The organism is Phyllobacterium sp. SYP-B3895, assembly GCF_009647635.1.
In the GTDB taxonomy this organism is placed as follows: domain Bacteria; phylum Pseudomonadota; class Alphaproteobacteria; order Rhizobiales; family Rhizobiaceae; genus Phyllobacterium; species Phyllobacterium pellucidum.
In genome coordinates this window covers 568,822-796,323 of the sequence record NZ_WJIG01000002.1, presented here as the reverse complement: position 1 = coordinate 796,323, position 227,502 = coordinate 568,822, and the positions used below count along the sequence as shown (strand labels likewise).

Annotated in this window: 226 protein-coding genes, 3 tRNA genes and 3 pseudogenes (2 of these 232 cut by a window edge); 110 read left to right on the top strand and 122 right to left on the bottom strand. The window is 59.4% G+C overall.

The window, feature by feature from the left end:
- From GF108_RS10290 to GF108_RS10245, 10 genes are all read left to right on the top strand, one after another.
- Positions 1–974: the 3' portion of a glycoside hydrolase/phage tail family protein gene (locus GF108_RS10290; protein ID WP_246663903.1), read on the top strand. The gene continues 2,467 nt to the left of window position 1, outside the view; only the last 974 of its 3,441 coding nucleotides appear in the window; the start codon falls outside the window, past its left edge; its stop codon occupies positions 972–974.
- 25 nt (positions 975–999) lie between these two features.
- Positions 1,000–1,218, top strand: a complete 219-nt coding sequence (locus tag GF108_RS10285) for a hypothetical protein (protein WP_153667866.1) — start codon at positions 1,000–1,002, stop codon at positions 1,216–1,218.
- Between the two features lie 89 nt (positions 1,219–1,307).
- Positions 1,308–1,562, top strand: a complete 255-nt coding sequence (locus tag GF108_RS10280) for a hypothetical protein (protein ID WP_036813231.1) — start codon at positions 1,308–1,310, stop codon at positions 1,560–1,562.
- A 22-nt stretch (positions 1,563–1,584) separates the two neighbouring features.
- Entirely contained in the window at positions 1,585–2,256 is a 672-nt protein-coding gene (locus GF108_RS10275) for a response regulator transcription factor (protein ID WP_153667865.1), read from the top strand.
- 145 nt (positions 2,257–2,401) lie between these two features.
- Complete coding sequence (locus GF108_RS10270; protein WP_370462153.1) at positions 2,402–3,703, top strand: sensor histidine kinase; 1,302 nt, start codon at positions 2,402–2,404, stop codon at positions 3,701–3,703.
- A gap of 81 nt (positions 3,704–3,784) precedes the next feature.
- Positions 3,785–4,213 carry a hypothetical protein gene (locus GF108_RS10265; protein WP_153668250.1) on the top strand — a complete coding sequence of 143 codons (429 nt, stop codon included), beginning with the start codon at positions 3,785–3,787 and terminating at the stop codon, positions 4,211–4,213.
- A gap of 80 nt (positions 4,214–4,293) precedes the next feature.
- Entirely contained in the window at positions 4,294–5,475 is a 1,182-nt protein-coding gene (gene ccmI / locus GF108_RS10260) for a c-type cytochrome biogenesis protein CcmI (protein WP_172982611.1), read from the top strand.
- The gene (gene ccmE / locus GF108_RS10255; protein ID WP_027229939.1) at positions 5,475–5,921 is read left to right on the top strand and encodes a cytochrome c maturation protein CcmE; all 447 of its coding nucleotides are present in this window, start codon (positions 5,475–5,477) and stop codon (positions 5,919–5,921) included. The genes ccmI and ccmE overlap by 1 nt, the downstream gene beginning before the upstream one ends.
- A complete protein-coding gene (locus tag GF108_RS10250; protein ID WP_153667863.1) occupies positions 5,918–7,900 on the top strand; it encodes a heme lyase CcmF/NrfE family subunit in 1,983 nt (660 codons plus the stop codon). Before ccmE ends, GF108_RS10250 begins: the two co-directional genes overlap by 4 nt.
- Positions 7,897–8,370, top strand: coding sequence for a cytochrome c-type biogenesis protein (locus tag GF108_RS10245; protein ID WP_153667862.1), 474 nt, complete (start codon positions 7,897–7,899; stop codon positions 8,368–8,370). The genes GF108_RS10250 and GF108_RS10245 overlap by 4 nt, the downstream gene beginning before the upstream one ends.
- 6 nt (positions 8,371–8,376) lie before the next feature.
- Here GF108_RS10245 and GF108_RS10240 read toward each other — a convergent pair whose 3' ends face one another.
- Positions 8,377–9,267 carry an MBL fold metallo-hydrolase gene (locus GF108_RS10240; RefSeq protein ID WP_153667861.1) on the bottom strand — a complete coding sequence of 297 codons (891 nt, stop codon included), beginning with the start codon at positions 9,265–9,267 and terminating at the stop codon, positions 8,377–8,379.
- A 185-nt stretch (positions 9,268–9,452) separates the two neighbouring features.
- Between GF108_RS10240 and GF108_RS10235 the strand changes: the two genes are divergently transcribed.
- From GF108_RS10235 to GF108_RS10220, 4 genes are all read left to right on the top strand, one after another.
- Positions 9,453–10,988, top strand: a complete 1,536-nt coding sequence (locus tag GF108_RS10235) for a Do family serine endopeptidase (RefSeq protein ID WP_027229935.1) — start codon at positions 9,453–9,455, stop codon at positions 10,986–10,988.
- Positions 10,989–11,140: 152 nt separating this feature from the next.
- Positions 11,141–11,827, top strand: a complete 687-nt coding sequence (locus GF108_RS10230; RefSeq protein WP_027229934.1) for a response regulator transcription factor — start codon at positions 11,141–11,143, stop codon at positions 11,825–11,827.
- A complete protein-coding gene (locus GF108_RS10225) occupies positions 11,824–13,224 on the top strand; it encodes a HAMP domain-containing sensor histidine kinase (protein WP_091919242.1) in 1,401 nt (466 codons plus the stop codon). Before GF108_RS10230 ends, GF108_RS10225 begins: the two co-directional genes overlap by 4 nt.
- Complete coding sequence (locus tag GF108_RS10220) at positions 13,221–16,187, top strand: bifunctional [glutamine synthetase] adenylyltransferase/[glutamine synthetase]-adenylyl-L-tyrosine phosphorylase (RefSeq protein ID WP_153667860.1); 2,967 nt, start codon at positions 13,221–13,223, stop codon at positions 16,185–16,187. The genes GF108_RS10225 and GF108_RS10220 overlap by 4 nt, the downstream gene beginning before the upstream one ends.
- Here GF108_RS10220 and GF108_RS10215 read toward each other — a convergent pair whose 3' ends face one another.
- Entirely contained in the window at positions 16,188–18,509 is a 2,322-nt protein-coding gene (locus GF108_RS10215; protein WP_153667859.1) for a PAS domain-containing sensor histidine kinase, read from the bottom strand.
- Positions 18,510–18,727: 218 nt separating this feature from the next.
- On the bottom strand, positions 18,728–21,373 hold the full coding sequence (gene pepN / locus GF108_RS10210) for an aminopeptidase N (protein WP_153667858.1): 2,646 nt from the start codon (positions 21,371–21,373) through the stop codon (positions 18,728–18,730).
- A gap of 276 nt (positions 21,374–21,649) precedes the next feature.
- Between pepN and GF108_RS10205 the strand changes: the two genes are divergently transcribed.
- Positions 21,650–22,564 carry a DMT family transporter gene (locus GF108_RS10205; protein WP_153668249.1) on the top strand — a complete coding sequence of 305 codons (915 nt, stop codon included), beginning with the start codon at positions 21,650–21,652 and terminating at the stop codon, positions 22,562–22,564.
- Positions 22,565–22,569: 5 nt separating this feature from the next.
- On the opposite strand, the gene GF108_RS10200 is transcribed toward GF108_RS10205, so the two are convergent.
- The 3 genes from GF108_RS10200 to GF108_RS10190 all read right to left on the bottom strand — a co-directional run bounded on the left by GF108_RS10200 (position 22,570) and on the right by GF108_RS10190 (position 25,417).
- Positions 22,570–23,823: an MFS transporter gene (locus GF108_RS10200; protein ID WP_153667857.1), complete on the bottom strand. Its 1,254-nt coding sequence runs from the start codon at positions 23,821–23,823 to the stop codon at positions 22,570–22,572.
- 101 nt (positions 23,824–23,924) lie between these two features.
- The gene (locus GF108_RS10195) at positions 23,925–24,755 is read right to left on the bottom strand and encodes a uracil-DNA glycosylase family protein (protein ID WP_153667856.1); all 831 of its coding nucleotides are present in this window, start codon (positions 24,753–24,755) and stop codon (positions 23,925–23,927) included.
- 50 nt (positions 24,756–24,805) lie between these two features.
- Positions 24,806–25,417 carry a hypothetical protein gene (locus GF108_RS10190; protein ID WP_246663902.1) on the bottom strand — a complete coding sequence of 204 codons (612 nt, stop codon included), beginning with the start codon at positions 25,415–25,417 and terminating at the stop codon, positions 24,806–24,808.
- 275 nt (positions 25,418–25,692) lie between these two features.
- Between GF108_RS10190 and GF108_RS10185 the strand changes: the two genes are divergently transcribed.
- The gene (locus tag GF108_RS10185; RefSeq protein ID WP_153667855.1) at positions 25,693–27,360 is read left to right on the top strand and encodes an electron transfer flavoprotein-ubiquinone oxidoreductase; all 1,668 of its coding nucleotides are present in this window, start codon (positions 25,693–25,695) and stop codon (positions 27,358–27,360) included.
- A 3-nt stretch (positions 27,361–27,363) separates the two neighbouring features.
- Here the strand turns inward: GF108_RS10185 and GF108_RS10180 are convergent, their stop codons facing one another.
- A complete protein-coding gene (locus tag GF108_RS10180; protein ID WP_172982610.1) occupies positions 27,364–28,404 on the bottom strand; it encodes an endonuclease/exonuclease/phosphatase family protein in 1,041 nt (346 codons plus the stop codon).
- Positions 28,405–28,633: 229 nt separating this feature from the next.
- Between GF108_RS10180 and GF108_RS10175 the strand changes: the two genes are divergently transcribed.
- Positions 28,634–28,984, top strand: coding sequence for a VOC family protein (locus tag GF108_RS10175; protein WP_153667853.1), 351 nt, complete (start codon positions 28,634–28,636; stop codon positions 28,982–28,984).
- A 3-nt stretch (positions 28,985–28,987) separates the two neighbouring features.
- Here the strand turns inward: GF108_RS10175 and GF108_RS10170 are convergent, their stop codons facing one another.
- On the bottom strand, positions 28,988–29,434 hold the full coding sequence (locus GF108_RS10170) for a MarR family winged helix-turn-helix transcriptional regulator (protein WP_027229922.1): 447 nt from the start codon (positions 29,432–29,434) through the stop codon (positions 28,988–28,990).
- 88 nt (positions 29,435–29,522) lie between these two features.
- Here GF108_RS10170 and GF108_RS10165 point away from each other — a divergent pair.
- Positions 29,523–30,288 (top strand): annotated as a pseudogene (locus tag GF108_RS10165) (VOC family protein).
- An 18-nt stretch (positions 30,289–30,306) separates the two neighbouring features.
- Here GF108_RS10165 and GF108_RS10160 read toward each other — a convergent pair.
- Together GF108_RS10160 and GF108_RS10155 are read right to left on the bottom strand one after the other, a co-directional pair.
- Positions 30,307–31,815 carry an AMP nucleosidase gene (locus tag GF108_RS10160; protein ID WP_091919223.1) on the bottom strand — a complete coding sequence of 503 codons (1,509 nt, stop codon included), beginning with the start codon at positions 31,813–31,815 and terminating at the stop codon, positions 30,307–30,309.
- Between the two features lie 45 nt (positions 31,816–31,860).
- Entirely contained in the window at positions 31,861–32,025 is a 165-nt protein-coding gene (locus tag GF108_RS10155; RefSeq protein WP_153667852.1) for a hypothetical protein, read from the bottom strand.
- A gap of 180 nt (positions 32,026–32,205) precedes the next feature.
- On the opposite strand from GF108_RS10155, the gene GF108_RS10150 reads away from it, so the two are divergent.
- Positions 32,206–32,907, top strand: a complete 702-nt coding sequence (locus GF108_RS10150) for a glutathione S-transferase N-terminal domain-containing protein (RefSeq protein WP_153667851.1) — start codon at positions 32,206–32,208, stop codon at positions 32,905–32,907.
- Positions 32,908–32,941: 34 nt separating this feature from the next.
- Here GF108_RS10150 and chrA read toward each other — a convergent pair whose 3' ends face one another.
- The 3 genes from chrA to GF108_RS10135 form a co-directional block, all read right to left on the bottom strand.
- The gene (chrA, locus tag GF108_RS10145; protein WP_370462124.1) at positions 32,942–34,360 is read right to left on the bottom strand and encodes a chromate efflux transporter; all 1,419 of its coding nucleotides are present in this window, start codon (positions 34,358–34,360) and stop codon (positions 32,942–32,944) included.
- The gene (locus GF108_RS10140) at positions 34,353–35,171 is read right to left on the bottom strand and encodes a sulfurtransferase/chromate resistance protein (RefSeq protein WP_153667849.1); all 819 of its coding nucleotides are present in this window, start codon (positions 35,169–35,171) and stop codon (positions 34,353–34,355) included. Before GF108_RS10140 ends, chrA begins: the two co-directional genes overlap by 8 nt.
- 1,564 nt (positions 35,172–36,735) lie before the next feature.
- A complete protein-coding gene (locus GF108_RS10135; RefSeq protein ID WP_153667848.1) occupies positions 36,736–37,137 on the bottom strand; it encodes a GFA family protein in 402 nt (133 codons plus the stop codon).
- A 173-nt stretch (positions 37,138–37,310) separates the two neighbouring features.
- Here GF108_RS10135 and bla point away from each other — a divergent pair, with 173 nt between their 5' ends.
- Positions 37,311–38,201, top strand: coding sequence for a class A beta-lactamase (gene bla / locus GF108_RS10130; protein WP_246663900.1), 891 nt, complete (start codon positions 37,311–37,313; stop codon positions 38,199–38,201).
- Positions 38,202–39,270: 1,069 nt separating this feature from the next.
- Here bla and GF108_RS10125 read toward each other — a convergent pair.
- Positions 39,271–39,618, bottom strand: coding sequence for a DUF2147 domain-containing protein (locus GF108_RS10125; protein ID WP_153667847.1), 348 nt, complete (start codon positions 39,616–39,618; stop codon positions 39,271–39,273).
- Between the two features lie 450 nt (positions 39,619–40,068).
- Between GF108_RS10125 and GF108_RS10120 the strand changes: the two genes are divergently transcribed.
- Positions 40,069–40,335, top strand: a complete 267-nt coding sequence (locus GF108_RS10120) for a sel1 repeat family protein (RefSeq protein ID WP_153667846.1) — start codon at positions 40,069–40,071, stop codon at positions 40,333–40,335.
- A 170-nt stretch (positions 40,336–40,505) separates the two neighbouring features.
- Positions 40,506–40,712 (top strand): hypothetical protein, encoded by a 207-nt coding sequence (locus tag GF108_RS10115; protein WP_027229912.1) that lies wholly within the window; start codon positions 40,506–40,508, stop codon positions 40,710–40,712.
- 91 nt (positions 40,713–40,803) lie between these two features.
- Here the strand turns inward: GF108_RS10115 and GF108_RS10110 are convergent, their stop codons facing one another.
- The 5 genes from GF108_RS10110 to GF108_RS10090 all read right to left on the bottom strand — a co-directional run bounded on the left by GF108_RS10110 (position 40,804) and on the right by GF108_RS10090 (position 46,907).
- Positions 40,804–41,331, bottom strand: a complete 528-nt coding sequence (locus tag GF108_RS10110) for a Dps family protein (protein WP_153667845.1) — start codon at positions 41,329–41,331, stop codon at positions 40,804–40,806.
- 97 nt (positions 41,332–41,428) lie between these two features.
- Entirely contained in the window at positions 41,429–43,435 is a 2,007-nt protein-coding gene (locus GF108_RS10105; RefSeq protein WP_153668246.1) for an acetyl/propionyl/methylcrotonyl-CoA carboxylase subunit alpha, read from the bottom strand.
- A 22-nt stretch (positions 43,436–43,457) separates the two neighbouring features.
- Complete coding sequence (locus GF108_RS10100) at positions 43,458–45,065, bottom strand: carboxyl transferase domain-containing protein (RefSeq protein ID WP_153667844.1); 1,608 nt, start codon at positions 45,063–45,065, stop codon at positions 43,458–43,460.
- Positions 45,066–45,121: 56 nt separating this feature from the next.
- Positions 45,122–46,285 carry an isovaleryl-CoA dehydrogenase gene (locus GF108_RS10095; RefSeq protein ID WP_153667843.1) on the bottom strand — a complete coding sequence of 388 codons (1,164 nt, stop codon included), beginning with the start codon at positions 46,283–46,285 and terminating at the stop codon, positions 45,122–45,124.
- Positions 46,251–46,907 (bottom strand): TetR/AcrR family transcriptional regulator, encoded by a 657-nt coding sequence (locus tag GF108_RS10090; protein WP_153667842.1) that lies wholly within the window; start codon positions 46,905–46,907, stop codon positions 46,251–46,253. Before GF108_RS10090 ends, GF108_RS10095 begins: the two co-directional genes overlap by 35 nt.
- Positions 46,908–47,046: 139 nt before the next feature.
- Between GF108_RS10090 and GF108_RS10085 the strand changes: the two genes are divergently transcribed.
- Positions 47,047–47,553 carry a hypothetical protein gene (locus GF108_RS10085; protein WP_172982609.1) on the top strand — a complete coding sequence of 169 codons (507 nt, stop codon included), beginning with the start codon at positions 47,047–47,049 and terminating at the stop codon, positions 47,551–47,553.
- A gap of 317 nt (positions 47,554–47,870) precedes the next feature.
- On the opposite strand, the gene GF108_RS10080 is transcribed toward GF108_RS10085, so the two are convergent.
- The 3 genes from GF108_RS10080 to GF108_RS10070 are packed head-to-tail and all read right to left on the bottom strand — an operon-like array spanning position 47,871 to position 50,301.
- Positions 47,871–48,236 (bottom strand): DUF423 domain-containing protein, encoded by a 366-nt coding sequence (locus GF108_RS10080; protein WP_370462123.1) that lies wholly within the window; start codon positions 48,234–48,236, stop codon positions 47,871–47,873.
- Positions 48,237–48,262: 26 nt separating this feature from the next.
- Entirely contained in the window at positions 48,263–49,363 is a 1,101-nt protein-coding gene (locus tag GF108_RS10075; protein ID WP_153668244.1) for a pyridoxal phosphate-dependent aminotransferase, read from the bottom strand.
- A 50-nt stretch (positions 49,364–49,413) separates the two neighbouring features.
- The gene (locus tag GF108_RS10070; RefSeq protein WP_153667840.1) at positions 49,414–50,301 is read right to left on the bottom strand and encodes a sulfite oxidase heme-binding subunit YedZ; all 888 of its coding nucleotides are present in this window, start codon (positions 50,299–50,301) and stop codon (positions 49,414–49,416) included.
- Positions 50,302–50,428: 127 nt separating this feature from the next.
- Between GF108_RS10070 and GF108_RS10065 the strand changes: the two genes are divergently transcribed.
- The 3 genes from GF108_RS10065 (at position 50,429) to GF108_RS10055 (ending at position 53,440) form a co-directional block, all read left to right on the top strand.
- Positions 50,429–50,929: a DUF1236 domain-containing protein gene (locus GF108_RS10065; protein WP_153667839.1), complete on the top strand. Its 501-nt coding sequence runs from the start codon at positions 50,429–50,431 to the stop codon at positions 50,927–50,929.
- A 191-nt stretch (positions 50,930–51,120) separates the two neighbouring features.
- Positions 51,121–52,170 (top strand): aldo/keto reductase, encoded by a 1,050-nt coding sequence (locus GF108_RS10060; protein WP_153667838.1) that lies wholly within the window; start codon positions 51,121–51,123, stop codon positions 52,168–52,170.
- Positions 52,171–52,219: 49 nt separating this feature from the next.
- A complete protein-coding gene (locus GF108_RS10055; protein WP_153667837.1) occupies positions 52,220–53,440 on the top strand; it encodes an MFS transporter in 1,221 nt (406 codons plus the stop codon).
- Here the strand turns inward: GF108_RS10055 and GF108_RS10050 are convergent.
- On the bottom strand, positions 53,437–54,726 hold the full coding sequence (locus GF108_RS10050; RefSeq protein ID WP_153667836.1) for an Hsp70 family protein: 1,290 nt from the start codon (positions 54,724–54,726) through the stop codon (positions 53,437–53,439). The two genes, GF108_RS10055 and GF108_RS10050, sit on opposite strands and share 4 nt — an antisense overlap.
- Before the next feature lie 120 nt (positions 54,727–54,846).
- Positions 54,847–55,755 (bottom strand): LysR family transcriptional regulator, encoded by a 909-nt coding sequence (locus tag GF108_RS10045; RefSeq protein WP_153667835.1) that lies wholly within the window; start codon positions 55,753–55,755, stop codon positions 54,847–54,849.
- A gap of 99 nt (positions 55,756–55,854) precedes the next feature.
- Here GF108_RS10045 and GF108_RS10040 point away from each other — a divergent pair, with 99 nt between their 5' ends.
- On the top strand, positions 55,855–56,859 hold the full coding sequence (locus tag GF108_RS10040) for an aldo/keto reductase (RefSeq protein WP_153667834.1): 1,005 nt from the start codon (positions 55,855–55,857) through the stop codon (positions 56,857–56,859).
- A gap of 45 nt (positions 56,860–56,904) precedes the next feature.
- On the opposite strand, the gene GF108_RS10035 is transcribed toward GF108_RS10040, so the two are convergent.
- Complete coding sequence (locus GF108_RS10035) at positions 56,905–58,410, bottom strand: MFS transporter (protein ID WP_246663899.1); 1,506 nt, start codon at positions 58,408–58,410, stop codon at positions 56,905–56,907.
- Positions 58,411–58,529: 119 nt separating this feature from the next.
- Between GF108_RS10035 and GF108_RS10030 the strand changes: the two genes are divergently transcribed.
- Positions 58,530–59,426 carry a LysR family transcriptional regulator gene (locus tag GF108_RS10030; protein WP_153667833.1) on the top strand — a complete coding sequence of 299 codons (897 nt, stop codon included), beginning with the start codon at positions 58,530–58,532 and terminating at the stop codon, positions 59,424–59,426.
- A gap of 28 nt (positions 59,427–59,454) precedes the next feature.
- Here the strand turns inward: GF108_RS10030 and GF108_RS10025 are convergent, their stop codons facing one another.
- From GF108_RS10025 to GF108_RS10005, 6 genes are all read right to left on the bottom strand, one after another.
- Entirely contained in the window at positions 59,455–60,117 is a 663-nt protein-coding gene (locus tag GF108_RS10025) for a hypothetical protein (protein ID WP_091950223.1), read from the bottom strand.
- 36 nt (positions 60,118–60,153) lie between these two features.
- Positions 60,154–61,191: a phosphogluconate dehydrogenase (NAD(+)-dependent, decarboxylating) gene (gene gnd, locus GF108_RS10020; RefSeq protein ID WP_153667832.1), complete on the bottom strand. Its 1,038-nt coding sequence runs from the start codon at positions 61,189–61,191 to the stop codon at positions 60,154–60,156.
- 195 nt (positions 61,192–61,386) lie between these two features.
- Positions 61,387–61,641: a hypothetical protein gene (locus GF108_RS10015; protein WP_153667831.1), complete on the bottom strand. Its 255-nt coding sequence runs from the start codon at positions 61,639–61,641 to the stop codon at positions 61,387–61,389.
- A gap of 208 nt (positions 61,642–61,849) precedes the next feature.
- Positions 61,850–61,975: a hypothetical protein gene (locus GF108_RS22590; RefSeq protein WP_255453099.1), complete on the bottom strand. Its 126-nt coding sequence runs from the start codon at positions 61,973–61,975 to the stop codon at positions 61,850–61,852.
- A 232-nt stretch (positions 61,976–62,207) separates the two neighbouring features.
- The gene (locus tag GF108_RS10010) at positions 62,208–65,429 is read right to left on the bottom strand and encodes an efflux RND transporter permease subunit (RefSeq protein WP_153667830.1); all 3,222 of its coding nucleotides are present in this window, start codon (positions 65,427–65,429) and stop codon (positions 62,208–62,210) included.
- A gap of 30 nt (positions 65,430–65,459) precedes the next feature.
- A complete protein-coding gene (locus GF108_RS10005; RefSeq protein ID WP_153667829.1) occupies positions 65,460–66,677 on the bottom strand; it encodes an efflux RND transporter periplasmic adaptor subunit in 1,218 nt (405 codons plus the stop codon).
- 169 nt (positions 66,678–66,846) lie between these two features.
- On the opposite strand from GF108_RS10005, the gene GF108_RS10000 reads away from it, so the two are divergent.
- Positions 66,847–67,431, top strand: a complete 585-nt coding sequence (locus GF108_RS10000; protein ID WP_091919168.1) for a TetR/AcrR family transcriptional regulator — start codon at positions 66,847–66,849, stop codon at positions 67,429–67,431.
- 8 nt (positions 67,432–67,439) lie between these two features.
- Here the strand turns inward: GF108_RS10000 and GF108_RS09995 are convergent, their stop codons facing one another.
- From GF108_RS09995 to GF108_RS09980, 4 genes are read right to left on the bottom strand one after another with little or no spacing between them, the layout of a single operon-like run.
- Complete coding sequence (locus GF108_RS09995; protein WP_153667828.1) at positions 67,440–68,561, bottom strand: ABC transporter permease; 1,122 nt, start codon at positions 68,559–68,561, stop codon at positions 67,440–67,442.
- 7 nt (positions 68,562–68,568) lie between these two features.
- Positions 68,569–69,744 carry an ABC transporter permease gene (locus tag GF108_RS09990; RefSeq protein WP_153667827.1) on the bottom strand — a complete coding sequence of 392 codons (1,176 nt, stop codon included), beginning with the start codon at positions 69,742–69,744 and terminating at the stop codon, positions 68,569–68,571.
- Entirely contained in the window at positions 69,744–71,507 is a 1,764-nt protein-coding gene (locus GF108_RS09985; protein ID WP_153667826.1) for an ATP-binding cassette domain-containing protein, read from the bottom strand. The genes GF108_RS09990 and GF108_RS09985 overlap by 1 nt, the downstream gene beginning before the upstream one ends.
- The gene (locus tag GF108_RS09980; RefSeq protein WP_051614496.1) at positions 71,504–72,547 is read right to left on the bottom strand and encodes an efflux RND transporter periplasmic adaptor subunit; all 1,044 of its coding nucleotides are present in this window, start codon (positions 72,545–72,547) and stop codon (positions 71,504–71,506) included. The genes GF108_RS09985 and GF108_RS09980 overlap by 4 nt, the downstream gene beginning before the upstream one ends.
- Before the next feature lie 92 nt (positions 72,548–72,639).
- Here GF108_RS09980 and GF108_RS09975 point away from each other — a divergent pair, with 92 nt between their 5' ends.
- A complete protein-coding gene (locus tag GF108_RS09975; protein WP_153667825.1) occupies positions 72,640–73,323 on the top strand; it encodes a TetR/AcrR family transcriptional regulator in 684 nt (227 codons plus the stop codon).
- On the opposite strand, the gene GF108_RS09970 is transcribed toward GF108_RS09975, so the two are convergent.
- Complete coding sequence (locus tag GF108_RS09970) at positions 73,317–73,493, bottom strand: hypothetical protein (protein WP_153667824.1); 177 nt, start codon at positions 73,491–73,493, stop codon at positions 73,317–73,319. The two genes, GF108_RS09975 and GF108_RS09970, sit on opposite strands and share 7 nt — an antisense overlap.
- A 232-nt stretch (positions 73,494–73,725) precedes the next feature.
- Between GF108_RS09970 and GF108_RS09965 the strand changes: the two genes are divergently transcribed.
- Complete coding sequence (locus GF108_RS09965) at positions 73,726–74,061, top strand: hypothetical protein (RefSeq protein WP_139217607.1); 336 nt, start codon at positions 73,726–73,728, stop codon at positions 74,059–74,061.
- Positions 74,062–74,103: 42 nt separating this feature from the next.
- Here the strand turns inward: GF108_RS09965 and GF108_RS09960 are convergent, their stop codons facing one another.
- On the bottom strand, positions 74,104–74,478 hold the full coding sequence (locus GF108_RS09960; RefSeq protein ID WP_153667823.1) for a hypothetical protein: 375 nt from the start codon (positions 74,476–74,478) through the stop codon (positions 74,104–74,106).
- A gap of 58 nt (positions 74,479–74,536) precedes the next feature.
- Entirely contained in the window at positions 74,537–74,926 is a 390-nt protein-coding gene (locus GF108_RS09955) for a DUF930 domain-containing protein (protein WP_153667822.1), read from the bottom strand.
- A 300-nt stretch (positions 74,927–75,226) separates the two neighbouring features.
- Here GF108_RS09955 and GF108_RS09950 point away from each other — a divergent pair.
- Positions 75,227–75,317, top strand: a tRNA-Ser gene (locus GF108_RS09950).
- 1,757 nt (positions 75,318–77,074) lie between these two features.
- On the top strand, positions 77,075–78,610 hold the full coding sequence (locus tag GF108_RS09945; RefSeq protein ID WP_153667821.1) for a hypothetical protein: 1,536 nt from the start codon (positions 77,075–77,077) through the stop codon (positions 78,608–78,610).
- A 139-nt stretch (positions 78,611–78,749) separates the two neighbouring features.
- Here GF108_RS09945 and GF108_RS09940 read toward each other — a convergent pair whose 3' ends face one another.
- Together GF108_RS09940 and GF108_RS22585 are read right to left on the bottom strand one after the other, a co-directional pair.
- Positions 78,750–79,469 (bottom strand): bifunctional 2-polyprenyl-6-hydroxyphenol methylase/3-demethylubiquinol 3-O-methyltransferase UbiG, encoded by a 720-nt coding sequence (locus tag GF108_RS09940; RefSeq protein WP_153667820.1) that lies wholly within the window; start codon positions 79,467–79,469, stop codon positions 78,750–78,752.
- Between the two features lie 658 nt (positions 79,470–80,127).
- Complete coding sequence (locus tag GF108_RS22585; protein WP_255453098.1) at positions 80,128–80,250, bottom strand: hypothetical protein; 123 nt, start codon at positions 80,248–80,250, stop codon at positions 80,128–80,130.
- Positions 80,251–80,469: 219 nt separating this feature from the next.
- On the opposite strand from GF108_RS22585, the gene GF108_RS09935 reads away from it, so the two are divergent.
- A complete protein-coding gene (locus tag GF108_RS09935; RefSeq protein ID WP_153667819.1) occupies positions 80,470–81,648 on the top strand; it encodes a GAF domain-containing sensor histidine kinase in 1,179 nt (392 codons plus the stop codon).
- Between the two features lie 237 nt (positions 81,649–81,885).
- On the opposite strand, the gene GF108_RS09930 is transcribed toward GF108_RS09935, so the two are convergent.
- From GF108_RS09930 to GF108_RS09915, 4 genes and pseudogenes are all read right to left on the bottom strand, one after another.
- Positions 81,886–82,746 carry a tyrosine-type recombinase/integrase gene (locus tag GF108_RS09930; RefSeq protein WP_370462152.1) on the bottom strand — a complete coding sequence of 287 codons (861 nt, stop codon included), beginning with the start codon at positions 82,744–82,746 and terminating at the stop codon, positions 81,886–81,888.
- Between the two features lie 395 nt (positions 82,747–83,141).
- Positions 83,142–84,167 (bottom strand): annotated as a pseudogene (locus GF108_RS09925) (porin).
- 47 nt (positions 84,168–84,214) lie between these two features.
- Entirely contained in the window at positions 84,215–84,544 is a 330-nt protein-coding gene (locus GF108_RS09920; RefSeq protein ID WP_153667817.1) for a multidrug efflux SMR transporter, read from the bottom strand.
- A gap of 1 nt (position 84,545) precedes the next feature.
- Positions 84,546–84,956, bottom strand: a complete 411-nt coding sequence (locus GF108_RS09915; RefSeq protein WP_153667816.1) for a hypothetical protein — start codon at positions 84,954–84,956, stop codon at positions 84,546–84,548.
- Between GF108_RS09915 and GF108_RS09910 the strand changes: the two genes are divergently transcribed.
- The 3 genes from GF108_RS09910 (at position 84,949) to GF108_RS09900 (ending at position 87,648) form a co-directional block, all read left to right on the top strand.
- Positions 84,949–86,067 (top strand): porin, encoded by a 1,119-nt coding sequence (locus tag GF108_RS09910; RefSeq protein WP_153667815.1) that lies wholly within the window; start codon positions 84,949–84,951, stop codon positions 86,065–86,067. The two genes, GF108_RS09915 and GF108_RS09910, sit on opposite strands and share 8 nt — an antisense overlap.
- 147 nt (positions 86,068–86,214) lie before the next feature.
- On the top strand, positions 86,215–86,880 hold the full coding sequence (locus GF108_RS09905; RefSeq protein ID WP_153667814.1) for a BON domain-containing protein: 666 nt from the start codon (positions 86,215–86,217) through the stop codon (positions 86,878–86,880).
- Between the two features lie 120 nt (positions 86,881–87,000).
- Positions 87,001–87,648: a hypothetical protein gene (locus tag GF108_RS09900; protein ID WP_153667813.1), complete on the top strand. Its 648-nt coding sequence runs from the start codon at positions 87,001–87,003 to the stop codon at positions 87,646–87,648.
- 5 nt (positions 87,649–87,653) lie between these two features.
- Here the strand turns inward: GF108_RS09900 and GF108_RS09895 are convergent, their stop codons facing one another.
- Positions 87,654–88,559 carry an alpha/beta fold hydrolase gene (locus GF108_RS09895; RefSeq protein WP_370462122.1) on the bottom strand — a complete coding sequence of 302 codons (906 nt, stop codon included), beginning with the start codon at positions 88,557–88,559 and terminating at the stop codon, positions 87,654–87,656.
- On the bottom strand, positions 88,556–90,664 hold the full coding sequence (locus GF108_RS09890) for a lytic transglycosylase domain-containing protein (RefSeq protein ID WP_153667812.1): 2,109 nt from the start codon (positions 90,662–90,664) through the stop codon (positions 88,556–88,558). The genes GF108_RS09895 and GF108_RS09890 overlap by 4 nt, the downstream gene beginning before the upstream one ends.
- Before the next feature lie 279 nt (positions 90,665–90,943).
- On the opposite strand from GF108_RS09890, the gene dapA reads away from it, so the two are divergent.
- Together dapA and smpB are read left to right on the top strand one after the other, a co-directional pair.
- Positions 90,944–91,825 carry a 4-hydroxy-tetrahydrodipicolinate synthase gene (dapA, locus tag GF108_RS09885; protein ID WP_153667811.1) on the top strand — a complete coding sequence of 294 codons (882 nt, stop codon included), beginning with the start codon at positions 90,944–90,946 and terminating at the stop codon, positions 91,823–91,825.
- 31 nt (positions 91,826–91,856) lie between these two features.
- Positions 91,857–92,345 (top strand): SsrA-binding protein SmpB, encoded by a 489-nt coding sequence (gene smpB / locus GF108_RS09880; RefSeq protein WP_027229872.1) that lies wholly within the window; start codon positions 91,857–91,859, stop codon positions 92,343–92,345.
- A 121-nt stretch (positions 92,346–92,466) separates the two neighbouring features.
- Here the strand turns inward: smpB and GF108_RS09875 are convergent, their stop codons facing one another.
- Positions 92,467–93,672, bottom strand: a complete 1,206-nt coding sequence (locus GF108_RS09875) for a multidrug effflux MFS transporter (RefSeq protein WP_153668241.1) — start codon at positions 93,670–93,672, stop codon at positions 92,467–92,469.
- 146 nt (positions 93,673–93,818) lie between these two features.
- Complete coding sequence (gene grxD, locus GF108_RS09870) at positions 93,819–94,151, bottom strand: Grx4 family monothiol glutaredoxin (protein ID WP_027229870.1); 333 nt, start codon at positions 94,149–94,151, stop codon at positions 93,819–93,821.
- A gap of 218 nt (positions 94,152–94,369) precedes the next feature.
- Here grxD and GF108_RS09865 point away from each other — a divergent pair, with 218 nt between their 5' ends.
- Positions 94,370–95,080 (top strand): phosphodiester glycosidase family protein, encoded by a 711-nt coding sequence (locus GF108_RS09865; protein WP_246663898.1) that lies wholly within the window; start codon positions 94,370–94,372, stop codon positions 95,078–95,080.
- On the opposite strand, the gene GF108_RS09860 is transcribed toward GF108_RS09865, so the two are convergent.
- A complete protein-coding gene (locus GF108_RS09860; RefSeq protein ID WP_027229868.1) occupies positions 95,077–95,310 on the bottom strand; it encodes a BolA/IbaG family iron-sulfur metabolism protein in 234 nt (77 codons plus the stop codon). The two genes, GF108_RS09865 and GF108_RS09860, sit on opposite strands and share 4 nt — an antisense overlap.
- Positions 95,311–95,322: 12 nt before the next feature.
- Positions 95,323–97,554, bottom strand: a complete 2,232-nt coding sequence (purL, locus tag GF108_RS09855; protein WP_153668239.1) for a phosphoribosylformylglycinamidine synthase subunit PurL — start codon at positions 97,552–97,554, stop codon at positions 95,323–95,325.
- 183 nt (positions 97,555–97,737) lie between these two features.
- Here purL and GF108_RS09850 point away from each other — a divergent pair, with 183 nt between their 5' ends.
- Both GF108_RS09850 and GF108_RS09845 read left to right on the top strand, forming a co-directional pair.
- Positions 97,738–98,505, top strand: a complete 768-nt coding sequence (locus GF108_RS09850) for an SDR family NAD(P)-dependent oxidoreductase (protein ID WP_153667810.1) — start codon at positions 97,738–97,740, stop codon at positions 98,503–98,505.
- A gap of 57 nt (positions 98,506–98,562) precedes the next feature.
- Positions 98,563–98,889: a DUF1330 domain-containing protein gene (locus GF108_RS09845; RefSeq protein ID WP_027229865.1), complete on the top strand. Its 327-nt coding sequence runs from the start codon at positions 98,563–98,565 to the stop codon at positions 98,887–98,889.
- Between the two features lie 12 nt (positions 98,890–98,901).
- Here GF108_RS09845 and GF108_RS09840 read toward each other — a convergent pair whose 3' ends face one another.
- Together GF108_RS09840 and GF108_RS09835 are read right to left on the bottom strand one after the other, a co-directional pair.
- Positions 98,902–99,567, bottom strand: a complete 666-nt coding sequence (locus tag GF108_RS09840; protein WP_370462151.1) for a uracil-DNA glycosylase — start codon at positions 99,565–99,567, stop codon at positions 98,902–98,904.
- Positions 99,567–100,139 (bottom strand): NYN domain-containing protein, encoded by a 573-nt coding sequence (locus GF108_RS09835; protein WP_027229863.1) that lies wholly within the window; start codon positions 100,137–100,139, stop codon positions 99,567–99,569. Before GF108_RS09835 ends, GF108_RS09840 begins: the two co-directional genes overlap by 1 nt.
- 299 nt (positions 100,140–100,438) lie before the next feature.
- Here GF108_RS09835 and rpoZ point away from each other — a divergent pair, with 299 nt between their 5' ends.
- The 13 genes from rpoZ to GF108_RS09770 all read left to right on the top strand — a co-directional run bounded on the left by rpoZ (position 100,439) and on the right by GF108_RS09770 (position 111,098).
- On the top strand, positions 100,439–100,843 hold the full coding sequence (gene rpoZ / locus GF108_RS09830) for a DNA-directed RNA polymerase subunit omega (protein WP_027229862.1): 405 nt from the start codon (positions 100,439–100,441) through the stop codon (positions 100,841–100,843).
- A 157-nt stretch (positions 100,844–101,000) separates the two neighbouring features.
- On the top strand, positions 101,001–103,217 hold the full coding sequence (locus tag GF108_RS09825; RefSeq protein WP_091948855.1) for a bifunctional (p)ppGpp synthetase/guanosine-3',5'-bis(diphosphate) 3'-pyrophosphohydrolase: 2,217 nt from the start codon (positions 101,001–101,003) through the stop codon (positions 103,215–103,217).
- Positions 103,218–103,238: 21 nt separating this feature from the next.
- Entirely contained in the window at positions 103,239–103,817 is a 579-nt protein-coding gene (gene pyrE, locus GF108_RS09820; RefSeq protein WP_153667808.1) for an orotate phosphoribosyltransferase, read from the top strand.
- Positions 103,818–103,888: 71 nt separating this feature from the next.
- Complete coding sequence (locus GF108_RS09815; RefSeq protein WP_027229859.1) at positions 103,889–104,452, top strand: DUF2062 domain-containing protein; 564 nt, start codon at positions 103,889–103,891, stop codon at positions 104,450–104,452.
- Complete coding sequence (acpS, locus tag GF108_RS09810) at positions 104,449–104,853, top strand: holo-ACP synthase (protein WP_091948858.1); 405 nt, start codon at positions 104,449–104,451, stop codon at positions 104,851–104,853. The genes GF108_RS09815 and acpS overlap by 4 nt, the downstream gene beginning before the upstream one ends.
- 87 nt (positions 104,854–104,940) lie before the next feature.
- Entirely contained in the window at positions 104,941–105,714 is a 774-nt protein-coding gene (gene lepB, locus GF108_RS09805) for a signal peptidase I (protein WP_027229857.1), read from the top strand.
- Positions 105,715–105,721: 7 nt separating this feature from the next.
- On the top strand, positions 105,722–106,435 hold the full coding sequence (gene rnc / locus GF108_RS09800; protein ID WP_027229856.1) for a ribonuclease III: 714 nt from the start codon (positions 105,722–105,724) through the stop codon (positions 106,433–106,435).
- The gene (era, locus tag GF108_RS09795; protein WP_153667807.1) at positions 106,432–107,352 is read left to right on the top strand and encodes a GTPase Era; all 921 of its coding nucleotides are present in this window, start codon (positions 106,432–106,434) and stop codon (positions 107,350–107,352) included. The genes rnc and era overlap by 4 nt, the downstream gene beginning before the upstream one ends.
- 18 nt (positions 107,353–107,370) lie before the next feature.
- Positions 107,371–108,147, top strand: a complete 777-nt coding sequence (gene recO, locus GF108_RS09790; protein ID WP_153667806.1) for a DNA repair protein RecO — start codon at positions 107,371–107,373, stop codon at positions 108,145–108,147.
- On the top strand, positions 108,144–108,662 hold the full coding sequence (locus GF108_RS09785) for a PaaI family thioesterase (RefSeq protein ID WP_153667805.1): 519 nt from the start codon (positions 108,144–108,146) through the stop codon (positions 108,660–108,662). Before recO ends, GF108_RS09785 begins: the two co-directional genes overlap by 4 nt.
- Positions 108,663–108,896: 234 nt before the next feature.
- The gene (locus GF108_RS09780) at positions 108,897–110,300 is read left to right on the top strand and encodes a PTS galactitol transporter subunit IIC (RefSeq protein ID WP_153667804.1); all 1,404 of its coding nucleotides are present in this window, start codon (positions 108,897–108,899) and stop codon (positions 110,298–110,300) included.
- 18 nt (positions 110,301–110,318) lie between these two features.
- The gene (locus GF108_RS09775; protein WP_153667803.1) at positions 110,319–110,780 is read left to right on the top strand and encodes a PTS sugar transporter subunit IIA; all 462 of its coding nucleotides are present in this window, start codon (positions 110,319–110,321) and stop codon (positions 110,778–110,780) included.
- 30 nt (positions 110,781–110,810) lie between these two features.
- Positions 110,811–111,098, top strand: coding sequence for a PTS sugar transporter subunit IIB (locus GF108_RS09770; protein ID WP_027229850.1), 288 nt, complete (start codon positions 110,811–110,813; stop codon positions 111,096–111,098).
- Positions 111,099–111,147: 49 nt separating this feature from the next.
- Here GF108_RS09770 and GF108_RS09765 read toward each other — a convergent pair whose 3' ends face one another.
- Positions 111,148–112,386, bottom strand: coding sequence for an MFS transporter (locus tag GF108_RS09765; protein WP_153667802.1), 1,239 nt, complete (start codon positions 112,384–112,386; stop codon positions 111,148–111,150).
- A gap of 142 nt (positions 112,387–112,528) precedes the next feature.
- On the opposite strand from GF108_RS09765, the gene GF108_RS09760 reads away from it, so the two are divergent.
- The 6 genes from GF108_RS09760 to panB all read left to right on the top strand — a co-directional run bounded on the left by GF108_RS09760 (position 112,529) and on the right by panB (position 118,109).
- Positions 112,529–112,741, top strand: a complete 213-nt coding sequence (locus GF108_RS09760; protein WP_153667801.1) for a hypothetical protein — start codon at positions 112,529–112,531, stop codon at positions 112,739–112,741.
- A 161-nt stretch (positions 112,742–112,902) separates the two neighbouring features.
- Positions 112,903–113,976, top strand: a complete 1,074-nt coding sequence (nadA, locus tag GF108_RS09755; RefSeq protein WP_172982607.1) for a quinolinate synthase NadA — start codon at positions 112,903–112,905, stop codon at positions 113,974–113,976.
- A gap of 15 nt (positions 113,977–113,991) precedes the next feature.
- Positions 113,992–115,551 carry an L-aspartate oxidase gene (locus GF108_RS09750; protein WP_153667799.1) on the top strand — a complete coding sequence of 520 codons (1,560 nt, stop codon included), beginning with the start codon at positions 113,992–113,994 and terminating at the stop codon, positions 115,549–115,551.
- Positions 115,551–116,429: a carboxylating nicotinate-nucleotide diphosphorylase gene (nadC, locus tag GF108_RS09745; RefSeq protein WP_172982606.1), complete on the top strand. Its 879-nt coding sequence runs from the start codon at positions 115,551–115,553 to the stop codon at positions 116,427–116,429. Before GF108_RS09750 ends, nadC begins: the two co-directional genes overlap by 1 nt.
- Entirely contained in the window at positions 116,426–117,271 is an 846-nt protein-coding gene (gene panC / locus GF108_RS09740; RefSeq protein WP_153667798.1) for a pantoate--beta-alanine ligase, read from the top strand. The genes nadC and panC overlap by 4 nt, the downstream gene beginning before the upstream one ends.
- 22 nt (positions 117,272–117,293) lie before the next feature.
- Positions 117,294–118,109: a 3-methyl-2-oxobutanoate hydroxymethyltransferase gene (gene panB, locus GF108_RS09735; protein ID WP_153667797.1), complete on the top strand. Its 816-nt coding sequence runs from the start codon at positions 117,294–117,296 to the stop codon at positions 118,107–118,109.
- Here the strand turns inward: panB and GF108_RS09730 are convergent, their stop codons facing one another.
- The 7 genes from GF108_RS09730 to GF108_RS09700 are packed head-to-tail and all read right to left on the bottom strand — an operon-like array spanning position 118,110 to position 122,262.
- On the bottom strand, positions 118,110–118,412 hold the full coding sequence (locus GF108_RS09730; RefSeq protein WP_027229840.1) for a HigA family addiction module antitoxin: 303 nt from the start codon (positions 118,410–118,412) through the stop codon (positions 118,110–118,112). It lies immediately after the preceding gene.
- Positions 118,413–118,420: 8 nt separating this feature from the next.
- Positions 118,421–118,699 carry a type II toxin-antitoxin system RelE/ParE family toxin gene (locus tag GF108_RS09725; protein ID WP_153667796.1) on the bottom strand — a complete coding sequence of 93 codons (279 nt, stop codon included), beginning with the start codon at positions 118,697–118,699 and terminating at the stop codon, positions 118,421–118,423.
- 60 nt (positions 118,700–118,759) lie between these two features.
- The gene (locus GF108_RS09720) at positions 118,760–119,272 is read right to left on the bottom strand and encodes a cupin domain-containing protein (protein WP_153667795.1); all 513 of its coding nucleotides are present in this window, start codon (positions 119,270–119,272) and stop codon (positions 118,760–118,762) included.
- A 10-nt stretch (positions 119,273–119,282) separates the two neighbouring features.
- Positions 119,283–120,242, bottom strand: coding sequence for an NAD regulator (locus GF108_RS09715; RefSeq protein WP_153667794.1), 960 nt, complete (start codon positions 120,240–120,242; stop codon positions 119,283–119,285).
- Complete coding sequence (locus GF108_RS09710) at positions 120,239–120,760, bottom strand: tyrosine phosphatase family protein (RefSeq protein WP_153667793.1); 522 nt, start codon at positions 120,758–120,760, stop codon at positions 120,239–120,241. Before GF108_RS09710 ends, GF108_RS09715 begins: the two co-directional genes overlap by 4 nt.
- Positions 120,761–120,764: 4 nt before the next feature.
- The gene (locus GF108_RS09705; RefSeq protein ID WP_246663897.1) at positions 120,765–121,397 is read right to left on the bottom strand and encodes a YfbR-like 5'-deoxynucleotidase; all 633 of its coding nucleotides are present in this window, start codon (positions 121,395–121,397) and stop codon (positions 120,765–120,767) included.
- 13 nt (positions 121,398–121,410) lie between these two features.
- Positions 121,411–122,262: a folate-binding protein YgfZ gene (locus GF108_RS09700; RefSeq protein ID WP_153667792.1), complete on the bottom strand. Its 852-nt coding sequence runs from the start codon at positions 122,260–122,262 to the stop codon at positions 121,411–121,413.
- Positions 122,263–122,338: 76 nt separating this feature from the next.
- Here GF108_RS09700 and GF108_RS09695 point away from each other — a divergent pair, with 76 nt between their 5' ends.
- Positions 122,339–123,670: a dihydroorotase gene (locus GF108_RS09695; RefSeq protein WP_153667791.1), complete on the top strand. Its 1,332-nt coding sequence runs from the start codon at positions 122,339–122,341 to the stop codon at positions 123,668–123,670.
- A 240-nt stretch (positions 123,671–123,910) separates the two neighbouring features.
- Here GF108_RS09695 and GF108_RS09690 read toward each other — a convergent pair whose 3' ends face one another.
- Together GF108_RS09690 and GF108_RS09685 are read right to left on the bottom strand one after the other, a co-directional pair.
- Entirely contained in the window at positions 123,911–124,804 is an 894-nt protein-coding gene (locus tag GF108_RS09690) for a sigma-70 family RNA polymerase sigma factor (RefSeq protein WP_370462121.1), read from the bottom strand.
- Positions 124,788–125,246, bottom strand: coding sequence for a carboxymuconolactone decarboxylase family protein (locus GF108_RS09685; RefSeq protein WP_153667789.1), 459 nt, complete (start codon positions 125,244–125,246; stop codon positions 124,788–124,790). The genes GF108_RS09690 and GF108_RS09685 overlap by 17 nt, the downstream gene beginning before the upstream one ends.
- A 575-nt stretch (positions 125,247–125,821) precedes the next feature.
- On the opposite strand from GF108_RS09685, the gene GF108_RS09680 reads away from it, so the two are divergent.
- A complete protein-coding gene (locus GF108_RS09680) occupies positions 125,822–126,004 on the top strand; it encodes a hypothetical protein (protein WP_153667788.1) in 183 nt (60 codons plus the stop codon).
- A 225-nt stretch (positions 126,005–126,229) separates the two neighbouring features.
- On the opposite strand, the gene GF108_RS09675 is transcribed toward GF108_RS09680, so the two are convergent.
- The 5 genes from GF108_RS09675 to GF108_RS09655 form a co-directional block, all read right to left on the bottom strand.
- A complete protein-coding gene (locus GF108_RS09675) occupies positions 126,230–127,300 on the bottom strand; it encodes a D-alanine--D-alanine ligase family protein (RefSeq protein ID WP_153667787.1) in 1,071 nt (356 codons plus the stop codon).
- 59 nt (positions 127,301–127,359) lie between these two features.
- The gene (locus GF108_RS09670; RefSeq protein WP_153667786.1) at positions 127,360–128,154 is read right to left on the bottom strand and encodes a hypothetical protein; all 795 of its coding nucleotides are present in this window, start codon (positions 128,152–128,154) and stop codon (positions 127,360–127,362) included.
- 17 nt (positions 128,155–128,171) lie between these two features.
- Positions 128,172–128,429: a hypothetical protein gene (locus tag GF108_RS09665; protein WP_027229828.1), complete on the bottom strand. Its 258-nt coding sequence runs from the start codon at positions 128,427–128,429 to the stop codon at positions 128,172–128,174.
- Between the two features lie 102 nt (positions 128,430–128,531).
- Positions 128,532–128,885 carry a TIGR02301 family protein gene (locus GF108_RS09660; RefSeq protein ID WP_027229827.1) on the bottom strand — a complete coding sequence of 118 codons (354 nt, stop codon included), beginning with the start codon at positions 128,883–128,885 and terminating at the stop codon, positions 128,532–128,534.
- A 95-nt stretch (positions 128,886–128,980) separates the two neighbouring features.
- The gene (locus GF108_RS09655; RefSeq protein WP_153667784.1) at positions 128,981–129,412 is read right to left on the bottom strand and encodes an NUDIX hydrolase; all 432 of its coding nucleotides are present in this window, start codon (positions 129,410–129,412) and stop codon (positions 128,981–128,983) included.
- 97 nt (positions 129,413–129,509) lie between these two features.
- Between GF108_RS09655 and GF108_RS09650 the strand changes: the two genes are divergently transcribed.
- Positions 129,510–130,277 (top strand): SOS response-associated peptidase, encoded by a 768-nt coding sequence (locus tag GF108_RS09650; RefSeq protein WP_153667783.1) that lies wholly within the window; start codon positions 129,510–129,512, stop codon positions 130,275–130,277.
- A 32-nt stretch (positions 130,278–130,309) separates the two neighbouring features.
- Positions 130,310–130,924, top strand: coding sequence for a LysE/ArgO family amino acid transporter (locus GF108_RS09645; protein WP_153667782.1), 615 nt, complete (start codon positions 130,310–130,312; stop codon positions 130,922–130,924).
- Here the strand turns inward: GF108_RS09645 and GF108_RS09640 are convergent.
- Positions 130,901–131,068, bottom strand: coding sequence for a hypothetical protein (locus GF108_RS09640; protein WP_153667781.1), 168 nt, complete (start codon positions 131,066–131,068; stop codon positions 130,901–130,903). The genes GF108_RS09645 and GF108_RS09640 overlap by 24 nt on opposite strands.
- Before the next feature lie 370 nt (positions 131,069–131,438).
- Here GF108_RS09640 and cysS point away from each other — a divergent pair, with 370 nt between their 5' ends.
- From cysS to rarD, 5 genes are all read left to right on the top strand, one after another.
- Positions 131,439–132,887: a cysteine--tRNA ligase gene (gene cysS, locus GF108_RS09635; protein WP_153667780.1), complete on the top strand. Its 1,449-nt coding sequence runs from the start codon at positions 131,439–131,441 to the stop codon at positions 132,885–132,887.
- A 292-nt stretch (positions 132,888–133,179) separates the two neighbouring features.
- Positions 133,180–133,563 carry an endonuclease domain-containing protein gene (locus GF108_RS09630; RefSeq protein WP_153667779.1) on the top strand — a complete coding sequence of 128 codons (384 nt, stop codon included), beginning with the start codon at positions 133,180–133,182 and terminating at the stop codon, positions 133,561–133,563.
- Positions 133,553–134,056 carry a GFA family protein gene (locus GF108_RS09625; protein ID WP_153667778.1) on the top strand — a complete coding sequence of 168 codons (504 nt, stop codon included), beginning with the start codon at positions 133,553–133,555 and terminating at the stop codon, positions 134,054–134,056. The genes GF108_RS09630 and GF108_RS09625 overlap by 11 nt, the downstream gene beginning before the upstream one ends.
- A complete protein-coding gene (cimA, locus tag GF108_RS09620; RefSeq protein ID WP_370462120.1) occupies positions 134,053–135,666 on the top strand; it encodes a citramalate synthase in 1,614 nt (537 codons plus the stop codon). Before GF108_RS09625 ends, cimA begins: the two co-directional genes overlap by 4 nt.
- A 116-nt stretch (positions 135,667–135,782) precedes the next feature.
- Positions 135,783–136,739, top strand: a complete 957-nt coding sequence (gene rarD, locus GF108_RS09615) for an EamA family transporter RarD (protein ID WP_370462119.1) — start codon at positions 135,783–135,785, stop codon at positions 136,737–136,739.
- Here rarD and GF108_RS09610 read toward each other — a convergent pair.
- Together GF108_RS09610 and GF108_RS09605 are read right to left on the bottom strand one after the other, a co-directional pair.
- On the bottom strand, positions 136,736–137,737 hold the full coding sequence (locus GF108_RS09610; protein WP_153667776.1) for a CorA family divalent cation transporter: 1,002 nt from the start codon (positions 137,735–137,737) through the stop codon (positions 136,736–136,738). The two genes, rarD and GF108_RS09610, sit on opposite strands and share 4 nt — an antisense overlap.
- A gap of 21 nt (positions 137,738–137,758) precedes the next feature.
- Entirely contained in the window at positions 137,759–138,364 is a 606-nt protein-coding gene (locus GF108_RS09605; protein WP_153667775.1) for a TIGR00730 family Rossman fold protein, read from the bottom strand.
- A gap of 177 nt (positions 138,365–138,541) precedes the next feature.
- On the opposite strand from GF108_RS09605, the gene GF108_RS09600 reads away from it, so the two are divergent.
- From GF108_RS09600 to pssA, 5 genes are all read left to right on the top strand, one after another.
- On the top strand, positions 138,542–139,795 hold the full coding sequence (locus GF108_RS09600; protein WP_153667774.1) for a LysM peptidoglycan-binding domain-containing protein: 1,254 nt from the start codon (positions 138,542–138,544) through the stop codon (positions 139,793–139,795).
- Positions 139,796–139,887: 92 nt separating this feature from the next.
- Positions 139,888–140,256, top strand: a complete 369-nt coding sequence (locus GF108_RS09595) for a helix-turn-helix transcriptional regulator (RefSeq protein WP_153667773.1) — start codon at positions 139,888–139,890, stop codon at positions 140,254–140,256.
- Positions 140,257–140,258: 2 nt separating this feature from the next.
- Positions 140,259–142,139, top strand: a complete 1,881-nt coding sequence (locus GF108_RS09590) for an ABC transporter ATP-binding protein/permease (RefSeq protein ID WP_370462118.1) — start codon at positions 140,259–140,261, stop codon at positions 142,137–142,139.
- Between the two features lie 93 nt (positions 142,140–142,232).
- Positions 142,233–142,964: a phosphatidylserine decarboxylase gene (locus tag GF108_RS09585; RefSeq protein WP_370462150.1), complete on the top strand. Its 732-nt coding sequence runs from the start codon at positions 142,233–142,235 to the stop codon at positions 142,962–142,964.
- Between the two features lie 9 nt (positions 142,965–142,973).
- Positions 142,974–143,822: a CDP-diacylglycerol--serine O-phosphatidyltransferase gene (gene pssA, locus GF108_RS09580; RefSeq protein WP_153667771.1), complete on the top strand. Its 849-nt coding sequence runs from the start codon at positions 142,974–142,976 to the stop codon at positions 143,820–143,822.
- 585 nt (positions 143,823–144,407) lie between these two features.
- Here pssA and GF108_RS09575 read toward each other — a convergent pair.
- The 12 genes from GF108_RS09575 to GF108_RS09520 form a co-directional block, all read right to left on the bottom strand.
- Positions 144,408–145,160, bottom strand: coding sequence for an SDR family NAD(P)-dependent oxidoreductase (locus GF108_RS09575; RefSeq protein WP_153667770.1), 753 nt, complete (start codon positions 145,158–145,160; stop codon positions 144,408–144,410).
- A gap of 12 nt (positions 145,161–145,172) precedes the next feature.
- The gene (gene purF, locus GF108_RS09570) at positions 145,173–146,666 is read right to left on the bottom strand and encodes an amidophosphoribosyltransferase (protein ID WP_172982605.1); all 1,494 of its coding nucleotides are present in this window, start codon (positions 146,664–146,666) and stop codon (positions 145,173–145,175) included.
- Positions 146,667–146,804: 138 nt separating this feature from the next.
- The gene (locus tag GF108_RS09565; protein WP_027229810.1) at positions 146,805–147,404 is read right to left on the bottom strand and encodes a CvpA family protein; all 600 of its coding nucleotides are present in this window, start codon (positions 147,402–147,404) and stop codon (positions 146,805–146,807) included.
- A gap of 41 nt (positions 147,405–147,445) precedes the next feature.
- Positions 147,446–148,846, bottom strand: coding sequence for a DNA repair protein RadA (gene radA / locus GF108_RS09560; protein ID WP_153667769.1), 1,401 nt, complete (start codon positions 148,844–148,846; stop codon positions 147,446–147,448).
- On the bottom strand, positions 148,846–150,012 hold the full coding sequence (gene alr / locus GF108_RS09555; RefSeq protein WP_153667768.1) for an alanine racemase: 1,167 nt from the start codon (positions 150,010–150,012) through the stop codon (positions 148,846–148,848). Before alr ends, radA begins: the two co-directional genes overlap by 1 nt.
- 4 nt (positions 150,013–150,016) lie before the next feature.
- Complete coding sequence (locus GF108_RS09550) at positions 150,017–151,510, bottom strand: replicative DNA helicase (RefSeq protein ID WP_027229807.1); 1,494 nt, start codon at positions 151,508–151,510, stop codon at positions 150,017–150,019.
- A gap of 368 nt (positions 151,511–151,878) precedes the next feature.
- Positions 151,879–153,159: a cyclopropane-fatty-acyl-phospholipid synthase family protein gene (locus GF108_RS09545; RefSeq protein ID WP_153667767.1), complete on the bottom strand. Its 1,281-nt coding sequence runs from the start codon at positions 153,157–153,159 to the stop codon at positions 151,879–151,881.
- A 367-nt stretch (positions 153,160–153,526) separates the two neighbouring features.
- A complete protein-coding gene (rplI, locus tag GF108_RS09540) occupies positions 153,527–154,096 on the bottom strand; it encodes a 50S ribosomal protein L9 (RefSeq protein ID WP_091919068.1) in 570 nt (189 codons plus the stop codon).
- A 19-nt stretch (positions 154,097–154,115) separates the two neighbouring features.
- Positions 154,116–155,084 carry a DUF2232 domain-containing protein gene (locus tag GF108_RS09535; protein ID WP_153667766.1) on the bottom strand — a complete coding sequence of 323 codons (969 nt, stop codon included), beginning with the start codon at positions 155,082–155,084 and terminating at the stop codon, positions 154,116–154,118.
- A 139-nt stretch (positions 155,085–155,223) separates the two neighbouring features.
- Entirely contained in the window at positions 155,224–155,472 is a 249-nt protein-coding gene (gene rpsR, locus GF108_RS09530; RefSeq protein WP_027229803.1) for a 30S ribosomal protein S18, read from the bottom strand.
- A complete protein-coding gene (rpsF, locus tag GF108_RS09525; protein WP_027229802.1) occupies positions 155,472–155,900 on the bottom strand; it encodes a 30S ribosomal protein S6 in 429 nt (142 codons plus the stop codon). The genes rpsR and rpsF overlap by 1 nt, the downstream gene beginning before the upstream one ends.
- Positions 155,901–156,173: 273 nt before the next feature.
- Entirely contained in the window at positions 156,174–156,395 is a 222-nt protein-coding gene (locus tag GF108_RS09520) for a type II toxin-antitoxin system HicB family antitoxin (protein WP_153667765.1), read from the bottom strand.
- Positions 156,396–156,592: 197 nt separating this feature from the next.
- Here GF108_RS09520 and fabD point away from each other — a divergent pair, with 197 nt between their 5' ends.
- The 7 genes from fabD (at position 156,593) to gmk (ending at position 163,026) form a co-directional block, all read left to right on the top strand.
- Positions 156,593–157,537: an ACP S-malonyltransferase gene (fabD, locus tag GF108_RS09515; RefSeq protein ID WP_153667764.1), complete on the top strand. Its 945-nt coding sequence runs from the start codon at positions 156,593–156,595 to the stop codon at positions 157,535–157,537.
- 17 nt (positions 157,538–157,554) lie between these two features.
- Entirely contained in the window at positions 157,555–158,292 is a 738-nt protein-coding gene (fabG, locus tag GF108_RS09510; RefSeq protein ID WP_153667763.1) for a 3-oxoacyl-[acyl-carrier-protein] reductase, read from the top strand.
- Between the two features lie 258 nt (positions 158,293–158,550).
- Positions 158,551–158,787, top strand: coding sequence for an acyl carrier protein (locus GF108_RS09505; RefSeq protein ID WP_008128530.1), 237 nt, complete (start codon positions 158,551–158,553; stop codon positions 158,785–158,787).
- Positions 158,788–158,897: 110 nt separating this feature from the next.
- Positions 158,898–160,160: a beta-ketoacyl-ACP synthase II gene (gene fabF, locus GF108_RS09500; RefSeq protein WP_027229799.1), complete on the top strand. Its 1,263-nt coding sequence runs from the start codon at positions 158,898–158,900 to the stop codon at positions 160,158–160,160.
- A 91-nt stretch (positions 160,161–160,251) separates the two neighbouring features.
- Positions 160,252–161,454 carry an endolytic transglycosylase MltG gene (gene mltG / locus GF108_RS09495; protein ID WP_036813190.1) on the top strand — a complete coding sequence of 401 codons (1,203 nt, stop codon included), beginning with the start codon at positions 160,252–160,254 and terminating at the stop codon, positions 161,452–161,454.
- Between the two features lie 40 nt (positions 161,455–161,494).
- Complete coding sequence (locus GF108_RS09490) at positions 161,495–162,382, top strand: YicC/YloC family endoribonuclease (RefSeq protein ID WP_153667762.1); 888 nt, start codon at positions 161,495–161,497, stop codon at positions 162,380–162,382.
- A 32-nt stretch (positions 162,383–162,414) separates the two neighbouring features.
- Positions 162,415–163,026: a guanylate kinase gene (gene gmk / locus GF108_RS09485; protein WP_027229797.1), complete on the top strand. Its 612-nt coding sequence runs from the start codon at positions 162,415–162,417 to the stop codon at positions 163,024–163,026.
- On the opposite strand, the gene rsmA is transcribed toward gmk, so the two are convergent.
- The 6 genes from rsmA to GF108_RS09455 form a co-directional block, all read right to left on the bottom strand.
- On the bottom strand, positions 163,023–163,844 hold the full coding sequence (rsmA, locus tag GF108_RS09480; RefSeq protein WP_153667761.1) for a 16S rRNA (adenine(1518)-N(6)/adenine(1519)-N(6))-dimethyltransferase RsmA: 822 nt from the start codon (positions 163,842–163,844) through the stop codon (positions 163,023–163,025). The genes gmk and rsmA overlap by 4 nt on opposite strands.
- Positions 163,841–164,866, bottom strand: coding sequence for a 4-hydroxythreonine-4-phosphate dehydrogenase PdxA (pdxA, locus tag GF108_RS09475; protein WP_153667760.1), 1,026 nt, complete (start codon positions 164,864–164,866; stop codon positions 163,841–163,843). The genes rsmA and pdxA overlap by 4 nt, the downstream gene beginning before the upstream one ends.
- Positions 164,867–164,881: 15 nt before the next feature.
- Entirely contained in the window at positions 164,882–165,835 is a 954-nt protein-coding gene (locus GF108_RS09470; protein WP_153667759.1) for a peptidylprolyl isomerase, read from the bottom strand.
- Between the two features lie 132 nt (positions 165,836–165,967).
- Entirely contained in the window at positions 165,968–168,328 is a 2,361-nt protein-coding gene (locus GF108_RS09465) for an LPS-assembly protein LptD (protein WP_370462117.1), read from the bottom strand.
- Position 168,329: 1 nt separating this feature from the next.
- The gene (gene lptG / locus GF108_RS09460) at positions 168,330–169,418 is read right to left on the bottom strand and encodes an LPS export ABC transporter permease LptG (RefSeq protein WP_153667757.1); all 1,089 of its coding nucleotides are present in this window, start codon (positions 169,416–169,418) and stop codon (positions 168,330–168,332) included.
- On the bottom strand, positions 169,415–170,617 hold the full coding sequence (locus GF108_RS09455) for an LptF/LptG family permease (protein ID WP_036813177.1): 1,203 nt from the start codon (positions 170,615–170,617) through the stop codon (positions 169,415–169,417). The genes lptG and GF108_RS09455 overlap by 4 nt, the downstream gene beginning before the upstream one ends.
- Positions 170,618–170,903: 286 nt before the next feature.
- Here GF108_RS09455 and GF108_RS09450 point away from each other — a divergent pair, with 286 nt between their 5' ends.
- The 5 genes from GF108_RS09450 to GF108_RS09430 are packed head-to-tail and all read left to right on the top strand — an operon-like array spanning position 170,904 to position 174,631.
- A complete protein-coding gene (locus tag GF108_RS09450; protein WP_153667756.1) occupies positions 170,904–172,400 on the top strand; it encodes a leucyl aminopeptidase in 1,497 nt (498 codons plus the stop codon).
- 4 nt (positions 172,401–172,404) lie between these two features.
- Positions 172,405–173,031, top strand: coding sequence for a glutathione S-transferase family protein (locus tag GF108_RS09445; RefSeq protein ID WP_172982604.1), 627 nt, complete (start codon positions 172,405–172,407; stop codon positions 173,029–173,031).
- Positions 173,032–173,044: 13 nt separating this feature from the next.
- Positions 173,045–173,494, top strand: coding sequence for a DNA polymerase III subunit chi (locus GF108_RS09440; protein WP_153667754.1), 450 nt, complete (start codon positions 173,045–173,047; stop codon positions 173,492–173,494).
- A 10-nt stretch (positions 173,495–173,504) separates the two neighbouring features.
- Positions 173,505–174,092, top strand: a complete 588-nt coding sequence (locus GF108_RS09435; protein ID WP_153667753.1) for a hypothetical protein — start codon at positions 173,505–173,507, stop codon at positions 174,090–174,092.
- Positions 174,092–174,631 (top strand): GNAT family N-acetyltransferase, encoded by a 540-nt coding sequence (locus GF108_RS09430; protein WP_172982603.1) that lies wholly within the window; start codon positions 174,092–174,094, stop codon positions 174,629–174,631. Before GF108_RS09435 ends, GF108_RS09430 begins: the two co-directional genes overlap by 1 nt.
- Here GF108_RS09430 and GF108_RS09425 read toward each other — a convergent pair.
- Positions 174,610–175,263, bottom strand: coding sequence for a metalloregulator ArsR/SmtB family transcription factor (locus GF108_RS09425; protein WP_153667751.1), 654 nt, complete (start codon positions 175,261–175,263; stop codon positions 174,610–174,612). The genes GF108_RS09430 and GF108_RS09425 overlap by 22 nt on opposite strands.
- A gap of 86 nt (positions 175,264–175,349) precedes the next feature.
- Here GF108_RS09425 and GF108_RS09420 point away from each other — a divergent pair, with 86 nt between their 5' ends.
- Complete coding sequence (locus tag GF108_RS09420; RefSeq protein ID WP_370462116.1) at positions 175,350–176,792, top strand: MFS transporter; 1,443 nt, start codon at positions 175,350–175,352, stop codon at positions 176,790–176,792.
- A gap of 7 nt (positions 176,793–176,799) precedes the next feature.
- Positions 176,800–177,462, top strand: a complete 663-nt coding sequence (locus GF108_RS09415; RefSeq protein WP_153667749.1) for a GNAT family N-acetyltransferase — start codon at positions 176,800–176,802, stop codon at positions 177,460–177,462.
- Positions 177,463–177,469: 7 nt separating this feature from the next.
- Here GF108_RS09415 and GF108_RS09410 read toward each other — a convergent pair whose 3' ends face one another.
- The gene (locus GF108_RS09410; protein WP_153667748.1) at positions 177,470–179,374 is read right to left on the bottom strand and encodes an ABC-F family ATP-binding cassette domain-containing protein; all 1,905 of its coding nucleotides are present in this window, start codon (positions 179,372–179,374) and stop codon (positions 177,470–177,472) included.
- Positions 179,375–179,455: 81 nt separating this feature from the next.
- On the bottom strand, positions 179,456–179,968 hold the full coding sequence (locus GF108_RS09405) for a DinB family protein (RefSeq protein WP_153667747.1): 513 nt from the start codon (positions 179,966–179,968) through the stop codon (positions 179,456–179,458).
- A gap of 223 nt (positions 179,969–180,191) precedes the next feature.
- On the opposite strand from GF108_RS09405, the gene ndk reads away from it, so the two are divergent.
- The gene (ndk, locus tag GF108_RS09400; RefSeq protein ID WP_027229784.1) at positions 180,192–180,614 is read left to right on the top strand and encodes a nucleoside-diphosphate kinase; all 423 of its coding nucleotides are present in this window, start codon (positions 180,192–180,194) and stop codon (positions 180,612–180,614) included.
- Between the two features lie 59 nt (positions 180,615–180,673).
- Here the strand turns inward: ndk and GF108_RS09395 are convergent, their stop codons facing one another.
- The 6 genes from GF108_RS09395 to GF108_RS09370 all read right to left on the bottom strand — a co-directional run bounded on the left by GF108_RS09395 (position 180,674) and on the right by GF108_RS09370 (position 185,393).
- Complete coding sequence (locus GF108_RS09395) at positions 180,674–181,105, bottom strand: META domain-containing protein (protein WP_091919046.1); 432 nt, start codon at positions 181,103–181,105, stop codon at positions 180,674–180,676.
- Positions 181,102–181,581 carry a molybdenum cofactor biosynthesis protein MoaE gene (locus tag GF108_RS09390; protein ID WP_153667746.1) on the bottom strand — a complete coding sequence of 160 codons (480 nt, stop codon included), beginning with the start codon at positions 181,579–181,581 and terminating at the stop codon, positions 181,102–181,104. The genes GF108_RS09395 and GF108_RS09390 overlap by 4 nt, the downstream gene beginning before the upstream one ends.
- A 1-nt stretch (position 181,582) precedes the next feature.
- A complete protein-coding gene (gene moaD, locus GF108_RS09385) occupies positions 181,583–181,837 on the bottom strand; it encodes a molybdopterin converting factor subunit 1 (protein ID WP_153667745.1) in 255 nt (84 codons plus the stop codon).
- A 12-nt stretch (positions 181,838–181,849) separates the two neighbouring features.
- Positions 181,850–182,434, bottom strand: a complete 585-nt coding sequence (gene pgsA, locus GF108_RS09380) for a CDP-diacylglycerol--glycerol-3-phosphate 3-phosphatidyltransferase (protein ID WP_027229781.1) — start codon at positions 182,432–182,434, stop codon at positions 181,850–181,852.
- 98 nt (positions 182,435–182,532) lie between these two features.
- Complete coding sequence (uvrC, locus tag GF108_RS09375) at positions 182,533–184,563, bottom strand: excinuclease ABC subunit UvrC (RefSeq protein WP_370462149.1); 2,031 nt, start codon at positions 184,561–184,563, stop codon at positions 182,533–182,535.
- A 62-nt stretch (positions 184,564–184,625) separates the two neighbouring features.
- Positions 184,626–185,393, bottom strand: coding sequence for an SDR family oxidoreductase (locus tag GF108_RS09370; protein ID WP_153667743.1), 768 nt, complete (start codon positions 185,391–185,393; stop codon positions 184,626–184,628).
- A gap of 491 nt (positions 185,394–185,884) precedes the next feature.
- Here GF108_RS09370 and GF108_RS09365 point away from each other — a divergent pair, with 491 nt between their 5' ends.
- The gene (locus GF108_RS09365) at positions 185,885–186,529 is read left to right on the top strand and encodes an outer membrane protein (RefSeq protein ID WP_027229778.1); all 645 of its coding nucleotides are present in this window, start codon (positions 185,885–185,887) and stop codon (positions 186,527–186,529) included.
- A 55-nt stretch (positions 186,530–186,584) separates the two neighbouring features.
- On the opposite strand, the gene GF108_RS09360 is transcribed toward GF108_RS09365, so the two are convergent.
- The 4 genes from GF108_RS09360 to GF108_RS09345 form a co-directional block, all read right to left on the bottom strand.
- Complete coding sequence (locus GF108_RS09360; RefSeq protein WP_370462115.1) at positions 186,585–187,181, bottom strand: glutathione S-transferase; 597 nt, start codon at positions 187,179–187,181, stop codon at positions 186,585–186,587.
- A gap of 73 nt (positions 187,182–187,254) precedes the next feature.
- The gene (locus GF108_RS09355; protein WP_153667742.1) at positions 187,255–188,001 is read right to left on the bottom strand and encodes a ribonuclease; all 747 of its coding nucleotides are present in this window, start codon (positions 187,999–188,001) and stop codon (positions 187,255–187,257) included.
- A 22-nt stretch (positions 188,002–188,023) separates the two neighbouring features.
- Positions 188,024–188,461, bottom strand: coding sequence for a hypothetical protein (locus GF108_RS09350; RefSeq protein ID WP_153667741.1), 438 nt, complete (start codon positions 188,459–188,461; stop codon positions 188,024–188,026).
- Positions 188,462–188,514: 53 nt separating this feature from the next.
- Positions 188,515–189,375: a 23S rRNA (adenine(2030)-N(6))-methyltransferase RlmJ gene (locus tag GF108_RS09345; RefSeq protein ID WP_153667740.1), complete on the bottom strand. Its 861-nt coding sequence runs from the start codon at positions 189,373–189,375 to the stop codon at positions 188,515–188,517.
- 266 nt (positions 189,376–189,641) lie between these two features.
- Here GF108_RS09345 and GF108_RS09340 point away from each other — a divergent pair, with 266 nt between their 5' ends.
- A complete protein-coding gene (locus GF108_RS09340; protein ID WP_153667739.1) occupies positions 189,642–190,484 on the top strand; it encodes an EamA family transporter in 843 nt (280 codons plus the stop codon).
- A gap of 1 nt (position 190,485) precedes the next feature.
- On the opposite strand, the gene GF108_RS09335 is transcribed toward GF108_RS09340, so the two are convergent.
- Entirely contained in the window at positions 190,486–191,130 is a 645-nt protein-coding gene (locus tag GF108_RS09335) for a glutathione S-transferase family protein (RefSeq protein ID WP_153667738.1), read from the bottom strand.
- A 128-nt stretch (positions 191,131–191,258) separates the two neighbouring features.
- Here GF108_RS09335 and GF108_RS09330 point away from each other — a divergent pair, with 128 nt between their 5' ends.
- Together GF108_RS09330 and GF108_RS09325 are read left to right on the top strand one after the other, a co-directional pair.
- Positions 191,259–193,364 carry a molybdopterin oxidoreductase family protein gene (locus GF108_RS09330; RefSeq protein WP_153667737.1) on the top strand — a complete coding sequence of 702 codons (2,106 nt, stop codon included), beginning with the start codon at positions 191,259–191,261 and terminating at the stop codon, positions 193,362–193,364.
- Positions 193,365–193,481: 117 nt separating this feature from the next.
- Positions 193,482–193,790, top strand: a complete 309-nt coding sequence (locus tag GF108_RS09325; RefSeq protein WP_370462148.1) for an addiction module antidote protein — start codon at positions 193,482–193,484, stop codon at positions 193,788–193,790.
- A 36-nt stretch (positions 193,791–193,826) separates the two neighbouring features.
- Here the strand turns inward: GF108_RS09325 and purN are convergent, their stop codons facing one another.
- Together purN and purM are read right to left on the bottom strand one after the other, a co-directional pair.
- Positions 193,827–194,438 carry a phosphoribosylglycinamide formyltransferase gene (gene purN / locus GF108_RS09320; RefSeq protein WP_153667736.1) on the bottom strand — a complete coding sequence of 204 codons (612 nt, stop codon included), beginning with the start codon at positions 194,436–194,438 and terminating at the stop codon, positions 193,827–193,829.
- Between the two features lie 8 nt (positions 194,439–194,446).
- Positions 194,447–195,523 carry a phosphoribosylformylglycinamidine cyclo-ligase gene (purM, locus tag GF108_RS09315; RefSeq protein ID WP_153667735.1) on the bottom strand — a complete coding sequence of 359 codons (1,077 nt, stop codon included), beginning with the start codon at positions 195,521–195,523 and terminating at the stop codon, positions 194,447–194,449.
- A 173-nt stretch (positions 195,524–195,696) separates the two neighbouring features.
- Here purM and GF108_RS09310 point away from each other — a divergent pair, with 173 nt between their 5' ends.
- Genes GF108_RS09310 through hdaA form a run of 3 tightly spaced genes read left to right on the top strand, consistent with a single transcriptional unit; the run spans position 195,697 to position 198,150 of the window.
- The gene (locus GF108_RS09310) at positions 195,697–196,239 is read left to right on the top strand and encodes a CDP-alcohol phosphatidyltransferase family protein (protein WP_370462114.1); all 543 of its coding nucleotides are present in this window, start codon (positions 195,697–195,699) and stop codon (positions 196,237–196,239) included.
- Positions 196,226–197,425, top strand: a complete 1,200-nt coding sequence (locus GF108_RS09305) for an AI-2E family transporter (RefSeq protein ID WP_153667734.1) — start codon at positions 196,226–196,228, stop codon at positions 197,423–197,425. Before GF108_RS09310 ends, GF108_RS09305 begins: the two co-directional genes overlap by 14 nt.
- A gap of 32 nt (positions 197,426–197,457) precedes the next feature.
- Complete coding sequence (gene hdaA / locus GF108_RS09300; protein WP_153668229.1) at positions 197,458–198,150, top strand: DnaA regulatory inactivator HdaA; 693 nt, start codon at positions 197,458–197,460, stop codon at positions 198,148–198,150.
- 13 nt (positions 198,151–198,163) lie between these two features.
- Here hdaA and GF108_RS09295 read toward each other — a convergent pair whose 3' ends face one another.
- The 3 genes from GF108_RS09295 to GF108_RS09285 all read right to left on the bottom strand — a co-directional run bounded on the left by GF108_RS09295 (position 198,164) and on the right by GF108_RS09285 (position 202,482).
- Positions 198,164–199,384, bottom strand: a complete 1,221-nt coding sequence (locus GF108_RS09295; RefSeq protein ID WP_153667733.1) for an MFS transporter — start codon at positions 199,382–199,384, stop codon at positions 198,164–198,166.
- A gap of 242 nt (positions 199,385–199,626) precedes the next feature.
- Positions 199,627–200,028, bottom strand: coding sequence for a hypothetical protein (locus GF108_RS09290; RefSeq protein WP_153667732.1), 402 nt, complete (start codon positions 200,026–200,028; stop codon positions 199,627–199,629).
- 6 nt (positions 200,029–200,034) lie between these two features.
- Positions 200,035–202,482, bottom strand: a complete 2,448-nt coding sequence (locus GF108_RS09285; RefSeq protein ID WP_153667731.1) for an arylsulfatase — start codon at positions 202,480–202,482, stop codon at positions 200,035–200,037.
- A gap of 350 nt (positions 202,483–202,832) precedes the next feature.
- Here GF108_RS09285 and GF108_RS09280 point away from each other — a divergent pair.
- From GF108_RS09280 to GF108_RS09265, 4 genes are all read left to right on the top strand, one after another.
- A tRNA-Pro gene (locus tag GF108_RS09280) sits at positions 202,833–202,909 on the top strand.
- A 74-nt stretch (positions 202,910–202,983) separates the two neighbouring features.
- Complete coding sequence (locus GF108_RS09275; protein ID WP_027232353.1) at positions 202,984–203,289, top strand: ETC complex I subunit; 306 nt, start codon at positions 202,984–202,986, stop codon at positions 203,287–203,289.
- Positions 203,290–203,339: 50 nt separating this feature from the next.
- A tRNA-Arg gene (locus GF108_RS09270) sits at positions 203,340–203,416 on the top strand.
- A 39-nt stretch (positions 203,417–203,455) separates the two neighbouring features.
- On the top strand, positions 203,456–204,835 hold the full coding sequence (locus GF108_RS09265; RefSeq protein ID WP_153667730.1) for a glycoside hydrolase family 99-like domain-containing protein: 1,380 nt from the start codon (positions 203,456–203,458) through the stop codon (positions 204,833–204,835).
- Between the two features lie 96 nt (positions 204,836–204,931).
- Here the strand turns inward: GF108_RS09265 and GF108_RS09260 are convergent.
- The 4 genes and pseudogenes from GF108_RS09260 to GF108_RS09245 form a co-directional block, all read right to left on the bottom strand.
- Positions 204,932–205,920 (bottom strand): annotated as a pseudogene (locus GF108_RS09260) (Bug family tripartite tricarboxylate transporter substrate binding protein).
- Positions 205,921–206,177: 257 nt separating this feature from the next.
- On the bottom strand, positions 206,178–206,636 hold the full coding sequence (locus tag GF108_RS09255) for a hypothetical protein (RefSeq protein ID WP_153667729.1): 459 nt from the start codon (positions 206,634–206,636) through the stop codon (positions 206,178–206,180).
- An 82-nt stretch (positions 206,637–206,718) separates the two neighbouring features.
- Positions 206,719–207,138 carry a hypothetical protein gene (locus tag GF108_RS09250; RefSeq protein WP_153667728.1) on the bottom strand — a complete coding sequence of 140 codons (420 nt, stop codon included), beginning with the start codon at positions 207,136–207,138 and terminating at the stop codon, positions 206,719–206,721.
- A gap of 175 nt (positions 207,139–207,313) precedes the next feature.
- Positions 207,314–208,213, bottom strand: coding sequence for a LysR family transcriptional regulator (locus GF108_RS09245; protein ID WP_153667727.1), 900 nt, complete (start codon positions 208,211–208,213; stop codon positions 207,314–207,316).
- Positions 208,214–208,477: 264 nt separating this feature from the next.
- Between GF108_RS09245 and GF108_RS09240 the strand changes: the two genes are divergently transcribed.
- The gene (locus tag GF108_RS09240) at positions 208,478–209,464 is read left to right on the top strand and encodes an MlaD family protein (protein WP_153667726.1); all 987 of its coding nucleotides are present in this window, start codon (positions 208,478–208,480) and stop codon (positions 209,462–209,464) included.
- A gap of 12 nt (positions 209,465–209,476) precedes the next feature.
- Here the strand turns inward: GF108_RS09240 and GF108_RS09235 are convergent, their stop codons facing one another.
- From GF108_RS09235 to GF108_RS09215, 5 genes are all read right to left on the bottom strand, one after another.
- Complete coding sequence (locus GF108_RS09235; protein ID WP_153667725.1) at positions 209,477–209,659, bottom strand: hypothetical protein; 183 nt, start codon at positions 209,657–209,659, stop codon at positions 209,477–209,479.
- A gap of 613 nt (positions 209,660–210,272) precedes the next feature.
- The gene (locus GF108_RS09230; RefSeq protein ID WP_153667724.1) at positions 210,273–210,449 is read right to left on the bottom strand and encodes a hypothetical protein; all 177 of its coding nucleotides are present in this window, start codon (positions 210,447–210,449) and stop codon (positions 210,273–210,275) included.
- 220 nt (positions 210,450–210,669) lie between these two features.
- Positions 210,670–211,155 (bottom strand): hypothetical protein, encoded by a 486-nt coding sequence (locus tag GF108_RS09225; RefSeq protein ID WP_153667723.1) that lies wholly within the window; start codon positions 211,153–211,155, stop codon positions 210,670–210,672.
- A gap of 169 nt (positions 211,156–211,324) precedes the next feature.
- A complete protein-coding gene (locus GF108_RS09220) occupies positions 211,325–211,651 on the bottom strand; it encodes a hypothetical protein (RefSeq protein WP_153667722.1) in 327 nt (108 codons plus the stop codon).
- Positions 211,652–211,835: 184 nt separating this feature from the next.
- Positions 211,836–212,471 (bottom strand): FkbM family methyltransferase, encoded by a 636-nt coding sequence (locus GF108_RS09215; protein ID WP_172982602.1) that lies wholly within the window; start codon positions 212,469–212,471, stop codon positions 211,836–211,838.
- 593 nt (positions 212,472–213,064) lie between these two features.
- Between GF108_RS09215 and GF108_RS09210 the strand changes: the two genes are divergently transcribed.
- On the top strand, positions 213,065–213,403 hold the full coding sequence (locus tag GF108_RS09210) for a hypothetical protein (protein ID WP_027232361.1): 339 nt from the start codon (positions 213,065–213,067) through the stop codon (positions 213,401–213,403).
- A gap of 62 nt (positions 213,404–213,465) precedes the next feature.
- On the opposite strand, the gene GF108_RS09205 is transcribed toward GF108_RS09210, so the two are convergent.
- The 3 genes from GF108_RS09205 to GF108_RS09195 all read right to left on the bottom strand — a co-directional run bounded on the left by GF108_RS09205 (position 213,466) and on the right by GF108_RS09195 (position 215,512).
- Positions 213,466–213,846, bottom strand: coding sequence for a DUF305 domain-containing protein (locus GF108_RS09205; protein ID WP_153667720.1), 381 nt, complete (start codon positions 213,844–213,846; stop codon positions 213,466–213,468).
- A gap of 87 nt (positions 213,847–213,933) precedes the next feature.
- Positions 213,934–214,281 carry a hypothetical protein gene (locus GF108_RS09200; protein WP_153667719.1) on the bottom strand — a complete coding sequence of 116 codons (348 nt, stop codon included), beginning with the start codon at positions 214,279–214,281 and terminating at the stop codon, positions 213,934–213,936.
- Between the two features lie 55 nt (positions 214,282–214,336).
- Complete coding sequence (locus tag GF108_RS09195; protein ID WP_153667718.1) at positions 214,337–215,512, bottom strand: cystathionine beta-lyase; 1,176 nt, start codon at positions 215,510–215,512, stop codon at positions 214,337–214,339.
- 86 nt (positions 215,513–215,598) lie between these two features.
- On the opposite strand from GF108_RS09195, the gene GF108_RS09190 reads away from it, so the two are divergent.
- The 5 genes from GF108_RS09190 (at position 215,599) to GF108_RS09170 (ending at position 220,923) form a co-directional block, all read left to right on the top strand.
- Positions 215,599–216,384 carry a phosphatase PAP2 family protein gene (locus GF108_RS09190; protein ID WP_051615118.1) on the top strand — a complete coding sequence of 262 codons (786 nt, stop codon included), beginning with the start codon at positions 215,599–215,601 and terminating at the stop codon, positions 216,382–216,384.
- A 237-nt stretch (positions 216,385–216,621) separates the two neighbouring features.
- Positions 216,622–217,650: an amino acid ABC transporter substrate-binding protein gene (locus GF108_RS09185; protein WP_027232365.1), complete on the top strand. Its 1,029-nt coding sequence runs from the start codon at positions 216,622–216,624 to the stop codon at positions 217,648–217,650.
- A 102-nt stretch (positions 217,651–217,752) separates the two neighbouring features.
- Positions 217,753–218,949, top strand: a complete 1,197-nt coding sequence (locus GF108_RS09180) for an amino acid ABC transporter permease (protein WP_153667717.1) — start codon at positions 217,753–217,755, stop codon at positions 218,947–218,949.
- A gap of 2 nt (positions 218,950–218,951) precedes the next feature.
- A complete protein-coding gene (locus GF108_RS09175) occupies positions 218,952–220,106 on the top strand; it encodes an amino acid ABC transporter permease (RefSeq protein WP_027232367.1) in 1,155 nt (384 codons plus the stop codon).
- A gap of 13 nt (positions 220,107–220,119) precedes the next feature.
- Positions 220,120–220,923: an amino acid ABC transporter ATP-binding protein gene (locus GF108_RS09170; protein ID WP_027232368.1), complete on the top strand. Its 804-nt coding sequence runs from the start codon at positions 220,120–220,122 to the stop codon at positions 220,921–220,923.
- A gap of 247 nt (positions 220,924–221,170) precedes the next feature.
- Here GF108_RS09170 and GF108_RS09165 read toward each other — a convergent pair whose 3' ends face one another.
- Positions 221,171–222,442, bottom strand: coding sequence for an FAD-dependent monooxygenase (locus GF108_RS09165; RefSeq protein WP_153667716.1), 1,272 nt, complete (start codon positions 222,440–222,442; stop codon positions 221,171–221,173).
- Positions 222,443–222,471: 29 nt separating this feature from the next.
- Positions 222,472–222,717 carry a zinc-finger domain-containing protein gene (locus GF108_RS09160; protein ID WP_027232370.1) on the bottom strand — a complete coding sequence of 82 codons (246 nt, stop codon included), beginning with the start codon at positions 222,715–222,717 and terminating at the stop codon, positions 222,472–222,474.
- 199 nt (positions 222,718–222,916) lie between these two features.
- On the opposite strand from GF108_RS09160, the gene GF108_RS09155 reads away from it, so the two are divergent.
- Complete coding sequence (locus GF108_RS09155) at positions 222,917–225,112, top strand: RNA degradosome polyphosphate kinase (RefSeq protein ID WP_153667715.1); 2,196 nt, start codon at positions 222,917–222,919, stop codon at positions 225,110–225,112.
- On the top strand, positions 225,109–226,620 hold the full coding sequence (ppx, locus tag GF108_RS09150) for an exopolyphosphatase (protein ID WP_091918965.1): 1,512 nt from the start codon (positions 225,109–225,111) through the stop codon (positions 226,618–226,620). The genes GF108_RS09155 and ppx overlap by 4 nt, the downstream gene beginning before the upstream one ends.
- Positions 226,621–226,663: 43 nt before the next feature.
- Here ppx and GF108_RS09145 read toward each other — a convergent pair whose 3' ends face one another.
- A protein-coding gene (locus tag GF108_RS09145; protein WP_153667714.1) for a DMT family transporter crosses the window boundary here: on the bottom strand, positions 226,664–227,502 show its 3' portion. 85 nt of this gene lie beyond the right edge of the window; 839 of the gene's 924 nt are visible here — the last part of the coding sequence; the start codon falls outside the window, past its right edge — the gene reads right to left on this strand; its stop codon occupies positions 226,664–226,666.

The following is a 227,502-nucleotide window of genomic DNA, read 5'->3' as shown; positions in this document are numbered from 1 at the left end:
CCGGTAGCGTCATGATCGTCGGGAAGCCGCATTTCGAACTCATCGATCTGCCGATGTGGCCTGGGATTGAAAAGCCTGCGGATCAATTCCGGATTGCGGCTCTCGCCAAACCCTGGCGTGGGGTCAGCGCCTTCGCTTCACCGGAAATGTCGGGCTTCGAAGCCCGGACGAAGCTGACAGATCAGGCCATAATGGGCGAACTTGCTCTTCCTTTCGCCGGCATTGGCGCAAGCGGACGGCTCATTTACGGCCAGTTTCTCGAAGTTCATCTCCACACCAGCGAACTGCGGTCAATTTCCTTTTCGCAAATGCTCAACGGCGGCAACACTGCTTTGCTTGCGACCGCAGACGGCCATTGGGAAATGCTGCAGTTTCAGAACGCCGAAGAGGTTGAGAGCGATCGCTGGCGGCTGTCCGGGCTGTTGCGTGGGCAGTGCGGAACAGAGCGGGAAGCGCGTGAGGCAAGGCCGGCAGGAACGACGTTGATCCTGCTCGACCGTGCCGTCGCGCCCATAGGACTGAAACCGCAGGAGGCGGGGCTTACCCTGAATTGGCGCATCGGAGCGTCCGGCGAGGACTTTACCGACCAATTCTATTCGACCGTCGCGGCGACGGCGGGTCTGCGCGCTCTGCAGCCGCTTGAGCCGGTGCACCTCCAAGCAAGCGTTGAGGCCAATGGCGATTTGCGGTTCCGCTGGATCAGGCGCGGCCGAATCGATGCAGACAGTTGGCTTGCCGCCGACATACCACTCGGCGAGGAGCGTGAGGCCTACCGCATCGAGATTCGCCTTGGCGAGCGCGTGGTGCGTTCCGTGGAGGTGGCTGGTCCGAGCTGGCTTTATGGCTTGCCGCAGCGCCGGGACGACTTGGGCAATCCTGATACGGACTTTGACTTCTACGTCGCGATGATTTCGGCCGTCACGGGACCCAGCCGGCAGGCTCATCTGGCAATTCGCCATAAACTATTGAAATAAAGCCATTTTTAAAAGGGATTTGATTATGACCAATGAAAAACCCTGGTACCTTTCGAAGACGATCTGGGCATCGATCGTTACGGTTTTGCTGTCCTGCTCGGGCTTCTTCAACATTTCCGTTGACCATATCCAACCGGCCGAGCTTACCGAGACCATCGTACAGTTCATGACCGCGCTCAGCGGAATCGCAGCGCTATTTGGCCGCATAAGTGCGACGTCGCTCATTTCACGTAAAGAAATATAGTGTTAAAAGGCGTGACGTAGTGGCAATCCTGCCCTTTGCATCCCAACTGTTCATGCATCGTTCAGACACCAAGCGATACTAATAACGCCATGATGAAACACCTGATTTTCTCCCTGCCCCTTGCGGGCCTTATATCGGTCGCTGGCGTCCTCGGGGCCGGCAGCGCCCAAGCCGCGGATTGTTCGTCTGTCGGCCAACAGGTCGCGGACTCGCAAGGCGGCACCCTTGCGCGCGCCACGTCCGTTGTGCAGAACGGCAAGGAAGTTTGCGTGGTCGTGGTGCTCATTCCGGGCCGGGATGGCGAACGGCCACGCCGCGTCGAAGTGGCCGTACCGGCAAACTGAGTTTGCGCTTGGGAAACAATGGATGAGAATACTCGTCGTCGAAGATGATCGTGACCTCAATCGCCAATTGGTCGAAGCGCTGACCGAGGCCGGCTATGTGGTCGACAAGGCTTTTGACGGCGAGGAGGGGCACTTCCTGGGGGATACGGAGCCCTATGATGCGGTAGTGCTGGATATCGGTCTGCCGCAGATGGACGGCCTGACGGTTCTAGAAAAGTGGCGGCGGGACAGCCGCAGCATGCCGGTCCTGTTGCTAACTGCGCGCGATCGCTGGAGCGACAAGGTTGCCGGTATCGATGCCGGGGCGGACGATTATGTGGCGAAGCCCTTTCACATCGAGGAAGTTCTAGCGCGCCTGCGTGCCCTTATCCGCCGCGCTGCAGGACATGCTTCGTCAGAGATTACATGCGGACCGTTGCGGCTGGACACGAAGACATCGAAAGCGACGGTCAACGGCACGCAGCTGAAATTGACCTCGCACGAGTTTCGCCTTCTATCTTACCTGATGCATCATATGGACGAAGTGGTCTCGCGCACCGAACTCGTCGAGCATCTTTACGACCAGGATTTTGACCGCGATTCCAATACGATCGAAGTCTTTGTTGGACGTCTGCGCAAGAAGATGGGCATGGATCTGATCGAAACGATACGCGGCATGGGCTACCGGATCAAATCGCAGGACAGCAAGTCCTGATTGTGTCCCGCCTGCCGGCTGCTGACCACCTTTCGATCACCACAAGGACAAAGGGCGACGCGTGAACATCCGCCTGAGCAGCTATCTTCCCAGCCTTCGTTCGCTTTCTCTGCGCGTCATCACCCTGTCGACGCTCTGGACCATCATTTCGTTTTTTGCGATCGCCACGATCATCTCGGCGCTCTATGGCGAGGCGCGCCTGCAAAGCTTCAAGCAATTGCTTTCGGCCCATCTCTTCAGCGTCATCGCGTCGGTCAGCGTCAATGACGGCGCACTTGCAGGCCGTCCCGACCCTGGAGAAGTGCGCTATTCGAGCCCGATGTCGGGCTGGTACTGGTCGGTCGAGCCGGTGGGTGACAATCTCAAGGGCTCGCTCCGCTCCATTTCGCTTGGCGACAAGAGCATCGACTCGCCATCCACGCTCCTCGTTCCCTTCGACACCTCGTTCCAGCGCTCATACACGGAGGAAGGGCCAAATGGGCAGCAGCTCTCTGTTGTCGAAACGGAGGTCGTCCTCGACGCGGAGAACCGTGTCGCCCGCTTCCGGGTCATGGGAAATCTCAGCGAAGTCGAAGGCGAAATCGCCAATTTTCGCCATACGCTGTATTTTTACCTCGGGATCTTTGGTTTGGGCGGCACGCTGATCAACGCTGCCGTCATACTTTTCGGCCTGAGACCCCTCGACCGTGTACGAAGGAGCCTTACGGACATCCGCGAAGGCAAGGTAACACGCCTCAATGAGAACCTGCCCGATGAGATTGCGCCGCTTGCCCGCGAGATGAATGCGTTGATCGACAACAATCGTCGCATCATGGAACGGTCGCGAACCCAGGTCGGAAACCTCGCCCATTCGCTGAAGACGCCGCTTTCGGTCCTTGTCAATGAAAGCCGCACGATCGGCGGCACCGAGGGGCGCCTCATCGCCGAACAGAGTGCGGCTATGCAGGTACAGGTCCAGCACTATCTGCAACGCGCCCGCGTCGCGGCGCAGCGCGACAGCGTGGTGTTTCGAGCGCCGGTGACACCGATCCTTGAACGGTTGGTGCGCGTAACTGCGAAGCTAAATCCCGTCAAGGAGGTGCGCTTCGACAATTACATGGACGATGTCATCTTTGCAGGCGAACAGGAAGACCTTGAAGAAATGGTCGGCAATCTCCTTGAGAATGCCGGCAAATGGGGAAATAGCGTCATCAGGCTCAGGCTCAGCCAGGTAGATGCCGGATTCGAGATCAGCGTCGATGACGATGGATCGGGGCTGGCGCCCGAACAGATCAAAGATGCCCTAATGCGAGGCAAACGTCTTGACGAGAGCAAGCCCGGCACCGGTCTTGGGCTTTCCATCGTCCACGACACCGTGCGTGAATACGGCGGCACGCTTCGGCTGGAACGCAGTGCCGATCTTGGCGGCTTGAGCGCCCGTTTGACACTGCCCGTCGCCGGAACCTGAATGAGGCTTGCAAGACGGCGCTCAATCAGGCCATAAACTATTGCTGCCCATGTATTTGATGTATTTGTAGACGGACAGATGATGAAACTCGAGATTGCCATTTCCCTCCTAGCGGTCGCACTCCTCGCCGGCTGCTCGACGACCTCAGCATCGAAAAGTGGCGGCGGAACGATCAGCGGCCTCACTGGAGGCGCAAAGGCGCCGGCCTCCGGCGTGATTGCAGCCCTCGGCAATGGGCTGGTCGGAAATGCGTCGCTTGATGCCTCCGATCGCAAGCGCGCCCTGCAAGCCGAATACCAGGCATTGGAGTATTCTCCCGCCGGCAAGACTGTCGAGTGGAAGAACAGCAGTGGCACTCGCTCCGGGGAGGTCGTTGCCGCGCAGCCCTACCAGGTAGGATCGCAAAATTGCCGCCAGTACACGCATACCGTGAGGATAGACGGCACGCCGCAATCAGCGCGCGGGACGGCTTGCCGGAACGAAGACGGCAGCTGGACACCGCTTACATAGCCGCAATCTGATCACATTTTAGTTTTGCGGCGAAATGCCCTATGTGCGAAATCCCTTGGATTTTAGGCGGATGGGAGTCTATGTCTCAACCCATGGTTTTCTGGATATCCGCTGCAATTTTGACCGTGGGCGCGACGTTGCTCGTGCTTCTGCCCTTGACGCGCCGCGTCAAGCCATCGGCATCGGACAGTCAATATGATGTCGAAGTCTACCGGGATCAGCTGCTCGAACTTGATGCGGACGAGCGGCGCGGGCTCATCGACCATGTGAGCAGCGAACAGGCGCGGGCCGAAATAGGCCGCCGCCTTCTGAAATCTGCAAAGGCTGTCGAAGTCGACAGGACAAGCGTTCGCCCGCAGAAAAGCGCGTTGCGCGAATGGCTCACGCTCGCAACCGTAATTGCCATTCCATTGATTTCCTGGGGCATTTATACGAAGACGGGTTCGCCTGAACTTCCAGCGCAGCCCCTGGCCGAGCGTCTGTCGCGCCCGCCGGATCAGAGCACGCCCGCCGAGCTCATAGCGCGCGCCGAGGCCCATCTCACGCTTAACCCGGACGACGGGCAGGGCTGGGAGGTGCTTGCGCCAATCTATCTGCGCATTGGCCGGCCCGCCGATGCGATAACCGCGTTCCAGAACGCAATCCGCCTCAATGGCGACACCGCGACGCGGCAACTGGGCCTCGGGCAGGCGATGACGGCTGCCGCCGATGGCAAGGTCACGCCTGAGGCGGAGGCCGTCTTCAAGCATGCGCTTGAACTCGATCCAAAGGACATGCGTCCGCAATTCTTCATCATTGACGGGTGGATGCAGCAGGGTCGCCTCACGGAAGCGCGCGATCTGATCAGAAAGCTTTTGGTCGAAGCACCCGCGGACGTTCCATGGCGCGATCAGGCGCAGGCCGCGTTGACCAGGTTGGACCAGGAAATCTCCGGCGATGCGCCCGACGTCAGCAATGTCGAAAAGACGGACCCCGATGCTTCGCAGGTCGAAGCGGCAGCCGGCATGAGCAGCCAGGATCGCGCCGAGATGATCGAAACGATGGTCGCCGGGCTTGCCGAAAAATTGAAACAATCGCCTGATGATGTGGAGGGCTGGGAACGGCTAGTTCGCTCCTACGTGGTTCTCAACCGCCCAAACGATGCGATTGAAGCGCTTGGGCGTGCAAAGTTGGTTCTGAGTGCCGACAAGGTCGCTCAGCTCGATGCGGTTGCCAAAGACCTCGGGCTTGAAGACGAGCCCGGGACGCCGGAGAAGAATTGATGACGCGCAAACAGAAACGGCTTTCGGTGATCGGCGGCGGGCTCCTCGTTCTCGGCGTCGCGGCAGCGCTCGTGCTGTTTGCGCTTCAGCAGAAGATCGCGTTCTTTCGCATGCCGTCGGATATTCAGGCAACCGATATGCAATCGGAATCGCGCTTCCGGCTTGGCGGGCTCGTCGAAAAGGGTACCGTTGTACGCGGTGAGGGCGCGAAAGTAAGTTTCGCCGTCACCGATCACATCAAAAGCGTGCCTGTGACTTTTGAGGGCATTTTGCCGGACCTCTTCCGAGAGGACCAGGGGGTGGTGATCGAGGGCAGGTTCACGCCGGGCGGTGCATTCGTTGCCGATAGCGTCCTCGCCAAGCATGATGAGAACTACATGCCCAAGGAGGTTGCAGACAGTCTGAAGGCCAAGGGTGTCTGGCAAGGGGAGGCAAAGCAGCAATGACAGTGGAACTTGGACATTTCGCGCTGGTACTCGCCCTTGCCTTGTCAATAGTGCAGGCGGTCCTGCCTGTTTTGGGCGCGCGCCGCAACGACGAGCGGATGATGGCGGTCGCGGTTCCCGCCGCCTTCACAGTCTTCGCGCTGATCGCGCTTTCCTTCGTTGCCTTGACGACAGCCTATGCCCTTTCCGATTTCTCGGTGCAGAACGTCTTTGAGAATTCCCATTCGCAAAAGCCGCTGCTCTACAAATTCACCGGCGTATGGGGCAACCACGAAGGCTCCATGCTGCTTTGGGTGCTGATCCTCAGCTTCTTCAGCGCACTCGTCGCTTTCTTCGGCAATAATTTGCCGCCTGCGCTCAAAGCCAACGTTCTGGGTGTGCAAGCCTGGATCGGCAGTGCCTTCCTGCTGTTTATCGTGGCAACGTCCAACCCCTTCACGCGCATCAATCCTGCGCCGATTGAAGGCCAGGATCTCAATCCGATCCTGCAGGATATCGGCCTCGCCATTCATCCTCCCATGCTTTATCTCGGCTATGTCGGGTTCTCGGTCTGCTTTTCCTTCGCCGTCGCCGCCCTGATCGATGGCCGGATCGACGCCGCCTGGGCGCGCTGGGTGCGCCCATGGGCCCTGACCGCCTGGCTGTTCCTGACCGGCGGCATCGCCATGGGCTCCTATTGGGCCTACTACGAACTTGGCTGGGGCGGCTGGTGGTTCTGGGATCCGGTCGAGAACGCCTCCTTCATGCCGTGGCTCGCGGGAACGGCGCTGCTGCACTCGGCGCTTGTCATGGAGAAGCGCTCGGCGCTGAAAATCTGGACGATACTGCTCGCGATCCTCACATTCTCGCTGTCATTGCTGGGCACATTCCTCGTTCGCTCCGGCGTGTTGACGTCGGTTCATACCTTTGCGACCGATCCGGGACGCGGCCTGTTCATCCTTGCGATCCTTGTGCTTTTCATCGGCGGATCGCTGGCTCTCTTCGCCTGGAGGGCGCAGACACTGGAACCCGGCGGCCTGTTCCAGCCGATTTCGCGCGAAGGGGCGCTCGTCTTCAACAACCTCTTCCTGACAACGGCAGCGGCAACCGTGCTGATCGGCACCCTTTACCCGCTGCTCCTCGAATCGCTGACCGGCGAGAAGATTTCGGTGGGTGCGCCCTTCTTCAATCTCACCTTCGGCCTGCTGATGCTACCGCTGCTGGCCGCCGTGCCCTTCGGACCGCTTCTTGCCTGGAAGCGCGGAGATATTCTCGCCGTGGCGCAACGACTGATGGCCGCGTTCTTTATCGCGCTCATTGCCGTTGGTCTCGTGCTCTACCAGACGTCGGCGTCCGGTGTTCTCGCGGCGTTTGGTATCGGTCTCGCAGTGTGGCTGATGCTTGGCGCGCTTACCGATCTCGTTCTCAAGACCGGTTTCGGCAAGACCTCTGCAAGCACTGCCGTTCAGCGCCTCGTCGGCCTGCCGCGTTCGGTTTTCGGCACCACGCTCGCGCATTTCGGTCTCGGCGTCACTCTGCTCGGCATTGTGGCGGTGTCGACTTTTGCAACGGAAAGCGTTCTCGTGATGAAGCCCGGCGATAGCATCGCCGCGGGGGGATATACGTTGCGTTTTGATCGGACCGAGTCCGTGAAATCGTCCAACTACACCGAAGATCAGGGTCACTTCACCGTCCTCAACAGTTCGGGTGCGCAGGTGACGGATCTCCTTTCGTCAAAGCGTTTCTTCCCCGTCCGCAAGATGCAGACGACGGAGGCGGGCATCAAGACGTTCTGGTTCAGCCAGCTCTATGTTTCGCTCGGCGATGCGGCTAAGGATGGCGGCGTCGTTGTGAGGGTGTGGTGGAAACCGTTGGTCACTCTGATCTGGCTCGGCGGCGTTGCGATGATGGCTGGCGGCTGTCTCTCGCTGTTCGACCGGCGTCTTCGCATTGGTGCTCCCGCGAAAGCGAAGATATCGAAGGCGCGAGCGACGGCATGAAGCGCCTGCTTGTTCTAATTATCCTCGGCATTTCTTTGTGCCTGGCTGGCGCGGCGCAGGCGGTGTCGCCCGACGAAATGTTGAGCAATCCGGCCCTGGAGAAACGTGCGCGTACCATCTCGGCAGAATTGCGCTGCATGGTTTGCCAGAACGAGTCGATCGACGATTCGAACGCCGATCTTGCCAAGGACTTGCGGCTGCTGGTGCGCGAGCGGCTGGTCGCTGGCGATACCGACCAGCAGGTGCTCGACTTTCTTGTCGCGCGCTATGGCGAGTTCGTACTCCTGAAGCCGCGGTTGCAGTTCTCAACGCTCCTGCTTTGGGGCTTTCCCATCGCTGCGCTTGTTGCCGGAGGATTTGCAATTCTCATTTCGATACGGCGGCGCCGCGCTAATCCTACGCAGATCGCGCCGCTTACGGATGGCGAAAAACGCGAGTTGAAAAAGATCTTCGCCGCTCCGAAGGAATAAGGCGGACTATTCTTCCGCCTCTCCGGAGAGAACTGCCTTGATGTTCTCGCGGTGCACGACCTCGTAGGGAGCGAAATAATTGATCGCGCCCGAACGAAAATCCTCTTCTGCAAATGCCTTTAGGTCGCCGCTCAGGAGATCCCTGTTTTGGCGCACCTCGATCAGCTTCTCGACATAGTTTCTTGTTGCATCGATCAGGCCCCGCCCATAACCGCCCGCGACAATGATATCCTCTGCGCCATGATTGGGCAGGATCTTCGAGAAATCCCAGGTCGCCATGCGGGCGAGATCGGCAAGATGCTCTTTCAGCCGGGTGGGCTCAGCGACATAGGTTATCGGATCCTCGAGCGCATCGCCGGCAAACAATAGTTCCATTGCCGGCAGCAGCATCATCGTGCCATCGTGGCTGTGAATATCGACGACGCGCAAATCGATGTCGAACGCACCGACCTTCAAGCTCAATTCATCCTCGAAAATGCGGTTGGGCATGACCAGCGGCCGGATTGGCGGATCCCTGTTTTCCAGATTGTCGCTATGTTTACGCAACGCCTTTTCTGTCAGGCTATTGGCGATGATCTCGCAATCGGCGAAAATTTCGTTGCCGGCAACGTGATCCACATGCCAGTGGCTCAGTACGACCGTAATCTTGCGCGCGCCGGCATCTTCGAGGGTCTTGCGAATTATTCGGGCGTGGGGAAGAGAAATGCTCGTGTCATAGACAAGCGCCTCATCTCCGGACAGCAGTGCATAGGAACATACGCCAAGCGAATAAGCGCCGTCATCCAGCCAGTTGGGACGTTCGGAATAGGCGCGCACCCCGTCGATCCGTCCATCATAGAAGGCATAAACGCCTTCGTAAGGCTTATGGATACGCAGCGTTGAGCCAAGCGGCGGCATGGGTGTCTCCAGGTAACAGAAGGTGGAAGCGCCTGCGGTTTGTAGCCAGCTTTCCACGCGTCGTCCAATGTCAATCTTACAAATTTGTCATGTTGCGGAAATAGCGGGGTAACGTTCCTATCTGTATCACTACTGCTATAAAGCGATCGTCCTCCTCACGATCGGACTTTCAAGGAGATACATTCATGCCGAATATTCGCAAGTCCTCACACTTCCGCAAGGGCATCGCTGCCGCAATGTTGTCCTCGGCGCTCGTCGGGGGCTTTCTGGCAACGGGTCCGCTCGCCGCTATCGTTCCGGCTCAGGCTGAAGCCGTGCGTGTCGATGCTCCCCAGCAGCCCGGCTTTGCCGACGTTGTCGAGAAGGTCAGCCCCGCGGTCGTGAGCGTCCGCGTCAAGAGCGCCGTTCACCAGACCGCCGACGATGGTTCGGGGGGCATGCCGGGCCTTGATCAGCTGCCGGACGACCATCCGTTGAAGCGCTTCTTCTACGATTTCGGTGGCCAGGGCGGCCAGCGCATGGAGCCGCGCAAGGGTGGCCCGCGCGATCACAACCGTCCGGACCGCATCCGTCCGACTGCCCAGGGTTCCGGTTTCTTCATCTCTGAAGACGGCTATCTCGTCACCAACAACCACGTCGTTGAAGACGGCAGCGCCTATTCGGTCGTGCTGAATGACGGCACCGAACTCGACGCCAAGCTGATCGGCAAGGACAAGCGTACCGATCTCGCCGTCCTCAAGGTCGACGACAAGCGCAAGTTCACCTATGTCTCGTTCGGCGACGACAACAAGATCCGCGTCGGCCAGTGGGTCGTTGCTGTCGGCAATCCGTTCGGCCTCGGCGGTACTGTTACGGCGGGCATCGTCTCGGCTCGCGGCCGTGATATCGGCGCAGGCCCTTATGACGACTTCCTGCAGATCGATGCTGCCGTCAACCGCGGCAACTCCGGTGGCCCAGCCTTCAATCTCAACGGCGAAGTCGTCGGCATCAACACCGCTATCTTCTCCCCGTCGGGCGGCAGCGTCGGCATTGCCTTCGCCATCCCCTCGACGACAGCGAAGAACGTTGTCGATCAGCTCATCAAGACCGGATCGGTTTCGCGTGGCTGGATTGGCGTACAGATTCAGCCGGTCAACAAGGAGATCGCTGAGTCCCTTGGTCTTGCCGAAGAGAAGGGCGCTCTCGTTGCCGAACCGCAGGCTGATGGCCCCGCCGCAAAGGCTGGCGTATCGGCAGGCGACGTGATCACGGCCGTGAACGGCGAGACCGTTTCCGACCCACGTGACCTTGCCAAGAAGATCGCTGCGATCAATCCGGGCAAGGATGTCGAGCTGACTGTATGGCGCAAGGGTGAAGCAAAGTCCCTGAACGTTGCGATCAAGGCGATGCCGGGCGACGATCAGCTGGCCTCGAAGAACACGCAGCCGGACCAGGAGACTGCAAAGCCTTCGGCTCTTGATGACTACGGCCTGACCGTCATGCCTTCCGACGACGGCAAGGGTGTCGTGGTTACCGACGTCGACCGTCAGGGCGACGCAGCCGACAAGGGCATCACCACGGGCGACATCATCGTTTCGGTCAACAACCTGCCGGTAAAGAGCGGCGCGGACATCGAGACGGCGATCACCTCTGCAACGAAGGCCGGCCGCAAGGCGGTCCTCCTGCAGGTCCAGACCAACGATCAGTCGCGCTTCGTGGCGCTGCCGATCAATCAGGGTTGATCCTGATCTAAAGGTTGCGGCGGCGCTTCACATCCCCCACCCCGCAAGCGCCAACGCAAACAAGGGCGGCAGATCTCCTTCGATTAATCTGCCGCCCACTTCTTTTGGGGCACCACTTAACGCATTCACCAAAACCGGCTTAGAATTGCGCCATGAAGATTCTCGTCATTGAAGATGACCGCGAAGCGGCCCGATATCTGGAAAAGGCCTTTGCTGAGGCCGGCCACACGGCCGATGTCGCCGGCGATGGCGAAACCGGTTACGCGCTGGCGGAGCAGGGCAGCTATGATGCCCTCGTCGTTGACCGGATGCTGCCGCGTCGCGATGGCCTTTCCGTCGTGGCGGCGCTTCGGGCGCGCGGCAATGACACGCCGGCCCTGATCCTCTCTGCCCTCGGCCAGGTCGATGATCGCGTCACCGGTCTTCGCGCTGGCGGCGACGATTATCTCACCAAGCCCTATGCTTTCTCCGAACTTCTCGCTCGAATCGAGGTGCTTCAGCGCCGCTCGAGCCCAAAAGAGGCCGAGACCGTTTACCGGGTTGGCGATCTCGAACTCGACCGTCTTTCCCATACGGCCAAGCGCGCCGGGCAGGTCATCATCCTGCAGCCGCGAGAATTCCGCCTGCTTGAATATTTGATGCGCCATGCCGGGCAGGTTGTCACCCGTACCATGTTGCTCGAACATGTCTGGGACTACCATTTCGATCCGCAGACCAATGTAATCGATGTCCACGTCTCGCGTCTGCGCGGTAAGATCGAGAAGGATTTCGGTACGCCGCTGCTGCATACGGTGCGCGGTGCCGGCTACATGCTCAAGGCAGCCGAGACCGGTGCATGAGCCGTTTCTCCGCCATGATGAAGATGACAGCCGTCCGGCTGTCGGCACTTTACCTGCTGCTGTTTACGGTTTGCGCGCTGGGCCTTGTATTTTACATGACCAGTCTTTCCGTGCGTCTTCTAACCACGCAAACAGAGACCGCCGTCAACGAAGAGATCGAAAGCATCGGCCAATCCTATGAGCGCGGCGGCATTGCCGGGCTTGTCCGCTCGATCGACCGTCGTGGCCGCCAGCCGGGCGCCTATCTCTATCTGGTGACCGACCCCGCCGGGCGGATTGTCGCCGGAAACGTTCAGAGCATTGAAATCGGCGTCCTCCAGACTGAAGGCTGGATCGAACGTCCCATCACCTATGAGCGTTACGGCGAGGGCAACGAAGCTAAAACCCACACCGCCATTGCCCGCGTCATCGTCATGCCAAACGGGATTCGCGTCATGGTCGGGCGTGACCTCGGGGAGCCCGAGCAGGTTCGCCTCGTCGTGCGCCGGGCGCTCATGGCCGCTCTCGGTACCATGGGCATCGGCGCGTTCCTGATCTGGTTCTTCGTCGGCCGCCGCGCGCTTCAGCGCATCGACAAGGTTTCCGTCGCATCGCAGCGGATCATGGGCGGCGATCTCGCCGGCCGCCTGCCGGTCAGCGGTTCCGGTGACGAGTTCGACCGCTTGTCTGAGAATCTCAACGGCATGCTCGCGCGCATTCAAGAACTCAATGAAGGCGTTCGGCACGTCTCCGACAATATCGCCCACGATCTGAAGACGCCGTTGACGCGCATGCACAATCGCGCCGAATCTGCCCTCGCCAGCGCCAGGACCACGAAACAGTGGCGCGCTGCCATGGAAGGCATGATCAGCGACTCCGATCAGCTTATCCGCACCTTCAATGCGATCCTGATGATCTCGCGCCTGGAATCCGGCTATTCCACGGAAGCGCTCGAACAAATCCCGCTCTCGGTGATCGCCGAGGATGTGTTCGAGCTTTACGAGCCTTCCGCCGAAGAAGCCGGTGTCCAGCTCTTGCTCGGACCCGTTGATGCAACGCCTGTCAGGGCCAACCGGGAACTTGTCGCGCAGACCGTGTCCAATCTTGTCGACAACGCGATCAAATATGCCAGCGGCGTCGACCGTCCCGTGGAGGTTTCGCTTTCCGTCGTCAGAGCGGACGACAAGGTGAAAGTTATCGTTGCCGACAATGGAACGGGTATTCCCGCCGATCAGATGGAACGCGCGACAGAACGCTTTGTGCGACTTGAGGAAAGCCGTTCGCAACCCGGTTCCGGTCTCGGTCTCAGCCTTGCCAAGGCGGTCATGAAATTGCACGGTGGCTCCCTGGAACTAGCGGACAACGCGCCGGGGCTGAGGGCGGTCCTGACATTTCCGGCGGGAGAGGAAAGCGGATGAGCAGAATATCCAAGGCGGCGAATGCTGATGCGCCATTCTTTTCGCAGGTTTTGCGGGAATTGGCGCCCTTGGATAAGAAGAATGCTGCGGCTCTCTTGCGCGAGTTTCTTGCCCATGCCGCGGAAAAAGGCTGCGGCTTCAGCAGCGCGCTGAACGACAACAAGCCGGCTACCGGTTTTCTGTCTGCCGTTCTTGATCTTTCACCCTATCTGCGCGGTACGCTCCTGCAGCGTCCGCAATTGCTCGATCCACTGTTCGAGAGTTCGCTCCCGCGGCGGCTTGAAGTGCTGTTGCATGAGATCGCGGCGGGCAGCGATGCGGAAGACCTCACCGAAGCCGATCTGATGACAGCGCTGCGGCAGCAAAAGCTCGAAGGGCACCTGCTTATCGCTCTTGGCGATCTGTCAGGTGTTTTTTCGGCCGATGATGCCCCGTTCTGGCTTTCGCGCCTGGCTGAAGAGTGTGTTGGCGCCGCTGAACGATTCCTACTTCGCGACGCCCATGCCGCCGGCAAATTGAAGCTCCCCGATCTGAAGCATCCGGAGGTTGATTCGGGCTGGATCATCCTCGCCATGGGGAAATTCGGCGCGTTCGAGCTGAACTATTCCTCCGATATCGATCTCATCGTCTTCATCGACGAGCACAGCCCGGCAATTCCCGATCCTTACGACTGCGTTGAAACCTTCTCGCGACTGACGCGCCGTCTGGTGCGCATCCTTCAGGACCGTACGGCGGACGGCTACGTTTTCCGTACCGACTTGCGGCTGCGTCCGGACCCGGGCTCGACGCCGCTGGCAATTCCTGTCGGCGCCGCCCTCAATTATTACGAGGGGCGGGGTCAGAACTGGGAACGGGCGGCAATGATCAAGGCGCGGCCCGTTGCCGGCGATATCGCCGCCGGCAAGCGGGTGATTGCGGAACTCGCACCCTATGTCTGGCGAAAATATCTCGATTATGCTGCGATTGCCGACGTGCATTCGATCAAGCGGCAGATCCACGCGCATAAGGGCCACGGCGAAATTGCCGTGCGTGGCCACAATGTGAAGCTCGGCCGCGGTGGCATCCGCGAGATCGAATTCTTCGTCCAGACGCAGCAACTCATCGCCGGCGGCCGTTTTCCCAAGCTGAGGGGCTCGCGCACCGTTGATATGCTTGCGGCACTGGAGGATCTTGGCTGGATCGGCGAGGAAGCGCGCGACACGCTTACACGAGAGTACTGGTTCCTGCGCGACGTCGAGCACCGCATCCAGATGATTGCCGACGAGCAGACGCATATGCTGCCGGAGGACGACGAGGAGTTCCTGCGCGTTGCGCATCTGATGGGCTATCGCGATGGCGAAAGCTTTGCGGCGGATTTCCGCGCGGCGCTGACGACCGTCGAAACTCACTATGCGGCGCTGTTCGAACAGGCACAGGAACTTACCGGGGAAGCCGGAAACCTCGTGTTCACCGGCGATGTCGATGATCCGGACACATTGAAGACGCTCGCCGATTTTGGCTTCGAACGCCCGAGCGATATTTGCCGCGTCATCCGTACCTGGCACTTTGGCCGCTACCGTGCTACGCAGTCAGCGGAATCACGCGAGCGCCTCACCGAATTGACGCCGGTCCTGCTGAAGGCCTTCGGCGCGACGAGCCGTGCCGACGAGGCGCTGATGCGCTTTGACGAAATGATCAAGGGCTTGCCGGCGGGAATACAGCTCTTCAGCCTGCTGCAGTCCAATCCGCGCCTCCTCGACCTTCTGGTGCTGATCATGGGCGCGGCGCCAAGACTTGCCGGGATTATCACCCGCAAACCGCATATTTTCGACGGCATGCTCGACCCCGCGATCTTCGCCGATGTTCCAACGCGCAGCTATCTCGCGGAGCGGCTGGAGAATTTTCTCGGGCCCTCCAAGGTTTACGAGGATATTCTCGACCGGCTGCGCATCTTCGCCGCCGAGCACCGCTTTCTCATCGGCATCCGCCTGCTGACCGGCGCGATCGACGGGGCGCGCGCTGGCAAGGCATTTTCGGACCTTGCCGATCTCGTTATCGACCGCGCCCTGCAGGCGGTCATTGACGAATTCGCCGTAAGACATGGTTCGATCAAAGGTGGACGCATCGCCATTCTTGGCATGGGCAAGCTCGGCAGCCGTGAATTGACCGCCGGCTCCGATGTCGATCTCATCCTGCTCTACGACCATGACGAGGACGCGGACGAGTCAGATGGCGAAAAAGGCCTGGCGCCATCGCAATACTACATGCGCCTGACGCAACGCCTCATAGCGGCACTTTCGGCGCCGACGGCGGAAGGCGTTCTCTATGAAGTCGATTTCCGTCTGCGGCCGTCCGGAAACAAGGGCCCGGTCGCCACGCACATCGACGCCTTCCGTAAATACCAGCGCAATGATGCCTGGACGTGGGAGCATATGGCCCTGACCCGGGCGCGCACGGTCGCCGGCGATGCCTCTTTCTTCCCCGAGATTCAGGAAGACGTGGCCGGCATCCTTGCGATGCCGCGCGACGCGGCGAAAATCGCCAAGGATGCCGCCGAAATGCGGGCGCTGATTGAAGCGGAGAAACCCCCGAGCGACGCCTGGGACCTGAAACTTGTCGCCGGCGGCATTATCGATCTCGAATTCATCGCCCAGTTTGCGGTGCTCACCGGTAATGTCGAAGGGCCGGTCGTGGCCCTTTCCACGGCAGAAGTGCTGCGCAAGCTGAAGCCCGAGTTCGTTGATCCCGCAACAGCCGACCGTCTTGTCGAGGCCGCGAACCTCTATACCGGCGTTACCCAGATCATCCGCCTGTGCCTCGATGGCGATGTCAAGCGCGAGGATTTCCCGCCAGGGCTTGGCGATCTTCTCTGCAAGGCCTCCGACCTTCCCGATCTTGATCGCGTAGAGGCGCAACTTCAGGAGACAGCCATGTCGGTACGCAAGACGTTTGACTCATTGCTGCAGAAAGCAAAGAAGAAGTAGCTAGGCGGCTTCCAGCGCCCGCGTCGGGATGCGCACCGAGACAATGGTGCCGACACCCTCGGTCGAACGGATCTTTAGCGCGCCGCCGTGAAGCTCCGTGAGCGAGCGCGAGATGGCGAGGCCAAGTCCGGAGCCCGCATGCGACTTGGTGAACTGGTTTTCCACCTGTTCAAAGGGCTGGCCGATCTTCTTCAGCGCCGATTTGGGGATGCCGCAGCCGGTATCCTCGACTGTGAAGACCAGCGCGCCCGAAACCTTGCGTGCCCGCACCGCTATGCGCCCGCCCGTATCGGTGAATTTCACGGCATTGGAGAGAAGGTTGAGCAGCACCTGCTTGATCGCGCGGCGGTCGGCGTCGATTGTGACGCTGTCGGCGATGCGCGTATCGACCTTGATGTCCTTCTCCTGCGCCTGCAGCGAGATGACCCGGACGGTCTCGTGGATGAGTGGGCAGAGATCAATTTCCTCGCGATCGAGCGAGAAATGTCCAGCTTCGATCTTCGACATGTCGAGGATGTCGTTGATGACATTGAGCAGATAATTGCCGCTGGTGTGGATGTCGTGGACATATTCGACATAGCGGTCGGAGCCGAGTTCGCCGAAGGTTCCCGAATGCATGATTTCGGAAAAACCGATAATGGCGTTGAGCGGCGTGCGCAGTTCGTGTGACATGTTGGCGAGGAACTCGGACTTGGCGCGGTTTGCCGCCTCGGCACGTTCCTTTTCGACCACGTATTTGCTGTTGAGCTCCGTAAGCTCGAGCGTACGCTCGACTTCGGATTTGCGGGCGAGGCTGAGGTCGTGAATGGTCGCCATAAGGCGGCGCTCGCTGTCGACCAGCCGTTCCTCGTGCACCTTCAATTGGGTGATGTCGGTGCCGACGGAGACAAGCCCGCCATCCTGCGTCCGACGCTCGTTGACCTGCAGCCAGCGTCCGTCGGCAAGCTGCCTTTCGAAGGTCAGCGCGCCGTTGCGACCATTCTCATTGGCCATGCGCTTTTCAAAGGCGACGGCACGGATGCGCGGCTCCAGCTCGTCACGGCCGATTCCGGGCAGGAGACACTCGTTCGCAAGTCCCGAATACTCGTTGAACTTGCCGTTTGACATGACGAGCCGGTTGTCGGCGTCCCAGAGAACGAAGGTCTCGGAGATGCTTTCGATCGCTTCACGGATGCGCTGGTCGGCCTGCGCGGTCGCCTGGGCAAAGCGATGCTGCTCGCTCACATCCACGGCGACGCCAACGAGATGCAGGTCGCCTTCGCCCGCCACCTGGGCGCGCACCCGCATCCATACCCAATGGCCCTCGGCGTGGCGCATGCGGAAGACGCGATCCATCTGGTTGATTTCGCCTGCCGCGACCTGCGAGGCGACATTATAGAGCTTATCGTCATCCGGATGAATGATCGACGAAATGTCGCCGAGCGAGAGGATCGCATCATGCGCTTCGTAGCCCAGCATTTCATACATGGAACGTGACCAGTAGACCCGTCCGCGTGCCATGTCCCAGTCCCACAAGCCGCAACGCCCGCGGGCGAGGGCGGTATCGACCCGTGCCTGCGTGTGTTGGTAGAGCTCGTCTGCATCCTGGGCCCGCGCAGACTGGCTGAAATAGGCGTAGAGCACGATCAGCATGATCGTCGCTGTTCCTGCGAACATTGTCACATTGACCGAGACGGTGCGCCGCCACTCGGCGAAGACATCCTCGACCGGCTGCATGGCGAAGACCGAATGCGCCGCATTGGCTGTGCGGCTATAGGCGGCAAAGGCCGGCGTTCCCTCGACCTTGACGGGCATGGTGCCGGCGCGCTCGCCAAACAGGAACAGCGGCTGCCCCTCGGTCACGAAGGTTTCGAGATTGCGTTCGCGCCAGCGCTCGCCGCCTTCGGACGAGGCGATAATGCGCGCATCCGCATCGGCAATTGCAAACCACATCCCCTGGGGGATGAGGTCGCTGGCGCGGGTCTCGGCGATGATGTTCTGAAGATCGCCGCGGCCGAGTTTCTGGCCGCCGTTTATCCGGTTGTCGATGATACTCGCCATATGGATGGCAGCCATGGAAAGGGTGGCGCGGGCTGTCCGCTCGGCATCGTCGCGCCAGGCGAGCAGTGACATCGAGCGTATGACGGCGAGCACGATGAGAAAAACGACGATCAGCGGCGGAATGGCGCGGCGCAGATAGGGTTCGGTCGCGAGAAGCTTGCCATAGGCGGGGTCGGCAAGAAGCTTTACGTGTCCGGAGAGCCGGTTGCGCCCCCGCGCAGTCGTCCGGTCCTTGGCGTAAATCTTCCCCGTCGGCGCGCGATACGCGTCCGCATTTGCCATTGAATGGCCCCCTCGAATTGTCGTTGTGTCCCGTGATTTGCTCCGGCACGCCGCACATCCGAAGCAGCTACAGTGAATCAAAACTGATTCTTTGTGTCTAGTCCCTTTATTAAATATTTATCAATAGTTTAGGCAAATCGAGGCCTCCGATGAACGACGGATCGTAACACCTTGAAATGACTCGAATTCCCTGATCGCAGGTGGCCCGGATTGCCGGCCTAAGCCAGCGTTCGCTCCACGATATCGCGCACATCCGCCGAAAGACCGCCGACTTTAGCGATATTTGCCAGCGCTTCGCGCGCATGTTCGCGCCGCACCGGCTCGAAGGAGCGCCAAGAGCGCATCGCCGTCAGCAGGCGCGCGGCAAGCTGCGGGTTCTTCTTTTCGATCGTCAGGATCGTTTCGGCAAAGAACACATAGCCATTGCCATCGGCCCTGTTGAAACCGGTCTGGTTGCCGCTGGAAAATGCGCCGATGAGCGCACGCGCGCGGTTGGGGTTGTCGAGAGAGAACAGCTTGTGCTTCATCAGGCGCTGCACCCGCTGCAGTGCTCCGACGCCGGGCTGCATCGCCTGGACGATGAACCATTTGTCCATGACCAGCGCGTCACTGCCGAAACGGTCCTCGAAGGCCTTGAGCGCCTGGCTGGTAGCATCGCTGCCGCTGAAGCGCTGGACAAGCACATGCAACGCCGCGGCACGGTCCGACATGTTGTCGGCGCTGTTGAATTGAGCAGCCGCACGCTTCGGATCCGCTTCCGCGACACTCAGATAATCGAGGAGGACGTTGCGCAGCGCACGCCGCCCCGCACTTGCAGCATCGGGCTGGAACGGCCCGTCATCGGCGAGTTGATCGTAAATCTGGGTGAACTTTTCCTCATTGGCCTCGGCAACGGTCTTGATCAGCGCATCGCGGCTCGCGAGGATCGCGTCGGGGTCGATATTGGCGCCGAGCTCGCGCGCAATATCGCTCTCGGATGGAACGCTCAGGCAAAGCGCGCGGAAAGCCTCGTCCAGCGCAACATTGGCCGCGATCTCCCCGAGAAGTTTGATCGATGAGCTTTCGATGGTCGCCGGCTTGCCGCCGCGAATACGTTTGGCGTTGCTGGTGAGCTTGCTGTTGAGAAGCTCCGTCAATGCCTGCCAGCGATTGACCTCGTCGCCATCGTTGCGTGCAAGAAAGATAAGGTCCGTGCGCGTCAGCTCACTCGTCATCGTCACCGGCGCGGAGAAACCGCGCAGCAGCGATGGCACCGGGCGCTCGGCGATGCCCGAAAGGGTGAAACGTTCCTTGCGCTTGCGCAGATGGATCACGTCGCCATCGACGAGCCCGCCCTTCGCCGACCGCGGCTTTAGTTCGCGGCCCTTGGCACCGAGCAGGCCGAACCTGACGGGAATGTGCATCGGCTTCTTCGACGCCTGTCCTGGCGTCGGCTTCAGCGACTGTTCTATTTCGATCTCGAATGTCTTGGTTGCCTGGTCATAGTCGTAAGTGACGGCGAGATTGGGCGTTCCCGCCTGGTCGTACCAGAGGCCGAACTGGCTAAGGTCCTCGCCGGAGGCATCTTCGAAGACCTTGATGAAATCTTCGATGGTCGCGGCATCGCCGTCATGGCGTTCGAAATAGAGATCCATGCCCTTGCGAAAGAGTTCGGGTCCAAGGATCGTGCGGATCATGCGCACGACTTCCGAACCTTTTTCATAGACCGTCGAGGTGTAGAAATTGTTGATCTCGCGGAACTGGCGCGGGCGCACCGGATGGGCGAGGGGACCGGCGTCTTCCGGGAACTGATGCGCCTTGAGCGCCTTGACCTCGGCAATGCGCTTGACCGGCCGCGAACGCATATCGGCCGAAAACTCGTGATCGCGATAGACGGTCAGACCTTCCTTGAGGCAAAGCTGGAACCAATCCCGGCAAGTGATTCTATTGCCTGTCCAATTGTGGAAATATTCGTGGGCGATGACGGCCTCGATGCCGGCGTAGTCTGCGTCGGTCGCGGTCTCGGGATCGGCAAGGACATATTTGTCGTTGAAGACATTGAGCCCCTTGTTCTCCATCGCGCCCATGTTGAAATCAGACACGGCGACGACGTTGAAGATGTCGAGATCGTATTCGCGGCCGAATGCCTCTTCGTCCCACTTCATCGAACGTTTCAGTGCGTCCATCGCATAAAGCGCACGCGCTTCCTTGCCATGTTCGACATAGATGCCGAGATCTACGTGGCGGCCGGACGCCGTCGTGAAACTGTCGGTGATGACGCCGAGATCACCGGCGACGAGCGCAAAGAGATAGGCGGGCTTGGGATGGGGATCGTGCCAGACTGCAAAGTGGCGCCCATCCGTAAGCGCTCCCTTATCCTTGGGGTTGCCGTTTGAAAGCAGGAGAGGCGCCTCGCTGCGCGCCGCTTCGATACGGACCGTATAGACGGAAAGAAGGTCCGGCCGGTCGAGGAAATAGGTGATCCGGCGAAAGCCTTCAGCCTCGCACTGGGTGCAGTACACGCCGCTCGAGCGGTAGAGGCCGGTCAATTGCCGGTTGAGAGTAGGATTGATCTCCGTGGTTATTTCAAGCGTAAACCTTCCGCTTTCCGGCAGGCCGCGGATCTCGAGTCGCTCCGGCGAGGCCATGTAGGCATTGTCGCCAAGCGGGGCTCCGTCGATGCGGATATCGACAAGCTTGAGTTCGTCACCATCGAGAATGAGCGGTGCATCGGCGCCGACGCCTGCGCGGCGTTCGACGATAAGCTTCGATTTGACAATTGTGCGCTCCGGATCGAGCGTGAAATCCAGATGTGTTTCGGGAATGAGAAAATCGGTCGGCTTGTAATCTTCCAGATGAAAAACCTTGCCGGTATCGGTACGCATAGTCGAAAAATCCTTTGTGTGGTGCCGGAACCTAGAGCAAGTTGCGTCGGTAGGAAACCCTGAGGACCGCGATCAACCGATTGTTTGAGCGCCAAACGCAACGTGATCGGAATTCCATCTGGTGTGCCTGTGAAAACAAGCATATAGATATATCAGTTTCCAGTCCTCATCATTTCGCTCGCCGCCTACCCCCAAGGAATTCCTGTTGTGACCACTATCGTTCACCCGCAAGAAGGTGAACCGCCCGTTGCAGACAAGTTGCGTACGACCAATGCGATGCTCGGAATTGGTCTGAAAGTCGCCTCCGTCTGTGTCTTCGTCTGCATGTCGAGCCTGCTCAAGGCATCGGATGGAATTCCCGCCGGTCAGCTCGTCTTTTTCCGCTCCTTCTTCGCAATCTTTCCGGTCATCGCCTTTATCGCATGGCAGGGACAAATGTCCGTCGCTTTCAAGACGAGCGAGCCCTTCAGCCATTTCTGGCGCGGCTTCGTCGGCGTCAGCGCCATGAGCCTCAGTTTTTATGGCCTGACCAAACTGCCGCTGCCGGAATCGATTGCGATCTCTTACGCGACGCCGCTCCTGACCGTCGTCTGCAGCGCGATATTTCTGCGCGAGACGGTCCGCCTTTACCGCTGGTCGGCGGTATGCTTCGGGCTGGTTGGTGTCCTGATCATCCTTTGGCCGCGCATGTCTTTCTTTACCGGGGAGACGGAATTTGGCGGCGGCGAGGCGATCGGCGCCCTTGCCACGCTCGGCGGCGCCGGGCTTGCTGCCGTTGCCATGCTGCTCGTGCGCAAGCTCGTGCAGACGGAGCGCACACCCACAATCGTCGTCTATTTCTCGATCGCGTCGAGCCTTATCGCCGTCGTAAGTTTTCCATTCGGCTGGGTGTGCCCGACGGGCTTGCAGGCAACCTATCTGATCATGGCCGGGATCGCCGGCGGCGTCGCGCAGATCCTCCTGACTGAAAGCTACCGCCACGCCGACATGTCGACGATTGCGCCGTTCGAATACACATCCATGTTGCTTGGGATTACTATCGGCTACCTGCTCTTCGGTGATATCCCGACCGCCGAAATGATCACCGGCGCGGTCATCGTCATCAGTGCCGGGATCTTCATCATCTACCGCGAGCACCGGCTCGGCCTTGCCCGCGCAAGGGCGCGCAAGGCATCGACGCCGCAGGGTTGATCGCCCTACTGCTGCTCGCCCTGAGCCGCTTCGCTCAACGGGTGCAGTTGCAAGGTTTCGGGCGTTTGCGGGCGGTCATGCGGGCGAATGGCGAAATCCGGCCGCGTCGAGGGCGCCTGCGCGGCACGGCGCAGGCTGCGCCAGAACGCGTAGGATCCGTAGGCGGCGTAGGTGATCGCCATCGTCACGAAGAATCCGGACGGGCCGTTCAAGTCCATGAGCCGGCCTGCGATCTGCGGCCCTATCATGCTGCCAACACCGTAAACAATGAGCAGTCCGCTCGACACCTTGACGAATTCGCTCGGCTCGGCGAAGTCGTTGGCATGGGCCACGTTCAGCGAATAGATGGGGAAGAGCACGGTCCCGAAAGCGAACATCAGCGTATAGATGACCCATGGGGTCGTTGGCTGCAGCATGATCATCGTCAATGATATGGCGACACCGCCAATCCCGGCGACGACCATGACGTAGCGACGGTCGATGAAATCCGACATGCGGCCGATAGGATACTGGAAAATCGCCCCGCCGATCATCGATGTGGCAATCATCGTGGCGATGCCGAAGGTGGAAAGCCCGATATCGCGTCCATAGACCGCCGATAAGAAATTCCATGCACCCGCGATAATCCCGGCAAGCAGCGAGCCGACCAGCGCCGCGGGTGACTTGCGGAAGAGGCCCGGCAAATCCAGTGAAACCTGGGTGAGCGGACGCGGCGACTGCGCATTGGAAAGGCCCGTCGGTATGAGGGCGGCGGCGTAGATGAGGGCGCCGATCATGAACAGCGCCTGCGTCAAAGGATTGCCGAATGGCAGGATATATTGGCCGACAAGGAGGCCGATCATCGACACGATCATATAGATCGAGAACACCATGCCGCGCGTCGCATTGGTGACGCGCTCGTTGAGCCAGCTCTCGATGACCATGTAGCTCCCGGCGAGCGAAAAACCGGCCAGAGCGCGAAAAACGGTCCAGGCCCAGGGATCGACGATCAAACCATGCAGGAGCATCGACATGCTGAGCAGCGTCAGGAGAACGGCGAAGACGCGGACATGGCCGACACGCCGCACCAGTCGTGGCACGACGATGCAGCCTCCGGTGAAGGCAAGCGCGTAGCCCGTACCAAGCCAGCCGATCGTCGTCGGCGACCAGCCCTCCATGCCGGCGCGCAGCGGCAACAGAATTCCCGCGAGCCCCCCCGCCGTCAGCATCAGAAACGTGCTGGTCAATAGCGCCGTAATCGGCAAGAGCTGGAGAAACATCGAAGGATCCTGCGTGTCAGCCTGGAAAGCTACAGGTTTCGTTCGGTCTGCAAGCCGATAATTACGACACTGCCTTTCCAGTTTTGCGCCAAGCCATTGGATTATTCGGCCAGGCTGCGCAACCGCATTTTGACATTGAGGAAGTCGCGCCAGGCAAAGCGCTTCTGTGCCGGGTTGCGCAGGAGGTAGGCCGGGTGAAGCGTTGGCATCACCGGTATCTCGATGCCGGAGGGCGTAAGATGGGTCTTCCAGTTGCCGCGCAGCCGCAAAATGCCTTCGCCGGCATTGGTCAATGCCTTGGCAGCCGGGCCGCCGAGTGCCACCAAAATCTTTGGGTTGGCGAGTTCCACCTGGCGCTCGAAGAACGGACGGCAGATTTCCGTTTCGAGCGGCGTCGGCGTCCGGTTGCCCGGCGGCCGCCAAGGGATTGTATTGGCAATATAGACACTGCTGCGATCAAGGCCGATGGCGGCAAACATGCGGTCAAGCAATTGCCCGGAACGGCCGATGAAGGGCACGCCCTCCAGATCCTCTTCGCGACCGGGCGCTTCGCCTACGAACATGATGGATGCGGCGGGATTGCCATCGGAAAAGACGAGGTTCTTGGCCGTGAACTTCAGATTGCACCCGTCGAAGGCGGCGAGCTGCTCGCGCAGTTCTTCGAGCGAACCTGCCCCTAATGCAAGCTGGCGCGCCATTGCGATCTTCGCGTCGTCAGGCACGGACGCCTTGGCAAGCGCCGGCGCGGCTAAGTTGGCTTGAGGGCGTTCAGGAGCCGGCGCGGATGCGGACCTCGCAGGAGGGGAAACGGGCGCGACCGACGATGCACGCTTCGCCTCGATTTGCGAAAACCTGTCGACCGGCACATCCTCGAGCGGCGTGTCGACACCGGCCTCGGCATAAAAGTGCAAGAGCTCGCGCAGGTTGGGCAATGGGCAATCCTTTTTCTCTGAAGTCGCAAATTGTGCGGGCGATTGCAAGTTCAAGAGGATGGAATACGAGGGTCCTGCACCAGATAGAACACACGCTTCGGCGTAAAATCAGCGATTGGAAACTGGAACGTCGCATTCTCGCCGGGATCGAGTTTGCCGCCACTGAACACAAGGCGGTCGTAAGGCTCGAAATCGTCGCTGTAATGCGCAAAGCCCCGCGACTTGACCAGGTCGGTCTTGTCGCCCGGTTGATAGAACGACAGGCCGTCGCCATAGTCGCTCGGCACGTTCAACTGCTCCTGTAGTTCGAATTCGAACTCGATCCACGGATGGCCGCTGCCGTTGATCGCCCGAACCTGCAAGTAGAAGAGAATGCCGGCATCCTCGTTCGGGTTTGTAAGCGCGACCCTGTCGGTTCGGATGACAAGGGTTGTCGGCGTTGCGGAAGGAAACTCCTCGGTGAGGATGATGGGGTCTTTCAGCGTACCCGTTCCGCTTATTGACCGGATCGTAAAGCCGCCAAGTTCGTCGGAAAATGAATAGGGCCCCGCCGCCCAAAGTTCGGGTTCTTCGGCTGCGATTGCAGGGGAAAGAGCGGCGGCGAACAGCAAAGCGGCGGCGAGGAGGCCTTTGAGCATCCAGATTGCCCGGGGTCGTGTCATCCGGTCTCCAATCATCAAAAGATGGGCACCAGCTTCGCTATGTTCGTGGCTAAGTATGAACGAATTGCAGCATCGCGCAACTGTCACAGGGCGGCAGTTGATTGACGTTTACGTCAAGGTAAATTATGAATCGCCGCGCTGTCGTAACATGAGGGCAATTGGCCGCATCTGGAATGCTTTCTAGGCACTGTCTTGCGGCTATTGTTGCGTTACAAATCGGAAAAACACGGGCAGGAATCGTGTTACGGGGCATACCAGGTATTCAGGAGGAAAGCATGAGCGAGACACCAGAACTTCCAGAGCGCGAAAGCATGGAGTTTGATGTCGTGATCGTCGGCGGTGGACCGTCGGGCCTCTCGGCTGCCATCAGGCTCAAGCAGATCAATCCTGAACTTTCCGTCGTCGTTCTCGAAAAGGGCGGTGAGATCGGAGCCCATATCCTTTCCGGCGCAGTCGTCGATCCCATCGGCATAGACAAACTGCTGCCCGGCTGGCGCGACGAGGAGGGCCACCCCTTCAAGACGCCGGTAACGGCCGATCATTTCCTGGTGCTGGGACATTCGGGCTCTATCCGCCTGCCCAATTTCGCCATGCCGCCGCTGATGAACAATCATGGCAATTTCATCGTTTCGCTCGGCAATGTTTGCCGCTGGCTCGGCACCAAGGCGGAGGAACTCGGCGTTGAAATCTACCCCGGCTTCGCCGGCACCGAGGTTCTTTACGATGATAACGGCGCAGTCATCGGCGTAGCCACCGGCGACATGGGCATTGAAAAAGATGGCACGCATGGTCCCGCCTATACGCGCGGCATGGCTCTTCTGGGCAAGTATGTCCTCATCGCCGAAGGGGCGCGAGGCTCGCTCGCCAAAGTGTTGATCAACAATTTCAAGCTCAGCGAGGGCAAGGAGCCGGCGAAGTACGGCATCGGCCTCAAGGAACTCTGGCAAGTCGATCCCTCCAAGCACAAGCTCGGGCTGGTGCAGCACTCCTTTGGCTGGCCGCTCGACATGAAGACGGGGGGCGGTTCGTTCCTCTATCACCTTGAGGACAATACCGTCGCCGTCGGCTTCGTCATGCACCTCAACTACAAGAATCCCTACCTGTCGCCATTCGAGGAATTCCAGCGTTTCAAGACGCATCCGGCCATTCGCGGTACGTTTGAAGGCGGCAAACGCCTCTCCTATGGCGCGCGCGCCATCACCGAAGGCGGCTGGCAATCGGTGCCGAAACTGTCGTTCCCGGGCGGAGCGCTGATTGGTTGCTCGGCCGGTTTCGTCAATGTTCCGCGTATCAAGGGCTCCCACAACGCCATGCTGTCCGGCATGCTGGCAGCCGAGCATGTCGCCGAGGCGCTTGCGGCAGGCCGCGCCAATGATGAACTTATCACGTACGAGAATGCCTGGCGCTCCAGCGAAATCGGCAAGGACCTGAAGCGCGTGCGCAATGTCAAGCCGATGTGGTCCAAGCTCGGCACCATTGGCGGCGTCATGCTCGGCGGTCTCGACATGTGGCTCAACACGATCTTTGGCGGCTGGTCGCCGTTCGGAACCTGGAAGCACGGCAAGAACGACGCTGCCTCGCTCGAGCCCGCGAGCAAGTACAGCCGGATCGCTTACCCGAAGCCGGATGGCGTTCTCACCTTTGACCGCCTTTCGTCAGTGTTCCTGTCGAACACCAACCATGAGGAGAACGAGCCGGTTCACCTCATCGTCAAGGACCCTGCGCTGCAGAAGTCATCGGAACACGATGTCTTTGCCGGGCCATCGACCCGGTATTGCCCGGCGGGTGTGTATGAGTGGGTCGAGGAGGCGTCGGGTCCGAAATTCGTCATCAATGCCCAAAACTGCGTCCACTGCAAAACCTGCGATATCAAAGACCCCAATCAGAATATCAACTGGGTGCCGCCGCAGGGCGGCGAGGGGCCCGTCTATACGAACATGTAGTTCTCAAAGCCCGGCCATCGTGCCGGGCTCCTGATTGCGGAGCATGACGGTCTGCTCGTCCGGTCCATTGTCATCCACGCCCTCTATTGAAAATCGCAGCAGCAGCGGCAGATGGTCGGAGCCGACCGGCTGAAGCGAATCCACCGATTTTGCCGCGATGCGCTCTGATACCAGCACATGGTCGATCGGCAGGCCGATCCAGCGCGCGGCATGGGCAAAAGTGCCGTTGATCAGCCAACTTGGACGCAAGCCGTCGACTGGATGCGTGTTGCTGGCGTCGACGAGGTTCCTGATGGTCTGGCTCCACGGTGCAGCGTTGAAATCACCGGCAAGGATTATCGGACCGCCAAGGCGCACGAGATAGGGCTGCATCTCCTCGACATTTTCCGCCTGCTCGAAAGGCCAGGGCCAGCCAAGGTGCACGGAGGCTATGAGTGCGCTGCGCCCGCCGAAATCGATGCGCGCCAGCGCCATCAAACTGTTTCCGACGCACTGAGGTGTCGTACCGAGCGCGAAAGGCCGCCGCGAAAGGATGGCAACGCCGCCGACGCGCTTCGTGCTTGGGCAGACGATCTTGTGAGGATATCGTCCTTCAACAGCTTTGAGTCTGGATCGCCAGTCGTCGGATACCTCTTGCAAGGTGATGACGTCGGGCGCTTCGCGCGCGATCGTTCGAATGACTTCCGACTGATCGCGATTGTCGTAGCGAAGGTTGAGCTGCATCAGCTTGAATTCGGGGAGGTCGCCATTCGATGCGGGCTCGCTTCCGCCTTCGGCCGAAGGAGCAGGTGTGGGTATCAATACCGTCCCCAGCGCCGTCAGCGCGAAGACGATCGACATCAGCCCCTCGCGCCATAGGCCAAGGATGAGCGCAGGGATTGCCGAGATGGCCATCAGTACGGCGAGATGCATGCGAAAATGCGCAAAGGCATCGAAGAGCGGATGCGCCGATCCGAAAAAGCCAAGAACCAGCGGCACCGAGATCAGGCTCGGTATGAGGACTGCAGCGAGCCTGAGCCGCGAATGCGATGATGGGGTCGTCATTGGACGCATTAAACCGGCAATTGCGACGCAATCAAGATGATGACTCCAAGAGGGTGTTACGTCCGCGACTGCAATCGGTGTCAACTTCTTCGCGCAGCATTTGCAACCCTGAATTCGTTGCTGCGCGGCGCCTTTCCCGCGATGTTTTGCACTGTTGGGGCCTTTCACTGCATCATTCGCGAAGCTAGATGTCCATAGGACAATATGTACCGTCGAACCGGAGCACGTTATGACCGTCAAGCGCATCGTCGCCAATCTCGCTGTTTCCGATCCTGCTGCGGTCCGGGCGTTTTATGAAGATTTGCTCGGCCTGAATGTGGTCATGGATCATGGCTGGATACTGACCTTCGCGTCCGACGCTCCGACCAGACCTGAGCTCAGTATTGCCAGCGAAGGCGGTTCAGGAACGCCCGTGCCCGACCTTTCCATCGAGGTCGATAACGTCGATGCTCTCTATGCGCGGGCGGTGGCGGCGGGCTACGAGATCACCTATGGCATCACAGACGAGCCATGGGGCGTGCGCCGCTTCTACGTACGCGATCCGTCGGGCAGGATCGTCAACATTCTCGCGCATGCTTAAAGCTCAAAGCAACTTTGCCAGATTGCTGAGAAGGCGATCGTGTTCGTCATTGCCGAGAAGCGCCTGAATGTCCTTATGCGTGCTGGTCCATACCGGCAAAACGTCGGACAGGAGCTTGCTCCCGGCCGGCGTGAGCGCCAATAATCGGCTGCGCTTGTCCGCAGGGTCGATCTCCACCTTCACGAGGCCGCGACGCTCCAAAGGTTTCAGCGCTGCGGTCAGTGTGGTGCGGTCCATGGCAAGGAGCGATGCCACCGAACGCAGGTTCGGCGGCTGCGGACGGTTCAGCGACATGAGCAGGGAAAACTGCCCGTTGGTGACATCGTAGGGGCGCATCGCCTCGTCGAAGCGACGGGCAAGGGCGCGCGCCGTCCGCTGCACGGCCAGACACATGCAGGTATCACGGACATAAAGGGTGGTTTCGAAAGGAACGGAAATCGGCTTTGACATGGCCTATATATGTTGATATCAACCTAAATGTCAATATTTAATCACGAGATCCCGATATAGTCCGGCCAATCATGGAGGAGGTACTAACATGACCACACCCGGCAATTTCATTTGGTATGAATTGATGACCACCGACGCCGAGGCGGCAGAGGCTTTCTATAGTGATGTCGTCGGCTGGGACCCAAAGGATTCCGGACATCCCGACATGCGCTACGTTGCTTAACGTTGGCGCCGCGCCAGTGGCAGGCCTGATGACGATACCGGACGACTGCGGCCCGGACATGAAGCCAGCGTGGACTGGCTATATCTGGGCGCAGGACGTCGATGCGAAGGCGAAGGAAGTCGAGCAACTCGGCGGCAAGGTTTATCGCGAGCCGGCGGATATTCCCAATGTTGGCCGCTTTGCAGTTGTCGCCGACCCGCAGGGCGCAACGTTTCAGCTGTTTGCGCCAAGCATGACGGACCAGGGCGATATGCCGAAACCGCCGGTGCAAGGCACGATCGGCTGGCATGAGCTTAACACCGAGAACTGGCAAGGCGCGTTCGACTTCTATTCGAAACTCTTCGGCTGGACCAAGGACCAGGCGATTGATATGGGCGATATGGGCACTTACCAGCTCTTCGCCGCCGGTGCCGAAGCTGTCGGCGGGATGATGAACCGGATGGACAAGTCGGTCCCGCCAATGTGGAATTTCTATTTCTGCGTCGACAACATCGATGCGGCGCAGGAACGGGTGACGAGCAAGGGCGGCAAGGTCCTGTTCGGGCCGCAGGAGGTACCGGGCGGCGCCTTTATCCTCCAATGCCTTGATCCGCAGGGCGCGATGTTCTGCCTGGTAGGTATGCGCAGCTGAGCCGGATCGCTTGAGGTGCTACTGAAATGCCATCTCGTAGAAACTGCGCAGCTTGCGCGAGTGCAGTTTCTCGGGTGGCATTTCAGCCAGCTTTTCCAGCGCGCGAATGCCGATCTGCAAATGCTGGGCAACCTGGCGCTTGTAGAACTCCGTCGCCATGCCCGGCAGCTTGAGTTCGCCATGCAGCGGCTTGTCGGAAACACAGAGCAGCGTGCCGTAGGGGACGCGGAAGCGGAAACCGTTTGCAGCGATCGTCGCCGATTCCATATCGAGCGCAATGGCGCGCGACTGTGACAGGCGTTTCACCGGACCGCGCTGGTCGCGCAATTCCCAATTGCGGTTGTCGATCGTCGCCACCGTGCCGGTGCGCATGATCCGCTTCAGATCATAGCCCTCGAGCCCGGTAATTTCGGCGACAGCCTGTTCCAGCGCCACCTGAACTTCGGCAAGGGCAGGGATCGGGACCCATACGGGCAGATCATCGTCAAGCACATGGTCCTCGCGCACATAGGCATGGGCCAGCACATAGTCTCCGAGCGCCTGCGTATTGCGCAGGCCCGCGCAATGCCCGAGCATCAGCCATGCATGCGGACGCAAGACCGCGATGTGATCTGTGATCGTCTTGGCATTGGAAGGGCCGACGCCGATATTGACCATGGTGATTCCCGATCCATTGCGGCGTTCGAGATGATAGGCCGGCATTTGCGGCATGCGACCGGCCGGAACGCCCGATGTCGGCGCGCTGCTGCCTGCCTCGGTGATCAGGTTGCCAGGCTCGATGAAACGCTCATAGCCGCCACCGCCGGCTGCCATGAGCTTGCGCGCCCACACGCAGAATTCATCGATATAGAACTGATAGTTGGTGAACAGCACATAGTTCTGAAAATGCACCGGATGCGTGGCCGTATAGTGCGACAACCGGTGCAGGGAATAATCGACGCGCTGTGCGGTGAAAGGCGATAGCGGCATGATGCCATCGAGGTCATCCGCCTCGTATTCGCCATTGACGATGCGGTCATCGGTTGCATTGAGGTCCGGCACATCGAATAGATCGCGCAGGGGCCGGGTGAACGCATCGGCGATCGAAGATTCAACATGCGTTCCTTCGAGGAAGGCGAAGTGGATCGGGATGGGCGTCGTCGATTCCTGCACAGTCACCGGTCCGCCGTGGTTGCGGATCAAGAGCTTGATCTGTTCCTCGAGGTAACTTGCAAAGAGGTCGGGGCGGGTAATGGTCGCCGCGTACTGGCCGGGCGAAGACACATGGCCGAAGGCAAGGCGCGAGTCGATCTGCGCATAGCTTGACGTGGAAAGCTGCACCTCGGGGTAGAAGGCGCGAAAATGCAGCGTGTCCTTGGCTTCGCCTTTCGCGACCTTGTCGAAGGCGTCGCGCAGGAATTGCGTATTGCGCTCGTAGATCCGGCGCAGCGCGTCGACAGCCGCATGCTCGTCCATGAACTCTTCGGGTTCAACATGCGGCGGCATGCTGATCGTGACAGGCTTTCTTGTTCCGATTCGTTTATCCATCCCCGCAATATAGTCGCTCCGGGTGACAGTTGAAATGCACCTGTCTCAAACGCGCTGCAAGGCGACGAGGAGTACGAGCCCAACGCCGCCATTGGATGGCGAGCGGCTTTCATAGCTGGCCGCAAAGGCGATGACCGGCCCGACGAGGATCGCCGAAAAGACAAGCGCCCGCAGGAAAATCAGCGAAAAGTTTGCTGTCGACCGCATCATGTCCCGGAATCTCCTCGGCCCGCTTCGGCACCCATCGTATCGAGCGCAAATTAGGCGAGGCGTGCTGAACCAAAGCTGAGACCGCCGTTCATCTGGCGTTCAACGGAATTGCATGGCCCATCTTGCGCGCGGCGATGGAAGTTCTATTTCTCTTGAACATTCCCACGCATGGAGACTGCGATGACCTCCCAAACCAAACCGATCGAACTCTATTACTGGCCGACGCCCAACGGCTGGAAAATATCCATCATGCTCGAGGAGCTCGGCGTTCCCTACGATCTGAAACTTGTCAACATCGGCAAGGGCGAACAGTTCGAGCCTTCTTTCCTGAAGATCGCCCCCAACAACCGTATGCCGGCCATCATCGACCCAGAGGGACCGGGCGGAAAGCCAATCTCGGTATTCGAATCCGGCGCGATCCTGCAGTATCTCGGCCGGAAATTCGGAAAATTCTATCCGCAGGAGGAACGCAGCCGCGTCGCGGTTGAAGAGTGGCTGTTCTGGCAGGTGGGCGGTCTCGGCCCGATGGCCGGCCAGGCGCATCATTTCCGTCAATATGCCCCCGAGAAGATCGAATATGCGTTCAATCGCTATACCAACGAGGTAAACCGCCTCTATGGCGTGATGAACCGGCGGCTTGCCGAGCACGACTATCTTGCCGGCGACTATTCCATCGCCGACATGGCCGCCTATGGCTGGGTCGTGCCGCATGCCAATCAGGGTCAGGATTTGAAGGAATTTCCAAATCTTAAGCGCTGGTTCGAAGCGATCGGTGCGCGGCCCGGCGTGCAGCGCGGGCTCGAACTCGGGAAAGAAGAGCGGCGCAATCTCGCCGAGGACGAGGAAGCCAAGAAGGTGCTCTTCGGCCAGCGGGCCCGCTGAACCGGCGCAATTGAAGCCCTGGCGGGGCAGGGCTTCAATTCAGCCCGTGGAAGAGATACCACGCCATGCCGGCCAATGACGTGGCAAGAAGCGTCGGCAACATTCCCCATTTCAGCCAGAAAATGGCGGCGATCGCGCTGACGGTCAGCGCGACGGAAGCGAGGTTGACAGAAGAGAGCACCGGCACGTCGATCGTGATGCCCAATGCTTCCCAGCGAACGATGCTGGTGAACATCACGTGCAGCGCGAACCACACGGCAAGGTTGGTGATTACGCCGACGATGGCGGCGGTAATCGCGGTCATTGTGCCTGTCAGCGCCCGGTTGTTGCGAAGCCGCTCTATGAAGGGAGCGCCGAGGAAAATCCACAGAAAGCATGGCACGAATGTCACCCATGTCGTCAGGATCGAAGCGAGCACGGCTGCCGTGAGCGGTGGCAACGAGCCGGGCGCACGATAGGCGCCGAGGAAGCCGACGAACTGTACCACCATGATCAGCGGTCCGGGTGTCGTCTCCGCCATGCCAAGCCCGTCCAGCATTTCCCCGGGCTGCAGCCATCCGTAATGCTGGACCGCCTGCTGGGCGACGTATGAGAGGACCGCATAGGCGCCGCCGAACGTTACCATCGCCATTTTACTGAAGAAAATGCCGATTTGGCTGAACACATTGTCTGGTCCGAGAGCGAGAACGATGGCACCGACCGGCGCAAGCCAGAGGACGAGAAGGACGGCGCCTATCTTCAGCGACCAGGCGAGATTCGGCCGGGCGTGTTCGGGCGTCGCTTCGCCGAGCGCCGAGTCCCGGTCGGTAAGCCCGGCGGCCGCATCGCCATGACCTCCGCCTAATTGAAACAGCGTCGATCCGGTTTTTCCTCCGATGAACCCGATCAATGCCGCGATGAGAACGATGAGTGGAAAAGGCACGTGCAGGACGAAAATTGCCACGAAAGCGGCAAAGGCGATTGACACCATGACCCAATTCTTGAGCGCGCGGCCGCCAATCCGCACCACCGCCTGCAGGACGATGGCAAGCACGGCTGCTTTGAGGCCGAAGAATAGCCCCGCCACCATCCCGACATTGCCAAACAGGACGTAGATGACGCTGAGGCCGAGGATCGACAGAAAGCCCGGAAGGACAAACAGCGTGCCGGCAACGAGGCCGCCTTTGGTCCGGTGCAGCAGCCAGCCAATATAGATCGCCAGCTGCTGCGCCTCGGGTCCGGGCAGGAGCATGCAATAATTGAGGGCATGCAGAAACCTGTTTTCGCCGATCCAGCGCTTCTCATCGACCAGAATGCGATGCATCACTGCGATTTGCCCGGCAGGCCCGCCGAAGCTCAATGATGCGACACGCATCCAGACACGCACGGCTTGGCTGAACGAGATGTCATGGCCCGTTCGCCCTTGGGATACGGCGTTCACGCCATCGGGTGCTGAAACGGTCAACTCATGCACCAAGCTTGCGATTTGGCCAGTTATGCGTTTCGCCCGTCGCATCACGGCACCAGCGATAGAATGCGTCGTAGAGCATCATGCCAGCTTCCAACTGTGCCAGATCGTCGGAATACATCCGCGACAGGCCGAGTGATGCGGCAAGCAAGCCCGGTGCCTCGGGTGCAAGGTCCGGCCGGGCCGTATCCGCACCGCGCACAATCGTCGCAAGGCGCGTCAACGGTTCCGACGCCAAGCCGAATTCCTCGATCATCACGTCGAACGTGCAGAGTTCGCCGCGATGGCTCCAGAACACGTCTTCAATGTCAAAGGGCGTCGCGCCAAAACGCTCGGCCACTGCTTCGACCTCCGCAGGCGTGACGAACAGGAACACGGCATCAGGGTCGATAAACCGACGGATCAGCCACGGACAGGCAATCCTGTCGATCTTTGGCCGGGCCCGTGTGACCCAGATTGTCCGTCCATTCGGGTCTGCCGTGGGCAGCCGTAACACGCGAACCAGCGGCAGAGATGCCGTGACCCACGCCTCATAGCCACCCTCGATCGATTCGGCCGGCACGCCGTGATAACGCAGCAGCGCCGCGGTCCCCTCGCTGAGCTTCCGGCCTTGCTGGCAGATGACGATTGCCCGTTTGCCGACGAGTTCATCGCGCCAGGTTTCGATTGCCGCATATGAGCGGCGGCGTGAGCCGGGAATCAATCGCTCATCGAGGGCAAAGTCCTCGTCCGTACGGACGTCGACAAGGACAGGGCATGCCGGCGTTCCGATAAGCCGTGCCAGTTTTTCGTGTGAAATTCGTGTCGTCGAAGACATTTCGCGTCCCTCCGCTAAAGTGGGGTTGTTGGACGCGATACTTGGGCATGACGCCTGGTGGGGAGATCGCAATCCCCATAAGGTTATGATTGTCACGAAACAGGATTATGTCAACAAGAGCGAAGGCAAGGGCTGTCCCCGGCGGGCACCTCAGCTAAGGGGCTGGGCAAAGTCAGAGACCAACTTGCGTCACAAATTCACTTCCGCCACCAAGGCACGGCAAGTCCTCAACCGACAGGGCTCGATAAACTCGCTGCTGATGACAAGGCGCGGCACTCGTCTCAACGGACTCGCGCAGCAAGTTCACTGCCGCCACCAAGGCTCAAAGTCCTTAGCCAACACGGCGCTGCAAGCTCGCTGCCGGTGACAAGGCTGGGCAAATTAGTCAGCCAACAGCGCCCGACGACTCGCTCCCGCCACCAAGGCTTAAAGTCCTTAACTAACACGACACTGCAAGCTCGCTGCCGCTTACAGGGCAAGGCAAGTCGTCTCAACCAACTCGGGTAGCAAATTCACTTCCGTCACCAAATCCGGGCAAAGTTCGCAATCGATAGGGCTTGGTGAACTCACTGCCGGTCACAAGACTCGGCAAACTCGCTGCCGTTGACAAGGCTCGGCAAACGCGTCGCAACAACTCGCGCAGCAAATTCCTTTCCACCACTGAGGCTTGGCAAGTCCGCAACCAACAGGGCTTGGCGAACTCGCTGCCGTTGACAAGGCTCGGCAAACGCGTCGCAACAACTCGCGCAGCAAATTCCTTTCCACCTCCAAGACACGGCCAAGTCCATAACCAACAGGGCCGGGCGACCTGCTGCCGCTAACATGGCCTGGCAAACTCGTCTTAACGAACTCGCTTAACAAATTCACTTTCGCCGCCAAGGCTAACCACAGGGCCGGGCGACTCGCTGCCGCCTAAAGGGCTCGGCCCAGGCGTCGGCCAGTGCTCGGCAGATCGCTGTCGCAACCAATATTAGGCCAAGTCCGCAACCAACAAGATCGGGCGACTCGCTGCTGCCTAAAGGGCTCGGCAAAGGCGTCAGCCAGCGCGCGGCAACTCGCGGCCGCTAAAGGCGTAAAGTCGTTTGCCCGCAAGGGCGCTGCAAAATCGCTGCGACCAGGCACGGGAAACTCATCTACCACAAGAAAAAGGCAGCCATGGGGGGACTTCCATGGCTGCCTGTCTTTTTGCCCGTAACCAGCGAAGGAGCTGCTCGAGCGCATTGGTCCTGCGGTTGCCTGGCCCGACAAAAGTTTGGGCACATGCCTCAAGAAAGGAATGGCCTACGCACCATTCTATCCCTGATCCTCCCGAAATTTCGGCTTGATGTGCAGGGAGGGTTTGCACATAAACGACTGGATACTTAAGACACCAGCAACCGCAGGATAAAGGTGGTCAACAACAGTGCATTTCGAAAACAACTACACGCTAAAATCGATTTCTTTATAGCCCGGGGAATTGTTCGAAACAATTAGACATTAGTCTAATATGCTGTAAATAAAGGGCTTTTCACGGCGTAGAGTGTTGTTTTTGCTCGCTCATTTTTGTTAGAACTCAAAATCCCAGCTAAAGGTGGCGCACTTCCTGCGGCCTCCGCTCCCAGTGATCGTGGAGCCCATCCTGATACTCCAAAGGCGCCGCTACCAGGTCATTGACAGGCATATCATCGAGGCAGGCGACATTGACGCCATAGAACTTTCCCATGCTTTCCATCTCGCCCTGACCGAACGGTTTCATGCCGCATGTGTCGCAAAAGAAATGGGTAATTGTGCCGCCGCCAAAACGATACGCGGTCAATTTTTCTGACCCCGTAACGACACGAAGCTCATCGCCGCCGACGATCACCTTCCAGAAACGGCCTTTGGCGCAGACCGAACAATTGCACTTGCTGGTGCCCTGAGTGAGGTCGATGTCGGCCTCGAAACGAACCGCTCCGCAATGACAGCTCCCATGATAGGTCTTTCGCATCGTTCCCTCCTAAGGTTTAAATTACCAAAAAGTTAAATAACCAGAAGGTTCACTATTGGTCAAGTTCAGGCGCTCTTTTTCGTCACAGTTTCTCCACGGAATTTGCCAGTTCGGATCGCAGCTTTCGCCACGCGTGAATCGCGCAGTCAGTTCGTAAGACATGGAGATATGAAATGAGTGGTTCTATTACCCGCCGCGGAGCATTGCTCGGATCGATGCTGGCGATACCGGCATTGGCGTTGCCGAGAGCTTTGGCCTATGCCGCGCCGGCCGAAAGGGTTGATCTCGATGCGGCGTTCAAGGGGCTAGAGGAAAAGACCGGTGCACGCCTTGGGGTTGCAGCACTCGACACGGCGAGCGACAGCAAGATCGAATACCGCGCGCATGAGCGCTTTGCGATGTGCAGCACGTTCAAGTTCCTGGCCGCGGCCGCGGTACTGGCGAAGGTTGATCGCAAGGAAGAAAAACTTGATCGTGTCATTAAATACGGCAAGGGCGACCTTGTTGCCGGCTCGCCCAACACGGGAAAGCATGTCGACGAGGGCATGACCCTTGCTGCACTCTGCGAAGCTGCGATCACGTTGAGTGACAATACCGCCGGCAATCTCCTGCTGGACAATCTCGGCGGACCGAAGGGCCTGACACAATATGCGCGCAGCCTCGGCGATGCGACGTTTCGACTGGACCGCCGCGAGACAGAACTGAACGAGGCGACGCCGGGCGATCCGCGTGACACCATTACGCCGGCGCACATTTTGAAAGATCTGCAGAAGACGGTTCTCGGCAACGCGCTCGCGAAATCCTCACGCGATCAGCTCATCGAGTGGCTGCTTGCGAACAAGACCGGCGACAAACGCCTGCGCGGCGGCTTGCCCAAGGGCTGGAGCGTCGGCGACAAAACCGGTACCAGCGACAGCGGCATGGCCAATGACATCGCGGTGATCTGGCCGCCAAGCCACAAGCCGATCCTGCTGGCTGTCTATCTCTACGATCCGAAGGGAACCGCGGATAGCCGGAATGAAATTCACCGGAAGGTGGCAAGCCTGGTCGCTGAGAACATTTGAGGTTTGCTGGGCGGCGATCCGGTCGCCGCTCAAACAGGGCCCGGGCAGACTGGTCCCCTGTTGTTATCAGCGCCAAGTGTGCCGCACATTTCCCACGGCGGTCATCCCCGGCGATCCCCTCTTGCGTCATCTAAGGGTCGTCTGCACTGCGTCACCTCGGGCCGTTCTCGTTTCCGCCATCCTTGGGCTCCCCTCACTGCCGCGATCCACGGGATCTCCTCTCCGTCATCCTCGGGCCCTTGTCCCGAGGATCCATCGCGACGCTGTCTGCCCACGGAGAAAGAATGGCCCTCCGGCATGAGTTTGCCCCGCGAAGAAGAATGGGTCCTCGGGTCTAACGCCCGAGGATGACGGCGGAGAGGGTGGATGATGGGAACTTATGCGAGAAGCTCCCACTCAGTCATCGAAGTCCGCTCGTTCGACTCGGTCCTATGGATAAACATCGGACGGGGGAAGTGCAGACGGCGGACTGCCCCATTACCGTCACCGCAGGCCGTTCTCACTTCCTCTATCCTTCGGCAGTCTGCACTGCCGTCACCGCGGACGCTGTTCGGCCACGGAGGGAGGAGAACGTCCCTCTGGCTCCCCTCACTTCCGTCATCCTCGGGCTTTGTCCCGAGGATCCATCGTCGACGCTGTCTGCCCACGAAGAAAGAATGGGTCCTCGGGTCTAACGCCCGAGGATGACGGCGGAGAGGGTGGATGATGGGAACTTATGCGAGCAGCGCCGCCACTTCGTCCGATGGATAAACGTAGGAGGGGGAAGTGCAGACGGCAGACCGCTCCACTGCCGTCACCGCGGACGCTGTTCGGCCACGGAGGGAGAACGTCCCTCTGGCTCCCCTCGCTTCCGTCATCCTCCGGGCCCTTGTCCCGAGGATCCATCGTCGACGCTGTTTGCCTCACAAAGCGAAGAATGGCCCTCCGGCATGGACGCTGTCCGCCCCACGAAGAGAGAATGGGTCCTCGGGTCAAGAGCCGAGGATATCGGCGGAAAGGTCGCTGATGTGAACGCATGCGAAAACCGCCGCCACCCGGCTCTGGATGATCTGCCTACCCCACCCGACCTCTACTGGCGCGTCAGGCTCTCGCTCTTGCAGATGAGCCCGCCCATGACACAGCCCGAAAGCGAAAGGGTCGCCCCGGTTGCCGTCGCCTTGCCATTATAGGTCTTGCCCTCGTCGAGCTTGTTCACCGTGCCCTTGTAGGAACCACTCTTGCCGGACATCGAGCCGATCGACTTACCCTTGTATTCGCCGGTCATCACCGTGCCGCAATAGGTATCTGTCCCACAGGACGAATATTGAATGATGGTGCCGTTTGGCCGCTTCCACGATCCGACGATCGCTTCTTCTGCAAGAGCAGGGCCAGCCATAAGGACAAGGCCGGTGCAGGCCAAAACTATTCTGCGCGTCATGAATTTCCTCCCGATACGCGGCGATCTCCAGCATCGCCATTTCTTACGCAAACGTAAACGTAATTCAAAATATCGGGGAAAGAAAGCAGCCCCAGCCGAAAATCCGCCTGTTTTCACGCAGCGTGGGCGGGAGTGAATTGCCGAAGTTCAAATTCGCAAACCGCGCGTTTGGTTATCAAACTCTTCAGGCCGGCAGATCCGATTTTAGGCAAATTTGCGGCAAATGCCTGCAATTGCTGGCGTGCTATATTTAATGAATTGCGAAGTTTACGAGTTGTTTTTGTTTTGTTTGTGCGCGGTTAATCATGGCTTTTAACAGCAATTTCAAGCCTATCGTTCATTCTTAAAAGCATCGAAAGAGCACGCCGAAACAAACAAATGGCGGTTCTCAGAAGTCTAACAGGGCTTTTCGTTCGACACGAATTTGGTTCAACAAGGGGTTTGACTGAAATGGCACGCTTTGATCTTCAGACTGTCGAAACCGGCGACGCCGGTGGCTCCGCCCAGACCGACATCCTCTTCGAAATGGGCATCATGTACGCAACCGGTCGCGATTGCGCCGTCGACCTGGTGGCCGCGCACAAATGGTTCAACATCGCCGCTATCAAGGGCTGCGATCGCGCCGCGGAACTGCGGGCCGAACTTGGCAAGACAATGTCCAAGGTTGATCTCGCAACCGCCCTGCGCGAAGCCCGCAAATGGATGACGACACACTGATCTGTCGGAATGGACACAACCTTGGCGTGTAGAAAATTCTCTTCTGCACCCTATGGCTAGATTGCCAGCGGTGGATGGACACAAGATTGTGATTACAGTATAAGTTAGCCATACTGCTACGCTACAACTATAAGTATTGTATTTATTGCAACCACGGCGGACGGACATTCATGGATGAACTCGAAGAATTGCTCGCTAGGCTCACGGCTGCCCAAAGGCAGCTGATAACGAGCTCAGCCAAGACCAAGACATTTCCTGACAACAATACTTTGCAGAAAATCGCAACGCTGGCCCTCAACATTTCATCGGTCGAGACCATGATTGTTGAGACGCAAGGCCGCGCGCAGTTGGCAAGGCTGGCCAAGGCAAACGATTAGAGCACGTCTTGTTTAGATAGTATCGGTCTGCCGGGGAAATTACGCAAACAAACCGGCCGCCGGGACGGCCGGGTTATCCGCAACGGATCGATCAGACGCCAGCCGGGCCGACGCGCGATGCTTCAAACAGGAACCAATGGCGCCGCTCGGACTCGTCGATATAGTTCTCGATGATGCTGGTCGTGGCGCTGTCATTGTATTCGCTGCAGAGTTCATGCACCTGGCGCAGATAGCTGATGAAGCTCTTTGTATCGTCGCGCAGCTCGGCGATCATGTCTTCAGGCGTCACGAAATTCGCGTCATTGTCGAGAAGGCGCTGTTTCGACGAAATCTGCCCGATCGACTTGAGCGTGGTGCCGCCGATCTTGCGGACGCGTTCGGCAAGAACGTCGGTCATGGCGAAGATCTGTTCGCCTTGCTCGTCGAGCATCAGGTGATAGTCGCGAAAATGCGGGCCGCTCATGTGCCAGTGAAAATTCTTGGTTTTCATGTAAAGCGCGAACGTGTCGGCAAGCAGCGCATTGACGGCGGCGGAAATATCGCGCGTCGCCTTTTCCCCAAGGTCGGTAGGGGTGGCGAGGGGAGCGCGCTTGATCGTCTGGAGGGATTTTGTGGCCATAGGTAATCTCCTGAATTAAAGGCGGGAACATAGCCCGGCGCCCGCAGCTGCGGGCCCCGCGCCACTTTCCTAGCATGCCGAAGGCGTGCTTGCTGCCTCAAATCTTTAAAGAATCATTGCCCGCGTCTTCAAACCGCACGAGCGACGACTTCTCTTTCACCTGCGTTCCTTCGCTTGCTATTTCGGCAATTCTGCCATCATGCGGTGCGGTGATCGAATGCTCCATCTTCATGGCTTCGAGGACGAGCAAAACCTGCCCCTTCTTCACCTGATCGCCCACGGCAAAGCGCACAGATTTCACGAGACCCGGCATTGGCGCGGCAAGGCGATCGCCTCCACCGCCTGCCGCTTCGGCAAGGAGGAACGGGTCGGCAACGCTGAACGTTGCCGCCGCGCCCTTGGCAAGCACGGCGACCCCATGCGGTATCGTCATGGCCTTGGCATGAAGATTGATGCCCTTGCCGGTGACATGCCACGTGGCCGGTCCATGGCGAACGCGCAGTTCCTGCGTACCGGCGGGACTGGAAATCCCGTATCGCTCATCGCCGCGAACCGACACGTCGTAACGGGTAATCGCTCCGTTTTCCTCGAGCATCACAGGATAGGCGAGGGGTGCATGATGGCTGTAGCCGCGCAAGGCGGTCCAGGGATCGGTGGAAACCGGGCGCTTGAGCAGGCCGCTTGCGAAGAGGATAGCGAGTTCCTTCGCCCCTGCTTCAATCGCGACTGGCGCGATAAGCCCGGCAAGATCGCGGTCGATCAGCCCCGTATCGACATCGCCTGCGGCAAATCCAGGATGCCGCACCAGCGCCGCGAGAAAGGCCGTGTTCGTGACCGTCCCGGCGACTTCCGTCTCGCCCAGCGCGTTTTGCATCGCGCGGAGCGCGGCAGCCCGATCCGCGCCGTGAACCACAAGCTTGGCGATCATCGGATCGTAGAACGGCGAAATCTCGTCGCCGCTGCGAACCCCGGTCTCGACCCGTACCGCGCCGTCCTTGACGGCATTGGGGAAGGCGAGGTGATAGAGCGTCCCGGTGGCAGGCAGGAAGCTCTTTGCCGGATCCTCCGCATACAGGCGAACCTCGATGGAATGGCCGTTGAGAGGGATATTCTCTTGAGCCAATGGCAGCTTCTCGCCGGCAGCCACACGCAATTGCCATTCCACAAGGTCGAGACCTGTTACCATTTCCGTCACGGGATGTTCGACCTGAAGGCGCGTGTTCATCTCCATGAACCAGAAGCGGTCGGGCCGCAGGCCTTCCGTTGCGTCGACGATGAACTCAATCGTACCTGCGCCGGAATATTTGATTGCTTGCGCCGCCTTGACCGCGGCGCCGGTCATCGCCTGGCGCATTTCGGCGGTTATTCCGGGGGCAGGAGCCTCCTCGATCACCTTCTGATGCCGGCGCTGCAGCGAGCAATCGCGCTCGTAAAGGTGAACGGCATTGCCATGATTGTCGCCGAAGACCTGCACTTCAATATGCCGGGGCTTGGCGATGTACTTTTCGACGAGAACCCGGTCATCGCCGAAGGCACTCTTGGCCTCGCGCCGGGCGCTACCGAGAGCTTCGGCGAAATCGTCGGGACTGTCGACCTTGCGCATGCCCTTGCCGCCACCGCCAGCGCGGGCCTTGATCAGCACCGGATAGCCGATTTCGCGGGCTTTGGATGCGAGCACGACGAGTTCCTGCGCCTCGCCGTGATAGCCCGGGACGACGGGAACGCCTGCCTTTTCCATCAACCGCTTCGCCGCGTCCTTCAGACCCATCGCGCGGATCGAATCCGCCGAAGGTCCGATGAAGACAAGGCCGGCCTTGACCACGGCATCGACGAAACCGGGATTTTCCGAAAGGAATCCATAGCCCGGGTGAATGGCTTCGGCTCCCGTATCGAGCGCCGCCTTGATGATGTGGTCCGCGCGAAGATAACTGTCGGTGACCGGCGCCGGACCGATATTCACGGACTCATCGGCCATGCTGACATGCAGCGCATGGGCGTCCGCATCCGAGTAGACGGCCACCGTACTGATGCCGAGGTTCTGCGCCGTGCGAATGACGCGGCAGGCGATCTCACCGCGATTGGCGATCAGGATTTTGGAGAACATTTTCGTCATGGTCTTTTTTCCCCTACATCCTGAACACGCCGAAGCGGGTTTCTTCCACCGGCGCGTTCAGCGCGGCAGAGAGCGACAGCGCCAACACATCGCGGCTCTTGGCGGGGTCGATGATCCCGTCATCCCAAAGTCGCGCCGACGAATAGAGCGGATGGCCCTCGCGCTCGTATTTTTCGAGAATCGGCGCACGGAACGCAGCCTCGTCGGCCGTGGTCCATTCACCGCCCTTGCGTTCGATGCCTTCGCGCTTGACCAGGGCAAGCACGGTGGCGGCCTGCTCGCCTCCCATCACTGAAATGCGGGCGTTTGGCCACATCCACAGGAAGCGCGGCGAAAAGGCCCGTCCGCACATGCCGTAATTGCCGGCGCCGAACGAGCCGCCGACAATCATCGTGACCTTGGGCACCCGCGCCGTTGCGACGGCCGTGACGAGCTTGGCTCCGTCCTTGGCAATGCCGCGCGCCTCGTAGGAGCGGCCGACCATGAAGCCTGTGATATTTTGCAGGAAGACGAGGGGGATGCCGCGCTGGGTGCACAGCTCGATAAAATGCGTACCCTTGAGTGCGCTTTCCGAAAAGAGCACGCCATTATTGGCGATGATGCCTACAGGCATGCCGTAAAGATGGGCAAAGCCCGTGACCAGCGTCGTGCCGTAGTTCTGCTTGAACTCGTCGAACTCCGAGCCGTCAACGATGCGGGCGATCAGTTCGCGCACATCGTATGGCTGGCGCAGATCGGTCGGAACGATGCCGTAGAGTTCGGCTGGATCATAGAGCGGCGGACTCACTTTGCGAAGATCGAGCCCTATCGTCTTCTTTCGATTGAGATTTGCGACAATGCGTCGGGCGATGGCGAGCGCATGTGCGTCATCCATCGCGTAGTGATCGGCGACACCGGATTCGCGTGTGTGAAGATCGGCGCCGCCAAGGTCCTCAGCCGACACGTCCTCGCCCGTCGCCGCCTTGACCAGCGGCGGGCCACCGAGGAAAATCGTTGCCTGCCCCTTCACCATGATCGTTTCTTCCGACATAGCCGGAACGTAGGCGCCGCCCGCGGTGCACGATCCCATGACGACGGCAATTTGCGGAATGCCCGCCGCCGACATATTGGCCTGATTGTAGAAGATGCGGCCGAAATGCTCGCGGTCTGGAAACACTTCATCCTGGTTCGGCAGGTTCGCGCCGCCGGAATCAACGAGGTATATGCAAGGCAGGTTGTTCTGGAGCGCGATTTCCTGGGCGCGCAGATGCTTCTTTACAGTAAGCGGGTAGTAGGTGCCGCCCTTGACCGTTGCATCGTTGACAACGATCATGACTTCCTTGCCCGATACCCGCCCAATACCTGCGATGAGCCCGGCAGACGAAATATCGTCGTCATACATGCCCCAAGCGGCAAACTGACCGATTTCGAGAAAGGGCGAGCCTGCATCGAGGAGTTGGGCCAGGCGGTCACGCGGCAGAAGCTTGCCGCGCGACGTGTGGCGCTTGCGCGCCTCTTCGGTGCCGCCAAGATTGACCTTTGCTGCCTTGGTCTCGATTTCGCTGACAAGCGCCTGCATCCGCGCCCGGTTCGCGATAAAGACGTCGGACGTTGTGCTGACCTCGGATGAAAGAATCGTCATGCGGTCTCCTGTAGGATCAATTGATTGGCAGCGGGGACTCGAAACGCGACAGGCAGCTATTGTGACTCTGCAAACATCTCCCTGCCGATCAGCATGCGGCGAATTTCGCTGGTGCCGGCTCCGATTTCGTAAAGCTTAGCATCGCGCAGAAGCCTGCCGGTCGGATAGTCGTTGATGTAGCCGTTGCCGCCGAGCGCCTGGATGGCCTCGAGCGCACACCACGTTGCCTTTTCGGCGGCGTAGAGAATGCAGCCGGCGGCGTCCTTGCGCGTGGTCTCGGCGCGATCGCAGGCCGCCGCCACCGCATAGACATAGGCGCGGCAGGCGTTCATGGTCGTATACATATCGGCGAGCTTGCCCTGCATGAGTTGGAACTCGCCGATCGGCTGGCCGAACTGCTTGCGCTCATGCACATACGGAACGACCACATCGAGGCAGGCCGCCATGATGCCGAGCGGACCGCCGGCAAGAACGACACGCTCATAGTCGAGGCCGGACATCAGTATTTTGACGCCCTTGCCTTCCTCGCCAAGGACGTTCTCGAAGGGGACTTCACAATCCTCGAACACGAGTTCGCAGGTGTTCGAACCGCGCATGCCGAGCTTGTCGAGCTTCTGCGCCGTGCTGAACCCCTTGAACTCCTTCTCTATCAGGAAAGCCGTGACGCCGCGTGAGCCGGCAGCAGCATCGGTCTTGGCGTACACGACGAGCGTATTAGCGTCCGGACCATTGGTGATCCACATCTTGTTGCCATTGAGAACGTAGCGGTCGTTCTTCTTGTCGGCCCGGAGCTTCATCGAAACGACGTCCGACCCGGAACCAGGCTCCGACATCGCAAGTGCGCCCACATTCTCGCCGGTACAGAGTTTCGGCAGGAATTTTGCCTTTTGCTCGTCGGTGCCCCAGCGATTGATCTGGTTGACGCAGAGGTTGGAATGCGCGCCATAGGAAAGGGCGACCGAAGCCGATGCGCGCGACAGTTCTTCCATCGCCACAACATGGGCGAGGTAACCGAGCCCGGAACCACCAAATTCAGGATTGGCAGTCATGCCGAGAAGGCCGAGCGCACCCATCTCCTGCCACAGCTGCATGGGAAACTGGTTGGTTCGGTCGATCTCCGACGCGAGCGGCGCAATCTTCTCCTGGGCGAAACGATGTACGGTGTCGCGCAGCGCCTCGATCTCTTCAGATACTCCGAACCTTAGTCCTGACTGATACATTGCGTCCTCCCGTGGTAGCTGTCTCGATCTTCTTGGCGCCAACAAGGCGCAATCCCATCTGAACGTATTTTTCCGCAACCTCGGTGACAGTAAGCCTGTCATCGCTGCGGAACCAGAGATTGATACCGGTCGTCATTCCAATGATCGCGCGTGTCATCAGCGCAATGTCATCGATGACGAACTGGCGGGCATCGAGCCCGTCGTCGAGAATTTCGCGCAAGCTGTTCTCGTATCGCCCGCGCAGGGCGACGATCACGGCGCGGTTGTCGGTGTTCAGGCTGCGCAATTCCATATTGCCGATATGCACGTCATCACGTCGATCGGCATGATAAGTGATGTGGAATCGTATGAAAGCGGCGAATCGCTCGACGGGGTCTTCCACGCCAGAGCTCGTCTCCTCCCATGCGTCGATCAACCGGACCATGTGCGCCCGCATGAGCGAGAACAGCAATTGCTGCTTATTGGGATAATAGTGATAGAAGGCGGCCGACTGTACGCCAACCTCGTCGGCAAGCTGGCGCATCGACATCGCCTCATAGCCGACGCGCGCAATAAGACGCTTCGCAGCCGCGTCAATCGCGCTGCGTGTCTTAACGCCTTCAGATCCTGTGGTTCGTGCCATGGGCGGGTTAATAAAACGATCGTTCGATTAATTCAACCCTACTTCTCCTATACGAAAGTCTGCATGGCAAGGAGCGAAAGGTGCATGTAGGATCACACTGTTAGAGCTTTTTGATGATTCATTTTAAGAGCAGGTTTTCATGATCGATTACCGAATCGCCCGCAAAGCTGTTGCCCTCGTCGCCGTTCTCGTTCCTTTGAATTACGCCTTGCCCGCCAGCGCTCTCAGCATGAAAGAATGCAGCGTGAAATACAAAGCTGCGCAGGCGGCGGGTCAAACAGCCGGTGTGTCGTGGAACGATTTTCGCAAGGCCAATTGTGTATCCGAGGCCGCAAAGACGCCAGCAGCGGCAACTGAAACCGATGCCCCGCCATCCGATGCCACCGCAGCGGAGGAACCTGTCGCAAAGCCGAAAAAGTCGCCAAAGAAGACCGACACCACGGCGACATTGAACTCCGGCAAGGCGACGTACCCCTCGTCGGTGGCGACGAAATTTGCTTCAGAAACGCCGGCCAAGGCGCGGATGCACACCTGTCTCGAGCAATATCACGCCAACAAGGAGAAGGGCACTTTGAGCGGCTTGCGCTGGATCCAGCAGGGCGGCGGCTATTACTCGACGTGCAATGCGAGGCTCAAGGGCAACTGATGCCGCAGAAACCGCTGCCGATGCATTCCTTGAAATTCGGCGGAAGCGGCACTGTCGATCCCTGAACAGAGGGTCGCGTTTCTCGAAAAGTCTTTCTAAAAGATCGATGCCAAGCTGGATATCTTGATGCGGATGCGGCGAGGCCGAGGGAAGATGTTTTCTGTCTGAAAGGAAGCCTCAACCGCTGCCTTGCCGAATCTTTCGGCGAGCTTCGCGGGCGCGTCAACATCCTGGCAACGACTGCCAAACTTGCCGACCTCTGAGCATGGCCGTCGGCGCCACTGCAATCATACACAATTGGCCGGTGGCGAAGCCGTTTATCTTTGGCTTTTGAAATCCAGCCTGCGAAAAGCCGTCGCCGCAACGATCAGCCATCCGAGAATAAGCAGTGAGCCGCCAAGCGGCGCTGCAAAAGCGAAGAGCCGGTCGCCGGTATAATCGCGTGCCGCAAGATCGCCTATAAAGAACAAGAGCCCGAGCACCAGCACCAGACCGCCGAAATAGGCGGCCTTGCTCATCTTGGCGAGAATGGCGAGGGCAAGAAACGCCGGCGCATGGATGGAAAGGATCGGCGCAATCGTCGCCATATGTCCGCTTGCGCTATGAGCCGCGGCCGCATAGGCGGCGATGCCGGCCGCTCCGAAAAGACCGCCAAGGCCAACAAAGGCGCGATTGATATCCACCGGGGTTTCTCCGTGATTTTGAGGCTTCAAGCAAGTAAGGCGAGGGCGAGCGGAAGCTGCTCGGCGAAATAATCGAGTTCGTGTTCCAGCCCCACACTCACCCGAATGCAGCGGTCGAGCCCCGGCGCCATGGGCTTGCGCACAAAGACGTCGCGCTCGACCAGCGCGTTGAGGACGGAGAGCGCAAAAGGCCCGTCGCGGCCGCAATCGATGGTGACGAAATTCGTGGCGGACGGGATGACCTTCAAGCCATTTTCCGCGGCGATCTGCGCGATACGGTCGCGACCGGTTATGATCCGCGCGATGACCGATGTCAGGTAATCCTGATCCTTCAACGCGGCGAGCGCTGCCGCCTGGGTCAGCCGGTTCATGCCAAAATGGTTGCGTATCTTGTCGAAGGCAAGGATTTGCCGCTCGGCGCCGATGGCATAGCCACAGCGCATGCCGGCAAGACCATATGCCTTGGAGAATGTGCGCATGCGCAACACATTGGGGCGCGAAACGTCGATCGGCGGCATGGCCGAGGCAGGCGCGGTCTCGCCATAGGCCTCGTCGAGGATCAGCATCGTTGTGGCAGGTAGCTTGGCGATGAAACGTTCAATATCCGCCGCCGCCCACCACGTTCCCATGGGGTTGTCTGGATTGGAGAAATAGACCAGCGGTGCGTTTTCGCGCTCGACGGCGTCAAGCAGAGCGTCAAGGTCTTCCCTGTCATCGCGATAAGGCACCGTGACCAGTCGTCCGCCAAATCCTGCGACATGGAAATTGAATGTCGGATAGGCGCCGAGCGAGGTGACGACGGGCGTACCCTGCTGAACATATTGGCGCACTGCAAGCCCGAGCAGCGTATCGACCCCTTCGCCGACGACGACATTGCCCGGCGCCACACCGAGATGGGCAGCCAGCGCCTGCTTCAGATCGAAGTTCTCCGGATCGGCATATTTCCAGGCATCCGCTGCATTTTCCTGCATGGCGGCAATGACTGACGGCGCCGGACCGAAACTGTTTTCATTGGCACCAAGGCGCGCCCGGAAAATGCGATTGCGTTTGCGCTCAAGCGCCTCAGGGCCGACGAATGGCACTGTCGAGGGCAGGGAGTCGATGAGGGGGGTAAATTGCGGTTCCATGGCAAAAGCGATAGCAGTTTTTGCGTCGGTGAAAAGCAAAACTTCTGCGTTTACTTGGCCGACAGCGGATTGATCTTGCGGCCATCATTGCCAATCATCGGTTTTATCGCCGCCCAGAACGCGGGTATGAGACAGGCCATCAGGACCCACCAGGTTGGCCGGATCGAGTGACTGAAACTGAGATTGGCGAGGAGGACGCGGGACGGGGGGATCCGCGTCGCAACGGCGAACCAGGCATATTCGATGAGGACTGTTCCAAACGCCGCGATGACGGCAATGGCGATGAGCGTCGGTACTGCCGCTATATCAAAATCCCAGACCTTGGCCACGCGATAGGCGAAAAGCGCGAGCAAAAGCCCAACCATCAAGGTGGGCTCCGTCACATCGGCCTTCGACTGCATGAAGAAGTGCAGGATACCGAGGGCGGCCAGCGTATAAGCCAGACGGTGCAGCCTGTTCCAGTTTTTGCCCATACGCCGGATCATGGCATCCGTCGATGTGACGCCGAGCGCTACCAATCCGAGGAGGGTGACAAAACCGATGAGCAGGTAGATGCGCAGCCAGATTTCGGTGGCAACCCTTGAAAGGTTGAAGTTCTGATCGACGATGTAGAGCGAGAAATGCAGGAGCGCGTAGGCAAGGGCCGTCAGCCCCAATATGCGCCGGACAAGAATGAGCTTCGACCAACGCGTAATGGCGCGAAGCGGTGAAATCGTCAGCGAGACCAGAAAGAAACGGATGGCCCAATCGCCCGTCTCGTGGATCGCCTGGGTGATTGGCCGTGGCCCCAGAATGTTGGTCTTGTAGCTCGCAACGATCCACAAAAGAGGCAGAAAAGCGACCGCCAGCGCTGTGATCTTGATGACAGATAGCTTACCGGCTCGATCATTCCACGGGTACTTCATGGCGATCCTGTTTTGGCGTTTCGTCTGCGTCATTTACGGCCATAACCGACCCGAAGGTTCAACACAACAAGCCCTGAAAGCGCGAATGCGCCTGCCATTTTCTCGGAACCATATCGGCCCCCGCGGGGTTTTCCCTGCGAATGAAACAGGAGAGGTCACAATGAACAAGGTTCTCACACTGACGGCAGCCGCGTTGTTTGCAACGACCGGTTTCGCCCTTGCGCAGGACGTGCTCGTGGAAGTGCCGCAGGGCGCCCGTGACTACGTAATCGCGAATCCGTCCGATCCGGTGGTGCTCGACGACAGTGTTTCGCAGGGCTATGTCGTGCCGGAAAGGATCGTTATCCACGAAATTCCGGATAATCCCGATTTTGGCTATGTCTACGTCAACGGTCGCCCGGTGATCGTATCGATGCGCAGCCGCCAGGTGGTCTACCTGTCCGAAAGTTCAAAAGCCGTGCCGGACGATGCGATAACCTATATTGAGCGACATCCGGTGGACACAGTGATGATCGATGGTCCCGTTTCGAGCGGCACGGTCATTCCGGGAGATGTGATGCTCACCGATATCCCGGACCAGCCGCGCTATTCCTACGTCTATGTCGACCAGAGGCCAGCGCTCATCGACCGGAGCACGAGACGCGTCGTTTGGGTGCGTTAAACCGATAGCTGTCGATCACGGCCCGAAGCCGGTTGCGCCTGCAATCGGCTTCGTCGTGTTTGGCAGTTGCTCACGGTGCACATTTGCGTCATCCGGTTCAATCTGGGGGCGACATCTGCGCGCCCGCCAATTATAGATAGGCCCTTCGTCACGTTCCGGCGCAGCCCATCTGCATCATCAGGGAGTCCGACATGGAGTATCGTCAGCTTGGCCGCTCCGGCCTCATCGTGTCTTGCTTGAGCCTCGGTACCATGACCATGGGCGGCAAGGGCAATTTCGCCAAGACCGGCGACACGGACCTTGAAGGCGCGAAGCGTCAGATCGGCATGGCCCTCGACGCCGGCATCAACCTTTTCGATACGGCCGACATCTATTCAGCCGGCGCATCGGAGGAGATCGTGGGCCAGGCCCTGAAAGGCAAGCGTGACAGCGTCCTGATCGCCACCAAGGCGCGGTTCCGGATGGGGTCCGAAATCAACGATGCCGGCCTGTCGCGTTACCATATTATCCGCGCTGCCGAGGCCAGCCTGAAGCGGCTCGGCACAGACCATATCGACCTTTACCAATTGCACCAGTGGGACGGGCTGGCTCCGATCGATGAAACGCTTGAGGCGCTCGACACGCTTATCCGATCCGGAAAAGTGCGCTATGCCGGCGTTTCCAATTTCTCGGCATGGCACCTCATGAAGGCAATTGGCACCGCAGCGCTCAAGAACTACATCGCGCCGGTCAGCCAGCAGATTCACTACAGTCTCGAAGCCCGCGAAGCCGAGTATGAGCTCATTCCGGCAACGCTCGACCAGCAGCTCGGCGTGCTTGTCTGGAGCCCGCTCGCCGGTGGTCTGCTCTCCGGAAAATATCGCCGCGACAAGGACGCGCCCGAAGGCACGCGGCAGCTCGCCAATTGGGGCGAACCACCCATCCGCGACCAGGAACGGCTCTACGATATTGTCGACGTGCTGGTTGAAATCGCAGAAAGCCGCGATGTGTCTGCAGCGCAGATCGCGCTGGCCTGGCTGCTCGGGCGCTCGGGCATCACGTCCGTGATCGTCGGCGCGCGCACGGACGAGCAACTCGCCGACAATCTGCAGGCCGCCGAAATCAGCCTGACGTCCGACGAGCGGGAAAGGCTCGACGAGGTGAGCCTTCTGCCGTTGATCTATCCCTATTGGCATCAGGCGCGCACCGCGTCCGATCGCCTGTCACAAGCCGATCTTTCCCTGATCGAGCCACATCTATAAGCCACGCACAACCGGCGAAGGAGGAGCGCCGGTCGAAAGATCGATTTTGATGCCCCATTCCCGAGACGCCGCCCAAGTTGAAGCTGCCATTGCGGACGCGCCCGAATTGCCGGGTCTTTCGCCGGCTCTTACGTTTCTGTTCGCTTTCGCCTGCGGGGCGATGGTAGGCAATATCTACTATGCGCAGGCCTTGATCGGCCTGATCAGCACCGACCTCGACATGCATGGCGGCATGGCTGGCTTCATCGTCACGGTGACTCAGCTCGGTTATGGTGCCGGACTGCTCTTCCTCGTCTCCCTTGCCGATCTTGTTGAAAATCGCCTCCTCGTCCTTCTAACTCTGGCTGGCACGGCGATCGGGCTTGCCGGCGCTGCCATGTCCGGATCGGCAACGACGTTTTTGTTCTTTTCCTTTGCCATCGGCTTTTTTGCCTGCGGCGCGCAGGTGCTTGTACCCTTCGCCTCGCATCTGGTGCCGGCCGCATCGCGCGGGCGCACCATCGGCAACGTCATGGCCGGTCTGCTGACCGGCATCATGCTGGCGCGGCCGCTTGCCAACCTTGTTGCCTCGGAGTTCGGCTGGCGGGCGATCTTCTGGATTTCCGCGGGGGCCATGCTCGTCGTCCTCGCCCTACTGCGCATCGCGCTCCCGCTCCGCCGTCCCCACGGTTCAATGGGCTATGGCGCAATCCTGAAATCCATGGCGCATCTGCTGGTGACGACACCCGCCCTGCAGCGCCGGGCAATCTACCAGGGCATTATCTTCGCGAGCTTCAACCTGTTCTGGACGGCGATCCCGCTGCTGCTGACTGAAAGATTTGGTTACAGCCAGCGTCAGATCGCTCTCTTCGCCCTCGCCGGAGCAGCGGGCGCGGCAGCGGCCCCGATCGCCGGGCGGCTTGCCGATCGTGGACACACGCAGCGCGGGACTGCGATCGCCATGATCACGCTGACGATCTGGTTTCTCGTGGCAGGTTGGGCAGGCACCGCTATTTCCATCGCTGCGCTGGTGCTTTCGGCGATCTTCATCGACAGCGCCGTGCAGACCAACCAGATCCTCAGCCAGCGCATCATCTTCTCGCTGAACGACCATGCGCGCGGACGCTTGAATGCCGTCTATATGACGATCGTCTTCCTGCTCGGCTCGGCGGGATCGGCGCTTGCGGCGGCAACCTATTTCTATGGCGGCTGGTGGGCGACGGCAGCGTCAGGTGCAGCACTCGGCCTTCTGGTGCTGCTGATCTTTGCGACCGAGCGAAAGGCTGTCTAGACGGCCCACTGCCTGACGTCGTCGCGCTCGCCAATGAGTGCGAGGCCATGGGCGATAGACAGGAGTTCACCGCCGGTCTCAATGCGGCTGTGATCGAAGCGCTCGGAAAAGATGCGCCGCACGGCGGGCACGAACGAGGTGCCGCCGGTCAGGAATACCTTGTCGATTGCCCCGGCAGGCGTTGCCGTCTTTTCGAGAACGTCGTCGAGCGCGCCTTCAATGCGGGCGAGGTCGCCCGCGATCCACGACTCGAAGTCGGCGCGCCGGATCGTCTTGTGGCCGCCGCGACCAAGCGGTGCGAAATCGAACGCCGCTTCATCGCCGGACGAAAGCGCGATCTTGGTGGCGGAGACTGCCTGGTAGAGCGGATAGCCCTCGTCATGTTCGACGAGATCGACGAAGAGTTCGAGCCGTTCCGGATCAAGGCTATCCCGGACAAGTTTCTTCAGCGCCGAAAACTCCTTGGAGGTCTTGAAGATCGAAAGCTGGTTCCAGCGGCCGAAATTGGCATACCAGGAGGCGGGAACTTCCAGTGTCTTGTCGAAGCTCTTGAAGAAACTGCCTTTTCCGATCTGCGGCGCTACGATCTGGTCGATCATTCGATAGTCGAAATGGTCGCCGGCAATCCCGACGCCTGAATGTCCGACTGGAGTGGCGCTAAGCTTGCCGCCGGTTGTTTCGAAGCGGATGATCGAATAGTCGGTCGTGCCGCCGCCGAAATCGGCAACGAGTACTGTCGCGTCGGATTTCAGGTTCTGGGCGAAATAGAAGGCCGCGGCCACAGGCTCGTAGACGAAATGAATTTCTGGAAAGCCGAAGCGGGTCAGCGCCCCGTTGTAACGTTCGACTGCCAGTTGCGGATCGGGATTGGCGCCGGCGAAATGTACGGGCCGTCCGGTGACGATCCGGGATATATCGGCCGGCCAGTGATCGCCGGCATAAGTCCTGAGCCGACGCAGGAAAATCTCCATCAGGTCTTCGAAGGTCTGGCGCTTGGCGAAGATCAGCGTGCCCTGAAACAGGGGGCTTGCGGCAAATGTCTTGATCGACTGCAGGAAACGGCATTCGCCGGGATGATCGATGAACTGGCGGATGGCAGCGTGGCCGGCCTCGACTTTGAGGGCCGCGGCGCCGGCGCGCGGGTCCTTCATGAAGGAGAGAGCGGTGCGCATGCTGTCGGCCGTGCCGGCCGCGCTTGTAAAGGCAAGGGACCGCGTCGAACGGCCCTCCGCGAGCGCCATGACCGTATTGGTCGTGCCGAAATCAAAGCCCAGCGCGTGTGCCATGGCAGCGCTCCTTCTATCGCGTGATGTCATTAAGGTCGGAATTCAGCGGATGCGAAATGCGCACCCGGCAAGGGAGGCGCGTCATGGCATAGTCGCCGCTGCGATGCAAGGCCAGCCGCCCTATTTTGACGGCGATTTAGCGGATGTCTTTATGAAGTCGACGAATGCGCGCAGCGGTGCTGGCATGTGCTTGCGGCTTGGATAGTAAAGGCGCGGACCGGTAAAGCTCTGCCAATACAGACTGAGGACCGCGACCAGCGCGCCGCTGGCGAGCCCTTCAGCAAGAAATTCCTCAAATGTATAGACCAGCCCCAGACCATCGATCGCTGCTTTGACCTCCATTTCGGCGGTCGACGCGATGAGCGGGCCCTTGGGCGTCACCTTGATCACTTGGCCATTCCGTTCAAATTCCCAATGCGGAATGTAGCCGCTGCTGAAGCGGTGACGGATGCAGGCATGGTTCACCAGGTCGCGCGGATGGGCGGGGACGCCGTGGGCCGAAAGGTAGGAGGGCGCCGCCGCTACGACGAAACGCTGGGTCGGGGGCCCGATCGGGATCGCGATCATGTCGCGTTCGATACGTTCATCATAACGGATGCCAGCGTCAAACCCGGCGGCGAGCACGTCGATGAATGTGTCGGAGGCGGTGATCTCGAGCGTGATACCTGGATGGGCGGCTAGAAAAGCGTTGATGATTGGCGGCAAGATGCGTTCCGCTACAATGACCGGAACATTGAGCTTGAGCGTCCCCGTCGGACTGTCGCGGAAACTGTTCATGCTGTCGAGCGCGCCGGCGATCTCGCCAAGGGCGGGCGTCAATCGTTCGATGAGGAGTTTGCCGGCCTCGGTCGGGGTAACGCTCCGCGTGGTGCGGTTGAGAAGCCGCACGCCGAGACGGGCCTCAAGGCGGCGTATGGCTTCGCTCAGCGCGGAGGCGGACACGCCGCGCATCGTCGCTGCGGCGCGGAAATTCCGCGTCTGCGCCACGGCAACCAGCGCGCTGAGATCAGAGAGATGAGGATCCGACATTGTGCAATTTTCCGAACAACCCATGCACAATATAGCGGATTATCGCACAAATACAGAGAGCCTATATTGCTTCCAACCGAGGCAAAGGAATTGAACGAAATGCAACATCATCAACTTGGAAAGACCGGGCCGCGCGTATCGAAGATCGGGCTCGGCTGCATGGGCATGTCGGGCATGTATGGGCCGTCCGATCGCGCTGAAAGCATTGCCACCATCCGCGCCGCGCTCGATGCCGGTATCAACCTCATCGACACCGGGGATTTCTACGGAATGGGTCACAACGAATTGCTGATTGCCGAGGCGCTGAAGGGTGTCAGGCGTCAGGATGCGGTGCTCAGCGTCAAGTTCGGCGGGCTGCGCGACCCAGCAGGCGGCTGGACCGGCTTTGACGGACGGCCGCAGGCGGTCAAGAACTTCGCAGCCTATTCGCTGCAGCGCCTCGGTGTCGATTACATCGATATTTATCGCCCCGCGCGGCTCGACCCTGCCGTGCCGATCGAAGAAACGATCGGCGCAATTGCCGACCTCGTGAAAGCTGGCTATGTCAGGCATATCGGGCTTTCCGAAGTAGGCTCGGAGATGATCCGCCGTGCTGCCGCGGTCCATCCGGTCGTCGATTTGCAGATCGAGTATTCTCTGATTTCGCGTGGTATCGAGGACAATATCCTCGAGACCTGCCGCTCACTTGGCATCGCCATCACCGCCTATGGCGTGCTGTCGCGGGGGCTGATCAGTGGCCATTGGACGAAGGAGAGCGCGCAGACCGGTGACTGGCGCGCCCATAGTCCCCGTTTCCAGGCGGAAAATGTCGACGCCAACCTGGCGCTCGTCGAAGCGCTGAAGAAGATTGCGGAGGCAAAGGGCGTGTCAGTCGCGCAGATCGCCATTGCCTGGGTCGTTGCGCAGGGGAGCGATATTTTCCCCGTCATTGGCGCGCGGCGCCGCGATCGACTTGCTGAAACGCTTGGTGCTCTCGGTGCAAGCCTCAGCCGCGACGACCTTGCGGCTATCGAAAAGGCCGTGCCCAAGGGTGCCGCAGCCGGCGACCGCTATGCTGCGGTCCAGATGGCCCATCTCGACAGCGAGGCGTCGGCACATCGATAAGGTCTACGAGATCCTGAGGCCCGCCCATGCCAGGCGGGCCCGCACCTAGCCCCCGGGCGCCGCAGCCAACCCGACTTTGTCGCAGCGTCGGGGAAGAACCGTTAAACTGAGTGCGCCCATGATCCAGGCGGCAGTTGCGCCATAGAGCATCACCCAGCCAAAACCATCGTTCAACGCGCTTATCGCTTGTTCGTGTGAGACGCCTGCGGCCCCTGCCTCGGAGAAATTGCCGGCGGCTATGGCATCGATCAGGGCCGCCGATGCGGGAAAATTCGGGGCGAGGGCGCCGGAAATGCCCAGAACGAGTATGAAGCCCATCAAAGCGATATTGATTGCCAGCGAGATCATGCGGGCGCTCATGTCCATTCCCGATGCCATGCCCGCGCGTTCGACGGGCAGTGCGCCGGTGGCGGTGTTGGTGACGGGCGTATTCGTCAGTCCCAATCCGACCCCGGCGACAATGCAGCCGGGCACGATCGCAATGCCAGCCTGATCACCGAACGTCGCAAAGCGCATCAGCAGAAAGCCCGTACCGATCGTAAAGAGGCCGAGAGGAATGACGAACCGCGGTCCCCGCTGCAGGAGCAGGTGCTCGGCAAGCGGCGGAACGACAAGGCTGGGAACCGTGTAGGCAAGCAGAATAAACCCTGCTTCGATACTGTTGTAGCCAAGAACCGCCTGCAGGAAGATCGGCAAGTAGATGACGAATGGCCAGAAGCTGAAGTTCATGCCGCTTGATCCCAAGAGAGCACCGGAGAAGAGGCGCACTTTAAAAACGCGGAAGTCGAACATCGGCCGGGCAATCGAGTTCTCGATGACGATGAATGCCAGCAGGCTGATGCCGCTCGCTGCCAGAATTGCCAACCCGTGCAGACTGGTCAATCCAATGGCTTGACCCTGAGTGATGAAGTAGACAAGGCAGAACACGGACAGCGAGAGGGTCGCCATGCCGGCAAAGTCGATCCGCGTCGCGTGCGGATCGCGCGATTCGACCACGCCTGCGAGCGTGAGAAAAGCCGTTCCGACCGCAAGCACCGTGTGGACCAGGAATACCCATTGCCATCCTGCAAAGCTCGCGATCAGGCTTCCGATAATGGGACCAAAGCCGAGCCCGACACCGAAAATGATGCCCCACCAGCCAAATGCGCGTGCCCTTTCCTTGCCGCTGCGAAACTGGTCGGAAAGAACGGCGACCTGACACGCCAGCATTGCGGCGCCGCTTGCGCCTTGCAGAAAGCGTGCACCGATGAGCAGCGATGGGGTGTTAGCCAGACCGCAAGCGAAGGATGCCGCGCCAAAGACAAATATGCCGATCAGGAAAATACACTTGCGGCCGAAACGATCCGCCAGCGCGCCCATCGCCATCAAGACCGTGCACATGGCGATCGTATAGGCATTCATTATCCATTGAAGCTCCTTGAAGCTTGCCGGCAGAACGCTCTGGAGCGTCGGCAGGGTGGAGGGAATGCTGGAGATTTCGAGTCCGAGCATAAGCGCGGACAAGCAGACGGCGGCCAGCGCCATCGTATTTCTTGAAACGTCGGTTGTCATAATTGCCTTGATCGAATGTGCGGCCAGTACCTTGGCTGGGGGAAAACCGACGAGCAAAATGTCGCGAATTTGATGACAACACAATCGTATGCTAACTCATATCAGTGACAACAATTTGGATGATTGAAGTGATTTCACTTGAAGTCGATGCCGTACGAACCTTCGTAACCATCGCCGATTTTCAAAGCTTCACGCGTGCTGCGGAGGTGCTGGGAACGACTCAGGGCGCAATCAGCGTAAAGCTGAAACGACTGGAGGACCGGCTGGGGCAAAAATTGCTGGAGCGAACGCCGCGCCAGGTCAGGCTGTCGGCCCAGGGCGAGATGTTCATTCAATCGGCGCGGGCCTTCCTTACTGCCCATGAAAGGGCGGTGGCCGATCTTAACGCCTCCCGCCGGCGTTTTGCGCTTGGCATAGCGAGCCATGTAATGGGCCCGGAGGTATCATCGTTATTGGCAAAGCTGAAGTCGCTGGATCCGACACTGATAATCGAGGTTCGTGTCGACAGTTCGCGGTCGCTTTTGGATTTGTACGATGCCGGTTCGCTCGATGCGGTCATTATTCGCAGCGATGATGACAGGCGCGATGGCGAAACCCTGGGACCCGAGCATTTCGGGTGGTTCGCTGCGCCGGGATTCGTTCACTGCAAGGGTGAACCCTTGCGCATTGCCGGGATCTCTCCTAGCTGCGTCGTTCGCGACGTTTCGACCAGCCTGCTGGATCGGGCGGCGATTTCGTGGACGGAGGTTTTCATTGGAAGCACGTCCGCAATTGTCGCCGCCCTCTCGGCAGGGCTTGCCGTCGCCGCATTTCCACATAGGCTGGCACCGGCCGATGTCGTGGACGTCAGCGAAAGATTTGCGCTGCCGCCGCTGCCTTCCCTGTCGATTGTCTTGCACTCTTCCCTGACGGATCCGAAGAGCCGGGAAGCGCTTCGGGCCATCACCGCGGCCTTTCGCGAGCATCCGCGGTCAGCCCCGCAACGGACGGCCACAAGTCTGTCCGGCGGCGGATAATAGCCGCGCACGCGCGCGATCCCATTCATTACATCGGCGGAACGATACCGTTGGTCCCGACGACGATGCGCTTGGTCGAAAGACTGTCGCCATTCCCGCGCTCGGCTGAGATGAACACCGTGGCGCCAGGCTTCAGGTCATCCTTGCTGGCTTTGGCCAGGGTAACGATGGGCGTTCCGTCAGGAATGGCGATCTTCTTTTCCGTACCGTGATAGACGACCGTCAGCGTCCGTCCGTCGATGTCCTTGACCGCATCGGCGACCGTCGCGTTGGTCATGCTGCTGTTCGGCTTCAGATCCCAGGGCCGGTCGCCTTCGCCCGTGCCTTTGAGAGCGGCCGGGAAGATCACGACCTCAACGGCGCTCGCAACACCTTCGCTTTTCGGCACATTTGTGATTCCGACGAAATCGCCCTTCTTGATATCGTCGATTGAAGCCTTGGCGACGCCGCCGACCTGCCAGCCGTCACTCAGGGCAACGGTCGCATCGGGTCCTTCGCGTGTCTTCACCACGATCGCCGTGTCGCTCAAGCTTTCGATCGCGCCGCGAACGTTGACGCGTTTGGTGGCTGGCGTTGCTGCCGTCTGCTTGGACATTGTGTTCTCTGCGTGAACCGCGAGCGGGAAGGCGAGCGAAAGCAATCCTCCCAACAGCGCAGCCGGGAAGCCAAATCTCGATGATATCCTAGCCATGTTTCTGCTCCTGTCAGACAGGCAGCCGGCGCAACCCTATTGCCCGCCGGGCTTGGCCTGCTTTTCTACGTGTCCGCCAAATTCACGGCGCATGGCGGACAGAACCTTGTTGGCGAAATCGGCATTGCCGCGTGAACTGAAGCGCTCGATCAGCGCGGCGCCGAGCACAGGGGCGGGCACCGCCTCGTCGATGGCAGCGATCAGCGTCCAGCGGCCTTCGCCGGAATCCGACACATGCCCCGCATAGCCGGCGAGGCCCGGATCTTCGTAAAGCGCGTCGGCCGTGAGGTCGAGAAGCCATGAACTGATCACGCTGCCCCGGCGCCAGACTTCAGCAATGTCGGGAAGGTTGAATTGATACTGATAGTGTTCAGGGTTCTTGAGCGGTGTTGTCTCGGCATCCGCCTCGTGGGAGCGCAGGCCGATATCGGCGTTGCGCAGGATATTCAGCCCCTCCGAATAGGCGGCCATCAGGCCGTATTCGATGCCATTGTGCACCATCTTGACGAAGTGACCGGCGCCGTGCGGGCCGCAATGGAGAAAACCCTGATCCGCAGTGCTTTCGCCCGCCGGCATGGCACGGCGGCTCTCGGTCTCGGGCAGATCGCCCTTGCCCGGCGCGAGCGCTGCGAAGATAGGCGAAAGCTGCCGTACGATGTCCGGTTCCCCGCCGATCATCAGGCAGTAGCCCCGCTCAAGGCCGAACACGCCCCCGCTCGTCCCGACATCCACATAATGGATGGCGGATGATTTAAGCGCGGCGCCGCGCCGTATGTCGTCGTGGTAATAGGAATTGCCGCCGTCGATGACGATATCGTCCTTCTCGAGCAGCGGTACCAGCTTGGCGAGTACCGTATCCACGACCGCAGCGGGGAGCATCAGCCATACCGCACGCGGACGCGACAGCTTTGCCACGAATTCCTCAAGCACGGTCGAGCCGTCCGCTCCGAGCCGCTGCAGTTCGGCTACGCTCTCGGCTCTTGTATCGTAGACCACCAGCTCGTGGCCGTGTTTCAACAGGCGCTGCGTCATGTTGCTGCCCATGCGCCCCAGCCCAATCATGCCAAGCTGCATTTTAAATCTCCCAGGTCAGAGTAATTTGCATGCAGGCTGCACGTTATCGGCGGCGCGTTCAACAGCCAAGTTATGCCCCGGGCTTTGGCGGTACAAGCACACGCGCGAGTCATAAGATCGTGATGGCCGGAATTGCTGGTGCCTCAGTCCGATGACAAACTCATGAGAGGTTTTGATTAGCCTCCGAAATCGCTTCTACCACCAGCCCGGGCCGTAATAGGGCGGCCCGTAAATGAACACGGGCTGGTTGAACTGCATCTGCGCACGGCGATCGGCACGCCGGTCGAGATCGAGGCGGAGCAGGCAGTTTGAGAAAGCGGTCGTACCGCGCTTGAAGCCGAAGGAGGCACACTTCTGGTTGTCCATGGCCCGTTGCTGTTCGGGGGTGATTGTCTGACATGCGGCAACGAACAGCGGCAGCAAGAGCGCGAACAACACCGTAAATCTCATCTGTCCCTCCTGGGCCACCAGAATACGAACTTATCGCCCGCCGCCATTATGTCGCTTGGCTGGCAGGTTGAACAGTCAGACTTTGGGCATATGAAATAAGGTGGGAAACGGGGTCTTCAGATAAACAACAAGCCGCCAATCATCAAAAGCACGATGGCGCCCGCCAGGATCGGCAGTATGGAAAAACCTTGTGACGTGTTTTGCGGCCTCAATACCAATTGGGCACGGTCAGCAGGAAAGTTGCTGCGACTTCGGTCAGAAACACAAAGACAACGAAGGGAATAAAACCGTCGCTGACCTTCCGATTATCATTGGCTGCGGCAAAGCTGCTCAAGGCGTTCTCCTGATTTTAACGACCCCCGCAACAGGCGGTTGGATCATGATCGTCAGTGCCGAATTCGGCTGGTCACATAACTGTAACAGTTTGAAACCTTTTGTCACCAAAAAAGTTCCATAACCAAGTTGAAATAAGCGCTGGCCGCTTTCTGGCGGAAAAAATCGATGCTGGATCAATGCTTTGATTCGAGCGGCGCGGGTGGGGAAAAAGCCCGCGCCGCCGCGTTTTTTTACTCTGCCGGCGACGGGGCCGGAAGAATCACGTCCGAATTATGGCCCGACGTGCCTTCGAAATGGCTGCCATGCGTCGCATGACGCAAAGGCCGATTCCCGCTGAGCGCCCGGACCAGAACGTAGAAGACCGGGGTCATGAACAGTCCGAACAGGGTCACGCCAATCATGCCGGCAAAGACGGCGACGCCCATGGCGCTGCGCATTTCGGCGCCCGCCCCGGTCGAGGTAACCAGTGGGACGACGCCCATGATGAAGGCGAGGGACGTCATCAGGATCGGGCGCAGGCGCAACCTGCTCGCTTCGACGACGGCCTTGAAGGGTGTCGCCCCCGCAAACTCGAGCTCACGCGCAAATTCGACAATCAGGATCGCGTTCTTGGCCGACAGACCGACCAGAACGATCAACCCGATCTGCGTGAACACGTTGTTGTCGCCAGCCGTCAGCCAGACGCCGGTCAAGGCGGCGAGGAGCCCGAGCGGCACGATCATGATGATCGACAGCGGCAAGGCCATGCTCTCATACTGGGCCGCAAGCACAAGGAATACCAGAAGGATCGACAGCGGAAAGATCAGATAAGCGGAGTTGCCGGCAATGATCTCCTGGTATGTCAGTTCGGTCCACTCGAAACCGATGCCTGCCGGCAGCGTCTCGGCGGCGACCTTCTCCACGGCTGCGCGTGCCTGACCGGACGAATATCCGGGCGCGGCATTGCCGTTCACATCAGCGGAGAGGAAGCCGTTATACCGCATCACCCGGTCGGGGCCTGCACTGGAATCGACCTTGAGCAGGGCGGAAAGCGGGATCATCTCGCCAGTTCCCGAGCGTACCTTCAGGTCGCCGATATCCTCGGCCTTCGCCCGGAAATTCGACTCCGCCTGCATCCGCACCGAATAGGTGCGGCCGAACTTGTTGAAGTCGTTGACGTAGACGGAGCCGAGATAGATCTGCAGCGTGTTGAAGATCTCCGGCAGCGATACGTTGAGCTGGCGCGCCTTGGCGCGATCGACATCTGCGTAAAGCTGCGGAACATTGATCTGGTAGCTGGAGAAGAGGCCTGTCAGTTCCGGAGCGGTTGCCGCCTTGCCGAGGAATGCCTTGGTTGCGTCGTCGAGCGCCTGGTAGCCGAGGCCGTTACGGTCCTCGATCTGCAACTTGAAGCCGCCGATCGCACCGAGACCCTGCACCGGCGGAGGCGGGAACACGGCGCTGAACGATTCCTGGATGCCGAACAATTGCTGGTTGAGCTGCATGGCAATCGCTCCGGCGCTGAGTTCCGGCGTCTTGCGCTCTTCGAATGGCTTGAGCGAGACGAAGACGATGCCGGCATTGGCGCTGTTGGTGAAGCCGTTGATCGAGAGGCCCGGGAAAGCAATGGTGCTCTGGACGCCCGGGATCTTCAGCGCGATGTCGCCGATGCGGCGAACGACCGCCTCGGTCCGGTCGAGGGTGGCGCCATCCGGCAGCTGGGTGAAGCCGACCAGATATTGCTTGTCCTGCGGCGGAACGAAGCCACCGGGAACGCTCTTGAACATGAAGGCTGTCGCGCCGATGAGGACGAGGTAGATCGCCATCATCAGCGTCTTGCGCGAAATGACACCGCGCACGCCCCGGCTATAGCCGTTGGCGCCGCGTGTGAAGACAGCATTGAAGCCACGGAACAGCCAGCCCAGCGACGCGTCCATAAACCGTGTCAGCCGGTCCTTTGGCGCGTCATGTCCCTTGAGAAGCAGGGCGGCGAGGGCAGGCGACAAGGTCAGGGAGTTGAACGCCGAGATCACGGTCGAAATGGCGATGGTCAGCGCGAACTGCCGGTAGAACTGGCCGGTCAGCCCGGTGATGAACGCGAGCGGCACGAACACGGCGACGAGCACAAGCGCAATGGCGACGATCGGTCCCGAGACTTCGCGCATGGCCTGGATGGTCGCCTGCCGGGGCGCAAGCCCGTTCTCGATATTGCGCTCGACATTTTCCACGACGACGATTGCATCGTCGACGACAATGCCGATGGCAAGGACGAGGCCGAAGAGACTGAGCGCATTCACCGAAAAGCCGAAAAGATGCATCACCGCAAATGTGCCGATGATCGAGATCGGGACGGCGATCAGCGGAATGATCGAGGCGCGCCACGTCTGCAGGAACAGAATGACCACGAGGACGACGAGAACGACAGCTTCAAGCAGCGTATGAACCACGGCCTCGATCGAGGCGCGCACGAACTGCGTCGTATCGTAGACGATTTCGTAGTCGACGCCCTCCGGCATAGTCAGCTTCATCTCGTCCATGACGCTGCGCACCTGATCCGCGATCTGGATCGCATTGGAACCGGGCGCCTGGAAAACCGGGATTGCCACGGCAGGCTTGTTGTCGAGCAGCGAGCGCAACGAATACTGTGCCGCGCCAAGCTCGACGCGGGCAATGTCCTTCAGGCGGGTGATCGCCCCGTTGGCCGCCGTCTTGACGATGATCTGCCCGAATTCCTCTTCAGACTGAAGCCGCCCCTGCGCGTTCACCGACAGCTGCAGATTGACGTCGTTGGGGCTCGGTGAAGCACCGATCACGCCCGCAGCCGCCTGCACGTTCTGGGCGCGGATTTCGCTAAGAACGTCGGTTGCCGAGAGACCAAGCTCGGCGGTCTTCTGCGGATCGAGCCAGATGCGCATCGAATAGTCGCCCGAGCCAAACAATTGCACGTCGCCAACACCAGTGATGCGGGCAAGCCGGTCCTTGATGTTGATCAGGGCATAGTTGCGCAGATAGGTGATGTCGTAGCGGTTGTTGGGGGAGATGAGGTTCACGACCAGCATCAGGTCCGGCGAACTTTTCACCGTGGTGATGCCGAGACTGCGCACCTCCTCGGGCAGGCGCGGTTCCGCCTGCGAGACGCGGTTCTGCACCAGCTGCTGCGCCTTGTCTGGATCGGTACCAAGCGCGAAGGTGACGGTCAGTGTCATCTGGCCGTCCGCAGTCGCCTGGCTGCCCATGTAGAGCATGCCTTCGACGCCGTTGATCGATTCCTCGATCGGCGTCGCCACCGTTTCCGCGATGACCTTGGGATTGGCGCCCGGATACTGTGCGCGCACCACGATCGAAGGCGGCACCACGTCCGGATATTCCGAAACGGGCATCGCCGTCAGGGCAATCAGGCCGCCGAGAAAGATGACGAAAGAAAGAACGCCCGCAAAAATCGGGCGATCGATGAAGAAGTTGGAAATGTTCATGTCATTCCACCTGCCCGGAGGGGCTCTGGATTATTGCTTTGCGGGTTCCGCAAGCGCTTGCTGGTTAGCGGCCGCCGTTGCCCCCATCGCCACCATTTGCGGTGCGACAAGCGAACCGGGACGAATGCGCTGCAAGCCGTTGACGACGATCTTTTCATCAGCCTGCAGGCCCGCCGTCACGATGCGAAGGCCTTCCGCCCGCGCGCCCAGCGTGATCTCGCGATACTCGACGATGTTCTGCGGATTGACGACCATGACGAACTTCTTGTTCTGGTCGGTACCGACAGCCTTTTCATCGACGAGCAGTTCCTGGCGCTCATTGGCCTGGCCCATGCGCACCTTGGCGAACTGGCCCGGCATCAGCCTGCCGTCGGCATTGTCGAAGACCGCACGCACCTTGACCGTGCCGCTCGACACATCGACGCTGTTGTTGATGAGCTGGAGCTTTCCGGCAACGCCGTTCGACCCCTGAACATCCATCTGCACGGGAATGCGATCGACGAAGTCACGGCCGTTGAGACCGCTCGGCAGATCGGCGAGCGCCCTGGCGACGACGTTTTCGTCGGCCTCGAAGCTCGCATAGATCGGGCTGATCGAGACGAGCGATGTCAGAAGCGGCGAACTCGGGCCGGCAGCGATCAGGTTGCCGGGCGTGATCTCGATGCGCCCCACGCGTCCGGTAATCGGCGCGCGGATATCCGTATAGTCGAGATTGAGCATGGCCGTCTTGAGAACGGCCTCGGCCGCCTGGAGGTCAGCCTGCGCGCCGGTCTGCACGTTGATGCGCTGGTCGTAATCGCTCTGCGATACGGTACGGGAATCGATCAGGCGCTTGCCGCGCTCAAGCTCGTTCTTGGCAAAGGCGAGCTTCGATTGTGCAGCGCTCACCTCGGCGCGGGCCCGTGCAACCTCTGCTTCGAACGGCGCCGGGTCTATTTTCACCAGAAGGTCGCCCTGCTGGACGATCGCGCCTTCCTTGAAATGGATGGACTGGACTGCGCCGGCAACGCGCGAGCGCACTTCCACCGAATCGATTGCCTCAAGACGGCCGGAAAATTCGTTCCACTGCGTCACGTTTTTCGGCTGGACGAGCGCTACCGACACCGGCATTGCCTGCGCGGGAGCCTGCTGCTTTTCAACTTCTGCATGACCTTTGGAGAATTCAAAAACTTTTGTGCCACCTACGGTTGCAAGCGTTAGAACAATGCCGCTGACGAGGAGGCTCTTCTTAAAAGTGCTGATTGACATCGTGGTCACCTGCTTTGAAAATATATGCCACTTGGGAGGATGGCAGATCGGAACTCGATCATTGACGTTCTATACCGATCGGTATAGAAGCGGTGATATAAGGCTGCGGTACAGCAGCTGTCAACCGATTTTATACCGAGCGGTATAATTCTTTTAGGGAGTCTTGTCCATGGGACGGCCGAGGGAATTTGATGCGGACGATGCCTTGCAGACGGCTTTGGAGTTGTTCTGGCGCAAGGGCTACGAAGGCACGTCCATCACTGACCTTACTGACGGCATGGGCATAACAAAACCAAGTCTCTACGGCACATTCGGCAATAAGGAAGAACTCTTCCGCATGGCCCTGCAGCGTTACGAAGAGCACTATATGGCGTTCTTCTGGAGCGCGCTCGAACAGCCGGAGGCGCGCACGGTTGCCTTGGACATTTTGCGCGGATTCGTCAGGGCGCAGACCGAAGCGTGCAATCCCGGCGGCTGCCTCGTCGTCAACGCCGCAAGTTCCTGCAGCGATGCCGCGCTCGAGATCCACAAGACCATTGTCGAGCGTATTCAAGTCGGCCAGAAGGCGCTGGCGCGTCGGTTCGAGCGCGCCAAGCGCGAGGGCGACTTGCCTGACGACAGCAATCCCGAGGACCTTGCCCGGTACATTTTGACGGTTGCACAGGGTACAGCCGTGCAGGCGTCGAGCGGCGCGAGCCGTGAAGACGTCTACAGGCTCGTCGATATCGCGATGAAGTCTTTTCCTGACAAATAGCCGCCGTTTCAGGTTAGCCGGTTGCGGAACAACCATGCCGAAAAGGGCAGGGTGACCGCGGCGATCGCGACCAGCGCCAGCATTTCCGGATAGAGCTCCCTTACGCCTGCATCCTCCAGATAGACCTGATGCGTGATGCTGATCGCATAGCGCAGTGGATTGATGAGCGTCATATATTGCAGGATCTCGGGCATGTTGCCGATAGGCGCCGTCAGGCCGGATAGCAACATGAACGGCATAAGCAGCACGAACGAATAGATCATGGCCTGCTGCATGTTGGCGGCGAGCGACGAGATGAACAGTCCTATGCCGACGGCTGCGGCGAGAAACAGTATCAATCCTAGATACAACATGAAATAGGACCCGGTAAACGGGATTTGGAACCATAATTGGGCAACGAGAAGAATCGTCGTTGCCTGGCTGAGCCCGACCAGCATCGAGGGCAGGGCCTTGCCGATCATGATCTCGGAGGGCCGAAATGGTGTGACCAGCAATTGGTCGAACGTGCCTGCCTCGCGCTCCCGCGCCACGGACATTGCGGTGAGCATCAACGTCATCATCATCGTGATCGTGCCGATCAGCGAAGGGATCATGTACCAGCGCGTTTCAAGGCTTGGATTATACCAAGCCCGGGTGGTGAGCTTCATGCCGCCGGGCGGATCCTGACCATTATCTGCCCGCCAGCGCGTGGCGAAGTCCGAAGCGATCGTGCTGATATAGCTCTGCGCCGTGCCCGCCGTATTGGAGTTGCGGCCATCGGCGATCACCTGCAGCTTGGCCGGCATCCCCGCCATCAGCCGCTTTTCGAAATCTTCGTCGACGACGATGACGAGGAGCACGCGTCCCTCATCGATGAATTTCGCGATGTCCGAGGTCCGCTGCAGCGTTGCCACGCGCGTGAACGTTCCCGACCCGTCAAGCTTGGAGATGAATTCGATCGAGGCCGCGCTGTGATCGTGGTCGAGGATAGCATAGGGAACATTGTTGAGATCATAGCTCGCAGCGTAGCCGAAGATCAGGCACTGCAGGATCGGCGGCAGCACGAGCACGATCCGGCTCTTCGGATCCTTGAAGATTGCCAGCAATTCCTTGCGGATCAGGGCGACGATGCGGAAGAACGATTCCTTCATAACCGGTTCACCCGAGTTTCTTGCGCGTTGCGAAGACTGAGGCGGTCATCAGCACCGCCGCCATCGCGGCCAGCACAGCCGCGTTTGGCAGTATGACCGGCCAGATGTCGCCGGCCAGAAACAGCGTCTGCAACACGCTGACGAAATAGCGCGCCGGGAAAATATGGGTGATGACCTGGATCGCATAGGGCATGCTCCTAATGTCGAACATGAACCCCGAGAGCATCATTGCCGGCAGGAAGGTGACGATCAGCGTGATCTGGCTTGCTACAAACTGGTTCTTGGTCAGCGACGAAATCAAGAGCCCGATGCCGAGCGCAACCAGCAGATAGAGCGTCGAAACCACGACCAGGATCCATAACGATCCGCGCAGCGGAACGCCGAACAGAACCTGGCTGCCGATGACCGAAAGCGCAAGTCCGAGCATGCCAAGCACGAAATAGGGCACCGTCTTGCCGAGGAGAATCTCGCTTGGCAGGGCGGGGGTGACGAAGAGCGCTTCAAACGTGCCGCGCTCCCATTCGCGCGCAATGACCAGCGCCGTCAGCAGGGCGCCAATGAGCGTCATGACCAATACGATGAGCCCGGGGACGAGGAAATAGGTGCTGTCATTGGCCGCGTTGAACCAGAGGCGCGGTTCAAGATCGATCGTCGCCCCGTTGCTGACGATCTTGCCCTCGGCCATCTGCCGGGCGGCTGCAATACCGACGGCACCCTGCGCATAGCCGAGTGCGATCCGGGCGGTATTGGCGTCACTGCCATTGACCACGAACTGGATCTCCGCCGTCCCAGCCTCGACATCGCGGGCAAACTGCGGCGGTATACGAACGATCCCGTTGACGGTCTTGTTCATCAGAAGACGCTGCGCCTCGGCCATGGTCATCACCCGATGCGTCTGAAAATAGGGCGAGAGTTCGAAACCGGAGACGGCATTGCGGGCCTCGGCGGACGAATCCTCGATCACCATCGCTACGGGCAAATTCTTCAGGTCGAAGGAAAGTCCGTAGCCGAAGAGAATCAGGAGGATCATGGGCATGACGATGCCGACGGCGATGCTGCTCGGATCGCGCACGACTTGCCAGGATTCCTTGCGCACCAGCGCCAGGATGCGGCGCAGGCTGTTCCTGGCGGGATGCGGAGCGGGCGCGTTCATGGCTGAGCCCTCGCCGGTTTGGTGAGCCATCACGCTGTCTTTTCGCGCGTTTCGCGGCGCGATTCCTCGACTATGGCGATGAAGGCGTCTTCCATATTTGCCTCTTCTCCCTTCTTCGGCTTGGCATGGGCGCGGATTTCGGCGGGCGTCCCCTCGGCAAGATTGCGGCCGGCATCGAGAATGATGATGCGATCGCAATACTCGGCTTCTTCCATGAAATGGGTGGTGACGATCACGGTAACGCCTTGTTCGGACAGCGCAGTGATGCGGCCCCAGAATTCGCGCCGCGCCAACGGATCGGCCCCGCTGGTCGCCTCATCGAGGAAAAGGATATCCGGCTCGTGCAACAGCGCCGCCGCCATGGCGAGGCGCTGCTTGAAGCCTCCGGGCAATTGTCCGCTTGGCAGTGTCGACAGGCTGCCGAGTTCGAATTGATCTTTTGACCATTCGATGCGCTGGCGCTTTTTCGCCCCGCGCAGGCCATAGGCGCTGGCAAAGAAATCAAGGTTTTCGTCCACGGAGAGATCGCCGTAGAGCGAAAATTTCTGCGCCACATAGCCGAGATTTTCGCGGGCCTCGGCGCGCGACGTCCGCAGATCCGCCCCGGCGACGCGCAAGGTGCCGCTCGTTGCCGACATCAGCCCGCACAGCATGCGGAAGGTCGTGCTCTTGCCCGCGCCATTCGGGCCGAGCAAACCGTAAATTTCGCCGCGCCTTACCTCGAACGTGACGTGATCGACGGCAGTGAAGTCACCGAACTTGCGCACGAGATCATGGACTTCGACGGAGATCTCGCTGCCACCAGCCGGCTTCGGTCTGTCGAGAGTGACTGCGCTCGACTGGCTTTTCCTGGCAACGGCGCTGAAGAGGATCATGAAGCCGTCCTCGAAGCGCGGCTTCACTGGTTCGAGCTCGACAGGCTTGTCGTCGATGCGGATACCGCCGCCGAAATCCGGCTGCTTCACGACGCGTACCCTGCCGGCTTCCGGCACGGCGTCGGCGACGCCTTCCTGGCGAAACAGCCGCGCCTGCAGGGACCTGGCGGTCGTGCCGGCGTCGGGCGTTGCGATGAACACCTGGTCCTTTGCCCTGGCAGTGATCTCCTCGGGCCTGCCTTGCGCCAATACCTTGCCGAGATGCATGACCACGGCGTGATCGCAAAGCTCCGCCTCGTCGAGGTAGGACGTGCTGACGACGACTGTCAGCCCGTCTTCCCGCACAAGCTTGGTGACAATTTCCCAGAGTTCACGCCGCGACAGGGGATCGACGCCGACTGTCGGTTCATCGAGAAGAAGTAGCTCCGGCGCGCGAACGAGGGTACAGGCAAGGCCAAGCTTCTGCTTCATGCCGCCGGATAGCTTGCCGGCAAGCCTATCCGTGAAGCGGCCGAGGTCGGTCATTTCCATCAGGCGAGGGTAGATTTCCTTGCGCGCGTCGTGACCGATACCGTGCAGATCGGCATAGAGATCGAGATTCTGCTGAACGGTCAGATCTTCATACAGGCCGAACTTCTGCGGCATATAACCGATCCGGTTCTGAATGTTCTGCGGATCCGCGGCGACATCAACGCCAAGCACGGAAAGATCGCCCTTTTCAGCGGTCATCAACCCGGCGATCAGGCGCAGGATCGTTGTCTTGCCGGCGCCGTCCGGTCCAACGAGCGCGGTCAACGTGCCGTGCCGGGCCTCGAATGAAACATCCTCCAGCGCCTTGACCGTCTCGCCGGTTTCGCGGTGAAACGTCTTGAAGAGGTTTCTTGCGACAACCGGTGCGGAAGGCGCGGCTTCGGTCATGACTTTGCCTTGGCGTCGGTCTCCTGGCCGCCGGCCGGCAGTGGCTTCAGCGGTTCGTTCGGCAGAAGCGTGACAGTTGCCGGCATGCCAAGCCGTAGAAGATCATCCTTGTCGTCGACAAAAACCCGGACCTCATAGACGAGGCTCGATCGCAAATCAGCGGTCTCCACGGTTTTCGGCGTAAACTCCGCAACCGGTGATATGAAGCCGACCCAGCCATCCTGCGGTTTGTCCGGGAAGCTGTCAGTGGTGATCCGCGCGCGCATGCCGGGTTTCACATGTCCGAGATTGGGCTCGGAGACATAAGCCCGTACCCATTTCGTCTTGATCACGGCGAGCGAAAGCACCGGTTTCATTGGCGCAGCCATTTCGCCCGGCTCCATCAGGCGCGAGCGCACCACGGCATCGACGGGCGCAATCAATTCCGCATCGTTGAGCTGTTCCCGTATCAGCGCCAATTGCGCTTCGCTGCCGCGCAGCTGTGCTTCGGCCTGCAGCAGATCCTCGGCGCGGGGACCGGCGATGGCGAGCTCCAGCGCGCTCTGGGCCACTTCGACCTTGGCGTCGGCAACGGCGGCCGCTGCCTTGGTGGTGTCGAGTTCCTGTTTGCTGATCGTGGAATTGACCGTCAGGCTCATCCGCCGTTCGAGCTGTATGTTGGCGTTGTCCGCATCGGCCTTCGCCGACGTGAGATTGGCGCGGGCCTGCGCGATCTCCTCCGGCCGGCTGCCATTGCGCAGTTTCAGGACCATGGCGCGCTGTGAGGCAACGGTCGCGTCGGCCTCGCGGACCTGCGGCGCAAGCCGGCCGGTATCGAGGCGGGCCAACACCTGCCCCTTTTTCACGACATCGCCTTCCTCGACAAGGACCTGATCGATGCGTTCCGAGCCATTGAAGGCGAGGGAGGCCTGCCTCAGGTCGACATTGCCATAGAGTGTCAGCGCGTCGGCGGTTGCCGGACGGTGCCAGTACCACCATGCGCCAACGCCAAGCGCAGCAAGTACGACCAGGATGATCAATATGCGGATTTTTTTGCCCATGGCCGCACATCATATTCAACTTGCGCGTTTATGTCAAATTACAATTTGAATTTCAACTTTGAAAAACCTGTAAACTCCGCTACAATGATTCCATGGCGAAACAGAGCACTCGAAAACTTCCCGGCCGGCGCGAGGATGGCGCCACAACCAAAGCTCAGATTCTGGAGGCTGCAGGGGAGGTCTTTGCCGAAAAGGGCTTCGATCGCGCCACCGGCAAGGAAATCGCCGAACTGGCTGGCAGCAACTCTGCCGCCGTCAACTACTATTACGGTGGTATCGACGGTCTCTACGGGCAAGTGCTGCTCGAGGCACACCGCCGCCTCCTGACCTATGAAAGTCTTGTGACTGTAGCGGAAGGTCCGGGTGACCCCAGGGAAAAGCTGCGTAGCCTGATCGGATTGCTCGCACGAGCGGTGACGGGTTCGGCTCGATCGTCGTGGGCGCTCGGCGTGCTCGGACGTGAGATACTTTCGCCGTCACCGGCGTTTTCTGTGCTTCTCGACAAGGAAATTTTGCCCAAGAAGCTGGTGGTCACAACGATTGTCGGCGAGATCCTCGGATTGCCGCATGACGATCCGGCGGTGACGCGCTGTGCACTCAACATAATTTCGCCCTTTGCCATGCTGGTCGTCGGCAACAAGCAGATCTTCACGCGCGTTCTACCCGGGCTAAACCCCGCCGAACCCGTAGCCCAGAATGAAATCGTCGAGCATTTTCAGAGATTTGCCATGGCGGGGCTCGAGGCTACAGCCTCGGCGCTGCGTTCCGCTCATTGATGCATCTGAATGGGCGGCCAGCGATAAGTATCCGCAACGGCTTTGATTTCCGCTGGCTTTTTCTCAGCCTTTTCGGGCCGCTCCTGAGACTTGGCGATCGCCTCGCGCAGCATTTGCCATTCTCTTTCGTGGCGTTGATAAACATCCTGCGGAACGGTCGGTGTCGTCATTCTGCAACCTCCAGTATTCGATTGGGTGTGGTCCTTAAGCGTCGCGGATAACGATCAAATAGGGTCTCGGTTCCGCCTGTGCCATTCAAGAATTGCAACCGGCATTTACAGATCCGCGCATGTCTGCGATCTGCGGTAGCAATTGCGTGAACAGGGAACCAATCCGTTCACGACAAGTTCATGCTTCGAGGTGCATTTGAGAACTGTACCGCTTTTATCAGGAGGCATTTATATGCAAAGAACACTTTCCGCCTTGTCGGCCGCAATCGTCGGTTTGGCGATGTTGCTGGGCTCGGCCATATCATCGTTTGCCGCGCCGGTCCCTTCCCAGCCCGTGCAGGTGACGTCCAATATTGAGCAGGTACGTTCGCGCGACAGGTATCGTCCGTACTATCGTCACGGTTGGGACAATCGCCGTAACTGGAACAGATCAAATCACCGCTACAACCGAAACTGGGGCAGGTCCCATTGGGGCCGGTCCGATTGGGAGCGCCGCAATGTTCGCACCTATCGCGACCGCAGGTGGCGCGAAAACCAGATGGGTGGCAGCGGCCGCAGCCATCAGTAATTGACACCGAGGGCGGCGCAAGCCGCCCTTTTCGTATCCGGACTAGTTCCCCGTTCGTTTCAGTCCCTCGTACCCAACGCGCACTTTTTCAGCGAGCGTCAACAATCTGTCCTTACAGGTCTTCGCGTCGAAATCGCCTGGTTGTTTCGGCCCCGCGTTTACCTCGCGCAGCCAGCCGCGCACGGTCTGATCGGCTTGATCGGCGGATTTGCCCAGCGCCTTCAACACGGTTTCGCTGCTCTCGATCGCCGAGTAATGCGGTTCGCGTCCCAAGGCGTCCTGGCACTGATATGAGGCGATAACCAGGGTCCTTGCATCTGCCACGACTTGATCCGTGCCGGCGTTCTTGCTGTTCGTGGTCGTGCATGCCGCCATGAATATAGCCAGCGCGCCGCAGCCTAATGATCTGAGTTGCATGCAAATTCCCCCGTTTTCTCGAATGAAGGCTAGTCAACCAGCGCCCTGGTGTCGAGCATCAGGGTACGAGGAAATGCGTGGTCCAATCTTTTTGCGGCACAAGGTCGCCGATCTTATATTTGAACGCGACGATCTCCATGTTGTCGGCGCTCGTCTCGCACTTGTATTTAAGGTGGTACCAGGCACCGCCGCTGCGAAAAGCTGCGCCGCGGGTCTGGATGCCGTGCGCCTGCATGCGTGGCTCGGCAAAGGCATAGGCCAGGACCTTGTCTGGGTTGAACTTGCCTTCGTCTTTGCGAATGCGCTCCATTGCTTCGACGTCGCAACGTTGTTCGAGCCGGGTTTGCGGATCGAGTTTGCGCAGGCCTGTCTCTTCGCGCGCATCCATGGCGAAGACCGGCTGGGATGCCACAACGGCAAGCGCGACCGCAACAAGAACTGTTTTCATACGAGACCCATCCAATTTTCTGCGGTGCGAGCGATGCGCGAGACTACGAGAAGGGGGAGTTGCTCGCCAAGTCCCCGAAATCACACAACCCACAGGTTTGATTCGACGCGGGTACGATCAGCAATGACCGCCCGGTGCATAGCGGCTAGGCCGGGAAATTGTCGGAACTTGGTCACCTCGCATGAATTTCATCGACGATGGATTTGCCAGGATCGCGCGCCGGCTGGCCTGCGGCATTTTTTACGGAAAAGCCAACAAAGCCCTTGCAAACAAGGGGTTTCATCTTTAGTCAGCGTCCTCGGAGAGGTGGCCGAGTGGTCGAAGGCGCTCCCCTGCTAAGGGAGTAGGGCTCAAAAGGCTCTCGAGGGTTCGAATCCCTTCTTCTCCGCCAGCAAATTTTTTCACCCATCTTTTGCTTATATTTCAAGATGTTAGACATCCCTGCTATTTTCATTTGTGCCAATTATTGGTGCCAACCTTGATGTGTCTGAACAAAATGGCAATCCCCGCGGGTTACGGCCCGCCTTGTGGGAGGCCAATCCTTCGGACCCGGATACCGGCCATATCGGACTTTCTAATTAGCAGAGGATAGCAGTGACAGGCCGTTGCCGTTTTGTTCTCAATCGGTTAAAACCAGGAATTATGGAGCGAGACACAACATTTAGCTACAGTGGACGGAAGATGCCCAAAATCGAGTACAGCGGATACACTGATCACCTGAACCGTCACCCGGCTGAAAACATCTGTCATGCGTTCGATTACGCCAAGTTTATTGGTCGGCCACTCAACAACTATGTCGTCATAAACTTCGATCAAAGCAATGAACTGTACGGAGGGACGCTGTTCACCAAAGTCCGGCACAAATTCCGAGACTGGTTGAACCGCCGGACGAAGCAACTAATGGGTACACCACTATCCCCAATATACGTGTACTCGCTAGAATGCCCGCAGGGCCAAGTTCATGCCAACTGGGCAGTGTACATACCGTCACAGCTGCAGAATGAATTTGAACGTAAGTGTGTAAGATGGGTAGAAAAGGCCCAAGGTCATGTCAGACGTTATGACCTCCATCTTGACGTGGTAAAACCCCACACTGATAAAACCCTTGCCAAGTACATCATTAAAGGTATCGATGGCCGGTACATTTCCTACCTGCACATGGCCGATTACGCTAAACCACAGGGTCGCGTCTGGGGTAGGCGGGCGGGCGTCAGCCCCGCCATAAGCCGCTCAGCGCGAAACGAGGCAGGCTTTGAGCCACGGCGCGACCGAAACAAATGGAAACAGCGCACATACAACGACAGCAGTGGCGTAGGTTCCATTGCTCGAAGAGGCGCGACTCGCACGTTTAATCCCACCATGATGCCGTCGAAGTGCGTGGGTTTTCCTCCGATGACCTGCATCGTCCAACGCAGTACTGTATCATTGATGGCGGGACACAAGGCCAAACTCGTAGAGCCTATGGAAAACTTGAAGGTGCCTGGACGCCCGACCGCACCACCATGCTCATATTGAAGCCGATCGCCGGAAGTAGGGTGCAATCCCTCTATTGCAAAACCTCCCCCGACAGCCGCTATGATTCAAATGACCTGATCCAGATTCGCCAAAAGTGGCTATGTGACGACGCGCATTCGATCCTGCCCCGTGACCGCCCCTGCAGCCAGCAATCTTGGCATTCCTACCAAGGCTCTGCACAGTCGCGAAATCTGCATCGTTGCACCACAAAGCACGCCGATCGCCGCGTTTTCCCCAGAGGACCGCTAAGGGGGTGGACCTCTTCTAGGTTGTCTTGCCGCGTGAGCGTCGGTCGGAATGACTATCATTCGAGCTTGGACAGGCGTGGGCAAAAGGCAAACAAGTCCTTGTTGTTTGCGCAGCCGAACAGTGCTCACCTGCCGTCTTCCCACTGTCTGAGCAGTGGCGGACGGATAACACGCGCCACTCAGCGACAAGGTTGAGGGAACGAAACTTCGCTATTACAGCTATGTAACCTGTTTTGAAACGCCCACATGCTCACTTCTATCAAGATGGAAGAGGAATGCTATGAGCAACCGCCGCGACGTTCTGATTGGTCTTGGTTCTTTACTGGCGTGTTCGACATGCTTGCGACCTGTTCTGCGTGCAGCCAGCGCTCAGGACTTGCCGACTATGCCGCCGCGCAATCCATGGCTTGCCGAGAGCGTCTATCCGACCTCGCATTTCAATCCCGGCGCGACGGATTCGGTGCTGTTCGCCGGGCCCGTGCATGGCCGTAAACTTACAACCGAAGAGGTCAAGACCGTTCCGACGGTCATTACCTCCAATCCCACGCTCAAGAAGGTGGGCGATCAGACGATCGCTTTTGCCAGTGGAGCGGTGGGAGTCCAGAAGCTTCGCCTGACGGGAAAGACCATGGAGGCCGGCAATTTCGTGCCGTATCCCGGCTTCGAGGCGGATGCGAAAATGGCGTCCAATGAAAGCATCCGCGCTGTTCTCGACAAGCTTGATGCAGCATCTCGCGCTCGCGACGAAAGCCAGATTGTCACAGCGCTTGCTACAATGGGCTCCATGGGCCTCAACATTCAGACTGGCATCAACGGGGTCTACAACCTCTTCGACAAGGATGGCTATCACTACTGCGTTTTTGGCAGGACCAAAGTGCTCAAGTCGTTCGATGACAACGATCCCGAGGCAGACCTTCGCATCGTAGCCTCCAAAAATCTGGTGGAGGATTTGCCGGCCGACATCGCCAAATCCGTGTCGCGGATCATCGGGCTGGCCATGACCTATGATGGCTATCTTGCTGCGGCTGCCCCCGGCGCAGCGCTGATCCTCGATCGCGATCTCAATGTGAAGTCCTATGTCGGATTTGGTGACGAAGCAGTCGACAACTCCATCTGCATCGATGACAAGGGCGGGGTCTACGTCGTCACCAGCAAGCGCATGCTGCGTCTCGCCTGGACAGGTGAGAAGCTATCAACCGACACCGCAGATGGTGCATGGGAGTCGCCTTACGAGTCGATGGACCCCAAAAAAGCCATGGCGCTTGGCGCAATCTCGCGCGGGTCGGGCACGACGCCGACGCTGATGGGGTTTGGTGACGATCCCGACAAACTCATCGTTATTGCCGATGCCGCCGAGGCTGGGACCAATCTGGTCGCCTTCTGGCGCGACGCGATCCCGGACGGCTTCCAGCAGAAGCCCGGCACCCTGTCCCGACGAATTGCCGACCAGATCAAGATCCACATATCCAGCCTTACAATCGAACCTTCCCCGAACGTGCTCGGTTACGGGGTTGCGGTCATCAACGGCAGCTACCCGGAACCGTTTCCGGAGCCCGGCCCGCCCAACCAGTTCACCGCTGGGGTTACGCGCAAAGCCCCGCTTGGCGTCCAGAAATTTACCTGGGACCCGAAACAGAAGAAGTTCGAAAAAGCGTGGGTCAATATGGAAGTCGACAACACCGATATCATGGTGCCGGTCGTCTCGGCGGCCACCAACCTCATCTACTGCGCGACCAAAATCGCCGGGAATTATGCTTATGTCGGGCTGGACTGGACGACTGGCGAGACGAAGCAGACGTGGCTCTTTCCCGACGACAGCCGAAAGTGGAATGCGCTGGGCGGCATCACGACGATACTCGAGGATGGTGATCTTCTGATTGGCGGCGCATTTGCCATCAAGCGGATGATCGATGCACCTTAGTTTTGGGTAAGACCACGGGACCAGCCGAACAGGGCCGGTCGTAACATACGATCTCCACGGACTGGTGTGCCGCGATTCCGAATTTGTTGCGAGAAAGGAAGGAGCGTTGGATTGTCAATTTATAGGGTTGTCGCAGCCTTCAGCGACTATCCCTCTTTTTTGCCTTGAGCATTAGCGTCCATCCCCAATCTCTTTTCTCCATGAAGTCACGGAGCCCGTGACCAAGCAATGGTGCGGTAAGTCGATTTACTTTGTTGGATGTCAGCAGTCTTCTGAAGTGTTTGTGAGCGATTGGCGTAATCGAGAACAATGATTCTATTTCAAAATGCTTGCCTGCCAGCGAAGCCAATTCCGTGCGATCCACCCACTTCCTGAGCTGGCCGGGTTGCTGGGTCGGCACCCTGCAGTAATTTTGCAGAACGGGACGATTTTGCGTCGCAAGGAAGAGGTGCCCGCCGGGCTTAAGCAGTTCCGCGAGACGCGCGAAGAATTTGTTCTGGTCAGCAACGTGAGACAGCACTTCCAGGCTGACCAGCACGTCGAAAGACATGGGTGCAAAATCGAGTTTGGCGAAGTCGCCGGCGACGAACTTTATTTGGGGCCAGCGGGTTCGTGATGCCGATAAAACCTCGTCGGAAATGTCCGTTCCGGTGACATTGCCAAACTTTGCCAGAGTTGGGCAGAACCAGCCGTTACCGCAGCCAACTTCGAGGATGTTGAGATCGCGTCGTCCCAACTCGACAAGCCATTCCTCGATAACCTGGGATTGCCGACGGGAAATTTCTCCTACATCGTGCTGACGATTTTCGGAGTTCCACTTATTCCAAAACGTGCGTTGTAGTTCGTCGCTCTGTTCCATAAACGAAGGATTGCAAGCTCTCTATGGTGGCGCAATGTAATACAAGGAGGTAACTCCATGTGTTGATATGCAGCCTTTTCGTTTCATCTAAATGCATTACACCCAACTGGTTTGCAAACCGGTGAGGGTGAGGAGTACCCACGCTTTCCTATGGGCACCGATGTACCGGCGTGCAAACACAGCCGGGCTCGGAGATGGAGAGAGCGCAACTTTGAGCCCGTATTAATGCTTGATGCTTATTGGCCGGCTTGCGGGTTATTTCACAAAAGGTAGGTAAGCCCGACAACCAAGGCTACGCCGACGAAAAACAATGCCCCGTACATCAAGGATATTCGGAACTTGGGAGCTGGTCGTTTCTCGTTATATTCGTCATAGGCTTTCATACCCGTTTAACGTGTCTCCGGTTCGATCGTTCCGGGGCTAAAAGATTATCCGTTTAGACAGCCACTCCACTGGAGCGACAAGACGCCGAATCCGCAGCGTAATATCATGCGCGTTGCGGGCGACAAGATGGTTGAGTGTCTGGAAATGGAGGGTTAGGATGATACCATCCAGTCCGGCGAACATCTTGCGGGGCCCGGAAACAGCATCCAGAGCCTGCCACTTCGTCGGGAATAGTGTCGGAAGGGGCGCAGGATGAGGTGATTAAGGTTTTCGCTCAACCCGGGAGCATCTGCGAAATAATGACTGCGACCGAAACCGCAAAAGCGAAAATGAGAAGATGACGCCACATCGGGGTGGTGTAGTGCGAATAGATTTCGTCTTCTTCGTCTTCGAACATTTCCGGCCTTTCTCCCATTTCAGCCGTCCCTATCAGTGCAATGTGAAGCCTGGATGTCAAGTTAAGGCATTAATCTGAAGCCGCTCGATCGTTGAGGAATGATGGTCGATTGTCCCTCCCGCCTTATAATCAACGCGGTGCTGGCGCAGAATGTTCCCGTGCATGGTGCAATCCTTCAAAACCCCTATATTGGCTTGCACCTCAGATTCGGGAAACTTCATGCCACACGATTTTCAAGCTGATATTGATGCCATTGCTCGCATCGATGCAGTTCCCACCATACTTGATGTCGTCTGCCGGACCACTGGCATGGGATTCGCGGCTGTTGCGCGGGTGACCGAAGATCGCTGGATCGCCTGTCAGGTGCTCGACAATATTGCGTTTGGCTTGAAGCCCGGGGGCGAACTTGAGGTCAAGACCACAATCTGCGATGAAATCCGCGGCAGTGGCCAAGCCGTCGTAATCGACGAAGTGTCGCAGGATTTGGTTTATTCGACCCACCACACGCCGCAGATTTATGGCTTTCAAAGCTACATCTCGATGCCGATCACACTGCCGGACGGTACTTTTTTCGGCACGCTTTGCGCCATCGATCCAGCGCCGGCGCGCCTGAAGAATCCGCAAGTGGTCGGCATGTTCAAGCTCTTCGCCGATTTGATTGCTTTTCATCTCGACGCCAATGACCGCCTTGCAAAAACCGAGGCTGCCTTGGTGGACGAGCGGACGATCTCCGAATTTCGCGAACAATTTGTCGCCGTGCTCGGTCACGACCTGCGCAATCCCGTGGCGTCGATCGATTCGGGCACGCGCCTGCTTTTGCGCACTCCCCTCGACGAAAAGGCGGAAGCCATCGTCAAATTGATCCGCGGTAGCGTTGTGCGCATGTCTGGCCTCATCGATAACGTTATGGACCTGGCGCGGGCGCGACTCGGCAGCGGCGTCCTGGTCGAGATCAAGCGCAATGCCGAACTGAAGCCCACGTTGACGCAGGTCGTCGATGAACTCGGGTCGGTCCGTCCCGATCGCGTCATCGAGACCAACTTCGAATTCGATGATCCGATCCGCAGCGACCCTCTGCGTGTCGGGCAGCTTCTGTCAAATCTTCTTGGCAATGCCTTGGCCCACGGTTCAGAAGACGGGGCGATCCGCGTGGATGCCCGAACCACCGATGACGCATTTGAACTGTCGGTTACCAATCGCGGCGACCCGATACCTGCGGAATCAGTCGACCAGCTGTTTCTGCCGTTCTTCCGCCATGGCGCCAAGACCGGCCAGCAGGGGCTTGGCCTCGGGCTCTACATCGCGTCCGAAATCGCCAAGCTGCATGGCGGCGTCATTGAGGTCGATTCGAATGACAGGAAAACGCGCTTCACATTCCGCATGCCGCTCGAAGTGTAAGGCCGGCAGCGAAGCGACGCTAAGCGACAGCGCAGGGTTACTGCGAGGACGCCTTGCCCTCCCGCTTGCGGGGAGTGTCCCAGAGCAGCGACATACAGGGGCTCCGGCGCCCGCGTACCCTTCGAAAACGGGGAATATCCGGGCTTGAGGAAAGTTTGCTGGCGCCCCCTCCCGGTTTCGCTCAGACCGGTCAGCGGCGCCTTGTTCCGCTCAATGGTGCTCCAATACAGCAGCGGCTCAATGGTGCTCCAACACAGCAACACAGGAATCAAGATCATTGGTGGCAAGGTGGGCGTAGCGCATGGTCATCTGCAGGGTCTGATGTCCAAGCCACATCTGCACTCGCCGGATGTCGATGCCGCCGCGAACCAGCCGCGAAGCGCAGGTATGGCGTAAGATGTGCGGGACGACCTGATCGTCGCGACCGAGTCCGACCTCGGCTTTTGCCTCATTCCAGATCGCGCGAAACCGCACCTGGGTGTGCATTGAAAACGGACCCCTCAGTCGCCCGCGCTGGATCAGTGTCGCTTCGCGAGCCCGGGAGGTGAGGGGAACGGTCCGGCTGCGCCCGGATTTTGTCAGCCAGAAAGTCGAGCGGCTATCCTGCAGATCGTTCCATGAAAGGCCGATCGCCTCGCCGAGACGACATCCGGTATCGACCAGGAACACGCTGAGCCGGTAACTGTCCTCACAGCGGGCCCGAATTGCCGAAAACAGGCGCTGTTCTTCTTCAAATTCGAGGAACCGAATCCGCCCTTGCCGCTCTTTCTGGCGGCGAAACTCTGGCAGGTTGTAAATATCGCCCATCTTGCACGCTTTCCGCAGCAATTTGCTCAAGGCCGCCATCTTGCGATTGATGGTGGCATTGCTGTTTCCGCGTTCGCGCAAGGTTCTAATTACGAAATCGAGCATCTCCTGGCTGAAAACGCTGAATCGGTCGCCGCCCACAATCTCGGCGATCTCGCCAAGAAACGATCGAACATTGACCTTATGCGATCCTTCGTCCCAGAGGATGCCGATATATTGCGCGGTCAATTCCGCGAGCGTGTTATCCCGAACCAGTCGCCGCGTCTGGTGAGCGCTTGAGGAGTAGTGCAGATCATATTCGAACTGGACCGAAAAACGGGCGTCCTGCTGCGTGTCCAAGGGGCGACTAGCATAATGATTGCGCTCTGAAAGAATGAAGAAGCATCGGAAAAATATGCGGCAAGTTGTATCCGCCAATCCGAAAAACGCAATCCCGGAACGTCTGCCAATTTAGGCTAATAGACTTCCGTATGATAAAGCGACGAGCTTTATCAGTTCTCAACCCGATGGGCTGCAGTTCGAGCATTTCTACGTCTCCTCGGTCCGCGACCGATCTGAAATCCTTCCTCTGAAAATTGCTGTGCGCCGATGAATAACGCTGAAAATTGCTGTTGCTTAAAACTGTTGGTTCAATTGGAAAAAGCCGACGCCGGAAAACCGGCGTCGGAAGTATTCAGGTCAAACGATTAGAAATTGCGCTGGAAGCGGATGATGCCCTGCACGGCGTCATCGGTGTTGATACCTGCATCGTCGTCAAAGTGGGTGTAGTTCACTTCAGGCTGAACGAAGAAGCCAGGAACCAGCGTATACTTTACGTTAAGTGCCGCGGCGAGAACGCCGGCGTCTTCATAGGCGACCTGACCATTGATTGTGGCCTTGTCGGACGCCTTGAGGGAGACACCACCCCAAACCGCATAATCACCTTCCTAGGTGCCGTAGAAATCGTTGACATCGCCGTCCGACTTGTAGCCGCCCATCGCCCAGGCAGAGACCGTATCGCTGAGCGTTAGGTCGAGACGAACCTTGCCAGCGAATTCTTCGGAGACGGAGTCATAACCGGCAACGCCCGAAATCGCGCCCCAGCCCTGTGCGAACTTGGCACCAGCAACGACGTGCGGCATGTAATCGTCGATTACATAGCCCTTGCTGCCCTGCTCGAGACCAACGGTTGCCGAGAAGCCATTGCCGCCGGCAAAGGTATAGCTGATCTGGTTGGTGACATAGCTACCTTCGGCAACAACGTCGTCCGAGATGATGTCGCCGAGATAGCCGGTCCAGGAAGTGAATTGCGAGTCGATGGCACCAGCACGGAAGCCGCCGAGTTCGATGTAGGCCTGGTTCAGATCGACAGTTTCTGAATCCGAACCGTTCTTGAAGTTGAAGCGAAGCTCAACATAGGACTTCAGCGTGCCGAGTTCAGTTTCATTGCGTGCATCGAAGCGCAAGTCGGCGCGGGTACGCTTATCCCAGGTACCGCGTTCCGCACCGGTGTAGGCATCATCGCCGCCGCGCGCGTCATAACGCACGTAGCCGCCGAGCTTCAGGCAGGTTTCGGTTCCCGGAATGTAGAAGAAGCCGGCGCCGTAAGCGTCGCAAACGCGAACGTATTCGACGGGCTCTGGTTCGGCGACGACGATTGCATCGGCAGCACGTGCGCCGGTTACTGCGACGAGAGCCGCAGCGGAGCCGAGAAGAAGGCTCTTGATGTTCATTTCTGACCTCCAGTCAAGATTCGCTAGAGATCGGCGGAAAAAGGTCGTTAGTGGCCGACTGTATTGGAAAACAGATTGACGATGAGAACGCCGGCAATGATCAGGGAAAGACCAATGATTGCAGGCATATCGAGGGCCTGGCGATACCAGAACCAACCGACAGCTGCGATGAGAACGATGCCCGCGCCGGACCAGATGGCATAAACAATGCCGACCGGAATCGTCTTGATCGGAATCGACAGCAGGTAAAAGGCGAGGCTGTAGCCGATGACGCACACGAGCGAGGGCCACAGCCGGGTAAATCCATCCGCCTGTTTCAGCGCGGATGTGGCGACTACTTCACAGACTATGGCAACAACGAGGTAGAGATATGTCATGTCAAATCACCATTGCGGAAGGAGCGGGCCGATTGCCGATTCGAATCGAGGAACGCCTGAAAACCACCGGTTCATGGGCGATTCTTAAGCCAGGCGCCGTCCCAATACCGGCATTCAAGGGCAAGATTTCATTAAAAAACCAGTTACCTCTATTAAGGAGTGGTAAAGATATTGGAGGGTGCGCGGCGATTTCGTGGCATTTGTGCAACAGCGATCTTGCATAGACGCTTTGGAACCCTTCCGGCGAGACTTTCATGGTTGAAACGCCAGCGCTGGCGAGTATGGTCAGTCGGGAGGAAGGGCGTTCATCGCATTTCTTCTTGGACTTAGGGGATGGGGACAGGTTGTCCTTCAGCCAAATTGGAATGCCCAGACCCATTTTTAACTTTGACTGGAGGTCAGAAATGAACATTAAGAGCCTTCTACTCGGCTCCGCTGCGGCTCTCGTCGCAGTAACCGGCGCGCGTGCTGCTGATGCAGTCGTTGTTGCCGAACCAGAGCCCGTCGAATACGTTCGCGTTTGCGACGCTTACGGCGCAGGCTTCTTCTACATTCCGGGGACCGAGACCTGCTTGAAGATCAGCGGTTATCTGCGTTACGACGCTGCTGGTGGCGACGATCCGTACAATGGTTCGAACGTTGGCGCCAACGACAACGAAACCTGGTACAAGCGCACCCGCGCTGAAGTCCGTTTCGACGCACGTTCGGAAACTGAACTCGGCACTCTGCGTTCCTACGCTCAGACCCGTTTCCAGTTCACCAACGGCAGTGACAACGGTGCTTCGCTTCCGCAGGCATTCATCGAACTCGGTGGTTTCCGCATCGGTGTCGCCGACGAAATCTTCGGTTCGTGGACCGGTTATGCTGGCAACATCATCAACGACGATGTGATCAACTACCAGTCGGGCACGACCAACCAGGTTAGCTACACCTTCGCAGGCGGCAACGGCTTCTCGGCCATCATCGCTGCTGAACAGGGCCAGAACGACTTCGGCAACTTCGGCTTTGACTACGTCATCGACGACTACATGCCGCACGTTCTTGCTGGTGCGAAGTGGGAGCAGGGCTGGGGCGGCATCTCCGGTGTTGTTGGTTATGACTCGGTTGTCGAAGACGTTGCTGTAAAGCTGCGTTTGGACCTCAAAGTCACCGACACCATCTCGCTGTTCGCAATGGGCGGTTATCAGTCTGACTACAGCGCACCGACGTTCGATGCGACTGACGGTAGTGTTACCGGCGGCAACCAGAACTGGTTCGGCACCTGGGAAGGCGATTGGGCTGCTTGGGCAGGCTTCTCGGCTAAGCTCTCCGACAAGGCAACTCTTAACGGCCAGGGCGCATACGAAGAAGAAGGCACCTACGCTTTCGCTCTTAACGTAGCCTACGAACTGGTTCCTGGCTTCACGATCACGCCGGAAATCAACTACACCAAGTTCGACGGCGTTCGTAAGGACGTTGCTGAGTTCGACAACGGTAACGACGACGCATTCGGCGGTATCATCCGCTTCCAGCGTAACTTCTAATCCTTTACTGGATTGGTTGATAAAGACCCGGCGGCGCGAGCTGCCGGGTTTTCTTTGTTCATGGGCCGGTCGTCGTGTTGAAATGGCCATGAACATGGGGCAAGACATAGCTCCAGCCCACCGAGACTGAGAGAAAGCCTTAGGAATATGCGTACCATCAGGAGCTGGTTCTGGCCCGGTGTCATCACCGTCGCACTTCTGACGGTTCTTGCCGGCTGGTTCCTCACTGACCCCATCGACCAGCAGCTCACGGATGCGGCCAATGCTGCACTGGGCGCCGATAATTCCTGGGCGAGCGCCGATATTGACGGCCGCGATCTTACCTTGAAGGGTGTCGCTCCATCCGAAGAGGCGCTTGCTGCCGCTCTTGGGATCGCCGCAAGCACGCCCGGCGTAAGAACTATAGATAATCAGGCGACGCTTTTGCCCCTGGCCGAACCGTTTTCCTTCGTCATCACCAAATCCGACGACGGCATATTGCTTTCAGGGAATGTTCCCTTCGGCGATTCGCGCGCGCGAATTCTCGCGTCTGCCGAAAACGCTATGCCGGGCATCGAAATCCTCGACGAATTGGCCGTTGCGCGCGGCGCGCCGGAAGGTTTTCTCGATCTTGTCGACTTCGCATTGAGCCAGGCGGCGCAACTGACCAACGGAGAGGTGGAAATCTCGGGCAAGACCTATAGTATCAGCGGCACCGCGGCCAACGCCGCCGACTACGATGCAATCAACGCCGCCTTGCGCGCTCCAATTCCCGGTAATGGCAAGCCGGGCGAGATCAAGCTCGAGGCCGCGGTCAATACCAGCGGAGGCTAGAAACATGTGGTTCATGATCGGCCAGCTCTGGCTCTTCCTTTTGATAGCTGCTCTTGTCGGTTTCTATGTCGGTTGGTCGACATACGACCGGGGCCAATGATGCGAACCAGGGGTTAGACAATGGTTGTATTTCTTCTCCAGTCATTGTTTCTCATCGCTGCAGCCTTCGTCGTCGGCGCGATTTTAGGCAATCTTTTCAAGCGGATGGCGCCGAAACGCGAATCGGTTTCTGAAGTATCCACGCGCGCTGCCGATGCGCGCCTGGCAGCAAGCCCCATTCTTCCCGCGAATGACGATGTGAGGCAGTTGGCCCGGGAGGCTGCCGCAATGATACCGCCAGCGGAACCCGTGCCGCCGGCGGAAGTCCCCGCGAGCGGCAAGCCGGCGCGCAAGACAGCCGCAAAGCGGGTGGCTGCGAAGACGGCTATCGAACGCAGGTCCAATCCGCGGCAGGACGACAGCCACCGGCCCGTCATGCTCAAGGCGGCACGGCGCGGCAAACCCGACAAACTCACTGATATCGACGGCATTGGCACCGCCATACAATCGCGGCTTTTCGATCTGGGGCTGTTTCATTTCGACCAGATTGCTGGCTGGTCGATTGAGGAAGCTGCGTGGGTGGGCGAGGAAATAGGATTTCCCGGCCGCGTGCAGAGGGAAGGGTGGATCAGACAGGCTGCGGCAAGGGTAAAGATGCCTGCGGCAGATCAACTGGCGAAGGCGAAACCAACAGCGCGGCGCAAGGCCGGAACGACCAAGCCCTCATAGACTTTTCAGGTAAGGGCGGCGGTTTGGCGAAGATCGATTCCAGCGGCAAAGGCTGCGATCAGTTCAGGCAAACGTCCGGTTTCGAGCAAAGGCGCATGGCCTTGACCCGCAACATTGATGACCTGCATTGCGGGATGCCGGCGCGACATTTCCAGCACTGTTTCAGGTGTCAGCAGGCTGCTGTTTTCGCCGCGAATGACCAGGAGCGCCAGCTTTTCAAAGAGGTCGAACTGCTCCCAAAGGTCGGGCAATTTCTTTTCGAAATCAATATTCGCCATGGTTTTCAGGAGGTTGAGATCGTAGTCCGGGCGAATGGTTCCGCGCTGCCTGCGATAGATCGCGCGCGCGAAGCGCATCCAGTCCGCTTCGGTCAGCGCCGGAAAGGCCGGTCCGTGCAGATTGCGCTGGCGCTCGATCGCCTCCGGCCAGGTGCGCGGATTGCGCGACTTGCGCAGATATTGCGTGATCTGACGCAAGCCTTCAGGGGCAATTTCCGGCCCGATATCATTGAGAATGACACCGGCCAGCAACGTCGGCGCCACCGATGCCAGGACGTGGGTTATCAATCCCCCGCGCGAGGTTCCGAGGAAGATTGCACGGTCGATGCCGAGCGAACCAAGACCTGCAATTACGTCATTGGCTTCGACGCCTATATTGTAGTGGGACCAATCGCGATCATATGCGGACAGTCCGCGGCCGCGATAGTCGAATGTTATGACCTGGCGCGGCGTGTCGGGATGCTGCGACAGAAGTGCCGCGACTTCATGAAAATCGCGGCTGTTGCGGGTGAGGCCGGCAAGACACACGAGCGGCACCGCCCCGGCGCGCTCCGATCCATAAACCCGGCCATGGAGCTTCAGTCCATCGGGTGCATCGTAGTTGATCTCGCGATAGGCCTCGGCCAAATTCAACCCCGCCGTCCGGCCGTGAGATCGCTCTCTATCTGCGCCTTGCCGGTCAACCGCGCCTTGTAGACTTCATAGTTCTCCATGACCCGCTGCACGTAGTTGCGAGTCTCGGTATAGGGAATGCGCTCGATCCAGTCGACGACTTCATCCACCGGCTTGCCACGCGGATCGCCATACCGCGCCACCCACTCGCTGGCGCGGCTCGGCCCGGCATTGTAGCCGGCAAACGTAAGCACGTACGAACCATCGAACTTTGCGATCTGCTCGCCAAGGAATTTCGCGCCGAGCGTTGCATTATAGGCAGCATCCCCGGTCAAACGGTCCTTGGAATAGGTCATGCCGGCGCGCTGGGCGACGCCCTTTGCGGTGCCCGGCAGCAATTGCAGGAGGCCGCGTGCCCCGGCGCTCGATACGGCAGTCGGATTGAACTCGCTTTCCTGGCGGGCGATTGCATAGGCGAGGGCGGCACCGGAGCCCGAAATATTGGCATTGCCGGGGATGGCGCCGACCGGATGCGACAGTGCACCGACGTCGATGCCGCGTTGCGCCGCGGTCTTGCCGACGCGCAGCGCCACGTAATGGTTGCCCTTGCGTTCGGCCATCACGGCGAGGAGTGCCAATTCGCCGGGGCTGTCTAACTCCTGTGCGAGGCTGGAATAAAGGATCGCCGCCCGGGAATCATAGCCGGTGTCCTCCAGCCTCTGTATAGCTCGCACGGCTTCGCGCTGGGCAAATCGTGAACGTTCCGCATCGGACGGCTTGGGATAGGGGAGTTGCAGCCCGGATTGCCCGAGCTTTGCTGCTGCAAGCTGCCCGTAAAATGTCGTGCCGTAGCGCGATGCGCGTGCGTAATAATCGCGCGCGCTGCCTGCCGCGCCCGCTTCCGCGGCACGGCCCAGCCAGTAATAGGCGCGCGATGCCGACATCGGGCGCGAGGAAATCTCGGCAATGCGCGTAAAATGGCGCTGTGCCGTGTTGGGATCGTTGAGGCCGCGCAATGCGTACCAGCCGGCGTGGAACTCCGCTTCGGCGGCAATCGAAGGTGTTTCGGCGCTGTGCATTGCCGCCACGCGATAGGCACGCTTGACGTCGCCCTGATCGAGAAGTTCGCGTGAAAGAACGCGCCGTTCCGTCCACCAGGCATCGGGGTCTACCAGCGCTGCGGCATCGCGCGGTGCGGTCGCCATTACATCGGCTGCCTCCCGAAATTTTTCCTGGCGGCGCAAATATTGCGCCTTGGCGAAGATATAGGCCGCATTTGACGCCCACGCGCCATGCACGGCGGCAAGCTTCTGGCCCGCATCGGGTGATTTTTGCAGGACGGCTGCGAATGCCTGGAACAACGATTCTGCGTTGGCCAGCTTGGCGACACGCCCGGCCGACTTCACCTTGCCCTCATAAAGCATCGTCAACATGCGCGTCAGATGGTCGTCGCGGGAAATGACCTGCGAAAACTCTTTGAGGATCATTGTCTCCTGCGTGTCCTCGAGCTTCTTGGTCCGCCAGAAAGCGCCGAGGATTTGCCGCGAGCGCGGAGCATTGCCGCTCGCCACATAGGCGCGGGCGAGGATAACGACGCCCTCTGTCGTCTGCGGCGCGGTGTTGCCAAAGGCGTTGATGACGATCGAAGGCGCGGGATTTTCCTTATAGAGCGCCCGCTCCGAATTGTTGCGGAAGGTCGCCATGCCGGGCCAGCCGGGCAGTTCCTGCGCGGCATGCGCAATCTCCGAGCTCGGTATTCCCGGAGCGTTGGAAAGACCGATCGCCCAGGTGAGGATATGGCGGTCGAGCGCGTCAACGGGCAGGCCGTTGCGAATGCCGAGCGCCCGCTGGGCGTCCCCGGCGGAGAGCGCGTCAAGCCCGCTCTTGAGACTGCCGGCAATCGCCGAGGGCTTCGATGGTTGGGTGATGCCGGCGGTGGTGACCGGATCGGGCCGGGCCAGTACCTGCGTTGACGGGCTCACGCGCGTTTGCGTCGACGCGAACGGCTTCAATCCGGGAACCGGGACGCCTGCCGAAGGTACGGGTGCTTGGGCATGGGAAGCCGTCGCCACCAACGCAAGCGTGGACGCGAGAAGAACGTGACGCAAAACAGAAGTTCTCAGCATACAACTACCAGTTTTTTTGGAGCGGATCAGAGGGTCCCCCGGATCCGTGGAGACAATGAAGACGATAATAGTGGCGGACGTATGAAAGCACTCTTAACAAAGGGTTATCCGAGCCCGTTGCATTAAACCTATTGCAACTCATGCTAGCGGAGATATGCATCAACTTGATGTGTTTCATCAGGCAAATGAACTTGCTCCAGACGATCTGCGCGATTATGGTGCGCCACCTTTAGCCCCCGCGTGGACGGGGGCGACCAACTGCCATACCGGAGTTTCGCAATGCTGAAAGGCTCAATCACCGCTCTCGTAACGCCCTTCCTCGAGGATGGTTCGTTCGACGAGAAAGCCTTTCGCAGCTTCGTTTCCTGGCAGATCGCCGAGGGCACCAATGGCCTCGTCCCGGTTGGCACGACCGGTGAATCGCCGACGCTGTCGCACAGCGAACATAAGCGCGTGGTCGAGGTCTGCATCGAGGAAGCCGCGGGCAAGGTGCCGGTGATCGCCGGCGCCGGCTCCAACAACACCCGCGAAGCCATTGAACTCGCAGAGTTTTCGCAGAAGGCGGGGGCAGACGCCATTCTTGTGGTGACGCCCTATTACAACAAGCCGAACCAGCGCGGGCTTTACGCACATTACAAGGCGATTGCCGAAGCTGTAACGCTGCCGATCATCATCTATAACATTCCGGGCCGCTCGATCATCGACATGACGCCGGAGACGATGGGTCAGCTCGCACACGACTTCAAGAACATCAAGGGTGTGAAGGATGCGACCGGCAAGATCGAGCGCGTTTCCGAGCAACGCCTGACCTGCGGCAAGGAATTCATCCAGCTTTCCGGCGAGGATGCGACCGCGCTCGGCTTCAACGCGCATGGCGGCGTCGGCTGTATCTCGGTTACGTCCAATGTCGCGCCGCGCCTCTGTGCCGAATTCCAGGCGGCGACACTTGCCGGAGATTACGACAAGGCTGTCGAATTGCAGGACCGGCTCCTGCCGCTGCACAAGGCTCTGTTCCTGGAGCCAAATCCGTCCGGCCCGAAATATGCGCTCGCCAAGCTCGGCAAGATCAAGAACGCATTGCGCTCGCCGCTCGTGGCGGTCGAGGCTGCAACCGCCGAGCGGATCGACAGGGCCATGCAACATGCCGGTTTGATCAACTGACAAATCAGTTGAAACGCACTATATAGCCTGCATGAACAAGCCGAAATCTGCGTCAAAACCCACGACGGCTCGCAAGATCATTGCCGAGAACCGTAAAGCGCGCTTCAACTTCGAGATTCTCGACACGCTCGAGGCTGGCCTCGTCCTTGCGGGTACGGAGGTCAAGTCGCTGCGCCGTAACCAGTCAAACATTGCCGAAAGCTATGCCAGCTTCGAGAACGGCGAGTTCTGGCTGATCAACAGCTATATTCCGGAGTATCTCGAGGCCAACCGCTTCAACCATGAACCGCGCCGTCACCGCAAGCTACTGATCAACAAGCGGGAAATGTCGCGGCTGGCGCAGTCGGTCGACCGCGAGGGCATGACGGTCGTTCCGCTGAAGCTCTATTTCAATGACCGTGGCCGGGCGAAGCTCGAGATCGCCGTCGCGCGCGGCAAGAAACTGCACGACAAGCGCGAGACCGAAAAACAGCGCGACTGGAACCGCGAGAAGTCCCGGCTCCTGCGCGATCGCGGCTGATACCCTTGAGCTGTTGAAGGTGGACCTCGGGCTCTTCCCGAGGACCCATGTTCCTTACCGGTGCCGCAATGAAGTCCGGGGCAACTGATCCCTAGACCCATGAACGTGCTGCGCGCCAGATTCAAACCGGCCGGTTGTGCGGCTGGAAGAGCCGTCCGCGTTCGGCGATGAGCACAAACACCAATCCGATCAGCGACAGGACGAAGAAGCCGGCGACGAGCGGCAGCGTCGTGCCGTTAAAGGCCTGGCCGATCACTGCCCCGACAATGCCGCCGCCGGCCGTACTCATGAAGCCGAGGACCGACGAGGCAGTGCCCGCCACGTGCCCCAGCGGTTCCATCGCCAGCGCGTTGAAATTCGAGCCGATCCAGCCGAACTGGAACATCGCCAGTGCGAACAGCAGCAGGTAAATCGGGAACGGCGTCGGATTTGGTCCAAGGATCGTCAACAGCAGCCAGAATCCATTGACGGCAAGGAACGAGAGGAGAGCGCCATGGGACAGGCGGCGCATGCCGAACCGGCCGACAAGGCGCGAATTCAGGAAGGACGACACGGCCATGGTCACGGCGACCGCTGAAAACGCGACCGGGAACCACACACCAAGATCATAGATGCCGACGTAGATCTGCTGGGCCGAATTGATGAAGCCGAACAGCGCGCCGAAGATAAATGAATTCGCCAGCGTGTAGCAAAGCGCGACGCGATTGGTGAGCACGATCCTGAAGCCTTGCAACACCGATTTGAGGGTGAAGGGGCGAACATCGGCCGGATCGAGCGTTTCCGGCAGGCGCAGGTAGACCCAAACCAGAACCGCGCTCGCGATCGCAGCCATGAAGATGAAGATGAGGTGCCAGTTGCCGAACAGCATGACTGTCTGGCCTGTTCCCGGCGCGATGACCGGGACGATCATGAACACCATCATGATAAGCGACATGACCTCCGCCATGCTGCGGCCGCCATAGACGTCGCGCACGATCGAAATGGTAATGACGCGCGTTGCTGCCGAACCAATGCCCTGCAGCAAACGGAACAATAGAAGCGACGTGAAAGTCGGCACGAACACGCAGGCGAGCGCCGAGCCGATATAGACGACGAGGCCGACGAACATCGGGACGCGGCGGCCGAAGCGGTCGGAGATCGGGCCGTAGAACAGTTGCGAAACGGCAAAACCCATCAGATAGGCCGAGATGACATATTGCCGATGATTTTCGCTGGCAACGCCGAGGCTCGCGCCAATCTGCTGCAGGCCGGGAAGCATGATGTCTATGGCAAGCGCATTGATCGCCATCAGCATCGCCATCATCGCGATGAATTCCGCTTTCCCCATTCCCCTCAGGCGGGCGGCGGAAGTGGTCGTCGAACTGTCCATGATCAAACCTGCAAATATCAACAAAGACAAAGGCGTCGGAGCGGCCGACGCCTTTCGAAACAAGGTACCGGGCAATCCCGGAACCGATTGGAACTATTGCGTAATCAGGCGGCCTTGGTAGCGACGCCCTTTTCGCTGAGGAGGTTTTGCAACTCGCCTGCCTGGAACATTTCGCGGATGATGTCGCAACCGCCGACAAATTCACCCTTCACGTAAAGCTGCGGAATGGTCGGCCAGTTGGAATAGTCCTTGATGCCCTGGCGCAGTTCGTTGGATGAAAGAACGTTCACGCCCTTATAGTCGACGCCGATATAGTCGAGAATCTGCACGACCTGGCCGGAAAAGCCACATTGCGGAAAGCCGGGCGTTCCCTTCATGAAGAGAACGACGTCGTTGCTCTTGACCTCACTGTCGATGAATTCATTGATACCGCTCATTTCGGCAACCTTTCACCCCAAGATGTGACGAATCGTCATTTCATGGTTCAATTGTTTTCGTTGTTTACAGATAGCGCTTCAATTTAGTCAAAACAAGGCTGGTGAGGGTGTCATATCGTATCATCATCGCTGCCGGCATGCTCCTTGCGGCAATCGCGGCGGGATTATTTGCCCAACTTGAGCAATTGCGGCCGGCGCCCGGAGCGTCAGGAGGTTCCATGGTTTCGCTTCCCTTCGACCGCAAGGACCTGCCGGCCACTTGCCGCACTGTGGACTTCGAGGGAAGCAGCAACATCGTGTGCGAGGTAGATCTGCGCTCCTTTGACGTCCGGCTTGGCCTTTATGGTGCGGATGGCAAGCCCTATGGCTCACTCACATCATTCATAGCGGGACAATCGGCCTCGGCAAGGCTCGTTCTCTCGATGAATGCCGGCATGTACGAGCCCGACATGACGCCGGTTGGCCTTTACGTCGAGGAGGGGAAAACAATTGCGCCTCTCAACACTGGAGAGGCTCCAGGCAACTTCTACATGAAACCGAACGGCGTGTTCTTCGTCGCAAAAGACGGCACGGCTGGCGTTGTTTCGACCGAAGCCTACGCGAAGGCAGCCCCTGTTGTTCGCATTGCCACCCAGTCGGGGCCCATGCTTGTCATCAACGGGGAGGTGCACCCGCGCTTCGAACCCAACGGCACGTCACGCTACATCCGCAATGGCGTCGGCGTCCGCGATTCGAATACGATCGTGCTGGCGATTTCAACGGAACCGGTCAGTCTCGGCCGTTTTGCGCGCCTTTTCAGGGATGAGCTTGGCTGCCCCAACGCTCTATTCTTCGACGGGATGATTTCTGCACTGTCCAACGACCGGAATGTGTTGCTTGGAGGAACCGATCCGGTGGGACCGATTCTGGCAGTGTACGAAAAGTCTTAGTCCGGGGCGCTCGTCTGCAGGGCGAGGGCGTGCAGTACGCCCCCCATATTGCCCTTCAATGCGTCGTAAACCATCTGGTGCTGCTGCACGCGCGACTTCCCGCGAAAACTTTCCGCGACAACCTCGGCAGCATAGTGATCGCCGTCACCCGCGAGGTCGCGGATTGTCACTTTTGCATCCGGAATGGCGTCTCGAATCATTTTCTCGATGTCGCGTGCATCCATTGCCATGCTGTTCTCTCCTCAAGCGGCCTGATTCTTATCGTCCACGTAACCGCTCATATAGTCAGGGAACCACGATTCGTGTGCTTGTGTCAGGTCTGACACAGATATGGAGAGCAGACCGCCGATCGTCAATGCGTTGCCGCCCACTGTCCCAAGCTTGCGGAACGGGAGACCGGAACCTTCGGCGTTCAGGCTGATCATATTTGCCGCATCGGGCGCCACGGCAACGACGTAACGGGACTGATCTTCGCCGAACAGCAAGGCATGCGGCGCGCCTTCGCCGATCTCGACCGTCGCACCCTTGCCGGAGGCCATGCACATTTCAGCCAATGCGATGGCGAGGCCGCCGTCCGACAGATCGTGGCAAGCGGTCAACTGGCCGTTGCGGATCGCCGAGCGGACGAAATTGCCGTTGCGCTTTTCGACGCCGAGATCGACTGCTGGCGCCGGACCGTCGGCGCGACCGTGCAGATCGCGCAGGTAGATCGATTGTCCGAGATGCGTGCCGTCGACGCCGAGCAGGATCAGCACGTCGCCATCCTTCATGCCGCCGACCTTGGTGGTTTTCGTCCAATCTGGAATGAGGCCGACACCGGCAATGGTCGGCGTCGGCAGGATCCCTTGGCCGTTGGTTTCATTATAGAGCGAGACATTGCCCGAAACGATCGGGAAAGAGAGAGCCCGGCAGGCCTCGCCGATACCGCCGATCGCCTTGACCAACTGGCCCATGATCTCCGGGCGCTCCGGATTGCCGAAATTGAGGTTGTCGGTGGCCGCCAAGGGTTCGGCACCGACAGCGGTGAGATTGCGCCAGCATTCGGCCACCGCCTGCTTGCCGCCCTCGAAAGGATCGGCCTCCACATAGCGGGGCGTTACATCGGAAGAAAAAGCGAGCGCCTTGGTTCTGTTGCCGTCGACACGGACAACGCCGGCATCGCCGCCGGGAACCTGCAGGGAATTGCCCTGAATCAGCGTATCATATTGCTCATAGACCCAGCGCCGCGACGAAAGATCGGGCGAGCCGACCAACTGCAGCAGCGCCGCGCCATAGTCTGCGACTTCCGGCACATTGGCGGCGGGCAGCGGTGCATGCTTGCCGGGTTCCATCCACGGGCGGTCATATTCCGGCGCCTGGTCGCCGAGGTCCTTGATCGGAAGGTTGGCGACTTCATGTCCGCCATGCAGCACACGGAAGCGCAGATCGTCCGTTGTGTAACCGACAATGGCAAAGTCCAGGCCCCATTTACGGAAGATCGCTTCGGCTTCCTCTTCCTTTTCCGGGCGCAGCACCATGAGCATGCGCTCCTGGCTTTCGGAGAGCATCATCTCATAGGCCGTCATGCGCTCTTCGCGCACGGGAACACTGTCGAGATTCAGCTCGATGCCGAGATCGCCCTTGGCGCCCATTTCAACCGCCGAGCAGGTCAGACCGGCCGCGCCCATATCCTGGATGGCGATGACGGCGCCGGAGGCCATCAGTTCAAGCGATGCTTCGAGAAGGCACTTTTCCGTAAACGGATCGCCCACCTGAACGGTCGGGCGCTTTTCGTCGATCGATTCATCGAATTCCGCCGAGGCCATGGTCGCGCCGCCGACGCCGTCGCGGCCCGTCTTGGCGCCGAGATAGACGACGGGTAGGCCGACGCCCTCTGCCTTCGAATAGAAAATCGCGTCGGTCTTGGCGAGGCCGGCCGCAAAAGCGTTTACGAGAATATTGCCATTATAGCGCGCGTCGAAATTGACCTCGCCGCCGACCGTCGGAACGCCGAACGAATTGCCGTAGCCGCCGACACCCTCGACGACGCCGGAAACGAGGTGGCGGGTCTTCGGATGGGCAGGGTCGCCGAAGCGCAGCGCATTCATCGCCGCGATAGGCCGGGCGCCCATGGTGAACACGTCGCGCAGGATGCCGCCGACGCCCGTCGCAGCGCCCTGGTAGGGCTCGATATAGGAGGGGTGATTGTGGCTCTCCATCTTGAAGACCACGCATTCGCCGTCGCCGATATCGACCACGCCGGCGTTTTCGCCAGGACCCTGGATGACCTGCGGTCCGGTGGTCGGCAGGGTGCGCAGCCACTTCTTGGAAGACTTGTACGAGCAGTGCTCGTTCCACATGGCGGAAAAGATGCCGAGCTCCGTAAATGTCGGCTCGCGTCCGATGAGATCGAGAATACGCTGGTATTCATCCGGCTTCAGCCCGTGCGAGGCAACGAGTTCCGGTGTAATCGGGCGGGTATCGGGATTTGTCATGGGTTCTGGAGCATCCTTGGCGACGGGGCGGCTTTCGGCCACTCTTTAACCTATGTGGTGCGGTCGCGCGACAGGAAAATAGCCCAAATCGACAAAGCCCCGGCATGCCCGAAACGACCTGCTCTTGTTCGGGAGATGGGCCGCGCGTAACGTCATGTCGGATCATTTCATGGGGAGACAGGCATGACGTGCAGGCTTCAGGACAAGGTGGCGATCGTATCCGGCGGCGCCACGGGAATGGGGGGAGCGGCGTCGAAGCTCTTCGCCGCAGAGGGCGCAAAAGTCGCCATCGTCGATCGCAACGAGGCGGCCGCCGCTGCAACCGTTGCCGAGATCAATGCGGCGGGCGGCGAGGCCGCCTATTTCGTTGCCGATGTCTCGGATGAGGCTGAAGTGAACAGGGCCGTTGAAGCGACGTTCGAGCGCTTCGGCCCGGTTACCGTATTGTTCAATCACGCCGGCACAATCGTCATCAAGCCGTTCCTCGAAACGACGCTCGAGGAATGGGATTGGCTGCATGCGGTCAACGTGCGCTCGATGTATCTGATGACGCGGGCGGTAATCCCTCACATGCTCGAGGCCGGCGGCGGCTCGATCGTCTGCACCTCGTCGATCTCGGCGGTTGCCGCAACGCCGATGGAAGTGCTCTACGATACGACCAAGGGCGCGTGCCACATGTTCGCGCGCGCGATCGCCGTCGAGTTTCGCGACCGCAACATCCGCTGCAATGCGGTTTGCCCCGGCTTCATCCGCACCCCGCACGGCTTGCGCGAGGTGGATGAATTGCAAAAGCGCGGCGTCGATGTATCGGACGCGGCCATGCAGGCGGCGCAGGGCCGGATCGGCGAGCCGGAGGAAGTTGCGCGCGCGGCGCTGTTTCTTGCCAGCGACGAATCCTCCTTCATCACCGGTACGCATCTCTTCGTCGACAATGGATTTACAGCGATCTAGTCGACTGTGCTAAGCTTGCCGCGGGCACCTTAACAGCCGACTCTAGGGAGACGGACGATGACGGCTTACCTGATTGCTGACGTGAAGGTGACGGACGATAAATGGATACCGAAATACGCGGCGGCGGTGCATGACATAGCGCACAAGCACGGCGGCAAGTACCTGTCGCGCAGCGGCAATATTACGTTGCTGGAGGGAAAGCCGCTCGACACGACGTTGATTGCGATCATCGAGTTTCCTTCGACCGAAGCGGCCGAGGCCTTCGCCAGCGATCCGGAATACGCGCCCTATGCGAGTGCGCGGCAGTCAGGCAGCGAGAGCCGCTTCCGCATCATCGACGATACGGATCTTGCCGGGAGCATCCCCTATCTGCCGAAAGGGTGATTCCCGATCAGGCTAGGCAGTGATGGCGTCGAGGTGTTTTCGCACCTCGGCGAACACGCTCTTGAACATGGCTTCGGTCAGGCGGCCGGTGTTGGTGTTGTAGCGCGAGCAGTGATAGCTCGAAAAAATCTGGACATTGCCAATCTTGGCTCTGCCGCCATGGCTGAATGGATGGGCGGACACCGGCTGCTTCAGCGCGCGAATTGTCGATTGGTGCGCAATGGTTCCGAGCGTCACTATGGCGCGCAGACCGGCAAATTGTTCGATGGTCGGAGTCAGGAAGCGGCGGCAATTGCTGATCTCGCCGCCGACGGGCTTGTTCTCCGGCGGAACACAGCGCACCGCATTGGTGATGGCGGTATCGATCAGCTGCAATCCATCGTCCGGCCGCGCCGCAAAGGTGCCGCGGGAAAAACCGAACTCGCTCAGCGTTCCATAAAGAAGGTCACCGGCGTAATCGCCCGTGAAGGGCCGGCCCGTACGATTGGCGCCGCGCAGGCCGGGCGCCAGGCCGATGATGAGCAGACGAACGGATTGAGCACCAGCGGCCGGCAGGAACGTCGGAACGGGCGCGTTGTGCCACCCCGGTTCCTTGTCCCGCCAAGCGGCGATGAAATCATGCAGACGCGTGCAAATAGGGCAGTCCGGAGAAGGCTCCGGACCCGTCAATTCTGCGATCAATAATCGACCTGTTCTTCTTCGACGCGGCGTGGTGTCCGTTCGGAAGGCTCGCGGCCGATTTCAGCACGCAGCGACACGAGGTCGATGAAGTGATCGGCCTGGCGGCGCAGTTCGTCGGAGATCATCGGCGGCTGCGTCGACAGCGTCGATACGACGCTGACCTTGCGGCCCTTGCGCTGCAGCGCTTCAACGAGCGAGCGGAAGTCGCCATCGCCGGAGAAGATGACGAAATGGTCTACCGTGTCCGTCAGTTGCATGGCATCGACGGCAAGTTCGATGTCCATGTTGCCCTTGATCTTGCGGCGGCCCGCAGAGTCGGTGAATTCCTTCGCCGGCTTGGTTACAACCTTATATCCATTGTAGTCGAGCCAATCGATCAGCGGACGGATCGAAGAATACTCCTGATCCTCAACCAGTGCAGTGTAGTAATACGCACGAAGCAGGTAGCCGCGCTTGTGGAAAGCAGCGAGCAGCTTGCGATAATCTATATCGAAGCCGAGTACCTTGGAAGCCGCGTAGAGATTTGCACCGTCAATGAACAAGACGATCTTTTCTCGTGGATCAAACATAATAACGTTCCATTTCAAAAATCTAAGCTTAACTTCAAATCAGCTTGCTTATAATAGAGCCCGATCTGAACTTAATACGAAAGTAGGATATTTAGTACGTCGGGTCGAGGCAAAAGCCAAGAGGTTCGTTGATATTTTGTCGAGGTTTCCGCCGATATGCGGTGATTGGCCCGCGGCGCGAAGTCGTAAATCGCGCGAAAGCGTCAATATGCGTCGGTGGCTTTTGCTTGTTTTTTGCGTTCATCCGCGTTATGTGCGGAGCAATCCGCTAATTCAGAGAAAAATGAAAGGGGCAGTTTATGGCCCGTGTCACTGTTGAAGATTGCGTTGACAAGGTTGAGAACCGGTTCGAACTCGTTCTCCTCGCCAGTCACCGCGCGCGCCTGATTTCCCAGGGCGCAGCGATCACGATCGATCGCGACAACGATAAGAATCCCGTGGTTGCCCTGCGTGAAATCGCCGATGAGACCCTTTCGCCGGGCGATCTTAAGGAAGATCTGATCCATTCCCTGCAGAAGCACGTCGAAGTCGATGAGCCCGAAGCTGTTGCCGTACCGCAGGTGACTGCCGGCGACAATGTGGCAGCCGATGTCGATGCCGACAGCGAAGCCGAAGACAATGTTTCCTTCGACTCCATGTCGGAAGAGGAACTGCTGGCCGGAATCGAGGGTCTTGTGGCCCCGGAAAAGAGCGACGACTACTAAGTCAAATGTCGCGCTCTGGCGCGGCAGCGGCCGGCAAGGCTTTTGATGCGTCGCAGCTTTCTGCGGCGCATTATTTTTGCGGCTCCCGTGGTGCAATACCATATAGTCGCCATAACAATTTCGTGTTCGGCCAATTCTGTGTGTGAGGTCTTCGTCCATGATGCGTCAGTATGAGCTTGTCGAGCGTGTCCAGCGTTACAAGCCTGACGTCAATGAAGCGCTTCTGAACAAAGCCTACGTCTATGCCATGCAGAAGCACGGCCACCAGAAGCGCGCGTCGGGCGATCCCTATTTTTCGCATCCCCTGGAAGTCGCAGCAATTCTCACCGACATGCATCTCGACGAGGCGACAATCGCCATCGCCCTGCTGCACGACACGATCGAAGATACGTCCGCGACCCGCCAGGAGATCGACACGCTGTTCGGTCCGGATATAGGCAAGCTCGTCGAAGGACTGACCAAGCTCAAGAAACTCGATCTCGTCTCGAAAAAGGCGGTGCAGGCGGAGAACCTGCGCAAGCTTCTCCTTGCGATCTCCGACGACGTGCGGGTCCTCCTCGTCAAGCTCGCCGATCGCCTGCACAATATGCGCACGCTGCATCACGTACCGGAAGACAAGCGCCTGCGGATTTCCGAGGAGACGATGGATATCTATGCGCCGCTCGCCGGTCGCATGGGCATGCAGGATATGCGCGAGGAACTGGAGCAACTCGCCTTCCGCTACATCAATCCCGAGGCCTTCAACGCCGTCACCAACCGGCTCGCGGAACTGATGGAGAAGAACCGCGCGACGTTGAAGCAGATCGAGACCGACCTCTCCAACCTCTTTGCCAAGCATGGCATCAAGGCCAGCGTCAAAAGCCGCCAGAAGAAGGCGTGGTCTGTGTTTCGCAAGATGGAAAGCAAGGGCCTGTCATTCGAGCAACTGTCGGATATCTTCGGCTTTCGCGTCGTCGTCGATACCGTCGCCGATTGCTACAACGCGCTTGGCATTATCCACACCACCTGGTCGATGGTGCCTGGCCGCTTCAAGGATTACATCTCGACCCCGAAGCAGAACGACTACCGCTCGATCCATACCACCATCGTCGGGCCGTCGCGCCAGCGTGTCGAACTGCAGATACGCACCCGCGAGATGAACGACATCGCCGAATATGGCGTTGCGGCGCACTCGATCTACAAGGATCGCGGCAGCGCCCAGAACCCGCATGTGATTTCGACCGAGACAAACGCCTATGCCTGGCTGCGCCAGACCATCGAGGCGCTTGCCGAGGGTGATAATCCCGAAGAATTTCTCGAACACACCAAGCTCGAGCTTTTCCAGGATCAGGTCTTCTGCTTCACGCCGAAGGGCCGGCTGATTGCCTTGCCGCGCGGCGCGACCCCCATCGACTTTGCCTATGCGGTCCACACCAATATCGGTGACAGTTGCGTCGGGGCAAAGGTGAACGGTCGCATCATGCCGCTCATGACCGAACTCCACAATGGCGACGAAGTGGAGATCATACGCTCCAAGGCGCAGACGCCGCCGGCCGCCTGGGAATCGATCGTCGTTACCGGCAAGGCGCGGGCTGCCATCCGCCGCGCCACGCGCATCGCCGTTCGCAAGCAATATTCTGGCCTCGGCACGCAGATCCTCGAGCGCGCCTTCGAGCGGGCAGGGAAGGTCTATTCGCGCGACGAACTGAAGAAGGGGCTGCAACGCCTCGCACGCAAGGAGCTCGACGATGTGCTTGCCGCCGTCGGCCGCGGCGAACTGCCGTCGTCGGATGTGATGAAGGCCGTCTATCCCGAATATCAGGACTCCAAGCCGAAGCCCGCTGCCGAACGCGAGGAGGGCTGGGTCAATTTCCGCAATACGTCCGGCATGATCTTCAAAATGCCGGAGGGCGCGGAAGCCGAGGGCATGACGCCCGGCGGTCCTAATGCATTGCCGATCCGCGGCGCAAGCCCCGACATGCCGGTGCACTTCTCGCCGGAAGGTGCGGTGCCGGGCGACCGGATCGTCGGCATCCTGCAGCCTGGCGCTGGCATGACCATCTACCCGATCCAGTCTTCGGCGCTGATGGCCTATGACGATCAGCCGGAACGCTGGATCGACGTTCGTTGGGACATCGACGATAACAGCCGCGACCGTTTTCCGGCCCGTATCAGTATATCGGCCATCAACGCACCCGGCTCACTCGCCGAGATCGCGCAGATCATCGCCGAGAACGAGACCAATATTCACAATCTCTCGATGGTTCGCACCGCGCCCGACTTTACCCAGATGATCGTCGATCTCGAAGTGTGGAACCTCAAGCATTTGAACCGGATATTGTCGAAACTTAAAGAGAGCAAATGTGTCAGCGATGCGCAGCGCGTCAATGGCTAGCAGGAATTGATTGAGGGAAAGATGAACACGAGCGAAGTTCTGGATGTATTCCGTGATGCGGGTGCGATACTCGAAGGTCATTTCATTTTGACGTCGGGCTTGCGCAGTCCGATCTTCCTGCAGAAGGCGCGGGTTTTCATGCATGCGGACAAGACCGAGCGCGTCTGTAGCGCCCTCGCCGAGAAGATCAGGGCGGCCGGGCTTGGCCAAATTGACTATGTGGTCGGGCCGGCCATCGGTGGTATCATCCCGGCCTACGAAACCTCCCGCCATCTCGGTGTTCCGGCGATCTGGGTCGAGCGCGAAAACGGCATATTCAAGCTGCGCCGGTTCGACATAGCTAAAGGCGCGCGGGTGGTTATCGTGGAGGACATTGTAACAACAGGGCTTTCGATCCGCGAGACGGTAACGTGCCTGAAGGAGCTAGGTGCAGAGGTATTGGCAGCCGCCTGCATTATCGACCGTTCCGCCGGCAAGAGCGATGTCGGCGTGCCGCTGGTTGCTTTGGCCGAGTATGAAGTGCCTGCCTATCCCGCGGATAAACTTCCGCCGGAACTTGCCGCAATTCCGCCCGTTAAACCGGGTAGTCGCAACATCTGATCCCTTATTTGGCAGAGGCGACGACGCGGCTTATTGCCGGCGGCGCGGCATATCGAGGATATTGAACGAGAATGCTTTTCAAGAGGCGCAACAAACCTGATTTTCGCGAGCGGCTGCGCCTGGCGCTATGGCCGCGTCGTTCGGTCGGGCGGTCGCTGCGCTATTTCGGCAAGCGGGTGCTTCGGCTTCGGGCGACCCCGCACGCGATCGCGTCCGGCTTTGCTTGCGGCATCTTCGCCGCTTTCATCCCCATTCTCGGCGTGCACATTGCGGTCGCGCTTGCCATTGCCTGGCTGATCGGCGGTAATGTTGCTGCGGCCGTCATCGGAACGACGCTTGGAAATCCGTTGGTCCTGCCCTTTATCTGGGCGGCGACGCTGGAGGTAGGCCGGTTCGTCATGACCGGTTCGCTGCAAGGCGAGCCCATGCCACAACATCTCGGCCACATGCTGAGGCATCTCGATATTTCGGTACTGTGGGGTCCGGTGATCGAGCCAATGCTGATCGGCGCGGTACCGCTCGGGCTCCTTGCGGCCGTGATCGTCTATTTTCCCGTGCGCTGGGCCGTCGCCGGCTTTCAGCATCGGCGCAGGCACCTCCATCGGCACCATCACCGGGTTCCTGAGCCAACATGATCATCGGCATCGGCAGCGATCTGATCGATATCACCCGCGTTGAAAAGACGCTGGAGCGCCATGGGGAGCGTTTTATATCCAGGGTTTTCACGCCGATCGAGCGGGCAAAATCCGAACGACGCAAACAGCGTGCCGCATCCTATGCGAAGCGGTTTGCGGCGAAGGAAGCCTGCGCCAAGGCCCTCGGTACAGGCCTGGCACAAGGCGTATTCTGGCGCGACATGGGCGTTGTCAACCTGCCGAGCGGCGCGCCGACGATGCATCTGACCAATGGCGCCGCCAAACGGCTCGAGGCGATCGTTCCGAAAGGCCACACCGCGCGCGTTCATCTCACGATCACCGACGACTTTCCGCTTGCACAAGCATTCGTGATTATTGAAGCGTTGAAAATCGAAGAATAGCCTTATTCAAAAGCCATTGGCTGCATTGCCCCGTGCGCTTCGAGCGGCTAAGAGGGGTCACATTGAGTTTACGGAGATACGACGAGCGTGAGTGACAAAGCTGTTGTGAAGAAATCTGGTGGTCTTGGCGAGACGATCAGCGTCATCGTGCAAGCGTTGCTGCTCGCACTTGTCATCCGGACGTTGCTGTTCCAACCGTTCAACATTCCGTCCGGCTCGATGCGCCCGACGCTGCTTGAAGGCGACTATCTCTTCGTTTCAAAATTCTCCTACGGCTATTCCAAATATTCGATTCCGTTTGCTCCGGACCTGTTTTCCGGCCGCATCTGGAGCGGCGAGCCGAAGCGTGGCGATATCGCGGTCTTCCGCAAGCCGAACGATACCTCACTCGATTTCATCAAGCGCGTAATCGGCCTTCCGGGCGACAGGATTCAGGTGCGCCAGGGCGTGCTCTATATCAATGATGTTGCCGTTCCGCGCGAGAAGGTCGGCCAGATCGACAATCCGGACGTCACAGAGGTCAATCGCCCGGTCGACGTCTACCGCGAGACCCTGCCGAATGGCATCACCTATGACACGCTCGACCTGACGCCGAACGGCATCGGTGACGACACGCGCGAATTCGTCGTTCCGGCCGGTCACTACTTCATGATGGGCGACAACCGCGACAATTCAAGCGATAGCCGCTTCGATGTTGGCTACGTGCCGCTCGAAAATTTCATCGGCCGTGCCAATATCATTTTCTTCTCGATTGCCGGGAAGGCAAGCCCGCTTGAAATCTGGCGCTGGCCGTCGGAACTCCGCTTCGATCGCCTGTTGCACAGCGTAAACAGCGCGCCAAACACCGTGAAAACCAATTGATGAGCCGATGAACCTGTCCGCCGACGCCGTTCGCAGACTGGAAGAAAAAACGAGGCACACTTTTCGCGATCTCGGCCGGCTTGAGCGTGCACTGACTCATGCGAGCGCTCGGCCCTCGGCCGGTTCCGATTATGAGCGTCTCGAATTCCTTGGTGATCGCGTGCTCGGGCTGGTCATCGCCGAGCTTCTGTTCCGCGCCTATCCGACGGCGAGCGAGGGCGAGCTTTCGCTGCGCCTGAACTCGCTCGTCAATGCCGATACCTGCGCGGCTGTCGCCGACGAGATCGGGCTTCACGAGTTCATTCGTACGGGCTCGGACGTGAAGGGGCTGGCCGACAAGCGCTTGAAGAGCCTGCGCGCCGACGTCGTCGAATCGCTGATTGCCACAATTTATCTGGACGGCGGTCTTGAAGCGGCGCAACCTTTCATCGAACGTTACTGGAACGCGCGCTCGCGTGAAATCAATTCGGCCCAGCGCGACCCGAAGACCGAATTGCAGGAATGGGCGCATCAGCAGGATGGCGCGCAGCCGATTTACAGCGTCGTTGACCGGACAGGGCCCGATCACGACCCCCTGTTCACGGTGAAGGTTGACGTTAAGGGCTTCGCGTCCGCCACGGGCACCGGCCGCTCGAAACGTATCGCCGAGCAGAATGCTGCCGTGGAACTGCTCTATCGCGAAGGTGTCCGTCAGAAGACGCAGGAAGAAGAAGAGAAATGACCGAACAACAACAGGAAACCGGCGTACCTACGCGTTCAGGCTTTGTGGCGCTCATCGGCGCGCCGAATGCCGGTAAATCGACGCTGGTTAATCAGCTGGTCGGCAGCAAGGTATCGATCGTCACCCACAAGGTGCAGACGACGCGGGCGCTTGTGCGCGGCATCGTCATTCACGGGCCGACTCAGATGGTGCTCGTTGATACACCCGGCATCTTCAAGCCGAAGCGGCGGCTCGACCGCGCCATGGTCACGACCGCCTGGGGCGGCGCCAAGGACGCTGATTTGATCCTCGTTCTCATCGACGCAGAACTTGGGATCAATGAAGAGGCCGAGGCGATCCTCGACAGCCTCCACGAAAAGAAGCGCAAGGTCATCCTGGTTCTCAACAAGGTCGACAGGATCGAACCGCCGAAGCTGCTCGAACTCGCACAGGCCGCCAATGACAAGGTAAAGTTCGACAAGACCTTCATGATCTCGGCGCTGAAGGGCTATGGCTGCAAGGACCTCGTGCAATATCTCGCTGACAATCTCCCCGAGGGGCCGTGGTATTATCCGGAAGATCAGATCTCCGACATGCCGATGCGCATGCTCGCTGCTGAAATCACCCGCGAAAAGCTCTACCTGCGCCTTCACAACGAACTTCCCTATTCCTCGACCATCGAAACCGAAAGCTGGGAGGAGAAGCCGGACGGCTCCGTCCGTATCAGCCAGGTGATCTATGTCGAACGCGACAGCCAGAAGAAGATCGTTCTCGGCCACAAGGGCGAGGCGATCAAGTCGATCGGTCAGGCGGCGCGCAAGGAGTTGATGGAGATCCTCGAGCAGAAGGTTCATCTGTTCCTCTTCGTCAAGGTACGCGACAATTGGGGGAACGACCCCGAGCGCTACCGCGAAATGGGCCTTGAATTCCCGCACTGATAGCGCGACCATCTTCAGATGGAATGGCGTGATGAAGGGATAATCCTCGGGACGAGGCGGCATGGCGAAACCAGCGCCATCCTCGAACTGATGACGTGTGACCATGGGCGGCACCTCGGCTTGGTCCGCGGCGGCCGTTCCCGGCGCATGCAGCCTATGCTTCAGGCAGGCAACCGCGTCGACGTGATCTGGCGCGCGCGCATGGACGAGCACCTCGGCATGATGCAGGTCGAGCCGGTGGCATTCGCGGCAGCGCGGCTGATCGAACAGCCGGTCGCGCTCTACGGCCTCCAGCTTGCAGCTGCCCATTTGCGCCTTCTGCCCGAGCGGGATCCGCATCAGAACCTCTTTGAAATTCTCAATGTCATTGTCGAGCATTGCGACAATTCGCTGATCGCCGGTGAGCTTCTCCTCCGCTTCGAACTGACAATGCTCGAAGAACTTGGCTTCGGCCTCGACTTGAAGTCCTGCGCCGCTACGGGTGGCCACGAGAACCTTGCCTATGTCTCGCCGAAATCGGGACGGGCGGTGTCGCGCGATGCCGGCGCACCATGGGCTGAAAAGCTTCTTGAAATGCCGCCCTTCATGTCGAGCCCCACGGTGCGCGCCGCATCGCTGAACGAAGTCATGAGCGCCTTTCGCTTGACCGGCTACTTTTTCAACCGCCATATCTGGGAGCCGCGGGCGCAGCGATCGCCGGAAGCCCGCGACGGTTTTCTCGCTGCGCTCGGGCGTTCATTGTCAAATGCAGCCGGGGCCACGGCGCCGGTGCAGGAAAGGTCGATCCTTCCATGAGCTATGACGACGTGTCTCCGGTCGAGTTCCCAGGCGGTGTCGGCCTGCTTCCGCTCGCCGACCTCGCCACACGAGGCGGCCTCGACATCCTGCAGGCGATGTTGCGCGGCGACTATCCCGCGCCGCCCATGGCCCAGACGCTGTCCTTTACCTTGCATGAAGTCGAACAGGACCGCGTCGTCTTCAAGGGCCTGCCGCGGCCCGAGCATCGCAATCCGCTGGGCGGAATACATGGCGGCTGGGTTGCGACGCTGATGGACTCGGCTCTTGCCTGCTGCATCATGACCACTCTCAAACCCGGCGAAGCCTATACGACGGCAGAATTCAAGGTGAACCTCGTGCGGCCGTTGACCGCCGATATGGGCCTCGTTCTGTGCGAGGGGAGGCTCATTCACCGTGGCCGCACGCTCGCAACGTCCGAGGCGTTCCTCAAGGACAAGAACGGCAAGCTGCTCGCGCACGGCACGGAGACTTGCGCGATTTTTCCGCTCGAGAGTTTCGTGCGCAGCAAATAGCGCCTCGTGTTCAAAACAGGCAGTCCGATTCTGCCGGGTGCCGCAAATGCGCGGCAAGTAAGTCACACTTTCCATAAATTTTGTTGAAAACCCTTTGTTTTTCGCTTCTGTCGCGACTTGAGCGTTTGTCGCACGTTGACGGCCGAAATTTCCCATTGATAAACATTGATATTGGGCAGAATACAAAAGTTCTGTTGGGTGAACGCAGTCCGCGCGACTGCCGGGGAGGAAAACATGGATAGTTTCTTGGCGGGCCTCAAGGCCGCTGTCGATGCAATGGGACCGACGGTCCTCTTGCCGATCGTAATCTTTATCATTGCGCTGGTGCTCGGCGCGAAGCCGGGCAGGGCGTTTCGCGCCGCTGTCACCATCGGCGTCGCCTTCATCGGCATCAATCTCGTTCTTGGCCTGATGCTGACGTCGATTGGCGATGTCGCGAAGGCCATCGTTACCAATACCGGCATTCAGCGCGATATCGTCGATGTCGGCTGGCCGTCAGCCGCGGCGATCGCTTTCGGATCCTCCGTCGGCCTTTGGGTGATCCCGATCGCCATCGTCATCAACATCATTCTTCTGGTGACGCGCCTGACCCGTACGCTCAACGTCGACGTGTGGAATTTCTGGCACTTTGCCTTCATCGGCTCGCTTGCCGTTGCCGCGACCGACAGCCTCGCCTATGGCCTCGTCGTTGCCGCGCTCATGGTTGCGCTTTGCCTGCTCTTTGCTGATTGGTCGGCGCGGGCAGTGCAGCAGTTCTACGGCATTCCGGGCATTTCGGTGCCGCATCTCGCCTCGGCGCAGATTCTGCCGATCGCGATCGTGATCAACTGGATCATCGATCGCATTCCGGGCATCAACCGCATCGAACTCAATACCGAGACCTTCGAGCGCCGTTTCGGCGTGTTCGGCGAGCCGGTCATCCTCGGCCTCATCATCGGTCTCGTCCTCGGCGCCATCGCCTATTACAATGCCGGCGATTTCGGCACGGCGCTGACGAAGATCCTGCAGACAGGCATGACGCTCGCCGCCGTGATGCTGCTACTGCCGCGCATGGTCAAGATCCTGATGGAAGGCCTGCTGCCGGTTTCCGACGCCGCACAGGAGTTCGTGCGCAAGCGCACCGGCGACCGCGAACTTCTCGTCGGCCTCGACTCGGCGATCCTCATCGGTCATCCGGCGGCAATCTCGTCGTCGCTTATCCTGGTGCCGATCGCGATCATCCTGTCGGTGATCCTGCCCGGCAACCGCGTCATTCTCTTCGCCGACCTTGCGGTCATTCCGTTCATCGTTGCCATGACGGCGCCTCTCCTGAAGGGCAATGTGTTCCGCATGGTCATCGTCGGCACGATAACGCTCGCGGTCGGCTTCTATGTCGCGAACGCGCTTGCACCGCTGTTCACGGCCGCGGCCCAATCGTCGGGCTTCCAGATGCCGGCCAATGCGGTGCAGATTACCAGCGTGGTCGACGGCTTCCTGTGGATACCCTATGTCGTCATCGCGTTGATCCAGAACCTCGGCGTCATTGGTCTCGTCGTGCTTGCGGCCATCATCGCCGCCGCATTCTGGGCCTATCGCCGCAACACGGCCGCGTGGGAACGCGCCGCTGGTGCCGACGACGTTGTGGACCAGAACGCCTGAACGAAGTGGAGTGAATGAATGGCTGAGGCCTTGTTGAACACGCTTGATCCCGGGGCAATCGTCCTCGGGGTCAAGGCATCGAGCGACGAAGAGGTGATCCGCATTCTCGCGGCCCGCCTCGAAGGGCTCGGATATGTGAAGCCGAGTTACGCAGATGCCGTCGTGGCGCGCGAAGCCGCGCTGCCGACGGGGCTGCCGCTCGGCGGGGCGAACAATGTTGCAGTGCCCCATACCGATCCGCACCATGTCATCAAGCCCGGCCTGGCGCTTGCAACGCTTGCCGAGCCGGTGCTGTTCTCGAACATGGAGGACCCCGACGAGAAGCTTCCCGTCAGCGTCGTTTTCGTCATGGCGCTCAACGACAAGGACAAGCAGGTGGAAATGCTGCAGGAGATAGCCGGGACAATCCAGTCGCCGGAAGTCATCGCTGCGCTCATCACCGCAAAATCCGCGGAAGACGTGCTGGGACTTCTCGGCTAGGTTTGATATTTCAAGGAGGAAAAAGAACAGATGGCCAAGCAGAAGACAGTGCTATTTGCCTGCGGAACCGGCATTGCCACCTCGACCGTCGTCGCACACGCGGTCGAAGAGGCGCTCAAGGATCGCGGCATCCGCATCAACACCCGCCAATGCAAGGCGACGGAAGTGGCCGGACAGATCGACGATGTCGATCTCGTCGTATCGACCACCCAGTTGCCGAAGGACCTCGGCAAGCCGGTCATCACGACGCTGGCGTTCCTGACCGGGATCGGCAAGGCCGATGCCCTCGACAAGATCGAAGCCGCTCTGCGCGACTAAAGATTACACAAACAATATACCGCCACCGGGGAAATTCGGTGGCGGTTTGTTATTCCGCCGGCTGCAGCGCCGGGCGAACTGCGGCCGTTTCCTCGATCGGCCAGTGCACGATGGCAGCAAAGATGCCGAGTGCCACGCCGAGCCACCAGACGGGATTATAGCTGCCGAAATGATCGTAGAGGTAACCGCCGAGCCATACGCCGAGGAACGAGCCGATCTGGTGCGACAGGAACACGATGCCGCCGAGCATTCCAAGGTGCTTTGTTCCGAACATGATGGCGACGAGCGAATTCGTCGGGGCCACTGTCGAAAGCCACATCAGGCCCATCAGGATCGAGAAGATGATCACTGAGGTGCCGGTCTGCGGCAGAAGCAGGAAGGCAGTAACGAGCGCCGAGCGTCCGAGGTAGAGGAAGGAAAGGAACTTCGGCTTCGAATAGCGCTGGCTGATGATGCCGGATGCGAGCGAGCCGATGATGTTGAAGAAACCTATCAGGGCGAGGGCGAGAACCGCGTATTTCGCATCGATGCCGATATCGCCGATATAGGCCGGGAAATGGGCGGTGATAAACGCGACCTGAAATCCGCAGACAAAGAAGCCCGTGGTCAGGAGGATATAGCTCTTGTGCCCGAATGCCTCGCGCAACGCTTCGCCGATCGATTGCTTGTAATGGCTTTCGCTGACCCTGCCGCTCGAGAAATTGCCCCGCAGCGGAATGGCAAGGACCGGGATGATCAGCATGGCAAGGCCGAGATAGACGAGCGCGTCAGACCAGCCAAAACTTTCGATCAGGCCCTGGCTGATCGGCGCGAAGACAAACATGCCTGCCGAACCCGCCGCAGTCCCGATGCCGAATACCAGCGTACGGTTGGCCGGCGTGACATTGCGCGCAAAGGCCGAAAGAATGATGCCGAAGGAACCGGCCGCGACGCCAAGCCCGACCAGCACACCGCCGCCGAGATAAAGCAGGCCGGGTGACGTCGCCCAGGCCATGACGAGAAGACCGCTGCAATAAAGAAGCGCCGAAAGAAGCAGGACACGCCATGTGCCGAATTTGTCGGCGATTGCACCAAAGATCGGTTGGCCGGCACCCCAGAACAGGTTCTGCAGCGCCATCGCCATGCCGAAGGTTGTGCGGTCCCAGCCTTTTTCGGAAAGAAGCGGCAACTGGAAGAAGCCCATTGCTGAACGCGGCCCGAAGGTAAGGAGGGCGATCAGGCAGCCGGCAATGATGATGAGCCAGGGCACGCCCGGCTGCTTGGCGGTCGATGCTTGGGCTTGGGACATGCTATGCGCTCCTTTGAGAGCGCTGAGCATTAGCGTTTTCTTCCATGCAATCAATTGAATTGAGTTGATTGTTGCTTAAATGAGTTTGATGGGTTGGGCGTTCCTGCCTCGGTAAAATCAAGCAAAATGAGAGATTTGGTATATGCAACCTTCGGTAGCGCTTTTGTCGATAAGCCTGCTTTTTCTCGCCGGATGTGCAAGTTCGGGTGATGTCAGCCCGCTGGTATTCTGCGATCGTCCGACGGATTTCAACGCGAGGATTTTAACCGACTGCACGCCGCGCCTCGGCGGGGACAGCCCGTTCAAACGCGATCAGCAGTATCGCTACTACAACGACAACTACCGCCATCGCTGATGATTGCTTCAACGGAAAGAGAGTGCCTTTTCTTTCGAACAACGCTTGAAGCCAGCAAAATAATCTCCTATGTAACTGCCCACGGCCTTGCCGTTTTTCTTTTGCCCATAAATATGCTCAATTTGAGTATAAATGGGAAGCGTGTTCAGGAGGAAATGGATATGACCAACCCCGCCCGCATTTCGGCAGAGCGTTCCAAGGTGAGGACCGCAGCGGACCGCTTCGGCATCGTCGATATGCCCGATCTGTCGTATACGCCCGAGGTCGCGGCCGAGACTGAACACCTCTACCAGCGCGTCTCGCACCACATTCCCCGGCTCGAATGGCCGGTCTATGCGCCCTATGTGGCTGCAATCAACCGGCTGAAGAAGCAGCGCAATGCCGTCATCCTTGCCCACAACTATCAGACGCCCGAAATATTCCACTGCGTTGCCGATATCGTCGGCGACTCGCTCCAGCTTGCCAAGGAAGCGACCAAGGTGGATGCGGAGATCATCGTCCAATGCGGCGTGCATTTCATGGCCGAGACCTCGAAGCTGCTCAATCCGCAAAAGACTGTGTTGATCCCGGATATGAAGGCCGGCTGCTCCCTTGCCGAATCGATTACCGGCGCCGACGTGCGCCTGCTGCGCGAAACCTATCCTGGCGTTCCTATCGTCACCTACGTCAACACCTCGGCGGAAGTGAAGGCCGAGAGCGATATCTGCTGCACTTCGGCCAATGCGGTTGAGGTGGTGGAGAGCTTCGGTGTCGACCGGGTCTTGTGCATTCCCGATGAATTCCTCGCCCAGAACGTCGCCGCGCAGACCAAGGTGAAGATTTTGACCTGGAAGGGTCACTGCGAGGTGCATGAGCGTTTCACGGCCGAGGAATTGCTGGCCTATAAGGCCGCTGATCCGGACATCCAGATCATCGCCCATCCGGAATGCCCGCCCGAGGTCGTTGCCGTCGCCGACTTTACCGGTTCGACCAGCGGAATGATCGGTTATGTGAAGGACAATCGCCCCGCCAAGGTGCTGCTTGTCACCGAATGCTCCATGGCATCGAACATCGAGTCGGAGGTTCCCGGCGTGGAATTCATCAAACCGTGCAATCTTTGCCCGCACATGAAGCGCATCACGCTGCCTAAGATATTGGAAAGCCTCGTCTATATGCGCGACGAAATTCACGTGGATCCGCTTGTTGCCGAGCGCGCGCGGCTTGCGGTCGAGCGCATGGTGAACCTCAGGAACTGATCGGAGGCTGGCCCGATGTCCAATCAAACGGAACCCGTAATTATCATCGGTGGCGGTCTTGCAGGGCTGTTCTGCGCCCTGAAACTTGCCCCGCGGCCTGTGACGGTGCTCGCCGCCGCTCCTATCGGGCGCGGAGCCTCGTCCGCGTGGGCGCAGGCCGGTATCGCCGCGGCTGTCTCCGAAGGTGACACCATTGAGAAGCATGTTTCCGATACTGTCGCCGCAGGCGATGGCATCGTTGACGAGACCATCGCCCGGCTGATGGCAAGCGAGGCCACGGCGCGGGTGCACGATCTTCTTGGCTATGGCGTTCCTTTCGACCGCGACCTCGAAGGCAGGCTCCAGGTATCGCGTGAGGCGGCCCATTCGGAAAGCCGCATCGTGCGCGTGCGCGGCGACATGGCCGGCCGCGCCATCATGCAGGCGCTGGTCAAGACGGTCGAAACGACACCTTCGATCCGGGTGATGGAAGGTTACGTTGTCGAGGACATCGTTACCGCGCAAGGTTCGGTAGAAGGCGTGATCGCCCGCAGCGAGGCCGGTCGCGGACCCCGGGTGCGGCTCGCCTCTTCCAACGTGGTCATTGCGACCGGCGGCATCGGTCATCTTTATGCGGTCACGACCAATCCGCCCGAGGCACGGGGCGAGGGCATAGGCATGGCCGCTCGCGCCGGCGCGATGATGGCGGATATGGAATTCGTTCAGTTTCACCCGACGGCGATCAACGTCGACAAGGACCCGGCGCCGCTCGCAACGGAAGCTCTCCGTGGCCATGGTGCGACATTGATCAACGACGCCGGCGAACGCTTCATGCTGAAGATCGATGCCGATGCCGAGCTTGCGCCGCGCGACGTGGTCGCGCGCGGCATCTATGCCGAAGTTATGAGCGGGCGGGGTGCCTGGCTCGATTGCACCGAGGCTGTCGGCGCCTCATTTGCCGAAGAGTTTCCAACGGTCTACAAATATTGCCGCGATGCCGGGATCGACCCGGTCGTCCAGCCGATCCCGGTTGTGCCCGCCGCGCATTACTTCATGGGCGGCATCCTGACTGATGCTGATGGCCGCACCTCGATCGATGGCCTGTGGGCCTGCGGCGAGTGCACCTCCACCGGCGCCCATGGGGCAAACCGCCTTGCATCCAACTCCTTGCTCGAAGCTGTTGTATTTTCAGCAAGAATTGCTGCGAGAATCGGCAATGATGGCGAGGCTTTCGCCGGCGACTGGTCGAAGGGTTCGGTCGATCGGGACGACCTCACCGCGGAGGCGGATACGCCGGCAATGACGCGTTTGCGCAACACGATGAGTGCGAGCTTCGGCGTCATTCGCAACCGGACGGACATGCTGGAGGGTCTGAAGACAATCCTCGAACTTGAGACAGCCAATCGCGACACGGCATTCCGGAATGTGCTTGCAACGGCCAAACTGGTCGCGGTCAGTGCCTTGCGCCGCGAGGAGAGCCGTGGCGGCCACTTCCGCACCGATTTTCCCGAAGCGCGTCCGGAATGGCAGCATCGCACCTTCCTGACTTTGGCAGATGCCGACGGCTCGGTCGAAGACATACGTGAGGTCGCGTGATGGCACACCGGCCCGCTGGTTCTGCGTTTCCGCCATCGCTTCCTCAGCTCATGATCGAGGAGGCCGTACGCGGCGCCTTGCGCGAGGACCTCGGGCGTGCCGGTGATATAACGACCAACGCCACGCTTTCCGAGGAAGCCACGGCGACCGCCGTTCTCTCAAGCCGCGAGGCTGGCACCCTGTGCGGCATGGGCTTCGCACGGACGGCGTTTGCGCTGATAGATCCGAGGCTCGAGTTCGAGGCGTTCGCCAAAGATGGCGAGACCATTTCGCCCGGCCAGGATATTGCGCGGGTCTCGGGCAATGCGCGGGCCGTTCTTTCGTCCGAGCGCGTCGCCCTCAACTACCTGATGCACCTCAGCGGAATCGCGACCTATACCGCCAAATTCGTCGATCTTATCAAGGATACCGGCGCTCGCGTCTGCGATACCCGCAAAACCATACCCGGCATGCGCGCCTTTGCCAAATATGCCGTGAAGTGCGGCGGCGGCGCCAATCACCGGTTCGGGCTGGATGATGCAATTCTCATCAAGGACAATCATGTCGCCGTGGCAGGCGGGGTGACGAGGGCGATCGAGGCCGCCCGCGCCTATGCCGGTCACCTTGTCAAAATCGAGGTCGAAGTCGATGGTCTGGAGCAATTCGAAGAGGCGCTGGCAGCCGGGGCCGATGTGATTCTGCTTGATAATATGGGCCCGGAACTCCTTGAAAAGGCGGTTGGAATCAATTCGGGCCGCGCGGTCCTCGAAGCGTCCGGCGGGATAAGCTTCGATACGATTAAAGCTGTTGCGCAAACAGGCGTGGACTATATTTCGACATCAAAAATCACTATGGCTGCGCCAACGCTCGATATCGGACTGGACATTGAAATCGCATGAAAGTCATCGCTACGGTTGCGGAGCTGCGCGCGACGCTCAGGGCTGAACGCCAGAAGGGCAAGGCGATCGGCCTCGTCCCGACCATGGGCTATCTGCATATCGGTCATATGGAATTGGTCCGACGTGCCAAGAGTGCGACCGACGTCACGGTCGTTTCCATATTCGTCAACCCGACGCAATTCGGCCCCAACGAAGACCTGTCGACCTATCCGCGCGATATGGACGGCGACCTTGCCAAGCTGAAGGCCGAAGGCGTCGATTATGTCTTTACGCCGGAAGTCGCGGAAATATATCGGCCTGGCGCGCACACGATCGTCGACAATCTGGTGCTTTCACGCATCCTCATCGGCAAGATCCGCCCCGGCCATTTCCGCGGCGTGACCACCGTCGTCACCAAGCTCTTCAATATCGTCCAGCCGGACCAGGCGTTCTTCGGCGAGAAGGACTATCAGCAGCTAACGATCATTCGCCGCATGGTGGATGATCTGAACATGCCGATCGATATTATAGGTGTCCCGACGGTCCGCGAAGCGGATGGATTGGCTTGCTCGTCGCGCAATGCCATGCTTACGGCAACGGATCGCAAGGCCGCGGTCATTCTGTCAAGGTCGCTGGCCAAGGCGGAGGAAATGGTTGCGCAGGGCCAGCGCTCGGTTCCCGCCATCCGCAATGCGGTGCGCGGCATACTTGAAGCGGAAAAACGCGGTACGATCGAGTCCGTCGATATCCGCGACGCCAAGACGCTCGATCCCGTTTCAGGCAAGTTCCGGCAGCCGGTGGTCATTCTGCTCATCGTGCGCTTCGGCAAGGTCCGCCTGATCGACCAGCGTGTCATCGGCTGACGTAGCAGGGGAGGAGACCCTTATGAGCCAGGAAATCTTAACGCGCCGGATCACCGCTCCGGAAATCCTCGGCCGCAAGGGCGGCGAGCCCATTGTCGCGCTGACAGCCTATCACGCCAACACCGCGCGGATCGTCGATAATCATGCCGACATTCTCCTCGTCGGCGATAGTCTCGGCATGGTGCTCTATGCCATGGATTCAACGCTTGGCGTTCCGCTCGATCTGATGATTGCCCATGGCCGCGCAGTGGTGCGCGGGTCGAAGCGCGGGCTCGTCGTTGTCGACATGCCATTCGGCTCCTACGAGGAGAGTCCGGCGGTCGCATTTCGCAATGCCGCGCGGATCACGGCGGAGACCGGCTGCGGCGCGGTCAAGCTCGAGGGCGGCGTGCGCATGGCCGATACGATCCGTTTTCTTACCGAGCGCGGCATCCCGGTCATGGCGCATGTCGGCCTGACCCCGCAATCGATCAACACGCTTGGCGGCTTCAAGACGCAAGGCCGGGACACGGCGTTGTGGCCCCTCATCAAGGCGGATGCACAAGCCGTCGCCTCGGCGGGAGCGTTCGCGGTTGTGCTTGAAGGGATCGTTGAACCGCTCGCGGCGGAAATTTCGCGCGAAAGCAGCATTCCCACTATCGGCATCGGGGGGTCACGGGAGTGCGACGGCCAGATCCTCGTTCTTGAGGACATGCTCGGATATAATCCGAAGCCGCCACGTTTCGTGAAGGTCTATGGCGCAGTCGGAAATGCCATCGACGCGGCAGTCAAATCCTATGCGGACGATGTCCGCTCGCGGACATTCCCCGGCGATGAGAATGTGTACCCGTTGAAGTAGCTAAGCGGCGCGGATGATCGGAATGTTGCTGACGTCGACTTCGCGCTCAGCGTGCCAGGCATCGTAGCTTGCCTGCATGCGCAGCCAAATCTCCGCGCCATTGCCGAAGCCTTTGCCAAGTCGTGCGGCGACCTCGGGGGAAACTGGCTTACGCTCACCGATAATGTCATAGAGGTGCTGCCGCGAAATCCCAAGAAGCTTTGCGATCTCTGTCTTGTTCTTGCCGGTCGCAGGAATGATATCATTCAGTGCGGCACCCGGATGGGACGGACATCTGTTGGGGTCGCGGATGGCTTTATGCATCGTCTTTCCTAGTGATACTGCTCGAAATCGACGGCTTGCGCATCGCCATCCTTAAATTCAAAGGTGATGCACCACGGTCCATTCACATGAATGGTGTAGCGCTTGGGATTGAACCCGCGCAATGCGTGGAAGTTGTAGCCTGGTAAATTCAGTTCCTCTGCCATCGCTGCTTTATCCAGAGTATCGAGCCGCACAAGAATGCGCTTGTGCATCCGGGGTTCTATCGTTGACTTGCCTGTTCGCCACAGGGTCGCCAGCGCCGCCTTACTCTTGAACGTCCTGATCATGTAAGCGATCTGCTTACATTCCACAAGGCCAGTCAATTCGACGATAGTCGGAAATCCAATCTATTTCTGTGGCTTTCCCTGCGTATCGGCGCCTTGCCAATAGTCCATTTTGGCCGAGCGGTCGTAGCCTTCACCCATGAGGCGCACGCCGACGCGTCCCGTCTCTGGGTAAAAGATCACGTCGTTCGGGTTCTTCTCGCCGATGATGATGAAGCGGCAGGGCGCATCGCTGTGGTTGAAGAAGGAATGTCCTGCCTTCTGGCCGGCTGGAAAGCAGATATGGTCGCCGCTCTTCATGCGATAGGTCTTGTCGCCAAGCCGCAGTGTCATCTCGCCCGCAAGCACGAACGCCTGCTCCTCTTCGAGCATATGGTAATGGTTGAGGCTCGACTCCATCCCGGGCGCCAGCTCTTCGAGCGCCACGCCTACATGGGTTGCGCCGCCGTGACCGGAAAGGTAGCGGAAGCGCGTTCCGTAGCGGCTGCCTTCCGACCATTCCTCCCACGGAACATCTTCTGCCGCAAAGGGCTCGGAAATGCCGTCGGCATTAATCGATACAGGTTTCGTGCTCATGGGTTCCTCCCTAGGTCCGTCCGCCGACCCTGAGGCCCGCGACGCTGCGCTCTTCGAGCACATTATGCCGGAAACGATAGAGAGCTGCGGGCCGTCCGCGCGGTTGCGATTGCTCGGCGCCTGTGGGCTCCACCAGTTCCGTGGTCTCTACCAGGCGGCGAAAGTTCTGCTTGTGCAGATGGCGGCCGGAAATCGCCTCCACCGTCTCTTGCAGGGCGGTCAACGTGAAGGTGGACGGCATGAGCTCAAAGACGACCGGCCGGTATTTCAGCTTGGCGCGCAGCCGCGCGATCGCGGTTGCAAGGATGCGCCTATGATCGAAGCTCATCGACACGCCGAGCTGGCGCGACAGAGCCGTACCGTCGGTCCTCCCGTCGCGCACGGCTTCCTCGATAAGGCCGGCCTCATATAGCAATTCGTACCGCTCGAGCACGCGCTCCTCGTCCCACGCTATGCCATCCTCCCCGAACGCGAGCCGCAAGCGGCTGAGACGCGCAGGAACACCGCCCCTTTCCGCCCAGCTGCGCAGGGCAGGACGAACCGTCTCGTCGATCAATGCGGGCTTGCCGCCGCGCCAATCCTCCCAGGGAAGAAACGAATACCAGCTGCGCCAGCGCGCGCCTGATTTGCGCAGGGACTCCTTGTTGTCGTCGGTAATGCGGGTGAGGGCAAGGTAACCTACCGAGACGATGTGAAGATCGCGATCTTCCGCAGTCTTGTGCCGCCCACGATCACCGAACGTATAGAGTTGTTCGACATAACCAAGCCGCAAGGGGGTCTGCTCGGCGACCCATTCGCGCAGGCCCGCCTCAAAGGTGCGGTGCTCCAGCGGATTGAACGGACCGAATGGCAGCTCGTCGCGTTCGATGTCGTCACTGGAAGCTGTGGTTAGGATCAACGGGTCGTTGTTGGCCACAGCCGCGATGGCTGCGCTCAAATTGATCTCGACCGCGTTGGGTGTACCCGTCATACGGGAATGCTCAGGGGCAGGATGAACGGCGTACCCTCGAACGCCTCTTCGCCTCGCCCGATCGCCTTGACTGCATCGACCATGCGGCCCCTTCGCCCGAGCATGTCGTCGGCAAGGGCTACGAGACGGCTGTTGGGCGTGGCCGATGGCGCGTTGCGGCGCAACGTCTGCGCGACGTCCACTTCGTCGAGTTCCGGATTGAGGGCGAGCGCCGTGATATAGGCGGCCGCGGTCGAGCGCGATATGCCGGCATAGCAATGGATGAGCAGCGGCGCCTGCCGGTCCCAGCGCCGGCCGAAGATCAGAAGCTGGTGGATATGGTCGACCGCCGGCAAGGTCATACCTTCGGCTGGCTCGATGATGTCGTTGAAGCCCAGGAAAAGGTGGCGTGCCTCGGCGATTTCGGCGGGCCGTATCACCGGCGTGCCGGTGTTGATGAGCGTGATCATGTCGCGAGCGCCGAAGCGGATTGCGGATTCGGCGATGCGGGATAGGGGAGAAACGACGATGTGCGGCATGGAGCTACCCTTGGTCTTGTGAACGTCGCCCGTCAAGTTCGGCAAAACGTTGTAAAAAAGCGTCTTGAACATCCTGTGTCGGCAGCGCGGTCACGTCGATGCCATGCGGGCTGATACCGCGCGGGCGGCCGAAGAATTGCACGGCTTCCTTTTCGGCGAATCCGGCAAGTCGGGTCGCTTCGAAATAGGCGGCCACCGCATCGGCGCGCTTGATCAGCAGGCGCAGGTTCTGGTGGATGACAGGAGCAAGCGCGAAGCGGACATGAATGGCGTGCTGCAGGCGCAGTTCCACGCTTTTGTAATCGCCGCCGACCACCGCCTTGAACGGCGAAATCATGTCGCCGATCACATATTCGGGCGCATCGTGCAGCAGCGCGATCAGCCGCTGTTCGGTTGTTGCCTCGGGGACGATCCTGCCGAATATCTCTTCGACGAGCAGCGAATGTTGCGCAACGGAAAAGGCGTGGTCGCCCACGGTCTGCCCGTTCCAGCGCGCGACACGGGCGAGCCCTTGTGCGATGTCGACGATCTCGATGTCGAGCGGCGATGGATCGAGCAGGTCGAGCCTGCGGCCGGACAGCATGCGCTGCCAGGCCCTGAGTTCCATTCGCTTGTCCGTCTGCGGCTTCGCCGGCATCAACAATTCCCGATCACGCTTCCTGCGTCGTCACCGGAAATGTAAAGCGGTGTTCGGGGGGAATGGCAAGGCGAACCGCGACATCTCCTGCCATAATGGGCATGCCGCTGTCCATCGCATCCTTGACCCGGTCGATGCGGACAAGGACGAGGCCGTCTTTCGCAACGACGGTGCCGAGGGTACCGATGTCGCGGCCGCCCGCAGTTAAGGGCGTTCCCTGCGCCGGCAGGTCAGCGGCGCCCGCTGCGACCAATATCCGCCGGCGCGCCGTGCCGCGGTGCTGCATCCTTGATACGACCTCCTGGCCGACGAAACAGCCCTTCTTGAACGAAACGCCTCCCGTCTGGTCGAAGTTGACGTCGTGGGGAAATGCCTCGCCCAGCGTATAGTCGTCCGGTGCTTCGGCAACGCCGTACGCGATGCGAAGCGCATTCCAGGCTTCAATGCCCGAGCCTGCATCGGCGGGTGCGCCGTAACGGCGCCTGACGCTCAGGCTTTCGGGAAACCGCCGGTCGGTCAGTATTGAATCAGTTTCCGAGGCACTTGAATCTTCATTCCAGGAAACCGTGACAAGCGCCTCTTTATCCACGGCAAATTGAACCTTGGCGCGAAGCCGGTAGAGCGTGAGGCGCTTCACGAGCTCGTCTATCGATGAATCATTGAGATCAAGGCGCAGCCCGGCCCCGTTGCGCGAAACAAGGAATTCGAACAGGATTTTTCCCTGCGGCGTCAGCAGGGCGCCCGGCTTCAATTCACCTTTGCCGAGCGTATCGAGATCGGTCGTGATAATGTTCTGGAGAAAATCTTCGGCGTCGTCGCCCTTGACGTCTAGGAGCGCGCGTCCACTTAAACTTGCCGATGGCATAGCATTGTCCTTGCCTTTATCGTCCCTGTTACCTAATTCGCTCTAGGCAGGTTCGCAAGGCTGGATGGGAAAGCAAATGGTGCAGACGTTCGACACGATTTACCGCAGCGGTTTTGTCGTCAATCAGGATGGGGTCGGCCTGCGGGATATCGGCGTCAGCAATGGCCGTATCGCCGCGATCGGTAATCTCGGCCACGCCTCGGCGGGCGAGCTCGTCGATGCGACGGGGCTGCACATCCTGCCCGGCGTCGTCGACAGCCAGGTGCACTTCCGCGAACCAGGCCTTGAGCACAAGGAGGATCTGGAAAGCGGTTCGCGCTCCGCTGTGCTTGGCGGCGTCACCGCCGTCTTCGAAATGCCGAACACCAAGCCCCTGACGACGTCGGCCGAAACGCTTGAAGACAAGATCAGGCGCGGCCGCCATCGCATGCATTGCGACTTCGCCTTCTGGGTGGGGGGCACGCGCGATAATGCCGATCAGGTGGCCGAACTGGAGCGTCTTCCCGGCGCTGCAGGCATCAAGGTTTTCATGGGCTCGTCCACCGGCGACCTTTTGGTCGAAGATGACGAAGGCGTCCGATCGATCCTCAGGAACACGCGCCGCCGCGCCGCCTTCCATTCGGAGGACGAGTTTCGGCTCAGGGAACGCGAGGGCCTGCGCATTGCCGGCGATCCCGCATCCCATCCCGTTTGGCGTGACGAAATCGCAGCGCTCAAATGCACCGAACGCTTGGTGCGCATTGCCAGGGAAACCCGGGCGCGCATCCATGTCCTGCATATATCGACGGCCGAGGAAATCGAATTCCTCAAGGATCACAAGGATGTGGCAAGCTGCGAGGCGACGCCGCACCATCTGACGCTCGAGGCAAGCCAGTATGCGACGCTCGGCACGCTGCTGCAGATGAATCCGCCGGTCCGCGATACCCGGCACCGCGATGGCGTCTGGTCAGGCATCACGCAGGGTATCGTGGACGTTCTCGGCTCCGACCATGCGCCGCACACGCTTGAGGAAAAGTCGAAGCCATATCCGGCGTCCCCGTCGGGCATGACGGGCGTTCAGACACTCGTACCTATCATGCTCGACCATGTGAACGAGGGGCGCATGTCGATCGAGCGCTTCGTCGACTTGACCTCGCACGGTCCGAACCGGTTGTTCGGCATGGCGCGCAAGGGCCGCATCGCCGTCGGGTATGACGCGGACCTGACGATCGTCGACATGAAGCGGCGCGAGACGATCACCAATGCGAACGTCGGCTCCAAGGCGGGCTGGACGCCCTATGACGGCAAGATCGTCACCGGCTGGCCGGTCGGAACAATCGTTCGCGGCCAAAAGGTGATGTGGGAGGGCGAGATCGTCACGCCATCCACAGGCGAACCTGTGCTTTTCGGTGAGGCGCTGCCTCGGTAAGGCCCGCTGGCGCTGCATCCGCATTCATGATTATTCTTGGCGTCCGCCTCTCCATCGTAGGGCGCTCGCCTCCGTTGTCACGGGCCTCTGTCACCTGGTGTGCTAAGGCTCCGCTCTTTTCCGTCATCCTCGGGCCCGACCCGAGGATCCATTCTGTACCACTGCGCAGGTGGGTCCTCGGGACGAGCACCCGGGGATGACGGCGAGGGAGGCGCAAATACGCACCGCCTCGTCCAGCCTTCAAGCACTCCCGCCTGGAATTGCCTGCGCAAACTGCAGGTGGCGCAGTTTCTCCGGATTGCGGACAATATAGATCGCCTTGATCTTGCCGTCCTCGATTTCGAGCGCTGTCGTTTGCGGCAGGCCATCGAATTCGGTGGTCACAAAGCCGGGAAGGCCGTCGACCAGGCCCTCATACAATAGCGGCGAGAACCGATAGCCGGCGGTCCGCCCGATGCCGTCGAAGAAGCGTCCGACCTTTGCCCGCGAATAGATTGGATTGATCGTGGATGTGCGGTTGCCGCCGCCATCGGCATACATGACAACGTCATCGGCAAGAAGCGCCTGCAGTGCCTGCATGTCGCCGCTGCGCGACGCATTGTAGAAGGCCTGCGCAATATTCCTGCCTTGTTCGTCGGAAACGGGAAAGCGCGGCTTTGCTTGCTGAACATGGGTGCGAGCCCGGCTCGCCAGCTGGCGGCAGCTTGCCGGATCGCGACCTATCGCCTGCGCCACCTCATTGAAATCCTGGCCGAAAACATCGTGCAGCAGGAAAGCCGCCCGTTCCAGCGGCGACAGCCGCTCCAGCGCCATCATCAGCGTCAGCGTGATATCGGCATCCGTCTCATCTTCGCTGGGATCAAATATCGGTTCAGGCAGCCAGCTTCCCACATAGGTCTCCCGTCGAACGCGTGCGGATTTGAGGTGGTCGAGGCAGAGCCTCGTGACGATGCGAACCAGGAAGGCTTCCTCGCTGCGTACCTCCGAGCGATCGGCCTGGTGCCAGCGAATGAAACCCTCCTGGACAATATCCTCCGCCTCCGCGACCGATCCGAGCATGCGGTAGGCAATGCGGATCAATCGCGGTCTGAGGCGATTGAATATACTCGACGTGGCGTCAGGCTGCTGCGGCACTATCTTTCGACACCGGATGCAGCGACCGGAATCCGATGGCGAGCCGGTTCCAACCGTTGATGGTAACAATGAGCATGCTCAGTTTGACGATCTCCTCTTCGCTGAACTGCGTCTTCAATTCCTCATAGACATTATCCGGTGCGTGCGTCTTGGCAATCAGCGTCAATGCTTCGGTCCAGGCGAGGGCAGCGCGTTCGCGCTCGCTGTAAAGCGGCGACTCGCGCCAGGCGTCGAGCAGATAGAGGCGCTGTTCGGTCTCGCCGCGCTTGCGCGCATCCTTGGAGTGCATGTCGAGGCAGAAGGCACAGCCATTGATCTGCGAGGCACGCATCTTGACGAGTTCGATAAGGCTCATCTCGAGCCCGCTGGAAACGGCGCCCTTCTCCATCTCGATCATGGGCTTGATTGCATCGTGGTTGTAGGGGTTCAGTCTCGGTTTCATCATAGATCTCCTTGTGCGGCATTGCGTTGCCTGAAAACAAGACGAGACAGCATTTTCTAATGTGACATCGCTGAAAGATTATTTTGGGACAGGCCGCGTTTGTTTGGCGGAGATCGCCTCGGCATCGCCCGCACGGCGCTTTCGCGTGCCATCAATGGGAAATCGGGATCGGCTCTTATCTCGCGATCAGGCATGAGCGTGCAGGAGTGGGGACGGCACGCGTGCGGATGGCGTTGCAGACCAACTCCGAGCTGTCTAGGTTCCAAGCGCCGACGGAGTAATGAAATGCGTGCAACTATACCTGCAACATCGACCACTCGCTATTTGAGCGGCCTGCCTGCGCTCAACCTGATTTCCGAAGACGGGACAGGGGACTGGCATTTCGTTCACATATTTTGCCGAGATCGCGTCATCACGGGGTGCTTTGACATCGTAGCGAGGGATGTGAAACCAACACCAACGCCTATCTCGGCAACGCTGGCATTTACGACTGTACGGCACTGCTCGATGAACAGAGGATACAACACGAGAGCACGCCAGCTTTTGCCGCCAACCATGCGCGAGCGATAGCCGACATGGTGCTTGCCGAAAGCCTGCTCGGCCGGTTGGCAGACTTCGCCATTCTTGACGACTGGATGCCGCGCCCGCGGGACAAGCAAAAGGTTTATGACTTGCTTGCCCAAGCCAAGGCTAAATTGCCCGAACTCGCGCGCAAGAAGGTCTTAGAGTGGGAAGCGGCGAACTCCGAGCGAGAATAAACCACCGGGCGGGTGTGTGGCGGGCGACGCGGAGATTACAGGGCCTATTCTCCGCAAATTTGCGGAGAATAGGTACAAACCCGCCGCACCTTGGCAGTATCGCTGAACAGCTTTTCGATGTTGGCTGCATCCAGCGCGATGCCGCGCCCTCCGGCAGAAACCACGGGGGTCGCCGGCGATCAGGTCATTGTACTTTGCACCCGGCGGCGCGGGTGGGTCCTCGGGTCAAGCCCCCGAGGATCGGCGTGCGGCGCGCTTCAATCCGTGCTGGATCAACCGGTGGATCAGTTCCGAATAGGGTATTCCGGTCGCGCCAAGTACCTTGGGATACATGCTGATATTGGTGAATCCCGGTATCGTATTGACTTCGTTGATCACGGCGCTGCCATCGGCGCGCAGGAAGAAATCAATGCGCGCCATGCCCTCGCATCCAAGCGCGTGAAAAGCTTGTTCTGCCATATCCCGTAGAGCCTGGGTCTCGTCGGGGCCGATGCGGGCAGGCACGGTAAGGTCCGCTCCATCCGCATCGAGGTATTTTGCTTCGTAGGTATAGAAGTCGTGCGTGTTGGACGGAGCGATTTCACCGGGCACAGAAACAATCACGGTGCCGTCTGCCGCTTCGAGCACGCCGAGTTCGATCTCCCGGCCTTCAATGAACTCTTCGATGAGGACATGATCGTCGAACTGCAATGCCGATTCAACCGCCATATGCAGTTCCTCGGCTGTCCTTGCCTTGCTGACGCCGACCGATGAACCCTGTCGTGCCGGCTTGACGAAGACGGGCCACGAAAGGGTGCGCGCAACGGTGTCGAGATCAATGTCCGAGGCGCGCTTTACCATGATGCCAGACGCAACGGGCAGGCCGTCATGGGCCAGCAGGCACTTCGCCTGATGCTTGTCCATGGCGGCGGCGGATCCGAAGATGCCGCTTCCGACGTAGGGAATGTTGGCGACTTCCGCCAGGCCCTGCACGGAGCCGTCTTCGCCAAAGGGTCCGTGAAAAACCGGCAGCAGCACGTCTATAGGCGTAATCTCATAGGCCGGGCCGGATATGGGAAGAGCAAGTGCGCGGCCCTGGCCACCCGGAAGCAAGGTCATTTTCGTACCATCGCCCGGTACGGATTGCGGAAAGCCGCCGTCGATGAGCAGCCACTCGCCCTGCCGGGTCACCGCAATGAGAACTGTTTCGTACACATCCGGGTCAATCGCCTCGAAGACATTTCTCGCGGACATGACGGAGACATCGTGCTCGGAAGATCTGCCACCAAAGAGAATTGCGACGCGCGTTCTGGACATGGTGGGGTTCTCACGAAAGATCGGCGATGGGGATTCAAAATGGAGCGCCTGGCGCCGGCTCAGTCGCCGGTGACGAAGAAGCGCCAGCGCCCCTTCGGCGTGATGCCAAGGCGGTAGAAGACGTAAGTCCCGAATTGCTTCATCTCGTCATAATCGCCGGCGGTGACGATCTGAAAGAGTTCGACCTTCTGCTTGGCGTCGAGCTTGTCGAGCGGATAGGCGAAGAAGTAGGGCCACACATAAAGCTCATCGGGCGTGCCGGCATCGAGGTGGACGTAACCGGATTCAAGCACATCGACGAGGATTGCAAGAATCTCCATGCCTTCGGGATCGCCCGCCAACGACTTCAGATAGGCGAGGGGATCGCCCTCGATCTCGGTGAGCGAGAGCATGGTGACGTCGTCGCCGGAGCCGATCAAAGGACGCAGCGCCTCGATATTGCCGGACTTGGCGGCCGTCAGGATGAGTTCGTGCATCTTGCGCACCGGAAACGGCAGCTTGCTGAGATCGTATTCGACCTGCGCGGCCGCCGCGCCTTCCTTGGCGTTCGGCATGGCGATGCTGCTGTCGGGGACGACGGCGCCGTCATTGGCGGCGGGCGAATCCGCATCGCCGTCGCTCGGAGCCGCCGGTTGGTCGGTCGCAGCTGGCGGCGTCTCGCCTGCCGGCTTCTGCGTTGCGTCGGGCTTGGCAGGCTCTGCAGGCTTGGGAAGCTCTTCCTTCTTCAGTTCGCTCAAGGCAAGCTGGACCGGTTTCCCGCTGGCGGCCGCAGCAGGAAGGCTGAACGCACATGACGCGGCCACGATGACAATTGCGCGGGCAATCGCGGGCGCGGAAAAGTGCTTCTCAAGCATGCTGGATCACCCGGGCGTTACTGGAGAACGCGATTCGTTGAAAATTCACCTGCGGAAATACGTTCACGCAACACTTCAAGCAACGCAAGAGCGGAGGCTTCGCCATTGTCGCGGATCAGTTCGATCAGCGCGGTTGCGAATGCTGCCTCGGCCATAATTTCAGGTTCGATACCCTCGAGCGTGCCATCTGCCCAGACTTCATTCTGATATTCGATCGCAACCAGTTTTTTTTCTTCTGCAACCAACCTATCGAGGTCCGTCGATGTCATGTTCATGTCATACCGTCCTTGGCCGAAGCCAATTCTTAAACTACCGCTAAACTCTATCATATGTTTTGTTTAAAATGCGGCCCATTGGCTTCAACAGTTAAAGCACAGTTAATTTCCATAGCCCGATACGATCTCGGATGAAAGCCTCATTCCTTCAGCCTGGTAGCGGTCAATCGCCGCAATCGCCTGGCTGGTGCAGGTGGAGTAAGTCTCGTTGAAAGTGCGGTAGCCGCGGTTGAAGCTGGCGATGAGACGCGCCCGCCTTGCCGGGTCGGGGTTTTCCGCCAGAAGCAGCGTATCCATGCGATCGCGCCACTGGCTGCTCTTCTCGCCACACAGATTGCGCAGCGAATGGATCGATCCCATTACCTCGGCGAGGCGCAGCAGCTTGGCCTCGTAGAGCGGATCGACGGCATATGCCGGGACAGCGCTGGCGAGTGTCGCAAGAAACGCTGTGATCAATGCTGCTCGCCGCACGAAATTCCCCAAGCCTGTTCGCCCTTTGCGACATGTTGCCCGAAAGCAAGGCGCCTTCAAGGCGTTGATCGGCGATACCCTCAACTTTCGAAGGAACGCGCCAGGAAGTGCACGACCTCGAGTACGCTTTCGGTCACGTCAAATGCGCCCATTTCGTCGGCGCGCAGCCAATGCACGGCCGCGGCGTCGTCGGCGGCGACGGCGTCTCCCATTGCGTCGTGCGCGAAGAACACAGCGAGACGGAATGCCTTGGGCGACGGAAACTCGGGTGTCGAATAATCGAAGGTATAGGTGGTCAGATAAGTGACCTCGTGCGCGATGATGCCGGTCTCTTCGAAGAGCTCGCGGATTGCAGCTTCCTGCGGCGTCTCGCCGTCCTCACGCCTTCCACCGGGAAAGGCGAGCCAGCCTTTCGAGGGCTCGCGGCCGCGCTCGACAAGCAGGAATGCCTTGTCGCGGATACAGACCGCGGAAACGCCATCGACGGTTGCGGAGAGGGAAATTTGATCCATATCTCAGGGGTAAGCGGCATCAACGCATTTGACAAGGTCGCCTTGACGGACGACCGCAAATCGGGAAGATCGCCGCGGTCACTAAGGGCTCGTTGTAATGTGCGGACGTTTTTCCCTCCTCGGAACACCGGAAGAGATCGAAGCCTGGTTCGATCTTATGGAGCTTGAGGATTTCCCGCCCCGCTACAATATCGCGCCGACCCAACCGATCCTCATGGTCATCAGCGGGGAAACGCCGCCGCCCGGCAGCAACCGGCCCAACCGGCGTGCGCTCCTTGTACGATGGGGGTTCATTCCGGGATGGGTCAAGGACACGGCGAATTATCCGCTGATGATCAACGCCCGCGCCGAGACCGCGATCGACAAGGCATCGTTCAAGGCGGCGATGCGCCATCGCCGCGCGCTGATCCCGGCCTCGGGCTTCTATGAGTGGCGCCGCAACGGCGACCGGAAGGCGCAGGCCTATTGGGTGCGCCCGCGCGATGGCGGCGTTGTCGCCTTTGCCGGACTTTACGAGCCCTGGGCGAATGCCGAGGGGTCGGAGATGGATACCGGCGCGGTGCTTACCACGGAGGCGAGCGAGAACCTGCGTTTCATCCACGACCGCATGCCCGTCGTGATTGAGCAGAAGGATTTCTCGCGCTGGCTCGATTGCAAGTCGCAGGAGCCGCGCCATGTCGCCGACCTCCTGAAACCGGCACGCGAGGACCTTTTCGAGGCGATACCGGTCTCCGACAAGGTCAACAAGTTCGAAAACACCGGACCGGAAATCCAGGAGCGGGTCGAAGAGGCACCGCCGGAGGAACGCAAGAAATCGCAGCGTTCAAAGCCGCCGCAATCCGACGCACAGATGAAACTTTTCTAGGCCTCACGCGCCAACTTCAGGACACAGACGATATGCTTTCAGCCGCTCTTTCCGGTTTTCTCCTTGGCGCGTCGCTCATAATCGCGATCGGCGCGCAAAACGCCTATATCCTGCGGCAGGGCCTGCTGCGCGAACATGTCTTCATCCTGAGCTTCATTTGCGCGCTGTCGGACGCCTTGCTGATCGCCGCTGGCGTTGCCGGCCTCGGCACGCTCATCGCGCAGTCCCCGAAACTGATTTCCTTCGTGACGCTGGGCGGAGCGGCGTTTCTCTTCTGGTACGCGTCGGTCGCGTTTCGGCGTGCGTTTCATCCGGAAGGCTTGCGCGCGGCGGGTTCTGGCGGAAGCTCACTCAAGGCAGCCGTCGGGACGGTGCTCGCGCTGACATTTCTCAATCCGCATGTCTATCTCGATACAGTCGTTCTATTGGGCGGGCTCTCGGCCCGCTTCGAGGGCGTCAACCGCGCGGCCTATGGCATCGGCGCGGCGCTCGCTTCGTTCATCTGGTTCTTCAGCCTCGGCTATGGGGCGAGGCTGCTGCAACCGGGCTTCGCCAAGCCTGCGGCCTGGCGCGTCCTCGACATCCTGATCGGCCTTGTCATGGCCGGCATTGCAACGAGCCTGTTAGTCCGTTTCCTGCACAATTGAAGCAAGCTTCAACTGCGGACGCTTGCGCACGCTGCTCAGCACCGCAGCAAGGATCGCCGCCGGTCCGATGGCATTATATTTGGCAACGAGATTCTCGGCGCGGACGCTTTCGCGCGGCTTTGCCGTCTGCTTGATGGTGTTCATGGGTCTGGTCCTATCCCCTTTTTCGGATAAGTCAGGATTCCCGGTCAAATGAGCCGGAAAAAAGGCACTTTCCGGGAGGATTTTGGGCTATTCGGTTAAGATGGATTAACCACGAGGAAGCAGGCAAAAATGCAACACCCGCGTTTCGCGGCGACACGCTTGACGATCGACCCGCAGTCGATCATAAATGCGGCCATGAAAACGTTGCCCGCAACCATCATTATTACCTGTCGGATCATTATCAGCTAGCACTGCGCTGGCCCGGCCGTTTTCGTCTCAAAATTCAGCAAAAGATGTGAAACGCACCGGTCGCCAGACCAGTGGAATGATATGCGTTTGATGTTGAAACCCGAGATTTGAGCAGACCGCCATGCCGCAGCAACTGAGCCTCTACAACACGCTCACCCGCACGAAGGAAGTGTTCGTGCCGATCGATCCGAACAATGTGCGCATGTATGTCTGCGGACCCACTGTCTATGACTATGCCCACATCGGCAATGCGCGACCGGTGATCGTCTTCGACGTTTTGTTTCGCCTGCTGCGCCACGTCTACGGCGAAGACCACGTTACCTATGTGCGCAACATCACCGACGTCGACGACAAGATCAATGCGCGTGCCGCGCGGGACTTTCCGGACCTTTCGCTCAATGAGGCGATCCGCAAGGTGACGGAGACGACGAACCGCCAGTTTCAGGCTGATGTGGCGGCGCTTGGCAACCTGCAGCCAACGGCCCAGCCACGGGCGACGGAATATATCGCCGAAATGGTGGCGATGATCGACCGTCTCGTCGAGCGCGGCATCGCCTATGTCGCCGATGGCCATGTCCTGTTCTCGCCGGCGGCGATGAACGCCGCCAGGGGGCCGCGCTACGGCATGCTTGCCCGCCGCTCCGCCGACGATATGCTCGCCGGTGCCCGCGTCGATGTCGCCTCCTACAAGCGCGACGAGATGGATTTCGTCCTGTGGAAACCGTCAAGGGAGGGTGAGCCAGGCTGGCCCTCACCGGCGGGGATCGAAGGCCTTGGCCGTCCAGGCTGGCATATCGAATGCTCGGCCATGTCCATGGCGAAACTGCTCGAGCCGTTTGGCGGCGGGCTGCAGTGCGACGATCCGCAGAAGAACATCTTCGACATCCATGCCGGCGGCATCGACCTCGTTTTCCCACACCACGAGAACGAGATCGCCCAGTCGTGCTGCGCGCTCGGCATCGACCGCATGGCCAATGTCTGGATGCATAACGGCTTCCTGCAGGTCGAGGGCCAGAAGATGGCAAAGAGCCTCGGCAACTTCGTGACGATCAACGAGCTTCTCGCAACCGAAACGTTCGGCGGGCGCAAGTGGCCTGGCGACGTGCTGCGCCTCGCCATGCTGATGACCAACTACCGCGAGCCGATCGATTTCAGCATAAGCCGGCTCGAGGAGGCGGAGAACATTCTTGCCAAGGCGCGCGAATATGTGGGCAACGCCGAACCCGGTGCGATCCCGGATGAGGTGATTGCCCTGCTTGCGGATGATCTCGCCACGCCGAGCGTGATCAACTGGCTGTCTTCGGCGCGCCGCGCACGCGCGGTCGCGCCTGGCGATTACCGGGCAGCGTTCGCGCTTCTCGGCTTCGATTTGCAGGCCGAGACAGTGTCGTCAGAGCTTGCGGGCGAGATCGAGGCGAAGATCGCCGACCGGCTCGCTCTGCTTGCCGCAAAGAGCTTCGCCGAGGCCGATCGCATCCGCGCCGAATTGCTGGATCAGGGTATACAGCTCAAGGACGGCAAGGATCCTGAAACGGGCGAGCGGGTTACGACCTGGGAGGTGAGGCGGTGATGGACGGGCGTGGATCGCACCCCCCTCTGTCCTGCCGGACATCTCCCCCACAAGGTGGGAGACCAGCCTTTACAGAGGTTGAGGCCAATCTCCGGGGTTTGCATTTGAGCGACACGTTCGATGAGCACCCCCCTCTGTCCTGCCGGACATCTCCCCCACAAGGGGGGAGACCAGCCTTTACAGAGGTTGAGGCCAATCTCCGGGGTTTGCATTTGAGCGACACGTTCGATGACAATCCGGTCTCCCCCCGTGTGGGGGAGATGTCCGGCAGGACAGAGGGGGGTGACTGACCATGCCATCCCACACGCCAATTCCGGTGAAGATCCGCCAATATGCGAAGTCCATGCGGCGGGCGCAAACCGAGCCGGAATCGAAACTTTGGAATTGCCTCCGTGCTTACCGACTGATGGGCTTGTCGTTCAAGCGGCAGGTTCCAATCGCCGGTTACATCGTTGATTTCGCCTGTGCTGCGGCTCGCATCATTGTGGAACTCGACGGTTCTCACCACGGTGAAGATCATAGTCAACAGTATGACGGCGCAAGAACCGAACGCCTGAACCGCGACGGGTGGACGGTTTTGCGGTTTTGGAATGACGATGTGCTTCAAGATATCGATGGCGTCTGTCAGCATATCGTCAGCACCGTTTCCGCAGGGAGCCCTGTCCATGAGCCTTGACAACAAGCCCATATACACCGGCGGGTGCCAGTGCGGAGCGGTTCGGTTTCGCGTCGAGGGCAGGGTGGATGACACCTCCATCTGCCATTGCCGGATGTGCCAGAAGGCGTTCGGCAATTTCTATGCGCCGCTTGCATCGGTGCGCGGTGCCCATTTCCAGTGGACGCGCGGCGAACCCAAGCGCTACCAGTCGTCCAATCACGTCAAGCGCGGCTTTTGCGCCGAGTGCGGCACGCCGCTGACCTATGAGGCGCCCGATGGCCTCGCGCTGGCGATCGGTGCTTTCGATCATCCGGAGGAACTTGCGCCTGTCCTGCAATGGGGTCTTGAGGGCAAGTTGCCCTATGTCGACGATCTCGGCGCGCTGCCGGGCTATACGTCGGATGGCGATCCTGAATCGGCTGAATTTCTTAAAACAATGATATCCTATCAGCATCCCGACCATGACACGGATCAATGGCCGCTGGCCGGGGACGGGGAAACGAGCAAGTGACTAAGGAACGCATCTACCTCTTCGACACGACTTTGCGCGACGGCCAGCAGACGCCAGGCATCGATTTTTCGGTCGAGGACAAGAAGGTCATCGCCGCCTTGCTCGATGATTTCGGCTTCGATTATGTCGAAGGCGGCTATCCCGGCGCCAATCCCACCGACACGGCCTTCTTCAGCGAGAAGCGAACAAAGCGCGCGAAGTTCGCGGCTTTCGGCATGACCAAGCGGGCAGGGGTGTCCACCTCCAACGATCCCGGCGTCACGGCGCTGATCCGTTCCGCCGCCGATACGGTCTGCTTCGTCGGCAAAAGCTGGGACTATCACGTGCGCGTGGCGCTCGGCTGCACCAACGAGGAAAACCTTGAAAGCATCGCAGCCTCGGTCACAGCCGCTGTAGAGGCCGGCAAGGAAGCCATCGTCGATTGCGAGCACTTCTTTGACGGCTACAAGGCCAACCCGGCCTATGCGCTGGCTTGCGCGCAAACCGCCTATGACGCCGGCGCGCGCTGGGTCGTGCTCTGCGATACCAATGGCGGTACGCAGCCGGCGGAAGTGGCGACGATCGTGCGCGAGGTGACGAAGTCGATCCCCGGCGATCATCTCGGCATTCATGCCCATAACGACACCGAGCAGGCGGTCGCCAACTCGCTGGCTGCGATCGACGCCGGCGTGCGCCACGTGCAAGGCACGCTCAACGGTATCGGCGAGCGTTGCGGCAATGCCAATCTCGTCACGATCATTCCGACTCTGATGCTGAAGCCTGCCTGGGCGGACCGCTTCGAGACCGGCATCAGCATGGAGAAACTGCGGGGGCTGTCGCGGCTCTCGCGCAGTTTCGACGAATTGCTCAACCGTGCGCCCAACCCGCAGGGCGCATTCGTCGGGACATCCGCGTTCGCCACTAAGGCCGGCATCCACGCCTCGGCCCTGATCAAGGAGCCGGCGACCTACGAACATGTTCCGCCAGAGACCGTCGGCAATCGCCGCAAGGTGATGGTCTCCGACCAGGGCGGCAAGTCCAACTTCATCAATGAGCTGGAGCGCCGCGGCATCAGCGTGGCAAAGTCCGATCCGCGGCTCGACACGCTCATTACCCTCGTCAAGGAACATGAGGCGGAAGGCTATGCCTATGAGGGCGCCGATGCGAGCTTCGAACTTTTGGCGCGGCGCACGCTTGGCACGGTCCCGGAATTCTTCAAGGTCGACTCGTTTCGATGCATGGTCGAACGCCGGTTCGATGCCAACGGCAACATAAAGACGGTCTCGGAAGCGGTGGTGAAGGTCGACGTCGACGGCGAGACCCGTATGTCCGTCGCCGAGGGCCATGGTCCGGTCAACGCACTCGATCTAGCGCTGCGCAAGGATATGGGCCGTTACCAGAACGAGATCGATGATCTTGTGCTCGCTGATTTCAAGGTTCGTATCCTCAATGGCGGCACGGAAGCGATCACGCGCGTTCTGATCGAGTCCACGGATTCAAGCAATGCGCGCTGGTGGACGGTGGGCGTATCCGACAACATCATCGACGCCTCCTTTCAGGCGCTGATGGATTCCATTGTCTACAAGCTGATGAAAAACCGCGATCTCGCTGGCAAGATCGCCGCGGAATAGCTGGAATTCGCTCATAATTTGTTCGAATTGCCGTAAAAAACATCAACTCTCTTGATGTATCGATCAGCCGAATTCAATGGACGCGCCGGGAAGCGAGGACTAGGAGTCGGCGCATCATGACTGAACAGATAGCTTCCAATCGCGCCGTGACCGCTGGCCTTGTCACAACCGAAGGTCCGGGCGGCATGTCCGACGGGAAGAAGGGTTTCATCTTTGCGCTCTCGGCCTATCTGCTCTGGGGCGTCCTTCCCTTCTACCTGAAGTCGGTTGCCCATATGCCGGCGCTGGAAGTGGTGGCGCATCGCATCATCTGGTCTGTACCCATCGCCGCCCTGCTGCTGTGGTGGCTCGGATTGTTCGGCGATCTGAAGGTCGCGCTGACGACGCCCCGGATGCTTTTCATGGCGATGCTGACGGCCTCGCTCATCACGCTTAATTGGGGAACCTATGTTTGGGCCATCGGCAGCGGCCACGCGATCGACACCGCGCTCGGCTACTACATTAACCCGCTGGTGAATGTCGTGCTCGGCGGCATTTTCCTTGGCGAGCGCCTGTCGAAGCCGCAGGCCGTAGCGGTCGGGCTCGCCGCCTGTGCGGTGCTCCTTTTGACGGTCTATTCCGGCGGCTTGCCCTGGATCTCGCTGGTGCTAGCCTTCAGCTTTGGCTTTTACGGCTTCTTCCGCAAGACGTTGCCGATCGGCCCAACGCAGGGTTTCATGCTTGAAGTCCTGCTTTTGTCAGTGCCTTCGCTTGCCTTCATCGCCTGGACCGTCTCGCAGGGCACCAGCCACTTCTTCAATGGCAGCGCCCACGACGTCGGCCTTCTGCTCTTCGCCGGTCCCGCAACGGCGGTGCCGCTCATCCTTTATGCATTCGGCGCCAAGCTGCTGCGCTATACGACGATCGGACTGATGCAGTATATCGCACCGACGATCGTCTTCCTCAGCGCCATCTTCGTCTTCGGCGAGCCGTTCTCGCATATCCAGTTCATCGCCTTTGCGCTGATCTGGACGGCGCTTGCCATCTATACGTGGTCGATGTTGCAGCAAGCCCGCAAGGTGAAGGCGGCTTAACGCCTGTTCCCGCCTATCCTGCGCACGATCAGATAAACCGCCGCCGAAATCGCGAGGGCGATGAAAGCGATGATCCAAAAACCGTGCGCGCTTTCTGCAAGCGGTAGCCCGCCGGTATTCATCCCGAAAAGCCCGCTGATGACCGTGCTTGGCAACAGAACAGCTGTCATCACCGACAAAACGTATAGGAACTGGTTCGACTGGTCGGTGAGCTTGGCCATCAGTTCGTCCTGCAGCAACCGCGCACGCTGCTGCAACTGGTCACCCTCCGCATGCAGAGTTTCGGCTCGCCGCGACAGGGCCTCGATGAGATCGTCCAACTCCTCAGGCAGAGCCCTGCGGTCGGCATGGTCGATATGGCGGAACAGGCTGATCGCCGCAGTCAGATAGCGGTGGAAGACCACGATCTGCCGCCGCACCGGCACCAGGCGCTCCCGTTCGCCCTGCCAGTTTTCGCCGACAATATGATCCTCGATCGAATCGAGCGTTTCCGAAAGCTTGGCAATTTCCGCCTTGAGCAGCTCAAGGAAACGCCGGAAAACCGCATTGAACAAGGTGAGCGGCGATGGAAGCCGGATTTTGCCCCGGCCTATCGCCTGGCGTATGTCGTCGACCGACTGCAGCGGATGGCGCCGCGCGCTGATGAAGAGCCCATCATTGAAGGCGAAGCGGAAATAGCCGAGCTCGCGCGGATCGCCGTAGTGCTCATGCTGGAGATCGGGCAATTCGCCGTAGAGCCAGCCATCATCGAAATTGATCTGGCATTGGTCGCCGGAGGCAAGCAGCACCTCGCGTACGGCCTCGGGCAGGGTGGCGTCGCTTTCGAGGCTGCGCCGTGCTCTCGCATCGGCCAGCGCATAGCTTTTCCACGTCCATACGGCAGGATTGGAAGCGCCAGGATGCGGGATAAGCGCGCCATCCGCGCCGAATGCGTGGCTTATGACAAAGTCATCGCTGGCGAGTTGCTTGCTGTTGGGATCCAAGGCCTTCGTGTCCACCTATCGACCCCTTTTCCGTAGCTACATCCGTTCGATGATCGACTCATCGCCTTCCCGGTCGCCTCGCGCAGCGGCGTTGAGGATCGCCGGCACGATTTCATCCGGGTTTTCTACCACAAGCGGATTGACCAAATGTGACGTATGCACGAACCCTTCGGCCTTCATGTGGTCGATGAGCGCAAGCATCGGATTCCAGAAGCCGTTGACATTGGCAAAGACCATTGGCTTGCGATGCCGCCCGAGCTGGGCCCAGGTCATTATCTCGACGATCTCCTCGACCGTGCCGATGCCCCCGGGCAGCGTGACGAAGGCGTCGGAGCGCTGGAACATCTTGTGCTTGCGCTCGTGCATGTCTTCCGTGACAATCAGCTCGGAAAGCTGGCCAAGCGCGTGTTCGGTGGCTTCCTTGTTCATCAGGAACTTCGGGATGATGCCGGTTACTCGACCGCCCGCGGACATCACACCGTCCGCAACCGCGCCCATGATGCCTTTGGTGCCGCCGCCATAGACGAGTTCAAGCCCGTGTGCGGCAATCGACTTGCCGAGCAGCCTGCCGCTTTGCTTGTAGATCGGATCGCGGCCCGGCGAGGATCCGCAATAGACACAGATGGATCGAATCTTGCTCATGCGACGAGTGGTGCCTCCTGCACCGCCAAACGTCAAGGCGGTAGTAATGCGACAAAAGTTTGCTACCCCAGATTTGTTCTTGATAAGTCTAAAGACTAGTTCTGAATCTAAAGGGTTTTCTTGTAGCATTGGCGAAAAGGCGCTAGACCAAAAAGAGAACAATAGGAATGGGGAACGATGTTCGAGAATAAAATTGCGGTTTTGGGGCTCGGTACTGTCGTTGCCGCTGGGCTCGTCGCCGCTGTCGTGGCGTTGCTGCCAGGTGAGCCGACTTCTGACAAACCCGTAGCGCTTGCGACCAGTCCTGCACAGACACAGCAGCCAGCCGCTGCACCGGCACCGGCCCTGCAACAAGAGGCCAAGGTAGAGAGCCCGGCGCTCCCTGCGGCCAACGCGCCCGCTGCCCAGCCCGATGCTTCGGTTCCGCAAGGCGAAGCGACGATAACATCGAGCGGACCCACATTCGACATTCTTCGCGTCGAACCCTCCGGATCGATCGTTGTTGCCGGCAAGGCGGCAAAGAACGCTACAGTCGATCTTTTGTCCGGATCGCAGATCGTCGGCACCGGCAAGGCGACGGATACCGGCGACTTTGTCATCGCACTCGATACGCCGTTGAAACCCGGCGACTATCAGCTTGTGCTGCGCTCGACACTGCCCGATGGCAGCGCGCTGACATCGCTTGAGACCGCCATTGTTTCCATACCCGAGAACAAGTCCGGCCAGGTGCTTGCGCTCGTCGAGCAGTCCGGGCAACCGAGCCGCATGATCACGACGCCGCAAGCTACGGCACCGGCTGCACCGGCCGAAGCGCAGACGGCAACGGCGACCGCCGCCTCGCCGGACGGCGACAAGCCCGCCGCGCCCGCCGAGAGGGCTCTCGTCGCCGTCGAGGCCGTCGAGATCGAGGGCAACAAGATTTTCATTGCCGGCACCTCGGAGCCAGGCTCGACAGTCAAGCTCTATGCCAATGACGATCCGCTCGGAACGACGAAGACAGCGCCAAATGGCCGCTTCCTGCTGCAGACGGTGCAGGAACTTGCGGTCGGCGACTACATCATCCGCGCCGAAATGATGGGCCGGGATGGCATGACCATAATCGCGCGTGCGGCGGTACCGTTCAAACGCGAGGCGGGTGAACGTGTCGCAGCCATTGCCGATGCCACGCCCGGTGACAGCGCCACCGGCGCCGTTCCACAAGGCACGGATCCGGCAGCGCAGAACAGCGAGGCGCCGCTTAAAAATGTAGACGGTTCCGTCATCATTCGGCGGGGCGACAATCTCTGGCGGATTTCCCGCCGCACCTATGGCGCGGGCGTTCGCTACACGACGATCTACCTTGCCAACAAGGAGCAGATCCGCAACCCGAACAAGATCTTCCCCGGTCAGGTCTTCACCTTGCCGGATCAGGAAAAATCAGCTGTCGAGTGACATGATTGCGCTATCCCGGCCCCACAGGCCGGAATAGCGTTTTTACTTTTCGGCTTGCTTTGGAAATATATATCGTTTATCGCCGATAAACGATGAATTGTACCAATCCGTTTGAACGCTCTCTGTCGGACACGGAAACCGCCCGGATCCTTGCCGCGCTTGCTCATCCGGCGCGCTTGCGCATCGTCCGGCAGCTCGCCTGTCTCGACCGCTCCTGTTGCAAGGATATCGTCGCGCAGCTTGACCTTGCGCAGTCGACGGTCTCGCAGCATCTGAAAATTCTCGTCGAAGCCGGCCTTGTCCGCTATCAGCCCTCAGGCCAGAGCTCGCACTACAGTATCAATCCGGATGCATTCGTCACCGTTGCCGCGTTTGTCAGCGACATGGCGAGCCTTTGCTGTTCCGATGAAGGGATGGTTCGGGGCCGTGCCTCGCTGCACCCCGCGATCCACAAGGAATAAAAGTGGCCAACAAGACCGTTTCCGCCGACTCTGGAAAGACACTCCAGACCATACGCAATCTCTGGCCATACATGTGGCCGATGGAGCGGCCGGACCTGCGCATGCGCGTGATCTGGGCCACGGTCTATCTCGTCATTTCCAAGGTCGTTCTGATCCTTGTTCCGTATTTCTTCAAATGGGCGACCAATGCGCTCAATGGCAAGTTCGAGCCCTCGGACCTCGTGCCGGCGCTGCTCGTTGGCCCGCTTATGCTGGTCGCAGCTTATAATCTGGCGCGTATCGTCCAGGCAGGCCTCAACCAGTTGCGCGACGCCCTGTTTGCCAGCGTCGGCCAGTACGCCGTGCGAAAACTTGCTTATAAGACCTTCGTGCATATGCATGATTTGTCGTTGCGCTTTCACGTCGAACGGCGCACGGGCGGCCTTTCGCGCATCATCGAGCGCGGGACCAAGGGCATCGAAACGATTGTCCGGTTCACGATCCTGAACACGGCGCCGACGATCCTCGAATTCCTCATGACGGCGGTGATCTTCGCCGTGACCTATGGTTTCTCCTATGTCGCCGTGGTCGTTGCCACGGTCTGGCTCTATACGTGGTTTACCGTCCGTGCCAGCGATTGGCGCATCGGCATACGCCGTGACATGAACGCTTCCGATACGGACGCCAACTCCAAGGCGATCGACTCGCTGCTCAATTTCGAGACGGTCAAATATTTCGGCAACGAGGCCATGGAGGCCAAGCGCTTCGACGGAGCGATGGCGCGCTATGAAGTGTCGGCGACCCGCATCTGGACCTCGCTCGGCTGGCTCAACTTCGGTCAGGCCGTCATCTTCGGCGTCGGCATGGCGGTAATGATGATCATGTCGGGCAGGGAGGTTCTCGCCGGCACGCAGACGCTGGGTGACTTCGTCTTCATCAACGCCATGCTGATGCAGCTGTCGATCCCGCTCAATTTCATCGGCTTCATCTATCGAGAGGTGCGCCAGGGCCTGACCGACATCGAGCAGATGTTCGATCTTCTGGATGTGGAACAGGAGGTCCAGGACAGCCCGGACGCGCGGCCGCTTGACATTGAGCGCGGGTCCGTCCGCTTTGACAATGTTCACTTTGCCTATGACCCGAAGCGCCCCATCCTGAAGGGCGTCAGTTTCGAGGTCCCGGCCGGCAAGACGATTGCCATCGTTGGGCCTTCCGGCGCGGGGAAATCGACTCTGTCCCGGCTGCTATTCCGCTTTTACGATATCCAGAGCGGCTCGATCAGCGTTGACGGGCAGGACATTCGCGACGTTACGCAGGAAAGCCTGCGCGCCGCCATCGGCATGGTGCCGCAGGATACGGTGCTGTTCAATGACACCATTGCCTACAATATCCGTTATGGCCGGATCGCAGCAAGCGATGAGGAAATGCGCAACGCCGCTGAACTTGCTCAGATCGGTCCGTTCATCCAGACATTGCCGGACGGCTACGAGTCGATGGTCGGCGAGCGTGGGCTGAAGCTTTCCGGCGGCGAAAAACAGCGTGTCGCCATTGCCCGGACGATCCTGAAGGCCCCGCCGATTCTCATCCTAGACGAGGCGACGTCAGCGCTTGATAGCGCCACGGAACATGAAATCCAGTCGGCGCTCGATCTTGTCAGCCGCAACCGTACGACGCTGGTCATTGCCCATCGTCTTTCGACCGTCATCGGCGCCGATGAAATCATCGTCCTCAAAGATGGAGTGATTGCCGAGCGTGGCACGCACCTGACGCTGCTTGCCCGCGGCGGCCTCTATGCTTCCATGTGGAATCGCCAGCGCGAAGCCACCGAGGCCGAGGAGCGGCTGCGCCGTGTGCGCGAGGAAGACGACCTTGGCGTGGTCCTGCGCGGCGAGCCGGCAGCATAGCGGTTTCAGTGAACTGGCGAGCGAAGCGTTTGCCCCGGCCTCCAATCTCCGATAAGTAACGCGCGAAACGCATTGGCGCGTCTTGGGTTTCGCGTGTGCGTTACCGGGACCAGCAGGAAGCAACGAATGAGCCTTGTCGATACCATCCGCAATACATTTGTGCCGATTCATCGGGAGGGATATCCGTTTATCGCCGGTTTTGCCGGTGCGACGATCATTCTCGGCTATTTCTGGGAGCCGTTGTTCTGGATCGGCTTCGTGCTGACGGCCTGGTGCATCTATTTCTATCGTGACCCGCAGCGCGTGACGCCTATCGACGACAAGCTGGTCATAAGCTCGGCGGATGGAATTGTTTCAGCGGTGGGCCCAGCCGTGCCCCCACGCGAACTCGGCCTCGGCACCGGCGAGATGACGCGCATTTCCGTGTTCATGAACGTTTTCTCTTGTCACATCAATCGCGCACCGGTGCGCGGACGCATCAAGACGATCGTTCACAAGCCGGGCAAGTTTTTGAATGCCGAGCTCGACAAGGCGAGCGCCGAGAACGAGCGCAACAGCCTCCTGATCGAAAGCCCGAATGGCGAGGTCGCCGTGGTGCAGATCGCCGGACTGGTTGCGCGCCGCATCGTGTGCTGGGCTGACGAGAACAAAGCGCTGTCGATCGGTGAGCGTTTCGGGCTCATCCGCTTCGGCTCGCGGGTGGATGTCTATCTTCCCCAGGGCTTTACCCCCCGCGTTGCAATTGGCCAGATGGCGGTTGGCGGCGAGACCGTCATCGCCGAATTCGGCGGGGCGGCGAGCGCGCCGCTGGTGCGGCTCAGCTGAGGTTGCGGCATGAACGACATCGAATCCGATCCGCTGTTTGACGACAAGCCTCGGGCACACGAACCGCGGGGCAGGCGCATTCCGCTGCGCTATCTCGTCCCGAATGTCATTACTGTGCTTGCCATCTGTGCCGGGCTGACGGGCATTAGGCTCGCCTTCGAGAACCGCTTCGAACTCGCCGTCGCTATGGTGCTGCTTGCCGCCTTTCTCGATGGCATTGACGGACGTATCGCCCGCATGATGAAGGGATCGAGCAATTTCGGCGCCCAGATGGATTCGCTCGCCGATATCGTCAATTTCGGCGTTGCGCCGGCCCTCGTGCTTTATGCCTATATGCTCGATCAGGCGCGGTCCTTCGGCTGGATCGCGGCGCTGCTCTATTGCATCGCCTGCTGTCTGCGCCTTGCCCGTTTCAACGTAATGCTCGACGCCGTCGGCCAGCCGGGCTGGCAAAAGAACTTTTTTACAGGCGTGCCAGCACCCGCCGGCGCGCTTCTGGTAATGCTGCCGGTCTATCTCGGCTTTCTCGGACTTGCCCCGACGCGGGCTCTCGCTTTCGGGGCGGCGGCCTACACCGTGATTGTCGCGAGCCTGATGATCAGCCGTCTGCCGGTCTATAGCGGCAAGGCGGCGGGCACGAAGCTGCGCTCCGACTGGGTGATGCCGATTTTCCTGTTCATCGTCGTCTATGTGGCGTTCCTGATGAGCTACACATGGCAGACGCTGACACTCACGACGATCGCCTTCTTCATCAGCCTGCCTTTCAGCACACGCGCCTGGAAGCGCTTTGAAGCGGCGGATGCACTCAGCGCCGCCACCGCTTCTCCAAACAACGAGGCCGAAGCCGCATCGTCATGAGGCTGGGTTTATCGTCGTGAAGCTTTAGGTTTTCGGCCGTTACTGGCCTAAGCCTGCCGTCATCGGTCCCCACCGTCGTTATCCGGTCGCACCGCCGTTACCGGTCCCCGCGGTCGTTCCCGCACTGGCGGCCCTGCCGCCGCCCGTTCAACGGCTCCCCTTTCGTCACCCGTTCGCACCGCCGTTACCCGGTCGCACTGCCGTCGTTCCCTGCCTGGCGCCCCTGCCGGCGCCCCGCTCAACGGCTCCCATTGCCGTCATCCGCTCCCCCCGCCGTCATCCTCGGGCGCTTGACCCGAGGATCCATCTTGGACGCTGTTGACCACACAAAAACGAAGATTGGTCCTCCGGTAAAAGCCGAGGATCCCGGCGGAGAGGAGGGCGATGTGAAATCAATGCCTTCCGGCAGAACGATGTAAAAGTGGCAAAGACCGCAATCGAGCACGCGGCGGATCTGCTTTTCGGTGCGTATCAGCGGATAAATGTGCTTGATCGCCCGCGCATTGGCTTCTAATTCTCTGCGAAAAGCCGTGCTCCGAGCCGGCAGAAAATGGCAACAACGCCTGCTCGACCGATACGGATACTCTAGCTGGGATCGTTGTAGCTCAGAAGCTTGCCTTCGCGCACGTCATAGAGTTTGCCGGTGACATCGAGTGCCGGGTCGAGCATAAGCGCGATCTGGGCCGCAACGTCGCCCGGCGTCGGCAAGGTTTCCGGATCTTCGCCCGGCATCGCCTGGGCGCGCATTGCCGTGCGGGTTGCGCCGGGATTGACCGAATTGATGCGAAGGCGCGTCTGGCGAGTCTCCTCGGCCCAGCTGCGCGCCATCACCTCGACGGCGGCCTTGGAAGCGGCATAGGGACCCCAATAGGCTCTCGCCGTATGGGCGACGCCTGAGGAAAGGAACAGCGCACGGCCGGCATCCGAGAGTTTCAGGAGCGGATCAGTGGTGCGGATCAGGCGCCATACGCTCGACACGTTGATCGCCATCAGCTTGTCGAACACCTTCGCTTCCACATGGCCGATCGGTGATATCGTGCCGAGGAAACCGGCGTTCGCCACCATGATGTCGAGTTTCCCCCAACGCTCGTGGATCGAGCCGCCGAGCCGGTCGATGGCTGGCATGTCGGTGAGGTCGAGCGGCACCAACGTCGCGGTACCGCCCGCGCTCTTGATCTCGTCGTCGAGATCCTCGAGCCCGCCGACTGTCCGGGCGACGGCGATGACATGGGCGCCGCGTGCGGCAAGGTCCTTCGCCAGAAAATAGCCGATGCCGCGGGATGCGCCAGTGACAAGCGCAAGCTTGCCGTCCAGCCGGAAACTGCCGTCAGAAATCATTGTGTCGTGAACTCAACCGTTATTTGCGAGAAGCGAGAGCTTGTGGACGTTGCTCGGACCGTCCTTGTCGAGAAGGCGGGTCGGATAGTCGCCAGTAAAATAGTGATCGGTGAACAGCGGCGCACGGGAATCGCGCGGCTGGCCGCTGACGGCTTTGTAGAGACCGTCGATCGACAGGAACGCCAGCGAATCCGCGCCGATGTAACGGCACATGGCGTCGAGATCGGCGTATTGGTTGGCGAGGAGCTTGTCGGCGTCCGGCGTGTCGATGCCATAGAAATCCGGGTGGAAGATCATCGGGCTCGCGACGCGGATATGAACTTCGCTCGCCCCGGCATCGCGGATCATCTGCACGATCTTGACCGACGTTGTCCCGCGCACAATCGAATCGTCGATGAGAACGACGCGCTTGCCTTCGATGATGGCACGATTGGCCGAATGCTTCAGCTTCACGCCGAAAGCGCGGATCGACTGCGTCGGCTCGATAAAGGTGCGTCCGACATAGTGGTTGCGGATGATACCGAGCTCGAACGGGATGCCGCTGGCCTGGGCAAAGCCGATCGCGGCGGGTGTGCCGCCATCTGGAACCGGCACGACGACGTCGGCCTCAAGCGGCGCTTCCTTGGCAAGGTTGATGCCCATGTTCTTGCGCGCGGTATAGACGTTGCGGCCGCCGACGACGGAGTCGGGACGGGCGAAATACACATATTCGAACAGGCAGAGCCGCTCCTGCTTCGGAGCCTGGGGCTTGAAGGCGTCGATGCTGATCGAGCCGTCCGGCTGGATCTCGCAAACGACGACTTCACCGTTCTCCACGTCGCGGATGAACTTCGCGCCAATGATGTCGAGCGCGCAGGTCTCGGATGCGAATATAGGCTTGCCGTCGAGTTCGCCCATGACGAGCGGGCGGATGCCGATCGGATCACGCGCGGCAATCAGCTTGGTGCGGGTGAGGGCGAGCATCGCATAGCCGCCTTCCATCTGGCGGATCGCATCGATAAAGCGATCGCTGGACGAGGCGTGGCGCGAGCGCGCGATAAGGTGGAGGACGACCTCCGTATCGGAATTCGACTGGCAGATCGCACCGTCGGCGATCAGCTGGCGGCGCAGGGTCAGGCCATTGGTGAAATTGCCGTTATGGGCGATGGCGATGCCGCCGACTTCAAGCTCGGCGAGGAGCGGCTGCACGTTGCGCAGAACCGTGTCGCCCGTCGTCGAATAGCGCACATGGCCGATGGCCCTGTCGCCCGGCAATTGGGCAAGCGTGGCGGGGTTGGTGTAGTGATCGCCGACAAGGCCCATGCGCCGTTCCGAGCAGAACTGGCGTCCGTCGTAGGAAACGATACCGGCAGCTTCCTGCCCGCGGTGCTGCAGCGCATGCAATCCCAGCGCCGTCAGCGTGGCCGCATCGGTGTGCCCCAAAATGCCAAACACACCGCACTCTTCATGCAGTGTGTCGTCATCGAGGGACATCAATTGGGTATCGTCACGAGAAATGTCGGTCATTACCGCCAGCCTTTCGCCGCAGATTCAATTGAGCCTAATTCATATTATGCCATAGGAGGCAATCGACTAACAGGGCAGGACCCGCGTCCACGTGTCAATCGAAGCCCCTATATGGTGTATAAGCGCCAAGACTCCAAGTCACTGGTTTGTCGCACCACCTTCCGGCGGGATATCTTCCTTGGGTTCCGGCGCAGTCGTCGCGTCGGGCGATGCTTCCGGCGCGGTCGTGCCGGGTTTCAGCCGCTTCAGGATGGTCGATTCGGGATCTTCCGGCAGAAGGCCGACAAGTTTTGCCCCAAGCTGGTCGATCATCGGCTTCGATTTGGCGTTTCCAACCCAGGCTGGCTGGTTTTCCGGCACGAGCCAGTTGAAGAACAGCATGGCGACGACAACGAGAAGTATGCCGCGCGCTGCGCCAAACAGGAAGCCGAGCGTGCGGTCAAGCGCGCCGATGCGGCTGTCGATGATGAAATCGGCAATCTTCATGGTTATAATGGACACGACGATCAGCGTGACGACGAAGACAAGGCCCGCCGCTGCAATCTGCACGATGGTGTCGTTGCTGATGTACGGTGTAAGGAAGGGAACAACAGGCTTGTAAAAGAGATAGGCGGCCGCTGCCGCCGCTGCCCAGGAAACAACCGACAGCACTTCGCGCGAAAATCCGCGCACCATGGCGAGGACCGCCGATACGAGGGTGATGCCCAATAGAATTCCGTCAAGCAACGTAATCGGCATTTACTTTCATCCCCATGTCACTGCCCGATGGCCCCATCCGGTCAGTCTGCGCGTTGTTTCTTGCCTGGTCCCGAAGCCGCGATCCGGGCCACAAGGTCCGGCAACGAAGCCGTTTCGGTCAGAGCGGCATTGCCGTTCTTGGCAACATCGTTGCTTCCCTTGGGAAGAACCGCCTGCTTGAAGCCAAGCTTATCTGCTTCTTTCAGTCTCTGTACAGCATGTGCAACCGGGCGCACGGCGCCCGATAGGCTGACTTCGCCGAAATAGACGCAATCGGCCGGAAGGGCAATACCGGCGATGGAGGAAACCAGCGCAGAGGCGACGGCGAGATCAGCGGCCGGTTCAGTAATGCGATAACCGCCGGCAACGTTCAGATAAACGTCATGCTGGCCGAACCGAACGCCGCAATGGGCTTCGAGCACGGCGAGAATCATCGACAGGCGGTTGCCGTCCCATCCGACGACCGCGCGCCGCGGCGTTCCGAGCGTCGACGGCGCAACGAGCGCCTGGATCTCGACGAGGATCGGGCGCGTGCCCTCCATGCCTGCAAATACCGCTGCGCCCGGGGATTTTTCGTTGCGCTCGCCGAGGAAAAGCTCGGATGGGTTCGCAACTTCCCGCAGGCCGCGGTCGGACATTTCGAAAACGCCGATCTCGTCAGTGGGTCCGAAGCGGTTCTTCACCGTGCGCAGGATACGGTAGTGATGGCCGCCTTCACCCTCGAAATAGAGCACGGCATCGACCATGTGCTCGACGACGCGCGGACCGGCAATCTGGCCTTCCTTGGTCACGTGGCCGACGAGAACGACGGCGGCGCCGGTCTGCTTGGCATAGCGGATCATCGCCTGTGCGCCGGCGCGTACCTGCGTCACCGTGCCGGGCGCCGAATCGGCCGCGTCCGTCCAAAGGGTCTGGATCGAGTCGATAATGATGAGGTCGGGGCGCTTCGAATCGGCGATAGTCGCCAGAATGTCCTCGACATTGGTCTCGGCCGCTAGCTGTACGTCGGTGTCCGCAGCGCCAAGGCGCTGTGCGCGCAACCTGATCTGCGCCACCGCCTCTTCACCCGAGACGTAGACGACGCGGTTGCCACGCCGCGCCAGCGCCGCTGCCGCCTGCGTCAGCAATGTGGACTTGCCGATACCTGGATCGCCGCCGACGAGAATGGCGGAACCGCGTACGAATCCGCCGCCGGTCACCCGGTCGAGTTCGCCGATCCCGGAGCGGATACGCGGCGCATCTTCGATCTCGCCAGACAGGCTGGTGAGGGCAACGGCTCGCCCCTTGCGGGTTGAAAGGCGTCCCGGGCCGCTCCCGATCCCGCCGGAGGTGCCTTCCTCGACCAGCGTGTTCCACTCACCGCACTCGTCGCACTTCCCCGCCCAGCGTGAATGCACAGCGCCGCAGTTCTGGCAGATGAATTGAACCCGGGCCTTCGCCATCAGCTGCGCTTTCCCGAATGGAGATAGCGGCGGTGATAGCGATTGCCGAGGCCGGTGAGCATCTCATAGCCAATGGTGCCGGCGGCGCGCGCGGCCTCATCGAGAGCAATGTTGGGGCCGATCAGTTCGATGAAGTCCCCGGGCTTTACGGCGTCTGCCGGAAGGTCCGTCACATCGAATGAGGTAAGGTCCATGGTGACGCGCCCGATCACCCGCACTTTCTGGCCGGCGATGAATCCTTCGCCGCCCTTGGCGACAGTGCTGCGTAGCGGCACGCCGCTCCCCGACGCCGAGCGAAGATAGCCATCGGCGTAGCCGACCGAACAGATCGCAATCCGCGTATCACGCTCGAGCGTCGCGGTGGCGCCGTAACCGACCGTCTCCCCCTTGCGGCCGTTACGGATTTGTACGATGCGCGCCTCTACCGTCACCACCGGACGCATCGGATTGGCAACGCCGAAGAGTGGTTCGCCGCCATACATAGCGACGCCGGGGCGACTCAAATCGAAGCCCGTATGCAGTGTGTGAAAAACGCCAGGCGAGTTGGCGATACTTGACTGAATGCCTTTGAAAGCGGCTCGAAGCTTTTGAAATGATTCAAATTGCTTGGCCGTCAAGGCGTGGGCTGTGTCGTCGGCCGCCGCAAGATGGGTAATCAGGAGCACCGGGGGCGGTGCGCCGGGCCTTGCGGCATATGCCAGCGCCTCGTCAACCGTCAGCCCGAGGCGATTCATGCCGGTATCTACATTCAAGGCGAATGGCAGCGGCTCGGGACGACCAGAATTTGCGCGCTCCCAAAGCTCGATTTCGTGGGGCGATCCGAGAACCGGGACGAGGTCCGATTGCTCGTAGGCGGGAAATGCGCCCTCGAAAAATCCGTTGAGGACGAAGACGCGCGCATCCGGGGCAACAGCTTTGACCCGCAAACCTTCTTCTGCAAGCGCAACGAAGAAGCTGCGGCAGCCAGCCTGCCAGAGGGCGGGCACGACATGCACGATCCCGAGCCCATAAGCGTCGGCCTTGACCACGGCGGATGTTTCGGCGGGCTTCGATTTCTCCGCGAGCAGTTGCCAGTTGGCAATGAGAGCATCGAGGTCGATGGTCAGGCGCCCGCCGGCCAGCCGCGGGTCGGCGCCGGTCGTGGTCACATTGGTCTTGTTGTTCAAATCATCACTCGAATCGTTCGGGAAGATGCGAATCCTCGGCAAGATCGGTGAAGCGCGTGAATTCCGACTGGAACGCAAGCCTCACGGTTCCCGTCGGGCCGTGGCGCTGCTTGGCGATGATGACTTCCGCCTTGCCTGAAGCCTCGTTGAGATCGGCCTGCCACTTGAAATGCTCTTCCGTCCCTACTTTCGGCTCCTTGTTCTTGATATAGTATTCATCGCGATAAACGAAAAGCACGACGTCGGCGTCCTGCTCGATCGAACCGGATTCGCGCAAGTCCGAAAGTTGCGGGTGTTTGTCTTCACGGCTTTCCACCTGGCGTGAAAGCTGGGAGAGGGCGATGATCGGCGTGTTCAGTTCCTTCCCGAGCGCCTTCAGGCCGGTTGTTATCTCGGTGATTTCCTGAACGCGGTTTTCCGAGGCGCGCTTGGAAGAGCCCTGCATCAGCTGAATATAGTCGATGACGAGAACGTCGAGCCCGCGCTGCCGCTTGAGTCGCCGTGCCCTTGCGGCAAGCTGGGCGATCGAGATACCGCCGGTCTGGTCGATATAGAGCGGCACGCGTTGCATGTGCTGCGAGCAGGCGACCAGCTTTTCGAAATCGGCCTCGCTGATTTCGCCTCGGCGGATTTTCGAGGAACTGATCTCCGATTGCTCGGAAATAATACGCGTCGCCAGCTGTTCCGACGACATTTCGAGCGAAAAGAAGCCGACGACGCCGCCATTCTTGGCCTTGAAGCTGCCATCCGCCTGCTGTTCCGGCTCATAGGCCGCGGCGATGTTGAACGCGATATTGGTCGCAAGCGAGGTCTTGCCCATGCCGGGACGCCCGGCGAGTACGATAAGGTCGGAAGGCTGCAGCCCGCCCATGCGCGCATCGAGTGCGCGTATGCCGGTGGAGATGCCGGAGAGGTGGCCGTCGCGCATGAAGGCGGCATTGGCCATGTCGACCGCGGACTTCACCGCGTCGGTGAAAGTCTGGAACCCGCCATCGTAGCGGCCGGTTTCGGCAAGCTCGAACAGCCGCCGCTCAGCGTCCTCGATCTGGCCTTGCGGGGCGACATCGACGGGAGCGTCATAGGCGATATTGACCATGTCCTCGCCGATGGTGATCAGCGCGCGGCGGGTCGCGAGGTCGTAGATGGCGCGGCCGTAATCCTCGGCATTGATGATTGTCACCGCTTCGGCCGCGAGACGGGCGAGATATTGCATGACCGTCATGTCGCCGACCTTCTCGTCGGCCGGCACGAAGGTTTTCAGCGTCACCGGATTCGCCATCTTGCCCATCCGGATCATGTCGGATGAGATCTCGAAAATCTTGCGGTGCAAAGGTTCGTTGAAATGGGTCGGCTTCAGGAAATCGGAAACGCGGTAGAACGCATCATTGTTGACAAGAATGGCACCCAGAAGGGCCTGCTCCGCCTCGATATTATTGGGAGCCTCCCTGTAGAAGGCGTCGCGCGCCTCATTGATCTTGCGTACCGTTGCTTCAGCCATTTCGCCTTTTCCTGTTATCCCTTCACTATGGCCACCGGGCATTTGACCGCGCAATGCGGGGTCGAAACATACATTTCAATCCACAACAAAAGCAGACTCGGATTGTTTGAAGCTTGACTCAGAGAGGCAGATTCGGGGCGCGATTCGCCTTCCTGAATCTACACCCGGCGCGGGAAATTGTGCAAATTGCAGGCGGCATTAAGCTGTGCGAACGCTGGCCGCTCCGCTCAGCTGCGGTAGGACCAGCGCCGATTCTTTCGCGGGGAATGGATCCTCGGGACGGACCGACGATAACGGCAGCATAGGCCCGAGGGTGATCGTGGTGGCATTCCAGGCGCAAGATGACGGCGAAGGGGAAGAGGGGCGGCCTAGCGCCCCGCTACCGACTCCTTCGTATTGACCTGGCTGTTGGCGGAGCTGCGCTCGCATTCGAGACGCCTCAGCCGCTTTTCTGCCTCGAATATATAGTCGCGGGTCAGCGGCACGGCCTCCTGCTGGTGCGCCAGCTGGATCTGGAACACGACGAGGTTCTGCCAGCGGAAAGCGGCTTCCGAGGCGGCGAGATAGAATTCCCACATCCGGCAGAAGCGTTCGTCATAAATCGCTTTGGCCTGTTCGCGATTGTCCATAAAGCGCTCGCGCCAGATACGCAGCGTCTCGGCGTAGTGGAGACGCAATATCTCGATATCGGTGACGACAAGGCCTGCTTTCTCGATATGCGGGACGACTTCCGACAGGGCCGGGATATAGCCGCCTGGGAAGATGTATTTCTGGATGAACGCATTCGTGTAGGACGGACCGTCCGAACGGCCGATGGAATGCAGGAGGAACACGCCGTCCTTTTTCAGAAGTCGGGCCGTGTGCTGGAAATACTCGGCGAAATGGCCAACGCCCACGTGCTCGAACATGCCGACGGAAACGATGCGGTCGAAACCGTCCTCCAGCGTGCGGTAGTCGCGCAGATCAAAGCGCGCGCGTGCCGAGAGGCCTTCATCGAAGGCGCGCTTATTGGCAACGCCGTGCTGCTCCTGCGAAAGCGTGACGCCGGTAACGTCTGCTTCGAGATATTTGGCAAGGTAAAGCCCGAGACCACCCCAACCGCAGCCGATATCGAGCACCTTCTGGCCCTTCCTGGCGAGAAGCTTTGCGGAAATATGGCGCTTTTTCGCAAGCTGCGCCTCTTCGAGCGTCGCGTCAGGGCGCTCGAAATAGGCGCAGGAGTACTGCATGTCGCTGTCGAGGAAGAGACGATAAAGGTCTCCCGAAAGGTCGTAGTGCCGCTGCACATTGTTCGATGCGCGGGTCAGCGTGTTCATCTGGTGCAGTCTGCGCGTGGCGCGGCGGATGCCTTCGATTGCCAGCATCCATGGTTCCCGGGCAACCGTTGCCCCGGTATTCTCGAATATGATCTTGAGGACATCGTAGATATTGCCGTCAAGAACGTCGATTTCGCCGTTCATATAGGCTTCGGCAAAGTGCAGCGACGGGTCGAACGCGATTTTCCGCTCTGCGGCGGCGCTGTTGATGCGAAAGGCGATCGGTTCGCCCGTTCCATCGCCAAACGTCCGGGATTTGCCCGAGGCGTCCGTTATTACAAGGGTACCAGTGTGGATCAGCCGTGATAGTGCAGCCTTTAGAATGGCATTCATGAACAATCTCCATCATTGACGATAGAGCTCGGCCATCAGAGCAAAGGATGTCCAAAAGGTATGTCTTCTTGGGCGGAAACCCGGCGTTCCGGGCAGATTCGGAATAAATTCTGCGGGCTTTGGCTCGACCGATGCGCTCGGTCTTGCCGGACCCTTTGACCGTATCCCGAATTTCCTCCGGCAGAATGGTGCCATTTGGATATCCTTTGCTCTAGAAGACTCAACCTTGAGTCTAGGTCGGGCATGGGTAGGACAAGTAAATCTACTCAATTTTTTCATTCTGAAAAGCAAAAAAACACCCGGCATCTCTGCCGGGTGTTTTGTGCGACCCAAATAAAGCAGTTACCTCATGGTAACCGAAGTACTATCAGGCGTTTTCTTCGCCTTCTTCGTCCTCGTCGAAGAATTCGTCCGAAAGCGGAGCTTCTTCAATTCCGTAGATCGCCTGAGCGGAGGTAAGGTCTTCGCCCTTTACCTGACGCTCGGCTTCGTCGGCCGTGCGGGCGATGTTGATCGTGACCGATGCCTCAACTTCCGGATGCAGGGCGAGAACGACCTTGTGCAGGCCGATCGTCTTGATGGGCAGGTTGAGTTCAACCTGGTTGCGGTTGAGCGAGAAGCCTTCGGCCGTGATCAGGTCGGCGATATCGCGCGTCGATACCGAACCGTAAAGCTGACCGGTCTCGCCGGCCGAGCGGATGGCGACGAAGGTCTTGCCGTTGAGCTTGTCGGCAATTGCCTGGGCTTCGGACTTGCGCTCGAGGTTGCGGGCTTCGAGCTGGGCGCGCTGGCCCTCGAACTTCTTCTTGTTGGCTTCGTTTGCACGAAGAGCCTTGCCCTGCGGCAGGAGGAAGTTACGGGCAAAGCCGTCCTTTACCTTGACGGTGTCGCCCATCTGGCCGAGGCGGCTGATACGTTCGAGAAGAATGACTTCCATTTTGAGTTTCCTTTCAAGTTCAATTGTCGTTGTTGGGTGTTGTATTCGCAGCCTTCGAAACCGGCGCGCTGCGCGATGTGTCGAACAAACCGGCGAGAAGGAAGAAGAAAAGCACGAAGACGAAGAGCATCACGGCGAAGTAGGCGAACCATAGCGCCACCGGACGCCACGCGGCTCCGCGTGTCCGTGCGTGAAGCATGGCAAAGCCGGCCATGATGAAGCAGGCGCCAAGGGCGCCGGCAAAGGCGGTTGCGGCATAGCCGATACCGCCCGGAAGAAAGCACGCGGCACAGGCAACGGCAAAGACGGCAAGTGCCGGGCGCGGCATGCGCAGGGCGCGCGGCCAGTCATCCCTCGGACGGCGCAGTTTGCCCGACGCTGCCGTGAGACGCAGGGCAAGGTAGAAATTGGCGACGATGATCATCACCCAGACGGCCGGCTGCATGGCCGGCAGGACGCGCACGACGAACAGCGCCATGTCCTGGACGGCTTCCGCATTGGCAGCAAGTTCTGGATTGCTCGCGGCAAGCTGCTGTCCAAGCGACGCGGCAAGCTGCGCGGCAAAATCATCGCCAAAGCCGATCATCACGCCGATGGCGATGAAACTTGCGCCGACAATCAGCGCAAGGCGAAGCAGCATGTCGGCGATCGGATACCAGACATAGGTATCCTTCGGGCCGCCTATCTCCTCGGCAGGACGTGCAAGGCCAATGAAGTAGGAAGCTGCCGCGGCGGGCAGCGCCGTGATAAGCACGACGACGATGGCGGCGGTCGGTGCGGCAAGCACCGAAACGGCAACGGCCATGGAGAGAGCGGCAATGAAGCCAGCGCCGGTGCCCCAGCCGAGGGCGGCAACGAAAATCGGAAGCGGGGAAAAGAGCAGAAGCGCCATGGCGAGCGTCGACTGCGTGATGACGCCGACCGAGAGCAGCGCAGCTGCGAGCCCCGCCATTACTCCAACGCCAATATCTTTTGCAGTCAGTTTCATCTCGCTCGCTGTCCTGCTTCTTGAGCAGTTAGAGGCGGTCTTCGACCAGAGCCTCAACTTGGGTTTTTTGTTCGCCAGGCCCGCGCCCATCGCGGATGGCAAGGAAGGCGGCGGCTGGGCTGCCGCCTTCGGTCTTGTCTTACTTCACAACGTAGGGCAGGAGGCCGAGGAAACGTGCACGCTTGATCGCCTGGGCGAGTTCGCGCTGCTTCTTCTGGCTGACAGCCGTGATACGGGAAGGAACGATCTTGCCACGCTCGGAAATGTAGCGCGACAGGAGCTTGATGTCCTTGTAGTCGATCTTCGGCGCATTCGCACCCGAGAACGGGCAGGTCTTGCGGCGGCGATGGAAGGGACGGCGGGTCGGGATCTGATTGATATCAACCATTATTCTGCTCCTTCACCGGCTTCGTTGTCACGCGGACGACGCGGACGGCGCGGACGATCGTCGTCGCGGCCACCGAACTTGTTGTCGTCACGGTCACGGCGATCGTCGCGACGTGCGAGCATGGCCGACTGGCCTTCCTCGTGTTCGTCGACGCGGATCGTCATGAAGCGCAGGACGTCTTCATTGATGCGCTGCTGGCGCTCGAGTTCGGCAACAGCCGCTGCCGGAGCAGTGATGTTGAGAAGCGAGTAATACGCCTTGCGGTTCTTGTTGATACGATAGGTGAGGGCACGCAGTCCCCAGCTTTCGATACGCCCGACTGATCCGCCATTGGTCTCGATGATGCCCTTGTACTGTTCTACAAGCGCATCGACCTGCTGCTGCGAAATGTCCTGTCGGGCAAGGAACACATGTTCATAAAGAGCCATTGTCTTTGCCTTTCTTCGTTAATATTGCCCGGCATCAACGGTAAACCTCTGCGAATCTCTCTGCCGGAAGACCGGGGAAGAAAGGACGCTGATGGAGACGATCGAGAGCGGAGACACGGGAGGCTGAAGCTTTACGCTTCGACGGATGCTTGATCCGGCCCTCCGTTCAGCCCCCAGCTGACGCCGAGCAATGAACGGGCGGCTTATACGGGCAAAAGGTCAAAGAAGCAACCCGCCCGCCCGAGAATATTCGAGGCAGCGGGATCGGCCGATTCAAGCGGATGTAAGCCTCGACGATGGTGCCGGGATCGGCCGACCGTGATCATGTGCAGCTTCCAGCCAGGCTTCGATGGCGTCGTAGGCATTGTGAACGGCCTCTTCCGGCGTGCTGCCATCGCTCATGCACCCGGGCAAGTCGGGAACGTAGGCCACGAAACCGCCGCCATCATCCTCGGAGAGCGGCGAGACCACGACCGGATACTTATGGTAGGTCATTTGCGCTCCTGACGGGCGTCGACGAACTGGACGCTGAGCCAGAATTGATGAGCAGTGCGTTGGCTGCAGTCAATATGACAATTGGTTCAATACTGTGGGCTTGCCGGCCGCTGCAGCATCAAAGCTTGACTTCGCGCTTGCCCATAGGCACATCGCGCGTCAGATTGACAAGCGAGCGAACGATTGGAGGCCCTTCCATGTCCATAGCATTCACCTTCCCGGGACAGGGAAGCCAGGCCGTCGGCATGGGTAAGGCGCTGGCGGACAACTTCGCTGAAGCGCGTGCGGTGTTCGACGAGGTGGATGAAGCCCTTGGCGAGAAGCTATCGGCAATTATCTGGGAAGGCCCGGAAGAGACCCTGACCCTGACAGCCAATGCCCAGCCGGCGCTGATGGCGGTTTCCATCGCCGTCCTGCGCGTCCTTGAGGCAAAGGGTGTCTCGCTGCAGGACAAGGTCGCCTGCGTTGCCGGGCATTCGCTCGGCGAATATTCGGCACTTTGCGCGGCCGGCACGTTCTCGCTCGCCGACACGGCCCGGCTTCTGCGTATTCGCGGCAATGCCATGCAAAAGGCCGTTCCCGCCGGCGAGGGCGCCATGGCCGCGATCATCGGGCTGGAGCACGCCGATGTCGAAGCAGTTTGCAAAGAAGCGTCTGCCGGAGGACCTGTGCAGATCGCCAACGACAATGGCGGCGGCCAGCTGGTGATTTCCGGGGCGAAGGCCCCTGTCGAGGCGGCGGCGGCGCTGGCAACGGCGAAGGGCGCAAAACGGGCTATCATGCTGCCCGTATCCGCGCCTTTCCACTCGGCGCTGATGGCGCCGGCGGCTGAGGCCATGCGCGAAGCGCTCGCCGCTGTGCGCATGCAGGATCCGATCGTGCCGCTCATTGCCAATGTGCGCGCAACGCCCGTCACCTCCGCCGATCAAATCGCCCGGCTGCTGGTCGAGCAGGTCACCGGCCAGGTGCGCTGGCGCGAAACCGTCGAGTGGTTCGGCGCAAATGGCGTGACGACGCTCTATGAGATCGGTGCCGGCAAAGTGCTGACCGGCCTTGCCCGCCGTATCAACAAGGACATTTCCGGGGTCGCCATCGGTACGCCGGAAGACATCGATGCGGCAGTCGCCGCGCTCAACGCCTGAGACAAGAGGGACATACCATGTTTGATCTGACCGGCCGCAAGGCGCTCGTGACGGGCTCGACAGGGGGCATTGGCGAGGCGATCGCGCGGATGCTGCACGCACAGGGCGCCACAGTCGGGCTGCATGGCACCCGTGTCGAGAAACTGGAATCCCTGGCCGGCGAATTCAGCGACCGCGTCAAGATTTTCCCGGCCAACCTTTCGAGCCGCGAAGAAGTCAAGGCGCTGGGCGAGAAGGCGGAAGCCGACCTCGAAGGCGTCGACATCCTCGTCAATAATGCCGGGATCACCAAGGACGGTCTTTTCGTTCGCATGAGCGACGCCGATTGGGACAGCGTGCTCGAGGTCAATCTGACGGCCGTCTTCCGGCTGACACGCGAGCTGACGCATCCGATGATGCGCCGCCGCTATGGCCGCATCATCAACATCACCTCCGTCGTCGGCGTCACCGGCAATCCGGGCCAGACCAACTATGTTGCGTCCAAAGCCGGCCTGATCGGCTTTACGAAGTCGCTGGCGCAAGAGATTGCCAGCCGCAACGTGACGGTCAATTGCGTCGCGCCGGGTTTCATCGAATCGGCCATGACCGACAAGCTCAACGACAAGCAGAAGGAAAGCATCATGGCCGCCATCCCGATGCGCCGCATGGGCACCGGTGCCGAGGTGGCTTCGTCGGTTGCCTACCTTGCCAGCAGCGAGGCCGCATACGTCACCGGCCAGACCATTCACGTCAACGGCGGCATGGCAATGATTTGAGCCTGTTAGTGCAGGTATCGGTGGGTATTGGGTCCAATCCCATTTATGAGATTGAGGCGACGAATAAAGCGTGATAAGTCGCGCACCAGTTTGGGCAGTCAAACCGATTTGATGTCCTTTCAAATTCCGCAAGGAAAGAGCCGCATGGGTGGGTGTTTTGGCTGCCGAAGAGGGTAAAACAACCATCTTATTGCTTGATTAGAGTCATCCGTGCCGCTAACCAAGGCATAGGAAAAAACAAACAGGTTGAGGTTCCACATGAGTGATACTGCAGAACGCGTCAAGAAAATCGTCATTGAACATCTGGGCGTTGATGCCGAGAAAGTCACCGATGGTGCGAGCTTCATCGACGATCTGGGCGCCGACAGCCTTGATACTGTCGAGCTCGTGATGGCCTTTGAAGAAGAATTCGGCGTCGAAATTCCCGATGATGCTGCTGAGACGATTCTGACAGTCGGCGATGCGGTCAAGTTCATCGACAAGGCACAGGCCTGATTTTCGTTCGGCTCGCCACCGCGTGGATGGTGATGTAAGGTGTTCTGCCTTCCTCGTTCATGCGTGGAGCCGGAAATAATCATGTTGCATATGACATTGAAGGATCGGCCATGAGGCGCGTTGTCATAACCGGCCTTGGGCTGGTGTCTCCTCTCGCATCCGGTGTTGAAGCCACCTGGTCTCGTTTGCTCGCAGGCCAAAGTGGTGCCCGGCGCGTGACGGAATTCGAAGTTGATGATCTGCCCTGCAAGATCGCTTGTCGCATTCCGGTAGGCGACGGCACCGACGGGACGTTCAATCCGGATGAATGGATGGAGCCCAAGGAGCAGCGCAAGGTCGATCCATTCATCATCTACGCCGTGGCGGCCGCCGATCAGGCGCTTGCCGATGCCAAATGGGCGCCGGAGAGCGATGAAGACCAGATTCGCACCGGCGTGCTGATCGGATCGGGCATTGGCGGTCTCGAGGGTATCGTCGAGGCTGGTTATACGCTGCGGGACAGAGGTCCCCGGCGCATTTCGCCATTTTTCATTCCGGGCCGCTTGATCAATCTCGCCTCCGGGCACGTTTCGATCAAGCACAAGCTGCGCGGGCCGAACCATTCGGTCGTCACCGCCTGTTCGACCGGCGCGCATGCGATCGGCGATGCCTCGCGTCTGATTGCCTTTGGCGATGCCGACGTGATGGTTGCCGGCGGTACGGAATCACCGGTCAGCCGCATTTCGCTTGCCGGCTTTGCTGCATGCAAGGCGTTGTCGACGGCGCGCAACGATGATCCGACGGCTGCTTCGCGGCCCTATGACGAGGACCGCGATGGCTTCGTCATGGGCGAGGGCGCTGGTGTTGTCGTCCTTGAAGAGCTCGAACATGCCCTGGCACGCGGTGCAAAGATTTACGCTGAAGTGATCGGCTACGGTCTTTCTGGCGATGCCTATCACATCACCGCCCCGTCAGAGGATGGCGAAGGTGCGCAGCGCTGCATGGAAATGGCCCTGAAGCGCGCTGGTATAACGCCTGACGATATCGATTACATCAACTCTCACGGTACCTCGACCATGGCCGACACCATCGAACTCGGTGCGGTCGAGCGCGTTGTCGGCGATGCTGCATCGAAAATTTCCATGTCTTCGACGAAGTCGTCGATCGGCCACCTTCTCGGCGCGGCAGGTTCCACCGAGGCTGTGTTCTGCGTCCTCGCCATTCGTGACAATATCGCGCCTGCCACCATCAATCTCGACAATCCGTCGAAGGAAACCAAGATCGATCTCGTCCCGCACAAGCCGCGCGAACGCAAGATCGATATCGCCCTGTCCAATTCCTTCGGTTTCGGCGGCACGAACGCTTCGCTCGTATTGCGGCGTTATCAACAGTGATGCGAGCATGGCGGGAGCGCTCATTCGCGCTTTCGCCATATTCGCAATCGATTCTACCGGCTCTAGAGCAGAGGATATCCGAGGTGCTTGAGTGAGCTCAGATCAACAGTCTGGAGACGCGAACGCCGGCAGTGCGCCGGCGCGCAAACCGATCGTGCCGCAATCGGCGTCGGAAGCTTTGCGTCCTGAGCCGGGTACGCCCCCGCCTGCGCCGAAGAAGCGTTCGCGGCGCGCCCGCAGCCAGATCGTCGTTTTCGCGAATTTTCTGTTCTCGCTGGTTGTGCTGGTGGTGTTGGCCGCCGCCGCTGCGGTGTACTTCGGCAAAATCGCCTTCAACGAGGCGGGGCCTACCGAAGTTACAACCAATTACGTGGTGAAGAGCGGTACAGGTTTTGCCGAGATTGCCGACGGGCTTGAGCGCCGGGGCATCATTTCCGATGCCCGCGTGTTTAAATATGCAGTGCGCGCCTACGGCTTTCAGAACGATATGAAGGCCGGCGAATATGAGATCAAGGCCGGGGCGTCGATGCACGAGATCATGGATCTTCTGCGCAGCGGCAAGTCCGTGCTTCATTCGCTGACAATTCCCGAAGGACTGACGGTCGAGCAGATTTTCGAGCGCATTCAGGAGGACGATGTTCTCACTGGTGATCTGCCCGCAGTTTTGCCGGCGGAAGGTTCGCTCTTTGCCAATACGATGCGCTTCTCACGCGGCACGACGCGCGAGGAACTCGTCAAGAAGATGCAGGCCGACCAGAAGAAGCTTGTCGACGACATCTGGGAGCGTCGCGACCCCAGCGTTCCGCTGAAGACCATCGATGAATTCGTCACGCTTGCCTCAATCGTTGAGAAAGAGACCGGCAAGGCGGATGAACGCCCGCGCGTCGCCGCTGTCTTCATCAACCGCCTCAACAAGAAAATGCGGCTCCAGTCTGATCCGACAATCCTCTACGGTTTGTTCGGCGGCAAGGGCAAGCCGACGGATCGGCCTATCCTGAAATCGGACCTCGAAAAGCCGACACCCTATAACACCTATACGGTGAACGGGCTGCCGCCTGGGCCGATTGCCAATCCCGGGCGCGATGCGCTGGAGGCCGTTGCCCATCCATCGCAGACCAACGAGCTTTATTTCGTTGCCGATGGGACCGGCGGTCATGTGTTTGCTGCGACGCTTGAAGAACATAATGATAATGTGAAGCGCTGGCGCGAGGTCGAGAAGAATCGCCTGGATGAGGCTGCCAAGGCGGCGACAGGCGACAAGAACGCCGCACCGGACGTCGATAGCGGCAACTAAACGGACGAGCCCGCATTGAAGCCGGGCTCGAGGGGGCACAATGTCACTGCAAAGCATGACGGGGTTTGCCCGGCACCTTCGCAATATGGCCGGCGCACAGATTTCCTGGGAGATCAAATCGGTCAATGGCAAGGGTCTCGACGTGCGGTTTCGACTGCCGGCAGGGCTTGAAGCAATCGAACAGAAGGCGCGCAATTTCGTCGCGCAGCATTTCAAGCGTGGCAACTTCCAGGCGACGTTGACCGTGGATCGCACAGCGAATATCGGTCGCGCCATCGTCAACGAGCCGCTCCTCAAGGAGTTGGCTTCCATCGCCGCACATCTTCGCGAGGAGTACGGCCTTGCGCCGTCGACGCCGGAGGGCCTGATGGCATTGCGCGGCGTGCTGGACGTGCCGCAGGAGGTGGTCTTGCCGGGCGACCAGAGCGAACTCGAACACGCGGTCCTGGCTGTGCTTGACGAAACGCTCATCGAACTCGCGCATAATCGTCAGGCCGAAGGCAAGGCGCTCGGCGAGATATTGCGGGTGCAGATCACGACAATCGAGATGCTGGCGCAGCAGGCGCGGCTTGATCCGAGCCGCTCGCCTGAAGCAATTCGTGCCCGTCTCGCCGCTCAGGTCGCCCTTCTTCTCGATGCGGCGCCTGCACTCGATGAGGCGCGCCTGCACATGGAAGCGGCCTTCCTCGCCACCAAGGCGGATATACAAGAAGAACTCGACCGGCTGGAGATGCATGTGGCATCGGCGCGCGCGCTTCTGAAAGAAGGCAATGGCGTCGGCCGCAAGCTCGATTTCCTTACGCAGGAATTCAATCGCGAGTCCAATACGCTCTGTTCGAAGGCCAATGCGGCATCGATCACGACAATTGGGCTTGACCTGAAGGCCGTTGTGGATCAATTGCGCGAGCAAATTCAGAATCTGGAGTAATCATGTTCAACAGCATCAAGCGACGCGGTCTCATGCTGGTCCTGTCGTCCCCGTCCGGTGCAGGAAAATCAACGCTCGCCCGGTTGTTGCTCAATGATACCGGATTGAAGCTCTCGCTTTCGATCAGCGTGACGACGCGCCCGCGCCGCGCCAGCGAAATCGAAGGGGTGCACTATCATTTCATCTCGGTTCGTGAATTTGAACGCCTGCGCGACAGCGACGCGCTGATCGAATGGGCCGAAGTGCATGGCAATTTTTACGGCACGCCGCGTGAGGCCGCTGAAAATGCTCTCGCCGATGGTCAGGACATGCTTTTCGATATCGACTGGCAGGGCGCGTTGCAGCTCCAGGAAAAGATGAAGGGCGACATTGTCAGTATCTTCATCCTGCCGCCCTCGATGGCGCACCTGAAGCAGCGCCTGCATCGCCGCGCCGAAGACACCGAGGAAGTCATCGACATGCGCCTGCGCAATGCGCGCAACGAAATCGAACGCTGGCGTTCATATGACTATGTCGTGGTCAACGAGGATCTCGACGAAGCATTTCATCAGGTACAGTCGATCGTCACGGCCGAACGGCTGCGGCGTGACCGCTGCCCGGGCCTCTTCGATTTTGTCAGCGGCCTGCTCGAAGAAAAGCTCTAAAGAGCGTTTGCGAGCGCAACGAATTCTTCGATCGAGAGCGTTTCAGCGCGCCGGGTCGGGTCGATCCCGACCTTCTGCAGCAATGCCTCGCCGCCAAGCGGCTTGATGCTCTGCCGCAGCATTTTTCGTCGCTGGCCGAATGCTGCCTGGGTCACACGCCCCAGCGTCGCTGCATCGCACGCGAGTGGCGACTGGCGCGGGACGAGGTGCACGACGGATGAAGTCACCTTGGGCGGCGGAGTAAATGCCTGCGGCGGCACATCGAAGGTGATTTTTGCCTCGGTCCGCCAGCCTGCGAGAACGCCGAGCCTCCCATAGGCGTCGGAACCCGGCCTCGCGACAATCCGTTCGGCCACTTCGCGCTGCAACATCAGCGTCAGCGACGCGTAGAACGGCGGCCAAGGCTCGCTGAGGAGCCAGCCAATCAGCAATTGCGTGCCGACATTGTAAGGCAGGTTGGCAACGATCTTGACGTCGCTGCCATTGGCCAACTGCTTGAAGTCGACTTCCAGCGCATCGCCGGGAATGACCTTGAGCGCACCCGGATAGTGATCGGCTATTTCCTGAAGGGCAGCGAGGCAGCGTTCATCGCGTTCGATGGCGATGACATGGGCACCTTGCGCGAGCAGGGCGCGCGTCAATCCTCCAGGACCAGGACCAACCTCGATGACGGTTTGTCCCGCGAGATCACCCGCTTGCCGCGCAATCTTCGCTGTCAGGTTGAGATCAAACAGAAAGTTCTGGCCGAGCGACTTTTTCGCCATCAGGCCATGCCGTTCGATGACCTCTCGTAGCGGCGGCAGGCTGTCGATACTCATGCGGCAGGGCGCTTCAGTTGGGCGCGCTTGGAGTGAAGCTCTCCGGCCAGTCTGAGCGCGGCGATGAGGCTGTCGGGCTTGGCTTTTCCCGTGCCGGCTATGTCGAATGCGGTGCCGTGGTCCGGCGAGGTACGGACAAATGGTAAGCCGAGCGTTACGTTAACGCTGTCATCAAAGCCGAGCGTCTTTACCGGAATGAGCGCCTGATCGTGATACATGCAGATGGCTGCATCATATTGGGTGCGCGCCGCGGCGTGGAACATGGTGTCGGCCGGAAGCGGCCCCCGCGCGTCGATACCCTCGGCGCGCAACGTCTCGACGGCTGGACGGACAATCGTCTCGTCTTCCATGCCCATGCTGCCGTGTTCGCCGGCGTGCGGGTTGAGCCCGGCAATGGCGAGGCGCGGATGAGCGATACCGAACTGCTCTTTCAAGGCGAGGGCTGTAATGCGGGAAACCGTGAGAATTGTCGCTGCATCCAGGACCGTCGCCACTTTGTTTAGCGCAATGTGGATGGTGACCGGCACTGCGCGAAGTTCGGGACCCGCGAGCATCATGACAGGCGTGACCTTATGGCCGAGATGTTCGCCGGCAAGATGAGCAAGAAACTCGGTGTGTCCGGGATATTTGAACCCTGCTTCGTAGAGCGGTTTCTTGGCGATGGGGCAGGTGACGACCGCATGGGCTTCACCCGCCAGCGTGAGCGCAACCGCGCGCTCTATTGCCTCGATCGTCGCGGCAGCATTCGCCACCAGCGGCACACCCGGCCTGTCGATCTGCGGGTGCTGCAACGGTATTACCGGCAGTGCCCGATCAAAAGTTCCTGCCGCAGTTTTCGGGTTTGTCGGCTCAACCGGAACATCCAGCCCCAACCGCAATGCCCGCGAGCGAACGAAATCCGGATCGGCGAGGAGGAAGAAGGCAGGAATTTGCATTTCCTGGCGCAATTGCCAGGCGGCAATGGCTATGTCGGGGCCAATGCCCGACGGATCACCGGAACTAACGGCGAGGGCGGCATTCATGCGCGTGCAATCCGATCATTCGTTGACGATTTTCGCCTTGCTGCGCAGTTCTTCGATGTATTTCTTGTCGACGGCTTCGGCGGTTGCATCCTTCTTGCCGTCGCCGGTGGCCGCAGCATCCTCCTGCGAGAACACCATGCGGGCAACGCGGTCGTCCGAAACCTGGCGTGATGCGCATACGCCAAGGAATTCAACGCCCTTGCCAGTATCGAGTGTCGTTGTCGCCTGGCCGACCGGCGTCGAGATGACCTGCTTCGACCATTCCGGCGGCAGTTCCTGTTCGACGAACTTGCCTAGATCGAGCACCGTTACGTCGAGCGTGCCCTTGGCGATCTCACGTGTGTTTTCGCAGCCGTTGAAGCGGGCGCGGAGGGCGTTGGCTTCCGCCCGCCTTTTCGCGAGTATGCCGCGATTATTCGCCGGCACGACAAAGATCACTTGCTGCAACTTGTACTCGGTCGAAACCGGTTTCTTGCCGCCATCCTTCAACATGCGTTGGACGGCTTCCTGCTCCGATACGCGAACACCGCCCTGGGATTTGTTGCGCGTGGAAAGCGCGCGGCCCCAGCTCATCTGGATGCGGATAAATTCCTTGAAGTGAGTGGAAGTGACGCCGGACTTGTCGAGAATAGTATTGAGCTGATCGAGCGACATCTTGTTGTTGGTGGCAAAACGCGCATAGGCGTCGTTCACTTCACCGTCCGAAACGAGAAGATTGAGCCGCTTCAATTCCTGGCGCTTGAGCGCTTCGGTCGTCAATTCGTCCCGGGCTTCCTGGTTGAGGTTGCCCTTCTTCTTCTGCAGTTTGAGGAATGCGGCCCGCTTGGTGATGTCGTAATCGGTGATCGGAATACCGTTGACGATGACCTTGACCTCGCTCGCCGCGGCAGGCACGGCCGTTCCGCCCAGGAGCGTAGAGGTCAAAGCGGCAGCAATAAGTGCTACAAGTAGATGTTTCCTCGCCATCATGTTCCACTATATCCGATCATAGGCCATTCTTGCCGAATGGATGGTAGTCTTATGGGTTCTCGTGACACTCTATTGTCGCTCTAGTAAGGCAAAAGCATGACTGGCTGCAAGTACAGCCTGTCATGCGAGCGATCAGATACCGCCGATATCAACCGGCTTGCCGAATTCCCACAACGTCCGGAACGAAATATTGAAGCCGAACTTCGTCGTTTCGTCGCCCTTGTCACCCGTCGAGGTGATGGGTTGTTCCTGCTGATAGTACATCATGTAGGTAAAGCACTCGTCGTCATAGGCGAGGGCCGCCGTACGCTTGACCAGCGCTTCGTGGAAGATGTCGTACGTGCCGGATCCGAGAACCCGCCAGTTCGGTGTCATCTTCAACGATCCACCGACCGTTGCCTCATGCCTGTCGTCAGAGAAGCCATAGGTCGGCTGCGCGTCGATAAAAGCATATTTGACGAAGAGCGTGCCGTATTTACCCGTTTCGGTGCTGGCGACTTCGGCGCGCCGAACTGCAAACGAGTCCTTGTCGAAACGGCCGCCGGTTGTCAGGGTGAAGCCACCGCGATTGGCGCCGATCATTGCCACATAGTCGGAGCGCGCCGAATCAAGCCCGGATTCAGCACCTGCATTGACAAAATCGGGCCCCGCAAAAGAATTCAGGCCGCCGAGCTGGAAGGATTGGCCGGCGATACCGTTGAGCGACCAGCCATTGTTGAACGTGCCGGAATAACGGAAACCGAGATTGGCGCGCGTGCCGCCTTCGATGCGGTCATAACCGGAATATTTGTCGCGGTCGAAAAGGCTGGAGGCGTCGAACACGAAGCTTTGCGCGTCTTCGTTCGGCATCTCGCCATTATAGGGCTCGTCGTTGCGCACGAAGAGCTGCGCAGTGGGCTCGAGAATATGCGTCGAACTCGTCGTGGAGAAGAGTATCGGCCATTTGGTTTCCATGCCGGCTGTCGCCATGCCGCGGAAGGCCTCGGATCGGGTCACGCCGATCGAGTCGGAATCGACGTACATGCCATCGGCGCGCAAAGCGAGAATTGGGGTGATGACCAGGCCATTATCTGCGATGAATGTGCGTTTCCATTCCGCTTCACCAGTGATGCGGCCGTCATTGCCCTCGACACCGGAGAGATAACCGGCTCGGTTCAAGCCGATGGGGGTCGTGCCGTCCTCTTCGTCGCGATGCAGATTCTGCAAATTCACGTCAAAACTGAGTTCGCCGCCTGCCACTGATTGTGGCAGGTAGTAGGCATAGTCGACGACGGGCAGGACGTATGGCTGCTTCGGCTGCGAGGAACCATTCGGCGTTCCGTCAGGGTTCTGATCCGGAATGCTTTCCTGGACATGGAAGCGATACAGCCGCGCATCGAAATAGTTGCGGTCGTTTATACCCGTCAAATAGATCTGGTCGGTGATATTATAGCCCGAATAGCCCTCGATCCCGTAGCGGTACGCGAACGACTTGTCCGACTGGGCCATGAGATTCCAGCCGTAGGACCAGCGTGGATTGATCTGGAACGCGCCTGTCGATCCGATCATGCCGCGATTGGTCTTCCGGTCTTCCGGCTCACCCGGAGAGAATGTATTCGGATCCTGCTGGCTGATGCCGGCGAGCCTTAACGTATAGGCGCCGTTGGCCAGCCGGTGCCGCCACTCGACATCGCCCAGAAAGCCCTGCTTGGTATAGTAGGTGCCAGTCGTCGTCAGGTCGTAGTTCGGCGCCAGGGCCCAGAAATAGGGAACGGAAATACCCGAGCCAAGCTCGGTTTCATGCTGGTAACTCGGCATCAGGAAGCCGCTCTTGCGCTTGACGGTCGGGTCGGCAATTTCGAATGATGGCAGATAAGCCAGGGGCATGCCGAACATTTCGAACCGGCCGCGCTCGAAGCGGATCGTTTTCTTCTTGCCGTTCCAGACGATCTTCTGGGCGCGGACCTGCCAGATCGGCGCACGATCGGGCTTGGCGCGGCACGGCTCGCACGCCGTATAGATGCCATTGTTGAAGACGGTCAGCTCACCGCCGATACGTTCGGCGCTCTCTGCCGCAAAGCGGGTATTGTCGGCTGCTTCAACGCGCAAGGCATTGACGAAGCCTTCGCGGAAATCGTCGGTAACGTCGAGATTTTCGGCATAGATGCGATTGCCGTCTTTTTCGACGAGTTCGACCTTGCCCATCGCCTTGAGGCGCCCGGTCTTCTGGTCATAGGTAACCTGACGCGCAACAAGCCTGTTGCCGTCATAATCGATCTGTACACCGCCGACTGCGGAAATGGTCTTGGCGTTGATATCATAGACGAGTTCGTCCGATTCCAGCAGAAGCTGGGCATTCGGGTTGGTCTGGACATTTCCGGTAAGCGCATCAGCGCCGCCCATCTGGGCATAGGCTGGGAGTGAAATCCCGCCCGCAAGGCATAGAACCGCCGTCCCGCACGCCAGCCGTGCGAACCACGTCGGCAACACCGAGCGCGTTACATTCAATCCCACTCTAACCATCCTCCTTGTGCAACAGAAAGGAGACCCCAAAAAATGTTGCAATCAGCACGGGTGTCCATGCGGCGACGAAAGGCGGGACGAATCCTGCGTTCCCGAATGCCTTGACCACAACAGTGACGACATAAAGCACGAAGCCTGCGAGGACGCCACCCAGAATCATCGTCCCCGATTGTCCGAAACGAACAAATTTCAACGAAACGGTTGCAGCGATTAAAGTCATCGCCATCAGAAGAGCCGGCAAAGCCAGCAAAGACTGGAAATGCATGTCAAAAGCGTTGGCTGGATAGCCAAATGAGCGGGCTGCGGCAATTTTGTTACGCAGCTCAAAAAAAGGAATGGTCTCGGGCCGAGCGAGGCTTTCTTCAACGAATTCAGGGCGAAGATGCGTCGGGATCCGAACCTCGTCCTGCGCGACAGGGGTCGAGCCGAGGACGAATTTGGTAACGTCGGCGAGCTTCCAGTAGCCCTCTTCAAGGTCGGCTACCTTGGCGTCGAGCCGCTCTAGAATATCCTGATTCTTGTCGAGCCTGATGAAGGTCGCATCGACCAGGCGCAACCCGCGATTGACCACTGACTTGGCACCGATAATGGTCTCGCCATCTTCCGTCTTTTGCCGCAGCCAGGGCACCCGATCGGCCTGCACGTCATTGGCCTTGCCGGCGCGCCAGTTTGCCGTGATCTGCTCACTCCGGTCGAAGCCCCAGGCGGCGAGGGGATTGACGAGAAGAATAGCGACGAGACCGAACAGCAGTGCGCCGGTGCAGGCGGGCAGGAGGAACTGCCAGGCGGAGACGCCGACCGAGCGCGCGACGACCAGCTCATATTTGCGATTAAGTGAAATCAGCGTTGCCATTGCCGAGAACAAGGCAATGAAGGGAAACACCTGCTGCATGATGTAGGGAACCCGCATCGCAGAAAGGCCAAAGGCCTGGATCGCCGAATAGTCGGGGAGCGACGAGAGCTTGCCCGAGAGTTCGGTGAAGTCGAGAATCAGCGCCAGTGCGAAGCTGCCGAAGAGGAAATACATCGTGATCTGCACATAACGCAGGAAGAAGTAGCGCCCGAGGGTCCAGCCGATCATGAGCGTCCTCCGCGTCCACGACGGAAGAGCCTTGCGCCAGCCCCGGCAAAGGCGGTCTGCGGCGTCGCAAAGGCATCGCGAACCCAGTTGCTCCATTTTACCGGCACGCCAATCTGGCGGTTGGTAACAAGTGCATAGGTCGCCAGCAAGGCCGCGCCGATCGGGAATGCAAAGAGCAGGGGCAGTACCGAGGCATTCTTGTCGCTGCTTTGCCCGGCGGAATAGCCGAGCCAGAACACGATGAGGCTAAGGGTGATCGCCGTAAACGATGCCGATACCCGGGCTTCGCGGTGCGAGCGCGAATCGGCCGCGGCTGCGAGCGAGATCAACGCAAAAACAATGGGATACATCCAGTCTGTCAGCCGCTTGTACAGCTCCGACTGGTAGCGCAGCGGGTTCTGCTGGAAATATTTGTCGTTGGGATCCGGGCTCAGCAGATAGGTCAGTGGCCGGTCCTTCGGAAACAGGGTGACATTGTCGTCGTCCGCCGGCAGCATTGCCGCAAGATCAAGCGCGTAGGTGTTGAACTTGATGATCGAGACATTGCCCGTCTGGACGTCGCGGCGATCGATCTCGCCATCTTTCATGATCAAAAGGTTTTGCTCGCCCGTATCGAACACCAGGCCGTCCTTGGCGTAGTAGATGAGGTCGGTCGTCTTGTCGCGCGAATCGGAGACGAAAAGCCCTTTTATCGCGCCATTCGCGTCGCGGTTCTCGATCTGCAGATAGAGGTCCGTGTCGATCTCCTTGAACGTGCCCTGTTGCACGACGAGGTTGATGACGTCGGAGCGCGCTTCGGCAACCATCTGCCGCATGTTCATCGATGAGTAGGGGACGATGAAATTGTTGATGAGGAAAGACGCTGCCGAAATGACGACCGCAAACAGCAAAACGGGGCGGATGACGGCGGAGCGCGGCGCACCGGCGGCATTGATGACGACGAGTTCCGAATCCTGATTCATGGTCGAGAGCGTCTGGGCCACTGCGATCACGAGTGCGAACGGCATCACGATCGGAAATGCTGCCGGAAGCAGGTTCGAGCTGAATTTCAGGATATAAAGAAAACTTTGGCCGCTGGTGGTCAGGAAGTTGATGCGGTTCAGAACCTGAACGATCCATGTGATCCCGACCGCCGACAGCAGGACGGAAAAAAACATGACGACGATCCGTCGCAAGATATATATCTCAATCAGGCGCATGTCATGTTTCGCAAAAGAGTTCCGCCACTTCGTTCGACCGACCGGCCACAAAACACCGGTTGCTTAATCCATGCCATGAACTCCATGGCATTATTTTTGCCGCACTATGGGACGAACCCGTTACATGTTCAATAAACCCGACATATGTTCACTCTAGTCAGGCTTGGCTAAAAATAGGCGAAGAAAGCTGGTTAACAAGATGTTAGTCAAGGTTCTTCGCAACCATCCCTTCTTTCACCGCTCTGGTGAATAGGAAAATCACGGTTTTGTTCGATCTGGAGATATCATGTCCAAACGCCCATCCATCAGTTTCGCCAAATTTGCAGCCGTCGAGAAAGGCACTGCGATCGTGCTTGTCGCCGCAGAGGGCAAGACCGCTGCAGAGGCCGAATCTATCGTCGGGCAGGCGCTGCTCTCGCGTATCATCGGTGTCTCGGATTTCAAGGGAAAACTCGCTGCAACCCTGTCGACTGTGGCGCCGTCCACCGAACTCGAAAGTCTCGTCCTCGTCGGCACCGGAGACCCCGCCAAGCTCAAGGCGGATGACTGGTTGAAGATCGGGGGCGCGGCGTTCTCCAAATTGGGCAAGGCAAAGGATGTGTCGGTGATCCTGGCTTTGCAGGCCAGCGAGATTTCCGCCGAAAATGCTGCCGAGTTCGCGCTGGGCATGCTGCTGCGCGCCTATACCTTCGACAAATACAAGACGAAGAAGGGCAAGAACGACGATGAGGCCAAGGAGAGCAAGTCGGCGGCCAGCATCACCATTCATGTTGCCGATCCGCAGGCGGCAAAGAAGGCCTATTCGGACGCCGAGGCCATCGCTGCCGGCGTGACCCTGGCGCGCGACCTTGTGAACGAACCCGCCAACATTCTTGGCCCGGTCGAATTTGCCGAACGTGTCGAGGAGTTGAAGAAGCTCGATGTGAAGGTCGAAATCCTCAGCGAGAAGGACATGAAAAAGCTCGGAATGGGCTCGCTTCTGGGCGTTGCCCAAGGCTCTGTCCGCCCGGCGCGCCTTGCGATCATGGAGTGGCACGGCGGGAAGGGCAAGGACAAGCCGATCGCATTTGTCGGCAAGGGCGTTACCTTCGATTCCGGCGGCATCTCCATCAAGCCTGCGGCCGGCATGGATGAAATGAAGGGCGACATGGGCGGCGCCGCTGCCGTGACCGGTCTCATGCACGCCCTCGCGTCCCGCAAGGCCAAGGTCAACGCGGTCGGCATCATCGGCCTTGTCGAGAACATGGTGAATGGCGAGGCGCAGCGCCCCGGCGACATCGTCACGTCGATGTCGGGCCAGACGATTGAAGTGCTGAATACCGACGCGGAAGGACGTCTCGTCCTCGCCGATGCGCTCTATTATTGCAACGACCGGTTCAATCCGAAGTTTATGGTCAACCTTGCAACGTTGACCGGCGCCATCATGGTGGCGCTCGGCGTCTACCGCGCCGGCCTTTTCTCCAACGACGATACGCTTGCCACGCAACTCTTCGATGCAGGCGAGGCGACTGGCGAGAAGCTTTGGCGCATGCCGCTCGGCGATGAATATGACAAGCTGATCGACACCAAGAACGCCGACATGAAGAACATTGGCGGGCGTCACGGCGGTGCGATCATCGCCGCGCAATTCCTGAAGCGCTTTGTCGGCGATACGCCTTGGGCCCATCTGGACGTTGCGGGTACGGCCATGGGGTCGCCGGCAACCGAATACAGCCAGTCCTGGGCCTCGGGCTTCGGCGTTCGGCTCCTCGACCGCCTGGTAAGGGACAATTTTGAAGGCTAGTCTGGTGGACGTCACACTCTACGGTCTCGATGAAAGCGTCTATACGCGGATCGTGCGGCTGGTCCTTCACGCGAAGGGCCTGGCGTTCGAGCTGGTCGAGACCGATCCGTTCGAAGGCGGAACAGTGCCGGAGGGTTACGATCTACGCCATCCCTTCAAGCGCATTCCGGCCATCGAGATCGATGGCGTTCGCCTCTATGAGACGGACGCCATAGTCCACTATATCGATGCAATCTTAGAACCATTGAGCCTCACTCCGACGGACGTGGAAATTGCGGCGCGTATGCGCCAGCTGATGCGCATCATCGACAATTACGGCTATCGGCCGCTCGTGTGGGGCATATACGTTCCGCTCTGGTGGCGCGACGGCGAGCAGCCTTCGCGCGAAAGCATTGAAGACGGACGGCGCGTCCTGCGGGTTCTTGAGAGTTTTGTCGCGGCATCGCCCGGTGCCGCCTTTGCCGACCCGACGCTGGCGACGTTTTATCTCGCAAGCGTGCTGGCTGCGGCCGACAGCGTGGCGATCGGCTCGAACCTCATTGACGAACAGCCGCGCTTGCGTGAATGGTGGAACGGTGTTCGAACGTTGCCGATCATGGCGTCCACGCGTTCGCAACATACGAAATTTTGATCGCCGAGACCCAATGACCGAGATCCTTTTCTACCATCTGACGGAATCGACGCTCGAAAACGCGCTTCCCGGCTTGATCGAGCGATCGGTGGAGCGCAAGTGGAGGGTGGTGATCCAGACAGGGTCGGAAGAGCGCCGCGACAGCCTTGACAACCATTTATGGACTTGGTCGGACGCCTCGTTCCTCGCCCATGCCACCGATCTGGAGCCGTACCCGGAAGAGCAGCCAATCATCCTGACGACCGGCGACGGCAATCCGAATGGCGCAACGGTGCGGTTCCTCGTCGATGGTGCCGAACCCCGCAACGTCGAGAAATACGACCGGCTGGTGCTCATGTTCGATGGCCACGACCAACAGCAACTCGAACAAGCGCGGGAACAGTGGAAAGCGTTGAAGACCGAAGGGCACACGCTGACCTATTGGCAGCAGAACGCAGAGGGTCGTTGGGAGAAGAAAGCGTGAGCGCTGTCAGATGCGGCTGATTCTGTTTCTCGTTCTCCTGGCCGGAATAGTCCTTGGCGTGGCCTATTCCTGGGCAATTACCAATTTCTCCGGTGAGGAGATCGGATCGTGGCGGATCTACGACCGGCCCGGTCCCTACAAGCCGGTTACGGTCCGCCTCGACGCGAAAGATGCGCCGGTGCGCGCTTTCGTAGACATGCAGCCCTTGCGCAATTTCGTGCCGACGCAGGGGCGCACGGCCCTGACGACAGTGGTGACGCGGGACGGCAAGGACATTCTCGTCAAGACGCTGGATTATCTGAACGGGCGGGTCGGCAACAAGGGCTCGCCGCAGGGCCCGCAGTTCTATCGCGCCAGTATCGGCGATATCGATCCGGTCGAATCGGGCAATTATACCTTCACCATCGGTCCCGGCGATTTTGACGGGCTCGAGGTCGCCGGGGTCGATCTGATCCTGCGTCGCGGTGCACGGGCCATCGATTGGCGCATCGTGTCGGGCGGTGTCGCCCTGATCGCGATCGGTGTTTTCGGCCTTATCCGGTCGCGCCGCCGCAAATCCGTTGAAAAAGTGCCGACGCCGCCGAAATGGGGCCGGTGATGGACCGGTCGTTTCCGATAATTACGACGAAACGGCTGCGCTTGCGGCAGTTCGAGGCCCGCGACGACCGCGGTCTCCACGCTTGCCTCGGCAATGAACGCCTCATGCGCTACTGGGATTTCGTCGCCTGCGAGGACATCGACGAGACGCGGCGCTGGGTGCGCATTCTTGCGAAGACGACATCGCCCTATGACGCGCTTGCCTGGGCTGTCGCCGATGCCAAAACCGATGAATGCATCGGCATGGTCAATTATCACCATCGCGAAGCGCGCAATCATCGCCTGGAGATCGGCTATATCCTCAACGCAAATTGGCATGGGCGCGGACTGATGCGCGAAGCCGTGCAGGGACTGGTGGCGCACTGCATCGAAAACCTCAAGACAAGGCGCATCGCTGCGATCATTCATCCGGATAATGCCCCTTCGATCCGGCTGGTGACCAAGCTCGGTTTTGAATGCGAGGGCGGTCCATTGCGCGACTACTGGCGAACAGGGACCACCTATATGAGCCCGATGCTCTATAGCTTCATCGCCAATTGACCCTCGCCCGTCGGCCTGATCCGGTAGGCGCAGCGGCGAGCGCCCTTGAGGATGTGCTCGAACCTTTCGACGCTGACATCGGGCCCAAGCGCGGCCTGAAACACCTCGAGCTCCGATCTGCACAGTTTTTGGCAGGCCTTGGCCGCAACACAGATCGGACAGTGATTCTCGATGAGCACCAGGTCGCCATTGGGGTCGTGCCTGGCTTCCGCCATGTAGCCCTCCGCCGAGCGGATTTCGGCGAGCTGCTCGACTTTCCCTTCGATAGAGTAAATTGGGTCGAGTGCCGCCCGGTACTGGCTCAAGGTCGCCTGTTCTCGGTGCGAGATCAGCCGGTCAAGGCCCGCTTCGCCGAACACGGATGAAACCGAGGCCAAGAGATCGGCGGTAAGACCGGCATGATTGTCGGGGAATTGCGCATTGCCGGCATCGGTCAGATGCCAGAAGCGCTTGGGCCGTCCGACGCTTTCGCGGCTGTCTTCAAAGGCGACAAGGCCGCCCTCCTGCAGTCGCCCGAGCATTTGACGGACAGCGACGGCGGTAATATCCAGTCGGTCGGCGAGGGCGGCGGCGGTCTGCGGACCAGCCACTTTCAGTGAATACAGCATGCGGTGTGTCGTACGGTCCTGCATGTCTCGAGCTTATCGAAAAAAATTAAAAAAGCTATTGCTTATTTAATTGCAGGGAATATAAAAACATAAAACTTATTAAATGAGGAATGCCCATGTCGGAAGTAAAGGAAAATGCCGGCGACGCCGGCTGGTCGGAACTGCTTGATCCGCGCTACTCGGCGGCAACGACGACGCTCTGCCTCGGCGTTGCGCTCTTTGCCTTCAACGGTTTCCTCGTTTCGACATCGCTGCCGACCGCTGTTCGCGAAATCGGCGGTCTGGAACTGATATCCTGGGCCTTCACACTTTATCTGGTGCTGTCCATTGTCGGCGGCGCCAGCGGCGCGCTTTTGAAGGGAAGGTTCGGCGCGCGTACGACACTCGTCGGCTCAGGGCTGATCTTTCTGCTCGGCACGCTCATCGCCGCCTTTGCGTCTTCAATGCCGGAGGTGCTCCTGGGCCGCGCCTTGCAGGGACTGGGCGAGGGCATCATTGCTGCCATCTGCTATGCGCTCATTCCCGAACTCTTCCCGTCGCGGCTGGTCGCCAAGGTTTTTGGTGCCGAGGCCCTGGTCTGGGCCACTGCGGCCTTTGGCGGCCCGCTGGCATCCGGGCTTTTGACCGAGCATTTCTCCTGGCGCGCCGCCTTCCTCGTTAACGTTCCGCTTGGGCTGATCTTCATCGCCCTTGTTCTGCGCATCGTGCCGAAATTTTCCGGTGAAGTATCGCGCCCTTCTGTGCCGATCTTTCGCCTCGCGGCGATCGGTACTGGCATCATGCTCGTTGCTCTTGCCGGCATCGCCAACAATCTCGGGCTTGAGGTCATGTTCGTTGCAGCGGCCGCCCTGGTGCTCATCTGCGTTATCGTCCTCGACCGCCGCAGCCATACGCCGCTCTTTCCCTCGGACGCCTTCGCTTTGAATTCGACGGTCGGTATCGGCCTCTGGGTCGTCCTGCTGATGCCGGTGGCACAGGCATCGACTTCCGTCTACCTCGTGATGACGCTGCAGGACCTCTGGTCCTACGGTCCGACCAAGGCAGGTGCCTTCAGCGCGACCTTTGCCATTGCCTGGAGCACCTGCGCGATCCTAGTAGCTAATATACAGAGTCCGTCTCGCCGCGCGTTCCTGATCCGGCTTGGACCTGCCCTGCTGGTTGCTGGCCTCGCCGTCATTGTCCTCGGCTTCTCGCTGGATATTCCGCTCGTCGTGATGCTCGGCCAGATGAGCATTGGCACCGGCTTTGGCGTAAGCTGGGGTTTTCTGAGCCAGAACGTCATGGAGGCTGCCCGCAGCGGTGAGCGTGACCGCGCCTCGGCGCTGCTGCCGACCTTGCAGTCGGCGGGCTATGCGATCGGTGCAGCGGTGGCGGGTCTTACCGCCAATGCCGCCGGTTACCCCGACGCGACGACGCCCGATGCCCTACGCGATGCGACGATCACCATATTCACGGTCTCGGCGATCATTGGCCTCGGCGCCATGATCGCGGGCTTTGCCCTGCCGCTTCGCAAGAAAAATCCGCTGGCGATCGAATTGCACAAGCCGCTATAGATAGCGCATGGTGAATGAAGATGATTTGAAAGCCGATCCGGCGATTGTCGGGATTTGGGCGAAAGGATGGGCGGTGACACGGCAGGTGGCGGCGCCCGTTTTCGAGCATGGCGCTTACCGCATCGAGGTCGGCTTGCCCGACCAGAAGCGGCGGCACTTGTTTCCTGCATATTCCGACCATGTCCTGGAGCACGCTGAAGCCATCCGCGAGCCTTTCGTCTTCCTGAAGGTTTGCGCGCCCGCGAAAACGGTCGGGTTAAATCTGCCGCGCCGATGGCACATCGGGCCGCCGGGATACATGATGCTGCTTTCCGGAGAAATGGTCGGGCAAGATGCGTCGCTGCCGGACGGATATTCCTTTTCCCGCGAGGAGCTTGGCGCAAGCATAACGCTTCTCAATATTCTGGACGGGGGCGGTGAGATCGCTGCGACCGGGCGCATCGCATTTCCCGGCGAACTCGCCGTCTATGACCGCATCCGCACCCATGAAAACCACCGCCGCCGCGGGCTCGGCCGTGCGCTTATGAAGCAGCTGGAGCGTCTTTCGCACGAGAACGGCATTCGCCATGCTGCTCTCGTTGCAACGCCGGATGGACGCGCGCTCTATCAGACGCTGGGCTGGCAATTGCACTCGCCCTATACGACCGTGCTGATCCCGCCCGAAGCCTAGACGCAGATCACTGCGCCAGTTCCGCCATCGCTTCCTCATACTCGCCCGATAGCGTCAGCCATTCCTCTTCGGCGCGGGCGAGCGAAGTCTTGGCATAGCCGATCTCCTTGCCGATCTGCGTCGCCTTGGCAGGCTCGCGCGAATAGATGACCGGATCGGCGAGCTGCGCCTGCAGCGTGTCGATCTTCTTCTGGAAGCGCTGAACCTGTGCCTCCGCCTCATGAATCTTCTTCTGCAGGGGTTTCAACGCTTCGCGCCGCTGCGCCGCGAGCTTGCGTTGCTCGGCCTTGGTAAGCTTCTGCCCTTCATCGACGGCCGCTTTGCCGCTACCGGAGCGTTCCGCCTTTGCATCGGCAAGCACGAGTGCGCGATAAGCGTCGAGATCGCCATCATAGGGCGCAACCCCGCCGTCACGCACGAGCCAGAGCCTGTCCATCGTTGCCTCGATCAGGTGGCGGTCGTGGGCGATAAGGATGACCGCGCCGTTGAAATCGTTGAGCGCATACATCAGCGCCTCGCGGCTATCGATGTCCAGATGGTTGGTCGGCTCGTCGAGGATGAGCAGGTTCGGACCGTGGAAGGTCGCAAGGCCCATCAGGAGGCGCGCCTTCTCACCGCCGGAAAGGTCCTTTGCCGCAGTGTTCATCTTGACGGTCGCAAGACCCATCTGCGCAACGCGCGCGCGTACCTTTGCTTCGGGCGCATCCGGCATCAGTTTGCGCACATGCTCGATCGCATTGTCTTCCGGCACCAGATCATCGAGCTGGTGCTGGGCGAAGAAAGAGATCTTGAGATTGGGCGCAACGGTCATGCGGCCGCTCTGCAAGGGCAGGCGGCCGCCGATGAGCTTTGCCAGCGTCGACTTGCCGTTGCCGTTCGAGCCAAGGAGGGCGATGCGGTCATCGGCGTCGATACGCAGATTCAGGTGCCGCAACACCGGCTTGCCGGGCGTGTAGCCGACTTCGCCGTTCTCGATGGCGATGATCGGCGATGCCACGACCTTTTCCGACTCGGGAAAATGGAACGGCCGGACATGGTCCTCGATGACCGCGGCAATGGGCTTCAGCTTCTGCAACGCCTTCAGGCGCGATTGGGCCTGCTTTGCCTTGGATGCCTTGGCCCGGAAGCGCTCGACGAAGGATTCCATGTGCTTGCGCTGGGCTTCCTGCTTGGTGCGCTGCTTTTGCTGCAATTCCAGCGCTTCGCTGCGCAGGCGCTCGAACTGGTCATAATTGCCCTGCCACAGCGTCAGCTTGGTCTGGTCGAGATGGATGATCGCGTTGACCGAGGAATTCAAAAGGTCGCGGTCATGGCTGATGAGGATGACAGTATGCGGATAGCGGCGCACATAATCTTCGAGCCAGAGCGTGCCTTCGAGGTCGAGATAGTTGGTCGGCTCGTCAAGGAGCAGAAGATCGGGTTCGGCGAACAGCACTGACGCCAGCGCAACGCGCATGCGCCAGCCGCCCGAGAAAGAGGAGGCCGGCCGCTTCTGCGCCTCCGCGTCGAAGCCGAGACCCGAAAGGATCGCGCCGGCGCGCGCTTCCGCCGAATGCGCATCGATATCGGCTAGCCTTATATGAATATCGGCGATGCGATGCGGGTCCGTTGCGCTCTCGGCTTCCGCCAGGAGGGCGCTGCGCTCAGTATCGGCGGCAAGCACGATCTCGATCAGCGAGTCTTCGGTACCCGGCGCTTCCTGCGCCACCTGGCCGATGCGCACGTTCTTCGGCAGCGAGAAATCGCCCGTCTCGGCGTGGAGCTCGCCGGTGATCACCTTGAACAGCGTCGACTTGCCGGCGCCGTTGCGTCCGACCAGTCCAGCCTTCGTGCCCGAAGGCAGGTTGAGGCTGGCGTGATCGATCAGCAAGCGGCCGGCCATGCGCACGGATATATTGTCGAGAATAAGCATGGCCGCGCTTTTGCACGGGAAATGCCGATTTCGCAAGCCGCTCCTGTTGCAGATATGTTCCGAACGGACCGGAAAATGCCGTCAGGCGTAGGGGCGACCTTCTTCCGTTCGCTGAAACTGGATCAGATCGAAGGATGGAGCGGCCTTGCCGAGCGCCGTCAGAATGGCATGCGCCTGGCCGCGATGATGCGTCTGGTGGTTGAACAGATGCGCCAGCGCCGGGGCAAGCCTTTGGCTGATCGTGCGCATGTCGCTCACGGTAGTATAGGTGAAGCGACCGCCGATGGCCGCTGCATCCAGGCTGCTGACCCAGTCGATGATGCGGACGTCTTCCTTTTCGCGCGCAATCCTGAGATCCTCGAACGTCTCGAAGAGGATCGCATCGAGGGCCTTCGGCGCTTCGCCTTCACCGCTGAACCTGAAAAGCCAGATGCGGTCGGTGACGAGAAGATGGTTGAGCGTCCCATGGATCGACGCAAAGAAAGCGCGCATATCGCGGCGATACTCCTCGTCGTCGAGTTCGGCCGCTATCGCGTATAGCCGCTCGTTCGCCCAGCGGTTATAGGCTGCGAACATGCGAAAATGCTGTTCCATGACGTTGACGTTCCGCCGATAAGAGTCAGTCCTGCTGACACATTATCCAAACGATGCCATCTTTCCACGCGATTTTATTCTGCGCCAAGGATGGGCGCGCCCGAGCATGGCAGGCAGCGATGAGTTTGGCCCCTTTCGCCTTTATCGCGGCGAGCCCTTGGCAAAAGCACTGCCTGCCGCTATAGGGTCGCCACCAATTTCCTTCATGACAAGGTTTACTCCCATGGCGATTGAACGCACTTTCTCGATGATCAAGCCCGACGCGACGCGTCGTAATCTCACCGGTGCCATTATCCAGAAGTTCGAAGAGGCCGGCCTTCGTGTCGTTGCTTCGAAGCGCGTTTGGATGAGCCGCCGCGAGGCCGAAGGCTTCTACGCCGTTCACAAGGAACGCCCGTTCTTCGGCGAGCTCGTGGAGTTCATGTCCTCGGGCCCAACGATCGTTCAGGTTCTCGAAGGCGAGAACGCGATTGCCCGCAACCGTGAAATCATGGGCGCGACCAACCCGGCTAATGCCGACGAAGGCACGATCCGCAAGCTGTTCGCCCTGTCGATCGGCGAGAACTCGGTGCACGGCTCGGATGCTCCCGAAACCGCTGCCGAGGAAATCTCCTACTGGTTCTCGGGCACCGAAATCGTCGGTTGATCCTTGATAATCGAATTGAAAAAGCCGGGCCAAGTGCCCGGCTTTTTGCTTCTGGAGGTCTATCGCGACAGGCGGGCGACGATCTTGCCGTCCTTGTCGTAGAGAAAGAGCTTTCCCGTAGCGGCCTCGACCGAATAGGTCCGCGCCTCTTCCAGGACCGCAAAGAATTTCTGCTCCTGGTCCATCACGGCAGGCGCGCACATCATGCGCGTCGCCGCAGCGGGTTTGAAGCTGATCTTTGCCCCGTTGATCGTTGCAGTCGTTGCGAAACGATTGCAACCTCCCGAGCCGCTCGCGGCGCCCGACGGCCCGATGAGCAGCGTCGTCTGCGCATAATCTATGACGCCGCCGCCATTGAGATCTTCCGCAACCCAGTTGATGTCGGTCAATTGCCTGGCGGCTTCCGCACTGCGCGCTGTCAGCGACAATCCAAGAAGTACGACGGCGGCAATGAAGCCGATGACGAGCGATCCGATTGCTATCCGGTTCATTTGGTTTTCTTCTGCCAGCGCTTTAGCGCTTCCTTGTCCGTTGCCTTGGCTTCCACCCAGCTGTTCTCGCCATCCCTGCCGACGAGATGCTGTTTTTTCCAGAAAGGTGCGGCATTTTTTAGGTAGTCCATAAGGAACGACGCGGCTTCGAAAGCCGCCTGCCGATGCGCCGAGGCCGCAACCACGAGGACGATGTTTTCGCCGGGCTTGATGAAGCCGTAGCGATGGATGACCGTCAGCCCGTCCAGGCTCCAGCGCGTCAGGGCATCGTCGGCAATGCGGGTGATCTCGGCTTCGGCCATACCGGGATAATGCTCGATCTCGAGCGCGGCGAGCGTTCCTGCCTCGTCGCGGCAAAGGCCGCTGAATGTGACGACGGCGCCTATGCCGCGGCGGTTTTCGGTCAGGCGGGCAATCTCGGAGGCTGTATCGAAATCCTCACCCTGAATCCGGACGAGGGGCTGGACCGAACCCATTTCATCCCCCGGTCATCGGCGGGAAAAGGGCGATTTCGCGCGCACCCTGGATCTGCGCGTCGTGCTCGACATGCTCCTGGTCGATAGCGACACGGATGACCTCTGGATATTCGAATGCGGCCTCATATTCGTCGCCGCGTTGCTTCAGATGCGCGAGAAGGTCGCCGACGGTCACGATCGATGGAGCAAGTTCGAGCTCTTCCTCGCCTTTGCCGATCCGCTCGCGTACCCATGCGAAATAGACGAGCTTGGTCATATCGAAACCTTTCTAATCCACGACGTGTTTCAGGCCGGCGCGGAAATAGTCCCAGCCAGTGTACAGCGTAATGAGCGCGGCAATCCACAATAGAATAATGCCGGTTATAGTCACGATCGGCACGATCTTGTCGCCGGCCGGGCCGGTCAGCAAAAACGCGATCGCGATCATCTGGATCGTCGTCTTCCATTTCGCCAGCCGGCTGACCGGCACGCTGACCTTGAGTTCGGCAAGATATTCGCGCAGGCCCGAAACAAGAATTTCCCGGCAAAGGATGATGATGGCCGCCCAAAGGCTCCAGCCTGCTATGGTCCCGTCAGCAGCGAGAAGGAGGAGGACGGCGGAAACCAGCAATTTATCGGCGATGGGATCGAGCATACGCCCGATTGTTGAGGTCTGTTGCCAGATACGGGCGAGATAACCATCGAAAAAGTCGGTAATGCTGGCGATCAGGAATATGGCCAGCGCGCCCCAGCGCGCAGCGTCGCTCGATTGCAGCCTGCCTTCGAGGAAGAAGCAAATGACGACGAGGGGAACCGCGATGATACGGGCATAGGTCAACAGGTTCGGCAGTGAGTAGGCGTTGTTTCTGGGCATGTTTCCAACCAATCAAATCAGTGCCGATCAAAGTGGCTCGACCGTCAAACGTCAAGCCAATCAATAAGAAGTCAGGCGCATTTATGTCCGAAAATCAGCTATGTACGGAAATGGTCGCGAATTGTAATCGCCATCGCTTCAGATATGCCGTCGACCTTCATCAAATCTTCGACAGCGGCGCGTGAAACTGCCTTTGCCGTGCCGAATTGATGCAGGAGCGCGCGTTTGCGCGACGGACCGATACCGGCGATCTCGTCGAGCGGATTCTTGACCATTTCCTTCTTGCGCTTGGCCCGGTGGGTGCCGATGGCAAAACGGTGTGCCTCGTCGCGCAGGCGCTGCAGGAAATAGAGAACCGGGTCGCGCGGCGGCAGCGTGAACGACGGCTTGCCTTCCATGAAGAACCGCTCGCGCCCGGCATCGCGGTCGACACCCTTGGCAACGCCGATAGCGGTCACCTTGTCAGCGATGCCCATCTCGTTGAGGATGCCGCGCACCGCGCTCATCTGCCCCTGTCCGCCGTCGATCAGGATGATGTCCGGCCAGGCGGGGAAGGCATCGGTATCTTCCTCAAATTCATCGACCTCAAGGTCCTCGGAAGGCGCATCCCGGCTCTCGGGCGTTCCGTGCTCCTTGACCAGTCGGCTGAATCGCCGTTCGATGACTTCACGCATCATGCCGAAATCATCGCCCGGGGTAATCTCGGTCGAGCGGATATTGAACTTGCGATACTGGTTTTTGACGAAGCCCTGCGGCCCGGCGACGATCATCGCGCCGATCGCGTTGGTTCCCATGATGTGCGAGTTATCGTAGACCTCGATGCGACGCGGCGTCTTTTCCAACCCGAACGTATCGGCGACGCCCTTGAGCAGGCGCGATTGCGACGAGGTCTCCGCGAGTTGCCGTCCCAGCGCCTCGCGCGCATTGCTCAAGGCATGTTCGACCAGATCCCTCTTTTCGCCGCGCTGCGGCACGGTGATCGAGACCTTGCGGTCCGATTTTGCGGTGAGGGCAGCGCAAAGCAGTTCCTGGTCTTCGACTATTTCCGACAGCATGATCAAGGCGGGGCATGGCTTGTCGTCATAGAACTGCGCAAGGAACGCGCCGAGAACCTCTGCGGCGGACAGCGAAGAGTCTGCCTTGGGATAATAGGCTCGGTTGCCCCAGTTCTGTCCGGTGCGGAAGAAAAACACCTGAATGCAGGTCACGCCGCCATCCTGGTAGATAGCGAAAACGTCGGCTTCCTCGACGGATTGCGGATTGATGCCGGAATGCGATTGCACGTGCGAGAGAGCCGAGAGGCGGTCCCGATAGATCGCGGCGCGTTCGAAGTCGAGTTCGGCCGAAGCCTCGCGCATCGCGTCGGAAAGGTGGGTCTTGACCGCCTGGCTCTTGCCCGAGAGGAACGCCTTCGTTTCACGTACGAGTTCGTCGTAGTCGCCTTCGCTGACCTCTCCCGTGCACGGGCCCGAGCAGCGCTTGATCTGATAGAGCAGGCACGGCCGGCTGCGGTTCTCATAGAAGGAATCGGTGCAGGTGCGCAAAAGGAAGGCGCGCTGCAACGCATTGATCGTGCGTCCTACCGCTCCCGCCGAAGCGAAGGGGCCAAAATAATCGCCCTTGCTCGAGCGCGCGCCGCGATGCTTGAAGATGCCTGGCGCCAGCCATTTTTCGCTGCGCTTCGGGGCGGTGAGCAGGATGTAGGGGAAGGACTTGTCGTCGCGCATCAGCACGTTAAAACGCGGCCGTAAGCGCTTGATCAGATTCGCTTCAAGGAGAAGCGCCTCCGTTTCGGTGCGCGTGACGACGAACTCCATTTTGACCGTCTCGCGGATCATCCGGGAGATGCGGTTATTGTGGCCCTGTCCGCGCGCATAGTTCGAAACGCGCTTCTTCAGGCTGTGTGCCTTGCCGACATAGAGAACGTCGCCGCTTGTATTGAACATGCGATAGACGCCGGGCTTGTTGGGAAGCCGCTTGACGAGGTCCGCAATCACATCGGGGCCGCTCGAGCCTTCGGAAACGACGCTCGTATCCCATTCGATCGCGCTGATCAGTGCAGCGACGTCGCGGACGGGCTCATTGCTTTCCTCGACGGGCTCGTCTTCCTCGTCGACGCCAAGAATGATGTCGTCATCGTTGGTATTGTCTGCGTGAAGCTCGTTCTTCTGGTTCTGATTGGCTGGGTCGCTCATTCAATAATTCCTGAAACATCGGGCGTTTCCCACGCCAGATGCTGTCCGCCGTCAAGGGCGATCATCTGCCCTGTGATCGAGCGGGTCTCCCAGAGGTAGCGGATTGTGCGGCCAAATTCTGACAGATCGGGGCCGCGTTGCAACAGGAGCGCGTGAACCTGCTTGTCGAACGCGGCGGTATCCTGGCGGGAGCTCGGCAGGGTAGGGCCTGGGCCGATGCCATTGACGCGAATGCGCGGCGCCAGCGCTTGCGCCAGCGTTTGCGTCGCGGCCCACAGTGCCGCCTTCGACAATGTGTAGGATGTAAACGTCGGCATCAGCTTCAGGACGCGCTGGTCGATCATGTTGACAATCAATCCCTCCGCTTCCGGTGGGAGGGCTGCGGCCATGGCGTCGGCGAGCAGCACCGGCGCTTTGACATGCACCGCGAAATGGCCATCCCAGATCTCGTCATTGCCGAGATCGCCGATGCCGTCCGCGTGAAACACCGAAGCGTTATTGACGAGGAGTTGCACCGGGCCAAGCGCGGTTCCAACATCGCCGATCAGCCGGCGAACTGCGTCGCTGTCGCTAAGATCGGCTTTCACCACGCAGCCCTTGCCCCCTTGCGCCTCGATTGAACGAAGCAGGTCGCGCGCTTTATCAAGGCCGTTATGGCCATGAATGGCTACGGCAAAGCCATGCGCTGCCAGGTCCTCGACAATCGCCTTGCCGATCCGTTTCGCGCCGCCGGTTACGAGAGCAACGGTTCGGTCAATCTTCAAGGTTCACTCCATCCATGCTGTGATTCAGGTCCGAATATAGGGTTCGACGACGAAAAGCGCGAGGGTGAAAGGTCAGCAGTGAACAGAAGCAGTCGAACGGTGTTCTTTCGCTATGGCTTGCCCGCGGAAAGTTGCGTTGTTTGATCGTGGCAATGTCTCTCTGTTAATCTGTGCAAATATTAAGTAAATATTAAGTATTCTAATCGGAATTTAACCATTCCAAACTAGATAGTTTTGTTTATTATCAAATGTTTGTGAATGATTCTTTCACAGCTAGACTGACATACTATTGAGTTTGGCCGCAATGCAGAATGTTGCGCAAAAAGCACATCGCATTTCGGCCACGATCTGGTCGGTTTCTTATCACACTGCCGCGCAAGTGCCGCCACAATGCGGCGCGAATGTCCGCCTCGTTAAGCGGACGCAATCCATGGTTTTCCCCCCGACCAGTGCCCGCTCCGTGTAAAAGAGTTTAAAAAAAGGAGATTGCCATGCGCACTCTTAAAACAACCTTCCTCGCGTCGGCAGCTGTGCTGATGCTCTCCGCTCCCGTATTTGCCGCCGACGCTGTCATGGAACAGCCGCCAGCGCCGGCTCCCGTCGAAGCAGCGCCTGTCGCATCCGACTGGTCAGGCGCTTATCTCGGTGCCTATGGCGGCTACGGCTGGAACAAGCACAAGACCGATGACGGCAAAATCAATGCCGACGGTTTCAAAGGTGGTGCTTATGGTGGTTACAACTTCCAGAACGGCCAGTTCGTATACGGTGGTGAAGCCGATCTTGGCTATTCCGGCGGCGATGAAACCCGCAACGGCATCAAGGCCAAGCAGGGCGTAGAAGGCTCGGTACGTGCCCGTGCCGGTATCGCCCTTGACCCCGTGCTGCTTTATGGCACCGGCGGTCTTGCCGTGACGAACAGCAAGCTTTCGGCCGATACCGGCAGCGATTCCAATACGCTGCTCGGCTGGACGGTCGGTGCGGGCGCCGAAGCCAAGATCACCAACAACATCGTTGGCCGCGTCGAATATCGCTACAACGATTTCGGACGCAAGGACTACGATCTTGGTGGCCTCAGCGACGTTTCGAGCAAGCTGACCACAAACGAAGTCCGGGTTGGCGTTGGTTACAAGTTTTAAGCCAGCCGGATGAAGAAAGGGGTCGGACAGGCAACTGTCCGACCCTTTTTTTGTGCTATTTCGGCAGCAGCGCCGCAAGTTCGGGGTGCAACTCCTCGAAGCGCTTCTGCCAGCGCTTCAATTTGGAGCGGCCCTTTTCCCATTTGCAGTCGAAGCGCAGGCTTGCATAGGCGAGGGCTGCTGCGAGCGCGATATGCCCGCCATGGATCTTCTTTCCGAGGCGCGGCGGCGCGGCGTTGAGGTGATCCAGCACGCGCACCGCCTTGCCCCATTGGCGATCGAGCCATGGCTGATGAATTTTCTCCTCCGGATGAAACCGTCTTTCATAGACATGCGCGAGCAGTACATCGCAAAGCCCGTCGGCGATGGATTCAAGTTGTTCGGCCTCAAGGCGCTTTTCCGCGTTGCGGGGGAAAAGCTTGTTGCCGGACAGGCGGTTGAGATATTGCGTGATCACCCGGCTGTCGAAGATCGCCTTGCCATCATCGAGGATGAGCGTCGGAATCTTGCCGAGCGGATTGGCGTCGATCAGTTCGGCCGGCTCGGCATTGCTGTCGACGAGTACGCTGTCGATCGGCACGCCGGAATAAAGCGCGGCCATGCGAACCTTGGTGCTATAGGGCGAGGCGGGGGAATAGAGAACTTTCGTCACGATGACGCTCCAGCGTGTTGCGATTCGATGGTGAAACGTAAACGCCGCGAGCGTTTTCGCAAAGCGGTCCCGATTATTGGGCAGCGGGCATTGCGACGGCGCGTTGCCGGCAACTCGAGCGGTCAACCTCAGGGCACGCCCGGAAATTCAGATCCTTGGTCAGGCAGATGCGCACTTCGCGAAGATAGTCACGGTCGCATGTCACGGCGACGCCCGCTTTCGGCATGCCGGGATTGGTGGATATGAATGCCTGTTCGATAACCAGCGGATTGACTTGCGGGCGCGCGGTCGGCTGGCGATATGCACCGGGGATCGACACCCGATCCACCGCCCGGCGCATCACGGCGAAATAATCCTGCTGGCTGAGGCCACTGCAAGCGCCATGCTTGCGCCATTCGTACGTGACGAGCCCGACAGAAGGCATGATGTCCGAAATCTGCTTTGCTAATGAGTAAGGCACATCGCGTGGCCCGTTAGTGTCGCAATCCTCGGGATAGCCTTGTTCATATTGCGGCCAAAGGCCGTGCACCACGAAGCCGTAGGGGCGGCCGGAACTGCATTGCTGCCGGTTGGCCTTCGCGCCCTCCGCCGCGCAGTAGCTCGGCGACCAGGAGAGGGCAAGGACATAGAAATCGAACCCCGAACCTATGGCGACTGACTTTGCATCCGTGGGGGTGGATCTTAGCGCGTCCTCCGAGATTTCGGGGACCGGCGCCGCACCGGTGATTTCCGGCGCATTCTGTTCGCGCAGATAGGTGAGAACTGAAATCGCGAGCAGTGCCGCAAACAGCGCGTAGCCGGCCCATTTGCCGATCGGCATCACCTAGCGGGGGGTCGGCGGCTCAGTACAGCGTGCGGCACTGGCCGTCATAGACGTGCCAGCGATCGAACCCGGCCACGCAGAACTCGACATTATTGCCGATGCCGACAAAGCCCATGCCGTCTTCGACCACGTACCAGACCGGGCGCTGGACGCCATCGCTGAGATGCGCGGTCGCCTTGCAATAGTGGCGCTCGACGGCGGCAAGTTCGGGCTCGCGACTCGGCTCAAAGCGCGTCATGCGAACATCGCTGAAATTCTGTATGCCTACCTGCGGCAGGTTGGGCACGTGCCGCACCTGATAGGCGAACCGGTTCACGATGCGGTTGAGCACACTTGCCTGGCCGCAGGTATCGTCGTAGCCGCCCTGAACGTAGTCCGCTGCCCTAACCTGGATCCCTGAGGACAATACGACGCTGACCGCAAAGCCAACCGCAAGGAGGGGTGATAGGCGTGCCATGAATGTACTCTCCACTAATCTTTGCCGCAATTTCGACCAGCAGTTGCTTCCGGTCAAGGGTCAACTTGTTCCCCGCGTACCCAATCGACTGTAAAGCCTGCATTTTTTTCCTCAGTGAGGATTTTTGACAACGCCGGGAAGAGAATGCGCAGTTCCGCCTCCAGCGTGAAAGGCGGGTTGACGATGATCATGCCGGTGCCGTCGAGCCGCGGCTCGGCTGACGGCGCGCGAATCATAAGCTCCGTGCGCAGGATCTTGGGAATGCCGGTATCGCGCAGCGCTTCCGCGAAACGCCTGACTTCCTGGCGGTCCTTGACCGGGTACCACAGCGCAAAGGTTCCACCGGAAAAGCGCTTGTGTGCCTTGGCAAGGCTGTCAACCAGCCGGTCGAACTCGCCCGCAACCTCGAATGGCGGATCGACGAGGACGAGGCCGCGCTTTTCCTTCGGCGGCAGATGCGCGCCCATGGCCAGCCAGCCGTCGAGCTGGGTTACGCGCACCTGCACGTCGCCGGCAAAGAGGTCGCCGAGCTGCTCCGCATCCCGGGGATGAAGTTCGAGGGCGGAAAGCCGATCCTGGCGCCGCAGCAAGTGGCGCACGATGAGCGGCGAACCGGGATAGTGCCGCATTGTTCCATCGGTATTTTCGGCCCGAACGATGTCGAGATAGGGAGACAAGAGCGCGGCGACGTCGGGATCGAACTTTGCCTCCAGCAGCCTGCCAATGCCGTTCTGCCATTCATTGGTCTTGCCTGCCTCGACACCCTTAAGGTCGTAGCGACCGATCCCCGCATGGGTATCGATGACGCGAAACGCCTGTTCCTTGCGCTGCAGGTAGAGCACCAGCCGCGTCAGGATGATGTGCTTGACCACATCCGCGAAGTTGCCGGCGTGATAGGCGTGGCGATAGTTCATGCGCTGCTTGTTTCACGATGTCCCGGCGCTCGCAAGTATCCGGTGTGACCGTTGCCTCATTTTGATGCTGCGAGCACCCATCGCTGCCGTCATCCACCGCTGCCGTCATTCCCGGCTCGTTCCCGAGGACTCAGAAAAAGGCCGAATGCAAACTTTCAATTTCCCTGAACCTGTGCTTTCAAGCAACCAATTTGCCAAATGTCATAAATCTGTCCTATAGGGCCGCAGGGCACACTCGTATCGCTGGCGTGCTACGGGTTAGCAACATGTCCGGGACCGTCATTCTCATTGTACTTTTTGCCGCGTTCATGCACGCGAGCTGGAATGCCGTCGTCAAATCCGAAGGCGACAAATTTCTCAACACGGTCGTCGTTGTCACGTCGGCAGGCCTCATCGCGGCAATCTGCCTGCCATTTCTGCCGCCGCCGGCGCGGGAGAGCTGGCCGTTTCTCGCCGCGTCGGGCGTCGCGCAGGTGATCTACCTCATCCTCGTCGCGGCTGCCTATCGCAGCGGCGATATGAGCCAGGCCTATCCGATCATGCGCGGCACGGCGCCGCTTATCGTGGCGATAGCCAGCGGGCCGCTCATCGGCGAGGTGCTTTCGGTGCAGAAATGGGCAGGCATCGCGCTTATTTGCGGCGGCGTCCTTGCTCTAGCGCTGGAGGCGAGGCGGCGGGCTTCCGCCAACCGCGCCGCGACGATGTTTGCGCTCGTGAATGCCTTCGTGATCGCCACCTATACGCTCATCGACGGCATCGGCGTGCGCCATTCCGGCGCCCCAGCCTCCTATACGATGTGGGTTTTCGTCCTCAATGCTGTGCCGCTCTTCTTGTGGACCGTGGTCATGCGGCGCGGCGAACTCTGGCCGCATTTTATCAGGCGCATACGCCTTGCCACCATCGGCGGCGTCGGAACGCTCGGCTCCTACGGCCTCGCGCTCTGGGCGATGACGATGGCGCCCGTGGCAACGGTCGCGGCATTGCGCGAGACCTCCATCCTTTTCGCCGTTGCAATTTCCGCACTGGTGCTCCACGAGCGCGTTGGACCGAAACGTATTGCCGCCGTGGCGTTGATCGCGGCCGGCGCGGCAGTCATGCGGCTCGCCTGACCTATTCGGGCCGCATATTGAAATAAGGTCTTGCTTCCTCCACGGCGCGCGCGAAAGATGTGCGCTGCATCAGCCTGCCGAGATAGGCCGACACACCCGGATATTCGGCGCCGAACGGCACGGACAGGTTGGCATAGAACAGTGCCGGCGAGGCCGCGCAATCGGCCATTGTATAACGCTCGCCCGTCGCCCAGGTTTTGCCGCCGAGTTCCTTTTCAAGCACGCCGTAGGCTGTGTTGAGCTTCGCTTTTGCCTCCTCGACGCCGAAACTGTCATTCTGGCCCTCGGGGCGAAGCTTGTCCGTCACGGTCTTTTGCATCGGTACCTGCACGTGGAGATCGAAGAACCGGTCAAGTCTGCGCGCCTCGAAAGCTTCCTCGCGATCCTCCGGCAATAGTTGCATGCCTGGATAATGCTGGTCGAGATATTCGATAATCAGGCTCGATTCCGGGATTATCCTGCCGCGTGCCGTATCGCGAAGCACTGGAAATTGGCGGATCGGCCAAATCTCGGTGAAGCGTGCGTTTTCCGCTGCATCCATGAAATTGACGATGTGCTTTTCGAAGGTGATGCCCTTCTCGTAGAGGGCCGTCAGAACCTTCTGGCAGAAGGATGACAAGGGGTGAAAATACAGCGTCAGCGACATTTCTTCCTCCGCTCTGATCATTACTAAAGTAGTTGCTTAACTAACAATGATGATGGGGCGCGGTCAAGCTTGTCACCAAGACAAAAAGCGGCATTTGTGCCGATGTGATTTTGCGCTATGGATCGGACATGAACAAAGCTGTCCTTCTTCGCACCGGCCATTCCGCATGCCCCCACGACTGCCCGTCGACCTGCGCGCTCGATGTGGAGGTTCTCGACACGGGCCATATCGGGCGGGTGCGCGGCGCCAAGGAAAATACCTATACGGCCGGCGTCATCTGCGCCAAGGTCGCCCGCTATGCCGAGCGCATCCACCATCCGGAGCGGCTTTTGAAGCCGATAATTCGTGCTGGCGCCAAAGGCGAGGGGCTGTGGAAGGAGGCGAGCTGGGATGCTGCGCTCGACCTCGTCGCCGAACGGTTCCTCAAGGCCGAGGCAAAGTACGGCTCGGAAACCGTGTTGCCCTATTACTACGCCGGCACGATGGGGCTTGTGCAGCGCGACTCGATACATCGCCTGCGCCACGCCAAGAAATATACCAACCAGTTCGACAGTATTTGCACCAATCTCGCCTGGAGCGGCTTTTACGCCGGGACCGGCAAGCTTGGCGGCGTCGATCCGCGCGAGATGGCAAAGTCGGATTGTGTCGTCATCTGGGGCACGAATGCCGCGGCGACACAGGTCAATGTCATGACCCATGCCGTGCGCGCCCGCAAGGATCGCGGCGCAAAGATCGTTGCCATCGACATCTACGAGACGGCGACGGTGCGGCAGGCCGATCTCGGCCTCGTGCTGAAGCCCGGCACCGACGGCGCCTTCGCCTGTGCCGTCATGCACGTGCTCTTTCGCGATGGCCTCGCCGATTGGGACTATCTCAATGCCTATACAGACGATCCGAAGGGGCTTGAACGGCATCTCCAGGATAAGACACCGCAATGGGCCGCGGCGATAACCGGGCTTTCTGTTGCCGAGATCGAAGAGTTCGCCCGTCTCGTCGGCACGACGAAGAAGACGTTCTTCCGCCTCGGCTATGGATTTGCCCGCCAGCGCAACGGCGCAGTCAATATGCATGCGGCCCTGTCGATCCCTGCCGTGACCGGCGCCTGGAAATATGAGGGCGGCGGCGGCTTCCATTCCAATTCCGGCATTTTCCGTATGGACAAGCGCGAGATCGAGGGGCGGGCCTTTGCCGATCCCTCGATCCGCCACATCGACCAGTCCCGCATTGGCCCCGCATTGACTGGCGATGCATCGGCGCTCTATGGCGGACCGCCCGTTACCGCGATGCTGGTGCAGAATACGAACCCCGCCAATGTCGCGCCCGAGCAACGGCTGGTGAAGCAGGGCATGCTCCGCGACGACCTTTTCATGGCCGTGCATGAGCAGTTCATGACCGATACGGCCAAACTCGCCGATGTCGTGTTGCCAGCGACGATGTTCATGGAACATGACGACATTTATCGTGGCGGCGGCCAGCAGCACATCGTGCTTGGTCCAAAACTGATCGACGGACCCGGCGAGACGCGCCCCAATCTTTTCGTGATCAACGAACTCGCCAAGCGACTCGGCGTCGCGCACCTGCCGGGCTTTGATCTCGACGCAAAGACTCTCATCGACAATATGATGGCAGCGAGCAATCTGCCGGGCTTCGACGCACTCAAGGCCATGCGCTGGCTCGACATCCAGCCCGACTTCGAGACCGCGCATTATGAAAAGGGCTTTGCCTGGCCGGACGGCAAGTATCGCTTCAGGCCGGATTGGGTGAACGGCCCGTCGCCCAACCGTCCGCCGCAATCCATGGGGCTGCAGGGGCCTTACGGCACGCTGCCGGCATTTCCGGATTATTGGGAAGCGATCGAGGTGGCCGATGAAAAGCACCCGTTCCGGCTGGCGACATCGCCGGCGCACAACTTCCTCAATTCGACTTTTTCTGAAACGCCGACCTCGACCGCCAAGGAACAGCGTCCCGAACTTCTGATTCATCCGGAAGACGCTGCGGTGCTCGGCATTATCGATGGCGCGCGCGTCGAGATCGGCAACGAACGCGGCGAAGTCATTCTGCACGCTCGCGTCGAAGCGCGGACGAAGCGCGGCGTCGTCATCTCGGAAGGCATCTTCGCCAATTCCGCCTTTGAACGCGGCGAGGGCATCAACGTGCTGACCGGCGCCGATTCACCGGCTCCCAATGGCGGCGCGGCTTTTCACGACAACAAAATCTGGGTGCGGCTGGCCTGAACCGGCCGCGCTCGCTGCGTGTACTTTCGTTTTGCATAACTAATTTCAATTGCTCATTCTGACAACTATGGTTTACAGCATCTATTTTGACGGTCCAAGTGGGCAACGAGAGTCGAAATCGTGATCAAACTGAGCCAATATGATCCTGCTGACCATCTCGATTCCGAAGACGTCATCGAAGAATATTTGTCAGCGACTTGTGCGGATGGTGATCCTTCGGAAATCGCAAGAGCGCTGGGCGTCATCGCAAGGGCTCGAGGAATTACGGAACTTTCGCGCACGACCGGCCTCAGTCGTCAAGCGATATATAAGGCCTTGAGCGGCGACGGAAATCCGGAACTTGCAACCATAGCGAAAGTCGCCCAAGCACTGGGGTTCCGTCTATCCTTTGTTCGAACCTCGAAGGATGAACAGGACGCCGCTTAAGCGGCTGAGAGGGAATCCCTTGCGGAAAAGCCGCGCCTAGTCGCTGAAAACGGTGCGCCCTTCGTGCATCGTGGCCTTGCCGCTGGCAACCAGCGCAAGCGCACGAGCATAGGTTTCGTGCTCGACGGATAGAACGCGCTCCGCCAAGGTCGCCGGCGTGTCGCCGGTCTTTACGGCAACTGCGGTCTGGGCGATGGCCGGACCCTCATCCATGCCTTCGGTGACGAAATGCACGGTGCAGCCATGCACGCGCATGCCGGATGCGAGCACCTGTTCGTGGGTGTGAAGCCCTCTGAACAGCGGGAGCAGGGAAGGGTGGATGTTGAGCATCCGGCCTTCCCAGTGCCTGACGAATTCCGGCGAGATCAGCCGCATATAGCCGGCAAGGCAGACAATATCGGCGTTTGCGGCATGGAGCGCGGCGGAGACGGCCGCCTCGTGTTCAGCCTTGGAGGTAAAATCGCGATGCGGGATGGCGATCGCTTGGATCCCTTCGGCGCGCGCTGCCGCAAGCCCGGCGGCATCGGCCTTGTTGGCGATGACGACAACGACTTCCGCCGGATAGTTGGGCACCTTTGCCGCTTCGATAAGCGCGCTCATATTGGAGCCGCGCCCGGAAATCAGGATCGCCACCCGCTTTTTCTGCATTCCGGCGCTCACAGCGCCAGCTTACCCTGGTAGACGACGCCCCGATCGGCCCCGGCCACCATGGTCCCGAGGCGCACCGCATCTTCGCCCTGTGATTTCAATGCGGCGAGTACGACGTCGACGTTCTCAGGCGCTACGACTGCGATCATGCCGATCCCGCAATTGAAGGTGCGCAGCATTTCATCGCGCTCGACGCCGCCGGTGCTGGCGAGCCAGGAGAATACGGACGGAACCTTGATCGCGGAAAGATCGATGCTAGCGGTCAAGTGCTTCGGCAGCACGCGGGGTATATTGTCCGGAAAGCCGCCGCCGGTAATATGGGCGAGCGCCTTGATCGCCTTTGTTTCGCGAATGGCTGCAAGGAGCGGCTTTACATAAATGCGCGTCGGCGTCAGCAATGCTTCGCCAAGCGGCGTACCGGATTTGAACGGTGCATTGTCATCCCAGCCGAGCCCGGAAAGTTCGACGATGCGGCGCACCAGCGAAAAGCCGTTGGAATGAACGCCCGAAGAGGCAAGTCCGAGAATGACATCGCCTTCGACAATGTCGCCGGACGGCAGCAGTTCGTTGCGCTCGGCCGCGCCGACGGCAAATCCAGCGAGGTCATAGTCGCCGTCGCGGTACATGCCCGGCATTTCCGCCGTTTCACCGCCGATAAGTGCGCAGCCGGCCTGCAGGCAACCTTCGGCGATGCCGCTTACGATCGCGGCGCCCTGATCGGGGTCGAGCTTGCCGGTGGCGAAGTAGTCAAGAAAGAAAAGCGGCTCGGCGCCTTGGACGACGAGATCGTTGACGCACATGGCAACGAGATCGATGCCGACCGTGTCGTGGACACCGGCATCGATGGCAATCTTCAATTTGGTGCCGACGCCGTCATTGGCCGCCACCAGGACCGGATCGGTGAAACCTGCCGCCCTGAGGTCAAAAAGGCCGCCGAAGCCGCCGATTTCACCGTCGGCGCCGGGCCGCCGCGTCGAGCGCACGATCGGCTTGATCTTTTCGACGAGCAGATTGCCGGCATCGATGTCGACGCCTGCCTGCGCATAGGTGAGGCCATTCTTGCCGGCTTGGTTGTTGTCACTCATCGTCAGCTCCGGATTTTGATGGCGAAATGGCACGACTTACGCGTGGCTGCAAGAACTTATGCCGGCAGCGGCGGAGAAAACGCCACTTATTGACACTTTGCCCTGCGCGAGCACTTGAGCGTCAGCGTTCATCGCGCCATGTAGAGCAGAGATGCATGCCTTGAGAAAGACGCGTGACCATTCCCAACTACATCACCATCTTCCGTTTTATTCTGGTTCCGTTCATCGTCATGGCGCTGTTGTCCGGCTACGTCGGAGCGGCTCTTGCAGGATTTATCATCGCCGGTGTTTCGGACGGTGTCGATGGGTTCATCGCGCGCCGCTACAACCAGAAATCCGACCTTGGCGCCTATCTCGATCCGATTGCCGACAAGGTATTGCTCGTGTCGCTGTATGTGGTCCTTGGGTTCCTCAAGGAGTTGCCGGTCTGGCTCGTCGTCATTGTCGTTTCACGAGATATCTTCATCATTGGAGCGGTGGTGCTCGGCACCGTCATTGACAGGCCGGTCGCAATGCATCCATTACTGGTCTCGAAGGCGAATACCGCATTTCAGATCATACTCGTCGCGGTGACGCTTGCCGATATTACATTTGATTATTCATTTACCGGCATCCGCGCCGTGCTCACCTGGGGCGTTGCCCTCTTGACCGTAGCTTCCGCGACTGCCTATCTCGTCGCCTGGACAAAACACATGGCTGGATATGACAAAGACTGAAAGCAAGGGCGTAGTCACGACCAAGACACAGGCGATCCCGGTCGAAATTCCCGATCGTGACATCCATGTGGAAGTTGAGGTCAATACGCTTGCCAGCAGCGTGCGCCGTCAGGCGGTGTTCTGGACAGCCGCTCTCCTTTTCCTCGGCCTTTTCCTCTATATGTTCTCCTCGATCCTGCTGCCATTTGTGGCAGGCATGGTGCTGGCCTATTTCCTTGATCCCGTGGCGGACCGGCTGCAGCGGCTCGGCCTGTCGCGACTGCTTGCGACGGTGGTCATCCTTGTCCTGTTCATCGTGACATTCGCGCTGCTCCTTATCATCCTCGTGCCCGTTCTCGCTTCGCAGATGAGCGATTTCATCGCGCGCCTGCCAAGTTACGTGGCGCGCCTGCAGGAGTTGATCGCCAACCGCGATTCGCAATGGCTGAAGAATTTCATCGGCGTAGACGCTTCGGTGATCCGCAACAGCCTCGATTCGCTGCTCCAACAAGGCGCGGGTTTCCTGACCACGCTGCTGCAATCGATCTGGAGTTCGGGCAAAACGCTGATCGATGTCTTTGCGCTCTTCGTCGTGACGCCCGTCGTGGCATTCTACATGCTGCTTGATTGGGACCGGATGGTTTCCAAGATCGACAATCTGGTCCCGCGCCAGCACGTCTATACGATACGTGCCATTGCCCGCGACATGAACAAGGCGATCGCCGGGTTCGTTCGCGGCCAGGGCACCGTCTGCCTCCTGCTCGGCGTCATCTATGCTGTCGGTCTTACCATTGTCGGATTGAACTTCGGCCTTCTCATTGGCCTCTTTGCCGGTCTGATCAGTTTTATCCCCTATGTCGGATCACTGGTCGGCCTTGTCGTTGCGCTCGGCGTGGCCATGGTGCAGTTCTGGCCCGAATGGGGCCATATTCTCGGCGTGGCCATCGCCTTTGGTGTCGGCCAGTTCATCGAGGGCAATATTCTTCAGCCGAAACTCGTCGGTTCGTCCGTCGGCCTGCATCCCGTATGGCTCATGTTCGCGCTGTTCGCATTCGGAACGCTCCTTGGCTTCACCGGTATGCTGATCGCCGTACCGACCGCCGCTGCCATCGGCGTTCTCGTGCGGTTCATGATCGGACGCTATAAACAATCCCCGCTCTACACAGGCGACTACCCCAAATCCGATGAGCCCAAACAATTGAGGTGACAGGGCAGGAGAGCTGGCTGTATTTCATCGCCATGACCAGCACGACTTCGCCCCGCCAACTCCCGCTCGATCTCGGCCATGAGCCGGGATATTCCCGCGACGACCTGATCGTGTCCTCATCCAACATGGCGGCCGTGGATATCGTCGATCGCTGGCCGGGATGGATTGCGCCGGTCGTGGTGCTCGCCGGGCCGACCGGTTCGGGCAAGACGCACCTTGCCGCAATCTGGAAGGCCGAGGCCAATGCCCTCGTCGTCGATCCGCGACGGATCGGCGCCGCTGCGGGTGAGGCCGGTCCATTCCTCATCGACGATATTGGCGACGGTAGAATTGACGAAGCCGGTCTCTTCCACCTCATTAACAACGTCCGGCAGAGCGGTTCGAGCCTGTTGATGACATCGCGCAAATGGCCGGCCAACTGGCCGGTGACGCTGCCCGATCTGGCGTCCCGCCTGAAGGCGGCGACGACAGTGGAAATCGGTGAACCGGACGACATGCTGTTGTCCGGCGTCCTCTACAAGCTTTTCGCCGACAGGCAGATTGCCGTCGAGCCTAACGTAGTCGGCTTTCTTGTAAGCCATATCGAGCGCTCGCTCTCGACGGCAAATCGGATTGTTGAGCGGCTGGACAGGGCAGCACTTGAGCGCAAATCGAAGATAACGCGCGCGCTCGCCGCCAGCCTGGTGACGGCTATCGACGAAGGGCAGGCCGCTTTCGATCTTTAGCATAAAGGTGGTCTTACCGAGCCCGGAGACGATCGATAAGTGCTGCATAGACTGCCGCCGCCAGCGCCAGCGACGCAGAGGCGAGCATCAGACCCAGCAGCAATTGCACTGAAACCGGTTCCGACAGAAACAATCCTGCGACTGACGCAGTAAGCGCCCCTCCGCCAAGTGCGATGGCAGCCGCGAGCCCGGCGGCAGTGCCGGCAAGTTCGGCTCGAATGGACAGAACCCCGGCATTGGCGGCGGGCATGGTAAGCCCATTGCCGACACCGACGAACATGCATGGAATAAAGAACGCAAGGCTGTGGGCGGCGCCTGCCATCGAGAGCGTCAGGCCAGCCGCGAGGGCCATGCAGGTGATAAGGCGCGCGAAGACAAGCGTCGTAGCCGTCCCGCCGTGGAAAGCATAGCGACCAGCCAAATAGCTGCCGAGGATAAATCCCAAAGGCACCATTCCCATATAGATGCCCAACATCGCACTCGACCGACCGACGGAGGGGCCAAAGGCCAACGGCGCCCCGCCGAAGAAGATATAGAGCGTCCCCATCGAGGCGGCCATGCACAACGTGTATGCCCAGAACCTTGCCGAGCCGAGGAGCTGGCCATAGGCCTCAAAGTGGTTACGGTGGGGTCGTACCGAGGCGGTTTCAGGCAAACCCCATGCTGATAGACCGAGCCCGACTGCGCCTAACATTGCGAACAAAATGAAGCTCGCTCGCCACCCGAACGCCTGATCCAGAATCCCGCCCAATGACGGCCCCAACATTGGTGCAATCGCCCAGCCCATGGCGAGGTAGCCAAATCTGCTTGCAGCACGTCTTTCTCCCGTGGTCTCCTTGATCATCACGAGGGCGATTGAAAAACACGCGGCTATGGATGCCTGCATCGCCCGGAACATCAGAAATACACCGATATTCGTGGCCAAGGCACAGCCGATCGAGGCGACAATAAAGATGCAGATCGAGGCCAAGGCGACCGGTCGGCGACCATAGCGATCTGACACCGCGCCAGCGATGAGTTCGATGAGTGCAGTGGCGATGGCGTATCCGGCCACCGACAGGTTGACCAGCGCAAAATCCGCTTTGAACGCAGCCGCAATATTCGGCAGCGACGGAAGGATCGTGTTCACCGGCAGCGCCGCCAGAGCTGTTAAGAAAATCAGGATCGCGATGGGCGGTGGGTTGATCTTGGCATTCTCAGTGGGCGTATTGCAGCCAGGACTGTTGCTCGTCATGGCTTGATCCGTCGCGAAAAGGGGAAAGTGGATTTGACGGGGCAGGGCCAGATTCAGGGCACAAAAAAAGCCCCGTCAGGAGCCCTTGGAACGCGCATGGGGAGCTTTCGCCGGATGGCTACGCCATCCTGCCCATGCGCCTTCTAACCACGACGATAAACATTGCGATTTTCATGATATCACCGCTACCAGCGGGCACGCTCATCGTCAATTGAACAAAAGTCTCAAACCGCTTTGACGCTTCAACGGCTGCTGCGGGGAGTTGCCAAAATAAATGCGAGGCACCAGCCAGCGATCGCAATGTGGGCGATAGCGACTGGCCAGAGGCCGATGCCGGATAGTCCATGGCGGAACGCCGCCAGCACCAGAACTGTGGAGACACCGAAATTATAGACAAGCATGGCCGCGACCAGCCCGCGCGCGGCATCGCTCGACGCGTCGGCGCTTGCCCGCCAGCAAGCAATGCCAAGGGCGAGCAGCGCAACACCGGCTACACGTGCGACCGTGGCAGCGGTCGCATCAAGGCCGGCGCCGAGGAGCAGTTCGACGAGCATTGCTGGCGCAACCAGAAGCGCCACCCCGGTCGCGCCCTCGGCCGCAGCCATCACGGAAAGAAGCGGCTTCGGATCTACGCGCCCCGGCATTGTGATTCATTGCCCGAGCTTGAAGGTCACTTTGTCGATCGTTCCCGTAAACTTGAACGGGGAATCGTAGCGGTATTCGACCAGCGCAACTCCGGTGCGGGTATCGAGGCCAACATCAAAGCTCTCATCCTCGGGGAAGGTAACCGGAATGGTGTGATCCATCGTGTTCCTGGCAACTTCCTTGCCGTCTACTGAAAGGACGCCTGTCCCGCCCGTGCCGAGACCTTTACCGTCCGATTTGAAATCAAAGACAATTGTGTGCTTGCCGGGTTCCAGTTCCGGGCCTTCCCACATCGTCCGCTTGAGGTCGAGAAGGTTGTAGAGAAACACGATCTTGCCGCGACCGACGCCGAATTCGCCTTTGCTCAGGAACAGACCGTAGCCGCCGAACCTTCCGCCCTCGGTGACGATCATGCCTTCGGCGCCACCTGCTGGTATCTCCAGGTCAGCACTGATGGTGTAGGACTTGTTGAGCGTACCTGGCGCGGCACTCGCCGGAACGCCGCTTAGTTCGCCAGAATAAGTAAATTCGGTTCGGCCCGCCGTGAGACTTGGCCGCGGCGTATTCCATCGCGAAAGCGTCGAATTGTCGAGCGGCAGGACGTCGTACTTCTTTGCCTCCGCATAGAACAGGTCCTGGAGTTGCTTAAGCTTGTCCGGCATGGCCGCCGCAAGATCGTTGAACTGGGTCGGATCCTCGTCGACATTGTAAAGCTCCCATTTATAACCGGAGATCACATCGGGCGGCGTTGCGGTGCTGAGTTCCCATGGCCGTGTTGCAGGCGTTGTCGCCGCGACCCAGCCATTGTCGTAAATGGCGCGATTGCCGAGCATCTCAAAATACTGCGTCGTGTGCCGGGTCGGCGCGGTGGCGTTTGCCTTGTCCCACGTATACACCATGCTCGTCCCCTCTATGGGGCGCTGCTCGATCCCGTTGACCGTTTTGGGCACCTGAATGCCGGTTGCTTCGAGCAAGGTCGGCACGATATCGATGACATGATGGAATTGACGGCGGATACCGCCGACATCCGTAATGTGGCCGGGCCAGGACATGGCGACGCCCTGTGAGGTGCCGCCGAAATGCGATGGCACCTGTTTGACCCATTTGAATGGCGTATCCATCGCCCATGCCCAGGCAGCGGCATAATGCGGAAACGTTCGCTCGGATCCCCAGAACGGATACCAGAGATACTGGTCCTTTACGGGCACGTCGACGCCGTTGAAGGTGGTGAACTCGTTCGGCGTGCCGTTGAGCATGCCCTCGGCACTCGCGCCGTTATCTCCGCCGATATAAATGATCAGCGTGTTGTCCAGTTCGCCGAGGTCTTCGACGGCCTGAATAACCCGGCCAATCTCGTTGTCGGCGTAGGCAAGGTATGCTCCATAGACATCCGCTTGCCTGATGAAGAGCTTCTTCTCCTCCAATCCAAGCGAATCCCATTCGGGCAGTTCCTTCGGCCAGGGCGTCAGCCGGGCGTTGTCAGGCATGATCCCGAGGCGCTTCTGGTTGGCGAAAATGGTCTCGCGAAGCTTGTTCCAGCCCTCGTCGAACAGGTGCATGGCGCTGATCTTCTTGATCCATTCCGGCGTCGGGTGGTGCGGGGCATGCGTGGCGCCGGGCACGTAATAGACAAAAAACGGTTTTTCGGGCGCAATTTCCTTCAACTGCGTCATATATTTGATGGCCTCGTCTGCCATTGCCGTTTCTAGGTTCCAGCCGGGGTTGCCTTCGAAGGGATAGATGGCCGTGGTGTTGCGAAAGAGGTTCGGCTGCCATTGGCTGGCGTCGCCGCCGACGAACCCGTAGAAATAATCAAAGCCCATCCCTGTCGGCCACTGTGTAAATGGACCTGCCTGACTCGACTGGTAGGAGGGCGTGTTGTGATTTTTTCCGAACCACGACGTCGCGTAACCATTCTCCTTGAGGATTGTGCCGATCGTCGCCTTCTCGATTGGAATGATCGAATCATAGCCCGGGTATCCGGTGGCTATTTCGCCGACCACCCCCGCACCGACTGAGTGGTGGTTGCGGCCCGTTATCAATGCCGCCCGTGTCGGCGAACACAGCGACGTCGAGTGGAAATTAGTGAAACGCAGTCCGGCATTGGCGATCCGGTCCATCGCCGGCGTCGGTATGACGCCACCAAAGGTGCTTGGAGCGCCAAAGCCCTGGTCGTCCGTCATGATCAGGAGGATGTTGGGCGCGCCTTTCGGGGGTACGACACGCGGCGCCCACCAGGGTTGCGAGTCCGCGGCCTTTTCCTTGATCACCCCGCCAAACTTTGGCGGTGGTGGGGGAAGTTGCTTGCCGTCGATCGTGGTCGTGGCTCCCGGTGAACCCGCTTGCCCGCTCACGGATTGCGCGAAAGCTATCGAGCAACCGATTCCTGTCAGGGCGGTAAAGCCAATGGCGGCAATGAAGGCGCGAGAGACGTGCAGATAGCGAGAGTGCATGGAACCCTCCTCTTGGCCACGCGAAGCAAGGTCCTCGTGAGGGGGCAATCACCTGAAGCGATTGCGCCACAGGGCCGCACCCCATTCCGTGATACTTGCAACGCGTGGAGTGTCTGCGGCAGCATCTGGCCTGTAAAGTACATTACTGTAACCTACAGTTCGACGTCGTAGGCCCTGTCAGTTCAGATTCCATTGTCTGATTTTGTGCTTCAGACTGACACCGTGGTAAGGGCTTTTGGCGGCACAACGCGCCACTGCAACCCGTTTATTCCGTTTTAGACCGTTTTCTTGATTTCGGCTCTTGCGTTATCGAAGCTAAGACAATAGGGAACTCAGCGTCCAAGAACGGACGGAGCGTAGCGCAGTCTGGTAGCGCATCTGGTTTGGGACCAGAGGGTCGCAGGTTCGAATCCTGCCGCTCCGACCATTTTCAGTGAAGTTGCTGCTGGAGTTCGGCAAAAGCCTGTAATATATCGGCATTGCAGACAAAGGGATTCTTCGATGGCAGCGCGCATTTATCGTCCAGCAAAAACAGCCATGCAGTCAGGGAAGGCGAAAGCCGACACCTGGACGCTTGAATATGAGCCGGAGCAGCCCCGCAAGGTTGAACCGTTGATGGGCTACACCTCATCGCGCGACATGAAGAGCCAGATTCGCCTGACTTTCGAGACCAAGGAAGAGGCGATCGCCTACGCGCAAAAAAACGGCATCGCTTTTACAGTGCTGGAACCCAAGGAAACGCGCCGCCGCGCCGTCTCCTATTCGGAAAATTTTCGCTTCGACCGCAAGCAGCCCTGGACGCATTGATTTACTGAATTTTGCGGCTATCCGCCAGGATGGGCGCGCCGATACCAAACGGTCCCGTAGCTCAGCTGGATAGAGCACCGGCCTTCTAAGCCGACGGTCACTGGTTCGAATCCAGTCGGGATCGCCAAAATTTGTGCCCCGGGCGAGCACTAGGACGAGGTAGCCAATGAACCGCCTTTTTGGGCCCGAGCGTTCTGAATCTGCTGCCAATCCAATTGGCCCGGATATTTCAGACAGCGGCCGAAGTGTCGCAGTATCCACAGACACTTCCAAGCTGATCGCCTTCTATCTGCCCCAGTTTCATCGGGTGAAGGAGAATTCGCAGTGGTGGGGTCCCGGCTTTACCGAGTGGACCAATGTCGCGCGCGGCCGGCCCAATTTCGACGGCCATTACCAGCCGCATATCCCGCGCGAGCTCGGCTTCTACGATCTGTCCTACGTGGAACCCCTGGCGGAACAGGCTGCGCTGGCGCGCCAATATGGCATCTACGGTTTCTGCTTTTACCATTACTGGTTCAGCGGGCGACGCATTCTTGAACGTCCCGCAGAAAACTTTCTCAAATCGGATATCGATATTAAGTTTTGCCTCTGCTGGGCCAACGAAAACTGGACCCGGACCTGGGACGGCGACACCAGGAGCGTGCTTCTCGAACAGAAATATGCCGAAGGCGATGATGAGGCCTTCATCGCCAGCCTCATCGATTACTTCAAGGACGATCGCTATATCAAGATCGACGGTAATCCGCTGCTTGTCGTCTATCACGCCAAAGAAATTCCAAACCCGAAGAAGAGTTTTGCCGTCTGGCGCGAATTTGCGAAGCGGCAGGGGTTCCCAGACCTGCACATTGCCGCGGTGGATTTCTATGATATCTCGGCGCCTCAAGAGTGCGGGGCCGATGCACTGGTCGAATTCCCGCCGCACAAATTCATCGGTGCGGAAAGCCGGCCCGACCGGTCGCCGGTCACGACCAATCCGGAGTTCTCCGGCCGCTTTGTCGACTACCGGAAGATGGTAGCCCAGAGCGTCAACCGGCCGGTGCCCGCATTTCGGCTATATCGTGGAATTATTCCAAGCTGGGACAACACCGCGCGCCGCCAGAACACGGCAACGACGATCATAAATTCCAACCCGTCACTCTTTGGCAGATGGCTGCGCTATTTGCGGGCCTATACGCGAGCCGAGTTTGACACGAGCGAAGACAATTTCATCTTCATCAATGCCTGGAACGAATGGGGCGAGGGCTGTCATCTCGAGCCGGACCAGAAGTGGGGATTGTCCTATCTTGAAGAAACGCGCGAGTCGTCCTTCTACAAGCGCGATGATGCAGCGGAACAGTCCATCGAGGCCGCACGCTCGTCTGCGATCGAAATCTTGTCCCAGGCATTCCGCGAGGCCGACCCGCAGAAGGACGCCGCACGCATCGCCAAGGACCTTGCTGAATATCGACCTCCCAGTCAGTTGACGCGAAGACTGTCGGGGCTATTGGCGCGATGGCCCTGGCTGCACCGCACGGTCAAGACAATATTCCAGAAGATCAATGCGTGATTTCCGGGCACCTTCGGCAACACGATAGCAGTGTGTCCCGAGCGTTTCTGAAAGTCGGCGGGAAGCGGGGCGCACCCCCGCTCCACCTCGATTGCCTCAATCCAGTTGAATGTTGGCCTCTTTGACAATCGGCGTCCATTTGGCGATTTCTGCCTTCACATGGGCCGCCAGTTCCTCCGGGGTGGAACCGACGACGGTGGCGCCAAGATCCGTCAGTCGCTTGATTAAGTCCGGGTCCTGTAGCGCCTTGTTGGCAGCCTCGTTGAGTTTTGCAACCACCTCGGGCGAGGTGCCGGCCGGGGCGAAAAGCGCATTCCACGTATAGGTTTCATAGCCTGGAATGGTCTCGGCAATGGCCGGAATATCAGGCAAAACCCCGACCCTTTCCTTGGTGGTCACGCCTAAAGCGCGCAATGTGCCCGCTTTGACGTGCGGTCCCGCCGAAGGGGGATTATCGAAGAGGATCTGGACCTGGCCGGCAAGAGCGTCGTTCAATGCCGGGCCTGCGCCCTTATAAGGGACATGTTGCATCGATACGCCGGCCATTTTCTTGAAGAGTTCCCCCGACAGATGCAGCGGTGTTCCGGTGCCGGAGGAGGCATAGCTGTATTTGTCGGGATTGGCCTTCAGCAGGTCTATCAGTTCCTGAACCGATTTCACCGGCAGTGCCGGGTTGACCACGAGCATGTTAGGAACCATCAATAGCAGCGATACGGGCGCAAAATCCTTTTCTGGATCATAGGTTTTGGTCTTCAAGATCAAGGGGTTCAGCGCATGCGACGCAACCGTGCCCATGAGAACGGTGTAGCCATCCGGTTCAGCCCGCGCCACAAAACTCGCGCCAAGGCTGGTGCCGCCGCCGCCCATGTTCTGGACAATGACCTGCTGGCCGAGCAGACCAGACATCTTGGCTGCGATCACGCGGGCGACAACATCGTCGAACCGCCCGCAGCAAACGGCACGACCAGCGTAACCACATGATCCGGGAAAGTTCCTGCCGTTGCCGGCGCGGAAAAACCGATTGCCGACAAAGCGGCCATGCCGGCAGCGAGGCATGCGCGCCGGGTGAGTTTGTATATTGACACCTGTATTCCTCCAAAATGTATAGATAAAGTATCGTCTTTCGAAGTGATGAGTGTGTATATATAGCAGCAAAGAATACTGCGTTTTACATGTTCATTTGTATAAAAACACAGCAAGATAATGAGTATTTATCCAATTTAGCTGTGCGAAAGATTGCGACCTGAAGGTCAATTAGATATCCTAGTGCAATTCCAGGGTGGAAGGTATTAGACTTTAGATTGTCGGTATATTGCGCTTGGGCTTTCAAGGGTCCGGCTTGTTATCCGACCTTGCGATATACGAGATCGAAGTCGTGCGCCCAGTACGTGCCGTCTTGCGAGCGTTGCCACGAACCTTTGATCGTGTTTCCTCCGGTGTCGAAAGTTCCGACGTAGCGCTGAAAGAACCCCGGGGAATCGCGCCAAAGCTTCCACACCCCGTCACCCACCGTCATGTTGACGATGCGGTGTACGTGCCGTGCATCGGTGTAAAGCATCGTGAAAAGCCCGGTCGCATCATCGAGCCCGATGATTGACGTGATCGGAAACGGGGAATTTTCCGTCCATTCGCGTGGAAGGCTCGGCGCCATATCCGCGTCGGCCCGCTGGATCACGAACTGCCTGTTGGCCAACCATTCAAAGCGTGTATGACCGCTGGCCATGGGCTTGCCGCCAATGGTCGCGTCCGTGCGCCACTCGCCGATAAAGGGGATCAGGCGTTCGAGCAAGGCATCGGACATTATCGCTCCCCCAGTTTACGCCCCCCTGCTTTTGCACCACTTCCCCGCAGCTATGTCGTAACATGCGCTGCGTCATCGCTGCTTATTGGTGCGACCGTCCCGACCCACCCATATAGGCGTCACCGCCTCGCGGCAGGTAGATCTTCTGGTCCCCGTAACCGCCGTCGTTATTCGAGGACGGGCGGGAGTTTGACGGCGGGTTGACGTTCGGGCGGTTGTTGTCACTGTTGCTGTAATGACGGCGGTCGTCATTGCCATTGCGATCGTAACGGGAGCGATCGTATCTGTAGCGATCGTACCTGTAGCGGTCATTCCGGTAAGGGTTATAGCGGTAGCCATTATAGCCGGGGCCATCGTAAAATCCGCTATAGACGGTCGTCCCGTAATAGCCGCCATATCCGCCATAGCCGCCGTAATAAGGACCTGTCGTCTCGACGCAGCCCGAAAGAAAAACCGCAGAGAGACCCGCTGCTGCAGCCAGCGTCAAATATTTGATGGACATAGAAGTCTACCTCCCATACGGACCCGTTATTCTATCACTGTTCAACAACTGCGCGCCGGAAAAAGTTCCAGCGTGAAGTGCAACGGCCGCCGTCCAGTCAAAAACCTTCGGTCCCATTATTTCTAGCGTGATCTTTGTACGGTCGACCTGCTGAACGCAGGCTGAATGGCTTCGATCAACAGTCCCAGTAGGCCGGAGAACCGAAAGCCTTGCGCAGATGGTCGGCAAGCGCCCTCAGCTTGGCCGAGGGCGTGCGGCCTTCGGGGTGGGCGATATAGATGTGTTCGGCCGCCGCCGCCACGCCGATATCGATAACCTGCAATTGCCCGGCCTTGATCGCTTCGCTGGCGACGAAGCTCGGCAGCATTGCTATCCCGATCCCGGTAATGGCGGCGTCGCGCATCGTGTCGCCATTGTTGACCCTGAGCCCGATCCGGCCACGGACGGTCGTCACGGTGCCGTTCGTTGGGAAACTCCAGTCGGCCACGCCGCGGTTTGCATAAAAAATACCTTTGTGCTGGTCGAGCGCTTCGATGGAATCCGGCGTTCCATACCTTTCGATGTAAGCGGGCGATGCGACGAGCACGCGCTGACTGCTCGCAAGGCGCCAGGTGATGAGGCGGGAATCGGCAATCGGACCGTGGCGGATGACGGCATCGTAACCATCCGACGCCACGTCGACGCGGCGGTCGTCAAGATCGAGAAAAAGCTCGATATCGGGATGCGCTTTGAGAAACGGGAAAAGGGCGGGGCCGAGATGCATGCGCCCGAAAGTTACGGGCGCGGAAATGCGCAACGGGCCCACCAGCAGGCCGCGGCGCTCAGCCATGTCGGTTGCCGCGTCCTCCACCTCCCGGGTGATGCGCGCCGCGCGCTCGAGGAAGGCCGCGCCATCCTCTGTCAGGGCAAGACTGCGCGTTGTGCGATGCAGGAGCACAGCCCCGATCTGACGCTCAAGCTCGGCAAGCCTTTCACTGACGATCGATTTCGATAGCCGCAGCCGACGTGCGGCCTCGCTGATCGAGCCTGCTTCGGCCACGGCGACAAAGGTTGCAATCCCCTCGAGCTTCATCATTGTTCGACAATATCCGAAAATGCGTTCTTGAATATTCAAGTTAATCCGAACGCTGGGCGAGCGCCATACGTGCCGAAGCCCCGGGCCGGGCTTGCCGATCCCGGCACGGCTGCCAAACTTCGCCAATCCGCCATTCGTCACAACTAACACCTCGATCAATGCGTGCATTGGAACGCTTTAAGACTGAACGCCATTGATTTGCCGCGACATGAGGCGGTAATGAGAAGATCAATTTTCTGAACCTGTGTTCATTCCGGAATTTCAATGGAAACCAAGGCCAACTATTTTCTTGTAGCTATATTCTTGCTTGCGGTGAGTTTCCTCGCATTCGGCTTCTTTTACTGGATCGGGCGTTATGGAGAGACGCGCGAGACGGCTACGCTCGAAATCAGGGTCCCCGGATCCGTGACTGGCCTTGCTGCCAATAGTCCGGTCTATTTCAATGGGTTGAAGGTGGGACAGGTGCGTCGATTGTATATCGATTCGACCAATCCGGACGCCGTCATCGTCCAAACCGATATCGATGCGACAACGCCGATTACGCGTTCGACCGTCGCGACCCTTGCGTTCGAATTGCTGGCGGGCCGCGCCTATATCGAGTTGAAAGGCGGCAAGGCCTATGAGCCCAAGCTCCTGGAGGAGGCGGAAAAGGAGGACACTGTTGCGCGCGTCGACATTGACCCCACATCGTTGAAAACCCTGGTTCAGACCGCGCAGGACTGGATTGACCGCGTCGACAAGGCAACGACGGCGACCGAGAAATACATTGCTGACACCCGCGGGCCATTTGTCGAAGGCATCAACCAGGCCAAGGCGGCGACAGACAAATTGGCTGCCAGCACCGATCTGATCAATAAATATGGCGAGCGCGCAAAAAGCCTCAATGAGATCACGCATGATGCGCGCGACGTGATCGCCCGCATCAACGAAGCCTCCGTGAAAATCGACAATGCCCTGGCCAAGGTCGATCGCGAACTGTCAGATGATAAAGGCAGCGCGGTCAGCGATGCACGCGCCAAGCTTGAAGCCTATCAACAGCAGGCCAAAACACTGGATGCTCAATTGGCGTCCATCTTGAAGAACATCGGCAGTTTCACCGGCACGAAGCTGCCGGAGGTGCAGAAATTCATTTCGGCGAGCCGGCGTTCGGTCGACAGCATCGACAGGGCGGTTTCGGGTTTTGCAGATGATCCCAAGAAGCTGTTTTTCGGCGAGGACAGCAAGGTTCCGGAATTCGAGGCTCCGCGCTGAGCGCTGGCAAGCTCACGAGGCGTAATACATTCCGGCGAGATAACTGCTCGCAGCGATTGCGATCAACACGACCGCGAGCGGCCAATAGAGATAGGCTTTGAATTCACCGTCAAAGCAGCGTGTGTTGTCATCGAATGTGGCTGGAATATTCGCTGCGGGGGTCTTTGCCCTCTTCTTCAACGCGATGAACGGCACGACTACTACCTTCCGAACTGACGGCCCAGATACAAGACTACCGGTATGATGATCAGAAAGATGATGAGGTAACCCCAGATTGAAGTGAGGTAGGGCGCGTAGTCCTCTCGTTCCTTCCGTTCATCCTCCTCATCCATTGGTGCCTCCCACATCTGCCCGTGACACAGTGATTAAGAGGACTTAGAGCCAACTAATGAATGCGGCTCAGGTCGCATCAGGCCATGGCGGCAGGTTGAAAACAATTCAACAATTCAGGCTACGTCGTTAGATCAAAAGCGGAAATATGCACTAGTTCGAAAGTGTATCGTCGCCAGGTCAATCCCGGCGCACGAGCAACGTCAACCGACTGCGTCAAGGCGCCTGTTGAGCCGGGCGACATAACAATCGCAACGATAATAGCAAGGTCTGGCAGAGCTGCAACTTCAACGAGTCCACGCCAAGTCATACTACCCTATGGTTGCAGAGACAAACATGTATTGAAATGATTGGGGTGGCGGGCTTCGAATGCCCCGCACTCGCCCATCGTAAGCAACCCAGCACGTCTCGGCGGGAAGCACGCGTTTTTGACCTGCCAGCAAGCCGGCAGGTCAAATATTTTAAATTTTCGTTGTCGTTATGCTGTGTGCTGTTTGAACCTGCGATGGGTGAAACCACCCTTGGCGCGCCTCAAAATATCCGAAAGCTTGTTGGGGCTTGCGGGCTTCTTTGGCATTTCTTCGCGGACTTTTTGTAGAATTTGTTGGCTCGCACAACTGGCATTATGGGGCAGATGAAGCGTCACGTCGCCCATTTCGTCACTCCCTGGAGAAGAGCAAATTACCTTCCGTTGGTCGGAAGGCTGAAAGCTTAATTGTCGCCTAAGCCGATATGTGTACGCCTAGTTTTGTGCTTATACAACTAAGATCAGTGTCGGCAGCAGTCACATTCTGCATTTGTTATTCAACATGCCGTGAAAAACAAGAATAGGATTGCCGGTCAAGCGGGCTAGACCGGCTCTTTTAGTGCATTGTTCAAGCTTGCAGCGGATGGAACCGCCGCAGCGAAAGAAACCCGGCGATGATGAAAAGTACAAGCACGATCCCCTGGCTGATTGCGAATGGCGGTTCCGACTGCGTGGGCGCGAGGGCGTTAAGGGCTGGGATCTTCTGAAACGATTGCGCGACAAGCACGAAGACGTTGAGGTAGAGCGACACGATCGCGCATACCACATAGACCCAGCGCCACGATCCCGCGAGGCGGAATGCATAGAGGGCGGCGATTGCCAGAACAAGAAATACCATCGAGATAATCCCGACGCCGATCGCCGGGGTGAAGCCGCTGAATGGGAACAGAAATCCGGTCACGCTCGTGGCGACCGTCGTCAGCAGGAAGATAAAGGTCCAGCCCGGCCAGTTCTCCGACTTGAGCAAGCCCGACAGGACGACCAGTCCCGTCACGATGCCAATCAGGCTCAAGATCACGTGGAACAAGGTAAATGGCGTCATACCCAGAATCATGATGGTCCCCTCAACTCGTGATTGTATGGCGTGGAATCAACTTCACACAACGAAACAATTTTTACGAAGAAAAGTAAATCGGACGCATCTTCTTCAAAATATGAGTGTAGTTCTCAATATTTAACCATGGATGCTGGCAGGAAACTTGGCTGTTCAGCAAGGGGGTAGGTTAACCGGCACATTTCCTGCGGTCGATCGAACGTGTCATCGAGTCGACCTGGCCCTGCAGCGGCCCGGCCTGCTTCTGGTTACTGGTGCGATAATCGGGAAGGAAGGGCCCAAGACCCACGATGATATTGGGGTCTTGGTAGCCGGCGCCATTTGTCAGGCGGCTGACCTCGGCCATCTTCTGGTTGCGCTGAGCGATCAGGGCCGCGCAGTCTGTCGTATCGTAGTTCAGCGACGAAATCTTCTCGTTGTCGAGTTGGCCCTGGATGTTGCCGCAACCGGCAAGAACTAAGGTAAGGATGATCACCTGAAGGTGCCGTATCGTCATAAGTCAAATATCCCCGATCGCGAAGCAGCGCGGACATGAATGGGCTAATGGCGAAGTTTTGGCAAGATGGGTGTCCAAAATCTCGCGCAACGCAGACGTCATGAAGTGCGCGACATACTGATTGGCGACCGCCCGACCCGCAACCGCTGAGGATGATGCCGAAGCGGCTGCACCACGATTGAGTTCAGTCGACAATCAGAACGCGCTGGCCGACGCGATTGGTCGGAATATCCATTATCGTCGTTATCCGCGCGCTTTCGTCGTCAAATACAACACAGCGATGGTAATGAGTTGCAAGAAAGCGCAGAAAACTTGCGGTCTGGCCCGGTTGGGCCGGATTTGGTGACATAACCACATAAATGGGGATGCTCTGCCGCATGACCTGGAGAAGGCCAAGGCACGCCATCGTCTCGTAGCCCTCAATGTCGATCCAGACGAGGCCCAACTGGTTTGTCGGGACACGAGCATCGTCCAATATAGTCTGGGCGGTGTTAACCGTGGTCCGCAGCGGCATGTCCGATGCATGCTTTTGCCGGACGCTGCTCTTGAGGCTGTCGGTTCGGTTAACATGGAAATTGATCATGCCATCGATCATGCCGGCGGCGGAGGGGACCTTGTGTACAACCCCATCGAGATTTTTGTCGGCAACCTTTCGAGCAAGCGCACGGAAATTTTCGGGCTCCGGCTCGACGGCCAGCACGCGCGTAAATGCACCGCAAATGGCGAGTTCGGTTGTGGTGGCGCCGCGGCCGGCGCCGAGTTCCAGCACAGTGGAATTGCGGCGCAGTGCACCAACTCCATCGAGTATCCGGCAAACCATGGCCACGTCGCCCTGACACCGCACTTCGAGGGCAGCCTCGACAGCGCCTGGTAGTTCATCAATTCCGCGCCTGCCAGAGTACCGAAGAAATTCGGCCGCAAATAACCGCAGGGCCGTCAGCGTTCCAAGGCCGGTTTTCCTTGTCTGGAAAGTAAAAATCGATGTGGATGCTAGATCCACGTACTCATCGAAATACATGATGTTTAAATCCGAAAAAATCTAAAAAGATAAAAATCTATAACTGAATTCTTACTTGAGTTCAGGCACGTCGTCAAATGGTACTAAATGATCAATTCAGGCAGTGATTCTCGTGCGGACCCGGGATTTTCACCACTCGGTCGATGGATGAGCACGAGCGGATCGTTAATTTGGCGAAACAGCGCAAGTTTTATAAATCAGTTATATAGATGAATCTTTTGATATTCCGGATAAAAAAAGAAGGTTAAAACTGTCGGGAAATCTGGATTTAATCCGATATGCCTAGTAATTTAGTATGGTATCGCAGTTTGCGCTTGCTGAAACCGTCGTTCCGCCCTTATGATTCTACTTCCGGGAGCCCCCGGTCGTGCAACCCAAAGAGTGAGGAGACAGGAATGCCTGGTTTGCTGCACCCACTTCACGACGGCCACGCGCCGATCATATTGCAAAACGCCTTCCAAGACGCGATCGATGCACTTGAGGACTGGGAACTCGGCACTGATGAACCGGTAATTGACGTTAACGAGAAGCGGGTCGCGATCAGTACCGTGTTCCGCCGCCTGTGGACTTGCACGGACATTCTTCCGGCACGCACATTGGACGTCATTGAAGATCTATTGCCGTTGCGTTCAGCTGAATTCAAGGTGGGCACTTCGACCTATGCCGATGCCGCCTATAGTCTGTGGCAACTATGCTTGCAAAAGCGCGCCGCGAGTTACGAGATGCGTATCTAGTTTAAAGTCAAGGAATGTGGTCACCCGCCGGTCTCGCCGGCGGGTGATTTTTTTTTAAAGCGTCAGCCGCCGTTTTTGGCCAGCCAGCTTTTCATCTGTTTGATCTCCGCCTCCTGGGCCGCGATGATCTCGCTCGCGAGTTTACGGATCTCCGCATCCTTCCCGTATTCGAGCTCAACCTTCGCCATGTCTATGGCACCCTGGTGGTGCGCGATCATGCCCCGCACGAAATCCTCGTCGGCCTTTCCCGTGAACTCGATCGCCATGTCCTCGTGCATTTTGGCATTGGCCGCGGCAAAGGCCTTCGACGGGGCACTCTGATCGCCGGCGGGCTTTGCCGTCATCTCGTGCTGCATCGTTCCGTGCGAACTGTGATCCTGGGCAATAACGGGCGTAGCGAAGGCCATGCCGAGAACCAGCGCTGTCGTATAAACTCTGTTCATTGTTGTAACTTTCCTTGGGCCAACAGAAATCATGCGCGAGGCTTTGGCCCGGCTCACCTGCGCGTCAATTGCGAAAAGTGTTTACGATCAGAGCTTGGGGGGACGTGGCAGGGGCGCGGGTATGCCGTTGACGAGCGGCAGTTGCCGGTCGCGTGGAATGACGATTCGAGGCTTTGCGGCAACTACAACCATGAGTGCGGTTGCTGGAACGCCGATACAGGCGGCGCAGGCGGCCAGATGCGGCGCCGGGTCCTGCGCGCAATGGTTTTGCCCATCACACATACGCTGTTGATCGAGGTGAGGGGCCGCTGGCGTCTCGACACCGTGGTGCTGCGTCCCGATTTCCACGGCGAGCCGCCCGGGCGCGGCGAATACCGGCACCCAGCCAATGCAAAGGGCAGTTATCAGCGCGAAGATCGCAGCGAAGCGTTTCATCCGGTCGTTCTAACAAGAACCCCGCAGGAACTGAAATCACTTCTGTTCACGTCGTTCACGCCGTTCTTGCTGCCGCGAGCGCATTTTCGATATCGGCAATCAGATCGGCAGGGTCTTCGAGCCCGATCTGGAGGCGGATCAAGGGGCCGGCATAGTATTTTCCGGTGATGACCCGCCCGCCGAGATTGACGTGGACGGCAAGGCTCTCATAGCCACCCCAGGAATAGCCGAGACCGAATATCTTCAGCGCATTGAGGAAGGCGTGCGCCTGGTTCACCCCGCCAGCGATGACGATTGAGAACACGCCGCCGGCGCCGCCAAAGTCGCGTTTCCAGAGGGCGTGGCCGGCATGGCTTTCAAGCGCCGGATGGAGGACTTCGACCACACCGTCCTGCCGCTCCAGCCAATTGGCAATTTCGAGCGCACTCTTGGCATGCCGCTCCATGCGCACGCCCATGGTCCTGAGGCCCCGCAGGATCTGGTAGGCATCATCACCGCCGACGCACAGTCCGAGGGCGGTATAGGCAGCGTCGAGCTTCTTGAAGCATGCCTCGGTGGCGGAAACCGTTCCCATCAATATGTCGGAATGTCCTGATGGATATTTCGTCGCGGCGTGAATCGTTATGTCCACGCCGAAATCGAGCGCCCGGAAATACAGCGGCGTTGCCCAGGTATTGTCCATCATCACGATGGCGCCGGCGGCATGGGCCTTTTCCACGATAGCCGGAATGTCCTGCACTTCGAACGTGTTGGAACCCGGCGATTCGGTAAAGACAACGCGGGTGTTCGGCCTGATCAGCTTTTCGATACCCGCACCGATGAGCGGATCGTAATATTCGACCTCGACACCGAATTGCTTCAGCATCGTGTTGCAGAAATGCCGTGTATTGCCGTAGCAGCAATCGACCATCAGCAGGTGATCGCCAGGGGTAAGAAACGCGAGCAGGGGGAGCGTTACCGCAACCAGTCCTGAAGGGACGAGCAACGTTCCTGCCGAACCCTCGAGTTCGTCGATTGCGCGGCAGAGCGCATCCGTTGTCGGCGTTCCATGCGTTGCATATGTATATTTCTGCCTGTGGCCCGCCATGGTTTCAGCGTCGGGGAAAAGCACCGTCGAGGCATGGACGACCGGCGGATTGACGAAGCCATGATAGTCGTGCGGATCGTATCCACCATGCGCCAATCGGGTATTGATGCCCAGTTTCGCCGGCTTACCCGGTTGCTTGTCCATGAGTTCGTCTCCACATCTTGTCTGTCTGGTGAGAAGTCGATAATCCGGCAGCGCGCCGGTTGCAACAAGGAGCGTCGAAAGGAAATATGACGGATCAGCTTCAGGACCGCCCCTCCGGCTTCGTGCGAGCGGGCCAGTCCGTCATCCGCTTTCTGCGCCGCATGAATGCGCCCGCTTATCCGGCGACCGAACCCGCCTGGACGCAAGGAATGACCATGGCTGCGGTCATGATCGTCTTCGTCATTCTCTTGCTGCATCCCTACGATGAGTGGCTGTCGCGCACGCTGTCATCGCACGGGCGGTTGCGCGAGGCGCGTCACCTGACTGACATTGGTCTTTCTCAGTGGTATTTGATACCAGCGTTTGCCGTCGCAGTTTGCCTTATCGGCATCGATTGGTGGGGTCTGGCGCGGACAAGAAGAGTTCAGTTCGGCTTGATCTATTCGCAAGCGACATTCGCGTTCTGGGCGATCGCCCTTTCGGGTATCTTCACAAATATCGCAAAGTTTCTGATCGGGCGCGCCCGGCCGAAATTCATCGATACGCTCGGTCCAAACGCCTTCTCGCCCTTTGTGTCGGGATATGATTTCGCAAGTTTTCCGTCGGGCCATTCGACGACCATGGGTGCCGTCGGCGCGGTGCTTGCATTGTGGTTTCCGCGCTGGCGGGTTGCGATCATCCTCGCAACGATGTTCATCGCATTTACCCGCATCCTGGTGCGCGCCCACTATCCGACCGATGTCGTGGCCGGCTACAGCGTCGGCTTTCTACTGACGGTTGCCCTCGCAAGGTTCCTCGCAGGGCGCCGCACTGCCTTTGTTTCTGACGGGCGATTCTGGCCCAAAATCCGCTTTCGCGACAATTTTTGGTGAGCGGATCGCGATTTGCACAGCGAATAATCAGAATAATCGCTTTGAGGGCAGGTTAACGGCCTGTTTTGCAATATTCTCAAGCAAAGATTGTACCTTGACCAAACAGACAGAATGGCCTTCGATGCAGCGGTGAATGGGAGAGGTATTGGGCCCTTTTTGGGTATGGGGGTTACCTGCCAATATCGTACTTTTCCTCTCTGGGAACTAAGGGCAATACAACCAAAGGGTACACTTGTTATGAAAAATCTTGTTTTGAAGGGCACGCTTGCTGTTTCGGCGCTCGTTCTGTTGGCGACCGCTGCCTCCGCCAGCACACTCGACGACGTCAAGAAGAAGGGCTTCCTCCAGTGTGGCGTCAATACCGGTCTTGCCGGCTTCGGCGCTCCGAATGACAAGGGCGAATGGTCCGGTTTCGACGTCGATTATTGCCGCGCGGTCGCTGCTGCGATCTTTGGCGATGGAACCAAGGTAAAGTTTACGCCTCTCTCGGCGAAGGATCGTCTCCCGGCCCTGCAGTCCGGCGAAATCGACGTTCTGATCCGCAACACCACATGGACGCTCAGCCGCGATACGCAGGGCTTCGATTTCACCGGCGTCAACTATTTTGACGGCCAGGGCTTCATGATCAATTCGAAGAAGCTGTCGGGCATCAACTCGGCTCTGCAGCTATCCGGCGCTTCGGTTTGCGTACAGGCCGGCACCACAACTGAGCTCAACCTGGCTGACTATTTCAAGGCGAACAAGATGGAATACAATCCCGTCGTGTTCGAGAAGCTCGAAGAGGTCAACGCGGCTTATGATTCCGGCCGTTGCGACGTCTACACCACCGACCAGTCCGGCCTTTATTCCATCCGCCTGACGCTATCGGCGCCGGACGACCATGTCGTTCTTCCCGAGATCATCTCGAAGGAGCCACTTGGTCCGGTCGTACGCCAGGGCGACGATCAGTGGGCGGATATCATTCGCTGGACGCACTTTGCGCTGCTGACCGCCGAAGAACTCGGCATCACCAAGGCAAATGTCGAGGAACTGACAAAAAGCGACAGCCCGGAAATCAAGCGCGTTCTCGGCCAGGAAGCCAATACCAAGCTCGGTACTGACCTTGGCCTGACCAACGATTGGGTGGTCAACATCGTCAAGGCAGTCGGCAATTACGGCGAAGTCTTCGAGACCAACATCGGCTCGGGCAGCAAGCTCAAAATTGCCCGTGGCATCAATGCACAATGGAGCAAGGGCGGCCTGCAATACGCGATGCCGATCCGCTGATTAACTCATGCTCAAATAACATGGGGCGAGGGGGCATTGCCTCCTCGCCCTCGACCATAAAACAATAATAATAAGAATAAAAACGAATGAATCGAGGGGTCAATGGCATCGCAGGACATAACGCCTGTCGGAAGATCGAGCGCCAAGGCGTCGCTTCTTTACGATCCGAAAGTTCGCGGACTTGTTTTTCAGGTACTGACGGTTGTCGTCATCGCGGGTCTTATTTACTGGATTATCAACAATACTATCACCAATCTGCAGCGCGCCAATCTGGCGTCGGGCTTCGGATTTCTGGACGGCCGTTCGGGCTTCGACATCAGCAGCAGCCCGTATCTCGCCTATTCGAGCGATTCCACCTATATCAAGGCGCTTTGGGTCGGCATCCTCAATACGATCACGGTCGCCTTCGTAGGCATCATAACTGCGACGATCATCGGCTTCGTCATCGGTATCGGGCGGCTTTCGCATAACTGGTTGATCCGCAAGATCTGCACGGTTTATGTGGAGATATTCCGCAACATTCCGCCGCTGCTGGTCATCTTCTTCTGGTATCTCGGCGTTCTCTCGGTGCTGCCTCAGGCGCGCCAGAGCATCCATCTGCCGTTCAATACGTACCTCAACAATCGCGGTTTCTTCTTTCCGTCGCCGGTGTTTGGCGAAGGCGCATGGCTTGCCGGCGTGGGCCTCATTGTCGGTATCGTCGGCGCGCTGCTCGTAAAGCGCTGGGCGCGTAAGCGCCAGATGGTCACCGGGCAGCAGTTTCCGGTTGGACTGACCGCACTTGCTCTGATCGTCGGTCTCCCGCTGCTTGCCTTGCTGGTCAAGGGTTTTCCGCTGTCGTTCGACTATCCCGTCCTTGGCTCGTTCAATCTCAAGGGTGGCGCGCAAATCGGCCCGGAATTCATGTCGCTCTATCTGGCGCTGTCGTTTTATACGGCGTCCTTCATTGCCGAGATAGTCCGCGCCGGTATTCGCGGCGTGGGCAAGGGGCAGTCCGAGGCCTCCCACGCGCTGGGGCTGCGGGCCGGTCCAACGACCCGGCTTGTCATCGTCCCGCAGGCGATGCGCATCATCATTCCGCCGCTGACGAGCCAGTATTTGAATCTCACCAAGAACTCGTCTCTGGCTGTTGCGATCGGTTATCCCGATCTCGTGGCTGTGGGCGGTACGATCCTCAACCAGACGGGGCACTCGATTGAAGTGGTTGCGATCTGGATGGTGGTTTATCTCGGCATCAGCGTTCTTACGTCGATCTTCATGAATTGGTTCAACGCCAGAGTGGCACTGGTGGAGCGCTGATCATGGATAATAATCTAAGCTACGTTCGCACCGAAATGTTGCAGGAGCAGACCCCGCCGCTTGGCGAGCGGGGCATTATCCGCTGGATGAGAATCAATCTCTTCGCGACGCCGATGGATACGGCTCTGACCGTATTTGCGCTGCTGGTAATCGCCTGGTTCCTGCCCGGTATCATCAACTGGCTGTTCGTAAACGCCGTCTGGTCCGGTCCGGACCGGTCGGTCTGCTCCACCGTGGCGCAGGGCGGCATCCAGCCTGAGGGGTGGTCAGGCGCCTGCTGGGCCTATGTGAACGCCAACTTCAGCCAGTTCATGTATGGGCCCTATCCGATCGACCAGCATTGGCGCGTCAATATCGTCGCGATCCTCTTTGTCTTGCTGCTTGTGCCGCTGCTCATTCCGAAGGCCCCGTACAAGGTTGCGAACGCGATCGTCTTTTTCTTCATCTTCCCGATCGTTGCCTTTTTCCTGCTTGTCGGCGGCTGGTTCGGCTTGCCTTATGTGGAGACGGCCAATTGGGGCGGACTATTGGTAACGTTGACGCTATCCTTCGTCGGCATTTCAGTATCGCTGCCGCTCGGCATTGCGCTTGCGCTTGGGCGGCGCTCAAAGATGCCGGTGATCAAGATGCTGTGCGTCATCTTCATCGAGACGATCCGCGGCATCCCGCTCATCACCGTGCTGTTCATGGCAAGCTATATGCTGCCGCTGTTCCTGCCGCCGGGGGTATCCTTCGACAAGTATCTGCGTGCTCTGATCGGCGTTGCGCTCTTTGCTTCGGCCTATATGGCGGAAGTGGTGCGCGGCGGTCTGCAGGCAATCCCGAAGGGGCAGTATGAGGGCGCAGATTCGCTGGGGTTGAGCTATTGGCAGAAGACCGGGCTCATCATCCTTCCGCAGGCGCTCAAGCTGGTCATCCCGGGCATCGTCAACACGTTCATTGGCCTCTTCAAGGATACCAGCCTTGTAACGGTCATCAGCATGTTCGACCTGCTGGGAACCGTGAAGCAGCACTTCGCCGATGCCAATTGGGCATCACCGCAGACCCCCATCTCCGGCTTGATTTTTGCCGGTTTCGTATTCTGGATTTTCTGTTTCGGGATGTCGCGCTATTCCATCTTCATGGAAAAGCGGCTCGACAAAGGACATAAACGCTGAGGAGCACCGCATAATGACAACCGAAAACGTTGTTGACCCAAATGAAATCCACGTCGACCGATCGCTCTTGCACGTGTCGAAGACGGACGTGGCCGTCGATATCATTAACATGAACAAGTGGTACGGGGATTTCCACGTCCTGAAGGATATCAACCTCAAGGTCATGCGCGGCGAGCGCATCGTCGTTGCGGGTCCTTCGGGATCGGGCAAGTCGACCATGATCCGCTGCATCAACCGCCTCGAAGAACACCAGAGCGGCAAGATCATCGTCGATGGCATTGAGCTTACGAACGACTTGAAGAAGATCGACGAAGTCCGCCGCGAAGTCGGCATGGTCTTCCAGCACTTCAATCTGTTCCCGCATCTGACAATCCTCGAGAATTGCACGCTCGCGCCGATCTGGGTGCGCAAGATGCCGAAGAAGAAGGCGGACGAGGTGGCGATGCACTATCTCGAGCGCGTCAAGATTCCGGAACAGGCCAACAAGTATCCGGGCCAGTTGTCCGGTGGCCAGCAGCAGCGCGTGGCGATCGCCCGCTCGCTGTGCATGAACCCGCGCATCATGCTGTTCGATGAGCCGACTTCGGCGCTCGATCCGGAAATGATCAAGGAAGTGCTCGACACGATGGTGCAACTTGCCGAAGAGGGCATGACCATGGTGTGTGTTACTCACGAAATGGGATTTGCCCGCCAAGTCGCCAACCGGGTGATCTTTATGGATCAGGGCCAGATCGTCGAACAGAACGCGCCAGCGGAATTCTTCGACAATCCGCAGCACGAGCGCACCAAGCTCTTCCTCAGCCAGATCCTGCACTGATGCGACAAATTTTGAGAGCAGCGGCGGCCTCACGGCCGCCGCTTTGATTTATTTTATCGCTGTCCGCGGTCGTCCCCGGGCCTCTCCGCTGTCATCCTTGGGGCCTCCGCCGTTATCCTCGGGCTCTTTTCCGAGGATCCATTCTTCCTTATGTAGGTCGCGAGCGCCTGAGTGGATCTTCGGGTCAAAAGCCGGGGAATGACGGGACCGGTGGCTCACGCGCAGTGGCTCAAGCGCCGCCGAACTATCAGCCACGCTTTTCCGGATCAAATCCATAGAGCCAGTCGAAGCCCTCGACGAACTTATCGGCTGGCCGATTGCGAAAGACGACGTTGCGGGCAAGCGCAACCGGACCTCTTGCATGGTAGGCAAGCTGGTTCAATGCGCCGCGTCGCACCACTGCACCGACCCGTTTGGATCGTGCCTTGCTGAACTGATCGAGCGCTGTCGTCCATTTCTTGCCGTCGGTGGCAAGCGCAGCCGCCAGCAGGCAGGCGTCTTCAATGGCCATGGCCGCGCCCTGTGCCGCATAGGGCGTCATGGCGTGGGCGGCATCCCCGATGAGGACCACGCGCTCCTCGATCTTGAACTGGCATTTCTTCATGGCAAACAGCCGCCAGGGCGTCCAGGGCCGGCCGGCCCGCATCAGGTCGCAAATCCCTTGATTCCACGCTGCAAACGCGCGGATGAAATCCTGGCTGGCATTGTTGGTCTGCTGGTCGTCCCAGCGGCGGCGAATGTTTCGATCTGGTGCAACGGCCACGAAATTGATCACCTGTCCGGAGCGAATGGGGTATGCGATCAGGTGGGCATTAGCGCCGGTCCAGGCCACGACATTGGTGCCGGGAGGCATCAGCGCGGCAAAAGCGGGCGGCAATTGATCGACCGCGACCGAAGAACGCCAGGCGATCGTTCCCGTGTAACGGGCGCGGTCGGTGTCGGACAGAGCGGTGCGCATGTCCGACCATACGCCGTCGGCGCCTGCGAGCAGCGCCCCGCGATGTTCTTCGATGCGGTCATGATACTGGACCCGAACCAAAATGCCTTCGGCGTCCGACTTGTATTGCGTCACCGTCGATTGCAGTTGGATCGCAATGTTGGGACGGTTGCGCGCCTCGTTGAGCAGCGCATTTTGCAGGTCGGCGCGGTGGCAAACGATATAAGGCGCGCCCCAACGCTGTCTTGCCGTTTCGCCGATCGGCAGATGCAGCAGATTTGCGCCGCTTCGCCCGTCCTGCAGGCAGATAGCCTGCGGCTCGACGGAGGCATATTTCAACCGTTCCAGCACACCAAGGCGATCGAGAAGGCGCGTGGCATTGGGTGAAAGCTGCAGGCCCGCGCCGATCTCGGCAAGCGTCGCACTCTTCTCGAAAAGCTGAACCGAAAAACCCTTGTCGCTCAGGGCAAGCGCGAGCGTCAGGCCGGCAATGCCGGCCCCCGCAATAATGATCTGGTCAGGATTGGGAATTCGCCTGTTACGTTCTGTTTTGAGATCAATCAGGGTCGGGCCAGAGGACATCCGGATGGAACCAATTTCTCCGTCCGGGTTCAAGCAGCCCTATCGACGTAGATGCAGCCTTCCGGCACCGTCACCTCGGCGGGAAGCGAGGGATCGTAGCGGTAAAGCGTCGAGCAATAGGGGCAGACCTTTTCGTTATCGTCGCCAAGATCCAGAAATACGTGCGGGTGATCGAACGGAGGATTGGCGCCGACACACATGAATTCCTTCACGCCGATGCTGATCGCTGCATGACCAGCGCTGTTCTGGAAATGAGGGATGCTGTGTCCAGCCATATTACGCTCCTGACGACTCGCCGCTCAACGCGCCTTGGCGCAATTGACTTCTCTTTCCATAGGGTTTGTATCATCCTGAATGCGATTTCAAGACGCTTGCAAACAATCTGTCAAAACACCGCATTAGTTTGCCGTTGAGACATGACCGTATATTCCGTTGCCCGTATAGTGGCAGCGAGCATTTGATTGGAGAACAATTATGAACGAACAGGCGCCCCTCATTCCGCAACCGGTGGAGAGCGTCGATCTGCCCGATCTGCCGAAAAGCGTCGATCGGTTCGTCAATCGCGAGTTCTCCTGGCTGCAGTTCAATCGGCGCGTGCTGGAGGAAGCCCACAACGCGCACCAGCCCCTGCTGGAAAGGCTGCGTTTCCTGTCGATCTCGGCCGCCAATCTCGACGAGTTCTTCATGGTTCGCATCGCCGGGTTGGCCGGTCAGGTTCGTGCCGGCGTCTCCGATCGCAGCGATGACGGGCGCACCCCGCAGGAACAGCTCGATTTCGTGCTCGAAGAGGTTGGGCGGCTCCAGGCCGCGCAGCAGATCAGGCTGACGGAGCTGCGCGCCGAAATGCTGAAGGAAAATATCGAGATCGTGCGGCCGGACCGGCTGACCAGCGCGGAACAGGCGTGGCTCGAAGATCACTTCCTTGAAACCATCTATCCGGTGCTGACCCCGCTCGCCATCGACCCGGCACACCCGTTTCCATTCATCCCCAATCTCGGATTTACCATCGCCATGTTGCTCAACCGCAGCAGCGACAATCGCCCGATGACGGCGCTGCTGCGCCTGCCGCAGGCGCTGAAGCGTTTCATCCAGATTCCTGACGAGAGCGGCCATTTCCGCTTTCTGACACTGGAGGATGCAATCAGCCTCTTCACCGGCCGGCTGTTTCCCGGCTACGAGATCAAGGGGGCAGGGACGTTCCGCATCATCCGCGACAGCGATATCGAGGTGGAAGAGGAGGCCGAGGATCTGGTGCGCCTCTTCGAAAGTGCGTTGAAGCGCCGCCGCCGCGGCCAGGTGATCCGCATCGAGTTCGACGACGAAATGCCGGAATCGCTGCGCAGCTTCGTTGCCACCGAGCTTGGCGTTCCGGACAATCGCATCAGCGTGCTCGAAGGCCTGCTCGCCCTCAACATGATGTCCGAAATTGTTGGCATACCGCGGGCCGACCTCAAATTCGTGCCTTACAATCCGCGCTTCCCCGAGCGTGTCCGCGAACATGGCGGCGATTGCTTTGCGGCGATCCGCGAGAAGGACATCATCGTTCACCATCCTTACGAATCCTTTGATGTCGTTGTCCAGTTCCTGCGCCAGGCCGCCGCCGATCCCGATGTCGTCGCCATCAAGCAGACGCTCTACCGCACATCGAACGACAGCCCGATCGTGCGCGCGCTTATCGATGCGGCAGAAAGCGGCAAGTCGGTGACGGCATTGATCGAACTCAAGGCGCGGTTCGACGAAGAGGCGAATATCCGTTGGGCGCGAGACCTGGAGCGCGCCGGCGTGCAGGTGGTCTTCGGCTTCATCGAGTTGAAGACGCATGCCAAGATGTCGCTTGTGGTGCGGCGTGAAGAAAACCGGCTGCGCAGTTACGTGCATCTTGGCACGGGCAACTATCATCCGATCACGGCGAAGATTTATACCGATCTATCGTTCTTCACCTGCGAGCAGGCCATCGGCCGCGACGTGGCGCAGATTTTCAACTACATCACCGGCTACACGCCGCCGTCGGGGGAAATGCGCATTGCCGTTTCGCCGATTTCGCTGCGTCCGCGCATCCTCCAGCACATCGCCGAAGAGATCGAGCACGCCAAGGCCGGACATCCGGCTTCGATCTGGATGAAGGTGAATTCGCTGGTCGACGCCGAGATCATCGACGCGCTCTATAAGGCGAGCAAGCACGGTGTCGAAATCGACCTGGTCGTCCGCGGCATTTGCTGCCTGCGCCCGCAGGTGCCGGGACTTTCGGAAAACATTCGTGCAAAATCGATTGTCGGCCGTTTCCTTGAGCATAGCCGCATCTTCTGCTTCGGCAACGGCGAAGGATTGCCGTCCGAAAAAGCATTGGTCTATTTCGGTTCGGCCGACATGATGACGCGCAATCTCGATCGCCGCGTGGAGACGCTGGTGCCCATCACCAATCCAACTGTGCATCAACAGGTTCTTTCACAGATTATGCTGGCCAACGTTCTCGACAACCAGCAGAGTTACGAGTTACTAGCAGACGGAACGTCGCGCCGGATTGAGCCGGCCGAAGGTGAAGAAGCTTTCAACGCGCAGGAATATTTCATGACAAATCCCAGCCTTTCCGGCCGTGGCAAGTCTCTGAAATCCTCGGCACCTCGACTGATTGCCCATCGCAAGCGCTCGAAAAGAAACAAGGCTGCATGATCTCCGCTGCACAGGGACGCGTACAGGGGCGCCAGCCGGCCGCAGTTATCGACATTGGCTCGAACTCAGTGCGCCTTGTCGTTTATGAAGGCGTCAACCGCTCGCCTACTGTGCTGTTCAACGAGAAGATTCTCTGCGGTCTCGGCAAGGGTTTGGTCAAGACGCACAAGCTGAATGCCAAAGCGGTGCAAAGCGCGCTGCGTGCGCTGCGCCGCTTCCGTGCCCTGGCCGATCAGGCGGGGGCGGTTTCGCTCGACGTTCTCGCAACGGCCGCAGCGCGCGAGGCCGAGAACGGCTCGATGTTCATCAAGGAAGCCGAGGCGTTGCTCAAAGAACCCGTACGGGTGCTTTCGGGCCGCGAGGAAGCGTACTATTCCGCCCTCGGCATCATCTCGGGATTTCACGATCCGGACGGGATTGCCGGCGACCTCGGCGGCGGCAGTCTCGAACTCGTCGACGTCAAGGGGCGTCAGATCGGCGACGGGATCACACTTCCGCTTGGCGGCCTGCGCCTGCAGGACATGGCAGATGGCGATCTCACGGCTGCGGTGACGATAGCAAGGAAGTATCTGGCTTCTGCCAAGCTCCTGGCCAATGGCAAGGGGCGCACCTTCTATGCAGTTGGCGGCACCTGGCGAAATCTCGCCAAGCTCCATATGAGCGCGACGCACTATCCGCTGCATGTCATGCATCACTACGAAATTCCGTTCGAGGAGGCGCAGCGCTTCCTCAAGCTCGTCGCCGCCGGCGATCTCGATTACATGCGCGGCATAGAGGACGTCTCGAAAAACCGCCGCTCTTTGCTTTCCTATGGCGCGATTGCGCTGCTTGAAACCATCAAGCTGATGCGTCCGGCCCAGGTTGTGTTCTCGGCGCTTGGGGTGCGCGAGGGATTTCTCTATTCGCTGCTTTCCGAAAGCGAGCAACTGGAAGACCCGCTCATCTCGGCAGCCGATGAACTGGCGGTGCTTCGCGCCCGCTCGCCTGCCTATGCGCGCGAGCTTGCCGAATGGACCGGTGGCGCCTTTGCCGCGCTCGGCTATGACGAGACCGAGGATGAAAGCCGCTATCGGCGTGCTGCCTGCCTCGTCGCCGATATCAGCTGGCGCGCCCATCCGGATTATCGCGGCTCGCAGGCCTTGAACATGATCTCCAACGCCGCCTTTATCGGTATCGATCACCCCGGCCGCGCCTATATCGCTCTTGCCAATTTCTTCCGCCATGAAGGCATTACCAACAGCGTCGCCGACCCGGACCTCGCGGCAATTGCCACGCCGCGCCTGCTCGAATATTCGCGCATCCTCGCGGCGGTTATGCGTATCGTCTACCCCTTTTCGGCCTCGATGGCCGGGGTGGTGCCTTACCTGTCCTGGAAGGCGACGGCAAACGGCATCGATCTCGTCGTTCACAAGTCCAAGGCCGACCTCATCGGCGATGTGCCGGAGGGCCGGCTGCAGCAATTGGCGAAACTTACCGGTAAAAACATCCGGATGACCATCGGCTCCTAGTCTAGGAGCCCACCTTAACCGCAAGCCAATTGGCGATTGACCGCTAGATCGGCGCGGCCGTTGCCTTCTTGCGCGCGGGCAGCGTCATGGCTGCGACCCCGGCAATGACGCAGACGAGCCCAAGCCAGGCGGTCGAGCTCAGGCTTTCCCCGAGGAACAGGACGCCGATTCCAACCCCGATCGGCACGCGCAGATAGGCTTGCGACGTTGTGCTGACCGATCCCAGCGTATGGACCAGGCGGAAGAAGATCACGAAGGCGAGGGCGGTCGAGAAAACCGCAAGGCCAAACAGGGCTGCAATCGACGCGGTTGACGGCACGATCGTCCACGGATGGTCGATGACAAGGCTCAAGGGTATGAGCATGACCGCACCGCAGATCATCGAGCCCGCCGCCGGCATCATCGGATCCATCCCCTTGAAGCCGCGGCCGAAAATAGCGGCGCAGGCATAGGAAATCGTCGCCGTGACAATTGCGAGCTGCGATACAAGTTCCTTGCCGAGGCCGTTGAAGGCCTCGAGGCCGATGATCAGGCTGATGCCAACGACGCCAGCGGTGACGCCGAACACCTTGCGGGCGGTCACAGGTTCGTGCCGTGTGATGAGCACGGTGAGCAGGAACGTGAAGATCGGGGTTGTCGAATTGAGGATCGTCGCAAGACCGGCGTCAACGGTGATTTCCGCCCAGGCAACCAGGGTAAACGGGATGACACTGTTGATGCAGGCCTGGATGAAGAAGCGCTTCCAGACGTCCGGATCTCGCGGCAGTGCGAGACCACGCATCCGGATGATGGCGAGCAGCAGCGCTCCGGCAATCAAGGTGCGCGCGGCAATAAATGTAACGGGCGGAATCGTTTCCACGCCAATCTTGATGAAGGTGTAGG

Coding starts and splice junctions, on each gene's coding strand:
- GF108_RS10285 (WP_153667866.1), top strand. CDS start 1,000: ATGACCAATGAAAAACCCTGGTACCTTTCGAAGACGATCTGGGCATCG.
- GF108_RS10280 (WP_036813231.1), top strand. CDS start 1,308: ATGATGAAACACCTGATTTTCTCCCTGCCCCTTGCGGGCCTTATATCG.
- GF108_RS10275 (WP_153667865.1), top strand. CDS start 1,585: ATGAGAATACTCGTCGTCGAAGATGATCGTGACCTCAATCGCCAATTG.
- GF108_RS10265 (WP_153668250.1), top strand. CDS start 3,785: ATGAAACTCGAGATTGCCATTTCCCTCCTAGCGGTCGCACTCCTCGCC.
- ccmI (WP_172982611.1), top strand. CDS start 4,294: ATGTCTCAACCCATGGTTTTCTGGATATCCGCTGCAATTTTGACCGTG.
- ccmE (WP_027229939.1), top strand. CDS start 5,475: ATGACGCGCAAACAGAAACGGCTTTCGGTGATCGGCGGCGGGCTCCTC.
- GF108_RS10250 (WP_153667863.1), top strand. CDS start 5,918: ATGACAGTGGAACTTGGACATTTCGCGCTGGTACTCGCCCTTGCCTTG.
- GF108_RS10245 (WP_153667862.1), top strand. CDS start 7,897: ATGAAGCGCCTGCTTGTTCTAATTATCCTCGGCATTTCTTTGTGCCTG.
- GF108_RS10240 (WP_153667861.1), bottom strand. CDS start 9,267: ATGCCGCCGCTTGGCTCAACGCTGCGTATCCATAAGCCTTACGAAGGC.
- GF108_RS10235 (WP_027229935.1), top strand. CDS start 9,453: ATGCCGAATATTCGCAAGTCCTCACACTTCCGCAAGGGCATCGCTGCC.
- GF108_RS10230 (WP_027229934.1), top strand. CDS start 11,141: ATGAAGATTCTCGTCATTGAAGATGACCGCGAAGCGGCCCGATATCTG.
- GF108_RS10225 (WP_091919242.1), top strand. CDS start 11,824: ATGAGCCGTTTCTCCGCCATGATGAAGATGACAGCCGTCCGGCTGTCG.
- GF108_RS10220 (WP_153667860.1), top strand. CDS start 13,221: ATGAGCAGAATATCCAAGGCGGCGAATGCTGATGCGCCATTCTTTTCG.
- GF108_RS10215 (WP_153667859.1), bottom strand. CDS start 18,509: ATGGCAAATGCGGACGCGTATCGCGCGCCGACGGGGAAGATTTACGCC.
- pepN (WP_153667858.1), bottom strand. CDS start 21,373: ATGCGTACCGATACCGGCAAGGTTTTTCATCTGGAAGATTACAAGCCG.
- GF108_RS10205 (WP_153668249.1), top strand. CDS start 21,650: ATGCTCGGAATTGGTCTGAAAGTCGCCTCCGTCTGTGTCTTCGTCTGC.
- GF108_RS10200 (WP_153667857.1), bottom strand. CDS start 23,823: ATGTTTCTCCAGCTCTTGCCGATTACGGCGCTATTGACCAGCACGTTT.
- GF108_RS10190 (WP_246663902.1), bottom strand. CDS start 25,417: ATGACACGACCCCGGGCAATCTGGATGCTCAAAGGCCTCCTCGCCGCC.
- GF108_RS10185 (WP_153667855.1), top strand. CDS start 25,693: ATGAGCGAGACACCAGAACTTCCAGAGCGCGAAAGCATGGAGTTTGAT.
- GF108_RS10180 (WP_172982610.1), bottom strand. CDS start 28,404: ATGACGACCCCATCATCGCATTCGCGGCTCAGGCTCGCTGCAGTCCTC.
- GF108_RS10175 (WP_153667853.1), top strand. CDS start 28,634: ATGACCGTCAAGCGCATCGTCGCCAATCTCGCTGTTTCCGATCCTGCT.
- GF108_RS10170 (WP_027229922.1), bottom strand. CDS start 29,434: ATGTCAAAGCCGATTTCCGTTCCTTTCGAAACCACCCTTTATGTCCGT.
- GF108_RS10160 (WP_091919223.1), bottom strand. CDS start 31,815: ATGGATAAACGAATCGGAACAAGAAAGCCTGTCACGATCAGCATGCCG.
- GF108_RS10155 (WP_153667852.1), bottom strand. CDS start 32,025: ATGATGCGGTCGACAGCAAACTTTTCGCTGATTTTCCTGCGGGCGCTT.
- GF108_RS10150 (WP_153667851.1), top strand. CDS start 32,206: ATGACCTCCCAAACCAAACCGATCGAACTCTATTACTGGCCGACGCCC.
- GF108_RS10140 (WP_153667849.1), bottom strand. CDS start 35,171: ATGTCTTCGACGACACGAATTTCACACGAAAAACTGGCACGGCTTATC.
- GF108_RS10135 (WP_153667848.1), bottom strand. CDS start 37,137: ATGCGAAAGACCTATCATGGGAGCTGTCATTGCGGAGCGGTTCGTTTC.
- bla (WP_246663900.1), top strand. CDS start 37,311: ATGAGTGGTTCTATTACCCGCCGCGGAGCATTGCTCGGATCGATGCTG.
- GF108_RS10125 (WP_153667847.1), bottom strand. CDS start 39,618: ATGACGCGCAGAATAGTTTTGGCCTGCACCGGCCTTGTCCTTATGGCT.
- GF108_RS10120 (WP_153667846.1), top strand. CDS start 40,069: ATGGCACGCTTTGATCTTCAGACTGTCGAAACCGGCGACGCCGGTGGC.
- GF108_RS10115 (WP_027229912.1), top strand. CDS start 40,506: ATGGATGAACTCGAAGAATTGCTCGCTAGGCTCACGGCTGCCCAAAGG.
- GF108_RS10110 (WP_153667845.1), bottom strand. CDS start 41,331: ATGGCCACAAAATCCCTCCAGACGATCAAGCGCGCTCCCCTCGCCACC.
- GF108_RS10105 (WP_153668246.1), bottom strand. CDS start 43,435: ATGTTCTCCAAAATCCTGATCGCCAATCGCGGTGAGATCGCCTGCCGC.
- GF108_RS10100 (WP_153667844.1), bottom strand. CDS start 45,065: ATGACGATTCTTTCATCCGAGGTCAGCACAACGTCCGACGTCTTTATC.
- GF108_RS10095 (WP_153667843.1), bottom strand. CDS start 46,285: ATGTATCAGTCAGGACTAAGGTTCGGAGTATCTGAAGAGATCGAGGCG.
- GF108_RS10090 (WP_153667842.1), bottom strand. CDS start 46,907: ATGGCACGAACCACAGGATCTGAAGGCGTTAAGACACGCAGCGCGATT.
- GF108_RS10085 (WP_172982609.1), top strand. CDS start 47,047: ATGATCGATTACCGAATCGCCCGCAAAGCTGTTGCCCTCGTCGCCGTT.
- GF108_RS10075 (WP_153668244.1), bottom strand. CDS start 49,363: ATGGAACCGCAATTTACCCCCCTCATCGACTCCCTGCCCTCGACAGTG.
- GF108_RS10070 (WP_153667840.1), bottom strand. CDS start 50,301: ATGACGCAGACGAAACGCCAAAACAGGATCGCCATGAAGTACCCGTGG.
- GF108_RS10065 (WP_153667839.1), top strand. CDS start 50,429: ATGAACAAGGTTCTCACACTGACGGCAGCCGCGTTGTTTGCAACGACC.
- GF108_RS10060 (WP_153667838.1), top strand. CDS start 51,121: ATGGAGTATCGTCAGCTTGGCCGCTCCGGCCTCATCGTGTCTTGCTTG.
- GF108_RS10055 (WP_153667837.1), top strand. CDS start 52,220: ATGCCCCATTCCCGAGACGCCGCCCAAGTTGAAGCTGCCATTGCGGAC.
- GF108_RS10050 (WP_153667836.1), bottom strand. CDS start 54,726: ATGGCACACGCGCTGGGCTTTGATTTCGGCACGACCAATACGGTCATG.
- GF108_RS10045 (WP_153667835.1), bottom strand. CDS start 55,755: ATGTCGGATCCTCATCTCTCTGATCTCAGCGCGCTGGTTGCCGTGGCG.
- GF108_RS10040 (WP_153667834.1), top strand. CDS start 55,855: ATGCAACATCATCAACTTGGAAAGACCGGGCCGCGCGTATCGAAGATC.
- GF108_RS10035 (WP_246663899.1), bottom strand. CDS start 58,410: ATGACAACCGACGTTTCAAGAAATACGATGGCGCTGGCCGCCGTCTGC.
- GF108_RS10030 (WP_153667833.1), top strand. CDS start 58,530: ATGATTGAAGTGATTTCACTTGAAGTCGATGCCGTACGAACCTTCGTA.
- GF108_RS10025 (WP_091950223.1), bottom strand. CDS start 60,117: ATGGCTAGGATATCATCGAGATTTGGCTTCCCGGCTGCGCTGTTGGGA.
- gnd (WP_153667832.1), bottom strand. CDS start 61,191: ATGCAGCTTGGCATGATTGGGCTGGGGCGCATGGGCAGCAACATGACG.
- GF108_RS10015 (WP_153667831.1), bottom strand. CDS start 61,641: ATGAGATTTACGGTGTTGTTCGCGCTCTTGCTGCCGCTGTTCGTTGCC.
- GF108_RS10010 (WP_153667830.1), bottom strand. CDS start 65,429: ATGAACATTTCCAACTTCTTCATCGATCGCCCGATTTTTGCGGGCGTT.
- GF108_RS10005 (WP_153667829.1), bottom strand. CDS start 66,677: ATGTCAATCAGCACTTTTAAGAAGAGCCTCCTCGTCAGCGGCATTGTT.
- GF108_RS10000 (WP_091919168.1), top strand. CDS start 66,847: ATGGGACGGCCGAGGGAATTTGATGCGGACGATGCCTTGCAGACGGCT.
- GF108_RS09995 (WP_153667828.1), bottom strand. CDS start 68,561: ATGAAGGAATCGTTCTTCCGCATCGTCGCCCTGATCCGCAAGGAATTG.
- GF108_RS09990 (WP_153667827.1), bottom strand. CDS start 69,744: ATGGCTCACCAAACCGGCGAGGGCTCAGCCATGAACGCGCCCGCTCCG.
- GF108_RS09985 (WP_153667826.1), bottom strand. CDS start 71,507: ATGACCGAAGCCGCGCCTTCCGCACCGGTTGTCGCAAGAAACCTCTTC.
- GF108_RS09980 (WP_051614496.1), bottom strand. CDS start 72,547: ATGGGCAAAAAAATCCGCATATTGATCATCCTGGTCGTACTTGCTGCG.
- GF108_RS09975 (WP_153667825.1), top strand. CDS start 72,640: ATGGCGAAACAGAGCACTCGAAAACTTCCCGGCCGGCGCGAGGATGGC.
- GF108_RS09970 (WP_153667824.1), bottom strand. CDS start 73,493: ATGACGACACCGACCGTTCCGCAGGATGTTTATCAACGCCACGAAAGA.
- GF108_RS09965 (WP_139217607.1), top strand. CDS start 73,726: ATGCAAAGAACACTTTCCGCCTTGTCGGCCGCAATCGTCGGTTTGGCG.
- GF108_RS09960 (WP_153667823.1), bottom strand. CDS start 74,478: ATGCAACTCAGATCATTAGGCTGCGGCGCGCTGGCTATATTCATGGCG.
- GF108_RS09955 (WP_153667822.1), bottom strand. CDS start 74,926: ATGAAAACAGTTCTTGTTGCGGTCGCGCTTGCCGTTGTGGCATCCCAG.
- GF108_RS09945 (WP_153667821.1), top strand. CDS start 77,075: ATGCCGCCGCGCAATCCATGGCTTGCCGAGAGCGTCTATCCGACCTCG.
- GF108_RS09940 (WP_153667820.1), bottom strand. CDS start 79,469: ATGGAACAGAGCGACGAACTACAACGCACGTTTTGGAATAAGTGGAAC.
- GF108_RS22585 (WP_255453098.1), bottom strand. CDS start 80,250: ATGTTCGAAGACGAAGAAGACGAAATCTATTCGCACTACACCACCCCG.
- GF108_RS09935 (WP_153667819.1), top strand. CDS start 80,470: ATGCCACACGATTTTCAAGCTGATATTGATGCCATTGCTCGCATCGAT.
- GF108_RS09920 (WP_153667817.1), bottom strand. CDS start 84,544: ATGACATATCTCTACCTCGTTGTTGCCATAGTCTGTGAAGTAGTCGCC.
- GF108_RS09910 (WP_153667815.1), top strand. CDS start 84,949: ATGAACATTAAGAGCCTTCTACTCGGCTCCGCTGCGGCTCTCGTCGCA.
- GF108_RS09915 (WP_153667816.1), bottom strand. CDS start 84,956: ATGTTCATTTCTGACCTCCAGTCAAAGTTAAAAATGGGTCTGGGCATT.
- GF108_RS09905 (WP_153667814.1), top strand. CDS start 86,215: ATGCGTACCATCAGGAGCTGGTTCTGGCCCGGTGTCATCACCGTCGCA.
- GF108_RS09900 (WP_153667813.1), top strand. CDS start 87,001: ATGGTTGTATTTCTTCTCCAGTCATTGTTTCTCATCGCTGCAGCCTTC.
- GF108_RS09890 (WP_153667812.1), bottom strand. CDS start 90,664: ATGCTGAGAACTTCTGTTTTGCGTCACGTTCTTCTCGCGTCCACGCTT.
- dapA (WP_153667811.1), top strand. CDS start 90,944: ATGCTGAAAGGCTCAATCACCGCTCTCGTAACGCCCTTCCTCGAGGAT.
- smpB (WP_027229872.1), top strand. CDS start 91,857: ATGAACAAGCCGAAATCTGCGTCAAAACCCACGACGGCTCGCAAGATC.
- GF108_RS09875 (WP_153668241.1), bottom strand. CDS start 93,672: ATGGGGAAAGCGGAATTCATCGCGATGATGGCGATGCTGATGGCGATC.
- grxD (WP_027229870.1), bottom strand. CDS start 94,151: ATGAGCGGTATCAATGAATTCATCGACAGTGAGGTCAAGAGCAACGAC.
- GF108_RS09865 (WP_246663898.1), top strand. CDS start 94,370: ATGGTTTCGCTTCCCTTCGACCGCAAGGACCTGCCGGCCACTTGCCGC.
- GF108_RS09860 (WP_027229868.1), bottom strand. CDS start 95,310: ATGGCAATGGATGCACGCGACATCGAGAAAATGATTCGAGACGCCATT.
- purL (WP_153668239.1), bottom strand. CDS start 97,554: ATGACAAATCCCGATACCCGCCCGATTACACCGGAACTCGTTGCCTCG.
- GF108_RS09850 (WP_153667810.1), top strand. CDS start 97,738: ATGACGTGCAGGCTTCAGGACAAGGTGGCGATCGTATCCGGCGGCGCC.
- GF108_RS09845 (WP_027229865.1), top strand. CDS start 98,563: ATGACGGCTTACCTGATTGCTGACGTGAAGGTGACGGACGATAAATGG.
- GF108_RS09835 (WP_027229863.1), bottom strand. CDS start 100,139: ATGTTTGATCCACGAGAAAAGATCGTCTTGTTCATTGACGGTGCAAAT.
- rpoZ (WP_027229862.1), top strand. CDS start 100,439: ATGGCCCGTGTCACTGTTGAAGATTGCGTTGACAAGGTTGAGAACCGG.
- GF108_RS09825 (WP_091948855.1), top strand. CDS start 101,001: ATGATGCGTCAGTATGAGCTTGTCGAGCGTGTCCAGCGTTACAAGCCT.
- pyrE (WP_153667808.1), top strand. CDS start 103,239: ATGAACACGAGCGAAGTTCTGGATGTATTCCGTGATGCGGGTGCGATA.
- GF108_RS09815 (WP_027229859.1), top strand. CDS start 103,889: ATGCTTTTCAAGAGGCGCAACAAACCTGATTTTCGCGAGCGGCTGCGC.
- acpS (WP_091948858.1), top strand. CDS start 104,449: ATGATCATCGGCATCGGCAGCGATCTGATCGATATCACCCGCGTTGAA.
- rnc (WP_027229856.1), top strand. CDS start 105,722: ATGAACCTGTCCGCCGACGCCGTTCGCAGACTGGAAGAAAAAACGAGG.
- era (WP_153667807.1), top strand. CDS start 106,432: ATGACCGAACAACAACAGGAAACCGGCGTACCTACGCGTTCAGGCTTT.
- recO (WP_153667806.1), top strand. CDS start 107,371: ATGGAATGGCGTGATGAAGGGATAATCCTCGGGACGAGGCGGCATGGC.
- GF108_RS09785 (WP_153667805.1), top strand. CDS start 108,144: ATGAGCTATGACGACGTGTCTCCGGTCGAGTTCCCAGGCGGTGTCGGC.
- GF108_RS09780 (WP_153667804.1), top strand. CDS start 108,897: ATGGATAGTTTCTTGGCGGGCCTCAAGGCCGCTGTCGATGCAATGGGA.
- GF108_RS09775 (WP_153667803.1), top strand. CDS start 110,319: ATGGCTGAGGCCTTGTTGAACACGCTTGATCCCGGGGCAATCGTCCTC.
- GF108_RS09770 (WP_027229850.1), top strand. CDS start 110,811: ATGGCCAAGCAGAAGACAGTGCTATTTGCCTGCGGAACCGGCATTGCC.
- GF108_RS09765 (WP_153667802.1), bottom strand. CDS start 112,386: ATGTCCCAAGCCCAAGCATCGACCGCCAAGCAGCCGGGCGTGCCCTGG.
- GF108_RS09760 (WP_153667801.1), top strand. CDS start 112,529: ATGCAACCTTCGGTAGCGCTTTTGTCGATAAGCCTGCTTTTTCTCGCC.
- nadA (WP_172982607.1), top strand. CDS start 112,903: ATGACCAACCCCGCCCGCATTTCGGCAGAGCGTTCCAAGGTGAGGACC.
- GF108_RS09750 (WP_153667799.1), top strand. CDS start 113,992: ATGTCCAATCAAACGGAACCCGTAATTATCATCGGTGGCGGTCTTGCA.
- nadC (WP_172982606.1), top strand. CDS start 115,551: ATGGCACACCGGCCCGCTGGTTCTGCGTTTCCGCCATCGCTTCCTCAG.
- panC (WP_153667798.1), top strand. CDS start 116,426: ATGAAAGTCATCGCTACGGTTGCGGAGCTGCGCGCGACGCTCAGGGCT.
- panB (WP_153667797.1), top strand. CDS start 117,294: ATGAGCCAGGAAATCTTAACGCGCCGGATCACCGCTCCGGAAATCCTC.
- GF108_RS09730 (WP_027229840.1), bottom strand. CDS start 118,412: ATGCATAAAGCCATCCGCGACCCCAACAGATGTCCGTCCCATCCGGGT.
- GF108_RS09725 (WP_153667796.1), bottom strand. CDS start 118,699: ATGATCAGGACGTTCAAGAGTAAGGCGGCGCTGGCGACCCTGTGGCGA.
- GF108_RS09720 (WP_153667795.1), bottom strand. CDS start 119,272: ATGAGCACGAAACCTGTATCGATTAATGCCGACGGCATTTCCGAGCCC.
- GF108_RS09715 (WP_153667794.1), bottom strand. CDS start 120,242: ATGACGGGTACACCCAACGCGGTCGAGATCAATTTGAGCGCAGCCATC.
- GF108_RS09710 (WP_153667793.1), bottom strand. CDS start 120,760: ATGCCGCACATCGTCGTTTCTCCCCTATCCCGCATCGCCGAATCCGCA.
- GF108_RS09705 (WP_246663897.1), bottom strand. CDS start 121,397: ATGCCGGCGAAGCCGCAGACGGACAAGCGAATGGAACTCAGGGCCTGG.
- GF108_RS09700 (WP_153667792.1), bottom strand. CDS start 122,262: ATGCCATCGGCAAGTTTAAGTGGACGCGCGCTCCTAGACGTCAAGGGC.
- GF108_RS09695 (WP_153667791.1), top strand. CDS start 122,339: ATGGTGCAGACGTTCGACACGATTTACCGCAGCGGTTTTGTCGTCAAT.
- GF108_RS09685 (WP_153667789.1), bottom strand. CDS start 125,246: ATGAAACCGAGACTGAACCCCTACAACCACGATGCAATCAAGCCCATG.
- GF108_RS09680 (WP_153667788.1), top strand. CDS start 125,822: ATGGTGCTTGCCGAAAGCCTGCTCGGCCGGTTGGCAGACTTCGCCATT.
- GF108_RS09675 (WP_153667787.1), bottom strand. CDS start 127,300: ATGTCCAGAACGCGCGTCGCAATTCTCTTTGGTGGCAGATCTTCCGAG.
- GF108_RS09670 (WP_153667786.1), bottom strand. CDS start 128,154: ATGCTTGAGAAGCACTTTTCCGCGCCCGCGATTGCCCGCGCAATTGTC.
- GF108_RS09665 (WP_027229828.1), bottom strand. CDS start 128,429: ATGAACATGACATCGACGGACCTCGATAGGTTGGTTGCAGAAGAAAAA.
- GF108_RS09655 (WP_153667784.1), bottom strand. CDS start 129,412: ATGGATCAAATTTCCCTCTCCGCAACCGTCGATGGCGTTTCCGCGGTC.
- GF108_RS09650 (WP_153667783.1), top strand. CDS start 129,510: ATGTGCGGACGTTTTTCCCTCCTCGGAACACCGGAAGAGATCGAAGCC.
- GF108_RS09645 (WP_153667782.1), top strand. CDS start 130,310: ATGCTTTCAGCCGCTCTTTCCGGTTTTCTCCTTGGCGCGTCGCTCATA.
- GF108_RS09640 (WP_153667781.1), bottom strand. CDS start 131,068: ATGAACACCATCAAGCAGACGGCAAAGCCGCGCGAAAGCGTCCGCGCC.
- cysS (WP_153667780.1), top strand. CDS start 131,439: ATGCCGCAGCAACTGAGCCTCTACAACACGCTCACCCGCACGAAGGAA.
- GF108_RS09630 (WP_153667779.1), top strand. CDS start 133,180: ATGCCATCCCACACGCCAATTCCGGTGAAGATCCGCCAATATGCGAAG.
- GF108_RS09625 (WP_153667778.1), top strand. CDS start 133,553: ATGAGCCTTGACAACAAGCCCATATACACCGGCGGGTGCCAGTGCGGA.
- rarD (WP_370462119.1), top strand. CDS start 135,783: ATGACTGAACAGATAGCTTCCAATCGCGCCGTGACCGCTGGCCTTGTC.
- GF108_RS09605 (WP_153667775.1), bottom strand. CDS start 138,364: ATGAGCAAGATTCGATCCATCTGTGTCTATTGCGGATCCTCGCCGGGC.
- GF108_RS09600 (WP_153667774.1), top strand. CDS start 138,542: ATGTTCGAGAATAAAATTGCGGTTTTGGGGCTCGGTACTGTCGTTGCC.
- GF108_RS09595 (WP_153667773.1), top strand. CDS start 139,888: ATGAATTGTACCAATCCGTTTGAACGCTCTCTGTCGGACACGGAAACC.
- pssA (WP_153667771.1), top strand. CDS start 142,974: ATGAACGACATCGAATCCGATCCGCTGTTTGACGACAAGCCTCGGGCA.
- GF108_RS09575 (WP_153667770.1), bottom strand. CDS start 145,160: ATGATTTCTGACGGCAGTTTCCGGCTGGACGGCAAGCTTGCGCTTGTC.
- purF (WP_172982605.1), bottom strand. CDS start 146,666: ATGACCGACATTTCTCGTGACGATACCCAATTGATGTCCCTCGATGAC.
- GF108_RS09565 (WP_027229810.1), bottom strand. CDS start 147,404: ATGCCGATTACGTTGCTTGACGGAATTCTATTGGGCATCACCCTCGTA.
- radA (WP_153667769.1), bottom strand. CDS start 148,846: ATGGCGAAGGCCCGGGTTCAATTCATCTGCCAGAACTGCGGCGCTGTG.
- GF108_RS09550 (WP_027229807.1), bottom strand. CDS start 151,510: ATGGCTGAAGCAACGGTACGCAAGATCAATGAGGCGCGCGACGCCTTC.
- GF108_RS09545 (WP_153667767.1), bottom strand. CDS start 153,159: ATGAATGCCATTCTAAAGGCTGCACTATCACGGCTGATCCACACTGGT.
- rplI (WP_091919068.1), bottom strand. CDS start 154,096: ATGGAAGTCATTCTTCTCGAACGTATCAGCCGCCTCGGCCAGATGGGC.
- GF108_RS09535 (WP_153667766.1), bottom strand. CDS start 155,084: ATGAAACTGACTGCAAAAGATATTGGCGTTGGAGTAATGGCGGGGCTC.
- rpsR (WP_027229803.1), bottom strand. CDS start 155,472: ATGGTTGATATCAATCAGATCCCGACCCGCCGTCCCTTCCATCGCCGC.
- rpsF (WP_027229802.1), bottom strand. CDS start 155,900: ATGGCTCTTTATGAACATGTGTTCCTTGCCCGACAGGACATTTCGCAG.
- GF108_RS09520 (WP_153667765.1), bottom strand. CDS start 156,395: ATGACCTACCATAAGTATCCGGTCGTGGTCTCGCCGCTCTCCGAGGAT.
- fabD (WP_153667764.1), top strand. CDS start 156,593: ATGTCCATAGCATTCACCTTCCCGGGACAGGGAAGCCAGGCCGTCGGC.
- fabG (WP_153667763.1), top strand. CDS start 157,555: ATGTTTGATCTGACCGGCCGCAAGGCGCTCGTGACGGGCTCGACAGGG.
- GF108_RS09505 (WP_008128530.1), top strand. CDS start 158,551: ATGAGTGATACTGCAGAACGCGTCAAGAAAATCGTCATTGAACATCTG.
- fabF (WP_027229799.1), top strand. CDS start 158,898: ATGAGGCGCGTTGTCATAACCGGCCTTGGGCTGGTGTCTCCTCTCGCA.
- GF108_RS09490 (WP_153667762.1), top strand. CDS start 161,495: ATGTCACTGCAAAGCATGACGGGGTTTGCCCGGCACCTTCGCAATATG.
- gmk (WP_027229797.1), top strand. CDS start 162,415: ATGCTGGTCCTGTCGTCCCCGTCCGGTGCAGGAAAATCAACGCTCGCC.
- rsmA (WP_153667761.1), bottom strand. CDS start 163,844: ATGAGTATCGACAGCCTGCCGCCGCTACGAGAGGTCATCGAACGGCAT.
- pdxA (WP_153667760.1), bottom strand. CDS start 164,866: ATGAATGCCGCCCTCGCCGTTAGTTCCGGTGATCCGTCGGGCATTGGC.
- GF108_RS09470 (WP_153667759.1), bottom strand. CDS start 165,835: ATGATGGCGAGGAAACATCTACTTGTAGCACTTATTGCTGCCGCTTTG.
- lptG (WP_153667757.1), bottom strand. CDS start 169,418: ATGATCGGCTGGACCCTCGGGCGCTACTTCTTCCTGCGTTATGTGCAG.
- GF108_RS09455 (WP_036813177.1), bottom strand. CDS start 170,617: ATGCGCCTGATTGAGATATATATCTTGCGACGGATCGTCGTCATGTTT.
- GF108_RS09450 (WP_153667756.1), top strand. CDS start 170,904: ATGTCCAAACGCCCATCCATCAGTTTCGCCAAATTTGCAGCCGTCGAG.
- GF108_RS09440 (WP_153667754.1), top strand. CDS start 173,045: ATGACCGAGATCCTTTTCTACCATCTGACGGAATCGACGCTCGAAAAC.
- GF108_RS09435 (WP_153667753.1), top strand. CDS start 173,505: ATGCGGCTGATTCTGTTTCTCGTTCTCCTGGCCGGAATAGTCCTTGGC.
- GF108_RS09430 (WP_172982603.1), top strand. CDS start 174,092: ATGGACCGGTCGTTTCCGATAATTACGACGAAACGGCTGCGCTTGCGG.
- GF108_RS09425 (WP_153667751.1), bottom strand. CDS start 175,263: ATGCAGGACCGTACGACACACCGCATGCTGTATTCACTGAAAGTGGCT.
- GF108_RS09420 (WP_370462116.1), top strand. CDS start 175,350: ATGCCCATGTCGGAAGTAAAGGAAAATGCCGGCGACGCCGGCTGGTCG.
- GF108_RS09415 (WP_153667749.1), top strand. CDS start 176,800: ATGGTGAATGAAGATGATTTGAAAGCCGATCCGGCGATTGTCGGGATT.
- GF108_RS09410 (WP_153667748.1), bottom strand. CDS start 179,374: ATGCTTATTCTCGACAATATATCCGTGCGCATGGCCGGCCGCTTGCTG.
- GF108_RS09405 (WP_153667747.1), bottom strand. CDS start 179,968: ATGGAACAGCATTTTCGCATGTTCGCAGCCTATAACCGCTGGGCGAAC.
- ndk (WP_027229784.1), top strand. CDS start 180,192: ATGGCGATTGAACGCACTTTCTCGATGATCAAGCCCGACGCGACGCGT.
- GF108_RS09395 (WP_091919046.1), bottom strand. CDS start 181,105: ATGAACCGGATAGCAATCGGATCGCTCGTCATCGGCTTCATTGCCGCC.
- GF108_RS09390 (WP_153667746.1), bottom strand. CDS start 181,581: ATGGGTTCGGTCCAGCCCCTCGTCCGGATTCAGGGTGAGGATTTCGAT.
- moaD (WP_153667745.1), bottom strand. CDS start 181,837: ATGACCAAGCTCGTCTATTTCGCATGGGTACGCGAGCGGATCGGCAAA.
- pgsA (WP_027229781.1), bottom strand. CDS start 182,434: ATGCCCAGAAACAACGCCTACTCACTGCCGAACCTGTTGACCTATGCC.
- GF108_RS09365 (WP_027229778.1), top strand. CDS start 185,885: ATGCGCACTCTTAAAACAACCTTCCTCGCGTCGGCAGCTGTGCTGATG.
- GF108_RS09355 (WP_153667742.1), bottom strand. CDS start 188,001: ATGCCGATCGGCAAATGGGCCGGCTACGCGCTGTTTGCGGCACTGCTC.
- GF108_RS09350 (WP_153667741.1), bottom strand. CDS start 188,461: ATGGCACGCCTATCACCCCTCCTTGCGGTTGGCTTTGCGGTCAGCGTC.
- GF108_RS09345 (WP_153667740.1), bottom strand. CDS start 189,375: ATGAACTATCGCCACGCCTATCACGCCGGCAACTTCGCGGATGTGGTC.
- GF108_RS09340 (WP_153667739.1), top strand. CDS start 189,642: ATGTCCGGGACCGTCATTCTCATTGTACTTTTTGCCGCGTTCATGCAC.
- GF108_RS09335 (WP_153667738.1), bottom strand. CDS start 191,130: ATGTCGCTGACGCTGTATTTTCACCCCTTGTCATCCTTCTGCCAGAAG.
- GF108_RS09330 (WP_153667737.1), top strand. CDS start 191,259: ATGAACAAAGCTGTCCTTCTTCGCACCGGCCATTCCGCATGCCCCCAC.
- purN (WP_153667736.1), bottom strand. CDS start 194,438: ATGCAGAAAAAGCGGGTGGCGATCCTGATTTCCGGGCGCGGCTCCAAT.
- purM (WP_153667735.1), bottom strand. CDS start 195,523: ATGAGTGACAACAACCAAGCCGGCAAGAATGGCCTCACCTATGCGCAG.
- GF108_RS09305 (WP_153667734.1), top strand. CDS start 196,226: ATGACAAAGACTGAAAGCAAGGGCGTAGTCACGACCAAGACACAGGCG.
- hdaA (WP_153668229.1), top strand. CDS start 197,458: ATGACCAGCACGACTTCGCCCCGCCAACTCCCGCTCGATCTCGGCCAT.
- GF108_RS09295 (WP_153667733.1), bottom strand. CDS start 199,384: ATGACGAGCAACAGTCCTGGCTGCAATACGCCCACTGAGAATGCCAAG.
- GF108_RS09290 (WP_153667732.1), bottom strand. CDS start 200,028: ATGCCGGGGCGCGTAGATCCGAAGCCGCTTCTTTCCGTGATGGCTGCG.
- GF108_RS09285 (WP_153667731.1), bottom strand. CDS start 202,482: ATGCACTCTCGCTATCTGCACGTCTCTCGCGCCTTCATTGCCGCCATT.
- GF108_RS09275 (WP_027232353.1), top strand. CDS start 202,984: ATGGCAGCGCGCATTTATCGTCCAGCAAAAACAGCCATGCAGTCAGGG.
- GF108_RS09265 (WP_153667730.1), top strand. CDS start 203,456: ATGAACCGCCTTTTTGGGCCCGAGCGTTCTGAATCTGCTGCCAATCCA.
- GF108_RS09255 (WP_153667729.1), bottom strand. CDS start 206,636: ATGTCCGATGCCTTGCTCGAACGCCTGATCCCCTTTATCGGCGAGTGG.
- GF108_RS09250 (WP_153667728.1), bottom strand. CDS start 207,138: ATGTCCATCAAATATTTGACGCTGGCTGCAGCAGCGGGTCTCTCTGCG.
- GF108_RS09245 (WP_153667727.1), bottom strand. CDS start 208,213: ATGATGAAGCTCGAGGGGATTGCAACCTTTGTCGCCGTGGCCGAAGCA.
- GF108_RS09240 (WP_153667726.1), top strand. CDS start 208,478: ATGGAAACCAAGGCCAACTATTTTCTTGTAGCTATATTCTTGCTTGCG.
- GF108_RS09230 (WP_153667724.1), bottom strand. CDS start 210,449: ATGGGCGACGTGACGCTTCATCTGCCCCATAATGCCAGTTGTGCGAGC.
- GF108_RS09225 (WP_153667723.1), bottom strand. CDS start 211,155: ATGATTCTGGGTATGACGCCATTTACCTTGTTCCACGTGATCTTGAGC.
- GF108_RS09220 (WP_153667722.1), bottom strand. CDS start 211,651: ATGACGATACGGCACCTTCAGGTGATCATCCTTACCTTAGTTCTTGCC.
- GF108_RS09215 (WP_172982602.1), bottom strand. CDS start 212,471: ATGGTTTGCCGGATACTCGATGGAGTTGGTGCACTGCGCCGCAATTCC.
- GF108_RS09210 (WP_027232361.1), top strand. CDS start 213,065: ATGCCTGGTTTGCTGCACCCACTTCACGACGGCCACGCGCCGATCATA.
- GF108_RS09205 (WP_153667720.1), bottom strand. CDS start 213,846: ATGAACAGAGTTTATACGACAGCGCTGGTTCTCGGCATGGCCTTCGCT.
- GF108_RS09200 (WP_153667719.1), bottom strand. CDS start 214,281: ATGAAACGCTTCGCTGCGATCTTCGCGCTGATAACTGCCCTTTGCATT.
- GF108_RS09195 (WP_153667718.1), bottom strand. CDS start 215,512: ATGGACAAGCAACCGGGTAAGCCGGCGAAACTGGGCATCAATACCCGA.
- GF108_RS09190 (WP_051615118.1), top strand. CDS start 215,599: ATGACGGATCAGCTTCAGGACCGCCCCTCCGGCTTCGTGCGAGCGGGC.
- GF108_RS09185 (WP_027232365.1), top strand. CDS start 216,622: ATGAAAAATCTTGTTTTGAAGGGCACGCTTGCTGTTTCGGCGCTCGTT.
- GF108_RS09180 (WP_153667717.1), top strand. CDS start 217,753: ATGGCATCGCAGGACATAACGCCTGTCGGAAGATCGAGCGCCAAGGCG.
- GF108_RS09175 (WP_027232367.1), top strand. CDS start 218,952: ATGGATAATAATCTAAGCTACGTTCGCACCGAAATGTTGCAGGAGCAG.
- GF108_RS09170 (WP_027232368.1), top strand. CDS start 220,120: ATGACAACCGAAAACGTTGTTGACCCAAATGAAATCCACGTCGACCGA.
- GF108_RS09165 (WP_153667716.1), bottom strand. CDS start 222,442: ATGTCCTCTGGCCCGACCCTGATTGATCTCAAAACAGAACGTAACAGG.
- GF108_RS09160 (WP_027232370.1), bottom strand. CDS start 222,717: ATGGCTGGACACAGCATCCCTCATTTCCAGAACAGCGCTGGTCATGCA.
- GF108_RS09155 (WP_153667715.1), top strand. CDS start 222,917: ATGAACGAACAGGCGCCCCTCATTCCGCAACCGGTGGAGAGCGTCGAT.
- ppx (WP_091918965.1), top strand. CDS start 225,109: ATGATCTCCGCTGCACAGGGACGCGTACAGGGGCGCCAGCCGGCCGCA.